Genomic DNA, 224,958 nt, shown 5'->3' on the forward strand with positions numbered 1-224,958 from the left:
GGCCGTCATCCGCGACGGCGAGGCTCGGGCGGCCGGCGATCGTCCCGGTGACGCGGACCCGGCGGTGCGCCCATTTGCGGGCATTGTCGAGGAGGTTGCCCAGCACCTCCATCAGCTCGCCCTCCTCGCCCGGATAGGCGAGGGTCTCGGGCACCGCCACGTTCCATTCCAGGGAGTCGGCCTCCGGCAACCGGCGCAGGGTCGCGACCAGGCGCTCCGCCACCGGGGCGACCCGGCAGCTTCTCCGGCGCAGGTCGCCCGCGGCGGCGATCCGCGCCCGGGTCAGCGCCCGCTCCACCTGCCCGCCCATGGCCCGCGCCTGCTCGGCGATCTCGGCCGCCAGCGCCGGGTCGGCCGGCCCCGTCCGGCGCGCCAGGGCGTCCAGCACCGCCAGCGGGGTCTTGAGGCCGTGGGCCATGTCGGCGGCGGCGTCGCGGGCGCGGACCAGGGCCCGCTCCTGCGCGTCGAGCAGCCGGTTGAGGTCGGTGACCAGCGGCCGGACTTCGTCGGGGAACTGCTCCGGCAGCCGCGCCCGCCGCCCGGAATGGACCGCCAGGAGCTCCGCCTGCAGCACCCGGAACGGGCCGAGCGCCCGGCGCACGAACAGGCCCATCGCCAGCGTCAGGACGACGAACAGGGCGACGAGGGCCGGGACGAGCAGGCGCAGGAAGGTGGTCCGGCTCGCCGCCAGGCTGCGCCGGTCCTCCGCCACCGCGACCCGCAGCGCGGTCTCGGAGCCCTGCGCGCCGATCTGGACCGGCCGCACCACCGCGATGAGCCTTCCGCCGTCGGGCCCGGTCGTGTCGAGGGTGGCGGGGGTCTGCGCACCCGCTCCGGCCCGGCCGAGGTCGAGGCTCTTGTCCCAGAGGGAGCGCGAGCGCAGCAGGTGCGATCCCGCCTCCACCTGCCAGTAAAGGCCGCCATAGGGCGTGGCGAAGCGCGGGTCCGGCAGGTCCCTGGACAGCGTCGGCGCCCCGTCCGGCGCGAGGCCGACCCGCCCGGCGATGAGCTTGGCGGTCCGATCCAGCTCCGCGACGGTGCGGGCGTCGAGCACCCGGTCGAGGATCACCGTGAGGCCGATCCCGGCGAGCACCAGCGCCAGGGCGATCAGGGCGGCCGCCGCGAGGCCGAGCCGGAGGCGGAGGGAGTCGCGCCTCACGATCCACCCGGTCCGGGGACCAGATAGCCGTGGCCCCGCCGGGTCTCGATCACCCCCGGCCCGAGCTTGCGGCGCAGGCGCGTCAGGAGCGCCTCCAGGGCGTTCGCCTCGCGCTCGGTCCCGACCCCGTGGAGGTGGTCGAGCAGCTCCCCCGCCGGCACGACCTGTCCCTGGCGGTGCAGCAGGAAGGCGAGGAGCCGGTATTCCAGGGCGGTCAGCTCCGTGGGCCGTCCGTCGACGCTGACCGCGCGGGTGCGGGTGTCGAGCTCCACCGCGCCGACGCGCAGCACCGGCGAGGCGTGGCCGGCGGTGCGCCGCAGGATCGCCCGGAGCCGCGCCACCAGCTCCTCCATCCGGAACGGCTTGACGAGGTAGTCGTCGGCGCCGGCGTCGATGCCCTCGACGCGCTCGCGCCAGCCGTCCCGGGCGGTGAGGATCAGGACCGGCAGGGCGACGTCGGCGGCGCGCAGGCGGCGCAGCACGCCGAGCCCGTCGAGCCGCGGCAGGCCGAGATCCAGCACCATGGCGTCGTAGGGCTCGGTCTCGGCGCGGAACCACGCCGCCTCGCCGTCCGCCACCACGTCGGCGACGTAGCCGGCCATCTCCAGCCCCTGCCGGATGTCGGCGGCGATGCGCGGCTCGTCCTCGACGATCAGGACGCGCACGGCCCGGCCTCCTCAATCATCGTCGTCCTCGTCCAGGATCTTCAGCGTGCCGGCATCGACCTTCACGGTCCGGCGCTTCCCGTCGGCCCCGAGGATGCGCAGCTTGTACAGCCAGTGCCCCTCGTCGTGCTTGAGATCGACCGACACGACATCCCCCGGAACCGCCGCCCGGGCCGCCTCCAGCACCGCGTCGAGGGGGCGGATCTCGCCCCGCTCCAGGGCCCGGCGGGCGCGGTCGGCATCCTCGGAGGCGTGCAGGGGCCCGCCCGCGAGGGCGGCCAGCAGGCCGAGGGCCAGGACGCGGCCGACGAGGCGGTGGAGGCGGCGGGGCGGGAACGGGCTCATGCGGGCAGCAGGCTTAAGCCGTGCCGCCTGACGGGACGCTGACAGGCGGTGTCAGGGGCGCGGGGCGGCGCTTCGGCACAAGGGCGGCCATAGCCCTTCCGGAGACCTGAGACCATGTCGCTCTTCGTCGGTATCCTCCTCGCCTGCGCGGCCGGCCTCGCCGGCACCCTCCTCTGCCCGGACGACAAGGCCGGCCGCTCGCGCCTGCCGCTCCTCGCCGCGCTGCTGGCGGGCGGCCTGTCCTGGCACGCCCCCGCCCGGGCCGGCGAGATCCTGAGCGGCCCCGCCCAGGTGATCGACGGCGGCACGCTGCGCGTCGGCACCCGCGCGGTCAGCCTGTTCGGGATCGCCGCGCCGGAGGCCGACGCGACCTGCGCGGACGCCCAGGACCGGCCCTACCCGTGCGGCCGGGACGCCGCCCGGGCGCTGGCCGAGCGGATCGGCGGGGCGGCCGTCGCCTGCGAGCCGCGGGGCCATGGGACCGGGGACGCGGCGACGGCGCTCTGCCGGGTCGGCGACGCGGATCTCGGGGCCTGGATGGTGGCGCAGGGCCTCGCCCTGCCCGATCGGGACGTGGCGCCGGATTACGCGGCGGCGGCGGACCGCGCCTGGGGGCGGCGCCTCGGCCTGTGGTCGGGGGTGTTCCAGGATCCCGCCGAGCGGCGGGGCCGGCGCGCCGCCGCGTCTCTCGGCGCCGCCGGGTGACGACCGGCCGACGACCGGCCCTCCCCCGGGAACGCGCCCGGCTGCGCCCGGTTGGACCCTTAGGCCCGTCCGGGGCGCACCTGGAATGGCGCACCTGAAATAGCGCACGTGAAATGGCGCACTTGGACTTGCGGAGGCCCCATGAGGATCCTGAACGCGACAATCCTGCTCGCCGTCCTGCTCACCGGCGCGGCGGCCGCCGCCGAGGGGCAAGACGGCAAGGCCGACGGACGCACGGATGCCGGTGCGTCCACGACCAGCATGGGCGCCGGCGGCCTCAGCGGCACCGGGGCCATCCGGGACGGCGCCCGCACGGGCTCGGTCGAGAGCAAGGGGCGGACCGGGGACGCGAAGGCGCCGCCCGCCCCGGCGGCCGGGACGAGCCGCTGATCCGGGGCGGATCGAGGGGGGCGTCCGCCCACCCCCGGACCTTATCCTGAGGTGACCGCGTCAGCGGGCCTCGACGGCGGGCTCCAGGGATCGCGCGACGGGCCGGAGGCCGCCTTCGGGGTCGTTTTCGGGGCCATCTTCGGGGCCTCCGCCGCGCTCCGGCACCGCAGCATGAGGCCGCGGGTCCGGGATCCCCATCCGGCCGGGCCGCCCTACTGCGAGCGGCGGCTGAACGAGACCGCGTAGGCCTGGACGCGGGCATCGATCAGCGGATCGTCCGAGACCTCGATCCCGTCGGTCAGGTTGTTGGGCATGAACAGCAGCGCCTTCTCGGCCTCGGCGCTGTCGGGCACCACCGTGCTCACCGTCACGGTGCCGAGATCGACCGTTTTACGGTCGTCCGGCCAGGGCTTGGTGGCGTCGTTGGTCGGGTCGCCCGGCTCGGCGAGCTGGGCCAGCATCCTGAATTTCGCCGGCGTCTTGGCGACCCGCGGGCCGATCTCGGCCATCAGGAAGTTCGGATCGCGCTTGGCCGCCTCTTCGGGCGGGAGGATCTCCTCGCCCTCCACGGGCACGAAGCGGAACCGGAACGGCTGCCGCTTGCCGGCGGAATCCACGAAGATGAAGGCGTTGACGCCGTTATAGGTCTGCCGGGCGAGGCTCGACGGGGTCTTGGCGGTTCCCCCCGCCGTGGCGGCCGCCGGGTGGGCGGCGGCGAAGCGCTCCAGCGCGGTGGGATGGGCCGCCTTCGGGCCGCTCTCGGCGACAGCCTTCAGGAGGTCGCGGAAGTCCTCGCCCGTGGCGACGGGGAAGTACTTCAGCGCATTGGTGACGACGTCCATCTCCGAGCCGTCGCTCAGCTTGAACTTGAGCGCGAGGCCGTGCGGGTTGGCGTTGGCCGCCCCGTCCGGGATGGTCGGGACGCCGGTGGCGTCCGAGAACCGGATCGTGACCGGCACCGGCGGGCCCTTGAACAGGGAGGCCTTGCTGATCCTGGCCGCCTCGGGCGACGGGGTGAAGCTGCCCTCGGCCACCACGCCCTTGGCGTGGTTGGCCCGCGCCCCGGGATGCTTGCCGAACAGCGTGTTCATCACGTCGATCGTCTGCTCGGCGGTGGAGGCCTCCTGAGCCAGGGCCGGAGCGCCGGCCGCGAGCACGGTGCTCAGCAGCAGGGCGAAACCCAATCTCGGATGCAGCATGGGGATCCTCTCGGCGGTGCGGGCTCTCGGGAGCCGGTCAAGGCGGACCGGCCCATCTTCTAGGGAGCCAAGCACGGGAGGCACAACCAAAAGCTATGCCGCGGCGGAGCGGAATGCGGGAAAATCGGGTGTCGGTATCGGAGGGCCGCGGCGCGAATGGGAGAGTCTCGCGCGTCGAGCGGGTGTCGACCCTCCGCGCGCCGTGATGGTCAGCCGCGTGCCGGAAGGGGCGCCCGCGCCCCCTCTCCCGCACGAGAGAGGGGGCCGCGCCTCATTCCGGGACCCTACCGCGCCCCGCGGTGGAGGTCGCCGTCGATCAACAGGGCGCTGCGGCTGTCGAGCCGCGAGCGGTAGACCTGCAGGTTCTCCATCACCCGCTGTACGTAGTTGCGCGTCTCGGTGAAGGGGATGCGCTCCACCCAGTCGATCACGTCGACGTCGCCCCGGCGCGGGTCGCCGTAGGCGTCGATCCACTTCTTCACGTTGCCGCCGCCGGCATTGTAGGAGGCGAAGGCGAGCACGTAGGAGCCGCGCCAATCCTCCATCAGCTCGCCGAGATGGGCTTGGCCGAGCTTCGCGCAATAGGCGGGATCGCTGGTCAGGCGGTCGACGTCGAACGCGGCCGAGACCCGGCGGGCGGTGCGTTGCGCCGTGGCCGGCATCATCTGCATCAGGCCCCGCGCCCCCACGCCCGATTGCGCCCGCGGGTCGAACTGGCTCTCCTGCCGGGCGATGGCGTAGACCATGGCCCGCTCCACCTGCGGCACCGCCGTGAAGGTCTCGTAGGTGGGGATGCCGATCGTCGGGTAGGCGTGGGCGTCCAGAGGCAGGCCGCGCTGCACCGCGAGCTTGCCGATCGCCACCAGGGCGCGGGGATCCTTCATGTCGGTGGCGAGGTCGCCGAGCGCCTGGAGCTCGCGCGGGTCGGAGAGGTCCCGGGCGGCGTCGATGTAGAGCGGCAGGGCCAGCTCCTTGATCCCGGCCTCGCCGAGGAGGCGCAGGGCGCGGATGGAGAGCCGGCCCTCGAATGCCTGCCGTTCGGCCCCCTCGAGGTCCGCGGGCGCCCGCAGGGGCAGGCTCGTCTGGCCGAGCCGCGCCCGGGCCACCTGGCCGTAATAGGCGATCGGCTGGAGGGCCGCCCGCTCGTAGAAGCGCTTCGCCTCGTCCTTTTGCCCGAGGGCCTCGGCCGCCCGACCCTGCCAGTAGGCGGCCCGCGCCAGCGAGATCGGGCTCTCCGCGACCGTGGCCATCCGGGCGAAGTGCTGCGCGGCGCTCGCCGGATCGCCGGCGAAGCGCAGGGCGATCCAGCCGGCGTGGAACTCGGCCTCGATCCGCTTCTCCGGGCTGCGCGCCGCCGGGGCGCTGGCGACCGCGTAGGCGGTCTTGGCATCGCCGAGGTCGAGGAGCTTGCGCGCCACGATCCGGCGCTCGATCCACCACTCGTCGCCGTCGACCAGCACGTCCGGATTGGTCGGCGCCGTGGCGAGCACGGCGGCGGCGGCCTCGGGCTTGTCGGCCCGGCGGAAATACTGCGCCCGGGAGAAGATGTAGGAGGCGTCCCCGCGCAGGGACGGCGGCACCGCGGCGAGCGCGGCCGCGGCGCCGGAGGACTTGTCCTCCACGGCCCGGCGGGCGCGCACGAGGCTGGCATAGCCACCGCCCGCGTAGCCGGCCGCCCGGCCGGCACTCTCCCAATCGTCCTTCAGGAGCGCCCGCTCCATCCGGTAGCGATGGTCGATTCGGGTGAGCACGTCCGGGAAGGCGTCGAGCACCTTGGCCTCCAGGCTGCGCCCGAAGCTCTCGGTGCGCCAGAGGTCGCGGACCATCTCGGCGGCGTCGGCCTCGCAGCCCTCGGCGCGCAGCGCCAGCGCCAGGGCGAACTTGCCCGGCGCGCTGGCCGGCTTCGCCGTGGCGAAATAGGCCCGGACGATCGCGGGGGATTTCCGCTCGGAGAGCAGCGCCTCCTCGGCCCGGCGGCGCAGCAGCGGGCCGGCCGGCCAGTCCGGATTGGCCCGGACGAAGGCGACCGTGCGGTTGAAGCCGATCCCGGCGCCCGCGCGGATCGCCACCCATTCGAGCAGCGCCTTCGCGGCCGGATCGGTGAAGGTGTCGCGCATCCGGTCGCCGTCCGCGACCCGGCCCTTGCGGTAGAGGTCGATGGCGCCGCGCAGCAGCGTCGGGTCGGTGTCGCCGGAGATCTTCGGCCGCGCGGGATCGGGCACCTCGGGCACCGGGGCCGCCGGGGTGACGGCGGCGTCGGGCAGCGGGAAGGCCACCGGGGCATCCGGGTCGGCGGAGGCGTAGGCCGAGGCCGCGGCCGGCAGCGGCCGTGCGGGTTCCTCGCCCTTGTCGTCGCCGCCGGAGGCGTGGACCGGGTCGAGCTTCAGGGCATCGGCGGCGACCGGGTCGGCGGCCTTCACGGCCTGCATGCCCTGGACCTGGCCGGTGGGGAGGAGCGCGTCGCTCGCTGGCGGCGTGGGCTGCGAGGCCGGGGACTGCGAGGCCGGGGACTGCGAGGCCGGGGGCTGCGAGGCCGGGAGCGTCGCGGACGGCTCGGGGCCGACCGGGCCGGCGAGCGCGACGCCGACGGTGGCGATGAGCGCCGCGGCGGCGAGGGACGTGCGCTTCGAGGCCGGATGCGAGGCCGCGGATCGGGTCACGATTCCCCCCTTCTGATTACCGGAACGGGAAAGGTCGAGGATGAGGCCGCGACCATTAAGATCGCGTTAACCGTCGCGACGATCTGTTTGCGCGCCGTGGCGCGACCGCCTATGTCTGCCCGTCCGCGCCCGTACGATGCGGACCGCGTGCGGCGCCGAGACCGCCGAAATCCCAACTGGGACCCTTTGGGACGCCTGAGATGACCGAGATGACCGGGAGCCGCCTGCGGGGCTCGCTCACCGCGCTTGTGACGCCCTTCCGCGACGGGGCCTTCGACGAAGCCGCCTTCCGGAAATTCGTGCGCTGGCAGATCGAGCAGGGCAGCCACGGCCTCGTGCCGACCGGCACCACCGGCGAGAGCCCGACCCTCACCCATTCCGAGCACGACCGGGTGGTCGAGGCCTGCATCGACGAGGCGGGCGGGCGCGTGCCGGTCGTGGCGGGTGCGGGCTCCAACTCCACCGCCGAGGCGGTCGAGCGGGCGCAGCACGCCGAGCGCGCGGGGGCCGACGCCGTCCTCGTGGTGACGCCGTACTACAACAAGCCGACGCAGGCGGGCCTCTACGCCCACTTCAAGGCCGTCAACGATGCGGTCGGCATTCCGATTATCATCTACAATATCCCGCCGCGCTCCGTCATCGACATGAGTGTCGAGACGATGGCCCGGCTCTTCGAATTGAAGAACATCGCCGGCGTGAAGGACGCGACCGCCAAGATCGACCGCGTCAGCCAGCAGCGACAGGCCATGGGTGCGAGCTTCATCCAGCTTTCAGGCGAAGATGCGACGGCGCTCGGCTACAACGCCCAGGGCGGCCACGGCTGCATCTCGGTGGTGGCGAACGTCGCCCCGCGTCTCTGCGCCGACCTCCAGGAGGCGACGCTGTCGGGGGACTACGCCAGGGCGCTGACCCTCCAGGACAAGCTGTTCCCGCTCCAGACCGGCCTGTTCGCCGAGGCCAACCCGGCGCCGGTGAAGTACGCGCTCGCCCGGCTCGGCCACATGCAGGAGGAGCTGCGCCTGCCGCTCGTGCCGGTGACGGAGCCCACGAAGCGCATCGTGGACGACGCCCTGCGGCATGCCGGGCTCCTGGTCGACTGAGAGGCACCCGCATGGCCCCGAAACCGGAGCCCAGCCGGCGGATCGTCGCCGACAACCGCGCCGCGCGCTACCACTACACCATCGAGGACACCCTCGAGGCCGGCATCGCGCTGACCGGCACCGAGGTGAAGTCCCTGCGCGGCGGCAAGGCGACGATCGGCGAGGCCTATGCCGGTCCCTCCGGCAACGACCTGATGCTGTTCAACGCCTACATCCCGGAATACCTGGAGGCGAACCGCTTCAACCACGACACCAAGCGCCCCCGCCGGCTGCTGCTGCACCGCCGCCAGATCAACAAGCTGATCGGCGCGACCCAGCGGCAGGGCTACACGGTGGTGCCGCTCAAGATCTACTTCAACGACCAGGGGCGGGCGAAGGTCGAGCTGGGCCTCGGCAAGGGCAAGCAGGCCCACGACAAGCGCGAGGCGGTGAAGGAGCGCGACTGGCAGCGCGACCGGGCCCGGCTGCTGCGCGACCGGGGCTAGGTTGCGGGCCTAGGTCCCGGGACCGGTGGGGCTTAGCCGGATGCGCCGGGGGCGCGGACAGGATCGCCTTGGCGGCGATCCCGCGCCGTCGCATGATCCCGCCTCCGCCGGTGCGGCGGCCCGGACTCGCGCATACGAGGTGCGGCCCATGCCATCCAGCCACGACGTCCTGCCCGACGACCTGCCCGTTCCCGTCGATGACGGCGCGGCCGCCCATCTCCGCGGGATGCGCCTGCCCGACGTGGCGCTCACCGCAACGGATGGACGCACCGTCTCGCTGGCGCGGCTCTCCGGGCGCACGGTCGCCTACGCGTATCCGCGCACCGGCGAGCCGGGGAAGCCCGGCCTCACCCCCGACTGGGACGCGATCCCGGGTGCCCGGGGCTGCACGCCGCAGGCCTGCGATTTCCGCGACCACCACGCCGAGCTGAAGGCCCGGGGCGTGGCCCAGGTCTTCGGCCTCTCGACCCAGACGAGCGCCTACCAGCGGGAGGCGGCCGAGCGCCTGCACCTGCCCTTCCCGCTCCTCGCCGACCCGCACCGGGCCTTCGCCATGGCGGCGCGCCTGCCGGTCTTCGAGGCCGGCGGCGCGGTGCTGCTGCGCCGCCTGACCCTGGTGATCGACGACGGCGTGGTGAGCGCGCTGTTCTACCCGGTCTTCCCGCCGGACCAGAGCGCCCGGCAGGTTCTCGCCTGGCTCGACCGGCCGGGCGCCTGAGGGCCTACTCCTCGGCTTCCGGCTGGCGGATGCCGTAGCGGTTCTCCAGGCCCGGGTTCGTCCGGCCCTCCCCGCGGTAACGGCTCGGCGCCTCGCCGGGCGCCCGGACCGGACGCTCGCCCGGATCGCGCCCGATCCGGCCCGCGAGGCTCGCGAGGTCGACGAACTCGTCGGCCTGCCGCCGCAACTCGTCGGAGATCATCGCCGGCTGGGTCTGGATCGTGGAGATCACCGTCACCTTGACGCCCCGCCGCTGCATCGCCTCGACCAGCGAGCGGAAATCGCCGTCGCCCGAGAACAGGATCATGTGATCGATATGCGTGCTGAGTTCGAGGGCGTCGATCGCCAGCTCGATGTCCATGTTGCCCTTGTACTTCCGCCGGCCCATCGAATCCGTGAACTCCTTCACGGGCTTGGTCACGACGCGGTAGCCGTTGTAGTCGAGCCAGTCGATCAGGGGGCGGATCGATGAATATTCCTGATCCTCGATCATGGCGGTATAGTAAAATGCGCGCAGAAGGTTCTCGCGCGATTGAAATTCCTTGAGCAGCTTCTTGTAATCGATGTCGAAACCGAGGGCCTTGGTGGTGGCATAGAGATTGGCGCCGTCGATGAAGATGGCGCTGCGTTGGGTTGTGGGCATGAACAGGTCAGATCCCGGAAAATCGTGGGTGACAGGAAATCGTCTGATTAAACGGCCAGGGTCCGCCGACGGCGACTGGCCGGGGCGGTGCTCCGCGATCGGGGGCGCCAAGCTTTGCAATCCAGCGCGTAACGACGCGGTCCGTGTGCGTGCGGCCGCCGCTCTGGCGACCGGACCATTCGTTTCAAACGCGTCCGTGTCAAGCAGAGCACGGAGATGTGCGGCTCTGGAAACCTGGATCAATGGCTCGGGAGATTGATCGAATGGGCTTCTGCGCTGAAGAAAGAGGTTTACGGAAGTCGATCCCGTAAACCTCAGATGCGTCGGGGCCCGGCCGTGCGCGGGCACCCGGCCTCAGCCGTTGACGCGCTCCACGCTGTTGACCGGGCGCTTGCCGCGCAGCTCGGCGATGATCGCGTTGAGATGCTGGAGATCCCAGACCGACAGGTCGATCGTGATGTCGGTGAAATCCTGGGTGCGCCGCTTCATCGAGATGTTGTCGATGTTGCCGTCGTGGTCGGCGATCACCTGGGCGATCTGGGCGAACACGCCCGGCTCGTTGATCGACTTCAGCGCCAGGCGGGCGGGGAAGCGCTCGCCGCCCAGCGCCTCCGTGTCCCAGCGGACGTCCAGCCAGCGCTCCGGCTCGTTGTCGAAGGCGGCGAGGGCCGCCGACTGGATCGGGTAGACGGTGACCCCGACGCCGGGAGTCAGGATGCCGACGATGCGATCCCCCGGGACCGCGCCGCCATTCGGCGCGAAGGTCACGGGAAGGTCGCCCGCGAGGCCCCGGATCGGGATCGCGTCGCTGCGATCCTCGGCGCCCTCCTTGCCGTCGGCGCCCTGGAAGGTGAGCCGCATGGTCTGGTCGGCCGAGCGGACCAGCCGGCCGGCGCCGTTGGCGGCCCCCTGCGCGGGGGAAGGCCGGCGCTCGTCGCGGTGGTCGGGATAGACGGCGCGGACGACGTCGCCCGAGAACATCTCGCCCCGCCCCACGGCGGCGAACACGTCCTCGGTGGTGGCGCGGGCGAGCCGCGGCAGGGCGCCGCGCAGCTTGTCCTCCGAGAAGGTCTTGGCGGCGCGCTCGAAGGCCCGGTCCAGGATCTGGCGGCCGAGGCCCGCATATTGCCGGCGCACGGCGGCCCGGGTCGCCCGCCGGATCGCCGCCCGCGCCTTGCCGGTCACGACGAGCGATTCCCAGGCGGCCGGGGGCGAGGCGCCGTCGGAGCGGCTGATCTCGACCTCGTCGCCGTTGGCGAGTTCGTGCAGAAGCGGCGCCATCCGGCCGTTGATCTTGGCACCCACCGCCGTGTTGCCGACGTCGGTATGCACGGCGTAGGCGAAGTCGATCGGCGTGGCCCCCCGCGGCAGGGCGATCAGCCGGCCCTTCGGGGTGAAGCAGAACACCTGGTCCTGGAACAGCTCCAGCTTGGTGTGCTCCAGGAACTCCTCCGGGCTGTCGCCCTCGGCGAGGAGTTCGATGGTCCGGCGCAACCATTGGTAAGCGCCGCTCTCGCCGGCGAGCCGCGGATGCACGCTGCCCTCGGCGCGTCCCGGATCCTTGACCAGCTCGGCGCCGACTTCCTTGTAATGCGCGTGGGCCGCGATGCCGTACTCGGCGATGTCGTCCATGGCGCAGGTGCGGATCTGCAGCTCGACGCGCTGGCTCTTCGGCCCGATGACCGTGGTGTGGATCGAGCGGTAATCGTTCTGCTTCGGGGTCGAGATGTAGTCCTTGTAACGGCCCGGAACCATCGGCCAGCTGGTGTGGACGATGCCCAGCGCCGCGTAGCATTCCTGCACGGTGTTGACGACGACCCGGAAGCCGAAGATGTCGGAGAGCTGCTCGAAGGCGACGGACTTGCGCTCCATCTTCGACCAGATCGAGAAGGGCCGCTTCTGCCGGCCGCTCACCTCCGCGGTGATGCCTTGCGCGGCGAGCTTCTCGGTGAGCACCTGCGCGATGGTCTCGACCACGCTCTCGGACTTGGCGGTGAGCCGCGCCAGCCGCTGCGTGATGGTGGCGTAGACCTCCGGCTCCAGGTTGCGGAAGGCCAGATCCTCCAGCTCCTCGCGCAACTCCTGCATGCCCATGCGGCCGGAGAGCGGCGCGTAGATGTCGAGCGTCTCCTGCGCGATGCGGTGGCGCTTGTCCTCCCGCATGTGCTGGAGGGTGCGCATGTTGTGCAGGCGGTCGGCGAGCTTGACCAGCAGCACGCGCACATCCGCCGCCACCGCGAGCAGCAGCTTGCGGAAGTTCTCGCCCTGCGCCGCCTGCTTGGAGACGAGGTCGAGGCGCTTAAGCTTGGTCAGGCCGTCGACCAGGGCGCCGATCTCCGGCCCGAACAGCCGGCGGATCTCCTCCAGCGTCGCCTCGGTATCCTCCACGGTGTCGTGCAGGACCGCGGCCACGATGGTGGCGTCGTCGAGGTGGAGGTCCGTGAGGATCGCGGCGACTTCGAGGGGGTGGGCGAAGAACGGGTCGCCCGAGGCGCGCTTCTGCGTGCCGTGCGCCTGCATGGCGTACACGTAGGCGCGGTTGAGCAGCGCCTCGTCGGCGGCCGGATTGTAGCGCTTGACCCGCTCCACGAGCTCGTACTGGCGCATCATCCGCCGGGACGGGGCCGGGGCTTCCTGGGTCGTGCGTGGGGTCGGGATCACGCGCGATTGTTCCGCAACCGCCGGGCCGGCGCCAGCCCCCGGCGGGGGAAAACCCTCCGGCGCCGGGCCGGCCTCGGAACGAGAGAACCCGGCGTCTCCGCCGGGTCCGGTCTCGGTCAGGTCGTGCGCGTCCAGGCCCACGGTGTCCGGCTCACTCGCCCTCGTCGTCGGTCTCGACCGGCGGGGCGAGGTTCTCGAGGCCGCGGAGCAGATCTTCCTCGCTCATGCGGTCGAACTGGACCGCCGCGTCGTCGCTGGAGGACTGGGGCGCCACCGCGGCGGCGGCCGGCGAGCTCGACAGCAGCGGCACGGTCTCGGCCTCCGGCTCGTCCACCTCGACGTATTTCTGCATCGAGTGGATCAGCTGCTCCTTGAGGTCGTCGGCCGTGATCGTCTCGTCGCCGATCTCGCGCAGGGCCACGACGGGGTTCTTGTCGCGGTCGCGGTCGATGGTCAGGGGGGCGCCGGCGGCTAGGAGGCGGGCCCGGTGGCTCGCCAGCAGCACCAGCTCGAAGCGGTTCTCGACCTTCTCGATGCAGTCTTCGACGGTGACGCGCGCCATGCGGGGCGGCTCCTTGGGCTTGAGCGACGGAAGATGTCGGGTATGGCGCCACTCTACACCGGATGCCGTTGTGCAACAAGCACAGCGGGTTGCGCCGGGCGCGCCTCCGGCGAGCGCTGCGGGCCGGGCGCGCCGAGACCCGGGTGCGGCGTCGGTGCGGCGTGGGTGCGGCGTCATGGTGCGGCGCATTGTTGACACCCACGGCCGCGGGTGCGAGTGCGCGCCCCATTCCAGAGTTTCGGCCGACACGGGCGGCGTTCGCGCGCCGAAAGGTGCCGGCGATCAGGACGCAACATGCGCGCACTCATCTTTCCCGGCCAGGGCAGTCAGGCGGTCGGCATGGCGCGGGACCTCGCGGAGGCCTTCCCGCAGGCCCGGGCCGTCCTCGACGAGGTCGACGCCGCCCTGAACCAGAACCTGTCGCGGCTGATGTTCGAGGGGCCGGTCGAGGAGCTGACCCTCACCGCCAACGCCCAGCCGGCCCTGATGGCGGCGAGCCTCGCGGTGCTGCGCGTGCTGGAGGCCGAGCGCGGCCTCGACCTCGAACGCGACGTGGCCTGCGTGGCCGGCCATTCGCTGGGCGAGTACGCGGCCCTCGCGGCCGCCGGCAGCCTGACGATCGCGGATGCCGCCAAGCTGCTGCGCCTGCGCGGCGAGGCGATGCAGGAGGCGGTGGCGCCGGGCGCGGGCGCCATGGCGGCGCTGATCGGCACCGATCTCGACTCCGCCCGATCCGTCGCCGAGGCGGCGGCCGACGAGGCCGGCGGCGGCGCGGTCTGCGACGTCGCCAACGACAACGGCGGCGGCCAGGTGGTGCTCTCCGGCGACCGGCCGGCCGTGGAGCGCGCCATCGGCATCGCCACCGGCCGCGGGATCAAGCGCGCCGTGATGCTCAACGTCTCGGCGCCGTTCCACTGCCGCCTGATGGCCCCGGCCGCCGAGGCCATGGCCCGGGCGCTGGCCGCCGTCGCCCTGAAGGCCCCGCGCGTCACCCTCTACGCCAACGTCGCGGCCGCCCCGGTCTCCGATCCGGAGGCGATCCGCACGGCCCTGGTCGAGCAGGTCACCGGCACCGTGCGCTGGCGCGAGAGCGTCGCCGCCATGGCGGCGACGGGCGTCGACCGGTTCTACGAGCTCGGCGCCGGCAAGGTGCTGACCGGCCTCGTCAAGCGCATCGCCCCCCAGGCGAGCGCCACGGCGGTCGGCACGCCCGCCGACGTCGCCGCCTTCGCGCTCTGATCCGACAGGAGCCCCGCATGTTCGATCTCACCGGCCGCAAGGCCCTCGTCACCGGCGCGACCGGCGGCCTCGGCCAGGCGATCGCCCGGGCGCTGCACGCCCAGGGCGCCACCGTGGCGCTCTCGGGCACGCGGCCCGCGGCCCTGGAGGCGCTCGCCGCCGAACTCGGCGAGCGCGCGAGCCCCGTCGCGGCCGACCTCTCCGACAAGGACTCGGTGGAGGGCCTCGTGCCGGCCGCCGAGGCCGCGATCGGCCCGCTGGACATCCTCGTGAACAATGCCGGCATCACCCGCGACAACCTGTTCATGCGGATGAAGGACGAGGAGTGGGAGCAGGTGATCGCCGTCAACCTCACCGCCGCCTTCCGCCTGTCGCGGGCCGCCGTGAAGGGCATGATGCGCCGCCGCTCCGGACGGATCGTCAATATCGGCTCGGTGGTCGGCAGCACCGGCAATCCCGGCCAGGGCAACTACGCCGCCGCCAAGGCCGGCCTCGTGGGCATGACAAAGGCGCTCGCCGCCGAGGTCGCCTCGCGCGGGATCACGGTCAACTGCATCGCCCCGGGCTTCATCAGCTCGCCCATGACCGACGCCCTCAACGAGAAGCAGCGCGAGGGCATCCTCGCCCGCGTGCCCGCCGGGCGGCTCGGCGAAGGCTCGGAGGTGGCGGCGGCCTGTCTCTACCTCGCCTCCGCGGAGGCGGCCTACGTCACCGGGCACACGCTGCACGTGAATGGCGGTATGGCCATGTACTAGTGTGCGAAGACCGGTCTCGAACCGGCGACGATCGCGCGCGAATCACCCCCGCCGACACGCAAGTGCCACACCCATGAAGGCTTTCTGAACGGGCCCTCGCCAGGGCGGGAACCCTGTGCTACCACGCCCCGCAGCCGTACAGGGGGTTGACGGTTCAGCGGGTTTTCAGTCCAAGGCCCTCCGGCGGGGGCGTCCCGGCTCACGCGCCGGTTCACCTCAGAAGCACGCGCGATCGGACACCGGCCCGTCACAACAAGCCCGCAAGGGCGCGACGCGGCCACGGCACCACCCCGAGAAGACTGACAGACCAAAAGGACGAGGACGGAAGACCGATGAGCGATATCGCTGAGCGCGTGAAGAAGATCGTCGTCGAGCACCTGGGCGTGGAGCCCGAGAAGGTGGTCGAGAGCGCCAACTTCATCGACGACCTCGGTGCCGACAGCCTCGACACGGTCGAGCTGGTCATGGCCTTCGAGGAAGAGTTCAACGTCGAGATCCCGGACGACGCTGCCGAGACCATCCAGACGGTCGGCGACGCCGTGAAGTTCCTGGAGAAGAACTCCGCCGCCTAAAGGCGCCGGGGACCGGGTTTGACGCGGCGCGGGTGAGGCGAAACAGCCCCCGCGCCGTTATGCGTTTCAAGGCTCGGAGGCGTGACGGGTCCCGCCGGGACCGATTCCGCCGCCGAGGACGTTAGGACGATGCGCGACCGCGGCTCTGCCGGCGGGGCTGCGCCTCAAGACGGGACAGGGCACATGCGGCGGGTGGTGGTCACGGGTCTGGGGATGGTCACGCCGCTCGGCTGCGGAGTGGAGCACACCTGGAGCCGGCTGATCGCGGGCGACAGCGGCGCCGGCCCGATCCGCGGCTTCGAATCCGCCGACCTGCCCTGCCGGATCGCCGCGCAGGTCCCCTTCGGCGACGGCACCGACGGCACCTTCAACCCCGACCTCGTGATGGAGGTGAAGGAGCAGCGGAAGGTCGATCCGTTCATCGTCTACGCGATGGCGGCGGCCGACGAGGCCCTCAAGGATGCCGGCTGGGCGCCGAAGAGCCACGAGGACCAGTGCGCCACCGGCGTGCTGATCGGCTCCGGCATCGGCGGCATCGGCGGCATCTACGACGCCTCCGTGACCCTGCACGAGAAGGGGCCCCGCCGGATCTCGCCGTTCTTCATCCCGGGCCGGATCATCAACCTCGCCTCCGGCCAGGTCTCGATCGCCCACGGCCTGAAGGGCCCGAACAACGCGGTCGTGACGGCCTGCTCCACGGGCGCCCACGCCATCGGCGACGCGAGCCGCCTGATCGCGCTCGGCGACGCCGACGTGATGGTGGCGGGCGGAGCCGAATCGCCGGTGAACCGCCTCTCGATCGCGGGCTTCTCCGCCTGCCGGGCGCTGACCACGGGCTTCAACGACACGCCGGAGAAGGCCTCCCGCCCCTACGACCGCGACCGCGACGGCTTCCTCATGGGCGAGGGCGCCGGCATCGTGGTGCTGGAGGAGTACGAGCACGCCAAGGCCCGCGGCGCGAAGATCTACGCCGAGGTGGTGGGCTACGGCCTCTCGGGCGACGCCTACCACATCACCTCCCCGTCCCCGGACGGCGACGGCGCCTTCCGCTGCATGAGCGCCGCGGTGAAGCGGGCCGGGATTTCGCCGTCCGAGATCGGCTACATCAACGCCCACGGCACCTCGACGCCCATGGGCGACGAGCTGGAGCTGAAGGCCGTGGAGCGGCTCCTGGGCGATGCCGCCGCGAACGCCACCATGTCGTCCACCAAGAGCTCGGTGGGCCACCTGCTGGGCGCCGCCGGCTCGGTCGAGGCGATCTTTTCGATCCTCGTCCTGCGCGACAACGTCATCCCGCCGACGCTCAACCTCGACAACCCCTCGGTCGAGACCAAGATCGATCTGGTGCCGTTCGAGGCGAAGCGGAAGCGGGTGGATGTCGTGCTGTCGAATTCTTTTGGATTCGGCGGGACGAATGCGTCGCTGGTGATGCGGCGGGTTTAAGACTCACCAGCGAGCGCTATCTAGGGTTGACACGGCGCCAGAAATCTCGCTCAAGTTGATTGAGTGAGGTCTCCTTAAGGGCGCAGGTATGGATATTCGTCCTTCTGATATTGCGGCTTTAACAGAAAAAGTAAAAAAACGCTCGTTTGCGCATTATCTCATGGAGATAAAGCTAGCAAATGTTCGAGCTTTCAAAGGCCAAAAGATAACACTTGATTTCCCTGTTACTGCGATAATCGGGACGAATGTTGGTGGCAAATCGACCATACTAGGCGCCGCGGCGTTAGCATATAAGGCTGTTAAGCCTGGAGATTTTTTTCCAAAATCCAATGTCAGCGATAACTCGATGGCCGATTGGCGCATTGAGTATGAGTTAATAGACAGAAGTGTCGATAAATCGGGGACTATTGCTAGAAATGCTAGGTTTGTTTCGGCAAAATGGCGACGTGAATATTTGATTGATCGAGATGTCGTTGTTGTTCCGATTCAGAGGACTGTTCCCGCGAGCGAGCAGCCGAGATACAAACGATTTATTGGAATTTATAAAGAAGAAGGCGCCGTAATCGAAGAATTGAGTTCTGATATTAGAAGAAGGGCTGGCGCAGTTCTGGGCAAGAATTTAAAGGGATATAGTGTTGCAAAATTAAAAAAAGAAGATAGCGTCTATCTTATGTTGGGTATGCAAAATGAGAATGATTATTCTCAGTTTCATTTTGGTGCTGGTGAAGCGTCAGTAATCGAAATGATCTCCAGCATAGAGCAGGCCCCCGATCAGGCCTTGATTTTGATCGAAGAGATTGAGAATGGATTGCATCCAGTTGCTACTGAGAAGATGACAGAATACTTAATTGACGTTGCTAAAAGAAAGAAAAGTCAAGTTATATTCACGACTCATTCAGAGTATGCTCTTAAGAAACTGCCGCCTAATGCAATATGGGCATGTATTGACGGGCAAGCATACCAAGGAAAACTATCAATTGACAGTTTAAGAGCTATCAAAGGACAGGTTGAGAAGCAGATTGCGGTTTTTGTTGAGGACGATTTTGCTAAGGATTTGCTCGAAGAGGCGCTCAGACAAATCGACTCAAGATTGTTGGATGCTGCTGAAGTTCATAAAGCGGGAGGTTATCCGTTCTTGATCGAAGTGATGCAGCACCATAATAAAAATCCAACAGTTAAAATAAAAGCTATCGCTATTGTCGATGGCGACCAGACAGAATTTGAGGACGAAACGAATTCAACTTATACATTGCCGGGCTCGACCCCGGAGCTGTCGGTCTTCAATTATATCAATGAAAATGTTGAGAGTTTGGCATCAGTTTTACAGCAAAGATGCTTGTGCCCTCAAGTTTCGCAAGACAAAATCGTGAAAATTTTCGAAAAAATCGACTTATCAACTTCCGATGTGCATCTATATTTCTCCAAAATTGGCCAAGAAATGGGTTTCATTTCCGAACTAACAGTTAGAAAGGCATGCATTTCGATTTACGTAGAAAACAACAAAGAGCATTTCGAGGCAATAATACAAGCGCTGCGCAGGCGTCTCGAACAGGGGTGAGCATTGTTCCTACCACCCCCGCCGCTCCGCCTCTCCCGGCACCCGCCCCTGCGGGGTGAGCGTGTGCACCACCTCCGGCAACGCCTGGGCGAGCTGCGCGAGAAGCGTGTCCCGGTCCATCCCGGTCTGGCTCTGGAGGGTGTCCACCGTGTCGGGGCCGAGCGCCCGGGCGAGCTGGTCCGGGGCCACCGGGCGGTTGGCGCCGTGGCCGATCCAGGACTCGATCACGTCGCCGAGGCCGCCCTGGCGGAAGCGGTCCACCAGCCCGTCGAGGCCGCCGAGATCCCCCTGCCCCTCCGGGGCGGCGCGGCTCGGGGCCGGGGCGTCGCCGGGGCCGTCGAGCATGCCGGACAGATCCGAGAAGTCGCCGGGCGGGAGGGACGGATCCGTCGGCCTCTCCGGGCCCCCGTCGCGGCGGCCGCCATACTGGTCCCAGCCGCCGATATCGCCCCCGTCGTCGGGGCGGCGTCCGCCGGCATCGGCGGGGTGCTGGCCGGGATCGCGGCCGTAGGGGCCGGCGCCGCCGGAGCGGTCGGCCTCGGGGCCCGGCTCGCCCCGTCCCCCGCGCCCGAAGATGTCGCCGAAGCCGCCGCTGGCGCCCTTGGCCAGCAGCAGCATCAAGAGCGCCTTCACCAGGGGCGACATGCCCCCGGCGCCCTGCTTCTGCCCGCCGAACACCTGGCCCAGCACGCCGCCGATCGCCGATTCGAGCAGTCCCATGCGCGTCTCCCCCACGGTTCGGGCCGGACGGGCCCCGGCGGACAACCCTCGGGGGCGGGCGCGGGTTGCCTCGCTCAGCGGGCCGGAGGGGTGAGCGCGGCCTGCGTGGTGTGGGTGGCGGTGGTGGCGTCGGCGGGCTCGATCAGCGGCACCGTCGCGGCCGAGAGGATCAGTCCGGCCAGGAACAGGCCGGTGGCGGCGGCGCCGGCGCGGGGGCGCGGCAGGCGGACGGCGCGGCGTTTCGCGGGATGGGGACTTTCGACGGTCCAGGGCATCGCGGCCTCTCCGGGTTCGGGGCGGGCCCTCGGGGCCCTGTTGCCGGATGAACGCCGCCGGGGGGCGGACCGGTTCCCGAACCCTCAGTCGCGGACGACGAGGCGGCGCCCCAGCGCCCCGAGGGCGCAGGCCGCGCAGTAGACCGGCAGGATCAGGCCCGCGCCGTCGAGCCACAGACCGGGCAGGCCCGGCACGAACCCGGCGAGCGCCGCCGCGGCCACGAGCCCCGCCACCACGCAAAGTCCCAGCGAGGCGGCGAGCCGGTCCGGCCAGCCGACCAGCGCCCCGACCACGAGGCCGAGCGCGGCCGCCCCGGCGAGCCCGGGCCAGAATCCGGCGAGCAGCAGCGTCACGGCCGTCCGGCCTCCCTGCGGGCGCGATCGATGCGCGCGGATGGGCGCGGCCCGGCGGCCGGGCGCGGGGCGGAGCGGATGTCCCTCACGGCAGCAGCGCGAAGACGACGGGGCCGGCCGGCCCGTCCGGCCCGGCCATGACCTGCTCCGGTCGGGCGCCGGCCTGGAGGAGATACTCCACCACCGCCTGGGCGCGCAGGCGCGGCAGGTCGGGCGGCGGCTCCTCGGGGGCCTCGGCGGGCTTCTTCGCCGAAGCCTTGCCGTGCGCGGCCGGCTCCTTCCTGGCGTCCTTCTTGGCCGCTTCCGCCTTGCCGGCCTCGGTCTTGGCGTGATCCGGCTTGCCCCGCGTCTTGGGCGTGTCCCCCTTGGGTGTGTCCCCCTTGGGCGTCTCCCCCTTGGGCGTCTCCGTCTTGGGCGTATCCCCCTTGGGGGGCTCCGGCTTGGCGGCGCTGGCGATCTGGGTCGGTGCGGCGGCGGGCGCGCCCTCCCCCGTGGCCGCCGGACCGGCGGCCGGCGTCGGGGTCGGCTTGGCCGGGTCGGCGGGCCCCGAGACGGCGATGCGCAGCGACGGGCAGGTCTTGGCCAGGGCCGCGAGGGCGTCGAGGGTCGGGTAGAAGGCCGGCGTCAGGACCGCGCCCCCGGCGGGGAAACGCAGGTCGGTGCCGGCCAGGGCGGCGGTGAAGTCGGCGCGGCAGGTGGCGGGGTCGCGCCGCTCGGCGGCGTCCCGGGCCGTGACGGTGGCCTGTCCGGTCCAGCCGGGGGGCAGCGCCTCGGCCAGCCGGTCCGGGGTGCGGGCGGCGCCCTCCCGGTAGAGGCTTTCGCCGGTCAGGGTCAGGGCGCGGTCCGAGACCGTGACGGTCCCGTCCGCGAGGTTCGCCACCAGCGGGGCGGCGGCGGCCAGCGCGTCCCCGAGATCCGGCGGGGCGCCGTCGGCGAGGCGGGTGCGGTCGATGACCGGTTCCCGGAACAGGCGCGGGCGCAGGGCGGCGAGCACCCGCTCCCGGGTCGCGGTGTCCGGCAGATGCCCGGTGAGGAGTACGGAATCGGCGGTCCGGCGGATCGCCACCCGGTAGGGCGAGAGCGGCCGCGCCGTGAGCGCCACCGGCCCGGCTGCCACGCCGGCGGGCCGGCCGTCGCGCATCAGCGCCTCGGCGTCCGGGAGCGCCTGCCCGTCGATGGCGTCGCCGGTCACCGAGACCGCCCCGTCCTGGAAGACCACGCGGCCGGACTGGATCAGCTCGGCGAGCTTGAACGCGAAGGCGATGAGGCCCTTCGGGTCGATGGCGGGGTCGAGGCCCCGGGCCGCCAGGAGCCGGTCCTCCACGGCGCCGCCGGCCGCCGCCTCGGTGGCCGCGCGCAGGGCGGCCTCGCGGTCTGCGGCCGAAGGGGTGAAGCCGTCGAGGACGACGCCCCGGCCGGATTTCTCCACGGCGAACCGGTACGCGGCCACCTTGGGCGGCAGGATCTCGATCCGCCCGATGCTGAAGCCCTCCGGCGGGTCCGAGAGCGCCGCCCGCAGGGCCTCGTAGGCCGGCACGTCCAGGGCCTCGCCCGAGAGGCTGAGCACGGTGTCGCTGAGGGCGGCCCGCCCGCCCTTGGCGAGGCCGGAGAGCCGGGCCGCCAGGAACGCGGCCGCGCTGGCGAAGTCCGGCGGCGCCCCCCGGGCGGCCCGGGCGGTGTCGTCGAGGCCTGTGCCGGGATGGAGGGCGCCGGTGATCCGCGCCTCCAGGGCCCGCCGGCCGATCTCCACCGGGCGGCTGCCCTCCAGGGCGATCCGGTTCGGGCCGGTGCGGATCGCCGCCCACTGGAAGGGCGCGGCGGTCTCCACGATGCCGACCTCGGAGACGATGCGGCGGGGGCCGTCCAGGGCCGCGAGGCGGGACAGCACGGTGGCCCGTTCGGCGACGTCCGGCGCCTCGCCGGCGGCCACGAGGTCGCGGCCGCTGGCCTCCAGGCGCAGCCAGGGCTCGCCGGTGGCGGTGGCCGTGCCGGACGCCACCGCCGCCCCCTCGGCCTCGAGCCCCTCGGCGATCCGCGGGGCGGCGTAGAGGGTCGCACTCGCCCAGATCAGCGCGAGGGCCGGCAGGCCGGCGAGCCAGCCGGCGCTGCGCAAGCCTGAGGCGAGGGTTTCGGGCAACGGTACGATCGCAGGTCGGGGCGCAGGTCCGGGCGGATCCGCCGCCGAGACCACACCGCCTTTCCGGCAGCATGAAGGCCGACGGTGCTCTTTCCGCGCCTGCGGCGGGCGTTCCGCGTCGGTGCGCCGCCGGAACCGGCCGGACGCCCCTCTGTTTCTCGGCAACAAATCTGTCCGGCTTTGTCTTCGTCCGCCGGCCTGCGGAGCGTGCCATGCGGTCCATCCTCGCCGCCCTGCTGCTGCCGATCGCCATCCCGGCTTCGGCGCAGAGCCTGTCGGCCACCGCGACGGTGCCGAGTTCGGCCTCGCCGGAGCCGATCACGCCCATCGCCAATCCCGGTCAGCTCAGCCTCGGCGGCGGCACCACCACCGGCCCGTTCCCGACCGTCTCGGCGCAGACCGGCGGCTTGGTGAATGCCGGCCAGCTCAGCTTCGGCAGCGCGGGCGGCGGCGGCCGCATCGGCGCCTCGGGCGGGCGGGCGGCCGGGCAATCGGCCGGGACTGCCATCGGCACATCGGCCGCGGGATCGACCGGTGCGGGCCAGCTCGGAACCTTGGGCTCGGCCGCGACCGGCGGCGCAGGCGTCTCCGGCTCCAGCCTCCGGACCGGGGGGACGATCGGCGCCAGCGGCCTGCGCAGCGGATTCGGCACCGCGTCGCGTTCGGGGCTGGGCGCGTCACCGGGGAGCACCCTGTCGCTGACCAGCGGCACGATCGGTCTCGGTGGCGGGTCTGGCCTCTCCCTGGGCCTGGGATCCGGCGGCACGACCCGCACGGGGCAGACGACCGCCCTGACGGGCGCGGGCTCCCTCAACGGTCTCGGCAACGGCACCGCCACGGGGGTCGGCTCTGTCGGGACATCGGGAACGTTGCTCCCTGCGGCTGCGTCGGCCGGCCTCGCAGGCGGGACCGCCGACGCGGCCGCGATCGGAGCGTCCGGCACCACCCTGTCCAGCGTCGGGCCGTTCGGCGTGTTCGGGCTCGGGACCGGCGCGACCGTGAGCCCGGGCGCCTCGATTTCCGGAGCGGCCGGCGCGGGGGGCGTCGGAACGGGCGGGGCCGGGATCGTCGGGGCGAGCGGGCTCCGTGCGGACGACCCCGCACAAGCGGCCCGCACGCTCCCGTCCGGCGGAGGGGCGTTCGGCGGGGCCGGCATCGGCGGTGCGGCGGCCGCGCCGGTCCGGACCGGCGACCTCTGCGGCGATCCCCTGGCCGAAGCCTGCCTCGGCGGCGGCTTCTGAGCGCCTCCCGGGCCCGGAACCGGGCCGAACCGATGCCGTTCATCCTGTTCCGGCACCTGGGCCGGGACAGGAGGCAGAAATGAGCGTCATTCTGGGCCGCGTCTCTTTCGCGGCCGTTCTCGTTCTCGGCGTCTCGGGCGCAGCCCTGGCGCGCGATGCCGGCCCCAAGGCGCAGGGCGCCCATGGCGCGACAGGCCTGCACGGGATCGGTTTCAACGAGCCGAAATTCCGGTCGCACCTGCAGACCGGCAAGAATCAGCCCTATACGTGGCCGGTCAGCGACCGCTATCGCCCGGTCTCGCAGCCCTATTACGGTCGCGCTTACTGAGCCGCCCGGAGACCGCTCCGTCGAATGGATGAGTGGCGCCGCGTCGGCCCCCGCGTCACACAGGGGCCGGACCGGGGCCTGTCATCGGGATTGGCGGGCACAGGCGCGGCTTTCCGTGCCGTGCCGGCTTCCAAGCCTGGAGAGTGTGATGCATCCGCTGACCCGGCTCGTCGTCGCAGGCCCCATCGTCGCTCCCCTCGTCGCCGCCTCCCTGCCGGGATGTGCGGGCGAGTTCGCGCCGACGGCTCCGGTTCCCGGCATGGCCCTGACGCAGCCCGATCCGGGGATGGCCAGCGGCGCTCCCGCCCCCGTCCTCCCGGCCCAGCCCGCACCGGTCGCGGCGGCGCCGGCACCGGCGCCCGTCCAGGCCGACCCGACCGGGGGGCGCCGACGTCCCCCGGGGCTGGGGAGCGGATTTTCATCCCTCGAAGGGCGGCTTCCGAACCAGCGCACCGGTCTGCGACACCCGCACGTGGTGCGCGACATCTGCATCGGCTGCTGATCGTGACTGCAAGACCCGCGTCGCCCCGGCTATTGCAGGGATCGCGAACGGGAATGCGCCTGGATCCAGCGCGGTGAGAGGATGTCACCGGCCTCGGTGATGATCCACGGCCGGGCGTCGTCGGAGGCGATCGCCTCGAGCGCAACCGCGAGGGCTTCGCGCAGCGTCGCGAACGGGCGCCCCTCCGCGGAACGACCGGTCGCGCGTGCGGGCCAGATGGTGAGTTCGGCCCTTTTGTCGAGATCGGAGGGCGTCATCGGCGCATCCGTGATGCTTGGCATGGTGTGTGGGTCTACCGGGCCTGTGTGACGGGCATCTGGCGCCGGAGGCCGCCGATCCGGGTGCGCCCGTGCGGCGGCGACGAACCATCCGGCGCCCGGATCAGAAATTAAATGATGCGCGCGTCCAAGTTATATTTGAGAACCGGCCAATGGAAGTTTAGTTCATTTGCATCGAATGCATGGGCATTTAATTGTCGCCCTGCTCAGGCCCCCCGGAAAGCCCGGGAACATTGCAAAACCGTGCCGTCGTGGCGATATGGTGCAATGCGAAAAACGCATGCCGCATCGCACAAATCCGTGGTCTCATGCGCTGGTCGATCGCAATCCGCGGTCGACGCTGCGATCGAAACGGAGACGCACCATGCGCACGATCCTCATCCTCGCGTCGGCCGCGCTCACCTCGGCCGCCTTCATCGGCCCGGCCGCCGCCGACGACCACCTGCACCTGACCCCGCCGCTCTATCGGGAGCAGGCCCGGCCTGCCCAGCAGATCCGTGCGATCCACGACCTGACCACCACGCCTCAGCCCGTGGCGGCGCCGGCGACCGTCAGCCGGACGGTCTCGGCCCTTGGCCGACCGATGGTCCAGGCCTCCGTCGAGGCGAGTCGCTGAGCCCGCCGCCGGAGACGGAGCGCCCCGGGCGCCTCTGTCTCCGGCCCTGACTCAGACGATGTGCAACGCCTGAGCGGCTGCCGCCGGCGATACGCCGCGACGGATCAAGCGCCGCGTCCGCGCCCGTTGATCGCGTTCGGCACTGAGGGCGGCTCCGGCCGCCCGATATCCCTCGAGCCACAGTTCCGCCCAGGCATACTGCATCGCCATCACGAGCAATGCGGCATTCTCGGCCTGCTGCAGGCTCAGCCGCAGGCCCTCATCCGCCAGGCGGCCCACCTCCCCGTACATCATTGCCAACTCCGCGTCCGAAGACGGCCGGCAGCGCCGCGACGGGCCGCCCGCCCACGCGCCCAGAGACCGGGCGCGGATGGCTCTGTACACGTCCTGCACGGCGTCATCGCGGCATCGAGCGCCTGCCCGCGGGTGCGGGCGGGATCGGCCGAATCGTGAAGCGCGTCGATGAGCTCCCGATGGCCCTGCGGGCCTGTGCGAGGCCGGTCCCGGCGAAGGCGCGCGTCCGGGTCGGACCCGCCTGGCGACGCATCCCCGCCCGGGCGGGCCGGCCGCACGAGCACGGAGGTCCAGGGATCGACCGTACCGTGCAACGACCGGTCGGATCTCGGTTTCGCGTCTCACGGGCGAATCCCGTGCGTCGGTGGGCCGATGATGGCCTGCCGCTCCGTGTTGAGGGCCCGCCCCGCGCGGAACGACGCGCCGGGGCCCCGTGTCTCTCACGATGGCGGGAGGCGCGATGCGGGACGCGCCTCTATATGGGAGGTGAGAGCAGGGAGAGAGACGTGTTCACCGTCAAGGGGATTGATCCGTCCGGGCGCGTCATGACGTTCGCCTGCGGGACTGACGAGCAAGCCATGGAGAAGACCTGGGAACTGGCCCGGCGCGGCTTCCGCGAGATCACGGTCGCCGACCCGAAGGGCAAGGAACTGTCCGCGGCCGCCTTCGAGCGCTCTCTGAACATCGATTGGGACTGACGCGAGCCGGCTCCACGGTGCCCCGGCGCGCCGACCGGCGCGATGATCCGATGCGAAGGGCCACTTCGGGCCGCGCGGCCTCGCTGTTGGGCGGACCGGCCTTCGGCCGCCTTCAGGCCCGCTCCAGCTCGTGAAGCATCGTCCAGCCGCCCGACCGAGCCGTCTCGGGGACGTCCGCGGTTGCCCCGATCTCGTCCGCCTTGCGCCAGATGGCCTGGCAGACGAGGATCTCGTTGCTCGCGTCGATACTGAGGATGAAGCGATCCGGCACGATCTCGGTGTCCGGAAGCGCGATCCGCACGCCGCCGGCCGACCGATCGTAGACGATGCAGGGCAGGCTTCGATGCTCGTCCACCGAGATGCTGCCGGTCTCGTTCAGGATCGTGCGCGGAGCGCTGCGTCGTTCGAACATCACCGCCTCGACAAACCTCTGTCCGACAGGATCGGACACCCGGGTTCAGACAGGGTTTGCGAAATGCATCGAATTGTCGGGATGCCCGCCGAACTGTGAATTCAGCGGGCTTCGGGCGCGGTGCGATCGGGCGACCGCGTGGCCTGTGCCGCGCCGGCCGCCCAGTAGAAAGGGGGGCGATGAAGCCGTGACCGGCGGGTCGGGCTCGTCTGCGCCGCACCGGTCGCGGCTTGCGTATCGATCCGGTGCCGGTCCTAGCCGGTGACGACCTCGACGAGGGTGGTGAGAAAGCCCAGGGCGACCGCGCCGATGCCGCTCATGAAGGCGACATCCCACCCGGCGAATTCCTTCGACTGGGGCGCGCGCATGAAGGCGAACAGCGTGACGGCAGCCCCGCATAGGACGAGGGCGAGGGCCAGATAGAGCGGTCGGGACATGGCGTTTCCTTCTCCGCCGGTCTCGCGGCCCTTGGGGCTCTTGTACGGACGAGTGCGACCGGCTTGATCTGTTCAGTTTCATCCGTCGTCAAAACATGACAGACGAAGAACGGGCGAACAAGATCATAATCTGTTCTGCATTGCGGAACATAAAGTCGGTCTGCCGCCCTCATCTGTTCTGGGCGCGGGCCTCGTGGAAGATCTGTCGCGAGGGCTGTCGATGTCGTGGGGGCTGAGCGCAGGGCCGGCCCCCAGCGGGCTCAGTCGATGAAGACGCGGACGCCGTCTGTATTCAGGATCTCGCGTTGGTCGGCGCACCATTGTTCCGCACCCACCGCGGCGATCTCCTCCGCGACGCGCCGGCCTTCCGCGGCGATGACGGTCTGCGCCTGCCGGTGGCCGAGGGAAACGTCGAGTGCCCGGCGGACCGTGCGGGACAGGCCCTCGGAGACCGCATCATCGACGGTGTAGAACTTGCGGCAGTAGAGAACGATGCCGGCTTGCGCGCCGACGATCCGCACAAGACCCGCGATCGTCTCGGTGCGCGTGGCGTCCTTCTGGTCTTCGGCCGCCGCAGCCGCGGCGGGCAGGACGGCCGCGGCCAGTAACGCGGGGAGCAGAAGAGCACGAGTCATCCGGAGGCTTTCCTTCGGTCCGGGACCGGACCACGCCTCTGGAACGCCGCAGCGGGCGGACAGTGCCCGCGCATCCGCGCGGCCCTGTGGGCTCGTTTCGCGGGCGCACCCGCGAGAGCCCGTCGCTCACTTCCGGGCGGCCATCATGTCATGGGTCAGGACGGTCAGCTTGCCGATCAGGTTGCTGATGTCGGAGCCCTTGCAGGACCATTGCGTGCCGATCGCCTCGCCGTCCGCCGAGACGGAGACCACCGCCACCGAGCGCAAACGGCCCTCGCGGGCCAGCGCCAGCTGATCCTGCAACACGGCGATGATCGACGCGGTGTCCTCGTCCGCGACCGCGGGCGCGATATGCGCCGGGAACGGCACGACCGAACTCGTCATCGTCTGCTCTCGCTTCATCTCGCCGAACCCCTCGGTAACATCCCTGGGCTCCGGCGTGCGCATCAGCTTTGTGCAGAGTGTGGCAGCTTGTCCGTGTCCTGCGATGTCTTGGAGGCGTGTGGCGGTGATGCAACGGTTTCGGTGCGTTCCGGCGGCCAAAGGCTGCGGGCCGTTCCGGCCGCAGCGGCGCGATGCGCGTGGCTCCGCGGAGCGTTGCGGGGGCGCCCCGCACGGGGCACCCCCGGAGATGTCCGCCTTCAGGCTGCCTTACGGCCCTTGCGCTCACGCTCGGCCATGGCGCCGGGCTGGCCCAGGCCGATCGCCTTGGCGAGGGCGGAGCGCTGCTCGGCGTAGCTCGGGGCGACCATCGGGTAGTCGGCCGGAAGGCCGTAGCGGTCCCGGTAGCTGCGCGGATCGAGGCCGTGGCTGGTCAGGTGACGCTTCAGCGTCTTGTAGGTCTTGCCGTCGATGAAGCTGACGATCCCGTCCTGCCGGACCGACTTGCGGATCTGGGCCGCGCTCGGCTTCTCGATATCGGCCTGGGGCGCCGCCCCGGTCTCCGGCGTCAGGGTCCCGGCGACGAGCCCGCTGATCGCGCCGTGCACCCGCGCGATCAGGGCCGGCAACTCCGAGGCCGGAACCGGATTGTTCGACACGTAGGCGGCGACGATGTCGCCCGCCAGCTCGATGAAATTCGAGTTGGGCCCTGTGGTTTCCTCTGTCACTGCAAGATTCCTGATGTGCCCCTCACGAGGGATCTGCTACTTTTGAGCGCTGAATGCAAGTTACAAAAGCGTTTGGCGCGGGGCATCCTGCGGATGACTGGCGTGCGCGCGGCGGACAGCTGGAAGGTAGATCTGGCAATCGGCGATGGAGAACTTTCTTGCGCGGCCCGGCGAAGCCTATCGACTGCGGTAGTGTTTCCACTCTGCGGAACGACCAGAAGGCGAGTCTCGCGGCTTCGGAGCTTGCGCGTCTCTGTCGGCCGGGGGCTGCATCGTCTTCTGCGGTGACGCGGCGGCCGGGGCGTGGCATGGCGCGGCCATGCTGATGCTCGTGCTTCTCATCGCCCTGCTGGCCGTCGTGGTCGTGATGATCGTCCTCCGGCGGTGGACCGGGCGCCTCGCTTCGCTCGCGACGCTGCTGGCCGGAGCGATCGCGGTTCTGTGGCTCGCCGAGGTCGGACTGCTTCCGGGCACCCAGGGGCCGCTGACGGCGCAACGCCCCCTCGTTCCGGGGCTCGACCGGTAACGGTCCGGTAAGCGTGCCGGCGCGAGCATGGGCCATGCCCACGCTCTCCGCCCCGCGCCTGCTCACGTTCCTGGTGTCGGCCGTGTTGATCGGCCTTGCCGTCGCCAGCCTGTACACGCGCATCCCCATGGTCGGTAAAACGGTCGTGGCGCACCGGCAATGGTTCTTCATCGGTGCCTACGTCCTGCTCGCCCTTGGGGTGACCACACGCAGCCTGTAGGCGAGCGAGCCGTCGGCCTCGCGATCGCCGGCTGCGCCGAGGAGACCGGAATGACCCTGAGGACCACCTTCCTCGTGCAGCCGTTCGAGCTGCATCGGAAACGCCTGCGGCCCGCCCGTCAGGAGCCCGCCCAGAGCGAGTTCGGCGCCCTCAAGAAGGCGGAGGCGCTGGCCGCCCGCATGCCGGGCGCGGCGGCCCTCAAGATCGTCGCGGACGACGAGACCGGAGAACTGGAAGGCGTGACGATCATCGGCCAGTTCGGGGAGGTTCCGGACGATTTTGCCGAGACTCTCCTGGGGAACTGATTCCGGCCGCGTCTCGGGATGCGACACGGAGGACCGCGCAGTGCGGCCCGCGGGAAACTACGTAGAAACACCGGCGGTCGATACCTGCGCGCTTCCGCGCTCGCTGAGCCCGCATCCGTGCCCCGCTATTTCATCGATCTCCACGACGGCGCCAACCTGATTCGCGATCGGGACGGCTTCGATCTGCCCGATCTTGCCGCGGCGCGGGCGAAGGCGGTTCGATTGCTGACCCGGGTCGCGCAGGGGCTGACCGATCCGGTGCAGCGGCAGGACTACGTCATCGCCGTGCGCGACGAGCAGGGCGCGGTCCGCCTGCGGCTGCGCCTCTCCTACGATGTTGAAACCGGCTGACGGTGCGCCCTCCGGCGCGGTGTCGGAGGCCGGCACGGGTCCAAGACAGGGGCATCACATGCGACGTTCGACAGGTCCGGCCCGTGCCCTCGCGGCAGCGCTCATGCTTCTCGGCTCGGCCGGATGGGCGACGGCGCAGACCGCACCGCCCCCGCCGGCGGGCACGGCTTCGGCCACGGCCGACAACGCCGTGATGCTGACGGTCTTCCTGCGCCACGACCAATCGCGCCCGCTGGCGGACCTGAACGCGCAGCTCGCCCGGCAGGGATTCTACAAGGCCTTCCCGCCTCCGGGCATCGAGGTCGTCTCCTGGACCGTCGTCATGGGGATCGGGCAGATCATCGTGCTGCGGCTGCCCGCATCCCGCCTGCGCGAGGTCAACCGCGTCCTCGAGGACACGGCCTGGGGCGCGTATCGCACCGAGTTCTACCCGACCTACGATTACAAGGCCGTGGGCCTCGGGGAGCACGAGAAGGCGCGCTGAGCGCCTCCCCGCCTGCAGGTCCGGCGGCTCCGCTCAGACGAAATGCGCCGGCAGGGACAGGGCCTGCGCGTACAGGGTCAGCGCGATGGCGCCACCCGCCAGGGTGAGGGCCAGGGTGATGCGGTTGGTCCAGCTCATCGTTGATCTCCCTCAGGCTCGCGACTGTCTTCGCGGTATGGGGAAGAGATAAGCCCAAGCTTTCGCGGCGGGCGTGTTCCGCGGCACATCGGGGTGCGGCCGCCTCAGGCCGGGGCTCCGCGTCCGGTATCCGTCGGCCCGAGAATCAGCGCTTCGTCCCACAGGCACGGATGGCCGAGCCGCTTGGCCGTGTACATCGCCGCGTCGGCCCGCTCCGCCAGGGCCTGCGCCCGCGTGGCGTGCAGGGGTGCGCAGGCCACGCCGATCGCGGCGCCCACGCGGATCGGGGATCCCGCACCGAGATCGTAGGGGGCGGCGAGGCGCGCCTGGAGGTGCAGGGCGAAGCCGAGCGCCGGCGCCGGCGCCGCGTCGCCCAGGAGGATGGTGAACTCGTCGCCCCCGAGCCGCGCGGCGATGTCTGCCGCCCCCAACCCCTCCCGGAGGCGCTCGGCCAGCTGCCGCAGGAGCGCGTCGCCCATGGCGTGACCGTGACGGTCGTTGACCGGCTTGAAGCCGTCGAGGTCGATGGACAGCAAGGCGCAGGGCACGCCGTCGCGGCGCGCCAGGGCCCGGTCGAGCCGGGCCGCGAACAGGTAGCGGTTCGGCAATCCGGTCAGCGGGTCGTGGTGGGCCATGTAGCGCAGGAGCGACTCCGTCCGGCGGCGCTCGGTCACGTCCTCCCACAGGGCGGTCCAGCCGCCGCCGGCCTGCGGGTGCAGCGTGCGCGCGATCTGGCGCCCGTCCGGAAGCGTCTGCACCACCGCATCGGTCGTGCCCCGGGCGCGGAGCCGCCGGCACGCCGCCCAGAGCCCGTTCGGATCCCGGTCGGACGGGAGGGGCCCGGCCGCGCTCGCGGCATCGACCTCCCGGGCATGCAGGCCGGGCCGGATCCGGTTCGCGGCCGACCCGAAGAGGCGCCGGAACCCGTCGCTCATGAACAGCAGCCGGTCGGCGGCATCGAACACGCACAGGCCGTGCGGCAGGGAATCCAGGGCCCGGACCAGACCGGGTCCGAGGGTGCGTCCGCGGCCGAGGCCGTCCTGGCGCCGGCCACGGACAGCCCGAGGATAGCGCCGCGCCAGCTTCATCGCCGCCCTGCCCACCCGCGCCGTCATGGCCATTCCCCCGAAGCAACCCGACCACGTCGCGCGGCCGCCGGATCGAGCCGGCTCGGAAATTAATCCCTTGTCCTCATAGAATGGGATTCCTTTCGCCAACCTTGACGAAATCAATTCGCGTTCAACGATCCTTGGCGCGGTCGCACCATCCGGAAGTTGAGACGGTCGCGTGGATGCGCCTCAAGACTGTCCAGAGCCCCGGACGAGGTCCCGGCGCGCGGATGCCGGCCGTCGGCCAAGCCGGTTTCCGCGTCCGCCCGGCGGCGCAGGCCGGGCGGGTCGATCCGGCCGCCGCGCGATCCGCGCGGCGGCGCGATCACGGCGCGATCACGGGGCGTCGTGCACGCCGTGATGGCCGTCGAGGACGGTGTCGCTGGTCGGGACCGTCTCGGCCACCGCCTGGGCGCGGCGGATATCCGGGGCGGTCGCCTCCGCCACGAAGGCCGCCACGGCCTCGGTCAGAGGCAGGGTGCGGGTCTGCTGGCTGCCGAGCCGCCGGATCGAGACCGTCCGCTCCTCCGCCTCGCGCTTCCCGAGGGCGAGCAGGACCGGCACCTTGGCCAGCGAGTGCTCGCGGACCTTGTAGTTGATCTTCTCGTTGCGGAGATCCGCCTCGACCCGCAGCCCCGCGCGCTCCAGGGTCCGGATGACGTCCCGGGCGTAGGCGTCGGCCTCGCCGGTGATCGTCGCCACCACCACCTGCACGGGCGCCAGCCAGAGCGGGAAATGCCCGGCGAAATGCTCGATCAGGATGCCGGTGAAGCGCTCCATCGAGCCGCAGATCGCCCGGTGGACCATGACGGGCGGCTTCCTTGCGCCGTCGGCGTCGATGTAGAAGGCGCCGAACCGCTCGGGCAGGTTGAAGTCCACCTGCGTGGTCCCGCATTGCCAGTCGCGGCCGATGGCGTCGCGCAGCACGTACTCGAATTTGGGCCCGTAGAACGCGCCCTCCCCCGGGTTCACCGCGGTCTTGATCCGGCCGGCCGACTGCTCCTCGATCTGGGCCAGAACCCGGGTCATCACCTCCTCGGCATGGTCCCAGAGGGCGTCGGAGCCGACGCGCTTCTCGGGCCGGGTCGAGAGCTTCACGACGATTTGGTCGAAGCCGAAATCCGCGTAGGTCGAGAGGATCAGGTCGTTGATCTTCAGGCACTCGTCGGCGAGCTGGTCCTCGGTGCAGAAGACGTGGGCGTCGTCCTGCGTGAAGCCGCGCACGCGCATCAGCCCGTGCATGGCGCCCGACGGCTCGTAGCGGTGCACGATCCCGAACTCGGCCATGCGCAGGGGCAGGTCGCGGTAGGATTTCAGGCCGTGCTTGAAGATCTGCACGTGGCCCGGGCAGTTCATCGGCTTGAGGGCGAACCAGCGCTTGTCCTCGGCCTCCTCGCCGGCCGACTGCGCGGCGAACATGTTCTCCCGGTACCAGCCCCAGTGGCCGGAGGTCTCCCACAGGGCCTTGTCGAGGATCTGCGGGGCGTTCACCTCGGCGTAGTCGCCGCGCAGGCGGCGGCGCATGTAGGCGATCAGCTCCTGGAAGATCGTCCAGCCCTTGGCGTGCCAGAAGACGACGCCCGGCCCCTCCTCCTGGAAGTGGAACAGGTCCATCTCGCGGCCGAGGCGGCGGTGGTCGCGGCGCTCGGCCTCCTCCAGCCGGTGCAGGTAATCGTCGAGGTCGGCCTGGCTCGCCCAGGCCGTCCCGTAGATGCGGGTCAGCATCGGGTTGTTCGAATCGCCCCGCCAATAGGCGCCCGCGACCTTCATCAGCTTGAAGGCGGTGCCGACCTTGGCGGTCGAGGTCATGTGCGGGCCGCGGCAGAGGTCGAACCACTCGCCCTGCCGGTAGATCTTCAGATCCTCGCCCGGCGGGATCGCGTCGACCAGCTCGACCTTGAAGCCCTCGCCCTTGCCGGCGAACAGGGCGCGCACGTCCTCGCGCGTCCAGACTTCCTTGGTGAAGGGAGCATCGCGCGCGATGATCTCGCGCATCTTCGCCTCGATCTTCGGGAAGTCCTCGGGCGTGAACGGGGTCTCGCGATGGAAGTCGTAGTAGAAGCCGTTCTCAATCACCGGGCCGATCGTGACCTGCGTCTCCGGCCAGAGCGCCTGCACCGCCTCGGCGAGCACGTGGGCGCAATCGTGTCGGATCAGCTCCAAGCTGCGCGGGTCGGTGCGGTCGAGGAACTCGATGCGGGCGTCGCCCGCGATCGGGTCGTCGAGGTCGGCGACCGTGCCGTCGAGCGCCATGGCGACGGTGCGCTTGGCCAGCGACTTGGCGATGCCCTCGACCACGGCGCGGCCGGTAGTGCCGGCGGCGATCTCCCGGGTGTTGCCATCGGGGAAGGTGAGGATCGGCATGGTTCGAGCGTCTCCGGGCTCAGTCCTGCATACGCGGCAGGTAAGCAATTTCGGGGGAGCGGCCGTGTAGACCGATTTCTCGGGCGAGGGAACAACGGCGCGGCGCAACTCCACGCATCCCTGGCCCCCGTCCGCCGTTCCGGTGCGCCTGATCCCGCGCGGCCGCGCTGGAGGGCGGGACGCGAGCACAGGGAATTCGGGTCCCCTCTCCCGCACGGGAGAGGGGGCACGGCGCGGGTGTCCCGACCGGAGCAGCCTCCGGAGCCGGGTCCCGCTGCGCGGCCCCGGGATGACGCGCGTTCCACGAATGCCGGAGACGGGGCTGGAAGACGGCCCCGTCCGGCGACATGCTGGCGCGGCGCCTCCCCCCGTACGGACGGGCGGGCGGCCGGACACCCGGAACAGGGACACCCGCATGGCCGCGCGCTTCGCCCTCCTCGGCCTCGGCGCGATGGGGCATCCCATCGCCCGCAACCTCGCGGCCAAGCGGGACTCCGACGCCGAGACGCTCGTCGCGATTGATTGCGATCCGCGGCGCCTCGCCGGTCTCGACACGCCGGGGCTCGTCGCCACGACCGATCCTGGTCAGGCCGCCGGCGCCGACGTGCTGTTCCTGTGTCTGCCGGACGGCGACGCGGTCGAGGCGGCGCTCTTCGGCACCGGCGCCTTGGCGGAGCGCCTCGCCCCCGGGGCAGTCGTGGTCGACCTCAGCACCATCGCCCACGCCAAGGCCCTGGCGATTGGCCGCGCCGTGGCGGCGACCGGGCGCGCCTTCGTCGATGCGCCGGTCTCCGGGGCGCCGGCCGGTGCCGAGGCCGGGACGCTCACCGTGATGTGCGGCGGCGAGGCCGGGGCGGTGGCGCGGGTGCGCCCGCTGCTGGCGCGGATCGGCACGACCATCCTCGCTATGGGGCCGGCCGGGTCTGGCCAGCTCACCAAGACGATCAACAACGCGCTCTACGACATCAACATCGCGGCGCTCGCCGAGGTGCTGCCGATGGCCGTCGCCCTGGGGCTCGACCCGGATCAGGTCGCCCAGGTGGTCACCACGGGCACGAGCCGAAGCTACGCGGCGCAGTTTTTCGTGCCGCGCATCCTCCAGGGCCGCTTCGACGAGGGTTATCCGATGGGGGCGGCCTACAAGGACCTCGTCGCCGCGGCGGCGATCGCCGCGGAGAACGGCTTCCCGATGCCGGTCACCGCGGCCGCCACCGTCACCTACCAGACCGCCCTGCGCCAGGGACACGGCGACCGGGACAAGGGCGCTATGGTCCTGCCGTTCGAGGCGCTGCTCGGGGTCCGGGTGCGGTCGCGGTCCTAGGGGATCGCCCCGGCGGAGCGGCCGCGAAGGAGGGCTTCAGGGATCGCGCGCCCGGCCGGAGGCCTCCTTCGCGGCCTTCGCCGCGCTCCGGCACCGCGGGACGCGGGCGCGGATGCGAGGCATCCCGCGGGATCAGGGCAGCTCCAGCACGTCCTTGAGGGGGACCACCGCCAGCACCGCACCCGACGCGTCGGCGATCTCGAAGGACTGGCCGGCCAGCACCGCGCCGTCGACGCGCTGGATCTCCAAGAGCGCGCGGGCGGAGCGCTCGGCCTCGGCGCGGGCGGCGTCGAGGTCGGCCAGGTCAGCGCCGTCGAGATCCTCGATCAGCCACTGGCCGTCACGGATGTGGAGATAGAAGTGCGGCATGTCCGGCAAACGGCCGCTGCCGCCTCCGGTTGCACCTGGGCCGCTCGGCACGGTCCGCTTGTGTCCGCCCGGTCACTCCGCGGCTTCGGTCTCGGGCAGGGCCGCCTGCCCGGGCCGGGGCGCCACCGGTGCGTCGGCGCGCTGCAGAACCTCCAGGGCCGCATCGGCCTCCCGCTGGCGGTCCCAGAGCGCCGCGTAGACGCCCCCGGCCTCCAGCAGCTCCGCATGGGTGCCGCGCTCGACGATGCGGCCGTGGTCGAGGACCAGGATCGCGTCGGCGTTGACCACCGTGGACAGCCGGTGGGCGATCACCAGGGTGGTGCGGCCGCGGCTGACCCGGTCCAGCGCCGACTGGATCTCCGCCTCCGTGAAGGAATCGAGCGCCGAGGTCGCCTCGTCGAGCACAAGGATCGGCGGCGCCTTGAGGATGGTCCGGGCGATGGCGACCCGCTGCTTCTCGCCGCCCGAGAGCTTCAGGCCGCGCTCGCCCACCGGCGTGTCGTAGCCCTCCGGCAGGCTCGAGACGAAGCGGTCGATCTGCGCGAGCCGGGCCGCCTCGCGCAGCTCCGCGTCGGTGGCGTCGGCCCGGCCGTAGCGGATGTTATATCCGATCGTGTCGTTGAACAGCACCGTGTCCTGCGGGACCATGCCGATGGCTGCCCTCAGGGATTCCTGCGTCACCGCCGCGATGTCCTGCCCGTCGATGCTGATCCGCCCGCCCTGCGGCTCGTAGAACCGGAACAGCAGGCGCGAGAGCGTCGACTTGCCCGCCCCCGAGGGCCCGACCACCGCCACCGTCTGGCCCGCCGGGATCGCGAAGGAGACGCCGCGCAGGATCGGCCGCTCCGGATGGTAGGCGAAACGGACATCCTCGAACCGCAGCGTGCCGCCCGCCACCGCGAGCGGCGCGGCGCCCGGCCGGTCGGCGATCTCGGGGTTCTGCCCGAGGATGCGGAACATGTCGTCGATGTCGATGAGCGCCTGTTTGATCTCGCGGTAGATCATGCCCATGAAGTTGAGGGGCATCGAGAGCTGCACCAGCATGGTGTTGGCGAGCACGAAGCCGCCGATCGTGGTGCGCCCGGCCAGGATGTCCCGGGCGGCGAGCCACATCACCACGGTCATGCCCAGGGTGAAGATCACCGCCTGCCCGGCATTGAGCACCGCCAGGGACACGTAAGTCTGCGTCGAGGCCTTCTCGTACCGCGCCATCGACTCGTCGTAGCGGGCGGCCTCGCGGCGCTCGGCGCCGAAATACTTGACGGTCTCGTAATTGAGCAGCGAATCGACCGCCTTGGTGTTGGCGTCCGTGTCCGAGGCGTTCATCCGGCGGCGGATGGCGATCCGCCACTCGGTCGCCTTGTAGGTGAAGGCGAGATAGGCCGCGACCGTCACGAAGGCGGTCGCCGCGTAGGTCCAGCTGAACTCGTAGGCCAGCACGCCGAGCACCAGCACGAACTCGACGATGGTCGGCACGAGCGTCAGCACCATCAGGCGCGACAATTCCTCGATGCCGGCGCGGCCGCGCTCCAGCACCCGGGTGAGGCCGCCGGTCTTGCGCTCCAGGTGGAAGCGCAGGGACAGCCGGTGCATGTGCTCGAAGGTCTGGAGCGCGAGGCGCCGCACCGCATGCATCGCCACCTTGGCGAACAGACCGTCGCGCACTTGGGTCAGCGCCGACATGGCGATCCGCGAGACGCCGTAGAGGGCGATCAAGAGCATCGGCGCGGCGAGCAGCCCCGTGGGCACCGGTGCGTCCTTGCCCCCCACGGCAGCGACCAGCGCGTCGGTGATCCACTTGAAGGTGAACGGCGTCACCATCGTCACCAGCTTGGCGGCGAGCAGCAGGCCGAAGGCCAGGAAGACGCGGCGCTGCAGGTCGGGCCGGCCATGGGGCCAGAGATGCGGCCAGAGCCGGCGGTAGGTGGCGATCAGGCCGGGGCGCTCGGCCGGGAGAGGCGGCCCGGCCTGAGGCGCGGTCTTGTCGGTCATGCGGGTTCTGTCGGGAGGGAATGCTGAGTCCCGCATATAGGCGCGGGGCGGCGCGGGATCACCCGCGCTGCGCGCAGGGCACCCGTCACGCCCGCCAGAACGGCTTCGCGATCTCGATGCGCAGCGCCCACGGCTCCAGGCCGGCATCCCGGGCCTGATCGGGGTGGAGCGCCGCGAGGGCACGCCGGGTGCGGATCCGATTCAGCCACGTCCGGAGCAGGGACGGGCGCGCGGCGGGGCGGCGAAGGGCGGGTGACGAAGACAATGTGACGGCGGGCATCGCGGTCGATCCGGTGGCGGGGATGCAGTCCGGCCGGGATTGCTGGCGGAGCATTGATCCGATACACATCTCGGATCAATCGAAACATTGATCTCGGAGCAATGATGCGCGCCGCGGATTACCGCTCCGTCGCCGACGCGATCGCCGCCGACATTGCAGCGGGCCGGCTGCGCCCCGGGGCGCGGCTGCCGCCGCAGCGGGACTTCGCCTACGCCCGGGGCATCGCGGTCTCGACGGCGAGCCGGGTCTACGCGGAACTGGCCCGCCGGGGGCTGGTGACCGGCGAGGTCGGGCGGGGCACCTATGTCCGCAGCGATCCGGGGCAGGCCGGCCTGCTCCGGCCGGAGCCGCCCGCGGCGGCCCTCGACCTGCAGCGGACCCATTCGCGCCTGCCAGAGCAGGAGGCGGTCCTGTCCGAGACCCTGGCGGCGCTGGCCCGCAGCGGCGCCGAGATCGGCTTCAGCCAGTACGGGCCCGCGGGCACGCCGCGGGCGCAGGCCGTCGCCGCCGGGTTCCTGGCCCGGGAGGGCTACGCCCCCGATCCCGCCGATATCCTGTTCACCGGCAACGGCCGGCAGGCGCTGGCCGCCGCCCTGGCGGCCCTGGCGGCGCCCGGCGAGCGGATCGGCTGCGAGCCCCTGACCTATCCGGGGGTGAAGGGCATCGCGGCGCGGCTCGGGATCACGCTGATCCCGCTGGCGATGGATGCCGAGGGTGTCTGTCCCGAGGCGCTGCTCCAGGCCCACCGGGCGACCCCGCTGAGCGGCGTCTATCTCCAGCCGACCCTGCACAATCCCCTCGGCGCCACGATGGGGCCGGCGCGGCGGGCCGCCCTGGCGGAGGTCCTGGATCGCACCGGGCTCATCGCCATCGAGGACGCGGTCTACAGTTTCCTGGCCGAGGCGCCGCCGCTGGCCAACCTCGTGCCGCACCGGGTGATCTTCGTGGACAGCCTGTCGAAGCGGGTGATGCCGGCCCTGACGGTCGGCCTGATCGCCGCGCCGCCTGCCCTGACCGACCGGCTCGCCGCCTCCGTCCGCCAGGGGGCCTGGACGGTGCTCGGCCTGTCGCTCGCGGCCGGCATGCACTGGATGGCCGGGGGCTCGGCGGCGGCGCTGGCCGAGGCCAAGCGCCACGATGCGGCGGCCCGGCAGGCTCTGGCCCGGGCCGCGCTCGCCGACCTCCGGGTGGTGGGCGATCCGCAGGCCTACCACCTCTGGCTGGAACTGCCCGAGACGTGGCGGGCCGAGGCCTACGCGGCCGCGGCCCTGCGCCAGGGCATCGCCCTCCTCCCGGCCTCGGCCTTCGCGGTCCATCCCGGCCACGCGCCGAACGCGGTGCGCCTCGCCCTGGCCTCCCCGTCCCGCGCGGACCTCGACGGGGCGCTGCGCAGCCTGCGCCGCCTGGCGTTTGCGGGCGACGATCAGGTCGTGGAGTGAGGCGGGTCTTGGGACGGCGCCGGTGCCCGGCTCTGCCCGGGCTGTGCCGCCCGCGGTCACGGCGGTGCGCGTGACGACGGTTCGGCGGCATCGACCGGAGGCGGTCCGGGCGCCTTGCGCGCGGGGACCCGTCCCGTCCCTGGGCCTCGCCCTGATTGGCGATCAGGATTCTGGAGCCCTCCTGCGAGGCCCGCGCGCGCGGGCACCCCAGGACGAGGTCGTGGTCTGGAGCTCCGGCGTTTCAGGCCGCCCCGGCGGCCCTGAGGACGGTCGGGCAGGCCCCGAAGCCGCTCAGCCGCGCTTGTCGGCGGGGAGCACGAAGATCTGGCCCGGATAGATCAGGTCCGGATCGCGGATCTGGTTCTGGTTGGCGTCGTAGATCACCGTGTAGCGCTCGCCCCGGCCATAGGTGCGCTGGCTGATGCGCCACAGATTGTCGCCGCGGGTGATCCGGGCCGTGCTGATCTCCGGCACGAACACCGTCCCGGCCCGGTTCGGCCCCGCCATGTCGGCCACCAGGGGGCTCGCTCCGGTGGCCGGGGGCGAGGCCGCGGCCGGCCGGTCCCGATCGGCCCCGTCGCGGGCGTCGCCGGCCCGCGCGTCCGGGGCCCGCGCCCCGTCCTGGGCGGCCGAGGGCGCAGGCTCGGCGGGTTCCCGGGCGGCGAGCTGCGCCGGCTCGGGCACCGACAGGGGCACCGCCGCGCGGCTGGCGACCTTGCCGGTGGCCGGGTCGACCTCATCGATCCGCACTTGGTACTGGCCGGACTTGAGACCGCGCCCGATGGTGAAGGTCGCCCGGCCGTCCGGTCCGATGCTGCCGGGGGCGATCAGCGTGTCGTTGAGGTAGAGCTGGATCCTGGCTCCCGGCGTACCGGTGGCCGTCACGAACAGGCGGCCGTTCCCCTGCACGTCCACGCTGACGATCCGGGTCGGCGCCGACCCGGGCGCCGCGGCCTCGCGGGTCTCGCCGCTCCCGGCCGGCCGCGCGGCCTGCGCCGGGTCGGCGGGCCTGGAGCCGGGCTCGGTGCTGGGCTGAGAGCCGGGCTGAGAGCTGGGCTTGGATCCGGCCCTGCCATCCGCCTTGCCTCCCGCCTTGGCGTCGGCCGTCGCGCCGGGGGCGCCGGGCTGCGACAGCACCACGGTCGCGGCGTCCGGGGCGGTCAGGGCCACCAGGGGCTGGCGATCCCGGCCGGGGGCGACATCCACCGCGACGCTCTGCTGCGACTCGGTCGCGCGCCCGTCCTTGCCGGTCATGCGCAGGCGGAGGGTGCTGGCCCCCGCCGGCAGGGCCGGCGGCACGATCGCGAACTGGCCGTTGGCGTCGGCCTTGGCCCGGGCCACCGGCCTGCCGTCGACCAGCATCTCGATCCCGGCATCCGGCGCACCGCGGCCGGCCACCACGGCGTCGCCGTTCGGCTCGACCCGGACGATGTCGAAGCGCGGCGCCTCGGCGGCGTCCGGCAGGCGCGCATCCGGGCTTGGGCCGGCCTGCGGCGCTCCGGGTGCGGCGGCGCGGGGATCCTGCGGGCGGGCGGCCATGTTGCCCGCCCCCGGCGCCGGGCTCGCCCGGCCCGGCTTGTCGTCGCGAAAGTCGATGGTCGGGTCGGGGCGACCGGCCACGGCGCCCGGATCGGTCAGGCCGCGCAGGCTGGCGCTCGGCGCGGGGGCGTCCGGAACGGGACGGCCGGTGAGCCGCCGCAGGGAATCGCCGCCGAACAGCGCCAGCACGAGTCCCAGTCCGCCGAGAAGGCCGGCGAGCGCCAGGGCGAGACTGCGCCGCACCTGTCTCGACATCGCCACGAAGGCCTCCCCTGATCCTGCCGCCGCCCGTCGGGCCGCCCCGCGCGAAAACCGTCGACGGCGCCGCCCATAATACCGTACATGGTCCTGACACCAAGCCGTCCCGCCGTCCAGGCGGGCGAATCCCCCGCGAATTCAGCAGTTTGGCGCGTGGAGTGCCGGGCGCGGGGCGTGTTCTGGACGGCTCGCAACGGACGCGCGAGGAGGGCGCCGGATGGCCCCGGTGAGGACAGTCTGTGTCTATTGCGGCTCCGGCTTCGGCCGCGACCCGGCCTTCCGCGAGGCCGCGGAGGTCCTCGGGACCGCGCTCGCGCAGGCGGGGATGCGCCTCGTCTACGGCGGCGGCGATGTCGGCCTGATGGGAACGGTCGCCCGGGCGGCGCTCGCCGCCGGCGGCCACGTCACCGGCATCATCCCGGATTTCCTCCAGGCGCGGGAGCACATGCTGGCGGACGTCCAGGAGACCGTGGTGGTGCCCGACATGCACACCCGCAAGCGCCTGATGTTCGAGCACTCGGATGCCTTCGTGACCCTGCCGGGCGGCATCGGCACCCTGGAAGAGCTGGTCGAGCAGCTGACCTGGGCGCAGCTCGGGCGGCACCGGAAGCCGGTGGTGCTGGTCTCGGTGGCGGAGTTCTGGGCGCCGCTGCTCGCCCTGTTCGAGCACATGCGCGGCCACGGCTTCATCCGCGAGGGCCTCGACCTGAGCTACCTCGTCGCCCGCGAGGCGGCCGAGGTGGTGCCGATGCTCCGCACGGCCGGCCACGAGCCGGATCCCCAGGCCGAGACCATCGTCCAGCAGCGGATGTGAGGCGGTCCGGGCGGGATCCGGTGCGCCGGCGACCGCGCGGCGGGAGGATTTTCAGGATGCGCGCTTCCCTCCTCGCGGCCCTGCCGCTCGCCGGCCTCGCCGGCGCGGCCTCGGCCGGACCCGCGCCGGTCCTCCAGACCCTGGACTACGCCAACACCCGCTATTCGGATCTCGCCCAGATCGACGCCGGCAATGTCGGGCGCCTGAAGGTCGCCTGGACCTTCTCCACCGGCGTCCTGCGCGGCCACGAGGGCGCGCCGATCGTGGTCGGGCACGTGATGATCGTGCACACGCCCTTCCCCAACGTGGTCTACGCCCTCGACCTCGACCATGACGGCCGAATCCTGTGGCGCTACGCCCCCCGGCAGGAGGCCGGCGTCATCGCCGTCATGTGCTGCGACACGGTCTCCCGCGGGCTGGCCTACGCGGACGGGCGGCTGTTCCTGCAGCTGGCCGACACCACCGTGGTCGCCCTCGACCCCGAGACCGGCCGGGTGCTGTGGTCGGTGAAGAACGGCGATCCGGGCCGGGGCGAGACCAACACCGCCACGGTCCTGCCGGTCCACGGCAAGCTCATCGTCGGGCTCGCGGGGGGCGAGTACGGGGCGCGCTGCCACGTCACCGCCTACGATCAGGCGACGGGCCGGCGCCTCTGGCGCGCCTACGCCACCGGGCCCGATGCCGACATGCTGGTCGATCCGGAGACGACGACCGAACTCGGGCGCCCGATCGGCAAGGATTCCTCGCTGACGAGCTGGGAGGGCGACCAATGGCGGACCGGCGGCGCCTGCAGCTGGGGCTGGTTCTCCTACGATCCCGACCTGAACCTCGTCTATTACGGCACCGGCAACCCCGCGACCTGGAACCCGTCCCAGCGCCCCGGCGACAACCGCTGGTCCATGGCGATCATCGCCCGCGACGCCGACACGGGCATGGCCCGCTGGGTCTATCAGATGACCCCCCACGACCAGTGGGACTATGACGGCGTCAACGAGATGATCCTCACCGAGCAGGTGATCGCCGGCCGGTCGCGCAAGGTGCTGACCCATTTCGACCGGAACGGCTTCGGCTACACGCTCGACCGCGCCACGGGCGAAGTGCTGGTGGCGGAGAAGTTCGATCCCACGGTCAACTGGGCCAGCCGGATCGTGATGGACCCCGCCGCCCCCGATTACGGCCGGCCGGTGGTCGACAAGCGCTACGCGCCCGGGGAGGCCGACGAGGAGGAGGTGACCAAGAACATCTGCCCCGGGGCGCTGGGCGCCAAGAACCAGCAGCCCGCGGCCTACTCGCCCCTGACCCGGCTGTTCTACGTGCCAACCAATCACATGTGCATGGATTACGAGGCGTTCCGGGTCACCTACACGCCCGGCCAGCCCTATGTCGGCGCGACGCTCACCCTGCACCCGCCGGAGGGCTCGGACCGGACCGGGGCGTTCATCGCCTGGGACGGCGCCAAGGGCCGGATCGCCTGGACGATCCCGGAAGCCTTCTCGGTCTGGTCGGGGGCGCTGGCCACCGCCGGCAACGTGGTCTTCTACGGCACGCTGGAGGGCTACCTGAAGGCGGTCGATGCCCGGGACGGGCACGAGCTCTACCGGTTTAAGACGCCGTCCGGCATCGTCGGCAATGTCACCACCTACCTGCACGACGGGAAGCAGTACGTGGCGGTGCTCTCCGGGGTCGGCGGCTGGGCCGGGATCGGTCTGGCGGCCGGGCTCACCGATCCCGCCGACGGTTCGGGGGCGGTGGGCGGCTACGCGGCCCTGTCGCAATACACGGCGCCGGGCGGGCAGCTCACGGTGTTCGAACTGCCGAAGTAGGGCCGGCCGCCGGTCCCGGCGGCATCCGCACGCGCCGCCGGGCGATTCGCACGGCATCCCGCCGGGTCGCTTCGGCGCCGGATCCGCCCGGGCGCAATCCGGGCCGCCTCCCCTGCCCCGCCTGGCCCCGACCCCTGCAACCGCTCCCGGCCACAGGCGCGGCTATTCAGGTGCGGCCGCACGTGCGCGGCAATCGAAGGCCGAAACCCAGCTCTTGACGGATATTGTGATAGAATAAATCCGGACATCTCGGTATATTCTTCGAAAATAAGCCGACTTACAGAGTGTTGCTCCGAAGATACGAATCAATAATACGTCAGATTTTGAACGAAATATGACGATTTTCCACCGATGATCTTGGATATGGGGCGCGCGACCGGCCGGACGGGGCGGTGTCGGGGAGCGCATCATGAAACGGGGATATGGGGTCTCAATCGCCGCTCTGGCGGTCGCGATGCTCGGTTCGGGCGCCCAGGCACAGACGCCCGGTGCGGGCAACGGCGTCGACATCCTGTCGGGCTTCGGGCGGATCTGGATCCCCGGACGGACCTACGACACCGGATCGCCCACGGCCCTCGGGGCGCCCCTCCTGCTGCGCAACATCCAGATCGTCGCCGAGCGGGCGCGGGAGCGGACTCTCGCGCAGGAGATCGCCGCCTATTACGACGACCGCCGCAACCAGAGCTACAGCGTCATCGACGGCCTCGGCCCGCTGACCCAGGCCTATCTGGCGGGGTCCGGGGCGACCACCACGATCCCGGCCTTCGACGCGACCACGTCCCGCGTCCAGTATGTCGACCAGGGGACTGGCGCCGGCGTGACGACGTCGCCCCTCGGGAAGGTCGTGCACCTGGTCAACGTGTTCCGGACCAACGCCTCCACCAGCCCGGCCAAGGACGCCTACAGCTACCCGCGCCCGTGGCGGCAGAGCCTGAACGGCGAAAGCCTCGGCTTCGTCGTGCCGCCCTCCCTCGTGCCGGAGAAGAGCCCGACGCCCGCGACGGATGGCGGCTTCCCGAGCGGCCACACCAACGCCGCCTACCTCTCGGCCCTCGCCCTGGCCTACGCGGTCCCGCAGCGGTTCCAGGAACTGCTCACCCGCGCCAGCGAGCTCGGTGACAACCGCATCGAGGCGGGGATGCACTCGCCCACCGACGTGATCGGCGGCCGCGTGCTGGCGACCTACTTCGCCATCCGGGCGCTCAACGACCCGGCCAACGCGACCCTGCTGGCGGACGCCGTCGCGCAGGCCCAGAGCTACCTGAGCCAGGCCTGCGGCGGGCCGGTGGAACGGTGCGCCCACGCCGCGGTCGATCCCGCCACCGACCGCTTCTCCGATTCTGCGCGCAACAAGGCCGCCTACACGGCGCGCCTCACCTACGGTCTCCCCTCGGTCGGACCCACCAATCTGCCGCCGGTGGTCCCGACGGGCGCCGAGGCGCTGCTCGCGACGCGCTTCCCCTACCTCACGGCGGCGCAGCGCCGCGACGTGATCGCCACCACCGAGCTGCCCTCCGGCGGATTCCTCGACAACGGCCTGGGCTACGACCGCATCAACCTGTTCGCCGCCGCCGACGGCTACGGGGCCTTCAACGGTCCCGTCAGCGTCACCCAGGATGCGGCCAAGGGCGGCTTCTCGGCCTACGATGTGTGGCGCAACGATATCGGCGGCGCGGGCAGCCTCGAGAAGCTCGGCAGCGGCACCCTGGTGCTGGCCGGCGCCAACACCTACGCGGGCGGCACGACGATCGGCGGCGGGACGCTGGTCGGCCATGCCGGCGCCTTCGGCACGGGCGCGATCGTCGACAACGCGGCCCTCGTGGTCGATCAATCCGTCGACGGGACGCTGCCCAACGCCATCTCGGGCTCCGGGACCCTGACCAAGACCAATTCAGGCACCCTCACGCTCACCGGCCTCAGCACGCTGAGCGGCGCCACCACGGTTCAGGCCGGGCGGCTCGCGGTGAACGGCTCCCTCGCCAACTCGGTCGTGTCTGTGCTGCCGGGGGCGGAGCTCGGCGGCTCCGGCACGGTGGGCGGGATCGGCGCGCTCTCGGGGGGCACGGTGGCGCCGGGCAACTCCATCGGCACGCTCACCGTCGCGGGCAATGCCGCCTTCGCGGCCGGCTCGACCTACCGGGTCGAGGCCAACGCCGCCGGACAGGCCGACCGCATCGCCGCCACCGGCAGCGCCACCCTGTCGGGCGGCACCGTCCAGGTGCTGGCCGCCTCGGGCGCCTACAACCCGCGCACCACCTACACGATCCTCTCCGCCGCCGGCGGCGTCTCGGGCCAGTTCGCCGGCGTGACCGCGAACCTCGCCTTCCTCAGCCCGGGCCTGCGCTACCGGACCGACGCGGTCGACCTGACCCTCACCCGCAACGACGTGCCGTTCGCCGCGTCAGCCACCAGCCGCAACGGCATGGCGGCGGCCAACGCCGTCCAGGCGGCCGGCCCGGGCCGGCTCTTCGACGCGGCGGTCGCCTTCACCACGGCCGAGGCCGGCAACGCCTTCCGGGCGCTGGCGGGCGACATCCATGCCGGCACCGTGTCCACCGCCTACGAGACCGCGTTCTTCGTGCGCGAGGCGGTGCTCGACCGCCTGCGCTGGGGCAGCCCCGGCACCGGCCTCGATTACGGCACCCTGCCGGCCGCCTACGCGGCCGACCTGCCGGGGCGCCAGCCGGTGGTGGCGGGCGTGCCGGTGCGGACGCTCGACCCGCAGGTGTTCGGGCTCTGGGGCCAGGGCTTCGGCGCCTTCGGCACGGCCGAGGGCGGCGGCAACGCGTTCAACCTCGACCGGCAGATCGCCGGCTTCGCGGCGGGCGCGGATGTCCGCGTGTCGAACGGGCTGCGCGTCGGCGTGGTCGGCGGCTACACGGAGGCGTATCTCGACAGCGCCGGCCGGACGGGCGGCACGAGCCGGGCGGAGAGCGCCACGCTCAAGAGCGGCTTCGGCGGCCTGTATGGCGGCTATGAGGTCGGGCCGTTGTCGGTGCGGCTGGGAGCGCTCTACGCCGAGACCGACACGCGCACCCGGCGGGCGGTGCTGTACGGGCTGTCGGACACGCTGAGCGGCCATGGCGGCGGCTATACGGTGCAGGGTTTCGGCGAGATCGGCTGGAGGATCGCGCTCGGCCAGCCGGCTCCGGCGGCTCTGGTGTCGAGGGACGGCGTCGCGGTGCCGGTGCCGCCGGTGTCCTCCTACGTCGAGCCGTTCGTCGGCGGGGCGTATGTCGGCATCCGGCGGGACGCCTTCGCGGAGACCGGGGGCGCGGCGGCGATGGCGAGCGTCGCGCGGGACTACGATCTGGGCGCGGCGACCGTGGGGGTGCGGGCGCAGACGGGCCTGGAGCTGGGGTTGGGTCTTCCGGTGACGCTGCGGGGTCTGGTCGGCTACCGGCGGGCGTTCGGCGACGTGGTGCCGACGGCCCTGCTGCGGTTCGGCACGGGCCCGGCCTTCCTGAGCGCGGGCGTGCCGATCGACCGGGACGCGCTGGTGGCGCAGGTCGGGCTCGATCTGGCGGTGGCGCCGAACGCGACCCTGGGCGTGGCCTATACCGGCCAGACCGGCGCCCGCGCCCAGGATCAGGCCGTGAAGGGCACCTTCACCCTCCGGTTCTAGCGCGCGACGCCTGCGCGCCGACGAAATCCACGAAGGCGCGCAGGGGCGCCGGCAAGAGCCGCCGGCCCGGATAGTAGAGGAACGGGCCGGAGAAGACCTGCCACCAGGGTTCCAGCACCGGCTCCAGGGCGCCGCTCGCGAGCTGCGGGCGCAGCCAGTCCTCGAACAGGTGGACGATCCCGGTTCCCGCGACCGCGGCTTCCACCGCGAGGTCGCTGGCGGCGACCCGCACGATCAGCGGCCCGGACGGGTCCACCCGGACGATGTCGCCGTCGCGCTCGAACTCCCAGGGCGCCGTCAGGGCGCCGCTCGGGAACCGGCCGAGCAGGCAGGCATGGGCGAGGAGGTCGCGCGGATGCTCCGGCCGGCCGCGCCGGTCGAGATAGGCCGGGGACGCGGCGGTGGCGAAGCGCTGCCGCCGCGGGCCGATCGGCACGGCGATCATGTCCTGCTCCAGCCGCTCGTCGTAGCGGATCCCGGCGTCGCAGCCCGCCGCCAGCACGTCGACGAACCCGTCCTCGACGACCACCTCCAGGCGGATCTCCGGGTAGGCCGCCAGGAAGGGCGGCACGAGGGCCGGCAGCACGAGCCGCGCCGCGCTCAGCGGCACGTTGAGCCGCAGCGTCCCGGCCGGCCGGTCGCGGAACCCGTTCACCACGTCGAGGGCGGATTCCACCTCGGCCAAAGCCGGGCCGAGCCGCTCCAGCAGGCGCATGCCCGCCTCGGTGGGCGCGACGCTGCGGGTGGTGCGGTTCAGGAGGCGCACGCCGAGCCCCGTCTCCAGCCGGCGCACCGCCTCGCTGAGGCGCGACGCGCTTCCGCCCCCGGCGCGGGCGGCCTCGCGGAAGCCGCCGGCCCGCGCCACGGTCACGAAGGCGGCGAGGTCCGTGAGATCCTGGGTCATTGTTCGAAGATCCGCACAGCCCGTGCCGATTGTCACCGCTTATCTGTCGAATCGCTGGCGTCTACATCCGGGACGCGAACAGGAGATCCGTCATGACCGACATCGCGCAGGCCGGCACGTTCCAACTCGGCGACCGCAGGGTGAAGCGGCTCGGCTACGGGGCCATGCAACTCGCCGGGCCGGGCGTGTTCGGGCCGCCCAGGGACCGCGCCGCCGCCATCGCGGTGCTGCGCGCGGCCGTCGCCGCGGGCGTCGACCACATCGACACCAGCGACTTCTACGGGCCGCACGTCACCAACCAGATCATCCGCGAGGCGCTGCACCCCTACCCGGACGACCTCGTGATCGTCACCAAGGTCGGCGCGAAGCGCGGGGCCGACGCCTCGTGGAACCCGGCCTTCTCGGCCGCGGAGCTGACGCAGGCGGTCCACGACAACCTGCGCAACCTCGGCGTCGAGGCCCTCGACGTGGTCAACCTGCGCCTGATGTTCGACGTCCACGGGCCGGCGGAGGGCCCGGTCGAGGCGCCGCTTACCGTGCTGGCCGATCTCCAGCGCCAGGGGCTGATCCGCCGGATCGGCCTGAGCAACGCCACGCCGCGTCAGGTGGCGGACGGGCGCCGGATCGCCGACATCGTCTGCGTGCAGAACCAGTACAATCTCGCCCACCGGGGCGACGACGCCTTCATCGACGCCCTCGCGGCTTCCGGCACCGCCTACGTGCCGTTCTTCCCGCTGGGCGGGTTCAGCCCGCTGCAATCGGGCACCCTGTCGGAGGTGGCCGCCGGGCTCGGCGCGACGCCGATGCAGGTAGCGCTCGCGTGGCTGCTCCGCCGGTCGCCCAACATCCTGCTGATCCCGGGGACGTCGTCCCTCGGCCATCTGCGCGAGAACCTCGCGGCGGCGGAGCTCAGCCTGCCGGAGGAGGCCATGGCGGCGCTCGACCGGATCGGGGCGGCGTGAGAGGCGCTCATCCGACCCCCGGCCTCATCCTGAGGTGCTGGAGCGAAGCGGAAGCCTCGAAGGAGCCCTCCCGATACCGCCGCGATCCCTGGAGCTCTCCTTCGCGGCCGCTGCGCGGCACCTCAGGCTGAGGGGTTTGGTGGGATAGCTCGGGCCCCTACTTCGCGGTCATGCCGGCCACCATCGGGCAGCCGCCCTCGCTCATCGGGCGGAAGGCCTGCTCGGCGGGGATCGTCTCCAGCACCTTGTAGAGGTCCCACGCGCCCTTCGACTCGGAGGGCGCCTTGGCCTCGAACAGGTACATCGGGTGGATCTTGCGCCCGTCCGGCCGGATCGTCCCCTTGCCGAACAGCGGGTCGTCGGTGGGCATCTCCTTCATCTTGGCCACCACGGCGGCGCCGTCCTTGGCCGAATGCAGGGCCGCCACCGCCTTCAGGTAGTGCAGCGTGCTGGCGTAGACGCCCGCCTGGTACGAGGTCGGCTTCTTGCCGGGCATGCGCTTCTCGAACCGCTCCGCGAAGGCGCGGGTGCCGTCGTTGAGGTCCCAGTAGAACGAGGCCGTGAAGTCGAGCCCCTGCGCCACCTCCAGGCCCAGCGAGTGGATGTCGGTGATGGCGATCAGCAGGGCGGCGATCTTCTGGCCGCCCTGGCGGATGCCGAACTCGTGCGCCTGCTTGATGGCGTTGGCGGCGTCGAGGCCGGCATCGGCGAGCCCGATCACCTGCGCCCCCGAGGCCTGGGCCTGGAGGAGGAACGAGGAGAAGTCCGGGTTCGGGAAGGGCGTGCGCACGCCGCCGACGACCGTGCCGCCGTTCTTCTCCACCACGGCCTTGGTGTCGCGCTCCAGGGCGAGGCCAAAGGCGTAGTCGGCGGTGATGAAGTACCAGGTCTTGCCGCCGCGCTTGAGCATCGCCTTGCCGGTGCCGTTGGCGAGCGCCGCCGTGTCGTAGGTCCAGTGCACGGTGTTGGGCGTGCAGGCCGGCCCGGTGAGGTCGGCTGTGCCGCCGCCCGAGTTGATGAAGGCCTTGTTCTTCTCCTTGGTGATCTGCGCGATGGCGAGCGCCACCGAGGAGGTCGGCACGTCGAACACCGCGTCGACGCCGTCGCGGTCGTACCATTGCCGGGTGACGGAGGCGCCGACATCGGGCTTGTTCTGGTGGTCGGCGGAGACGACCTCGACCTTCAGCCCGTGCGCCTCCGGCTTGAAGTCCTCGACCGCCATGCGGGCGGCCACCACCGAGCCCTCGCCGGTGGAATCGAAGTAGACGCCCGAGCGGTCGTTCAGGACGCCGATCTTCACCGGGACGAGGTCGGCCGCGAAGGCGGCGCCGGCGCCGAGCGCGCACAAGCTCCCGAGCAGTCGCGCGACGTGGTGGCGGACCGTCATGTCTCTCTCCCTGTTTGTCCGAACGCGGCGGCGTTGATCGCCGCTCGGTTCTTCTCAGGGTGCAGACTATCCGGGGGGGATCGCGGTCGATACGGCAATGCGTGAGGATGCGGGCGTTCCGTCAGGGGCCGCCTTCCCCGCCCGCGACGACGCTTCGGTGATCGCGGACGGGCATTCGCTTCTCCGAGGCGCCACCCCGTCTTCGCTGCGCACGTGATGACGGGTGAGCGGCGGCGACCGGACTCTCAACCGCCCCGCGGCGCCAGCCCGAAGATCGCCCGCGCCTGATCGGGCGTGGCCGGCGCACGGTCGATATGGGCCAGCAGGCTCACGGCCTTCTCCACCAGCGCGGCGTTGCTCGGCGCGAGGGTGCCGCGGGACAGGTACAGGTTGTCCTCCAGCCCGACGCGGACGTTGCCGCCCATGCCGGCGGCGACCGCGAGGATTGAAAACTCCTCCCGGCCGATGCCGAAGGCCGACCAGACCGCGTCCTCCGGCAGCCGGGCGCGCATCGCCACCAGGGCCTCCGGTGTCGCCGGCGCTCCCCAGGGAATGCCGAGGCAGATCTGGAACAGCGGCGGGCGGGCCAGATGCCCCTCGGCGATCAGGTGCCGGGCCAGCTCGATCTGCCCGAGATCGAACACCTCGATCTCGGGCTTCACGCCCGCGTCGCGGATGTGACCCGCCATCGCCCGCAGGTGGCCGGGGGTGTTGAGGAACAGGTGCTCGCCGAAATTCATCGTGGCGACGTCGAGGGTGCAGATCTCGGGTGTGAGTGCCGCCACGTGCCGGGTGCGGGCTTCCGGGCTCACGAAGGTGGTGCCCGGGCCGGCGACGGCCGGATCGGGATCGCCGGGCACGAACCGGCCCCCCGCCCCCGTGGTCAGGTTGAGGATCACGCTGTCGTTCTGGTCGCGGATCCGTTCCACCACCTCGCGGTAATGGGCCAACTCCATGCTGGGCGCGGCGGTCTCGGGATCGCGGACGTGGATGTGGACCACCGCGGCCCCGGCGGCGGCGGCCTCGAGGGCCGACTGGGCGATGGCCTTCGGGCTCACCGGCACGGCCGGGTTCTTCTTCGGCGTGTCGAAGGAGCCCGTGAGGGCACAGGTGATGACGGTGGTGCTCGACATCGTATCCTCCCCGGGCTCAGATCGCCCCGCCGTCGACCGTGATCGTCTCGCCGGTGATGTAGGCCGCCCCCGCCGCGAGGAAGAAGATCGTCTCGGCGATGTCCTCCGGCCGGGCCATGCGGCCGAGCATCGTGCGCTCCACCGTCGAGGCCTTGCGTGCCTCCGACCAGGGCTCGGTCCAGGGCGTGGCCACGAGGCCCGGCGCCACCGCGTTGACCCGCACGTCGGGCGCCAGCGCCCGGGCGAGGCTGCGGGTCAGGTTGATCAGCCCGGCCTTGCTGGCCGCGTAGGCCACCGAGGAGCCCCGCCGCCCGAGCCCGGCCACCGAGGCGGTGTTGACGATGGCGCCCCGGCTCGCCTTGAGGGTCGCGGCCGCGGCCCGGGCGCAGCGGAACGGCCCGAGGAGGTTGGTCGCCAGGATCGTGGCCCAAAAATCCTCACTCATCGCGTCGAGATCCTCGAAGGCGATGGGCGTGGTCGTGCCCGACGTCCCGGCATTGTTGACGAGCACGTCGAGGCCGCCGAGCCGGTCGATCCCGGCCGCCACCATCGCCTCGGCCTCGCCCGCCCGCGACACGTCGCCGGGCAGCGCGAGCACCGAGAGCCCCGTCCCGGCAAATCGCGCGGCCTCGGCGGGACCGCGGGGATCGTCGGGCAGGTGACTCAGCGCCACCGCGGCGCCGTTGCGGGCGAAGATCTCCACCGTCGCGAGGCCGATGCCCGACGAGGCTCCGGTGACGAGGACGCGCCGTCCGGACAGGTCCGCTCCGATCATGATCCCTCCATCCGGCCGATCCCGGCCATCGCCGCCTTGAGCGCCAGGAGCTTGCGGTCGCGCTCGCGGAACAGCTCCGCGGGCGCCCGGCCGCCCCAGTCGAAATAGCCGCGCCCCGCCATCACCCCGGTCCGGCCCGCGGCGCAGAGGGCGTCGAGGGTCTCGGAGCGGGTGCGCGGCGGCGGCGGCGCGTAGCTGCCGTTGGCGAGCGCGCGCTGCGTCAGCTCCAGGCCGGTGAAGTCGGCCTTGGCGAGGTGGCCGAGGATCGGGATGCGCAAGGAGAGTCCGTGGATGATCGCATCGTCGATGTCCCGCGGCGCGGCGACGTCCTCGTCGAGGAGCCGGAACACCTCGGCGCTGATCGCCTGCTGGATGCGGTTGGCGATGTAGCCGGGAATGAAGCGCTTCAGCACGATCGGGACCTGCCCGAGGCCGCGCACGAGGTCGGCCATGGCGGCGACCACCGCCGGATCCGTGCCGGGCCCCGGGACCACGTCGACGAGGTCGACGATGTAGGGCGGCGTGTACCAGTGCAGGATCAGCGCCCGCGCCTGCCGGGCCTCCGGGATCAGCGGGAACACGTCGAGATAGCTGGTGTTGCTGGCGAGGATCACGTCGGCCGGGCAGAGCCGGTCGAGCTCGGCGAACAGGGCGCGCTTGGCCTCCGGATTCTCGGTGATCGCCTCGATGACGAGGCCGGCGCCCGCCACCGCCGCGTCCAGCGCCGCCTCGACCCGGACGGCCCGTGCCAGTCGCCCGGCATCCCAGCCCGCGGGCGCGGCCCCTGCCTCCTGCAGGGTGGCCAGCGCCGATTCCATCAGGCCGGGCACCCGCGCGCGGGTCTCCGGTGACGTGTCGGTGATCCGCACGCCGTGGCCGCCGAGCGCCAGCACCAGGGCGATGCCGTGCCCCATCACGCCGCCGCCGACGATCGCGATCTCGCCCATGCCGCACGCTCCGTCCCTGTCCCGGGCTCCTCTGGCGGGAGTCCTCGGGTCTTCACGCGAATTCAGCCGCCGCGCTGGTCCCGGCGCATCATGAAGGCCAGCTTCTCGAAGAGGCTGACATCCTGCTCGTTCTTCAGGAGCGCCCCGTGCAGGGGCGGGATCAGCTTGCGGCTGTCCTGCTCGCGCAGGGTCTCGGGGGCGATGTCCTCGGAGACGAGGAGCTTCAGCCAGTCGAGCAGTTCCGAGGTCGAGGGCTTCTTTTTCAGGCCCGGCACCTCGCGCATCGCCAGGAAGGTCCGCAGGGCCTCCTCGACGAGGCGGTGCTTGATGCCCGGATAGTGGACGTCGACGATGCGCTGCAGCGTCTCGGCGTCGGGGAACTTGATGTAGTGGAAGAAGCAGCGGCGCAGGAAGGCGTCCGGCAGCTCTTTCTCGTTGTTCGACGTGATGATCACGATCGGCCGGCGCACGGCTTTGACGGTCTCGCCGGTCTCGTAGACGTGGAACTCCATCCGGTCGAGTTCGGTGAGGAGGTCGTTGGGGAACTCGATATCGGCCTTGTCGATCTCGTCGATCAGCAGGACCGGGCGCTCGGGCGCGGTGAACGCCTCCCAGAGCTTGCCGCGCCGGATGTAGTTCCCGATCTCCGAGACCCGGGGATCGCCGAGCTGGGAGTCGCGCAGGCGCGAGACCGCGTCGTACTCGTAGAGACCCTGCTGCGCCTTGGTGGTCGACTTGATGTTCCAGACGATCAGCGGCGCACCGAGTCCCCTGGCGATCTCCTCGGCCAGCACCGTCTTGCCGGTGCCGGGCTCGCCCTTCACCAGGAGCGGGCGTTCCAGCACCACCGCGGCGTTGACCGCCGCGGTGAGGTCGGGGGTCGCGACGTAGGTCTCGGTTCCGGAAAAGCGCATCGCGGTCTCGGAGAGAGGGGCTTGAGCCCAGGGGTAACGCGGCGCGCAGCCGGGCCGCAAGCGCGGCGCCGGATCCGACCCGCGTCCGCATTCTGCGAGGCCCGCGTCAGCGAGCCCCGCAGGAAGGCTTTTGGGGAACGCGCGGCCGGATGGAGGCCACTTCCGAGACCTCCGCTGCGCTCCGGCACCTCAGGATAAGGGTGGAGATCCGAGCTCAACCTCGGGACCTGGTCAGCCCTTCTCGTGCCAGACGCAGTTCCGGGCCAGGATCTCCAGGTTCACGTCCGACTTCTGCGGCTGCGGCAGGGTCTTGCCGTCCATGGCGAGGTCGATCTTGATCTCGACCTGCCCCTTCGCCTCGGCCGTGCGGCGGGAGAAGTAGCAATATTGCTGGTAGGGCTGGTCGGCGCTGTCCTTGAAGTTCCAGCCGGTCACGATCTGCCCGTCGAGATAGGGCACCTGCTTGAACACCGTGAAGGTGGTGTTCACCGTCGCCTTCGAGGCCGGGGCCGCGTCGCTGCCGAGCTGCGCCTTGGTGGGGGTCGGCGACGCGGATGCCTTGGGCAGGCCTTCGAGCTTCAAGACGTTGTCGGTCAGCGTGACTTCGCCCTTGGTCTTCAGGGTCACGTCCGAGAGGGCGGCCTGCATGGCGGCGGCGATCTTCTCCGCCGCGGTGTCGAACTGGTTGAGCGTCGCCCAGCCATAGGCCGCCGCCCCGATGCCGATCCCGGCGAGGCACGCGAAGGCGCCGAAACCCAGCGCCCGGAACAGGAAGGCCCGGGCGGCGACGTAGCTCGAATCCGCCCGCAGGCGGGAATTCACCTGCTGGGCGAGGGCGATATTCTCGGGGGTCCCGCTCGCGACGTAGTTCATGCGCCGGCTCCAGCGGCAGGGAGGGTCTGGCCCGGATGGGCCTGGTTGGGCAGCGCCTGCTGGCCTTGCGCCGGGCGGTTCATCGGGATCACCGCCCCCGAGGCGTTGGCGGCCCGCGGCAGGATCGGCTCAGGGTTCGAACGCAGGGCGTCGGCGATCGCGTCGAGCATGTACGGCGCCGCTTCCGGGTTCACGGCGGCGCCGAGGTCGTCCTCGTCCATGAAGGTCCGGCGGGTCGAGACCGCGCAGAGGGCCAGGATCGTCGACGCGAAGGCGGCGCAGACCGCGGGCAGGAATACGAAGATCCGCAGGAAGGCGTGGACCTGGCTCTCGGTCACGTCGATCGGGTCGACGCCGTAGACCATGGCGGTGAAGGAATGGAGCTGCGAGCGGTTGACCGCGTTGCGGTAGCCCTGCTCGGCATCGGCCACGCGCCGGTCGGCGGCGCCGGGATCGAGGGCGGCGCGGGCCTTGCGGGCCTCCTCCAGGTCCTTGATCATCCCGGCGCGGTCGGCGGACGCCTTGGCGACACCCTGCGACAGGGCGGCGACCCGCGGATCGGCCACGCATTTCAGGTTCTGGTACTTCCGGCCCTTGCTGTTGGTGCCGAAGACCCGCTCGCAGCGCTGGGCCGGCAGGCCGGCGAGCTGCTGGGCGTTGTCGGCGGAACGCTTCTCGATCTGGTCGAGCTCGGCCGTGTACTGGGCCACGCGTTCGTCCGCCGCCTTGATGCGGTCGCCGATCGTCGCACGGTCGGCCTGGGCGTCCTTCAGGGCCGTCTTGGTCCGGGCCGCCTCCATCAGGCGGGGATGGAACATCATCTCGCCGAGCTGCGACACCGACTTGGTGGTCACGCCCGCCGCGAAGATGATGCCCAGCACCGCCAGCCCGCGCACGAAATGCGAGCGCTGGGTGCGCGCCAGGATGCCCAGCGGCACCCGGCACAGCTCCACCGCGGCGTAGACCAGGGGCGCCAGCAGCATGAAGTAGAAGGCGTGCCAGTCGCCGTCGCTGTAGACGCCTGCGAACAGCCACGCGCCCCAGAGCGAGGCGCCGATCACCATGAACTCGACGAGGTACGCGATTGCCACGTAGCCCCACTTGATGCGGTAGCCCTTCTCGACGTGGCGCTGGTGGCGCCAGCGGTCCGACTCAAGCTTCCACTCGCGTTTCTCGCGCTCGCGATCGCGGCTGGGGGGCGCTGTCGGACCGGAGAATATCGATTTGATGGAGATCATCGGCCTCGTCGCATCCATCCGGTCCAGTTCCGGGCAGGGCCCGGCCGAGCTTAACCCCCGGTTAACTCAGGCGTGTATGCGCCCATTGTGCCGATTTTGAGCCGCGTTGCACACACCCGCCGTACACATCCACCGGGTGATCGCCCGCAGCATCGCCCCGGTGGCGGAAATGTCTCACCCGATCGATGTATCCGGCTTGTGTCGGAGCGCACCTGCGCCGGCCTGTTCCCGGCCTGAAAGCGGTTGCCCGCAGCACAGCGACGACCCATGATCGCGAAGCCGTGATCGGCGTCCCCCCGCAGCCCCGAGAGACGAGGTTCGATCCGCCGCCGATGCCAGAGGTCCATGCCGGCTCCTACAAGGAAGCGATCCTGTTCCTCGTCACAGCGGGCATCGTGGTGCCGCTGTTCCACCGCCTGCGGATCTCGCCGGTGCTCGGCTTCATCGGCGCCGGCGCCCTGCTCGGACCCTTCGGCCTCGGCCGGCTGGCCGACACCTATCCCTCCGTGCACCTCTTCACCATCGGCAACCGGGCCGAGATCGCGCACCTCGCCGAATTCGGGGTGATCTTCCTGATGTTCATGATCGGGATCGAGCTGTCCTGGGAGCGCCTGCGGGTGCTGCGCCGGCTGGTCTTCGGCCTCGGCTCCCTGCAGGTGGGCTGCTCCGCGCTGATCCTCGGGGCGATCCTGTACGGGCTCGGCGTGCCGCTCACCGGCGCGGCGATCGTCGGCATCGGCCTCGCCCTGTCCTCCACCGCCGTGGTGCTGCCGGTGCTGGCCGAGCAGAAGCGGCTGAACGCGCCCACCGGCCGCACCAGCTTCGCGGTCCTGCTGTTCCAGGATCTGGCGGTGGCGCCGGTCCTGTTCGCCATCGCGGTGCTCGGCCGCGACGACGGCGGCGACAAGGGCTGGGCGCTGGCCATGGCGCTCGGGCAGGCGGCGATCGCGCTGGTCCTGATCGTGGTGGCGGGCCGCCTCGCCCTGCGCCCGCTGTTCCAGCTGGTGGCGCGCACGCGCTCCACCGAGCTGTTCATGGCCGCCTGCCTGCTGGTCATCGTCGGCACGGCGCTCACCGCGGCGGCGAGCGGCCTGTCGATGACGCTCGGCGCCTTCGTGGCCGGCCTTCTGCTGGCCGAGACCGAGTACCGCCGGGCGATCGAGGCGACGATCGACCCGTTCAAGGGCCTCCTGCTCGGCGTGTTCTTCGTCTCGGTGGGCATGAACCTGGACCCGGCCCAGCTCATGGCGAGTCCCGGCGCGATCCTCGGACTGTCCCTGGCGCTGGTCCTGATCAAGGCCGCCGTGGTGATGATGGCGGCTCCGGTCCTGAAGATCCCCCGGCCCGTGGCGCTCGAGACGGCGCTGCTGCTCGGGCCGGGCGGCGAGTTCGCCTACGTGCTGATCGGCGGCGCCATGGCCACCGGGCTCGTGCCGGAGGAGGTCGGCGCGGCCGCCCTCGTGGTGACCACCGTCACCATGATCATGATCCCGGCGCTCGCCGCCGTCGGCCGCCGGCTCAAGATGCGGGCGACGGCCAGCGCCCAGGCCGCCGCCAAGGCCGAGCCGGTGCCGGAGCGGGTGGACAACCGGGTGATCGTCGCGGGCTTCGGCCGCGTCGGCCGGCAGGTCGGTGAGATGCTGGAGCGGCACCAGATCCCGTACCTCGCCCTCGATTCCGACGCCGCGCGGGTGGCCGAGCAGCGCCGCGCCGGGGCGCCGGTCTATTTCGGCGACAGCGGCAGCACCGAGATGCTGCGCCGCTGCGACATCGCCACGGCCCGGGCCCTGGTCGTCACCCTGGACAACCCGCGCGCCGTCGAGGCGGCGGTGGTGGCGGCCCGGGCCGAGCGGCCGGACCTGACCATCGTGGCCCGTGCCCGCGACGCCCGCCACGCGTCGTCCCTCTACGAACTCGGCGTCGACGACGCGGTGCCGGAGACGATCGAGGCCTCCCTGCAGCTCTCGGAGGCGGTGCTGGTCGATGTCGGCGTCCCGATGGGGCTCGTCATCGCGTCGATCCACGAGCGGCGGGACGAGTACCGGACCCTGCTGAAGAAGCGCGAGAACGAGGCGAAGCCGATCTTCCGTGCCCGCCGCACGGTGGGCAAGGCTCTGGGCAAGCCGCCGGCCAAGCGCGAGCCCGAGCGCCAGGAGGCGGCCGGCCAGGAGGCGTGACAGGAGGCATGACAGGAGGCGTGAGCCGCAGCCCTGCCGAACCAGCGGGGCGCTGCCGCGGTGGTGCGTCCGTTGTCCGTCTGCGGAACCGGAGAGCGCGCCGATTCCGCCGCCCGACCAAGGTCAGGATCACGACTGCGTGGCTGTCCCAGGCCCGGTTGCGGGTCCTGCCACGTCCAACGCCGGCCGCTTCTCAGCTTCAGCCAAGTCGTGCTGCGGCGGCGGCCGGCAGGCGCAGGAGACGTCGAAATCTTTCGACGCGATTGATTCGAACAGAAAGCGGCGCCAAATTTTTTTCGCGTGAAGTCTGTAGTGCGTGCTGCTAGGGGTCGCGTGTTCAAATACGATATTACGGAATATTTGCCTAAGTAGTTCTTTGTTTGGCTGACATCGATTCGATCTCTGCGAATTTTGTCTTCGCCCGCAGGTGCCTCTGAGGGCGCGGTGCGATTGCAGGTGAGATTGGCTCAAGATTTCGCCATGTAGGATTGCGGCATTCGACCGGTGCGCGTCTGATGCGAGGTGAAGCCCGTGATGGCTAAAAGCGGTCTCCTGATGTTCTGCGCGTCACGTAACGTTCAACCGGCGGCGCAAGACCGGCTCGCGATCCGGGTCTTCCCGCCGATCCGTGCGTGCGGCGTCGAGCGAGGTCGCGATGTATGAGGGGGACGGCCGATTTCCGCGGGTCGGCGGTGATCGGGACATATCAGAATACGCGACCGTGCGGATGAATACGGAGGCGGTGCCGCTCCAGGCGCGTTTCGATTACTGGATTGAGGCATGCCGAACCATGTTCGGCAGTTTCGAGTTTGTCGATCTGGAGCGAAAGAACTTTCGCGCCGCGTTGAACACTCTGACCGTCGACAACCTCACGATCGCGCACTACGTCGGATCGCCCCACGCCATGGTCCGGACGCGGTCTCACATCCGATCGTCGGATAACGATTTCTATCTCGTCATCCTGGCGTCGGAGCGGACCTTCAATCTGGATCACGGTCAATACCATCGATCCAGTACCGGCGGGATCTCGCTCCTGGACAACACCCAGCCCTTCCTAGGTGCCCATCCTGAAGGCTTAGACATCATCAATGTCTTCATCCCGCGGGCCGTGCTGGAGCTGGCGATGGGGCCGGCCCGGTGCCTGACGGGATTGTCGATCGACGCGACGCAGACCAGCTTTCCTATCATCGTCTCGTACCTGTCCGCGTTGATCAAGCATGGCGCGACCCTCGATCCGGCCTGCCAGGCGCGCGTGGCTGCGATTGCCGTCCAACTCATCGCGGCCGGCTTTGCGGAGAAAGTGGAGTCCGACGCGCCTCGGTCCCTGGGCGGCGCCGCGATCCTCAGCCGGGCGCGGGCTTTCATCATCGACCATATCGGCGTCGAGGGCCTGTCGATCAACGATGTCGCGGCCGCGCTCAATATCTCGGTCCGCCGGCTTCAGGAGGTGGCCAGCGCGGAGAATATCGCACTGATGGATTGGATGTGGGAGCGCCGTCTGCAATTGGCACACGCGAAGCTGGCCGATCCGGTCAACGGCGTCGTGCCGGTCGGCCTGATCGCGTATCAATGCGGGTTCGCCAGCCAGGCGCACTTCTCCCGCCGCTTCAAGGAGCGCTTCGGGCAGACGCCGACGGAGTACAAGGTCGCGTCCGGACTCACGCGGGCGGCACGCGCCGCCGCGGTGGCCGGCATGGCCTGAAGCGGGCCGGTGCGCGCAAGCCGCCGATGCCGTCAGATCAGGGCGGGCTGCGCGTCCTCGTGCTTGGGCCGCCGCGTCACGCGGCTGCGCGGCGCCGGCTCGAACCCGTCGGCGAAGCTGCACCGGTAGACCAGCTCGTCCGCCGGCCCGAGGCCGGTGACCAGGGGCACCGTCACGGTGTCGCCGGAGAAGCGCCAGCCGCGGGCGCCCTTGTCCCAATAGAGCCAGACCGTGCCGGGATAGCCGCGCAGGGTGAAGACCGCCGCCTTGCGCGACAGGGCCTGCACCGCCCGAGGGGCATACATGCCCTTGTCGCGATACGCGTCCCGGGTCGCCTCCGGCTGGCGATCCATGAAGGTGTTGCGCACCAGCTGAATCGTCGCCCCCGGCTTCCCGAGAAACCGCTTGAATTCCGTCAGATTCCGCAGGATGACCGCCATCGCAGGTCTCCTCGCCAGTCCGGTCCGGACCGCGTCGCCGCGTCCGCACACACTCGATGCCCCGAGTTGAGCGATTCCCATGACCGATTGAGTGACCGGGCGAGGCTTGTCCGGGCACATATCAACAGATTCGACAACTTATGCCCAGGTTATGAGTCCCATCGGCCCGGAGAGACTCGCTTCGGCCCGAGATCCGGCCGCGTCGACGGCGATGAATCTTGTCGACCATCGCCGAAGACTCGAAATCCGGCCCAGAAAGTCCTGCGCCGCCCGGCGCGGCCTTGGCCGATTCGCGCGGGCTTGACCCGGGCGCCCGGCTGGCGCGTTCTCCCGGGATGCTGCTGCAGTTCTTCACGGCCCTCCGGGACGCCAAGGTCCCCGTCTCCCTGAAGGAGTACCTCATCCTGCTCGGCGCCCTGGACCGGGGCCTCGCCGGGCACGATGTCGAGGCGTTCTACTTCCTGTCGCGGACGGCGCTCGTGAAGGACGAGGCGCATCTCGACCGGTTCGACCGGGTGTTCGGCACGGTGTTCAAGGGGCTTCAGACCCGCGGCGAGGCGGTCGAGCCCGCGGCGATCCCCGAGGAGTGGCTGCGCAAGCTCACCGAGAAGTACCTGACCGAGGCCGAGAAGGCGGAGTTGAAGGCGCTCGGCTGGGACAAGCTGTTCGAGACCCTGAAGCAGCGGCTCGCCGAGCAGAAGGGGCGCCACCAGGGCGGCTCGAAATGGATCGGCACCGGCGGGACGTCGCCCTTCGGCGCCTACGGCTACAACCCCGAGGGGATCCGGATCGGCCAGGACGGGAACCGCAACTTCCGGGCGGTGAAGGTCTGGGACAAGCGGGAATTCAAGGATCTCGACGACGACCGCGAGATCGGCGCGCGCAACCTACGCCTCGCCCTCCGGCGCCTGCGCCGCTTCGCCCGGACGGGGGCGGCCGAGGAACTCGACCTCGACGGTACGATCCGGGCGAGCGCCCGCCAGGGCTATATCGACGTGAAGCTGCGGCCGGAGCGGCGCAACGCCGTGAAGGTGCTGCTGTTCCTCGATGTCGGCGGCTCGATGGACTGGCACATCGAGCAGGCGGAGGCGCTGTTCTCGGCGGCGCGCTCGGAGTTCAAGCACCTCGCGCATTACTACTTCCACAACTGCCCCTACGAGGCGGTCTGGACCGAGAACCGGCGGCGGCACGAGGCGCAGACGCCGCTGCTCGACGTGATCCGCACCTATGGCAGCGACTACCGGCTCGTCTTCGTGGGCGACGCCTCGATGAGCCCCTACGAGATCGCGACACCGGGCGGCTCGGTGGAGCACTGGAACGCGGAGGCCGGCGCCGTCTGGATGCAGCGGCTCCTCGACCATTTCCCGAAGGCGGCGTGGCTGAACCCGGTGCCCGAGACGCACTGGGGCTACACCCAGTCGATCGGCATGATGCAGCGGCTGATCGCCGGCCGGATGTTCCCCCTCACCCTGGACGGGCTCGACGCGGCGGCCCGGGCGCTGGTGCGGTGAGGCTCGGTATGCCCCGGCTTCGTCGCGCCGATCCGCGGCCTCATCCTGAGGTGCCCGCGTCTGCGGGCCTCGAAGGCGGGCGCGAGGGATCGCGGCGCTGACTGGAGGGCTCCTGCGAGGCCTCCGTTGCGCTCCGGCGCCTCAGGATGAGGGTGCGGGGATCGGGACGCTCCGCGACATCGTGGCCCGGCCGGCTCCGCGATCGGAGGGCCTGTCAGCCCTGCTGGGACGGCGTCGTCACCACGAGTCCATCGAGCGCCGGGGTGATCTTGATCTGGCAGGACAGGCGGGAATTCTCGCGGACGTCGCTGGCGAAGTCGAGCATGTCCTGCTCCATGTCCTGGGCCTTGCCGACCACCTCGATCCACGCGTCGGCGACGTAGACGTGGCAGGTGGCGCAGGCGCAGGCGCCGCCGCACTCCGCGTCGATGCCCGGCACGTTGTTGCGCAGAGCCGTCTCCATCACGGTCGCGCCGACGCTGCCTTCGACGGTCCGCTCCGTCCCGGCGTGGTCGACGTAGGTGATCTTGGGCATGCTGGGGGCTCCGGGCTCGCGTCGAGCGCACTCTGTCCGACGGGCGGCGTGCCTGCTTGGCGGCTGGAAACGCGGAATGCAAGCGCGGCATTAGACACCGGTCCCGGATCGATCGCCGCATTGCGGCGACCCCGTCAGGCCCGGGCCTCCGCGATCTCCGCCAGCGCTTGCGCGACCGCGTCCGCGAGGTCGTCGACCGGCACGGGCCCGGTGCCGTCCCGTAGGCGCGCCTCCGCGGCATCCGCCAGGGCCCGCACGCGCACGGCCCCGACGCCGGCGGCCGAGCCCTTCAGGGTATGGGCGAGGTCGGCGCGCGTGTCCCGCGGCACGGCCGGGTCGGCGAGGCGCGGCAGGATCGACCGGCACTGGCCGGCGAACAGATCCAGGACCTCACGGGCCAGATCGGCGTCGCCACCGGTCTGGGCGTCCAGTTCCGCGGGGTCGATGGCCTGCATGCTCGGGCTCCCGGCATCCGGATTCGTCGGGGATTGCGGATCTGATCCACACAATTCACCCCCTGATTCGCCGGGTGGGGATCGCGCCGGACCCCTCCCCTGCGGCAGGATGGTGGACGCGGTGAGCGACGGGCGCGGTAACCATTCGGTTAACGTTTTCTGGGGCCAGTCGAGGGCTCGGGTATCGGCAGTCGCTGCCTGAGTTTAGTCTTGTAATGGTAAACGGGGCGTTGCGTCTCCGGCATCAGCCTTCCCCAAGGCGTCGGTGAACCCGTGTAACGAGGCGTTGAATGGCGACCGAGAAGAAGCTGAAGGACCCGGCCGAGGCCGCGCTCTCTGCGATCGAGCAGGCGCTGAACCTCGACGCCCTGACGCCGAACGGCACCGATGGCCGCGCCGAGCCACGCCTGCCCGATGTAGGTGACGCCGAGCCGCTCCTCGACGGCGGCCTCGATGCCGCCGGGCGGACCATGCCGCCGCGCCTCGATCTCGACCCGCCGCTCGCCTCCGACCTGCCGCCGCCGGGCCTGGACCGCCCGCGCCGCGAGGGCGGGCTCCTGCCCCCCGACCGCTCGCTGGTGGCCAACGACGACCGGCGCAACATCGGCATCCTGCAGCAGACCCTGCGGGTGCGCTCCTCGCCCAAGCCCTACCTGCTCGCGCTCGCCGCCGGCGCCGTCTGGATCGGCGCCCTGGTGCTGATCGCATGGTCGAAGTCCGAGGGCGACCTGCGCGCCGTCGTGTCGGGGCTCTCTGCCCTGCAGGCGAGCGTCGGCGCCGCGGCGCTGTTCGGCCCGGTGGTGCTGTTCGTGATCGCCGCCATGCTGGCGGTGCGCGCCCAGGAGATGCGCCTCGTCGCCCGTGCGGTGGGCGAGGTCGCGGTGCGTCTGGCCGAGCCCGAGAGCTTCTCCACCGACGCGGTCCTGACCATGTCGCAGACCGTGCGCCGCGAGGTGGCGGCGGTGGGCGACGGCGTCGAGCGGGCGCTCGCCCGGGCCGGCGAGCTGGAGACCCTGGTCCGGGGCGAGATCGCCACCCTGGAGCGGGCCTATTCCGACAACGAGATCCGCATCCGCTCCCTCGTGGACGAGCTCGTGGCCCAGCGCGAGGCGATCGTCACCAACGCCGACCGGGTGCGCAGCGCCATTGCCGGCTCCCACCAGAGCCTGAGCCAGGACCTGGAAGGCGCCTCGGACCGGATCGTCTCGGCCGTGACCGGCGCGGGTGAGCGGGTGACCGGCGCCCTGGAGACCCGCGGCGCCGCGATCACCGCCTCCCTGGGCGAGGCCGGCGACCGGGTGGTCAACCTCATGACCGCCCGCGGCAGCGACCTCGTCGACACCCTCGCGGCCACCAGCCAGGAGGTGCGCGGCGCCATCCAGGAGGTCGGCGAGACCCTGACCCGCAGCTTCGAGGATCGCGCCGGCGCGGCGACCGGCGCCTTCCAGGCCGCCGGCACCACCCTGGCCGATCGCCTGTCCGAGAATGCCGGCGCCCTCACCCGGACCCTGGAGGAGACCGGCAGCCGCGTCAGCGACGCGCTGGAGCGCCAGGCCGGCACCGTGCGCGAGAGCTTCGAGCGATCCGTGACGGGGCTGGAATCCGTCTTCCTGTCCCGGGGCTCGGAGCTGACCGAGCGCTTCGGCGCGATGGGCGCCGACATCACCGCCCGCTTCGCCGAGACCGGCTCGGCCCTCACCCAGGACATCGCCGGCCGCGGCCTCGCGCTGCGCGCCGAGATCGAGAGCGCCGGCCTGTCGGTCGCCGAGACGATCGAGGGCCGCGGGCGCGATGCCCAGGCTGCCCTGGCGCTGGCGGCCAGCGGCGCCGGCGAGACCCTGACGGCCCGTGCCGGCGCCGTGCGCGACGACCTCGTCGGCACCGCCGAGCGGATCGCCGAAGGGCTGTCGGAGCGCGGAAGCGCCCTCGCCGAGCGGATGGACGGCATCGCGGCGCGCCTCGACGAGACCGTGACGGTTCGGGCCGCGGACCTGGAGCACCGGGTCGCAGCCGCGGCCGAGCAGGCCGGCGGCAGCATCGCGCACCGGACCGAGACGGTGGCGGCGCGCCTGGAGGCCGCCTTCGCGGCCCTGGGCCAGGGCTTCGAGGCGGGGGCCTCCTCGGCGGTCCAATCCCTGCGGGGCACCGTCGAGAGCCTGTCGGGCGAGATCGACGGCCGCACCGCCGAGGCGGTCGCGGCGCTCCAGCGCGGGGCCGAGGCGGCCACCAGCGCCCTGCGCGGCACGACCGACGAGGCCACCGGCGCGGTCGAGGCCCGGACCCTTGAGGCCGTGCGGGTGTTCGAGCGCCGGGTCGCGGATTCCGCCACCACCCTGTCGGCGCGCACCGAGGAGGCCGCCGCAGCGCTGCGCGCCGCCGCCGATCAGGCCGGCCAGGCCGCCGAGACGCAGACGCGGGATGCCGCCGCCCGGCTCACCGCGGCCCTGGAGACCCTGCGCACCGCCTCCGGCGAGGTCACCGGCGCCGTGGAGGCCGAGACCGCGATCCTCACCGCCCGGTTCCGCGACGCCGCCGACCGCGCCGGCACGGAACTCGGCGAGCGCGGCACGGCCGCCGTCTCGGCCGTCCGCGCCGCCCTCGACGACCTCAACCGCGAACTCGCCGCCCGGACCGGCGACGCCACCGGCAGCCTCGCCGAGGCCGCCCGCGCCATCTCGGCCGACCTCGCCGCCCGGATCGGCGAGATGGAAGCGGCCTTCGGCGCGCATGGCCGCGGCGTCGCCGAGCTGCTCGCCAGCCATGCCGACGAGACCCAGGCCCGGATCAGCGGCACCGGCCGCGACATCGTGCTCGCCGTGGCGAGCCAGGGCGCCCGCATCGCCGACACTCTCAGCCAGACCGGTGCGAGCTTCGCCGAGACCGCCGACGGCCGGGTCCGGGCGATCGACGAGACGCTGGGCAGCCGCCTCGCCGCCCTGCAGGAGACCATCGCCCGCGGCGACATCCTGGCCGACCGGATCGGCCGCGACACCGCCGCCCTCGGCGAGACCGTCGGCGCCCGTCTGGAGGAGATGGACCGGCTCCTCACCGGCAAGGGCGAGGCCGTGGCCGAGACGATCACGGCCCGGGCCCGCGAGGCCGGCAGCCTGATCGAGACCCATCTCGGGGGCCTGGAGACGCGCTCCGCGGAGCGGGCCGCCGCGATCGCCGCCACCGTGGCCGACCTCGTCGGCCAGATCGACGGTCATCTCGGCAGCCGCACCAGCGCGGCGGACGAGGCGCTGCGCGCCCGGACCGACGAGATGGCGCGGGTCATGGCCGAGGGCCATCGCGGCCTGATGGAGATGCTGGAGGGCCGCACCAACGGCCTCGGCCAGGACATCGCCCGGCACACGGGCGAGATCGCTCGCCGGATCGAGGAGAGCGCCGGCCATTTCGACACCGGCGTCATCGGCCGCCTGCAGGCGATCGCCGAGACCCTGGACGAGCGTGCCCGCCTCGTGGACGAGAGCTTCGGCGTGCAGGCCTTCGAGGCGATCCGCCTCATCGAGGCGCGCACCCGCGCGGTGGACGAGGAGCTGGCCGGCCGGACCCGCGACCTCGTGGCGATGATCGCCGATCGGACCGGCGGCCTCGACGGCGCCATGGCCGAGCGCGTCCGCGCCCTCACCGGCACCATCGAGGAGGCCACCCGCGGCCTCGAGTCCGCGCTGGCGAACCGTGCGGAGTCGATGGTCCGGCTGGTGGACGAGCGCACCGAGAGCGCCGACGCGGCTTTGACCGCCCGCACCGAGGCCGTGCACGCCGCCTTCGCCGAGCGCGCCGACCTCCTCGGCCGTCTCATCGACGAGCGCATCGCCGCCATGTCGGGCGAGCTCGACGAGAAGGGCCGCGCCGTGTTCGGGGCGATCGGCGGCCGGATCACCGAGCTGGCCCGCCTGCTCGACCGCGGCGGCACCTCCCTCGCCGAGCTGATCGACCAGCGCGGCGACAGCGTGCTCGCCAAGCTCCAGCAGACCATCGCGGATGCCGAGCGGATGCTCGATGCCGGCGAGGGCCGCCTGGGCCACACCCTGTCGAGCCGCACCGCCGACATCAGTGGCCTGCTCGACGAGGGCGTGCGCTCGGTCCACACCCTGCTGGACGACCGGACCAACCAGATCCGCGTCATGCTGGACGACCACGCCGGCACCCTGGCCGCCACCCTCGACGGCCGCATGGGCCCGATCCACGCCGCGCTGGACGGCCGCGGGCAGGCGCTGGTCACCGCCCTGGAGGGCGCGTTCGGCTCCGCCAGCGGCGCCCTGGACGAACGGACCCGCCAGCTCGGCAGCCTGTTCGACGAGCGGCTCGGCCATCTCGAGAGCCTGGTCGACGGCCGCGGCAACCGCCTCGCCGACACCCTCACCGCCCGGGCCCAGGCCCTGCGCACCCTGTTCGAGGAGGCCCAGGCGGCCCTCGACGGCGTGGTCGAGGGCGGCGGCGGCCGCTTCGCCGCCACGGTCGATGCCCGCATCCAATCCCTGCGCGCGGTGCTGGAGGAGGCGCCCGCCGCCGTCTCGGCGCTGGTCGAGACCCGCGAGCGCCAGCTCGCCGCCACCCTCGACGCGCGCACGCAGCGCCTGCAGACCCTCTTCGAGGAGGCTCAGGCCGGCCTGCGCGACCTCGTGGACGGACGCGGCCAGGACGTCGCCGACGCCATCGCGGCCCGGACCGAGGGCCTGCGCGCGACCCTCGACGCGGCACCCGCCCAGATGGCGGACCTGCTGGATTCCCGCCTCTCGGACCTTCAGGGCCTGTTCGAGCGGGCGCAGGGCGAGATCGACCGCCTCGTGGACAACCGCGGCCGCCAGATCGCCGGGACCATCGAGCACCGCACCCAGGCGCTCCAGGCGACCATCGAGGGGGTGAACCCGGCCATCGCCGGCCTGCTCGAGGAGCGCGAGAACCGGCTCGCCGAGACCCTCAAGGAGCGGACGGGCGAGCTGCAGACCCTGTTCGATCGGGTGCAGAACCGCCTCGGCGTGCTGGTCGAGGGCACCGGCCGCGACGTGTCCGAGCGCGTCGACGCGCGCATCGAGACCCTGCGGTCGACCTTCGAGCAGGCCCGCGCGTCGATCGAGGGGCTTCTGGAGGACCGCAGCCAGGCCCTGGTGGCGGCGGCCGAGGGCCGTACCGGCGCCCTCGTGGAGGTCTTCGACACCCGGCTGCGGGATCTCGACGGCGTCGTCGAAGGTCGCACCGGCGCCCTGGTTCAGACCTTCGACGCCCGGCTGCGCGACCTCGACGGCGTCGTCCGAGGCCGTACCGGCGCTCTGGTCGAGACCTTCGACACCCGGCTGCGCGATTTCGACGGCGTCGTCGAGGGTCGTACCGGCGCCCTGGTCGAGGCCTTCGACACCCGGCTGCGGGATCTCGACGGCATCGTCGAGGGCCGCACCGCGGCCCTGGCGCAGGCCGTGGAGGCGCAGAGCGAGGCCCTGGCCCGTGGCGTCGACGCCCGTGCCGATGCCTTCACCCAGCGCATCGACAGCCGCATGCGGCTGTTCGCGACCCTGGTGGCGCAGCGCGCCGACACCCTGGCCACCGCCTTCGACGACCGCCACGAGGCCTTCGCGGGCCTGATGGACGAGCGCACGGCGTCCCTGGTCGCCGCCCTCGACGAGCGGGCGCGGGCCCATGCCGAGCAGGTCGACGCCCACAACGCGGCGCTGGCCGAGACCCTCAGCCGCCGCGAGGCCGCGCTCGCCGGCCTGATCGACGCCCGCACCGAGGCCCTCGGGGCCGGGTTCGAGCGCCGTGCCACGGCGCTCGGCGCCCTGGTGGATGCCCGCGGCGAAGCCCTGTCCCGCCGCCTCGCCGAGAGCGCCGAGACCCTGGTGCGCGCCATCGAGGAGCGCGGCGGCGCGCTCGTCGCCAGCGTCGAGGGCAGCGGCCGCGCGGTCGGCGACAGCCTGGAGGGCCATGTCGAGCGCCTGCGCGGCGCCATCGACGGGCCGATGATGGACCTGTCCCGGGCGCTCGCGGACCGGGCCGAGGCGATCGAGCGGGCGCTCGCCGAGACCGGCGTGCCCCTGGCCGAGAGCCTGCGGGCGCGGACCGAGGAACTGGCCGTGCAGTCGCGGGCCTCGGCCGAGCTGCTGCGCGCCGCCGTCGAGGACGGCGCGGGCCGCACCCTCTCGGAGCTGTTCGAGACCAACGACCGGATGGGTCGCGAACTCGGCAGCCTGCTGCAGCGGATCGAGGCCGCCAACACCGCGCTCACCGACCTCGTGGCCGGGGCCGACACCAACCTCGGCGCGATCGAGCGGGGTCTCGCCGGCCGGATCGAGCAGGTCCAGGGGGCCCTGGAGCGCATCGCCGCCGAGACCGGTCGCGCCAGCGCCGGCGTCTCGGCCCAGGTCGAGGCCCTGCGCGGCGCCGCCGACGGGGCGCTCAGCGAGGCCTCGCGCCTCGCCGAGACCCTCGACGGCCGCGGCCGCTCCCTCGGCGAGCAGACCGCCGCGCACGTGGCGGCCCTCGACCGGGCCGCGGCCTCCCTGGCGGCCATCGAGGAGCGCCTGGACTCGGCCCTGTCGGGCCGTGAGACCAAGCTCACCGAGGCGCTGGCCACCTTCGAGGCCCGGGCCGCCGCCCTGGAGCAGAACGGCAACGCCCTGGCGCAGACCATCGAGCAGACCCTGCGCGCCGCCGAGGAGCGGGCCCGCAGCGTCGGCGAGTCCCTGGCCCAATCGGCCCAGGGCGCCGGGGCCTCGGTGACGAGCGCCTTCGCCGACCTGAAGGACAGCGCCAGCGCCGAGGGCGAGAAGGCCGCCCAGGGCGTCCGGCAGGTCATCGAGGAGGCGGCCCGCGAGATGCGCAGCGGCTTCCAGGAGGCCCAGGCCAGCTTCGGCGATTCCTTCTCGGCTCTGCGCGAGATGGCGGGCTCGATCCGCGGCGAACTCGACGCGACCCGCGCCGAACTCGCCAAGGGCGTCCTCGAGCTGCCGCGCGAGACGCAGGATGCCACCGGCGAGATGCGCCGGGTGGTGGCGGACCAGATCAAGGCGCTCAACGAGCTGTCGTCCCTGGTCTCCCGCTCCGGTCGCTCGGTCGACGTCGCCCAGCCGCAGGCCCAGCCCCAGCGCCGGGTCGCGGAAGGCGGGGGCCGCGCCGTCGCGGCCGCGTCCGCCGCGGCCCCCGCGGCCGCGCCTTCGGTCGCGCCTTCGGCCGCACCGGCGGCCTCCGCCGCCCCGGCGCTCCCGGCCCCCGCGGCGGCGCCGCGCGCCGCCCCGGCCCGGATCGAGGCGCCCCGCCCCTCCGCGACCGCCCGCCCGGCACAGGCCGGCGACAAGCGCGGCTGGCTGTCCGACCTGCTGACCCGCGCCTCGCTGGACGACGACGAGGAGGAGGTTCCCGCTGCCGACGCGCCGGCCCCCGCACAGCCGGCCCGCCGGCCCGCGGTGGCGGCCGCCGAGACCGGGCGGATCGCCCTCGACACGATCTCGACCGACATCGCCAAGATGATCGAGCATCGGACCGCGGTCGACCTGTGGGAGCGGTACCGCCGGGGCGAGCCGAACCTGTTCGACCCGCGGATCTACACGCCGCAGGGCCGGGCGACCTTCGCGGAGATCCAGCGCCGGTACCGGTCGGATGCGGAGTTCCGCCGCAGCGTCGACCGCTACGTCAGCGAGTTCGAGCGCCTGCTCGGCGACGTGGTCAAGAACGACAGCGACGCCAAGCGCACCGATGCCTACCTGACCTCCGAGACCGGCAAGGTCTACACGATGCTGGCCCATGCCAGCGGGCGCTTCGACGGGGCGTAGGACGGATCCCGCCGGGGCCGAGATGGCTCCGGCGGGTTCGCAGGCCGGCGTGAGAGCTGTCCCACCCTCTCCCTCACCTGAGGGGTCCGCGGCAGCGGGCCTCGGAGGGGGGCAGGGATCGCGGCGCCGTCTGGAGGGCTCCTTCGCGGCCTCCGCCGTGCGCCGGCGCCTCAGGAGGGCGTGCGGGGGACTGAGCGGTGGGGGGCGCTATATCCTCACAGCAGGCCGAGGCCGACCAGCTCGCGCCGCAGGGCCTCGGGCATCTCGGCGAGGTCCCCCGACGCCTCGGCGCCGAGGTCGGCCGGCGCGTCGCGCGCCGTGAGGTAGCGCCAGCCCTGGAAGGGCCGGCAGGGCCGGGGCGCCACCGGGACGAGGCGCGGATCGAAGACCAACCGGCAGCGCGGGATGCCGTCCTCGCCGGTCAGCGGTTCGATCGCGGTGATCGCCTGCCGGCAGGACAGAGTCCCCCGGATCACCCAGTAGATCGAGCCGCGCCCGGTGATCTCCCGGTGACGCTTGGGCAGGGTGCGGGTGACGTGGAACGGGGCCGCGGGCCGGCCGTCCCGGAGGGCCTCCTCCCGGAACCGGGCCTGCCGGGCCTCGAGGTCGGCGATGGTGGCGGGGCCGACGCAGAGCTTGATCAGGTGCAGGGCCACGGACGTGCTTGCTCAGGATTGCCGGGGGCGGCCCTGATAGCAGGGTCCGCGTCGGGACGCGCCTGCCGAACCGCCTCAGGTGGATGCGGCGGCGCGGTCTTCCGTGCGCGCGGATGGCCGGGGCCGCGTCGGCCTCGCTCGGAAGCCGTCAGGCGAACAGGGCGAGCCGCTGCTCCGGCGTCAGCGCCGCGATCTCGGCGAAGCTCAGGGCCGGATCCTCCGGCGGCATGGCCGGCTCGGGGGCCGCCGCGACGGCCTCGCCCCAGGCCAGATCGGCCATATCCGCTCCGAGCGGGTCGTGGGGCTCCGGCGCGGCGTGGGGCTCCGGCGCGGCCTCGGCGAAGGTGCCGGTGTCAGGGGGCGAGACAGTCTCGGGCTCGTCGGCCAACCCGGGAACGGTGTCCAGGTCGGCCACCAGGTCGGCCACCAGGTCGGCCACCCTGTCGATCTCTTCGACCGGCGCCGCGACGGCCTCCGGCTCGGAATCCGCGACCCGCTCCGGTGCTTCCGCATCCGGCTCGGCCTCCGCCGAGACCGGGAGGAACACCAGATCCTCGTGGAGCGCCGGGCTGCCGGGGCGCGCCACGAGGGCGGCCACCGTGATGGCCGGTACGTCCATGGCGATGTAGCGGTCAACGTCGCTCTGGTTCAGATCGGCCGGCTCGCCGGCCGGCCGCGCGCTCCGGTGGGGCGGCACCCGCACCGCGTCCTCGCCCCAGATGGCGATCATCGCGGAGACCCGGTCCTCCAGGTAGCGCAGGGTGTAGACGATCCGGGCGGTGCGCTGCGCGGTCAGGTCCTGGAAGGAGCAGGCGGTGTAGATCGCGGTGGCGTGGCGGTCGAGGGCGTCGCAGGCCTGCGCGTCGGCCCCATGCTCGCGGAGGGTCCAGGCCGCCTCCTGGATCGACTCGGCGGCGCTGAGGATGTCGGAGGTGGCCTGCTCGGTCTCGCGCACGATGGCGTCGAGGGCGAGCGACGCCTGCGTCAGCCGGGTCTCGTCGCTGTTCGGGGCGTTGAGCGCCGCGATCTCGCCCTTGGTCCGGCTGATCGCGTCGGCCATGTCGAGAAGGTTGCCGCGCAGGTGGCCGAAAGCCTCCTGCCCGCGGTCGGCGGTGACGCTCCGCTCCAGCCGTGCGATCGCTCCGAGCAGCACCTCGGTTTCGGGGCCCCGGTTGCGCCGGGCGTATTCGGCGAGGAACCAGCGGCCGCGCTCGCTGGCGCTGATCGTCGCCTCGATCGCCTCGTACTCGGCCGACGCATGCGCGCTCGGAGTCACGGAACCGAACATGGGCCTCTCTGGACGCTGGCGGCGGGCGCGGTAGCGGCCCGCCCAGGTGCGCGCCAATCCCCGGGAATTTGACAGACTCCCTTTAACGGGCGCTTACGGACGGCCTACGGCCCCCGCCCCTCCCGTCGAGACCCGCCTTGCCCCGCCCGTCCGGCCCGGCGCGCCTGTCGCTGCTCTACGCCGTGGTGTTCACCGAGATCGGCATCGCGATGCCGTTCATGCCCCTGTGGCTCGACGCCCTGGGCCTCGATGCAAGGGTGATCGGCCTCCTGCTCGCGCTGCCGATCGCCACGCGGATCGCCGCCACGGCCCCGCTCATGAGCCTGCTCGACCGGGGCCTGGGCCCGCGCCGGCTGATCCTGCTCGGCAGCCTCGCGCTCAGCCTGACCTACGCGCTGATGCCGGCCGCAGCCGGGATCGCCTGGCCGTGGCTCGCCGCGCTCATCGTGCTCAACGCGGTCGCCGGCGCGCCCCTCGTGCCCTGCATCGACTACCTGACGCTCGCGGCCGTGCGCGGGGATTCCCGCCTCGCCTATTCGCGGATCCGGATGGCGGGCTCCGTCGCGTTCCTGCTGGCGAACCTCGCGGGCGGAGTGCTTCTGACGGCGCTGGGCGGGCGGCTCGCCGTGCCGCTTCTGCTGACCGGCCTCGCCCTCGGCGCGGCGCTGGTGGCGTGGCGCAGCCGCGCGGTGGCGGCCCTGCCGCCGTCCGCGGCGGGAGCCGGCCGGCCGCGGCTGCCGCTGAAGCTGTGGCTGTGCATCGGCGCGGCGGCCGCGATCCAGGCGAGCCACGGGGCGATCTACGGGTTCGGCAGCATCTACTGGACCAGCCAGGGGATCCCGGCGGCCTGGGTCGGCTCGCTCTGGGCGACTGGGGTGCTCGCCGAGATCGCCCTGTTCGCCGCTCTGCCCGCCCTGCCCGCCGCCTGGCGCAGCCCGGTGCGGCTCCTCGGCGCCGGGGCCGTCGCGGCGATCCTGCGGTCGGTCGGCATGTTCCTCCTCGGCGACCATCTCGCCGCGCTGGTGCCGCTGCAATGCCTCCACGGCCTGACCTTCGGGGCGACGCAGCTCGGCGCCATGGCGGCGGTCTCGGCCTACGCCCCGGACGGCGCCCGGGGCCGGGCGCAGGGCACGCTCAGCGCGGTCAATGCCGGGATCTCGGTGGTCGCGACCCTGGGCAGCGGCGTCGCCTACCGGGCCGGCGGCCCCCTCGCCTTCCTGCTCATGGCGCCGCTCGCCGCCGCGGGCATGGGGCTCGCCCTGGCCTCACGCCGCGCTTCAGGGGTGAGGTTGGAGACGGATCGTCAACCGTAATGTCGTCATAACCGCCGGGCAGGGTGGTGCCTCGATCGAGGAGTATGGGTGTTGCTGAGCGAGGGCACTGTTCCCGGCGCCTTGGCCGGCGCCGCGCTGCGGGACCGGACGGCCGACGGCCGTCTGACGCTCGACGGCCGCTGGACCGCCGACCAGGGCCCGGCCGTCGAGGCCGCGGCCGCGGGCATCGCGGCGGCCGGCCGCGCCGGGCCGGTGGCGGTCGACCTGTCGGCCATCGAGCGCCTCGACACCCTCGGCGCCTGGGTTCTGGAGCGGACCCGCGCCGAGATCGAGCAGGCGGGGGGCGCCCTCACCTATCTCAACGCACGGCCGGAGCACCGCACCCTTCTGGGGGAGGTTCGCCTGCGCGAGCCGGACGCGCCGCCGCCCCGGCGGCACGGCCCGGTCGTCGGCCTGCTCGATGCCACCGGGCGCCAGACGGTGCAGGGCGGCCATGAATTCGTCACCGCCCTCGCCTTCCTCGGCGAGCTGATCGCCGCCTGCGGACGCGTCGCCCTGCGGCCCGGCACGTTCCGCGGCAACGCCCTGATCAACCAGATCCAGCAGGTGGCGCTCAACGGCACGCCGATCATCGTGCTGATCTCGTTCCTGGTGGGCGGCATCGTCGCCCAGCAGGGGATCTTCCAGCTCCAGCGCTTCGGCGCCCAGACCTTCGTGGTCAACCTGATCGGCCTGCTGATCCTGCGCGAGATGGGCGTGCTGCTCACCTCGATCATGGTCGCCGGCCGCTCTGGCTCGGCGATCACCGCCGAGATCGGCTCGATGCGCATGCGCGAGGAGGTGGACGCGCTCCGGGTCATGGGCCTCGACCCGGTCGAGATCCTGATCGTGCCCCGGGTGCTCGCCCTGATGATCGGCCTGCCGATGCTGACGCTGATCGGCGACCTCGCGGCGCTCGCCGGCGGCGGCCTCACCGCGATGCTCTACGGCGGCCTGACCCTCGACCAGTTCCTGGTCCGGCTCCAGGCGGCGGTGGGCGTCCACCACGTCATGGTCGGCCTGATCAAGGCGCCGTTCATGGCGCTGACCATCGGGGTGATCGCCACGATCGAGGGTTTCGCGGTCGAAGGCTCGGCGGAATCGCTCGGCCGCCACGTCACCGCGTCGGTGGTGAAGTCCATCTTCATGGTCATCGTCCTCGATGGCCTGTTCGCGGTGTTCTTCGCCGCGATCGACTTCTGAGGCCGACCCGATGACCGCCCCCGCCCCGATCATCCGCGTGCGCGACCTCGTGGTCGGATTCCGCGACCGCAACATCCTGAAGGGTCTGAGCCTCGACATCCGCGCCGGTGAGATCCTCGGCTTCGTCGGGCCCTCGGGCCAGGGCAAGTCGGTGCTCACCCGGACGATCCTGGGCCTCAACCCCAAGCGGGCCGGCACGATCGAGGTGTTCGGCCGGGACGTCGACGAGCTCACCTACGCGGAGCGGCGCCGGATGGAGCAGCGCTGGGGCGTGCTGTTCCAGCAGGGGGCCCTGTTCTCGGCGCTCACCGTCAAGCAGAACATCCAGGTGCCGATGCGCGAGCACCTGAACCTGTCCGAACGCCTCCTCGACGAGTTCGCCCGGCTCAAGATCGAGATGGTCGGCCTGAAGCCCGACGCCGCCGACAAGCTGCCCTCGGAGCTGTCGGGCGGCATGATCAAGCGCGCGGCGCTCGCCCGCTCCCTGGCCCTCGACCCCGAGATCCTGTTCCTCGACGAGCCGACCTCGGGCCTCGACCCGATCGGCGCCGGCGAGTTCGACGACCTCGTCTCGACCCTCAAGGAAACGCTGGGCCTGACCGTCTTCATGGTCACCCACGACCTCGACAGCCTCTACACCGCCTGCGACCGCATCGCGGCGCTCGGCGACGGCCAGATCATCGCCGCCGGCACGATCGACGAGATGCTGGCGAGCGACCATCCCTGGCTGCGCTCCTACTTCCACGGCAAGCGCGCCCGGACCATCGCGACGGGCGGCGCCTCGGCTCATGCCTGACCCGATGCCTGATCACCGTCCCACCCAGATCCCGCCCTGCTCCCCTCCGGGTGCCGGGGCCACAGGCCCGGCCGCATCCCCGCCGGCCAGAACCGCAGGTTGAGCGCATGGAAACCCGCGCGAACTACGCCCTCATCGGGGCCTTCACCATCGCCGTCATCCTGGCGGGCTTCGGCACCGTGCTGTGGCTCTCCGGCGGCTCGTCGCGGCAGGTCAGCCAGATCGTCCGCATCGTCTTCTCCGGCTCGGTCGGGGGGCTCTCGCGCGGATCGAGCGTGAACTTCAACGGCATCAAGGTCGGCGAGGTCACCGATATCCGCCTCGCTCCGCAGGATCCCCGCCGGGTGCTCGCCACGATCAAGGTCGATCCCGCGACCCCGCTCCGGGCCGACACCCGCGCCCGCCTCGACTCGGCGATGCTCACCGGCGTCTCGGTGATCTCCCTGTCGGGCGGCAACGCCGACGCGCCGGTGCTGACCCCGATGGCCAACGGCGAGCCGCCGACCATCTTCGCCGATTCCTCCGACATGCAGGACATGATGGCGCTGGCCCGTCAGGTGGCGCAGCGGGCCGACGACATGCTCGCCCGCCTGGACAGGCTCGTCTCCGCCAACGAGGGGGCGATCAACCGGTCGCTGTCCAATGTCGAGACCTTCTCCAAGACGCTCGCCGATGCCGGCCCCAACATCTCCGCCCTGGTCAAGGCGGTGGACGGCGCGAAGCTCGGCCGCGTGATCGACAACGCCGACCGCTTCTCGGCGGCCCTGTCCAAGGCCAGCCCCGACATCGAGGCGGGCCTGCACGACGCCCGGCTGCTCGCCGGCAAGCTCAGCGCCTCGGCCGACAAGATCGACGCGGTGCTCAACGGCGCCGAGAGCTTCCTGGGCTCGGCCTCCGGCCAGGAGGGCTCCAGCACCTTCTCGGAGATCCGCGCGGCGGCGATCTCGGTGCGCGACGCCGGCAAGGCGTTCCGGACCATGTCGGAGAACCTCGACAAGCGCACCGCCAGCATCGCGACCAGTTTCGGACGGCTCAGCGGCACCGGCCGCCGGGAGGTGGAGGCCCTGTCGGGGGACGGGCAGCGGACCCTGAGCACCCTCAACCGCACGGTGCGCAGCCTGGAGCGCGACCCGAGCCAGGTGATCTTCGGCGGCAAGCCATCGTTGCCCGAATACAACGGTGGGCGCTGAAAGCGCGCGGCGCCGGACGGATGTGTCCCGGCGCACGGCACGGATGCCGCAGCGGATTAGTTTTAACCGCATAGCTTTTACAGCTCCGCTGCTCGCCGGCGGAGTTTCTCAGGTCATGTGTATGGTCCGCTCGTCCCACATCCTCGCCGCCGCGCTGTTCGCCGCCCTCCTGGGCGGCTGCGGCGGCGGTGTGGCGCCCCTCACCTTCGACCTCGCGGCGCTGCCCCCCGCGGGCCGGCCGATCGCGGCCGGCCGTTCGATCGTGGTGTCGGAGCCGGTGGGGATCCAGCCCTTCGAGGCCGACCGGATCATCGTGCGCGAGAACGGCGGGGCGCTGTCCTTCCTGGGCGGCGGCCAATGGGCCGACCGGCTGCCGCGCCTGATCCAGACGCGGCTCATCCAGAGCCTGGAGAATTCCGGCCGGCTCCGCTCGGTGAGTCGACCCGGCGACAAGGTCGTGGCCGACTACCAGCTGATCAGCGAGATCCGCGCCTTCGATGTCCAGGCCGCGACCGGCGAGGCGGTGGTCGACCTGTCGCTGAAGCTCGTAGCCGACGGCACCGGCAAGGTCGCCGCCGCGCGGATCTTCACGGCCCGGGTCCCGGTGTCCAAGATCGATGCCGGAAACGGCGCCCGCGCCCTCGATCAGGCGCTGGTGACCGTGCTCGCCGACGTGGTGCGGTGGGTGAACAGCGGGCGGTGAAACCGCCTCACTCCATCACGGCGGCCTTCATGATCACCACCATGGTGGCCCGGGCCGGGCCGTCCGTGCAGCGGATGAGGTGGGGCCGGTCGCAGCGGTAGCGCAGGGTCTCGCCGGCCCGCGCGCGCTGCACGCTGCCGCCGATCTCGACCTCGAACGCGCCCTCGGCGACCGACAGCGATTCCACCGAGCCGCGCTGGTGCGGGTCCGAGTCGAGGACGCCGCCGAGATCCGCCGTGACCTCGTACCATTGCAGCCACTCGATCGTCTTGAGCCAGCCGATGATCGCGAGCCGCACCTTCCCGTCCTCGGAGACGAGGATCGGCGTGTCGGCCCGGGAGGTCTTCTCGATGAAGGGCTCCTCGTCGCCCGCCGCCAGCACCCGCTCGATGGACACGTCCAGCGCCTGCGACAGGCGCCAGATGGTCGCGAGGGTCGGATTGGTCTCGTTGCGCTCGATCTGGCTGATGATCGATTTGGCCACGCCGGACTGCTCGGCGAGTTCCGAGAGCGACAGGTTGTAGGCCTTGCGCAGCCGCTGGATGGTCTTGCCGAGCTGCCCGGAGAGCGCCTGCGCGCCGGTCAGCAGGTCGCGCCCGCGCCCCCGGTCGGGCCGTTCCGCCTGATCCTGCATCGTCACCGGTCCGCCTGTACCGTTCCGTTATCCGAACGATCGTGCGCTTCTTCAAACGCAATCGCCGCCCGGTTGCAAGGCAGCGGGCGGCAGGGGCGCTGGAAAGTGCCGGCTCGGGCGTGGCCTACGACCAGAGAGCGTGGAAGTGATGAACCGGCCCGTGGCCCGTCCCGACCGCGAGCTGGTCGGCGGCGGCGAGGGCGGCCGTGAGGTAAGCCTTGGCGGCCGCCACCGCCTCAGGCAGATCCAGGCCCTGGGCGAGTCCCGCCGCCACCGCGGCCGAGAGCGTGCAGCCGGTGCCGTGGGTGTTGGCCGTAGCGATTCGCGGCGCCGAGAGGGTCCGCAGGGTGCCGTCCGCCGTGACGAGGTGGTCGATGCTCTCGCGCCCCACGCCGTGGCCGCCTTTGATCAGCACCGCCCGGGCGCCCAGCCCCACGAGCCGCCGGGCCTGGGCCACGATCGTCGCCGCGTCCGTGGCGACGGCCTCGCCGAGGAGCACCGCCGCCTCCGGCAGGTTGGGGGTGATCAGATCGGCCCGCGGCAGCAGCCGCTCGCGGAGCGTCGCCACGGCCGCGTCCGCGATCAGCCGGTCGCCGCTCGTGGCGACCATCACGGGATCGAGGACGACCGGGATCGCCCCGGCGTGGCGCGCCAGCCCCTCGGCCACGGCGGCGATCACGGCCACCTGCGACAGCATGCCGATCTTCACGGCCTTCACGACGAGGTCGGAGAACACGCTGTCGATCTGCCGGGTAACGAAGTCCGGCGGCACGTCGTGGATGCCCTGGACCCCCGTCGTGTTCTGCGCGGTCAGCGCCGTGATCACGCTGGCCCCGTAGACGCCGAGCGCCGAGAAGGTCTTGAGATCCGCTTGGATGCCGGCGCCCCCGCCGGAATCCGAGCCCGCGATCGTCACCGCGATGGGCGCGGGGTCGCTCATCGCGAGGCCGCCCGCTCCGCCAGGGCGGCGTCGATCCGCGCGCGCAGGTCGCTGGCGCGCTGGCGCACCGAGTCCGCGCCGAACAGGGCGGTGATCACCGCGACGCCGTCCGCCCCCGCGGCGATCACCGCGGCGGCGTTGTCCAGGTCGATCCCCGCGATGGCGCCGAGCGGCAGGTCCGCCCCGCGGGCGAGGCGGGCGCGGAAGGCGATGCTGGCAAAGCCGTCGAGGCCCACGGGCGGGTCGGGATTGTCCTTGCTGGTGGTGGCGAACACGCCGCCGATGCAGGCGTAGTCGACGGGAAGCCGGTACAGCTCGTCCGCCTGGGCGGCCTTCTTGAGGGTGAGACCGATGATCGCGCCCTCCCCCAGGAGGCGGCGGGCATCCGCCGGATGGAGGTCGCTCTGGCCGAGATGCACCCCGTCCGCGCCTGCGGCGAGGGCGAGGTCGACGCGGTCGTTGACGAGGACCGGGACCCGGCCGCCCACGGCTTCCAGGATCGCCCGGATCCGCCCCAGGGCGGCGCGGGCATCGGCGATGTCCTTCTCGCGGTACTGGAGCAGGGTGCAGCCCCCGGCCACCGCTTCGGCGCCGAGTTCAGCCAGCCGCGCCCCGTCGGCGCCGCAGACGCCGACGTCGAGGAGGCCGTAGAGTCGCAGGTCGACCGCCCGTCTCCCGGTCGATGCGGCGCTGGCGCTGGCTGGCATCGCTGTCGCTTTATCCTCGTTCCGGCAGAACCGCCCCGGCGGCGTCCGCGCCGGTCCCTCCCTGTTTGGGCAGGCATCGGCGCGTTGGCAAGCGCACGGGGCCGCTCCGTCCGACAGCGGCGTTGACGCGCGGCGATCCTGTCCCCCTATAGGTGGGATCCGCTCCGGCGCGTCCCGGGGGAGAGGCGGTCGAGGAACGATGAAGGGTGCGGCGGCGCAGACGGATGCGCGGGGGGCGCAGGCCTCGCCGGAGCGCTCCTCCGTAGGCCTCGTCGCGGTGATCGTCGCCGCGACCAAGGGGGAGCCGCGCGCCCTGACGATCCGCGTGCCCGACCAGGCACCGGGCCGGGGCGACGGCCTGCCGGCCGGCCCGCTGGTCCCCGAGCACGCGACCCTGGAACGGGGCCTGCGCGCCTGGGTGGAGCGGCAGACGCACCAGCGTCTGGGCTACGTGGAGCAGCTCTATACCTTCGGCGACCGGGACCGCTCCGGCACGGCGAACCTGTCCGGCGTGCATTCGCTCTCGGTGGCCTATCTGGCGCTCGTTCGCGAGGAGCGGCCGGCCGGCTTGGCCGAGGCCGCGTGGCAGAACTGGTACCGCTACCTGCCCTACGAGGATTTCCGCCAGGGGCGCCCCCGCCAGCTCGACGCCATCGAGGCGCGGCTCGCCGCCTGGGCGTCCGAGCCCGAGGAATGCGCTACCCGGACCCGCCGCCTGGACCGCCTCGGCCTGACCTTCGGCATGAACGGCGGCACGTGGAACGAGGAGCGTGTCCTGGAGCGCTACGAGTTGCTGTTCGAGGCCGGTCTGATCCCGGAGGCGAAGGGCAATCCCGGTCCGGCCCTCCCGAACGACCCGACCGGCGTGCCCATGGCCTTCGACCACCGGCGGGTGCTCGCCACCGCGATTGGCCGGCTCCGGGGCAAGATCAAGTATCGCCCGGTGGTGTTCGAGCTGATGCCCCCGGAATTCACCCTGCTCCAGCTCCAGCGCACCGTGGAGGCCCTGTCGGGGACGCAGCTGCACAAGCAGAATTTCCGCCGTCTCGTGGCGCAGCAGGGACTGGTGGAGGAGACCGAGAGCGTCACCAGCGGCGCCGCCGGCCGGCCGGCGCGGCTCGTGCGCTTCCGCCGGGAGGTGCTGCTGGAGCGGCCCGCCCCGGGGTTGCGGCTGCCGTCGCGGCGGGTGGGCTGACGAACGGGATCGATCTTTCCGTAGCGCCAGGATGCCGAGGCCCAGGCCGGCGGTGCGCCGTAGGCCGCCCCCCAGGCCTTCAGCCTGTCCTGGCCGGCCCTGCCGTCGAAGACGCGGTCGGCGAAGCTGTCGGCGCGCCCCTCCGGCAGGCCGGACGGGATGGCGTTCGTCAGGACGAGGGTGTGGAAACCGGCCTCCGGATGGAGCGACACGAGGATCTGCGCGCCGGTGCTGAAGGCGCCGGCATGGCTCCAGGCGAGGCCGTGGCGACCGTACGCGCTGGTCCAGCGTTGGTCGCCCCGTGTCGGATTCTCACCGCAGGTGTGGTCGTCGGCCGGTACAGACCGCGCCCGCGCCGGCCGTCACGGCATCCTCGAACGGGCGCGGCGCGTTCGGGATTCGCATGCGCCCGCGCGTGGCCGGGCTATCGGAACGGGTTGTCGTCGGCCGGGGGCTTCACGCCATGGAGCATCCGGTAGAGCGTCCATTCCTCGACGATCTTGTTGCCCGGCAGGGAGCAGAGCCCGATCGCGCCCCCATCCGGCAGCTTCGCGATGAGCGACCGTCCCCCCATCGTTGCGCAGAAGGCGGAGGCCGGGTTTTCCAGCGCCTGCGCCGGTCCCGGTCGGGCGATGGCGGCGCACAGCGCGAAGGCGATGACGAGCCTCTCGGCGCGACCGCCCGACGGCAGGATCGGAGGGGACATCGGCCGCCCCTGCCCTACCCGTAGGTGTGGTCGTCGGCCGGGAACCGCCCGGCCCGGACCTCCTCCGCGTAGGCTTTCACGGCCTCCTCGATATGGTTGCGCAGGCTGCCGAACTGGCGCACGAATTTCGGCGTCCGCTCGGACAGGCCGAGCATGTCCTCCAGCACGAGGATCTGGCCGTCACAGACTGCGGAGGCGCCGATGCCGATCGTGGCGGCCGTCACCCGGGGCGAGGTCGCGATGGCGCGAGCCACCGGCTCGACGATGCCCTCCAGCACGATCGCGAAGGCGCCGGCCTCGGAGATGGCGCGGGCATCCTCCAGAAGGCGGCGCTCGTCGTCGGGCCCCCGGCCCTGGACCTTGAAGCCGCCCATCGTGTTCACAGCCTGCGGGGTGAGGCCGATATGCCCCATCACCGGTACGCCGCGCTGGACCAGGAACGCCACCGTCTCGGCGAAATGGGCTCCGCCCTCCATCTTGATCGCGCCCGCGCCCGTCTCTTTCAGCACCCGGGACGCGTTGAGGAACGCCTGTTCCCGGCTGGCCTCGTAGGAGCCGAACGGCATGTCGACCACGACGAGCGCCTTCTCGGTGCCGCGGATCACCGCCTGGGCCTGGAGGATCATCATCTCCAGGGTCACGGGGATCGTCGATTCCATCCCGTGCATGACCATGCCGAGGGAATCGCCCACGAGGATGAAGTCGCAATAGGGATCGACGATGCCGGCCGTGTGGGCGTGGTAGGCGGTCAGCGCGGTGATCTTGCGCCCCTCGGCCTTGCGCTTGCCGATATCGATCGCCCGAAGCCGTCGGGACTGCACGACCTGCGACATGATTCAGATCCCTTCCGGCACCGAGGGCAAGCGCCGGTCCCCTCTCCCGTGCGGGAGTGGGACAGGATGAGGGGGTGACTCGTCCGGAAAGACCTGTTCCCTCACCCCAACCCTCTCCCGCTCGGGAGAGGGGGCGCGTCCCGTTTCATGCGTCCCTCTTACACCGCCCGGCGCCGCGGGTCAGCGCCCCGCCTGTGGCTCGGCGCCCGCCTTCCAGGCCGGATCGACCTGCAGGTTCGCGGTCTCGTGCGTCTCCTGCCAGCCCTCGACGCCCTGGGGGAACCAGCGCACGCCGGTATAGCCCTTCAGGATGAGGCGCTTGGCGGCGTTCCAGCTGCCCCAGCACTCCACGTGGCAGAACACCACCACCGGGCGGGCCTTGTCGCCGCCCGTCAGCGCGGCGACCCGTTCGTAGAACAGCGCCTCGCGCGCGGGCGCCAGGGGCTCGGCGCCGGCCTCCGGCATCCAGACGGCCCCCGGAATCGAGGGATGCACCGGAAGCCACAACCGCCCCTCCGGGAAGTTCGACGGTTTGCGGTCCGGGGCCGCCACGTCGATCAGCACCGGCTTGTCGGGGCCCGCCATCAGGGCCGCGACGGCGTCGGCATCGACCACCGTCGCCCCTTTCAGGGTCTGTGGCGTGTAGCCCTTCGGCGGGCCGGCATAGAGCCCCTCCGGCTCGGGGACGTTGACCGGCGAATCGGCCGGCGCGGCGGCGAGGCAGAGGAGTGCGGCACAGGCCGCCGCGGCCCGGCCGGTCAGGAGGAGGCGCCGCATGGTCAGTTCGTCGGGCCCGGCGGGGTGAAGCTGTGCTGCCAGCGCCCGCCCTGGTTGTCGGAAGCCGCCACCTGGATCGGCTTGCCGTCCGGCTTGAAGGCGAAGTTGATCACCGGGTTCGAGGCGATGGAGATGTCGCCCGTCATGGTGAAGACCGTCCGGTCGCCCGCCGAGACGGTGAGCTTGTCGATGTAGCGCGCCGGCGTGTAGTCGCGGGTCACCTGGTTCATCTGCATGCCCGAGAAATTCGGGTGGCGGATCATCAGCGTCGCCTCCACGGGCTTGCCGGGCTGGGTCTCGGCGAACTTCATGCGCATGTCGCCCATGCCCTTCATGGCCTCCTCGTCGCTCATGCCCATCGGGGCCGAACAGCCGCCGGACGCCTTCACGAACTGCTTGGCCTCATAGAGCTTGCCGTCCTGCGTCTCCACCACGGCGTGCATGTCGGTGTAGTTGTTGACCCGAACGCGCAGCTTCAACTCGGCCGGGTCGGCGGCCGGTCCGAACTCGAACTTGGCCGCGTAGGGCGCCGGGTTGTCGTCGATGATCAGCGAGACCGCCTTGATCTGCCCGTCGTTGGGCATGGTCAGGGTGATCGGCACCAGGGCGGCGTCGAGCGCCCGGGCGGGGGCGTCGATCTTCACGAGGCTGTCGGTCTGGGCGATCTGGCGGTCGCCGAAGATCGACTTGGCGATCTCCTGCCAGCGGGCCGCCCGCTCCTGATCGGTATCGGAGGCGCCCGCCGCCTGCGCAGCGTGGACGAGGGGGCCGGACAGGGCGGTCGCCGCCAGGGCGGCGCCGAGGGCGAGGGTGGAGAGGGTCTTTCCGATCCGGTGGGTCATGGCGTGCCTCCCGTTGTCATCCGATATGGGGATCCGAAAATCCTATTCCCACTCGAGTTCCTGATAGGCCACGGTGACGTTGCGGCCGTTGTAGGTCTCGAACAGCGCCCACTTGTCCCGCTGGTCCGCGGCGACGCGCGTCACCGCCTTCTCGATGGGGACGTCCTTGGCGATCGCAGCCCGGGTCCCGTCGCGGAGGGCGGTCAGGTAGCCGGTAAGGTCGGACAGCGCCGGGGCGAGATCCACCGCGACGGGGCCGTGGCCCGGCACCGCCCGTGAGGCGCCCATGGCCTTCAGGCGCTCGATCTCGCTCAGCCAGCCCTTGAGGCTGCCGTCGAGGGACGGGATCCGGTTCACGAACAGCAGGTCGGCGGGGAACAGCAGGCCGCTGCCGGAATCGATCATCGACAGGTCCGAGGTGGTGTGCGCCGGCCCGTGCGCCGTGAAGGTCAGGCGCCGGTCGCCGAGGTCGATCTCGGCCGTCTCGGCCACGCTCATCGTCGGGTAGACCACCGGCCCGGTCCGGTCCTCGCCCAGGAGATCGATCAGGCGCTTGCGGTAGAACTCGCCCCGGGCCGAGAGCGCCTCGGTGAGCTTGGCGTGGCCGATGAAGACCGGCTTGTCCTGGACGAACGCCCCCGCGCCGAAGACGTGGTCGGGATGGACATGGGTCAGCACGACGTGGGTGATCGGCTTCTGCGTGCGCTTGACGATCTCGGCGCGCAGCCACTGGCCGTCCGCGAGGCTGCCGCCGGATTCCGTCACCAGCACGCCGCTCTTGCCGACGAGGAAGCCGATATTGGCGATGGCGTCCGCATTGTCGGAGGTTGCGTCGGCGATCAGGCCCTTGCGCACGAACACGCCCGGGCCGACCTCCTCCATCGTGAAGCTCTCGGCGGCGCGGCCCAGCGTCGGCAGGCAGCACAGGCAGAGCCCCGCGAAGAGCGCGTGCCGCCGCGTCAGCCCGGCGCCGGCGGCAAACGTCCTCGGATGGACGGCGGATGCCGTCATGCCGAAACCTCCCGATCTTGATTGTCTACCATTAAGTAGGTAGATTGCACCTCCGTCAAGGGGTGGGCCGGGATCGGGATCGCGGCCGGCCCCACATTCGCGTGAGCCGGAGCGACGATCGCCGCGATGAGGGATACCCGCGCCGAGCTGCTGATGCAGGCCGAGACCCTGGTGCGGGGACGCGGCTATGCCGGCTTCAGCTACGCCGACCTCGCGGCGGCGGTGGGCATCCGCAAGGCGAGCATCCACCACCACTTCCCCACCAAGATCGATCTCGGCGCCGCCCTGGTGGCGGCCTATGCGGCGCGCTACGCCGCCGCCCTGGAGGCGATCCGCCGGGACGTCCCGGACGGGCCGGGCCGGGTCGAGGCCTATGGCCGGCTCTATCTCGGCGGTGTCGAGCAGGGGCTCGGCTGCCTATGCGCGGCGCTCGCCATCGAGGGCGAGGCCCTGCCCGAGCGCCTGCGCCGGGACATTGCGGCCTTCTTTGCGGATCACCTCGCGTGGCTGGAAGCGATCCTGCGGGAGGGGCAGGCGGACGGGAGCGTCCGCGGCGGAGCGGATCCGGCGGCGCTCGCCCGCTACGTCGTCGCCACCCTGGAGGGGGCGCTGCTGATGGAGCGCCTGTTCGCGAGCCCGGCGGCCTTCCGGGGGACGCTGGCGGTCCTGGTGGACGGGCTCAGGCCGCAGTGAACCGCGCGTAGCCGTCCGCCCGGAGGCGGCAGGCCGGGCAGGTCCCGCAGCCGTAGCCCCAGGGATGCCGCTGCCCGCGCTCGCCGAGGTAGCAGGTGTGGCTCTCCTCGACGATCAGGTCGACCAACGCTCGGCCCCCCAACGTCTCGGCCAGTTCCCAGGTCTGCGCCTTGTCGAGCCACATCAGCGGCGTGTGCAGGACGAAGCGTCGCTCCATGCCGAGATTGAGCGCCACCTGCAGGGCCTTGATCGTGTCGTCGCGGCAGTCCGGGTAGCCGGAATAGTCGGTCTCGCACATCCCGCCGACCACGTGCCGGAGGCCCCGCCGGTAGGCGAGCGCCGCCGCGAAGGTCAGGAAGACGAGGTTGCGGCCGGGCACGAAGGTGTTGGGCAGGCCCGACGCCTCGTAGCCGATCGCGGCCTCCCGGGTGAGTGCCGTCTCGGACACCTGCCCGAGGGCGTCGAGGGCGAGCGTGTGGTCCGCCCCGAGGCGGGGCGCCCAGTCGGGATTGAGGTCCGTCGTGCCCGCCCGCAGGGCGGCGCGGCGGTCGAGCTCGACCCGGTGGCGCTGTCCGTAATCGAAGCCGAGGGTCTCGACATGGTCGAATCGGTCCAGCGCCCAGGCGAGGCAGGTGGCCGAATCCTGGCCGCCGGAGAACAGCACCAGCGCGGCGCGGTCCCCCGAAGGCGCGGCCTCACTCGCCATCGTACTCGGCCCAGGACATCGGGGTCTCGGCGACCCGCACCAGCGCGAGGCCCGGCAGGTCCGGCTGGAGGCGCTGCCAGATCCAGGCCGCGATGTTCTCGGCGGTCGGGTTCTCCAGCCCCTCGATCTCGTTGAGGCAATGGTGGTCGAGCCGGGCGAGCAGCGGCCCGAAGATCGACTCGATGTCGTAGAAGTCGATCACCCAGCCGGTGTGGGCATCGACCGGACCGGCCACCGTCAACTCGACCCGGTAGGAATGCCCGTGCATCCGGTGGCAGCGGTGGGTCTCGGGCACGTTCGGCAGCCGGTGGGCCGCCTCGAAGGTGAAGGCTTGGGTGATCTTCATGGGCGGGGTTCGCGGGCTGGGACCGATCTCGCACCCGCAATAGCGCCGACGGACCGTTTCGCGCAAAGGCTGGCTGTTCCGGGGCGTGCCGCCCGCCCCTCCCCCGATGGCCGAGGAGGGCCGCCCCGGTGCAGGGTCAGGCCCGGGGACGGTCCTCCGCGGCCTCTTCCGACCACTGGGCGTACCAGGCCTTGAACAGGCGCAGCTGCGTCTCCGCGTAGTGGCGCTGGCCGGCGCTCAGCGCGTCGGTGGCGTTGAAGTGGAGGGCGTATTCCGGGTTTCCTTCCAGCACCATGAGGTGCTTGTAGTACAGGACGAGGTCCGGCCCCTCGTCGAAGCTCGACAGGATCGCCAGTGCGGCGTCGAGCTCCTCCGCCCGGCGGCGGGCCTGGACGTCGCCCGCGGCGGCCTTCTCGCACAGGGCGACGAGGTGGAGGACCTCCTGCGGCAGGACGTTGCCGATGCCCGTGATGGCGCCCCGGGCGCCGCAATTGACGTAGCCGTGCACCACCTGCGTATCCACCCCGACCATCAGGGTGATGTCGGGCGACTGGCCGGTGATGTGCTCGGCCGCGTAGGTGAGCGAGGCCGCGCCGCCGAACTCCTTGAAGCCGATGAGGTGCGGATACCGGGTGCGCAGGCGGAAGAACAGGTCCGCCCGGGTCTCGAACCCGTAATAGGGGCTGTTGTAGATCACCGACGGCAGGTCGACCGCCGCCTCGAGGATGCCGGAGAAATGGGCTTCCTGCGCCGCGGCCGCGCTCCCCCGCGACAGGACCCGCGGGATGATCATCAGGCCCTGGGCGCCGGCCGCCTTGGCGTGGGCGGCGAGCGCCGCCGCCCGCTTCGGGTTCTGGGCCCCGGTCCCGACGATGACCGGGACGCCGGCCGCCAGCAGCCGCTCGACGCCCGCCATCCGCTCCTCGTCGGTGAGCAGCGGCCAGTCACCCATCGAGCCGCAATAGACCACCGCCGACATCCCCGCGGCGACGAGGTCCTTCCCCTTCCGCGCCAGGGCGTCGAGATCGGGCGTCCGGTCCGGCCGGCAGGGGGTCATCAGGGCCGGGATCGTGCCGGAGAAGATGTGTCGGTCGAAGGCCATCGCCGGCTCGTCTGCTGGGAGGAGAATCGCCCCGGCCGGCCTGTCGGGCCTCGCGGGGTGGCGCCCCTCTCCATGGCAGCGACGCGCGATTCTGGCAAGGATTTTATACAATCTCGCGCTTGGTGGGGGTCGCCGAGGCGTCGCCCAGGAAGGCCATCAGCGCGGACGCGACGTGGTCGATATGGTCGGTCAGGAGGGCGCAGGCCGCTGAGACATGGCCGTTGCGGCAGAGCCGGACGATCTCGCGGTGCTCGCGGTCGGCCCGTTCCAGCTCGGCATTGTCCGTCGAGAGCTGCAGGCGCGTGTAGCGGTCGCACTCGGCCAGGAGGGAGCCGACGAGAGCGAGGGCGCGGGGCCGCTCGGCCCGGCTGTAGAGGAGGAGGTGCAGCTCCGTGTTGAGGGCGCCCCAGAGCGCCGTCGCGCCGTCGCGCAACGCCGCGGCGTAATCCTCCAGCAGGGCTTCGGCCCGGGCGTAATCGTCGGCGGTCAGGTTGGGCGCCGACAGGGACAGGAGGCGGGGCTCGAGGGCGCCCCGGAGTTCCAGGGCCTCGGCCGCGTCCGCCGGCGAGAGCGGCGCCACCATGGCGCCGCGATGGGGCAGGATCCGCACGAGGCCCTCGGCCTCGAGCTGGAACAGGGCTTCCCGCACCGGGATCCGGCTGGCCCCGAACTCCGCCGCGAGCCCGTCCTGGCGGAGCTGCGAGCCGGCCGGATAGCGCCCGTCGAGGATGCGTCGCCGGATCTCGGTCCCGATCGAACCCGCGATGGTCCGGTTCTTCATCGTCTCGCTCCCGGTCGCCCCCGGGAGCTCCGCAGGACCCTTGACGGCGGAGCTCCGGTGTTGAAATTGTATAAAATCAATCGGGCAACGGGCTCGATCAGGACAAGGGTGCCCGCGATGAAGCTCTCCCGTCGCCAGCTTCTGGCCGGAACCGCAGGCGCGGCCGCCGGCCTCGGCCTCCCGCACCTGGTCCGGGCCCAGCCCGGCGGCGGCAGCGTGCTGCGCTTCATCCCGTCGACGCCCCTGCCGTCCCTCGATCCGATCGTCGCCACGAGCTACGTCATCCGCAACCACGGCTATCTCGTCTACGACACGCTGTTCGCCACCGACGAGAATTTCCGGATCCAGCCGCAGATGGTCCGCGACTGGCAGACCGCGCCCGACGGCCTGCGCTGGACCTTCCATCTCCGCGACGGCCTCACCTTCCATGACGGCTCCCCCGTCGAGGCCAAGGACTGCATCGCGTCCATCGCGCGCTGGTCCAAGCGCGACGCCTTCGGTCAGACCCTGGCGGGATTCGTGGCGGAATACGGCCAGGAGGACGCCCGGACCTTCACGATCAGCCTGAAGCAGCCCTTCCCCCTGCTCCCGGCGGCGTTGGGCAAGCTGTCCTCCAACGTGCCCTTCATCATGCCGGAGCGCATCGCCCTGCAGGACGCGTCCAAGCCGATCGCCGACGCCATGGGGTCCGGGCCCTGGCGGTTCGAGGCGCGGGAATGGATTCCCGGCCAGAACGCGATCTACACCCGCCACGCCGGCTACCGGCCCCGCGAGGAGGCGCCTTCCTGGGCGGCCGGCGGCAAGGTCGCCAAGGTCGACCGGATCGAGTGGCTGGCCATCACCGAGGCCTCGGCGGCGGTGGGCGCGATGATCCAGGGGGCGGTGGACTGGTACGAGCAGCCGGCGATCGACCTGATCCCCGTCCTGAAGGGCAAGCCCGGGATCGAGATCCGCAACGTCCCGCTCGGGCTGATCCTGCTGATGCGGTTCAACCACACGCAGCCGCCGTTCAACAATCCCGAGATCCGCCGGGCCGTGATGATGGCCATGCAGCAGGACGACTACATGCAGGCGGTGGTCGGCAGCCCCGAATACTACCGGGAGGCCAAGACCTTCTTCACGCCGGGCTCGCCGATGTCGACCGGTGCCGGCGGGGCCGCCGCCATGCAGGGGGACCTCGCCAAGGCCAAGGCGATGCTGGCCAAGGCCGGCTACAAGGGCGAGCGCGTGGTGCTGCTGGCCCCGGCCGACCAGCCGATCGCCTACAACCAGTCGCTCGTGACCCAGGATCTGCTCAAGCAGCTCGGGATGACTGTCGATCTGGTCTCCACCGACTGGGGCAGCTTCATCGCCCGCCGCGGCAACCGCGGGCCGGTCGATGCCGGCGGCTGGTCGCTGTTCCACACGCTCTGGTCGGGGGCCGACGTCCTGAACCCGGCGCTCCACCCGCTGATCCGGGCCAACGGTCAGGCCGCGTGGTTCGGCTGGCCGGACGACCCGACGCTCGAGACCCTGCGCAGCGAGTGGATCGCCACGAGCGACGAGGCGCAGCAGAAGGCGCTGGCCGCCCGCATCGAGGAGCGCGCCTTCGCGGTTGTGCCCTACGCCCCTGCGGGCCTCGTGCAGCAGCCGATGGCCGTGAGTTCGAAGCTCAAGGGCATGGTGATGGCGCCCGTGCAGTTCTTCTGGAACATCGAGAAGACCGCCTGAGCCTGGAGGGTCGGAGCGCCCGCGGCGGTCCTAGCCCGCCCCTTTCTCGGACACACCGGCCTGCGCGAAGGTCGCCATGCCGGTGTGGCAGGCGAGCGCGCCCTTCAGCAGGCCCATCGCCATGCCGGCGCCCGAGGCCTCGCCGAGGCGCATGCCGAGCGCCAGCAGCGGCACCAGACCGAGCCGCTCCAGCACCTCGGCGTGGACGCCCTCCGCCGAGACGTGGCCGGCGAGGCAATGGTCGAGGGCGCTCGGGTCGGCGGCGTGGAGCACGGCCGCGGCGGCGGTGGCCACGTAGCCGTCGATCACCACCGGGATGCGCTGGAGCCTGGCGGCCAGGATCGCCCCCGCCATGGCGGCGATCTCCCGGCCGCCGAGGCGCGCCAGGACCTGGAGCGGGTCGTCGAGATGGCCGGCATGGTGGGCGAGCGCCGCCTCCACGGCCGCGACCTTCCGGGACAGGCCGTCCCGGTCGACGCCGGTGCCGCGCCCGACCCAGTGGGCGGGATCGCCGCCGAACAGGGCGGCGTAGAGGGCGGCCGCCACGGTGGTGTTGCCGATGCCCATCTCGCCGATGCCGAGGCAGTCGGTACCGGCGGCCACCGCCTCCATGCCGAACGCCATGGTGGCCACCGTGGCGCGCTCGTCGAGGGCCGGCGCTTCCGTGATGTCGCCGGTGGGCATGTCGAGGGCGAGGTCGAACACCTTGAAGCCGAGGCCGTAGGCCGCGCAGATCTGGTTGATCGCCCCGCCCCCGGCGGCGAAATTGTCGAGCATCTGCCGGTTGACCGCGTCCGGGAAGGCCGAGACGCCGCGGCGCGTGACCCCGTGGCTGCCGGCGAAGACGCAGACCAGCGGCCGGTCGAAGCTCGGGGGCGCCTTACCCTGCCATGCCGCCAGCCACGTCACGAGGCTCTCCAGCCGCCCCAGCGAGCCCGCGGGCTTCGTCAGGGTCGCGTCCCGGGCGGCGACCGCGGCCTTCGCCTCCGCGTCGGGGCCCGGCATCGCCTTCAGCAGGTTGCGGATGTCGTCGAAGGGACCGGGTTCGGGAGCGGTCATCGGGTCGGTCATGGCGGCGATGATTTCCTGTGGGCGCCCCCGGACGGGGAGACTATAATGGACCGGCGCGCGGTGGCGGGCGGATGCGAGAGACCGCGATGAACAGGCAGACCGGCGGGGAGGCCGACTGGCCCGGGCGCGGCGCCCTCTACGACCTCGCCGGGTGCCTGCGCTTCTACTCCCGCCTGCCGGTGCCGCAACTGCCCGGCGAGCCGGACCCGCATCGCAGCCCCGACTTCACCACCCTGCCCCGGATGCTGCCGCTGGCCGGCCTGATCCTGGCCCTGCCCGCGGCCCTGGTCCTGGCCGGCGGCTGGTGGATCGGGCTCGGGCCGTTCCTGGCCGCGACGCTCGCCATCGCCGTACTGGTGGTGGCCACGGGCGCCCTGCACGAGGACGGGCTCGCCGACGTCGCCGACGGATTCGGCGGCGGCACCACCCGGGAGCGCCGCCTGGAGATCATGCGCGACAGCCGGATCGGCGCCTACGGGGGTGCGGCCCTGGTCCTGGCCCTGGCCCTGCGGATCGGCGCCCTGGCCACGCTCCTCGACCGGACCGGGTACGCCGCCGTCACCGGCCTGATCCTGGCCGCCGCCCTGTCGCGGGTCGCCGCCCTCGCCCCGATGGTGCTGCTGGAGCCGGCCCGGCCCGGCGGGCTCGCCGCCGCGGTGGGCCGCCCGGACCGGGCGAGCCTCGCCACCGCCCTCGGCCTCGGTGCGGTGCTGGCCCTCGGCGCCGTGCCGCTCGGCCTGCCGTTCGGCGGCGTCGTGTCGATGATCCTGTGCGCCGGCCTCGCGGCTTTGGCCCTGACCCGGCTCGCCCGCGCCAGGATCGGGGGGCAGACCGGGGACGTGATCGGCGCCTGCCAGCAGGTCGCGGAGATCGCCGCGCTGCTGGCCCTGGTGGCGGCTTGGGCGGAGTGAGGACGCCAACGCGTCTTGACCCGGCCACGATCCCCCGCCCAAGGTTTCCCGATGCCGCCCGCGCCAAAACCCTCCTCGCCCTGCACCAAGGTCTGCGTGCTCGACGCCCCGACCGGATTGTGCTGCGGCTGCGGGCGGACCCGCGACGAGATCGCCGCCTGGGGGGCGCTGTCGGAGGTGCAGCGCCGCACCGTCATGGCGGGGCTCGAAGCCCGGATGCGGGCCGCCGGCCTCACGCCTCTGGAAGCGCCGCTGCCGTCATGATCTATCTCGGCCTCGCCGCCCTCGCCCTGGTGGCCGTCGCCCTGGTCCTCAGCGACGGCAGCGACAGCGTCGGCGGCGTGATCGGGCCCGATCAGCTCGCCAACCTCGCCTGGACCGGCACGATCCTGCTCCTGGTGGTGGCCGGATTCTGGCGGCAATTCACGGCGCGCCTCGGCGCGAACCTGCAGGCGCTCCTGGCCTGGGGGCTGATCGGCCTCGCCCTCGTGATCGGCTACAGCTACCGCGACCGGATCCAGGATGTCGGCGCCCGGGTGCTCGGCGATCTCCGGCCGGGGAGCGCGACCTCGAGCGGCGACGGGTCCGTCACCGTCACCCGGCGGGCGGACGGCGATTTCCGCGTCAATGCCGAGGTGAACGGCCGGGTGCAGCCCTTCCTGTTCGACACCGGGGCGAGCAGCGTGGTGCTCACCGCCGAGAACGCCGCCGCCCTGGGGCTCACCCCCGCGCCCGCCGATTTCACCGCCCGCGTCTCCACCGCCAACGGCATCACCTACGCGGCGCCGACCCAGCTCGACTCGCTCAGCGTCGGCACGATCACCGAGCGGCGGGTCAACGCCATGGTGGCCAAGCCCGGCGCGCTCTCCGCGAACCTCCTCGGCCAGACCTTCCTGTCGCGGCTGTCCGGCTACGAGGTGCGGGGCGACCGCCTGATCCTGCGGCGTCCCTGACCGGGCCGCCGCTCAGGCCGCGCGGGCTTCTTCGGGCGCCGCGCGGGAGACCAGCGCCACCGCCTCCCGCAGGGTCGCGAGGTCCGCCTCCGGGCGCATGCCGTGGGTCGAGAGATGGCGTCGGTAGGCCCGCGCCCCCGGCCGGCCGTTGAACAGACCGAGCATGTGCCGGGTCACCGCGTGCAGCCGCTCGCCCCGGGCCAGGGTCGCTGCGATATAGGGCTCGAAGGTCGCGATCGCCGCGAAAGCGTCGGGGGCCGGTGCCGGCACGCCGAACAGGTCGGGATCGACACCGAGCAGCAGCGCCGGCTCGGTATAGGCGGCGCGGCCGACCATCACGCCGTCGACCTCGGCGAGCCGCGCCCGCGCGGCGTCCAGGTCGCGCAGGCCGCCATTGACCGCGATCGGCAGGCCGGGCAGCCGCTGCTTCAGCCGGGCCGCGCGTCCGTAATCGAGAGGCGGCACGTCCCGGTTCTCCTTGGGCGAGAGCCCCTGGAGCCAAGCCTTGCGCGCATGGACGATCAGGCCGTCGACGCCCGCCGCCACCACGGCGTCGGCCAGGGTGTCGAGCGCGGCCTCGGGATCCTGGTCGTCGACGCCGATCCGGCACTTCACCGTGACCGGCACGGAGACCGCCGCCTTCAGGGCGGCGACGCAGTCGCCCACCAGGGCCGGCTCGCGCATCAGGCAGGCGCCGAAGCGGCCCTCCTGCACCCGGTCCGAGGGGCAGCCGACATTGAGATTGACCTCGTCGTAGCCGAAATCCGCGGCGATCCGCGCGGCCTGCGCCAACTCCGCCGGATCCGAGCCGCCGAGCTGGACCGCCACCGGGTGCTCGACATCCGCGAAGCCGAGCAGGCGCTCCCGCGGCCCGTGCAGCACTGCGCCGGTGGTCACCATCTCGGTGTAGAGCCGGGCGCGCGCCGAGAGGGACCGGTGGAAGGCCCGGCAATGCCGGTCCGTCCAATCCATCATCGGGGCGACGGAAAACCGCCATCCCGCCAGTGCGCCGCGTTCGTCAGCCGCCGTCACGTTCCCATATCCGTGCTGTGACCCGTATCCCGCCCGCCATGCGTCCCGCCGGAGGCCGCGCGTCCGGGGTCCGGCCGATGGCGCGGGAGGGCGCCGGATACCACGGGAGGCCGCCCGGCGAAACGCCGTGCGGTGCCGGTCAGTCCGTCGCCGGCGTCGCGGCTGGCCTTTGGCTCGGTGAGGCGCGGGCTCGGTCAGGCGCGTGGTCCGGCCGGCCAGTAAATCCCTCGGCGATCGCACCATGTCGGTGAAAACCGGGCCGCAGCATGGCTCCCATGTGCGGCCGGCATGGAATCGTTCCAATGTAAAGAAGATGATGGGCCGGTGCGGTGCCGTTGAGCATTTGATTCTGTCTCGCGCAGGTGCGTATTTTACCAATTTATATTGGGAATTAACAGAAATGACTATCGGGAAAAAGGTCTTATATATTATAGGTGGGATAATGTTGGCATTCATATCGATCGTGGGTGTGCAGGTTTCCTCCATCGGCGGGGTGATGATGGACGGCCGCAAGGCCGCCATCCGCGCCCAGGTCGAGTCGGCCCACAGCATCGTGGCTACGTTTGCCAAGCAGGCGGAGGCCGGCGCGATGACGGCCGACGAGGCGCGGCGGCGCGCTGCCGACGCGCTGCGGGCGATGCGCTACAACGGTGGCGACTACGTCTTCGTCTATAGCTCGACCCCGGGCGATATCGGCCGCAACGTCGTGCATCCCGATCCCAAGATCGAGGGCACGCGGTCCCGCGACGACGCGGCGATGAAGAAGACCTTCGTCTGGACGATGATCCGGCACGCTCAGGAGGGCGGCGGCTTCACCGAGTACCGTTGGGCCCGCCTCGGTGAGACCGAGCCCGCGCCGAAGGTCGCCTACTCGCTCGCCTACGAGCCCTGGCAATGGGTCATCAACTCCGCCCTGTACGTGGACGACATCCACGCCTTGGACCGGGCACGGATCGTCACCACCCTGCTCTGGCTGGTCCCGCTCGCCATCGGGGTCGGGGTGGTCGGGTTTCTGCTGGCACGCAGCATCACGCGCCCCCTGAGCGCGTTCACGGCCGCCCTGCGGCGGCTCGCAGGCGGCGAGATGGATGTCGCCATCCCGGGGCGCGGCCGGCGCGACGAGATCGGCCAGATGGCCGAGGCCGCCGGCGTGTTCCGGGACAGCATGATCCAGGCCCAGACTCTATCGGCCGAGCAGCGGGCCGAGCAGGAGCGGCGGCAGGAGCGCGCCCACTGGGTGGAGGCGGTGACCCGCAGCTTCGATGCCGAGGCGAGCCAGTTGCTGGCGCGGGTCGACACCGCGGCGGCCGGGATGCGGGAAGCCTGCCGGGCGATGTCGGAGACTGCCGCGGAGGCGGCGCAGCAGGCCGGCTCGGCGGCCGGGTCTGCGCAGCAGGCGGCGGCCAACGTGCAGACGGTGGCGGCCGCCACCGAGGAGCTGTCCGCCTCGATCGGGGAGATCAGCGGCCAGGTCGCCAAGTCGGCCGAGATCGCCGGTCAGGCGGTGACGGAGGCGGAGCGGACCGACCGGCAGATCCGCGGGCTCGCCGGGGCCGCCGAGAAGATCGGGGAGGTCGTGCGGATCATCTCGGCGATCGCCGAGCAGACGAACCTCCTGGCGCTCAACGCGACCATCGAGGCGGCGCGGGCCGGCGAGTCGGGGCGGGGTTTCGCGGTGGTCGCCGCCGAGGTGAAGGGGCTGGCCGGACAGACCGCGAAGGCCACCGAGGAGATCACCGCGCAAATCGCCGCGATCCAGGGCGAGACCATGGAGGCCGTCAACGCGGTGCACGCCATCGGCGGCACGGTCGACACGATGAACGCCATCGCCAGCGCGATCGCGGCGGCGGTCGAGCAGCAGCGGGTCGCCACGGGGCACATCTCGCAGAACATCGACCAGGCCGCCCAGGGCACCGACTCGGTGAGCCAGAACGTGGTCTCGGCCTCATCGGCCGCGGAGGCGACGCAGCGCGTGGCCGGGGAGGTCGGCGCGGCGGCTGGCGACGTCTGCCGCAGCGCCGAGGCCCTGCGGTCCGAGGTCATGCGCTTCCTCGCCGAGATGCGGGCCGCCTGAGTGCGCGGTCGCGTCGGATGGGCACCACCGTGGCGGATGCCCGTCCGACGCGGCGCGTCAGAGCACCGGCATGGCTCCCGCCACCGTGACGAGCGCGCCCGACGTGTAGCTGCTCTCCTCCGAGGCCAGCATCACGTAGGCCGAGGCGAGTTCGGCCGGTTGTCCGGGGCGGCCGAACGGCACTTGGCTGCCGAAGGATTTCACCGAATCCTGGCTCATCCCGGAGGGAATGAACGGCGTCCAGATCGGCCCGGGCAGCACGCCGTTCACGCGCACGCCCTTTTCCGCGAGCAGCTGGGCGAGGCTCAGCACCATGTTGCTCAGCGCACCCTTGGTGGCGCTGTAGGCGAGGAGCGACGGCATCGGGTGCTTGGAATTCACCGAGGAGGTGAAGATCACCGAGGCGCCGGGCTTCAGATGGGCGAGGGCCGCCTTGGTCACGTAGAACGCCCCGAACACGTTGGTGCGGAAATGATCCTCGAACACGGCGTCGTCGATTCCGGCGAGGTCCGCGTTCGGCTGCTGGAACGCGCCGTTGTTGACCAGCACGTCGAGGCGCCCGAACGTCTCCACCGTGCGGGCGACGATCTGGCGCCCGTAGGCGGCGTCCTTGAGGTCGCCCGGCAGGAGCAGCGCGCGCCGTCCCGCCTTCTCGATCCACTGGGCGACCGCCTCCGCGTCGGCCTGCTCGTCCGGCAGGTAGGAGATGGCGACGTCCGCACCCTCCCGGGCGAAGGCGATGGCGACCGCGCGGCCGATGCCGGAATCGCCGCCGGTGATCAGCGCCGCCTGGCCGGTCAGCTTGCCCGAGCCCTTGTAGCTCGTCTCGCCATGGTCGGGTTCCGGCTCCATGCGCCCGGTCTTGCCGGGGAAGCTCTGGGGCTGCGCCGCGAAGGGCGGGCGGGGATACTTGTGCAGCGGATTCGTGGTCACGCGTCGTCTCCGGTGGGGGTGCCGGTCCAACCGCACGGCCTCCCGGGTGTTCCGGCGCCGCGGCGCCGCGCCCCCGTCCGGCACCGTCCGGCCCCGCCCGCCGGGACAACACGAGTCCGTCTGCCCGCGATGGGCCGACACAGCTCAGCAACAGGCGTTCGTCAATCTCGCTGCGAGGAGGTCCCGCCATGATCGAGGTTCAGCCGGAGGATCGGGTCGCCCGCATGATCGATCGCGTCCTGCTCTACGCAGCGATGCTCTCGCTCACCTTCGGCTTGGCCACGGGCCTGTGGGGCCTGCTGCAGTGAGCCCGCCCCGGGACGGGGACCCGGGACAGGGATCCAAGGGGCGGATCACGGTCCGGCCCGGCCGCACATCCCTGCGGCGGTCCGGACGCGACTACACCGCCGTGGCGCTGATCGGGGCGGGGCTGACGGTGCTCGTGCTCGCGCTGCTGCTGGTCGGGATCCCGTGAGCGGACGCCGGCGATGCTGCTGAACCGCGCCGTCGTCGCGGCGCTGATCGTCGCGGTCGCGGCCTTCCTGCTATACCTCGCGGCGCTCGCCCGCGCGGCGCTGTCGCCCAACGAGCCCTACGCGGCCAGCATCGGCCTCACCCTCGACCAGTGCGTGGCCGCCCAGGACGGCCTGTCCGCCGAGGCGGCGCGCCTGTACTGCCGCAGGCCCGTGCCGAAACGCCTGTGACCGGCAGGAATCCCGGCCTCCCGGAGGCCCGCGTGAGTTTTCCTGACACGCTGCGTGACGACTTGGCGATTGTTCGCCCGGCGCCCGAAACCTAGACTTCGGGGCGCCGACCGGATCTGTCGCCGAGCCGGATCGCAGGAAATCGCACGGAAGGCCCAGCACCATGGCGGACGATGCGACGATCCGGTCCGGCCGCTGCCATTGCGGGGCCGTTCGCTTCGAGGCGGCCCTCGATGACGATCTCGCGTCGATCCGCCGGTGCACCTGCTCCTACTGCCGCATGCGCGGCGCCGTCGTCGCCATGGCGCGGCCGGGCGGGGTGAGGATCCTGCAGGGTGCGGAGGCGCTAACGACCTACCGGTTCCATACCGGGGCGGCGCAGCATTTCTTCTGTTCCCGCTGCGGCGTCTACACGCATCATCAGCGGCGGTCGGACCCGAACGTCCACGCGGTCAACGTGGCCTGCCTGGACGGGGTCAGCCCCTTCGACTTTCCGGAGGTCCCGGTGATGGACGGCGTCAATCACACGAACGACACCGGCCAGCCCACGCGGCGCGCCGGCACGCTGCGCTTCGTCCCGGCGGAGTGACGGCGGCGGGCCGTCCGCGTTCCGGCGCCGGCGCAGGATGCCTGACCGGTCCTGCCTGACCGGCCCGGCCCCCGAGCGCCGCTCCGAGCCGGGCCAGGCCAGGCTCAAACGCTAGTGATCGTGGCCGCAGCCGCAGCCCGGACCATGCACGTGGCCGTGATCGTGGGCATGATCATGGCCGTGCTTCTGGTGCCCGTGCTCGTGATCGTGGCTGTGATCGTGGCTGTGGCCATGGTCGTGCGCGTGATCGTGATCATGCCCGTGACCGTGATCGTGATGATCATGGTCGTGATGAGCGTGGGCATGATGATCGTGCCCGTGATCGTGCCCGCAGGTGCTGTGATCGTGGGCGGCGTGCTCGGGCCGGAAGGCGCGGGAGACCGGGGTCGCGACGCAGCCCTGCCCGCGGACCAGCTCGGCCGCGGCGGGTGTCGCCGGAACGTAGAGCACGTCCGCGCCGATCTCGGCATCCACGTGGCTGCCGCCGAGCTGCCAGGCCAGGCGCAGCAGGCGGGCCGGATTCTCGGCGCGCACCTCCAGGAGATCCTCGGCGGCCGCCCGCACCGCGACGAGCCGGCCGTCGTCGAGGCGCAGGGCGTCGCCGTCCTCGAGCGCCGCCACCTTGGTGAGTGCGACGTCGAAGCCGAGACCGCCCTCGGCGACCAGGGGTCCCGTGACGGCATCCCGGGCCGCGCGGTCGAGGGTCACCGTGTCGGCGACGCGGTCGGCGCGCACCGCGGCCCGGCGGACGATCGTGGTGGCTGTCGGCATGGGACCCTCGGACATGGTGCCGGACTGATGCCGGACGTGGTGCCGGATAGGGGGCTACGGCATCCCGGCCGGAGCACCGCCTCGGAACCGTGGCATAGGGCGAGACGGGAACCCGACGCAACTCGTCTCGCGGCCGATGGAACCTTAGCCGTATGGCCGGCATTCCTTTCCTGCTAAGCTCGACGCGATCCGCAACGATCACGGCCACCGGCCGGACCGGATTCACAAGGGAGTTCTGGGGACCATGAAGAAGCTGACGGCAGCCGCCCTCGCCACCATCGCCGCCCTCTCGCTCGCCGGCTGCAACACCCCGGAAGACCGGGCTCTGGGCGGTGCGGGCCTCGGCGCCCTGACCGGTGCGGCGATCGGTGCGGCGGCCACCGGCCGCGCGGGCGGTGCCCTGGCGGGTGCCGCGATCGGCGGCGCCGGCGGCGCCATCGTGGGCGCCTCGACCGCGCCGCGCTGCCCCTACGGCACCTATCGCGACGCCTACGGCAACGTCTACTGCCGCTAAGCGAGACTGAGCTGGGCGGGCCGGGCGCGTCCCGGCCCTTCCTCGCGGCGTGCGGAGGGTCTATCCCGTCGCTCGGCCGGGCCTGTCCCGGTGCCGGAACCCCGCCGCCCCGATGACAGAGCCGAGCCGAGGATCAGCGCCGAGACCGGGCCGCCCATGAGCCAGGCGACCAAGTCCCAGGGCGTCTGGGGGAAGCTCGGCGGTGCCGGCATCGGCCTCGCGATCGGCGGTCCGCTCGGGGCCCTGATCGGAGGGGTCGCGGGCCACTTCCTGCTGGACCGGGTCGGCGCACCCTTCGGGCGGACGCCGCGCGACGTCGTGTTCACCACCGGACTCGTGGCGCTCGCCGCCAAGATGGCGAAATCCGACGGCGTCGTGCTGCCGTCTGAGGTCGAGGCCTTCGGCCGGGTGATTCAGGTGGAGCCGTCCGCGCGGGCGGGCGTGGAGCGCCTGTTCGATCTCGCCAAGAAGACCACGAGCGGCTTCGAGGCCTACGCGCACCAGCTTGCGACCACCTTCGGCGACGAGCCGGCGCTGCTGGAGGACGTGCTCGACGGCCTGTTCCAGATCGCCGGCGCCGACGGGGCCCTCCACGAGGCCGAGGAGCGCTACCTGCGCGCGGTCTCGGGAATCTTCGGCTTCGATGAGGTGGCGTTCCGGCGCATCGCCGCCCGGCACGTGCGGCTCCCGGACGATCCCTACGGCGTCCTCGGGCTCGACCGGGAGGCGGACGATGCCGCCGTGAAGGCGCGCCACCGCGCGCTGGTCGCCGAGCACCACCCGGATCGGGCGCTCGCCCGCGGCCTGCCGACGGAGGCGGTGGCCATCGCCACGCGGCGCCTCGCCGCGATCAACGCGGCCTACGACCGGATCGCGCAGGAGCGCGGGCTGCGGTGAGCCTCATCCCCGATACGCCCCTCGCCCGCCGCGTCGCGCCCTCGCCGAACCACGGAGCCCGGCGCGCGGGGCCGCTCGACATGCTGGTCCTGCATTACACCGGCATGGACAGCGGGGCCGCCGCGCTGGCGCGGCTGCGCGACCCGCTGAGCGAGGTCTCGGCCCACTATCTCGTGTTCGAGGATGGCGGCATCGTCCAGATGGTGCCGGAGGCCCGCCGGGCCTGGCATGCCGGCGCCGGGGCCTGGAAGGGCGAGACCGATATCAATACCCGCTCCATCGGGATCGAGATCGTCCATCCGGGCCATGCCGGCGGCCTGCCGTCCTACCCGGACGCGCAGATCGAAGCGGTGATCGCCCTGGCCCGGGACATCATCGGCCGCTGGCCGATCCCGCCGGAGCGGGTGCTCGGCCATTCCGACATCGCACCCGAACGCAAGGAGGATCCGGGCGAGACCTTCCCCTGGAGCCGGCTCGCGGCGGCGGGGGTGGGCCATTACGTGCCCCCGGCCCGCCTCCAGGACGGCCGGTTTTTCGCGCGGGGCGATGCCGGCCAGCCCGTCGAGGCGCTGCAGGCGATGGTCGCACTCTACGGCTACGACCAGCCGGTGACCGGCCTGTTCGACGCGCGCACCCAGGCGGTGATCACCGCGTTCCAGCGTCATTTCCGTCCGGCGCGGGTGGATGGCGTAGCCGACGCCTCCACCATCACCACCCTGCGCGACCTGATCGCGGCCCTGCCGGCGGCCTGAGGACCGCCGGTCCCGCCTCAGGCGCGGTGGGCCCGGGCCTCGTGCGGAGGGACGGGATCCGCGTCCGCTTGATCCGGCGCGTCGGTCCGGGTCCGCCAGAGGCTGTAGGCGACGCCGGCCGCCAGCAGCGTCAGGGTGACCACCAGCGAGACCCATGGCGGAACCGTCACGAGCCCGAACGTGTCGGCCACCACGATCTTGGCGCCGATGAAGATCAGGATGAAGGCGAGCGCGGTCTTGAGATAGGCGAACCGGTCGACCATCGCGGCCAGGGCGAAGTAGAGGGCGCGCAGGCCCAGGATCGCGAAGATGTTGGAGGTGTAGACCACGAACGTGTCGGTGGTGATCGCGAAGATCGCCGGCACGCTGTCGACCGCGAAGATCACGTCGGCGCCGTTCACCAGCACCAGGGCGAGGGCCAGCGGCGTGAAGTACAGGGCGACCCGGCCGGTCTTCGGATCGGTCTTGCGGACCGTGAAACGCTGGCCGTGCAGCTCCGGCGTCACCCGGAAGGTGGTCTTGAACCAGCGCACGACGGCGCTGTTCTGGAAGTCGCCCTCCTCCTCGTCGCCCGAGACGAGGATCTTCAGGCCGGCATAGATCAGGAAGGCGGCGAACAGGGACAGAACCCAGTGCACCTCGTGCACCAGCGCGGCGCCCAGTCCGATCATCAGACCGCGCAGCAGCACCGCCGCCAGGATACCCCAGAGGAGGACCCGGTGCTGGGCAGCCCGGGGGACGCCGAGCGCCGTGAGGATCATGGCGATGACGAAGACGTTGTCCATCGACAGCGACTTCTCGACCACGAGTCCGGTGACGTATTCCTCGCCGGACTGGGGACCCAGATACCACCAGATCCAGCCGCCGAAGGCGAGGCCCAGCGCGAGGTAGAAGCCGGTGAGAGCCAAGCTCTCCCGGACGCCGATCTCGTGCTCCTTGTCGCGGTGGAGGAGTCCGAGGTCGAAGGCGAGCAGGCCGGCGATCAGGAGGTGGAACCCGAGCCACATCCACAATGGCTTGCCGAGCCATTCGATGGTGAGGACGTCCATCATGTGCGGGACCTGATGCTGATTCCGGAAGGAAAGCATCGGCTCCGACATCACGGGCGCTGGGAAGCGCCCGCCAGAGGGGCCCGCAGCCGATAGGGGCGAGGTAAGCGGTGATCGGGGCGAATCAAGGGCAGGGCTGGGGATGCGGGCCTGCATCCCCCGGATGGTTCCATCGGGAATGTGCCGGTGGGCGGCGCCTGGATCGGATGTGCGGCCCGGCCGGGCCGGCTCAGTCGGCTCGGCCGCTCTCGCGGTGCGTTCGGGACGGCGTGCACCCGTACTGGAGGGGTTGAGCGGACAAGCCGCGCAGATCGGCGAGGTCGTGACCCTGATCCAGGGGATCGCCGGACAGACCAATCTGCTGGCGCTCAACGCCCCCATCGAAAAGCCGCGCGTGCGGTGTGTTGACGGGGTGGACGAGGGATCCGTTTGCCGGGCGGCACGGTCCGGATCTGCGAGAGCGTCGTCGATCGCAGCGCCACGTGCCCCGAGACGGTCTTCGCTCCGCACCGGCCAAGCACACCGGCCGAGCGACGCCGCAGCCGAGGTTCCGAACCCTCAGCCCGGGTCGCCGGTAGCCGGTTCCCCGCCCATCCGCGGCGATGCGCGTTCGCGCAGGGGTCGCTCCTCCATCAGCGCCAGGAACGTGAAGGCGCCCAGCAGGCCGAGGCAGGCGGCCAGGAAGACGAAACGGAAGGTCAGGGCGAGCTGCGCCGGGTCCGCGCCGCGGATCAGGCTCTCCACGTCGTGGCCTCCTGTCCCGCTCCCTGCCCCGCCTGCGACGCCGCCGAGTACGATCGTGCCGAAAGCCGCCACGATCAGCGCCCCGCCGAGCGACCGGAAGAAGTTCATCGCGGCGGTGGCGATCCCGAGCTGGTGCGGTTCCACCGCGTTCTGGATGGCGATGGTGGAGAGGGGCAGGATCGTCCCGATGCCCATGGAGAGCAGCGCGAACAGCACCTCCATGAGCCAGAAGGGCAGCGCCCGGCCTTCCCAGGCGATGGTGGCGCAGCAGGCGAGACTGAGGCTCATCATCGCGAGGGGCACGCGCTTGTAGTGCCGGAAATGCAGCATTGATCGGCCCGACAGCGTCGCGCCCGTGACGGTGCCGATCATCAGCGGCACCAGCGCCACGCCGGACTCGCTCGCCGAGAGCCCGATCACCCCTTCGAGGAAGATCGGCACATAGATGGTGAGGCCGATGAAGGTGCCCATGGCGAAGCAGGCGGCCAGCGTCGCGCTGTAGACCACCCGGTCCTTGAGCACCTCCGTGGGGATCAGCGGCTCCGACGCCGTGGCGAGCCGCGCCGCGAAACCGCCGGCCAGTACGGCCACCCCGGCGAGGAGGGCGAGGATCGTGGGCGAGCCCCAGGGATAGCGCACGCCGCCCCAGCTCAGGGCCAGCAGGAGGGTGACAGACCCCGCGACCATCAGGGCGGCCCCGGGCCAGTCCAGCCGGTGCTGGCGGTCGTGGCGCGGCAGGCGCTTCAGGTTGGCGTTGGTCAGCGCGAAGGCGAGGATGCCGATCGGCAGGTTGATCCAGAAGATCAGCGACCAGTGCAGGTGCTGGGCGAAGAGGCCCCCGAGCAGCGGCCCCGCCACCGAGGCGGCCACGAACACGCCCGCGATCACCACCTGATAGCGGGCGCGCTCCTTGGGCGACATGATGTCGGCCAGGATGGTCTGGGAGAGCGCGATCAGCCCGCCACCGCCGATCCCCTGGAGGCCCCGGGCCAGCGCCAGCGTCACCATCGTGGGGGCGAGCGCGCAGGCCAGCGACCCGAGCCCGAAGGTCGCGATGGCGATCAGCAGCATGATCCGCCGGCCGTGGATGTCGCTGAGCTTGCCATAGAGCGGGGTCACCGCCGTGGAGGCCAGCAGGTAGGCGGTGACGATCCAGGGGAGGTTGGCGGCGTCCCCGAGGTCGAGCCCGATGGTCGGCATGGCGGTCGCCACGATGGTCTGGTCGAGGGCCGCGAGCAGCATCGCGGTCATCAGGCCGTAGACGATCGCGCGGATCTCGCTCTGGCTGAGGCGATCTTGAGGGGCGCCGGTCTGCGCCTGTGTCTGCGCCGGGGTTCCGGTGACGGCAGCGGGGCTGGCCACGTGTCTGAGCCTCTGATCCGAGCCGTGCCGGCCGACCATCCGGTGCGAATGGGGACAGGGCGGCGAAAGGGGATGGCGGACGGCCCGCGGCCGCGGCTCGGGCCGCCGCAATCCGCGAGGCCCGGGACCAAGAAGATCTTCCGCTCGGCCGTATCGATCCTTAGCGCAGCGCCGGAGGGCAGCCCATGCCGTCCGGCACCGATCCGGTCTTCGCCCTTGACAGGACTGGCGGCCTGTCGCTCTCCCGGCGGATGCCGGATGACAGGGATGCAATCGCCATCGTGGGCGGCGGGCCGGCCGGGCTCGCCGCCGCCGAGGTGCTGGGAGGCGCTGGCCGCGCGGTCGCGGTCTACGAGCGCATGCCCTCGGTCGCCCGCAAGCTGCTGATCGCCGGGCGCGGCGGCCTCAACATCACCCACAGCGAGGCGCGGGCGGACTTCCTCGCCCGCTACCATCCGCATGGCTGTCTCGATGCCGCCATCGCGGCCTTCCCGCCCGACGCGCTGCGGGCGTGGTGCGCGGAACTCGGCGAGCCGACCTTCGTCGGGTCGAGCGGGCGCGTCTTCCCGCGCAGCTTCAAGGCCTCGCCCCTGCTCCGGGCATGGCTGGCGCGGCTCGACCGCCTCGGGGTCCGGATCCACACCCGCCACCGGCTCACGGCCCTGGGCGGGACGCTGCATTTCGACACCCCGGACGGGCCTCGCGCGATCCGGCCCCCCGCCACCCTGCTGGCGCTCGGCGGTGCGAGCTGGCCGCGCCTCGGCTCGGACGGGCGCTGGGTGCCCCTCCTCGAAGGGCTCGGGGTGGCGGTGGCGCCCCTGCGTCCGGCCAATGCCGGCTTCGCGGTGGCGTGGTCCGACCTGTTCCGGGAGCGGTTCTCCGGCGCGCCGCTGAAGCGGGTGGCGCTCGCCTGCGAAGGCACCGTGGTGCGGGGCGAGGCCGTGATCACGCAGACCGGCATCGAGGGCGGAGCGATCTACGCCCTCTCGCGCCTCTTACGCGAAGCGATCGCGGCCGGGGGCAGCGCGCGGCTCGTCGTGGATCTCCGCCCCGACCTCACCCGGGAGGCCCTCGCCCGCCGTCTGTCCGGCGCCCGGCCGGGCGACTCGGCCGCGACCCGGCTGCGCAAAGCCGCGGGCCTCGCGCCCGTTGCGGCGGGATTGCTGCGCGAGGCGGCCGGCGCCGCCCTCCCGGCGGATCCCGGGGCGCTGGCCGGGTTGATCAAGGCCGCGCCCATCACCCTCACCGCCTCCGCGCCGATCGAGCGGGCGATCTCGACGGCGGGCGGCGTCCGGCTCGACGCCCTCGACGAACGGTCGATGCTGCGGGCACATCCCGGCCTGTTCCTGGCCGGGGAGATGCTCGACTGGGAGGCGCCGACCGGCGGCTACCTGCTCCAGGGCGCCCTCGCGGGCGGAAGGGCGGCCGCCGCCGGGATGCTCGACTGGCTGCGCGAGACCGGCGGCTGACGCGCCCGCCTCACGGCCGCGTGCAGAACCCGACGATGCCGGACGCGTCCGCGGGGCAGCTGGCGCCCTCCCCGTCATAGACCGCCACGCCACCCTTGAGGCAATGGGCCGTGACCAGCATCTCGCCGGTCCCGCAGGTGATCGTGCAGCCCCCCGGGCAATCGGATTTGCGCACGGGTCGCAAGCTGGCGGCTGTGGCCTCGCCCTTCGGGCCCGGGCCGCCCTGCGGTCCGACCGGACCCCGCGGGCCCGGAGGACCCTGCAGGCCCGCGGCCCCGGCATCGCCCTTCGGGCCCGGTGCGCCCTGCGGGCCGACCGCGCCCTGGGGGCCGGTCTCCCCTTTCGGACCGGTCTCGCCCTGAGGACCCGTATCGCCCTTGAGACCCTGCTCGCCCTTGGCTCCTTGGTCTCCCTTGGCCCCCTGATCGCCCTTGAGACCGGCCTCGCCCTTGGCCCCCGTCTCCCCGGGCGGTCCTGCGACACCCTGAGGGCCGGGCGGTCCGGGCGGACCCTCCGGCGCGCAGTTCGCCACAACCGCCTCCCGCTCGTCCGGCTCCGCCTTCAGCGTCACCACGCAGGTCGAAGGCCGGTAGGGCAGCCGGAAGGTGAACCGTCCGCGCCGGTCGGCCTGGATCGAGATGTCGTCGTCCAGCACCACGATCGCCCCGGGCTTGCGCACCGAGCCCGAGATCCGGAGGTCGCCGGCCTCGATGCGCGCGTCGTAGACCATGATCGGCTGGCTCGGGGTCTGCGCGTGCCGGACCCGCGGGCGGGCCGGGCGCGATCGCCCTGCGGCGGCCGCGGCCGGATCCGGACCTGCGCCACCCGGCGGATCCGCCTGCTGGCCGAGCGCCGCCCCCGACAGGGCGAGCAGGATCGTCAGAGTGAGGGCTGAGCGCATGCGCGGTCCGGTTCGGCCGCGTCACGCACGCGGCGGCCCGACATTGGTCTCGCCCTGCGAGGGAGGTCAACCGGGGCGGCGGAACCGGCGGTGGCGGTCGATTCCACAGGCGTCCACAGCCATCCACAGGCCAAGCCGCTGCTTCCGTGCGCGATTCCGGGACGCCGCGGAAACCGTTTGTGTGCGTTCCTGTTATGTTCCTATCGTCCGGCATGACCGGAGCCGACGGAGATGGGGCTGGACCCTGCGGACGAGACCGAGGGGGCGAACGCGCGGGGCGATCCCCGGGCCCGGCTCGCGGCCCTGCGGATGCGCCTCGCGCCGCCGGCCGGCGAGCGGGACCTGCCGCCGGTCCTGCCGCCGGTCCTGCCGCTGGGCGTACCGGAGCTCGACGGGCATCTGCCGGGCGGCGGCCTCGTCCTCGGGCCGCCCCACGAGATCGCGCCGGCCGAGCCCGTGGACGGGGTCGCGGCCCTCGGCTTCGCCCTGGCGCTCTGCGCCCGCCACCTCGCTGGCCGGCCTGGTCCGGCGCTGATCGCCGCCGCGCCGGGGCAGCCCCTGCCCTACGGCCATGGCCTCGCGGGACTCGGCCTCGATCCCGCCCGGCTGCTGCTGCTGGAGGCCGGCAGCGATGCGGAGGTGTTCCGCGCGCTGGAGGCGGCCCTGCACGCCCGGGCGCTCACGGCCCTCGTCGGCCTCGTCCGGGACGGCCTGCCGCTGAAGCCGGGCCGGCGCCTGCAGCTCGCCGCGGAAGGGTCTGCTCCGCCGCTGCTGCTGATCCTGCGGCCGGCGCCTGCCGGCCTGCCCAACGGGGCCGCCACCCGCTGGCGGATCGCCGCGGCGCCCGCGGCGCGGGACCGGTTCGGCACCCTCGACAGGCCGCGCTGGCGGGCGCGGCTCGAACGCTGTCGCAACGGGCGGGGCGGCGACTGGCTTCTGGAGTGGGACCATGCCGCGCATCGTCTGCATCTGCCTGAGCCACTGGCCGGTGACGCGGCTGCGGCGGGCCGGTCTCGCGCCTGAGCGCGGCCCCCTCGCGGTGGCCGCCGAGGGCCCCGGCGGCCTGCGGCTCGTGGCCCTCGACCCGGAGGCCCGCGCCCTGGGCCTCCAGCCCGGCGAGCCCCTGGGCCGGGTCCGGACGCGGATCGGCGTGCCTCTCCAGGTCTATCCCGCCGACCCGACCGCCGACCGGGACGCTCTGCTGCGGCTCTGCCGCTGGGCGGGCGGCTACGCGCCCCTCGTGGCGCCGTTCGGGCCGGCCGAGGCGGGGGACGGGCTCTACATCGACGTCGCCGGGGCCAGTCACCTGCGCGGCGGCGAGGCGAGTCTCGTCGACGATCTGGCAGACCGTCTCGCGCGGGGACATATCCCCGCCCGGATCGCCCTTGCCGACACACCCGGGGCCGCCTTCGCGCTGGCCAGCCATGGCGGGGTCGACCGGATCGTCGTGCCGCCGGGCGGGGCGGCCGAGGCTCTGCGGGGTCTGCCCGTGGAGGCCCTGCGGCTGGATCCCGGCACGGTCTCGGGGCTGAAGCGGCTCGGCCTGCGCCGGATGGGCGAACTCGATGCCCTCCCCCGGGGACCCCTCGCCCGTCGCTTCGGCGAGGCGTTGCTGTTGCGCCTCGATCAGGCCCTGGCACGCCGTCCCGAGCCGCTGGCGCCCCTGTCGGAGGCCGCCGAATACGCCGCCGCCCGCAGCTTCCTCGACCCGATCGGGCGGCAGTCGGACATCGTCCGGACCGCCCGCGACCTGATGGCCGAGATCGCCCCCCGCCTGGAGCGGGACGGGCTCGGTGCCTGTACCCTGCGCCTCGCCCTGCATCGGGTCGACGGCGCGGTGCGGGCCCTCGACCTCGGCCTGTCGCGCCCCGAGCGTTACCCCGAGCGGGTCGCGGCCCTGGTTTCCCTGCGCCTCGACCGGTTGGGCTCCGCCCTCGAGGCCGGGTTCGGCTTCGAGACCGTGGCGCTCGCCGTGACGGTGACCGGGGCCATGCCGGCCCGCCAGACCGATCTCGGGGCGGACGCCTCCGGCGATGGGGTCGCCGTCCTGGCCGATGCCCTGGCGCAGCGCCTCGGGCGGGGGTTGCTGCGCCTGGAGCCACGGGCGAGTCACCTGCCGGAACGGGCTGATCGGAGTGGTCCCTGGGTTGCCGGAGAGGGGCACGGATCGTCAGCGGACAAGGACATCGGCCGGACGCGCGCGCATCGCCCTCTCCCCTCTGCAGAGGAGGATGCCCCCCGAAGGGGAACGAGTCGGCACGAAGTCCCGCACGGGGGGAGCGAGGGTGCAGGGTCCGGCCGTGGCCTTCATGAAGCGCGCGATCCCTCCGGAAGCGGCTTTCCCTTCTCCCGGCCCCTTCTGAAGCAGGAGCCAACCTCCCCCGCAGAGGGGGGCGTGAGGGCGCGGGCCTTTCCCATCTCCGTCCCCTGCTCAATCCCCTGGCCCGATCACCTCCCGCCCCGCCCCCTGGTGCTGTTCCCCCGGGGCGAAGCCGCGTGCGACGTGCTCTCCGCCGTCCCGGAGGGGCCGCCCCGGCGCTTCCGCTGGCGCGCGCAGGTTCACCGCGTCGCCCATGCCGAGGGGCCGGAGAGGATTTCCGCCGAATGGTGGTGCGCGCCCGGCGCGGAGCGCGACTATTACCGCATCGAATGCGAGGCCGGTCACCGGCTCTGGCTCTACCGCGACGGGCCGCACGCCCCCGGGCATCCGGCCTCGTGGTACGTCCACGGGCTGTTCGCGTGAGCCGCCCCGAGATCCCTTTCGCCGAACTCGCCGTCACCACGAACTTCTCGTTCCTGCACGGCGCCGCGCACCCGCAGGACTACGTCGTGCAGGCGGCGGCCTACGGCCTCTCGGCGATCGGCATCGCCGACCGCAACACCGTGGCCGGCGTGGTCCGGGCGCATGCGGCGGCGCGGGCGCTCGAAGCGGAGGGCACGAAGATCCGGATCCTGCCCGGCGTCCGCCTCGTCACCGAGGAGGGGTTCGAGGCCGTCACCTACCCGATGGACCGGGCGGCCTGGGGGCGCCTCTGCCGGCTGCTCACCCTGGGCAACCGGCGCGTCCGCAAGGGTGAGTGCCGCTTCGCCTTCGCCGAGATGCTGGAGGCCGCGGAGGGACAGATGTTCATCGCCATGCCGCCGGCCCGGCGCCTGCCGGAGGGCTTCCGGTCGCGTCTGGAGGCGCTCGCCGCCGCGGCCCCGGGCCGGACCTTCCTCGGGGCGAGCCATACGCGCCGGGGCGACGAGCGGCGCCGCCTCGGTCTGCTCGCCGAGCTGGGCGCGGCCGCCCGCGCGCCGATGGTCGCGGTCTCGGACGCGCTTTACCACCATCCCGAGCGGCGCCCGCTCCAGGACGTGGTGACGTGCATCCGCGCGGGCTGCCGGATCGGCGAGGCGGGCTACCGGCTGGAGGCCAATGCCGAGCGCCACCTGAAGCCCCCCGCCGAGATGGCGCGGCTGTTCGCCGACCACCCGGAGGCGGTGGCCCGCACCGTCGAGATCGCCGAGGCCTGCGGCTTCTGCCTGTCCCAGCTGCGCTACGAATATCCCGACGAGCCGGTGCCCCCCGGGCGCACGCCGCAGGAATACCTGGAGGAGAAGACCTTCGAGCGGGCGCACTGGCGCTACGGCAGCGATATTCCCTCCGCCGTCGCGGCGACGCTCCGCGAGGAGCTGCGGCTCATCGCCAAGATGGACTATGCCCGTTACTTCCTGACCCTGTTCGACGTGGTCGAGTTCGCCCGCGGCAAGGGGATCCTCTGCCAGGGCCGCGGCTCGGCGGCCAATTCCGCCGTGTGCTTCTGCCTGGGCATCACCGCGGTGGACCCGTCCAAGCACCGGCTGCTCTTCGCCCGCTTCATCTCGGAGAACCGGGGCGAGCCCCCCGACATCGACGTCGATTTCGAGCACGAGCGCCGCGAGGAGGTGATCCAGTACCTCTATGCCCGCTACGGCCGGGAGCGGGCCGCCCTCTGCGCCACGGTGATCCACTACCGTCCGCGCATGGCGATCCGCGAGGTCGGCAAGGTCCTCGGGCTCACCGAGGACGTGACCGCGGCGATCGCCGACACGGTCTGGGGCTCCTGGGGCACCGGGATGCCGGACCAGCATGTGCGCGAGGCCGGCCTCGATCCGGGGAACCCGGCGATCCGGCAGGCGCTCGACCTCGCCCATCAGCTGATCGGCTTCCCCCGCCACCTGTCCCAGCATGTCGGCGGCTTCGTGCTGACCCGCGGGCGCCTCGACGAAACCGTGCCGGTGGGCAACGGCGCCATGGCGGACCGCACCTTCATCGAGTGGGACAAGGACGACATCGACGCGATCGGCCTGATGAAGGTCGACGTTCTGGCGCTCGGCATGCTGACCTGCCTCAAGCGCGGCCTCGCGTTTCTGGAGAAGGACCACAATACCTTCTACGAGACGCTGGCCGACCTGCCGCAGGAGGATCCCGCCACCTACGCGATGCTGGCGAAGGCCGATTCCGTCGGCGTGTTCCAGGTCGAGAGCCGGGCGCAGATGTCGATGCTGCCGCGCCTGAAGCCCAAGGAATTCTACGACCTCGTCGTGCAGGTGGCGATCGTGCGCCCCGGTCCCATCCAGGGCGACATGGTCCATCCCTATCTGCGGCGCCGCTCCGGGATCGACCCGGTGGAGTACCCCGCCCCGCACCCGGACCACGGGCCGGCGGACGAACTGAAGGAGGTCCTGCAGAAGACCTACGGGGTGCCGCTGTTCCAGGAGCACGCCATGCAGATCGCCATCACGGCGGCGGGCTTCACCCCGGCCGAGGCCGACGGCCTGCGCCGGGCGATGGCGACCTTCAGCCATGTCGGCTCGATCGGCGGCTTCGCGGACAAGTTCGTCGGCGGCATGACCCGGCGGGGCTACCCGCAGGACTTCGCCGAGCGCTGCTTCGCGCAGATCCGCGGCTTCTCCACCTACGGATTCCCGGAGAGCCACGCGGCGAGCTTCGCGCTCCTCGTCTACGCCTCGGCCTGGATGAAGTGCCGGCACCCCGACGTCTTCCTGGCCGCGATCCTCAACGCCCAGCCCATGGGCTTCTACCAGCCGGCCCAGCTCGTGCGCGACGCCCGCGCCCACGGGGTCGAGGTGCGGGGCGTCTGCGTCAACGCCAGCGACTGGGACTGCACCCTGGAGCCGGCCGGAAATCCCGCGCTGCACGCCGTGCGGATCGGCCTGCGGGTGGTGCGCGGCCTGCCCGAGGCCGCCATGCGCCGGCTCGTGCGGCTGCGGGCCAACGGCTATGCCAGCATCGAGGGCCTGCAGGCCGCCCTCGCCCTGCCCCGCAACACCCTGGAGCGGCTGGCCGAGGCGGACGCGTTCCGCTCGCTGGGCCTCGACCGGCGCGCCGCCCTCTGGATGGTCCGCACCCTGGAGGGGACCTCGGCGCGCAAGGCCGCCAAGGCCGACCCGAGCGCGCGCCGGGCCCATCTCCTCGACGCGCCCCTGCCGCTCTTCGCCTGGCACGCCGATGACGGACTGTTCCGGCACGAGCCGGCCGTGGACCTGCCGTCCCTGGCCCCGTCCGAGGCGGTGGCCGAGGATTACGCCGCCACCGGCCTGTCGCTGCAGGGGCACCCGGTCGCCTTCTTCCGGGGGCGGCTCGCCCGGATCGGCGCGATCCCGGCCCGGGCGCATCTCGATCCCGCCTTGCCCCAGGGGGCGCGGGTCACGGTGGCGGGCCTCGTGCTGATCCGCCAGCGGCCCGGCACCGCCAAGGGCGTGGTGTTCCTGACCTTGGAGGACGAGACCGGTATCGCCAACGTGATCGTCTGGAAGACGGTGTTCGAGGCCAACCGCCGGATCGCCATGCAGGCCCGGTTCCTCGCCGTGCGCGGCCGGATCCAGCGGGCGGACGGGGTGGTCCATCTCGTGGCCGAGGGGTTTCGCGATCTCACCGCGTCCCTGCGCGATCTGCGCGAGGCCGGGATGAAGCTGCCCCCCGAGAACACGGATTTCGGCGTGCCCCCGGATCGGCGCGTGTATCGCAGCCGGGATTTCCACTGAGGAACGCCCCTCGACAGGCCCCGCGCCGCGCGTAGAGTGCGGCCATGTCGAGCTTCGCCGTTCCGCGCCTCCTCCTCGCCGCCTGCCTCGCCGCCTGCGCGGCCCTCCCCCTCTGGGCGGAGGCCGCCCGGGCCGACAGCTGCGACGACCTCACCCGCCAGATCGCCGGCGCCATCGGCGGCAAGGTCGGCAAGCGGGCGGGCCCCAGCATCGACATCCGCATGGCCGGTCCGATCAAGTTCGACGTGACCTGCCGGGCCGAGCCGATCGTGCAGGCGACCTCGGCCGAGCCCGCCCCCTCGGCGACCTTCTTCCGCGACCTGTCGGTGGCCTCCGAGATCCTGGTCGGCGAGCCGGCCGCGACCGTCGAGCCGATCATCGCCAGCGCCTACCGGACCGCGCTGTCGGAGCGGCGCAAGTCGTTCATCCAGCAGAACGGCTGGTCTGCCTCCTGCTACACCGACCCGGGCAGCACCGCGATGCGGACCCTGTGCTCGGTGGGGCGCATCCCGCCGGGGTGATGCGATATCGACCCCGGCAGGATGCGCGCGAAGGGGCCGATCAGTACTCGATCACGCCGTCCAGGGCGTAGTGCTTCACGGTCTTCCGGTTGGCGATCAGCTCGTCCACCGTCGGCTCGCCCTTGAGGGCGCGGGCGATGGCGAGCTTCGTCGCCTCGTAGTTGGTCCGGTAGAGGTCCTTCTGGTCGAGGTTGTCGTCCTCGGCGCAGCGCTGATCGAGCCAGATCATGATGATCATGCACAGCTCGTCGAGCCCGTCCTTGGGCAGGATGCCCTCGATGATGCAGTCCACGATCGCGTCGCCGGTGGCGGCCTGGACCACGCCGCCGAGGAGCTCGGCATACTCGGCCGTGTGGATCGTGACCTTGGTGGTCATCATCGTGGCGGGGCGCACGAGCTGGTTGAGGTCGCGGACCACGAACATCCGCGTGTGGCCCTGGACCTGCCCCATCATCGACGCGAAGGCCTGGCCGACCGGACCGCGCACCGAGCCGATCAGCACCTCCGGCATGGCGTCGGTGTACTGGCCCTCGGCCGCCAGCACCGTGGCCTCGCCCGTGCGGAACCAGATCTCTTGCATGTTCGAACTCCACCTGATCGGAGCCCGCGGGAGACATCATCGGAGGCCCCGCGTCAATCGCGTCAGAGCAGGCCCACCCCGTCCAGGACGCCGACCATCGCGAACGCGATCGTGATCCCCGACACCGCGTAGACCACCCCCTTGTAGACGCCCGCCACGCGCTGCCCCTCGGGCAGGGCCCGGGTGGCGAGGAGGATCAGCAGGCCGAGCGCCAGGGGCAGGAGCAGCGCGTTCATCACCTCCACGGCGATGTTGAGCGCCACGAGATCCGGCACGAGCTGCACGGCGACCGCGCCGGTCGCGACCGCGAGCGCGAAGGCGCCGTAGAAGGCCGGAGCCTCCCGGGGCGACTGCTCCAGGGAGTGCGGCCGGCCGGTCACGTCGCCAAACCCCCAGGCCAGCGCCAGGGCCACGACGTTGAGCGCCACGAAGGCCGCCGCGATGATGCCCACCCCGAACACCACCTGCCCGAGCCACGGCCCCAGGGCCGGCGTGAAGGCGCCCGCGAGATCGCCGACGGTCTCCAGCCCCTTCGCGCTGCCCTGCCCGGCCTTGCCGATCGTGGCGGCGGCGGCGACGAGGATCGCGCCCATCACGCATTGCGAGACCACCGCACCCACGAGTGTGTCGAGCCGCGAGCGCCGCGCGTGCTCCCAGCCCAGGCCCTTATCGACGATCGCCGACTGCTGGTAGAAGATCATCCACGGCATGATCACCGCGCCGATATTGGCCGCGATCAGCACCCGGAACTGGCCGTCGCCCAGCGGCATGTGCCCGAAGGAGGCGACGATCTCGGGCAGGTTCGGCCGCGCCGCGACGGCGAGCCCGACGAAGACCAGCTCGAACAGGCCGACCACGATCGCCACGACCTCGACGCGCCGGTAGCTCCCGGTGAAGACGAGCCCCAGGAGCAGGCAGGCCGGCAGGCCGAGGCTCACGAGCCGCGGCACCCCGAACAGGTCCCCGATGCCGGCGATGCCGGAGAATTCCGTGACGATGGCGCCGATGCCGGCGACCACGAGGCCGCCGTACGAGATCCAGGCCCAGGCCGGCCCGTAGCGCTCCCGGATCAGCGCGCCGTGGCCGCGTCCGGTGGCGGTCCCGAGCCGCACCGTCAGCTCCTGGACGACGTACAGGATCGGCACCAGCAGGATCTGGAGGAGCAGGAGCGAATAGCCCCAGCGCGCCCCGCTCTGGGCCGCCGTGATGAGGCTTCCGACATCCGTATCGGCCAGCATCACCACGAGTCCGGGGCCTGCGGCCTTGAGGTAAGCGGACAGGCGAGGCAGGGAAGCGCTGGGCACGGCTCGGGAACAGTCCCGCGCACGGGCGGTTCCGGCGGGCGCCTGCGGCGTTTTCCCGGGGCAGGCGGGAGGAACATGTGATGGCGGAGAGCACGGATCGGGGCTCCGGCTGGAGCCTGCAGGCGACCGCCGTGCCCGACGGGGTGCGCCTGGAACTCGCCCTGGCCGACCTCGGCGGCGCGCCGGTCACCGCCGCGATCGTTCTCGACCGGGCGGAAGCCCGGGCCTTCGCCCGCGCCCTGCTCGCCGCCGCCGGCGACGCGGCGGAACGGACCTTCCCGAAGCCGGGCGCCTGACCGCGCGCCGCCGGTCGGTCAGCGGGCGAGACCGGGATTGCGGCCCGGCAGGCGGGGGACCACGGTGCCGCGCTTCTCGATCGGCGTGTCGCAGGCGTAGGCGAACTCGGTCTTCAGCGGATCGAACACGGTCTCGCCGGTGATCCGGCAATCCTCGCGCACGGTCTCGTCGAGATAGGCCCGGGCGGCGGTGCGGAAGCGCTTCACCCGGGTGGCGTCCGGCTCCGGATCGATCCGGGCCTCGCTCAGGTTGCAGCCGGTATATTCGCGCAGGGCGTTCGAGACGATCAGCATCCGGCGCATCTGCCGGTTGTCGTAGACCTCGTAGGGCTCCTTGCAGCCGATCGTCACCACCTGGGGGGTGAGCGCCACGTAGTTCCGCGAGATGTAGGAGAACCCGGTGGTGCAGCCGGCGAGGCCGAGGGCGGCGAGGCCGAGGGGCAGCAGAGCTGCGGGTCGTCGCATCCTCGTCATCCCAAGAGGGTCCCAGCCCGCGGCCCGGATCCGCCGCCTTCCCGGCGGGGCGCCGCGGTGCATTGAAACGGCTCCGCTTGCGCCGTCAATGCGTTTCTCGACCTTGCTCCCGCGAGCGCGGAGCGACGCGCCAAGCGTAGCGGTGCCGCCCTTGCGGAACACTTGCGGAACGTTTAACCTGTTCGTGATTTGTTTCAGAGACCGTCACGGGGCGGTCTGCCAAGCCGCGAGTCCCCCTTCGATGCTCACGCGCAAGCAGCTGGACCTCCTGCGTTTCATCCAGAGCCGGATGCAGGAATGCGGCGTCCCGCCGTCCTTCGACGAGATGAAGGATGCCCTCGACCTCAAGTCGAAATCCGGCATCCACCGGCTGATCACGGCCCTGGAGGAGCGCGGCTTCCTCCGGCGCCTGCCGAATCGGGCGCGCGCCATCGAGGTGATCCGCATCCCCGAGAGCCTGAGCCAGACGGCCCCATCTTCGGCCCCATCTTCGGCCCCGGCCGAGCCGCGCCGTTTCACCCCGAGCGTGGTCGAGGGCGGCAAGTCCAAGCATCCGCCGGCCCCGGCCAGCACACGGATGATCGACGACGCCGGTCGTGCCATTTCGATCCCGGTGATGGGCCGGATCGCCGCCGGTACGCCGGTCTCGGCGATCCAGAACCAGAGCCATGCCATCACCCTGTCGCCGGACTTCGTGGCCGGCGGCGAGCACTACGCCCTGGAGGTGCGCGGCGACTCGATGGTCGAGGCCGGCATCCTCGACGGCGACCTCGTGGTGATCCGCAAGCAGGACACGGCCAATACCGGCGACATCATCGTGGCGCTGATCGACGACGAGGAGGCGACGCTCAAGCGTCTGCGCCGCCGCGGCTCCTCGATCGCCCTGGAGGCCGCCAACCCGGCCTACGAGACGCGTGTCCTCGGGCCCGACCGGGTCCGGATCCAGGGCCGCCTCGTCAGCCTCGTCCGCCGCTACTGAAGCGGCTCGGCCGGCGCGTCGCCGGGGGCGAGGTCCCCGCCCGACGCATCGGTTTCCGGAGGCGTTGTCGCCCCGTCGTCAGAGGCGCGGGCCTCCGCGGAGGGCGCGGTGACCGGTTGTGGCGGCACCGACCCGTGTCCCGAGCGTGGTCGCCAGGGCACGGCGCGGCCATCGGCCCGGGCGTGATGGGCGACGAAGCTCTCGCCTTCGGACCTGAGGGCGACGGCGCCCTGGGCGGACAGGACGCGCCGGTCGATCACCAGGGGGCTGGTGCAGGTCGGAGGGGCCACGAGGCCCGTGATCAGCACCGCGGCGCGGGCGCAATCCTCCGGGAAGGCCCGCCGGTCCCGGACCAGGGCGACCGCCCGTCCGTCCGGCAGGCGCGCGGTGCATCCGAGCCGGTCACAGCGGCCGCCGCCCGATCGGACGATCAGTCCCCCGGCTCCCCGTCCGTCGCCGTCCGCCTTCAGCCATTGTTCGAGGACGAAGCCGGACGGACTGCCGAGGGCCGCAAGCCGTCCGTCCGGCCCCCGCACCGCGGCTCCCGCGCCCTGCCGATCGACATAGAGGTCGTAGCGGTCGGGTCGGGCCGCGACGACGAGTCCAAGCAGGATCGGCGGCACGGCGAGCCAGCGCAGGCGGGAGGCCGGTAACGTCGCGAGCAGCAGGCCCGCGGTCAGCAGGAACAGCGCCGCGGTGCCGAAGGCCGGCACGACCACGATGGCCCGCTCGAACCCGGCGATCCACTGGGAGACGGCGAGCATGCCCCCCACCGCCTGACCCATCAGCCACCAGATCGGGCGGTCGAGGGCGAAGGGATAGGCGAGGATCCCGATCACCGCGGAGGGCATCACCACGAGGGAGACGAGCGGCAGGGTCAGGGCGTTGCCGACGAGGCCGAAGGGCTGGATCGTCTGGAAATGGTAGGTGGCGAAGGGTGCGGTCGCGACCTGCGCCACCAGGGTCGTGGCCAGAGTCCCGGTGACCGCCGAGAGGCCGGTGCCGACGAGCCGACCGAGCCGGCCCGCCCCGGGGCGCACGAACAGCCGCCCGTCGATCAGCCGCGCGCAGGCGATCAGCCCGGCCACGGCGCCGAAGGACATCTGGAAGCTCGGGCCGAGCAGGCCCTCCGGCTCCCGGGCCAGGGCGATCAGCGCCGCGAGGGCGAGGTTGCGCATCGACAGGGCGGGCCGGTCCACCAAGATCGCGCCCAGCATGATCAGGGTCATGATCAGCGAGCGCTCGGCGGCGATGTCCCAGCCCGAAAAGGCGCAGTAGGCGGTGACGCCGACCATGGCGAAGCCGGCCGCGATCTTCTTGATCGGCCAGAGGAGCGCGCAATGGGGGACCAGCGCGAGGAGCGCCCGCACCAGCCAGAACACCACGCCGGCGGCCAGCACCATGTGGAGGCCCGAGATCGACACAACGTGGTAGATCCCGGCGGCGCGCAGCGCATCGTTGGTCGCCGGGCCGATGAGGCCGCGCTTGCCGGTCACCAGGGCCGCCGCCACCGCGCCCGCCTGGCCGCCGGCGGCCTCCGCGATCCGGCGGGTGAGCCCGTTCCGGGCCGCGTCGAGCGTGGCGGCGAGCCGCAGGCGGAGGGGCGGCGGCTCGGTCGGCGCCCGGATCGTGACCGCCCCGACCAGGGAGCCCACCGCGCCGATCCCCTGGAAGTAGGCGTCTCGGGCAAAATCGTAGCCTCCGGGCCGGGCCGCCTCCGGGGGAGGCAACAACCGGGCGGTGGCGGCGACGACGTCCCCGGGAAGCGGGGTCGGCGTCTTGCGGAAGGACACCCGCACCCGGGCGGGCCGCGCCTCCGGCGCGAGGCCGGCGAAGCTCTCCACCCGGATCAGCAGCCGGGCGCCGACCTCGCGCTCGTCCAGGGCCTCGACCGTTCCGATGAGGGGGCCGATGGTGGTGCGGTTGAGGACCGGGGCGGCGACCTCCGAGACCCGCCAGGCCGCCGCCGCGAAGCCGAGGAACGCGGCCGCCACCGCGAGCACCGCCGCCAGCGCCGCAGGGCGCGCGCCGAGGAGCGGGATCGGCGCCAGGGCAAGGGCGGCGGCGACAAGGGGCGCGGCCAGGCTCGGCGCGCCGTCGGTCGCCGCGAAATAGACCAGGATCCCCCCGCCGAAGGCCACCGCCAGCCAGGGGAACAGCCGGCGCTGCTCGGCGTCCCGGGCGAGGCCTTCGGCCACCCAGTGGCGGATGACCGGGAGGGCGGGCGCGCGGGGGCCGGCCAGCGCCACCGCGCCGCCCGCCAGCCTCGCGCCGATCCGCCGCATCGCCGCCGCCCCGTTCCGCGCGACCTGTCTCGGGGCCGGGCGATTCTGCGGGCGATTCTTAACGCATCCTCCGGCTCGTGCTACAGCCGGTGCTTCGTGCTACGGGCGCCCTGTCGAGCCCCTCGCCGCTCCGCCGCCCCTTCGCCGTCCGTCGCGCTCCGTCCGCGACCAGCCCCGGAACATACCGGACCGATGTCCTCAGCCGTCGTCACGCGCTTCGCCCCCTCGCCCACCGGCTACCTGCATATCGGCGGGGCCCGCACGGCGTTGTTCAACTGGCTCTACGCCCGCCACACCGGCGGCAAGATGCTGCTGCGCATCGAGGATACCGACCGGGAGCGCTCCACCAAGGGCGCGATCGACGCGATCCTCGACGGCCTGTCCTGGCTCGGCCTCGACTGGGACGGGGACGTGGTGTTCCAGTTCGCCCGGGCCGAGCGCCACCGGGCCGTGGCCGAGGAGCTGCTGGCGGCCGGCCGTGCCTACCATTGCTATGCCACCGCCGAGGAGCTGACCTCGATGCGGGAGACCGCCCGGGCCGAGGGCCGTGCCCCCCGCTACGACGGCCGCTGGCGCGACCGCGACCCGTCCGAGGCCCCCGCGGGGGTCAAGCCGGTGATCCGCCTGCGCGCGCCGACCGAGGGCGAGACCGTCGTCGAGGACGCCGTCCAGGGCCGCGTGACCTGGGCCAACAAGGACCTCGACGACCTCGTCCTGCTGCGTTCGGACGGGACGCCGACCTACATGCTGGCCGTGGTGGTCGACGACCACGACATGGGCGTCACGCAGATCATCCGCGGCGACGACCACCTCACCAACGCGGCGCGCCAGAGCCAGATCTTTTCCGCCTTGGGCTGGGACATTCCCCGGATGGCCCATATCCCGCTGATCCACGGGGCGGACGGAGCCAAGCTCTCGAAGCGCCACGGGGCGCTCGGCGTCGAGGCCTATCGCGATCTCGGCTACCTGCCGGCGGCCCTGCGCAACTACCTCGTGCGGCTCGGCTGGAGCCACGGCGACCAGGAGGTCTTCTCCACCGAGGAGATGGTCGCGGCCTTCGACCTCGGCGCGGTGGGGCGCTCCGCGGCGCGGTTCGACTTCGCCAAGCTCGCCAACCTCAACGGCCTCTACATCCGCACCAGCACCGATGCCGATCTCGTCGCGGCGATCGAGACGATCCTGCCCAATGTCGGTCCCGGACGCGGCCTGTCGGCGCCGCTGCAGCCCGACCTCAAGGACAAGCTCACCCAGGCCATGCCGGGCCTGAAGGAGCGGGCCAAGACGCTGATCGAGCTCCTCGACAGCGCCTATTACCTCTACGCCCAGCGGCCGCTGGCGCTGGACGACAAGGCCCGCGCCCTCCTCTCCGACGAGGGCCGCGCCCGCCTCGCCGGGGTGCGGCCGGTGCTCGAGGCGCTGCCGGACTGGAATGCGGCCTCGACCGAGGGGGCTGTCCGCCAGTACGCGGAGGACGCCGGCTGCAAGCTCGGACAGGTGGCCCAGCCCCTGCGCGCGGCGCTGACCGGCCGCACCACCTCCCCGCCCCTGTTCGACGTGATGGCGGTGCTCGGCCGGGAGGAAACCCTCGCCCGCCTGGGCGATCAGGTGCCGCAGGTCTGAAGCCACCGGGCGTAGCCGGGGAACTGCCGGCCCCGGCTCGAATTGCGCTTGGTGGAATTTGCTTGGCGTCGGGGTCGGGTTGTCACCGACCCCGTTGCTGCTGCAGTGCCGTTTGGGTAACCCATGCCTGTGAGCACCCGCAGCATAATGCGTGTGCTCAGGCCCCCGGGACCGACTCGGGCAGCCCGAGCCCGGCATCCGCCACGTCGCCAGAGAAGGGTCCACGATCCATGAGCGCACCCAGCACCATCACCGTGGACGGCAAGTCGATCGAGCTGCCGGTGAAATCCGGCACGATCGGGCCGGACGTGATCGATATCGGCAAACTCTACGCCCAGACCGGCGCCTTCACCTTCGACCCGGGCTTCACCTCGACGGCGTCCTGCGAATCGAAGATCACCTATATCGACGGCGACGAGGGCGTGCTGCTCTATCGCGGCTACCCGATCGAGCAGCTCGCCGAGAAGGGCGACTTCCTCGAGACCTGCTACCTGATGCTGTTCGGCGCCCTGCCGACCGCCGCCCAGCGGGCCGATTTCGAGTACCGGGTCACGCGCCACACCATGGTGCACGACCAGATGAACCGGTTCTTCACCGGCTTCCGCCGCGACGCGCACCCGATGGCCGTGATGGTCGCCTCGGTGGGCGCCCTCTCGGCCTTCTACCACGACTCGACCGACATCACGGACGAGAGCCAGCGGCTGATCGCGTCGATCCGCATGATCGCCAAGATGCCGACGCTCGCCGCGATGGCCTACAAGTACTCGATCGGCCAGCCGTTCGTGTACCCGAAGAACGACCTCGACTATACCTCGAACTTCCTGCGCATGTGCTACGCGGTGCCGTGCGAGGAGTACGAGGTGAACCCGGTCTTCGCCCGGGCGCTCGACAAGATCTTCATCCTGCACGCCGACCACGAGCAGAACGCCTCGACCTCGACCGTGCGGCTCGCCGGCTCCTCGGGCGCCAACCCCTTCGCCTGCATCGCGGCCGGCATCGCCTGCCTGTGGGGCCCGGCCCATGGCGGCGCCAACGAGGCGGCGCTCAAGATGCTGATGGAGATCGGCACCCCGGAGAACGTCGGCAAGTACGTCGCCAAGGCCAAGGACAAGAACGACCCGTTCCGCCTGATGGGCTTCGGCCACCGGGTCTACAAGAACTACGACCCGCGCGCCCGGATCATGCAGAGCACCACCCATCAGGTGCTGAAGGAGCTCGGCAAGACCGACGATCCGCTGCTCCACGTCGCCATGGAGCTGGAGCAGATCGCCCTCAAGGACGAGTACTTCATCGAGAAGAAGCTCTACCCGAACATCGATTTCTATTCGGGCATCACCCTCAAGGCGATGGGCTTCCCGACCGACATGTTCACGGTGCTGTTCGCCGTGGCCCGCACGGTCGGCTGGATCGCCCAGTGGGCCGAGATGATCGAGGATCCGTCGCAGAAGATCGGCCGTCCCCGCCAGCTCTACGTCGGTCCGACCCAGCGCGACTACGTGCCGGTCGACCAGCGCGGCTGAGGCAGGACCACCTGTCCTGTGACGCGAGCGACGGGGCGGCCGAGAGGCCGCCCTTCGTGTTTGCGGGGGCGATCGAACGCCGCCTGCCCGTCCGGCCGCCCTACGACTGGGCGGCGATCCGCGCGTTCCTCGCCAAGCGGGCGATCCCGGGCGTCGAGGCGGCCGATCCCGCGGCGGCCTACGCCCGCACGATCAGCATCGCGGGGCGGCACGGGCTCCTGACGGTGGCGCCCGGCGCGGATTGCCTGCACGTCGCGCTGCGCGGCGTCGAGGCCGGGCACGCCGAGGCGGTCGCGGGGCGCCTGCGCCGCCTCTTCGACTGCGACGCCGATCCCGGCGCCATCGCGGCCTGCCTTGTCGGCGATCCGGTCCTGGCCCCGCTCGTCGCCGCGCGGCCGGGATTGCGCCTCCCCGGGGCCTGGGACCCGTTCGAGACCGGCTGCCGGGCGATCCTCGGTCAGCAGGTCTCTGTGGCGGCCGCGATCGGGCTCGCGGGCAAGCTGGTGGCGGCGTTCGGGAAGCCCCTCGCGGAGCCGATGGGCGGGCTGACCCACGTCTTTCCCACGCCGGCGGATCTGGTCGAGGCGGATATCGCCCTGGCGCTCAACATGCCGCGGGCCCGCGGCGCGGCGATCCGGGCGCTGGCCGCGGCGGCTTTGGCCGATCCGGACCTGTTCGCCCCGGCGGAGTCGCTGGAGGCCGCGGTGCTCCGCTTCACGGCGATCCGCGGGATCGGTCCCTGGACGGCGCAGTACATCGCCATGCGGGCGCTCAAGCTGCCCGACGCCCTGCCGGTGGGCGATGTCGGCCTGCTGCGGGCGCTGGAGAGCCGCACCGGGCGTCCGAGCCCGGCGGCGCTCCTGGCCCGGGCCGAGGCGTGGCGCCCGTTCCGGGCTTACGCGGCGCAGCACCTCTGGGCGGCGGACGAGGCGGCTGTGAAGGCGCGGTGATAGGGGTGCTAACCCGTCGCTTCGGCGCCGCCGTCCTTGCGAGCGGAGCGAAGCAATCCAGTCGGCACCACGCTAACGTATGCCGCTGGCCTTGAGTCACTTCGCTGTGCTCGCGATGACGGAGGGGCTGGTCGACCCGGTGCCCCCATGGTCGTTGTGGGGCCATGGATGGCGCCCTACAGGGGGCGGGTGGCACGCACCACGGACCCTTTGCCCGTGACGACAGCCCAGCTCTTTCTTCTGGCGGTTCCGATCGGCGGCGTGGTGGCCCTTGGCGCGCTCTGGCTCGATCAGCATTCGCGCTGAGACCGTCTCCGAACGAGGTGCGGGTCCCCTCTCCCGAGCGGGAGAGGGACAGGGTGAGGGATGAGAACGATCCGGAAGAGGCGCGACCCAAACGCGCGTCGATGGCGGGCTCTATTCTGATCCTTCTCGACCCTCACCCCAACCCTCTCCCGAACGGGAGAGGGAGCCTGTCGCGCCTACATGAACGGACGTGCGTATGGCCGTCCTCTTTCAGTCGGCCCTGCTTCAGCGCCCGAACCGCTCGAATTTCGGGAAGCTGCGCGCCATCATCAGCCCGACCTCGGCGCGGTGGCCGAGCCACTTCTCCAGCACCGACGCGTTGGCGAGCCGGCCCTCCGGTGAGCCGTCCTGCCAGGGCAGGCCGTCCGCCAGCTTGAACACGTGCGCGTCGAGCAGCCCGCCGCTGCGGCAGCGCTGGAGGCGCACGCCCTTGCCGCGGGCGAGTTCGGCCACCTCGGAGATCGGGAAGATCAGCAGCAGTTTTTCCGTATTGACCACCGCGACGTGGTCGCCCTCGGCCGGCACCAGCACCGCCGCGGTGGCGTCGCCGTCGAGGCCCAGAACGTTCTTGCCCTTGCGGGTGTTGGCCACCAGCGCGTCGGCGGGCGCCACGAAGCCGCGCCCGTCCGAGCCCGCGATCAGCAGCTTGGTCTCGGGCCGGTAGGGCAGCGCCGCCACGATCTCGGTGCCGTCGTCGAGGTCGGCCATCAGCCGCACCGGGTCGCCGAAGCCGCGCCCGCCCGGTAGCTTCGAGGCTTCCAGCGTGAACACCTTGCCGTTCGTGGCGAGCAGCAGGATCTTCTGGGTGGTCTCGGTGGGGAAGGCGATCTTCAGGGTGTCGTCGCCCTTGAACGCAACGCCCGAGAGGTCGGCGACGTGGCCTTTGAGCGCCCGGATCCAGCCCTTGGTGGAGACGATCACGGTGATCGGCTCGCGCTCGACCAGGGCCGCGGTGAAGTCGATGCCGCCGACATCCGGGGGGCTCGCCAGCGTCGTGCGGCGCTTGCCGAGCTTGGTCTCGGGCCCGAAGGTCTTCTTCACGGCGCGGATCTGCGCCTGGATCGTCTTCCACTGCGCCGGCTCGGAGGCGAGCAGGGCGTCGATCTCGGCCTTCTCGGCGGTGAGCGCGTCGAACTCGCGCTTCAACTCCATCTCCTCCAGCTTGCGCAAGCTGCGCAGGCGGGTGTCGAGGATGGCGTTGGCCTGGATCTCGGTCAGCTCGAAACGGGCCATCAGGGCGGCCTTCGGCTCGTCCTCCTCGCGGATGATGCGGATCACCTCGTCGAGGTCGAGATAGACGATGAGCAACCCGCCCAGGATCTCCAGGCGGCGGTCGATCTGGCCGAGGCGGTAGCGCGAGCGGCGCTGCAGGACGACGCGGCGGTGGTCGACCCATTCCCGCAGGCACTCGGCGAGCCCGATCACCTTCGGCACGAGGCCGCCGACCAGGACGTTGAGGTTGAGCGGGATCCGCGCCTCCAGCTCGGTGAGCCGGAACAGCGATTCCATCAGGATCACCGGATCCACCGTGCGCGAGCGCGGCTCCAGCACGACACGCACGTCCTCGGCGGATTCATCCCGCACGTCGGCGAGCAGCGGCAGCTTCTTCTCCTGCAGCAGCTCGGCCATCTTCTCGATCAGCCGGCCCTTCGGGATGCCGTAGGGGATCTCGGTGACGACGATGTTCCAGGTGCCGCGGCCGAGATCCTCCTTGGTCCAGCGGGCGCGGACCCGGAAGGCACCGCGGCCGGTGCGGTAGGCCTCGGCGATCGACTCGGCCGAATCCACCAGGATGCCGCCGGTCGGGAAGTCCGGCCCCTGCACGAACTTCGCGAGCTGCCCGGACGTCGCCTCGGGATGGTTGATCAGGTAGAGCGCCGCGTCGCACAGCTCGGCGGCGTTGTGCGGCGGGATCGAGGTCGCCATGCCGACCGCGATGCCCTGGCTGCCGTTGGCGAGCAGGTTCGGGAAGGCCGCCGGCAGGACGATCGGCTCCTCCTTCTCGCCGTTGTAGGACGGCCGGAAATCGACGGTGTCCTCGTCGATCCCGTCGAGCAGGAGGCGGGCGACCTCGGTGAGCCGCGCCTCGGTGTAGCGGTAGGCGGCCGGACCGTCGCCGTCGATGTTGCCGAAATTGCCCTGCCCGTCGACCAGCGGGTAGCGCTGGGCGAAGTCCTGGGAAAGCCGCACCAGGGCGTCGTAGATCGCCTGGTCGCCGTGCGGGTGGAAGTCGCCCATCACGTCGCCGACGATCTTGGCGCATTTCTTGTGCGCGGTGTTGGGGTCGAGGCGCAGCAGCCGCATCCCGTAGAGGATGCGCCGATGCACGGGCTTCAGCCCATCGCGGGCATCCGGCAGCGCCCGGTGCATGATCGTGGACAGCGCATAGGCGAGGTAGCGCTCTTCCAGCGCGGATTTCAGCTCGACGCTCTCGATCCCGTCGCCGGACGGCGGCTCGAAGGGCTGGCCCATGACGGCTCCTGTCTCAGGGCGGGGCCGCCGACCGGCAGCGCCGCCTTTCCGGATGGTTCGTCAGTCCGTGGCACCGAAGGCGAGCCCGGAATCCAGAACCACCGACCCTGTCCGAGGAGGCGGACGAACCTTGCGGGCCGAGCGATTCTGGATTCCGGGCTCCGCTTCGCGGCCCCGAAACGACGGGATGACACAGCCCGGGTTGAGCCGCGCTCAGACCCGGGCGCGATTAGAACATAGCGCGAACATTACCCGGCCTCGCGGCCGAGCGCAACGAATCGCGCCCGCTCCTCGGACGGCGCGAGGCCCCGAGGGCCCCAGACGTGCCGGTCGAGGAAGTACCCCGTCAAGGTAAACCCTTGGGCAACGCCGTCCGGACCCGGGGATCCGCCGGCGAGCAGGAAGGTTGGAAGCGCGAGAAGACGGTCCCGATAGGGCTCGCCCGCCGAGGCGCTGACCGCCCGGCCGCTCTTCGGCGAGACGTAGGCGAGGGCGTCGTTGCCGCCGGTGGCGGCGCAGGCTGTCAGGTCCAGGCCGAAACCGAGCTCCGACAGGATGGCCAACTCGAACCGCACCATCAGGGGCGGCGCGATGGCGGGGTCGTCGAGGTGCTCGACGAGGATCCCCGCCGCCGCGTAGAGCGCCGGATGCGGGTCGCGCTCGGGGAGGAGGCGCAGCAGCGCCGCGAGGTGTCCGATGCCGTATAGGGCCAGGCTCGATCCGATCAGCCGGGAGACCTGCGACTCGAGGGGCTCCACCACGTAGGCGCCGAGGCCCTCGTCGAGGCGCGCCCGCCAGGTCAGCCGGACCCGGTTGCCGGGCTGGAGCACCGGCTGCATCCGCCGCGAGCGTCCGCCATGGACGAGGCCGAGATGGCGTCCATGGGCCTCGGTCATCGCCTCCAGGATGACGCCGGTCTCCCCGTGCCGGCGCAGGCCGAGCACCAGGGCGTCGTCGGTCCATTGCATCGAACGTCGCGTCGTGAGGTGAAAGGGGCGCGGCGCGCGACGGGCGCGTGCCGCTCGTTCTCCTCATATAGGGACCCGCAGCCTTCGGCGCTGTCCAGCCTCAGGCAGCCTTGGCCGGTTAGCGAGGGCCGATGCCGCCCCGCGCCGCTCTTGCCATCATCTTCGCCCTCGCCTCCGCCGGCGCGCAGGCCGGGCCGCGCAAACCGAAGCCCGCGGCCGAGGACGTGCCCTCCCCGGCCCTCCTCCAGCGGATCGCCGCCCTGGCGCTCAAGCAGGTCGCCTTCGGTTCGGTCTCGCTGCTGCCGGTGCGGTTCGAGGGCAGCCGGATCGCCGGGCCGATCGCGGAGGGCGGCCGAGTGATCTACTGCGTGTCGGGCCGGATGTACGGCCGGACCTTCGGCAAGCCCGAGCGCCCGAAGGTGACGTTGCTCTACGAGGCCGACCGACTCACGGTGCTCGACGACGACGAGGTCTGCACCGGCCACCGCACCCGGCCCTTCCCCGAACTCGACGCGCTGGGCAACAAGCCGTGAGGCCGCTGCGTTGAGGGCCATGCCCTGCGCGCCCGCCCGCACCCTCGACCTCAGCCTCGACCTGATCGCCCGCGCGCATTCCGTCCCGGTCCCCGACGACCCGAGCGCCCTCGACGTGCTGTCGGATTCGGAGTTGCGCCCGGGCCTGGAGGCGATCGTCGCCGGGCGCGAGGGCTGCGATCTCTGGGTCTTCGCCTACGGCTCGCTGATGTGGAATCCGGAATTCGAGGTCGCCGAGCGCCGGATCGGGACGGTGCGCGGCTTCCACCGCCGGTTCTGCCTGCTGCAGCGCCGGTTCCGCGGCACGCCGGAGCGGCCGGGCTTCGTCCTGGCGCTGGACCGCGGCGGCCTCTGCCGGGGCGTCGTGTTCCGCCTGCCCGGGATGGAGATCCGCGAGGCGCTGATGCCGGTCTGGCGCCGGGAGATGCGGGGCCGGGGCTACGTCGCCCGCTGGCTGCCGGTCGCCACCGAGACCGGAACCGTGTCGGCGCTGACCTTCCTGGCCAACCGCGCCAGCGACCGCTACGCCGGCCGCCTCTCGGACGCCGAAATCGCGGAAAAGATCGCCGCCGCCTGCGGGCACAAGGGACCGAGCGCCGAATACCTGTTCCGGACCGTGGACGCCTGCGAGCGCCTCGGCATCCGCGACCGCCATCTCTGGAGTCTCCAGGCCCTTGTGGCCGCGCGGCTCAGGGCCTGTGCTCCGGGGGCGTGAGGTTCAGGTCCAGGCCCGCTTCATCACCACGGCGACACGTCCGCCCGCATGCTCGGCATCCGGGTTGCGCGGCTCCCGGATCCCGGGGGCGCGGCCGGTGGTGACGTAGACCAGCAGGGTGAGGGCGAGCAGGATCTTCGTGCGCATGGCGACGCTCAAGCTTGAGCGCCGGTGCATAGGATCGATCGCTTTTTAAGGAGTTGCTGCGCTGCACACTGACGGGATCGCGGCCCGGTTCCTGCGGACGTGGTGAAGGAAGGGTTGCGGGCCGGCCGCGATCGTCTATGCCGCCGGCCCGGGATGTCCACAGGTGGAGGATGAGATGCGGCTCCGGATCGGCGTAGCCCTGGCGGTCGTCGGCATCGCCGCCGTGGCTCTCCTGGCGGGGCCGCTGAGCCGCGGCGACAGGCTGTCCGACATCCTCACCGGGCGGACGCCGCTGCTCGCCGGCGGCACCCGGGCGCCCGGTGGCGGCGCGAACCTCACCGGCACCGCCGACCTGGGGACGGATCAGCGTCCGGCGACCCTTTACCTCGCCTGCGATCCGGGGGGGACCGGCCTGTCGGCGGCGCTGACGGTGCCGCGCTTCGCCGAGCTGGCGCCGCGCTTCGACTTCGCCGGGCTCGAAGGCTCCGGCAGCGCGACGCCGCTCACCGGCATCCTCGTCTCCAGTGCCGGCAGCGTGCGCTCCATGCGGATGCCCGTGCAGGGCGCGGCGACCGGGGCGGATTCGGGCTTCACCCTGACGGTGACGGGCGCCCGCCGCGGCGAGGATCCGCTGCGCGGCCTCGCCGTGGCGCTCACCCAGCCCGGCACCAAGCTCACCTGGACGCAGGCGAGCCCGCGCTCCGGCGATCCGGCCCTGACGGCGGTGTTCACGGTGGCGGAGAGCGACGCCGCCGCGCTGAAGGGCGCCCTCACCGGCTGCCTGGCGGCCCCGTTCTAGCTCACCTCCACCTGCACCACCCCCGGCACGGTCCGGAGCTGGCCGGCGAGCGTCGGCGTCGCCTGGAATTTGCCGGGCAGCCGGATCTCCACCTCGCGGCTGCCGCCATCGAGCTTGAGGATCAGCGACACCTCGCTCTCGCCGCGCATCGACAGGCGCTGCTGCACGGGGGCGACGCCGCGCGGGTCGCTCAGGTGGATGCGGATCCCCTTCTGGTGGCGGGCCACCGCCTGGTCGAGGGGCTCCGCGGTGAGGATCCGGGCGCGGACATCCTCGCCCTCCAAATTCGCCTGGAGCTGCAGCACCAGCGGGCGGCCCGGCTCCAGGATGTCGCGGTACTGGCCGAGCCCCTCGGAGAAGATGATCGCCTCGAAATGCGCGGTCCGGTCCGAGAGCGTGACGATGCCCATCTTGTTGCCGGTCTTGGTGCGCCGCTCCGCCCGGTCGAGCACGGAGGCCGCCACCCGGCCGACGCTGGAGGTCCCAGCCCGCACCGCGCGGCAGAAATCGGTCCAGCTCTGCACCCGCAGCTTGTCGAGCAGGTCGCCGTACTCATCCAGCGGATGACCGGAGATGAAGAACCCGATCGCCGCGTATTCCCGCTTCAACGTGTCGGCCATCGGCCAGATCTCGTGGGGCGGGATTCGCAGGGACACGTCGTCCGCCACCACGCCGCCGAACATGTCGGTGACGCCGGCCGATTCCGCCTCCGCCGCGCTGGCGGCGAGCTTCATCATCGGCTCCACCGCCGCGAAGGCGCGCGCCCGGTCCGGCTCGATGCAGTCGAGCGCCCCGGCCTGGACGAGGCTCTCCAGGGTGCGCTTGTTGATCTGCCGCGGGTTGAGGCGGCGGGCGAGGCAGGCCAGGTCCTTGAACGGCCGGTCGCCGCGGGCCTCCACCAGCGCCCGCACCGCCTCCCGGCCGACGCCCTTGATGGCGGCGAGCGCGTAGAAGATCTTGCCGTCGCGCACCTCGAACACCTCGCCGGAGGTGTTGATCGAGGGCGGCTCCACCGTGATCTTGAGGCGCTGGGCGTCCTGGCGGAATTCAGCGAGCTTGTCGGTGTTGTCGATGTCGAGGGTCATGGCGGCGGCCAGGAACTCGACCGGGAAGTTCGCCTTGAGATAGGCGGTCTGGTAGGTCAGCAGCGCGTAGGCCGCCGCGTGGCTCTTGTTGAAGCCGTAATCGGCGAACTTCGCCAGAAGGTCGAAGATCTCGTTGGCCTTGGCCTTGGTCAGCCCGCGCTCGGTGCAGCCCTTCAGGAACCGGTCGCGCTGCGCGTCCATCTCGGCGCGGATCTTCTTGCCCATGGCGCGCCGGAGCATGTCGGCCTCGCCGAGCGAGTAGCCTGCCAGGACCTTGGCGATCTCCATCACCTGTTCCTGGTAGACGATGATGCCGAAGGTCTCCTTCAGCATCGGCTCCAGCTTCGGATCCGGGTACCAGGACGCCTCGTTTCCGGCGTCGCGGCCGAGCTTGCGCTCGCAATAGACCGGGATGTTGGCCATTGGGCCCGGGCGGTAGAGGGCCACCAGCGCGATGATGTCCTCCAGCCGGTCGGCCTGCATTTCGCAGAGCGCCTTGCGCATGCCAGCCGATTCCACCTGGAACACGCCGACCGTCTCACCCCGGCCCATCGGCCCGTAGGTGTTCGGATCGTCGAGCGGCAGCGACGCGAGGTCGATCTCGATGCCGCGCTGCTTCAGGAGATCGGTGCAGCAGCGCAGCATGGTCAGGGTTTTGAGGCCCAGGAAGTCGAACTTCACCAGCCCGGCCTGCTCGACCCACTTCATGTTGAACTGGGTCACCCGCATGCCGGTCTTCGGGTCGCGGTAGAGCGGGACCAGCTCCTCCAGGGGCCGGTCGCCGATCACCACGCCGGCCGCGTGGGTCGAGGCGTGGCGGTGCAGGCCCTCCAGCTTCTTGGCGATGTCGATGAGCCGGCCGACGATGGGCTCCTCCTCCATGGCCTGCTGGAGCTTGGGCTCGCCCTCAATCGCCTGGGCGAGCGTCACCGGGTTGGCGGGGTTCTGGGGCACCAGCTTGGTCAGCTTGTCGACCTGCCCGTAGGGCATCTCCAGCACGCGGCCGACATCGCGCAGCACGCCGCGGGCGAGCAGGGTGCCGAAGGTGATGATCTGCCCGACCTGCCCCTCGCCGTAGCGCTGCTGCACGTAGCGGATCACCCGCTCGCGGCCCTCGACGCAGAAGTCGATGTCGAAATCCGGCATCGAGACGCGCTCGGGGTTGAGGAAGCGCTCGAACAGCAGGCCGAAGCGCAGCGGGTCGAGGTCGGTGATCAGAAGCGACCACGCCACCAGCGAGCCGGCGCCGGAGCCGCGGCCCGGACCGACGGGGATGTCGTGGTCCTTGGCCCACTTGATGAAGTCCGAGACGATCAGGAAGTAGCCCGGGAACTTCATCGACACGATGACGTCGAGTTCGAAGGCGAGGCGCTTGCGGTAATCCTCCTCCGAGAAGCCCGGCGCCGTGCCGTGCTGCTTCAGGCGCAGCTCCAGCCCGGCCTCGGCCTGCCGGCGCAACTCGGTCGGCTCGTCGGCCGAGACCGCCTGCACGCCCGTGTCCGCCGCCTCCGCCAGGGCCTCCGCCATGGGAGGCGTCTCGCCCGCCGCCACGGCGCCGAAATTCGGCAGGATCGGCTTGCGGGTCCGCGCCCGCACGGCGCAGCGCATGGCGATCTCGACGGTGGCCTGGAGCGCGTCCGGCAGATCGCGGAACAGCGCGGCCATCTCGGCGCGGGTCTTGAAGGCGTGGCTCGGCGTCAGCCGGCGGCGGCGCTCGTCGGAGACGACGCGACCCTCCGCGATGGCCAGCAGGGCATCGTGGGCGTCGTAATCGTCGGGCTTGGCGAAGTAGGGCTCGTTGGTGGCGACGATCCCGAGGCCGTGGCGGCCGGCAAGGTCGAGAAGTGCGGTCTCGACCCGTCCCTCTTCGGGCAGGCCGTGGCGCTGCAACTCGACGTAGAGCCGGTCCTCGCCGAATGCCTCCTTGAGCCGCTGCAGGCGGCCGAGGGCCAGTTCCGGCCGCCCGGCCCGGAGGGCGGCATCGAGGGGCCCTGACAGGCCGCCGGTGAGGGCGATCAGTCCCTCCGAGGCTCCGACGAGGGCTGCGGCGTCCAGGCGCGGCGCTTCGCCGAGCGCCGTGTCGAAATAGGCGCGGCTCGCCAGCCGCAGCAGGTTGGCGTAGCCGGCCTCGTCCTGGGCCAGGAGCACGATGCCATGGTGCGTCGGCGCCTGGCGCTGGTGCGGATCCGCGGCCTCGAACGCCACCGAGAGCTGGATGCCGGCGATCGGCTGGACGCCCTCGCCGGCCGCCTTCTCGGAGAATTCGAGCGCCCCGAACAGGTTGTTGGTGTCGGTCAGCGCCAGGGCGGGCTGCCGGTCGGCGACCGCGGCCTTGATCAGGGAGCCGACCTTCAGCGCCCCTTCGAGCAGGGAATAGGACGAGTGGACGTGGAGGTGGACGAATCCGACCTCCTTTAGCTGGCGTGGCATGGCCGACCTTGTTCCGGGGTCGGCCAGCATCCCCGCTCGCCGGCTCCAAGTCGACGTGTGCCGGGCCGACGAAAGGCGATATCCACCGGTCGTGCCCCGGAAGCACCAGTTCGGGCCAGGCCTGTGGATTATCGGCCGCGCCGGGCGGATCGCCTGTGCATAACCCGCCCATCGCAGGAACCGGGGGCGCCTTGGAAAAATCCGGCTAACGAACCGGTGCCAAGGCTATCGCCCAGGCGCCGACCGCCGCGAACAACAGCCCGAACGCCATGAACTCGACCATCCCGGTCAGGACCAACCGCTTCAGCATCGATCTGCCTCCCGTGTTCCGGTCCTAGTATGTTCATGTTTTGTTCCAATGGAAGGGCGTTCGGGCCACAAACCGGCGCCCGCTTATCGGTACAGTAAAAAGTGTCTTGATGCGGATCGGGCGGGCTGGCATGCCCCGCCTTCGAGACGAGCTCGTCACCGCTTGGGGGGTTCGAAGGAGTAAGCCATTCCCGCGCACCGGACGGTCGAACGGTTCGACGTCGCCCTCGTGGCCGTCGGCACGCACGGTGACGTGCTGCCGTTCATCGCGCTGGGTCACGAACTCCTGAAGCGCGGTCACGGCGTCTCGCTGGCGGCCCCGGCGCCCTTCGAGGCGATGGCCCGCCGGGCCGGACTCGCCTTCCAGCCCCTGGGTACGGTCGCGGATTACGAGGCGGTGATCCGCCAGCCGGATCTGTGGCACCCGCAGCAGGGCTTCCGCCCGATGTTCGATTACGCCCTGCAGGTGGCCGAGCCGGCCTGCCTGTGGCTCGGTGCGACCCGCGCCCGGGGGATCGATCTGCGGGTGGTCGCCTCGCCGCTGGGTTGGGGCGCCCGGCTCGCGCAGGATCTGTATGATCTCCCGACCGCGACGCTGCACGTCATGCCGTTCCTGATCGAGAGCCGGTACGATCCGCCGCGCCTGCCGGGCCTGCCGCTGCCGCGCGTCCTGCCGGCCTCCCTGCGGGCCTACGTGAATCTCGGCGTCGACAAGGTGGCGGTCGGCCCGTTCACGCTGCCGCCGCTCAACGCCCTGCGGGCCCGCCTCGGCCTCGATCCGGTCTACCGGCTGCGTCACTGGTGGAACAGCCCGACCGGCATGCTCCTCATGTTCCCCGACTGGTACGCGGAGCCGCAGGCCGACTGGCCGGGTCAGGCGGTGCAACTCGGCTTCCCGCTGGTCGACCGGTTCGGCGACGTGGCGGCCATGCCGCCGGAGCTGGAGGCGTTCCTCGCGGCGGGCGACCCGCCGATCGTGTTCACCTACGGCTCGGCCATGCGCCAGGGGGCCGGCTTCTTTGCCACCGCGGTGCGGCTGTGCCGGCGGATGAACCGGCGCGGCGTCCTGCTCGCTCCCCAGGGCGGCCAGATCCCGAAGCCGCTTCCGGCCGGGATCATCCACCTGCCCTACGCGCCCCTGAGCGCCCTGTTGCCGCGCAGCGCGGCCCTGGTTCATCACGGGGGCGTCGGCACGGTGGCGCAGGCTTTGGCCGCGGGGATCCCGCAGCTCGTGGTGCCCGTGGCTTTCGACCATTTCGACGAGGGGCGGCGGCTGAAGGACCGCGATCTCGGCGCCACCCTGAGCCGCCGCGCCTTCCGTCCCGCACGGGCGGCGCGGGTGCTGGGCCGGCTGCTCGCCGATCCCGCCGTGGCGCGGGCCTGCGCGGCGGCCCGGGCACGGATGGCGGGGAGCTCCGACGCCATCATCGACGCCTGCGACTACGTCGAGAGACTGATGCCGACCGAGGCCGGTTCCGGCCCCTCCGTCGCTCCCTGACCGCACCGGTCGCGCGGGGCGGCCCGAACGCGAGCGGCGCCGCCCCGGGGGGGGGCGGCGCCGTCTGCTTACTGGCCGAGCAGAGTCGTGGCCGAGCCGACGAGCGTCATGAGCAGGCCGCTCACGAAGGCACCGATCATGACGTAGGAGAGAGCCTTCAGCTTCATCTGTCCTCGCGTCGGATCAGCAGCGGTAACCGCCGGCGGTCTGGCCGTACTGCTTCACCGGCCGGGTCTGCTGATCGGCGTTGCCTTCGGCGGCCGAGCTCATCGGGCAGCCCACGTAGTTGGGATTGTCGTGGACACCGAGGCCGAGGGAGCCGGTCGTCTCAACCTCGTAGGGAGCGAAGCCGGTCCAGCGCGCGCCGTTCTCCGCCAGAGCGGACGAGATCGGAGCGGCACCAAGAACAAGAGCAGTGACGGCGGCGGCGATACGGGTCTTCATGGCAGGGCTCCAGAGATCACGCAGTACAGGCCGGTTGTTCGGCTCTGTTTTATCTAGCGTGATGATAAGATAGGGAGCCGGTGTCTTCCGTGACGTGACTCGCCGCACGCGACGGGACGGATTAAAAATCGTGTGCATTTATGGACGCGTGAAGCCAGGCATGGACTTCGCCGACGGCGCGGGCGGGGCGAACCGCGGGGTTGAAGGACCGCCCGCATGGCGCGTTGGGGGTGACGTCCGGGCGCACGAAGTCCGCCGCCGCCTTGACCGGAAGCGATCTTGAGCCGAGCCCGTCCGCGTCGATGCGCGCGGCGCCGCGCGCGCCGATCCGCGGACACACGGGACGGTCCGTGCGGACGCGTCGCCGGACTCAGTCGAGCTGCGTGATCAGCCCGTCGCGGATGGTCACCCGCCGGTCCATCCGGGCGGCCAGCTCGAGGTTGTGGGTTGCGACCAGAGCGGCGAGGCCCGAGGCGCGGACCAGCGCCATCAGGACCGAGAAGACGTGGCCTGCCGTCCCGGGGTCGAGATTGCCGGTGGGCTCGTCGGCCAGCAGGAGGCGCGGGCCGTTGGCCACCGCCCGCGCGATGGCGACGCGCTGCTGCTCGCCGCCCGACAGCTCGGCCGGGCGGTGCGGGAGCCGTTCCTTGAGGCCCAGGAAGCTCAGGAGTTCCGTGGCGCGGGCCTTCGCCTCCGGACCCTTCAGACCGCGGATGAGCTGCGGCATCACCACGTTCTCCAGGGCGGAGAATTCCGGCAGGAGATGATGGAACTGGTAGACGAAGCCCATCTCCTCGCGCCGCAGACGGGTGCGCTCGGCATCGGCCATCGCCGCGGTGGGATGGCCGCCGATAAAGATCTCGCCCCCATCCGGCCGCTCCAGAAGGCCGGCCAGATGCAGCAGGGTCGATTTGCCGGCGCCCGACGGCGCCACCAGCGCCACCAGTTCCCCCGGCCAGATCGCGAGGTCAGCCCCGCGCAGGATCTCCAGGGCACCTTCGGCCTGGGGATAGCGCCGCTCGACGCGGGAAAAGAACAGGGCCGGGACCGGCTGGTCGCCGGTTGTCTGGCTCGACTCGCTCATCGGATGCGGCCCGTCAGCCGTAGCGGAGGGCCTGCACCGGATCGAGCCGGGCGGCGCGCCAGGAGGGATACAGCGTCGCCGCGAGCGACAGCAGCAGGGACGTGATCACCACGGCGGTGATCTCCTTCGGATTCATCTGGGCCGGGATCTCGGCGAGGAATCGCACGGTCGGATCCCAGGCGCCGGGAAACAGCACGTGCTGGATCGGCTTGATGTTCAGGGTGATCAGGACGCCCAGCGCCAGCCCGCTCAGCGTTCCGACGACGCCGATCAGGGCGCCGTTGATGAGGAACACCCGCATGATCGTGCCGGGCGTCGCCCCCATGGTCCGCAGGATCGCGATGTCGCTCGACTTGTCGCGCACCAGCAGGATCAGGCCGGAGACGATGTTGAGCGTCGCCACCACGACGATCAGGCTGAGGATCAGGAACATCACGTTCCGCTCCACCTCCAGGGCCCCGAAGAAGGTCCGGTTGCGCTGGCGCCAGTCGGTGAGCAGGATCGGGCGCTCGGCCGCCATCTCTAGGGGCTCGCGCATGTCGCCGACATGATCGGGATCGTCGACATAGATCTCGATCATGCTGACGTCGCCGTCCCTGTTGAAGAACGCCTGCGCCTCGGCCAGGGGCATGAACACGAAGGTCTGGTCGAACTCGGTCATGCCGACCTCGAACACCGCCTTGACCGTGTAGCTCTTGGTCCGCGGCGCCGTTCCGAAGGGCGTCGACGAGCCCTTGGGCGTCACCAGCGTGATCGTATCTCCGGCCTGCAGGCCGAGGGTGTCGGCGAGCCGCCGGCCGATCAGCACGCCCGTGCCGTCGTCGAAGCCCTCCAGGGTGCCCCCGCGGATCGCCGAGGATACCGCCGCCAGGGCGTCGAGGTCGGCGGCCCTTACGCCGCGGATGATCACGCCGGAGCCGCCATATTGCGACGACGCGAAGGCCTGGCCCTCCACCAGCGGCACCGCGGCGCGCACGCCCGCGACCTTCGACAGGCGCTCCGACAGGTCGGTCCAATCGTTGAACGGCCGGTCGATCGGGGTGGCGAACAGGTGACCGTTGATGCCCACGATCTTCGAGAGCAGCTCCGCCCGGAAGCCGTTCATCACCGACAGGACGATGATCAGCGTGGCGACACCCAGCGCGATGCCCAGTACCGAGAAGAACGCCACCACCGAGACGCCGCCGCCCCGTCGGCGGGCGCGCAGGTAGCGGCCGGCGAGGATCCACTCGAACGGTGCGAACGGGGCAGTGGTGCCCGCACGGAACGACGCCGCGAAGGTCCTGACCCGGTCCAGCGCCGCTGATGCCGCCATCGGCACGCCTCAGACGCGCCGGATGCGTGCCAGCAGATCGACGATGGCGAGGCTCTCGCGCTCGCCCCCGGCACGCCGCTTCAGCTCGACCTTGCCCTCCGCCAAGCCCTTCGGCCCGACGATCACGTGCCAGGGCAGGCCGATCAGGTCCGCGGTGGCAAACTTGGCGCCGGGGCGCTCGTCGCGGTCGTCGTAGAGCACCGACAGGCCGGCGGTCTCGAGATCCGACTGGATCTGCGCGCAGGCGGCATCGGTGCCGGCATCGCCGACCTTCAGATTGATCAGGGCCACGTCGAACGGCGCGACCGAATCCGGCCAGATGATGCCGGCCTCGTCGTGGCTCGCCTCGATGATCGCCGCCACCAGCCGGCTCGGACCGATGCCGTAGGAGCCCATATGGACCGGCCGCTCGATCCCGTCCGGCCCGGCGACCTTGGCGCCCATCGGCTCGGAATACTTGGTGCCGAAATAGAAGATGTGCCCGACCTCGATGCCGCGTGCCGCGAGGCGGCTGTCCTCCGCAACCTCCGCAAAGGCCTCCGGCTCGTGCATCTCCTCGGTGGCCGCGTAGTGCGAGGTCCAGGCATCGACGATGCCCTGGAGGGCGGCGACGTCGTCGAAATCCACGGTCTCCGGCGGGATGTCGAAGTCGAGATAGGCCTTGTCGCAGAAGACCTCGCTCTCGCCGGTCTTGGCCAGGATGATGAACTCGTGGGACAGATCACCGCCGATGGGGCCGGTATCGGCGCGCATCGGGATCGCCTTGAGGCCGAGCCCGGCGAAGGTGCGCAGGTAGGCGACGAACATCCGGTTGTAGGCGTGGCGGGCGCCGGCCTGGTCGAAATCGAACGAGTAGGCGTCCTTCATCAGGAACTCGCGGGAGCGCATCGTGCCGAAGCGCGGCCGCACCTCGTCGCGGAACTTCCACGAGATCTGGTAGAGGTTCTTGGGCAGGTCCTTGTAGGAGCGCACGCTCGCCCGGAAGATCTCGGTGACCATCTCCTCGGCGGTGGGGCCGTAGAGCATCTCGCGCTCGTGCCGGTCCTTCAGGCGCAGCATCTCCTTGCCGTAGGCGTCGTAGCGGCCGGATTCCCGCCACAGCTCGGCGGATTGCACCGTCGGCATCAGGATCTCGATGGCGCCGGAACGGTCCTGCTCCCGCCGGATCACCGCGCAGACCCGCTCCAGCACCCGCAGGCCGAGCGGCAGCCACGCGTAGATGCCGGCCGACTCCTGACGCACCAGGCCGGCGCGCAGCATCAGCCGATGCGAGACGATCTCGGCTTCCTTGGGCGTCTCGCGCAAGGTCGGCATGAAATAGCGGGAGAGACGCATGTCGTCAGAGTCTTGGAAGAGGATCGGCCGGGAGGAGCCGCGGCGCGCCGGCACACAACACGCCGGAGACGCAAATTACAAGCACTGCGCGACCACGGCGGGGCGTAATCGCGGCGAACCGGAGGCGGCGGCCCGGCCGCGGTTGGGCCGCTGCCTAGGCGGAAAGCGGTATGCCCATTTGCCGGCAAGAAAGCGCAGATTTTTCTCGCAGACCCGGTGACAACACGAATTGTTGTTCCTATAAGCGTCCGGCGATGTTTGCGACGCCCGGAAGAGGTGGCGCAAGGTCCGAGTCTCGGGAGGAAAAGCGACCGCTCCGCAGCCAATGCGTGGGATATTCAAAGGTCGAGCCATTGAAGCTTGAAAGCAAGGCCTCGGGCCTTGCTTTTTTTATTCTTGGCGGCGGGGTGCGTTGCTCCGTCCACCGGGCGCTTGTCGAGGGACAGCGCTGAAGGCCGCCGGAGGCGACCCGTTCAGCACCGAGAGCCGGGCGGGTCCCGACCCTTCGACCCCCGGGAGACAAATGGTCGCCGTCAGACCGCTGCGTGCGGCGGGCCTATCCCTCCGATGACGTCCCGCACGCATTGCCCGGAGGCGTGAGCCCGGGCATGGGCCTGTCTTACCGCGAGCTCGGAGAAACCCCCGGCCTGAGCCGTCCTACAGCCCGGCCAGGGGGAACACCGCCAGGGCGATCAGGAAAGCGGCCCCTGCGACCAGCGTCGTCCAGATGGCCTTCTCGCGCAGCCGCGGCGCCGCCGGAGCGCCGGGATCCTGGCCCGGGACCACGTGGGTGGGCCGCGTCTCGGGCTGGTTGCGCAGGGGCAGGACCGCGAAGAGCAGCGTCCACCAGACCACGAAGTAAAGGGCGATCGCGCCGCCCACCGTCAGCTTGAACAGGCTCACCGCCGCGGCCACGAAGGCGGCGATCAGCACGGTGATCACCGCCAGGGTCACCGGCGTCGAGCGGGCCAGGCTGTGCATCATCCGGCTCACACCTGCTCCAGCTCGACCAGGGTTCCCAGGAAGTCCTTGGGGTGAAGGAACAGGACCGGCTTGCCGTGGGCTCCGATCCGCGGCTCGCCGGTGCCGAGGACCCGGGCGCCCTGGGCCTTGAGCTTGTCGCGGGCGGCCAGGATGTCGTCGACCTCGTAGCAGACGTGGTGGATTCCACCGCCCGGGTTGCGGGCCACGAAGGCTTCGATCGGCGAGCCCTCCCCGAGGGGGGACATCAGCTCGATCTTGCTGTTCGGCAACTCGACGAACACGACCGTGACACCGTGCTCCGGCTGCGGGAGCGGCGGGGTGATCGTGGCGCCGAGCGTGTCGCGATAGACCGCGCAGGCGGCGTCGAGATCCTGTACGGCGATGGCCACGTGATTGAGACGGCCGATCATGTTGCTTCCTCCCCGTTCGCGTACCGATCGGCAGGCCGCTGCTTCCAGGCGCACCCTCATCCTCGGGCCTGCGCGAGCCGCCGCGAAGGCGCCCGCCAAGGAACGCCCCGAGGAACGCGCCAAGGATCGCGCGTCCCGCTGGAGGGCGCCCCTGAGACCCCCTGTGCAGGGGTCTCAGGATGAGGGTCTGGACCGGACCTGCCGTGGTCCGTTCGTCTGTCGTCGTAGCTTAAACTTCGACCACCTGCACGTGGCAGGCGGGCTTCTTGCCCCAGACCTCGTTGACCGCGGTGCGCACCGCCCGGTCGACCGTCTTCTCGACGCTCTCCGAGTCCTTGAGCTTGCCCCGCGACATCCCCGACAGGGTGCGGGAGACCGCATCCACGACCGTTTCGATCAACGGCTCGCCGGACCGGCCGCGGTTCGGCAGGCCGATGATGTCCACCGCCGGCTCGCCGAGAACCACGCCGTCCTCGTCGATGGCGATCGCCACCGAGACCAGGCCGGCCTGCATGAGCTTGCGCCGTTCCGGGATCGCCCGGTCCTTCTCGTCGATCAGGACGTCGCCGTCCTTGAACAGCCGGCCGGCCTTCACGTGGTCGACCACCGCCGGCGTGCCGGGGCTCAGGCGGATCAGGCTGCCGTTGCGGGCCTTGACCACGTTCTGCACGCCCTGCGCCCTGGCGAAGCGGGCATGCTCGTCGAGGTGCAGGGCCTCGCCGTGGACCGGGATCGCCGTGCCGGGACGGGTCCACTTGTACATCTCGACCATCTCGTCCCGGCGCGGGTGGCCGGAGACGTGGACGAGGTCGGTGCGGTCGGTGATCACCTCGACGCCCTGCTCGATCAGGTCGTTGATGATCGATCCGACATCGCGCTCGTTGCCGGGAATGGCGCGCGAGGAGAAGATCACCTGATCACCGGCGGTGAGGCTGATATCCGGATGGTCCCGGCGGGAGACCCGGGCCAACGCCGCCCGCGGCTCGCCCTGCGATCCGGTGAGCAGGGCCACGACCCGCTCCCGCGGCAGGCTCTTCCAGGAATCGGCGCGGCGGAATTCCGGCAGGCCGTCGAGGTAGCCACATTCGCGGGCCACATCGATCACCCGGTCCATGGCGCGGCCGACTGCGATGACCTCGCGGCCGCAGGCGACGGCGGCTTCGGCGACCGCGCGGATGCGGGCGACGTTCGACGCGAAGGTGGTCACCGCGACCCGGTGGGGGGCGTCCGCGATCAGCGTCTTGAGGGTCTCGGCCACGGTCTTCTCGCTGGGCGAGAAGCCCTCGCGCACGACGTTGGTCGAGTCGCAGACGATGGCGAGGATACCCTCGTCGCCGAGCGCCGTGAACGCCTCCGGCGAGGTGACCGAGCCGGCCACCGGGGTCGGGTCGATCTTCCAGTCGCCGGTGTGGAGCACGAGGCCCGCGGCGGTGCGGATCGCGATGGCGTTCGATTCCGGGATCGAGTGCGAGACCGGCACATACTCGAGCTCGAACGGTCCGACGGTCACACGCCGGCCGGGCTTGACCTCACGCAGCTCGACCTTCGGGGCGCCGGGCTCGGAGAGGCGCCGGGTCTCCAGCAGGTTCTTGGCGAAACGGGTCGCGTAGACCGGGACCTTGAGCCGGGGCCACAGCTCCGAGATCGCCCCGATATGGTCCTCGTGCGCGTGGGTGATGAAGATCCCCAGCAGGTCCTTGCGCCGCTCCTCGATGAAGGAGAGGTCGGGGAACATCAGGTCCACTCCCGGCATCTGCTCCTCGCCGGCGAAGCCCATGCCGCAATCGACCATGATCCATTTCCGGCCCTTCTCCGGGCCGAACCCGTAGAGCGCCGCATTCATTCCGATCTCGCCCACGCCGCCGAGCGGCAGGAAGACCAGCTCCTCCTGTCCCATTGCCATCTGTCGTCGTCCAAACTCAGGCCGCCGTCGCGGCCGTTCCGAAATGCACCTCGCCCGCCGTCACGGTATGCCGATTCCCATCGGGGGCGAGGATCACGAGCCGCCCCCCCTCGTCGATCGTCTCGAACACGCCCCGCAGGATGTGCCCGCCGCTGCGCACCGCGATCTCGGTTCCGAGACCCGCGGCCCGCGCGAGCCAAGCCGCGCGCAGGTCAGCGAAATTCCGTCCCCGGTCCCAGGCGCGCGCCTGCGCGGCCATCCGGTCCGAGAGATGTTCCAGTAGCGCCTCGGCGCCCCCGGCGTAACCCGCCGCCGCCAAGCTCATTGCGGCGAGCCCGTCCGGGGCCGCCGCGACGTTGACGCCGAAGCCGATCACCGCGGCGCGCCGGCCGCCCGGCAGCGTCTCGGCCTCCAGAAGCAGGCCGGCGAGCTTGGCGCCGCCGAGCAGGACGTCGTTCGGCCACTTGAGCTGCAGAGATCGGGCGGCGCTGCCGGATCCGGTATCCGGCAGGGTGCCGCAGGTCGCCTCCAGCGCCTCGATCAGCGCGAGGCCGGCCACGAAGCCGAGTTCGGCGAGGTGGTCTGGCGCTACCCCGGCGATGGGCCACAGCACGCTCGCCGCGAGGTTGCCCGGCAGCGAGGCCCAGCTGTTGCCGCGCCGGCCGCGGCCCGCCTCCTGACGGTGGGTCACCACCCAGAGGGGGCCGGTCTCGCCCGCGCGCGCCTGAGCCATCGCCTCCGTGTTGGTGGAGCCGAGGGTCTCGTGGACATGCAGGCGATGGCCCTCGGCGCGCGCCGCGGACCCCAGTCGGTAGGGCAAGGCTGTCCTAGAACAGAGACCGGGCGGCCCGGCCTGCGGCGCCGACCAGCGGCCCGGGCAGGAGGAAGAACAGCACCACCACGACGCTCGAGAGGGCGAGCACCACGCGCAGGCCCGGCGCCATCGTCTCGTAGGGCTCCCGGGGCTCGTCGAAATACATGATCTTGACCAGCCGCAGGTAGTAGTAGGCGCCGACGACGCTGGTGACGACGCCGATCACCGCCAGAGTGACCAGGCCCGCCTTGATCGCGGCGGCGAAGACGTAGAACTTCGCGAAGAACCCGGCCAGCGGCGGGATGCCGGCCAGCGAGAACATCATCGCGGCGAGGCAGAAGGCCAGCCACGGATGCGTCCGCGACAGACCCGACAGGTCGTCGATCTTCTCGAACATCACCTCCCGGCGCCGGAGCGACAGGATGATCGCGAAGGTGCCGAGGGTCATCGCGAGGTAGATGATCATGTAGATGACGAGCCCGCTGATCCCCTCCTCCGAGCCGGAGGCGAGCCCGATCAGCGCGTAGCCGATATTGGCGATCGACGAGTAGGCCATCAGGCGCTTGATCGACGTCTGGCCGATGGCCGCGAAGGAGCCGAGCGCCATCGACGCGATCGAGACGAAGATGAAGATCTGCTGCCAGATCGCCGTCACGTCCGGCATGGCGCCGATGAACACCCGCACGGTCATCGCCACGGCGGCCATCTTGGGCGCCGAGGCGAAGAAGGCCGTCACCGGGGTCGGCGAGCCCTCGTAGACGTCGGGCGTCCACATGTGGAACGGCACGGCCGCCAGCTTGAAGCACACGCCGGCCGCCAGGAACACGATACCCAGCACGATGCCGAAGCCGGCATTCTCGGTGAGCGCCGAGACGATGCCGGGGAACGAGACGGTGCCGGTGAAGCCGTAGACCAGCGAGGCGCCGTAGAGCAGCATGCCGGAGGAGAGCGCGCCGAGCACGAAGTACTTGAGGCCGGCCTCGGTGGACTTGACGTCGTCCCGGTGGAAGGCGGCGATAACGTAGGCGGCGAGCGACTGAAGCTCGAGGCCGAGATACAGCGCGATCAGGTCGTTGGCCGAGACCATCACCATCATGCCGATGGTGCAGAGCACGATCAGCACGGGGAACTCGAACCGGTCGATGCGCTCGCGCTTGAAGAAGTCGTGCGCCAGCAGGATCGTCGCCGAGGAGCCGAGCAGCACCAGGGACTTCATCACCTTGGAGAAGGCATCCGACACGAACGCGCCCGACAGGGTGGTCACCCGACCTTGGGCCGGCTGGGAGATCACCACCGACAGGGCGACGAGGAGCAGGACCAGGGCGCCGATGCTCACGGTCTCGGCGGAGCGTTCGCCGCGCCAGGCGCCGTAGAGGATCAGGACCATGACGCCGACGCCGAGGATCAACTCGGGCAGGAGCGGCGCCAGGGAGGGCAGGACGGAGTGGACGGTGGTCATGGTGTCCGCCTCAGCGCGGGATCGGCAGCGCCGCGGCGGCCGTCTGGGTGTTCGAGAGGGCGGCCTTCATGCTCGCCATCAGCGCATCCGTGGAGGGCGCGAACACGTCGAGCACGGGAGCCGGGTGCACCCCATAGTAGATCGTCAGCACCACCAGCGGCGCCAGGATGATCTTTTCGCGGGTATCCAGATCCAGGATGCCCTGGAGGTTGGGCTTCTCCAGCTTGCCATAGACCACCCGGGCGTAGAGCCACAGGGCATAGGCCGCCGACAGGATGATGCCGAAGGTCGAGAAGAAGGCCACATTCGGGTTCGCCTTGAAGGCGCCGAGCATCGCCAGGAACTCGCCCACGAAGCCGGAGGTGCCGGGCAGGCCGACATTGGCCATGGTGAAGATCAGCATGGCCACCGCGTAGAGCGGCATCCGCTTCACGAGGCCGCCATAGGCGGCGATCTCACGGGTGTGCATCCGGTCGTAGACCACACCGACGCAGAGGAAGAGCGCCCCCGACACGATGCCGTGCGAGATCATCAGGAACAGCGCGCCCTGGATGCCCTGCTCGTTCAGGGTGAACAGGCCGAGCGTCACGAAGCCCATATGGGCCACCGACGAGTAGGCGATCAGCTTCTTGATGTCGGTCTGCATCATCGCGGTGAGCGACGTGAAGATGATCGCGATCACCGACAGGGCGAAGACGAAGGGCGCGAAGTCGTGGCTCGCCACCGGCAGCATCGGGAGGGAGATCCGGATGAAGCCGTAGCCGCCCATCTTCAGGAGGATGCCGGCCAGGATCACCGAGCCGGCCGTGGGCGCCTCCACGTGGGCGTCGGGCAGCCAGGTATGGACCGGCCACATCGGCATCTTCACCGCGAAGGAGGCGAAGAAGGCGAGCCACAGCCATGTCTGCATCTGCACCGGGAAGCGGTACTGCAGCAGGGTCGGGATGTCGGTGGTGCCGGCCTGCCAGTACATCGCCATCACGGCCAGCAGCATCAGCACCGAGCCGAGCAGGGTGTAGAGGAAGAACTTGAAGCTCGCGTAGATCCGGCGCGCGCCGCCCCAGATGCCGATGATCAGGAACATCGGGATCAGGCCGGCTTCGAAGAACAGGTAGAACAGCAGCAGGTCGAGCGAGGCGAACACGCCGATCATCGTCGTCTCGAGGACGAGGAAGGCGACGAAGTACTCCTTCACCCGGAAGTGGATCGAGTGCCACGACGCGCCGATGCAGAACGGCATCAGGAAGGTGGTCAGCAGGATCAGCGGCATCGAGAAGCCGTCGACGCCGAGCTTGAACCGGATCGTCTCGGTGAGCCACGCGTGGCTCTCCACCAGCTGGAAGCTCGACGAGGCGGCGTCGTAGCGGTTCCAGGCCACCAGGGAGAGCAGGAAGGTGACGATTGTCGTCGCGAGGGCGGCCCAGCGGCTGTTGCGCGCGACCGATTCCTCGTCGCCGTTCAGCGTCAGGATGAAGGCCGCGCCGCAGAGCGGGACGATCAGCAGGCCGGAGAGGATGCCGAGGCCGAGCATGTCAGTGAGCCCCCTTGGGCAGGCCGGACATCAGGTACCAGCTGATCAGGCCGGCGACGCCGATGAGCATCACGAAGGCGTAGTGGTAGACGTAGCCGGTCTGGAGCCGGACCACGCCGCGGGTCACGTCCACGACGCGCGCCGCGATGCCGTTCGGCCCGAGGCCGTCGATGATCCGACCGTCGCCCTGCTTCCAGAGGAACAGGCCGAAATCCTTGGCCGGGCGGACGAAGATCCGGTCGTAGATCTCGTCGAAGTACCACTTGTTGAGCAGGAACCGGTACAGCGACGGCTGCTGCGCGGCGAGCTCGCCGGGCAGCTCCGGCCGGCGGATGTACATCCAGTAGGCCAGGACGAAGCCGAGGATCAGCATGATCAACGGGGAGTAGGAGACCAGCGCCGGAACCTCGTGGATCTCGTGCATGATGTGGTTGTTCGGCCCGTGCGCCAGGGCGTGGCCCCAGAACGCGTCCATCCCCTCGCCGATGAAGCGGTCGTGGAAGATGATCCCGGCGAACAGCGCGCCGAAGGCGAGGATCGCCAGCGGGATCGTCATCACCAGCGGGCTCTCGTGGGGCGTGTGGTCACCGTGGTGGCCGTGCCCGTGATGGTCGTCGGCGACGAGGTCGCTCCTGTGGGCCGGCTCGATGTCGTGGCCGTGATCGTCGTGGGCCGCGCCCTCGGTGTGACCGGGCAGGCCGTCGGCCTCGTGCGCCAGGGTGGAATGCGCCACCGCGGGAGCGTCGTGATGGTCGTGCGCGGCATGCGCACCCCAGCGGGCCGGTCCCTCGAAGGTCATGAAGAACAGGCGCCAGGAGTAGAACGAGGTGAAGAACGCCGCCACCACAACGCACAGGAAGGCGAGCGTGTGGCCCGGCCGGGTCGAGGCGTAGGCGGCCTCGATGATCGCGTCCTTCGAGTAGTAGCCGGCCGTGTAGGGGAAGCCGATCAGCGCGAGGGAGCCGATCGCCATCATGGCGCTGGTATAGGGAATGTAACGGCGCAGGCCGCCCATGTTCCGCATGTCCTGCTCGTGGTGCATCGCGTGGATGACCGAGCCGGCCCCGAGGAACAGCAGCGCCTTGAAGAAGGCGTGGGTGAACAGGTGGAACACGCCGGCCGAATAGGCGCCGACGCCGAGCGCCACGAACATGTAGCCGAGCTGCGAGCAGGTCGAGTAGGCGATCACCCGCTTGATGTCGTTCTGCACGAGGCCGATCGTCGCCGCGAAGAACGCCGTGATGCCGCCGATCACCGTCACGACGATGAGCGCGTTCGGCGCTTCCTCGAAGAGCGGCGACAGGCGGGCGACCATGAAGACGCCGGCGGTGACCATGGTGGCGGCATGGATCAGCGCCGAGACCGGGGTCGGGCCCTCCATGGCGTCGGGCAGCCACGTGTGGAGCAGGAACTGCGCCGACTTGCCCATGGCGCCCATGAACAGGAGCAGGCAGGCGAGCGTCAGGGCGTTCCAGTCGTAGCCGAGGAAGTGGAAGGAGAGCGTCTTGATCGCGTCGACCTTGTCGAAGATCGCGTCGAACGCCACCGAGCCGGTGAGGACGAAGGTCAGGAAGATGCCCAGCGAGAAGCCGAAATCGCCGACGCGGTTGACGATGAACGCCTTCATGGCGGCGGCGTTGGCCGAGGGCTTCTCGTACCAGAAGCCGATCAGCAGGTAGGAGGCCAGGCCCACGCCCTCCCAGCCGAAGAACATCTGCACGAGGTTGTCGGCCGTCACCAGCATCAGCATGGCGAAAGTGAACAGCGACAGGTAGGCGAAGAAGCGCGGCCGGTGCGGGTCCTCCTCCATGTAGCCCACGGAGTAGAGATGCACGAGGGTCGAGACGGTGGTGACCACCACCAGCATCACCCGCGTCAGGGTGTCGACCTTGAAGGCCCAGTCGACCTGGAGGTCGCCGGCCGCGAACCAAGAGGCGACCTGCACGCGCTCGGCCGGACCGCCGTCGATGAACACGCCCCAGGCGATCAGCGCCGTGAAGGCGAGGAAGGACGTGGTGATGTACTCACAGGCCCGCGCCCCGATGTACCGGCCGAACAGGCCGGCGATCAGGAAGCCGATGAGCGGGAAGAAGACGATCGCGTGATACATCGCTCTCTTGCAGTCCGTCCTCCGGGCCGACCGCGGGGCGGCGGCGTCCGGATGTCACTCGGGGCGCGCGAAGAAGAAGGCCCTAGCCCTTCATCATGCTGACGTCTTCCACCGCGATCGACCCGCGGTTGCGGAAGAACACCACGAGGATGGCGAGGCCGATCGCCGATTCGGCGGCCGCCACGGTCAGCACGAACAGGGCGAAGACCTGTCCGGTGATGTCGTTGAGCTGCGTCGAGAAGGCGACGAGGTTGATGTTGACCGAGAGCAGGATCAGCTCGATCGACATCAGGATGACGATGATGTTCTTGCGGTTGATGAAGATGCCGAGCACGCCGAGCGTGAACAGGATCGCCGCGACGGTGAGGTAGTGGCTCAGGCCGATCATCGTTCGAAACCTCCGGCGGACATCAGACCTCGACACCCTGGCGCGACGGGACCTTGCGGGTCTCCACCGCCATGGCCTGGGTGCGGGCGTTCTGGACCGCGATGTCCTGGCGCTTCACGCCCGGCCGGTCGCGGAGCGTCAGCACGATGGCGCCGATCATCGCCACCAGCAGGATCAGGCCGGCGAGCTGAAAGAAGTAGGCGTAGTCGGTGTACAGCACCCGGCCGAGCGCCTGGGCGTTGGTGAGGTTCTCGGCCGACGCGACGTTGCCGAGGGGCGCCTGGACGAGGCCCGGATCGATGCTCCAGGAGCCCACCACCAGCAACAGCTCCACGAGGAAGATCGCCCCGATCAGGCCGCCGATCGGCAGGTATTGCTGGAAGCCCTGGCGCAGCTCGGCGAAATCGACGTCGAGCATCATCACCACGAACAGGAACAGCACCGCCACCGCGCCCACGTAGACGACCACGAGGATCATCGCGAGGAACTCGGCGCCCATCAGGACGAACAGCCCGGCGGCGTTCACGAAGGCGAGGATCAGGAACAGCACCGAGGCTACGGGATTGCGCGAGGCGATCACCATGAAGCCCGACGCGACCGTGACGCTCGCGAACAGGTAGAAGAAGGCGGCTGCTGCGGTCATGCGCTGATCGGGATCGGCCGCCGGAGCGGCCCCTTCTGCCGTGCGTTGAAACGGTCCGCAGCGGGCGGCCCGTCTATAGAACCCGGTCGGCGGGGGCACAACAGCGCCTCCGTCATGTCTCGCGCATCGTCATGGACAACGGGACCGGGACGATGCGCCATCCCCTTGCAACGCGCCGCCTTCTTCCGAAAGCAGGTGGCCGCCTTTCGGGACGATGCGTCAGCGATACGGTGCGTCCATCGCGATGTTGCGGGCGATCTCGCGTTCCCAACGGTCACCGTTCAGCAGGAGCTTCTGCTTGTCGTAGAGCAGTTCCTCACGGGTCTCGACCGAGAACTCGAAATTCGGCCCCTCGACGATCGCATCCACCGGGCAGGCCTCCTGGCACATGCCGCAATAGATGCACTTCACCATGTCGATGTCGTAGCGCGTCGTGCGGCGGGTGCCGTCGTTCCGGCGGGGGCCCGCCTCGATGGTGATGGCCTGCGCCGGGCAGATCGCCTCGCAGAGCTTGCAGGCGATGCAGCGCTCCTCGCCGTTGGGATAGCGACGCAGGGCATGCTCACCCCGGAAGCGCGGGCCGCGATGGCCCATCTCGAAGGGGTAGTTGATCGTGGCCTTCGGCTTGAAGAAGTAGCGCATGCCGAGGACCATCCCCGACACGAACTCTTTCAGCAGAAGGCTCTTGGCGACCTGATCGAGCTTCATGCCCGGATCTCCGATTCGGCGGGTGGGCTCAGGCGCCCGGCGCGAGGCCGGTCAGCTTGAGCACGAAGGCGACGACGACGACCGAGACCAGCGAGATCGGCAGGAAGACCTTCCAGCCGAGGCGCATGAGCTGATCGTAGCGGTAGCGGGGGACGATGGATTTCACCATCGCGAACAGAAAGAACAGGAAGCTCGCCTTCAGGACGAACCAGATCACGCCGGGAACCCAGGTGAAGGGCGCGAAGGGGATCGGCGAGAGCCAGCCGCCCAGGAACAGGATGGTTCCGAGCGCGCACATGCTCATGATGGCGACGTACTCGCCCAGCATGAACAGCAGGTACGGGGTCGAGGAATACTCGACCATGTAGCCGGCCACGAGTTCCGATTCGGCCTCCGGCAGGTCGAAGGGCGGGCGGTTCGTCTCGGCGAGCGCCGAGATGAAGAACACCACGAACATCGGGAACAGCCACAGCCAGTACCAGCCGAAGATCCCGAGGCTCGTGTCCTGCGCCATCACGATGCGGGAGAGGTTGAGCGAGCCGGCGCAGAGCAGCACGCAGATGATCACGAAGCCGAGGGAGACCTCGTAGGAGATCATCTGCGCCGCCGAGCGGAGCGCCCCGAGGAAGGCGTATTTCGAGTTCGACGCCCAGCCGCCCATGATGACGCCGTAGACCCCGAGCGACGAGATCGCGAAGATGTAGGTGATGCCGACATTGATGTCGGCGATCGCCCAGCCGTCGGCGAGCGGAATCACCGCCCAGCTCGACAGGGCGAGCATCGCGAAGACCAGCGGCGCCAGCAGGTAGATTGCCTTGTTGGCCCCGGCCGGGATCACCGGCTCCTTGAGCACGAACTTGATCAGGTCGGCGAAGGACTGGAACAGGCCGAAGGGTCCGACCACGTTCGGCCCGCGCCGAAGCTGCACCGCCGCCCAGATCTTCCGGTCGGCGAGCAGCGCATAGGCGATGAAGACGAGGAGCGCGGAGAGCAGCACGAAGCTCTTCAGCACGATCAGGAGCACGGTCCCGAGGATTTCGAGCGACGTCATCGGTGGGCTCCTACTCGGCCGCCGCGAGGGGCTGCGCCTCTGCGGCGCGCTCCCGGGCAAGGCGCGAGCACTCGGCGAGGATCCGCGAGGCGCGGGCGATCGGGTTGGTGAGGTAGAAGTCGGTCACGGGCGAAGCGAAGGCCGGCCCGCCGGTCGCGCTGCCGAGACGGATCAGCTTCTCCGCCGCCTCCACGACCTCGCCCGGCTCCACGGCGCCGATCGCCGCGAAATGCGGGTGGGCGGCATAGAGCGCTTGGCGGAGCGCGGTGAGCGAATCGAAGGGCAGGCGCTTGCCGAGGACGTCCGACAGGGCGCGCAGGATCGCCCAGTCCTCGCGGGCGTCGCCCGGCGGGAAGGCGGCGCGGTTGCCCATCTGGACCCGGCCTTCCGTGTTCACCCAGGTCGCCGACTTCTCGCTGTAGGCGGCCCCCGGCAGGATCACGTCGGCGCGGGAGGCGCCGCGGTCGCCATGGCTGCCCTGGTAGATCACGAAGGCGCCCGGGGCGACGTCGCGCTCGTCGGCGCCGAGGTTGAACAGGACGTCCAGCGCGCCCGGCTCCAGCATCTGCGCGAAGGTCAGGCCGCCCTCCCCCGGCACGAAGCCGAGATCGAGCGCGCCGACGCGGGCAGCGGCCGTGTGCAGCACGCCGAAGCCGTTCCACCCGGCCGAGATCGCGCCGACCGACTTCGCCAGCGACGCCGCCGCGGCCAGGACGCCCGGCTCGGCATGGGCGCCGACGAGGACGAGCGGCGCCTTGGCCTCCTTGAGGACGTCGAGGAAGCTGTGCTCGCCCCGGGACAGCGCCGCCAGCGAGTCCGGCCCGGCGCCGATATAATGGCTCGGATAGGTCAGATCGACCGGCTCCCCGATCACGCCCACCGCCAGCGGCGCCATGCGCCAGCGCTTGCGGATGCGGACATTGAGCAGCGAGGCCTCGGTGCGCGGGTTGGCATCGACGATCAGGATCGCGTCCGCCGCCTCGATGCCCGGAATGGTCGGGTTGAAGATGTAGGAGGCGCGGCCGAGCGCCGGGTCGAGCCCGGCATCGGTCTGGCGGCAATCGAGGTTCGGCGTGCCGAGGCTCTTGATCAGCTCGCGGAGCGCGAACATCTCCTCGACGCCCGCGAGATCGCCGACTACGGCGCCGATGCGCTTCGGATCCGCGCCCTTCACCTTGGCGGCGATGGCCTGGAACGCCTCACCCCAGGAGGCGGGCCGCAGCCGGCCGTTCTCGCGGAGGTACGGCCGGTCGAGGCGCTGCATCCGCAGCCCGTCGATGTGGTAGCGGGTCTTGTCGGAGATCCACTCCTCGTTGATCTCCTCGCTGATCCGCGGCTCGATCTGCATGACCTCGCGGCCGCGGGTGTCGATGCGGATCGCCGAGCCGACCGCGTCCATCACGTCGACCGACTCGGTCTTGTTCAGCTCCCACGGCCGGACGTTGTAGCTCTGCGGCCGGTGCACGAGGGCGCCCACCGGGCAGAGATCGGCGACGTTGCCCTGAAGCTCCGAGGCCATCGACTGCTCGAGGTAGCTCGTGATCTCCATGTCCTCGCCGCGGCCGATGGCGCCGAGGTCGGGCACGCCCGCCACCTCGGCGAGGAAGCGCACGCAGCGGGTGCAGTGGATGCAGCGGTTCATCGCGGTCCGCACCAGCGGGCCGATATGCTTCTCCTCGACCGCCCGCTTGTTCTCCGTGTAGCGGGTCGAATCGACCCCGTAGGCCATGGCCTGGTCCTGCAGGTCGCAATGGCCGCCCTGGTCGCAGATCGGGCAGTCGAGGGGGTGGTTGATGAGGAGGAACTCCATCACCCCCTCGCGGGCCTTCTTGGTCCCCTGCGAGCGGGTCAGCACCTCCGGCGGCTCGCCGTTCGGGCCGGGGCGGCAATCCTTCACCGCGTAGGCGCAGGAGGCCACGGGCTTGGGCGCGCCCTTCAGCTCGACGAGGCACATGCGGCAATTGCCGGCGATCGACAGGCGCTCGTGGAAGCAGAAGCGCGGGATCTCGGCCCCCGCGGCCTCGCAGGCCTGGAGCAGCGTGTAATCGGCGGGGACGTCAACCTCGGTGCCGTCGACGAGGATTTTTGTCATCGGATCGTCTCGTAAACTGGCCCAAACGCACGAGGCCGGATCCCACCCGCACCCTCATCCTGAGGTGCGAGGTGCAGCCGAGCCTCGAAGGAGATGTCCAGCCCGCCTCGCGATCTCGGGAGGCCTCCTGCGAGGCCCGCCGACGCGGGCATCTCAGGCTGAGGCTGTGGGTTGGACACCGGCATAGCGCCTTTACTCCGCAGCCATCGGCACAGGCTCGCTGTGCGGGTTCGCGGTGTAGCGGTCGATGCGCTTCTCGATCTCGGGGCGGAAGTGCCGGATCAGGCCCTGGATCGGCCAGGCCGCCGCGTCGCCCAGCGCGCAGATCGTGTGACCCTCGATCTGCTTGGTCACCTCGAACAGCATGTCGATCTCGCGCTTCTGGGCGCGGCCCTCGGTCATGCGCTGCATCACCCGCCACATCCAGCCCGTGCCCTCCCGGCACGGCGTGCACTGGCCGCAGGATTCGTGCTTGTAGAAGTACGAGATCCGGGTGATCGCCGCGACGATGTCGGTGGACTTGTCGAGCACGATCACCGCTGCAGTGCCCAGGCCGGAGCCGAGGTTGCGCAGGGTGTCGAAATCCATCTTCGCGTCGATGATTTGTTCCGCGGGAACAAGGGGGACTGAGGATCCGCCCGGGATGGAACACAAAAGATTGTCCCAGCCGCCGCGCATGCCGCCGCAATGACGGTCGATCAGCTCCCGGAAGGTGATGCCCAGCTCCTCCTCGACGTTGCACGGCTTGTTGACGTGCCCGGAGACGCAGAAGAGCTTGGTGCCGGTGTTGTTCTTGCCGCCCAGCCCCGCGAACCACGCGCCGCCCCGGCGCAGGATCGTGCCGGCGACCGCGATCGACTCGACGTTGTTCACCGTCGTGGGGCAGCCGTAGAGGCCCATATTGGCCGGGAACGGCGGCTTCAGCCGCGGCATCCCCTTCTTGCCCTCCAGGCTCTCGATGAGCGCCGTCTCCTCGCCGCAGATATAGGCGCCGGCGCCGTGGTGGACGTAGATGTCGAACGGGTAGTCGTGCACGTTCGACTGGCCGACGAGGCGGGCCGCGTAGGCCTCGTCCACGGCCTTCTGAAGGGCGTGCTTCTCGGCGACGTACTCGCCGCGGATGTAGACGTAGCAGGCATGCGCGTTCATCGCGAAGCAGGCCAGCATGCAGCCCTCGATCAGGAGATGCGGGTCGTGCCGCATGATCTCCCGGTCCTTGCAGGTGCCCGGCTCGGACTCGTCGGCGTTGACCACGAGGTAGTGCGGGCGCCCGTCGGACTTCTTGGGCATGAACGACCATTTGAGGCCGGTGGGGAAGCCCGCGCCGCCGCGGCCGCGCAGGCCCGAGGCCTTCATCTCCTCGATGATCCAGTCGCGGCCCTGTTCCAGCAGGAACTTGGTCCCGTCCCAGGCGCCACGCTTCTTGGCGGCGTCCAGGCCCGGCGAGTGGAGCCCGTAGAGGTTGGTGAAGATGCGATCCTGATCCGACAGCATGTCAGGTCCTCACTGAGCCGGCGCCGACAGGGCCTTGGCCTGCCCCACCCAGTTCTCCCGGTCGATGCGACCCGGGAACGCGAGGTAGGTGCCGACCCAGGTGATCTCGTCGCGGGACCACGCGGCGATCTGGTCGAAATGGTAGATGCCGAGCCCGTTCAGGCGCTGGCTGTTGCCCGGGCCGACGCCCGTGATGCGCGTCAGATCGTCCGGCTTCCCGGCGCGGGCGGCGTCGAGGCCCGGCGGGCGCTTGCCCACGGCGTCGGCCTTCCGCTCCGGGCTCGCATCCTTCGGCAGGGCCGCGAGGGCGCCGGCGATGCGGGCTTCCTCGGCCTCGGCCGCGACTTCGCCCGCGCTGGCGCCCGACGCTTCCGGCTGCTGCGGGACGGCGTCGCGCGCCGGCACGTCCTGATGGCCCTGGTCGCCGGCGGCGGGCTCGCCCTCGGCGACACGCTTGGCCGGCGAATCGAGCACGTCCGCGTCGCCCGGCCGGGCGGAGCCGTGCTTCGCGGTGGACCGGCCGCGCTCGGCCGCGTCGGCGCGATCCTCCGCCTTGACCGGCGTCTCGCCGTTGGCGGCGCGCTGGGCCGGCGCGTCGGATGCCGGACGCTCGATCGGCCGGCCGACATCGGGCCGCGCCGGCTTCGGGTTCTCGGCGGCCTGCTGCGTTCCGGAGGCCGCCTCGCCGGTCTGGGCGGCCGGCGTCTCGACCTTTCCGGCCTCCTCGAAGCGCTTGCGCCACGCGCCGACGCGCGAGCCGTCGAACAGGGTCGGGTCGGTGAGCGTGTTCACGGCGCCCTGGGGCTCGGACGAGACGCGCCCGGTCTGCGAGCCGACCTTCACGGGCCGTCCGGCGGCGAGGTCGTCCATCAGCTGGCCGAGGGATTCGGGCGTCAGGTCCTCGTAGTAATCCTGATTGATCTGCACCATCGGCGCGTTGCAGCAGGCACCCAGGCACTCGACCTCGAGCCACGAGAAGGTGCCGTCCGCCGAGACGTGGCCGGGGGGGCCGAGCCGGGCCTGCAGCATCTCCTTGAGACCCCGCGCACCGCAGGAATCGCACGGCACCGTGCCGCAGACCTGGATCCAGAAGCGACCCACGGGCTCGAGAGCGAACATCGTGTAGAAGGTGGCCACCTCCAGCACGCGGATGTTCGGCATGCCGAGCTCGGCCGCCACCGCCTCGATGGCCGCCCGCGGCAGCCAGCCGCCGTTCTGCTCCTGCGCCCGCCACAGGAGCGAGATCACCGCGGAGGCCTGACGGCCTTCCGGGTACTTGGCGATCTGGGTCTTGGCCCACTCGGCGTTCTCGGGGGAGAACGCGAAGCTCTCGGGCTGCTCCGAGGCGGGGGCGAGTCTGCGGTTTGCCATCGCTCTAACTTACCGATCCACTTCGCCGAACACGATGTCGAGCGTGCCGAGCACGCAGGACACGTCGGCCAGCAGGTGCCCGCGGCACATCCAGTCCATCGCCTGAAGATGCGCGAAGCCCGGCGCGCGGATCTTGCAGCGATACGGCTTGTTGGTTCCATCCGACACGAGATAGACGCCGAACTCGCCCTTCGGCGCTTCCACGGCGGCGTAGACCTCGCCCTCGGGCACGTGGAAGCCCTCGGTGTAGAGCTTGAAGTGGTGGATGAGCGCCTCCATCGAGCGCTTCATCTCCCGACGCGGCGGCGGGGCGAACTTGCCGTCGACCGAGGCGATCGGCCCCTGGCCGGCGGGCTCGCGCAGCTTGGCGACGCATTGCTTCATGATGCGCACGGACTGGCGCATCTCCTCCATGCGGATCACCTGGCGATCGTAGGTGTCGCCGTTCTTTCCGACGGGGATGTCGAACTCCATCTCTTCGTAGCACTCGTAGGGCTGCGCCTTGCGCAGGTCCCAGGGAATCCCTGAGCCGCGCACCATCACGCCCGAGAAGCCCCACTCCATCGCCTCGTCCACCGACACGATGCCGATGTCGACGTTGCGCTGCTTGAAGATGCGGTTGGCCATGACGAGGTCGTCGAGATCCTGGACGACCTGCAGGAACGGGTCGCAGAACGCGTCGATGTCGTCGATCAGCTTCGGCGGCAGGTCCTGGTGGACGCCGCCGGGCCGGAAGTAGTTGGCGTGGAGCCGGGCGCCGGAGGCCCGCTCGTAGAAGATCATCAGCTTCTCGCGCTCCTCGAAGCCCCAGAGCGGGGGCGTGAGGGCGCCGACATCCATCGCCTGCGTGGTGACGTTGAGGAGGTGCGACAGCAGGCGGCCGATCTCGCAGAACAGCACGCGGATCAGCTGCGCGCGGCGCGGCACCTCGATCCCGGCGAGCCTCTCGATCGCCAGGCAGAAGGCGTGCTCCTGGTTCATCGGCGACACGTAATCGAGCCGGTCGAAATAGGGCGTCGCCTGCAGGTAGGTCTTGTACTCGATGAGCTTCTCGGTGCCGCGGTGGAGCAGCCCGATATGCGGATCGACCCGCTCGACCACCTCGCCGTCGAGTTCCAGCACGAGGCGCAGCACGCCGTGCGCGGCCGGGTGCTGCGGGCCGAAGTTGATCGCGAAGTTGCGGATGTTGTGTTCGGTCACGGGCGGTCTCCGCGGCTCATGCCGACGTCTTCTCGTCGCCCGGCAGCACGTAGTCGGTGCCTTCCCACGGGGACAAGAAGTCGAAGTTCCGGAATTCCTGCGTCAGCTGGACCGGCTCGTAGACCACCCGCGCCTGGTCCTGGTCGTAGCGGACCTCGACGAAGCCGGTCAGCGGGAAGTCCTTGCGCAGGGGGTGCCCCTCGAAGCCGTAATCGGTGAGCAGGCGGCGCAGGTCGGGATGGCCCGAGAACAGGATCCCGTAGAGGTCGTAGGTCTCGCGCTCGTACCAGTTGGCGGCGGGGAACACCTCGATCACCGACGGGACGGGGGTCACCTCGTCGGTCTGCACCTTCACCCGGATTCGCAGGTTATGGCGCAGGGAGAGCAGGTGATAGACCACGTCGAAGCGCTTCTCGCGCTGCGGGTAGTCCACGCCGCAAATGTCGATGAAGTTGCGGAAGGCGCAGGCCGGATCGTCGCGCAGGTAGGTCAGCGCGTAGACGATGTCGGAGGCCTGGACCACCAGCGTCAGCTCGCCGAACGCGATGGTGTGGGATACCACCGCGGGCCCGAGGGCGCCGGTGACCCGCTCGGCCAAGGCGGCGACGGCGTCGGCGCCGTAGGCCGGCTGGGTGTGGGGCAGGATCGAGATGCCGTTCGTCATGGCCGCTCCTCAGCGCTCGATCGTGCCGGTCCGGCGGATCTTCTTCTGCAGCAGCAGCACGCCGTAGAGCAGCGCCTCGGCGGTGGGCGGGCAGCCGGGCACGTAGATGTCCACCGGCACCACCCGGTCGCAGCCGCGCACCACCGAATAGGAATAGTGGTAGTAGCCGCCGCCGTTGGCGCAGGAACCCATGGAGATGACGTAGCGGGGCTCCGGCATCTGGTCGTAGACCTTACGCAGCGCCGGGGCCATCTTGTTGGTCAGCGTGCCGGCGACGATCATCACGTCGGACTGGCGGGGCGAGCCGCGGGGCGCGAAGCCGAACCGCTCGCAATCGTAGCGCGGCATCGACATCTGCATCATCTCGACCGCGCAGCAGGCGAGGCCGAAGGTCATCCACATCAGCGAGCCGGTGCGGGCCCAGTTGATCAGCTCGTCCGTGGTGGTCAGCAGGAAGCCCCGATCGGCCAACTCGTCGCTGATCGACAGGAAGGTCGGATCGTCCGCGCCGATCGGACGGCCGGTGTTGGGATCGATGATCCCCTTAGGCTGGGGCGCGATCGCGGGGGCGCGGGACAGGGCGCGGTTCGTGTCGGTGATCAGGGCCATCGGCGACTCAGGAATGCAATGCGGGCGGCGAGCGGCGGGGCATCAATCCCATTCGAGGGCGCCCTTGCGCCACTCGTAGACGAAGCCGACGGTCAACACGCCCAGGAAGACGATCATCGACCAGAAGCCGAACCAGCCCAGATCCCCGAAGGTGATCGCCCAGGGGAAGAGGAACGCGACCTCAAGGTCGAAGATGATGAACAGGATGGCGACAAGGTAGAAGCGCACGTCGAACTTCATGCGGGCGTCGTCGAACGCGTTGAAGCCGCACTCGTAGGCCGAAAGCTTCTCGGGATCGGGGCTCTTGAAGGCGACCAGGAAGGGGACGACCAGCAGCGCGGTGGCGATGAACAGCGCCACGCCGATGAACACGATGAGCGGCAGGTAATCCGCCAACAATCCGGTCATGCCAGGGCCTCGCGAGAGGAGTGAAACCGCGGTGCGACGCCGACCCGGATCCGCCCGTGGAATTGTTCTTATGCCAGGATGCGCGCGGCCGGAGGCTTAGTCGAGCCGCCGGCCCGTGACAATGGCTTGTCGCGTCGCACAAAGCGCGCTGTCAGCCGTCTTGTCAGTCATATCCAAGATGGGCTTGCGCGGCGCTGGCGCAACACGGCGGAAGCGCGCAGGCCCCGAGTCGGGGTGCCTCGCCGCGTTCCTCAGGCGACGCGCATGCGAATCCGCGCCGGATGCGCTTGACAGGGCCCGAAGCGCCCCATAAACCCCGCCCCGTCGCCGGGCAAAACGCCCCCTCCGAAGCGACCACGCCGTGCGGGCGTAGCTCAGTTGGTTAGAGTGCCGGCCTGTCACGCCGGAGGTCGCGGGTTCGAGCCCCGTCGCCCGCGCCACGTCCCTTCTTCAACATTTGTCGGTTCGATCTCGCAAGAGCGACGACGCTTGCCATGATCGGCAGGTCTTCGCGGCGCGTGCGGCGCGACTTTGACGTCAGGGCTGCGGAGCATCCGCCGCGGGGCCGAGGGCGTCCCGCCCCGAGGACCGGACGGCGGACCGGCCGCCCCTGAGACTCAACGCGATCCCGACCAGGATGAGGCTGCCACCGACCAGGATGTCGGCGCTCAGCGGCTCGCCCAGGACGAGATGTGTGCTCAGGATGCCGGCCACCGGCACCAGCAGGGCGAAGGGCGTCACCGCGGCCGCCGGGTAGCGGGTCAGGAGCCCGTTCCAGAGGCCGAAGGCGAGGAGCGTCGTCGGGTAAGCCTGGAACGCGACCGATCCGACCGCCGCCCAATTCGGATGTGCCAGCGCCGCCAGGGCGCCCGGTCCCTCGATAATCAGCGACAGGATCAGCAGCGGCGGCGTGGTGGCGAGGCTGCCCCAGACCATCAGCGCCAGCATGTCGACCCGGCCGATCCGCTTCACGATGACGTTCGCGCAGGCCCAGGACAGGGCCGCGCCGACGACCAGAAGCAATGGGCCCGGCGGGGCGCCCGCGCTCCGTTCGAGCGCCACCGCGGCGACACCGAGGAGCGCGATCCCGCCCCCCACCACCTGAAGGCCGCGCGGGCGCTCCTTCTGCACCGCCCAGGCGAGTGCCACGGTGAGCGGCACCTGGACCTGGATCAGCAGCGACGACAGCCCGGCCGGCATCCCGAAGCGGATGGCGGTCATGAGCAGCCCGAACTGGCCGACCCCGAGGGCGAGCCCGAATCCGGCCACCAGGGCCATGGGGGCCCGGGGCGGCCGGATCACCAGCGCCGCCGGCAGGGCCGCGAAGCCGAAGCGCAGGGCACACAGCATCAGCGGCGGCACCGTCTCGAGGCCGGCCTTGATGGCCACGAAGGCCAGCCCGAGGATCGTGACCACCAGGATTGCGGCGAGCCCGTCGCGCAGCGTCATGGGCGGATCCTACGCCGCACGCGGCCGCGTCACCACCGCCGCGCCGCCCCCCGTGCCTGGCGGCGCTCGTCGCGGCGGCCGATCAGCCGATGGATCGCGTCGCCGGTGCCCGGAACGCAGGCATCCGCCACGTCCTGGCGCGTCAGCCCGATATCCTTCAGCTCCCGGTCCGACAGGGTCGACAGGCGGTGGAGCACGCGGCGGTTCATGGCCGCCCGCGACAGGCCGGCGCGAATCTCGGCGGCGAGGGCGAGGACGGTTCCGGCCATCCGGGCGAGCCGCCCGGTCCGGGCCTCGAGGGTGGCGGTTTCGGTCATGCACGGGTTCATGGATCCCCTCCTCCATCGTTCCGGGGCGGGGCGATCCTGGCGCCGCGGGGCTGGCGGCGACAGGAACACTTCGGTACGGTTCCGAAGAATTGTCCGGACGAAAGAGCAGTACGGATGGCGGTCGCAGTCAGAAGTCCCGGGACGCGCGTCGAGGCCGTGGTCGGCGAGATCCGGGAACGGATCGCGGCGCGGCGGCTGGTTCCGGGCGTGCGGATCCCGTCGGTGCGGGCCTTTGCGGAGACGATGGGCGTCTCGAAATCCACGGTCGTGGAAGCCTACGAGCGCCTCGCCGCCGAGGGCGCCGTAGTGGCGCGGCCGGGCTCGGGCTTCTACGTCGCCGGCAAGACGCGGCCGCTCTCGCTCCAGGCGATGGGGCCGCGGCTCGACCGGATCGTCGACCCGCTCTGGATCACCCGGCAGGCGCAGCAGGCCGGCTCGGATCAGCTGAAACCCGGGGCCGGCTGGTTGCCCGATTCCTGGATGCCCCACGAGGCGATCCGCCGGGGCTTGCGCCGGGTGGCCCGGGCCGACCTCGCCGAGATGACCAATTACGACCGGCCCCTGGGCTACGCGCCCCTGCGCCACCAGATCGCCCGCAAGATCGGCGAGAAGGGTGTCGGCGCCGAGCCGGACCAGATCGTGCTGGTCGAATCGGCCACGCAGGCGCTGGACCTTGTCTGCCGCTTCCTGCTCCAGCCCGGCGACACCGTGCTGGTGGACGATCCCTGCTATTTCAACTTCCTGGCGCTGCTGCGCGCGCAGCGCGTCGCGGTGGTCGGCGTGCCGATCACGCCGGAGGGGCCCGACCTGCGGGCGCTCGCGACCCTGCTGGAGCAGCACCGGCCGCGCTTCTACCTGACCAACGCCGCCCTCCAGAACCCGACGGGGGCGAGCCTCGCGCCGACCGTGGCGCACCGCCTGCTGAAGCTGTGCGAGGCCCACGACACGCTGATCGTGGAGGACGAGATCTTCGGCGACCTCGAACCCGAGGCGGCCCCGCGGCTCGCGGGCTTCGACGGGCTGGAGCGGGTGATCCAGATCGGCAGCTTCTCCAAGACCCTGTCGGCGGCGGCGCGCTGCGGCTGGATCGCGCTCCGGGCCGACTGGGTCGAGCCGCTGGTCGATCTCAAGCTGGCCCTCAGCCTCGGCAACGGACACATCACGGCCGCGCTGGTCCATGCGCTCATCACCGAGGGCGCCTACCGGCGGCACCTCGCCGAGACCCGCCGCCGGCTCGCCGGCGCGATGGTGCAGGCCGCCGCGGAGCTGCGCGCCTGCGGCCTGGAAACCTGGGCGCAGCCCCGGGGCGGCTTCTTCCTGTGGATGCGGCTGCCGGACGGGCGCGACGGGGCCGATGTCGCCCGCCGGGCGCTCGCCCGCGGCATGGTGCTGGCGCCGGGAACCTCGTTCAGCCTGTCGGATGCCTGGAACGGCTACATGCGCTTCAACGTCGCCCATTGCGCCGATCCGCGGATCCGCCCGATCCTGCGGGAGGCGCTGGGCTGAGCGTTCCCGGTCAGGCCGGGAGAACCAGGTCCGCCCGCAGGCCGCCGAGTTCGGACCGTCCGAGGCTCAGGCCGCCGCCGTACAGCTCGGCGAGTTCCAGGGTGATCGGCAGCCCGAAGCCGTGGCCCGGCACGCCCTCGTCGAGGCGGCGGCCCCGCGCCATGACGGCGGAGGCCGCCGCCGGGTCGAGGCCGGGCCCGTCATCCTCCACCGACAGGGACACACCGCCGTCGCGCGCCGTCGCGGAGACCCGCACGCGGCTCCGGCACCAGCGGCAGGCATTGTCCACGAGGTTGCCGAGCATCTCGTCGAGATCCTGGCCCTCGCAGGGGACCGACAGGGCCTCCGGGACGTCGAGGTCGATCGCCACGCCCTTCTCGGCATAGATGCGGGTGAGCGCAGCCCGCAGGTCCGAGAGCCGGGGCGCCAGGGCCGTGCGCCCCCGGGCCGATCCCGCCAGGGCCGCGGCCCGGGCGCGCCGGAGGTGGTGCCGCACCCGCCGGTCCATGTCGTCCACCTGCCGGCGCAGGGCCCCGTCCGGGTCGCGGGCAGGCTCCGCGAGCGCCATCGACAGGGTGGCGAGCGGCGTCTTGAGGGCGTGGGCGAGGTTGGCGACGTGGCCGCGGGCGCGTTCCAGGTTCTGCGCGTTCTGATCGAGGAGGGCGTTGAGTTCCGCCACCACCGGCGCGATCTCGGCGGGCTGGTCCGCCGGAACGCGCTCGCGCCGCCCCGCCCGGACCGACGCGAGGTCCGCGCGCAGGCGTGTCAGCGGCGCGAGGCCGAGGCGCACCTGGACCGCCAGACCGGCGAGCAGGCACAGGCCGAGGATGCCCAGCGCCACGGCGAGGCTGGTCAGCGCCTCGCGCAGCGGCCCGCGCAGTTCTCCCTCCGGCGCCGCCGCCACGATCGTCGCGGGCTCGGGCCCTGGCACGACCAGCACCCGGGCGATGAGGGGCTCGCCGTGCGGCCCCGTGCCGGATGCCGGATGCGGCCGGCCCGGATCGTCGTCCGGACCGGGGTCGGACAGGCGGATGTCGCCGCCCCGCAGGGAGCCGGAGCGGATCGTCTCGGGTCCCCGGCGCACCTCCCAGGCCCAGCCGGGGCCGGGCCGGTCGAAGGGTGGTGCGTCGAGCGTCTGCGGGAGGATCCCGGCCTCGAGTCCCGCGCGCAGGGCCACGATCTGCGCGTCGAGGCGGCCGTCGAGCTGCCCGCGAACGAACCGGTGCAGGATGACCCCGATGGCGAGGCCCGCCACCACCAGGGCGGCCAGCACCAGCACCAGGGCCGCGGTCAGCAGGCGTGTGCGGAGCGAGCGCCGCTGCGTCGCCTCCGCCATCAGGCGGGCTCCGCGTGCAGGCGGTAGCCGTGGCCGCGCACGCTCTCGATCCGGGCCGGCGCGATCTTCCGGCGCAGCCGCGTGATGATCACCTCGACGGAGTTCGAGTCCACGTCCGCGTCGCCCTCGTAGACCCGCTCGATCAGGTGCAGGCGCGGCACCACGGTCTCGCGGTTCAGCATCAGGCAGGAGAGGACCCGCCATTCCAGGCCGGTGAGCTTGAGCGGCAGGCCCTCGTGCTCGAAGGCGCCGAGCCCCGGATCGAAGCTCAGGGGGCCGCAGGTGATCCGGCTCGCCCCGCCGCCCTGGGACCGGCGGACGAGGGCGCGCAGGCGGATCACCAGCTCCTCCACCCGGACCGGCTTGACGAGGTAATCGTCCGCCCCCGCCTTGAAGGCCGCGACCTTGTCGCTCCAGCCGTCCCGGGCGGTGAGAACCAGCACCGGGAGGGTCCGCCCGGCCCCGCGCCAGGCCCGCAGCACCGAGACGCCGTCGCCCTTCGGCAGGCCGAGATCGAGCACGACGGCATCGTAGCCCTCGGTCTCGCCGAGATGCTGGGCGTCCTCGCCGGTGGCGGCGTGGTCGAGCACGAAATTCTCGGCGCGCAGGACCTTGGCGACCTCCGCCGCGAGGGCCGCGTCGTCCTCCACCAGCAGGATCTTCACGCGTCTGATCTCCCCGTCTGGACCCCGATGGCCGGTTTCGACCGCCGCCGGAGCGATGCGCCGGGCATCCGGCTGATTTCACCCGCGGCCGCGGCCGCGAACCCTGCCGCCGCCAGGACTTAGGGCCGTTGTCTCACCTGGGCCGCCGGGACGGCCACGCGGGCGCCGAGCTGCCGGCCCGCATCAGCGCCCGCTGCCAAGCCTTTGAACGCGCACGGGTTCCACACGAGGCGCTCTAGGGCGGCGCGTTTAACCGGGCCTGAACCGCGCGGTTCAGACCGGATTGCCGGCGGCGCCCTACGAAGGGGCATCGGATCGAGCGGATCCGGACCCTTTCAGAGGATGAGATCATGAGCGACGACAAGACCATCGACGGGACCGCGCGGGAGATCCGCGAGCCCGAAGCCGCCGCGCCGGCGTCGAAGGCGATCCCGCGACGGACCTGGGTGGTCGGCGCGGTGGCGCTGCCGCTGGCGCTCGGCGCCGTCGGCCTGTCCCTGGCGCAGGGAACGCCGTTCCAGCCGACGCCGGTCGCGCCGGTGGCGATCCAGGCCCTGGCCCCCTCGGGCGCGACGGCCATCAAGGGCGAGGTCGCGGAGATCTTCGGCAACAAGTTCGTGGTGCAGGACGGGACCGGGCGCGCGCTCGTGGAGACGGGTCGCGAGGGCGAGGACGGCGGCCTCGTCGCCAAGGGCGAGACCGTGACGGTGCAGGGCCGTTTCGAGACCGGCTTCCTGCATGCCCGGATCCTGACCCACGGGGACGGGCGCACGCTGCTGCTCGGGCCGGCGGGCGGTCCGCCGACGGGGAGCCTGGACTGGGCCAAGGACCGGCTCGGTCTCGGGCCGAAGCTCGACACCGCCGCCCTGACCGCATCGGTCCAGGCGGCGGGCTACAGCGACGTGCGGGTCACGGGCCGCGGTCCGCGTCATCTGGAGGTGGCCGCCAAGGACCGGGACGGGCGCGAGCAGCAGCTCCATGTCGGCTTCGACGGTCAGGTGCGCAAGCGGCCGGCGCCGGGCCTCCCGCCGCTGTGAGGTCCGCCGCGGCGGGCGGGACGCATGCAACCCTTCCTCTCCTGCCGCGTCCTCCTGTCTCTCGACCGGCAGGAGGTGCGCGCCATGGAACCGATGAAGCCGATGGAACCGATGAAGCCTATGGAACCCATGAAGCCCATGGAACCGATGAAGGGCATGGAGCCCTGGTGGCCGAAGGATCTCGGCGAGCCCGCGACCAGCGGCGCGCAGAACGGGATGAAATATGCCTTCTTCCCCGACAAGCGCCGCCTGCTGATCGACCGCGACGGGCAGGTCTCGACCTACGACAGCGGCGACCACCGGATCGGCGGCGTCGCGCAGGCGGACGGGACCGCCAAGACCCTGACCTTCACCAGCCAGGACGGCGACGTGGATCTCGGCGCCCTCAAGAAGCTCGGCTGAGCCCCGGCGTGGACAGGCCGGGACGGCGCGCTTAAGCCCGGCCGACCATGCGAGCCGTCCCGCTGACACCCGCGACGCCATGCGCGCGCTGATCGACCTCGTCCGGGCCATGCGGGCCGCCGACCGGCGGCGCCTCGCCCTGATCGCTCTCGGGCTCGCGGTGGCGGCGCTGCTGGAGGTCGTGGGCGTCGCCGCGGTGATCCCGTTCCTGACGCTGGTCGGGGATCCGTCGGCGGCGACCCGGGTCCCCTATCTGGCCCAGGCCCGGAGCGTCCTCGGCCTGACCGACGAGCGCAGCTTCCTGCTGGTCACCGGCGGCGCGGCGCTTACCGCGATCCTCGTCACCGCGCTGGTGAATGCCGGGCTGACCTACGCGCAGCTCCGGTTCACCCATCTGGCCGGCTACGGCTTCAGCCGGCGGCTGCTGTTCCGCTACCTCGACCGGGAGCGGCTGTTCTTCGCGAAAGCCAACAGCGCCGAGCTTGCCAAGAACGTGCTCTCGGAGACCGACCGGCTGGTGATCGGCGCGCTGACGCCCGCCACGGTGCTCGCCTCGCGGGCGAGTTCGGCGCTCGCGGTGATCGCCTTCCTGCTGGCCTACGCGCCGCAGCTCGCGCTGATCCTCGGGGGCGGCTTCGGCGGACTCTATGTCGGGATCTACCTCGTGATGCGCGCCCGGCTCGCCCGGCTGGGCAGCCGCACCGTCGCCGACAACGAGGCCCGCTTCCGGATCGTGCAGGAGACCTTCGGGGCGCTCACCGAGCTGAAGCTCTACGGGCGCGCGGAGGCGTTCGCCTCTCGGTTCGACGCCCCGGCCCGGGCCTACGCCCTCGCCACCGCGGCGAGCCAGCTCACCGGCCAGATGCCGCGCTTCGTCATCGAGGCCCTGGCTTTCGGCGGGGTGATCGTGGTGGTGCTGTTCGCGCTCGCCCAGGGGCTCGACGTCGCCGGGATCCTGCCGCTCCTCGGCCTGTTCGCCTTTGCGGGCTACCGCATGCTGCCGGCCTTCCAGAACATCTTCACCTCGGTGGCGCTGATGCGCTTCACCCTGCCGGCGGTGCGGGTCATCGTCGACGAGCTCGCCGACGAGCGGGAGCCCCTGCCCCGCACCGCGGACAGGCTGCCCTTCGCCCGGGCGATCCGGCTCGAGGGTCTCGGCTTCGATTACGGCACCGGGCGTCCGGCCCTCGCCGGGATCGACCTGACGATCCCGGTCAACACCACGGTCGGCCTCGCCGGGCGCACCGGCTCGGGCAAGTCGACGCTCGCCGGACTGATCCTCGGCGTCCTGAGCCCGACCGCCGGGCAGATCACCGTGGACGGCCGCCCCCTCGATGCCGGGACCCTGCCCGCTTGGCAGAATCGGATCGGCTACGTCCCGCAGGAGGTGTTCCTGGTGGACGGCACCGTGGCGGAGAACATCGCCCTGGGCCTCGACGCGCCGGACCTCGCCGCCGTCGAGCGGGCGGCGCGGCTCGCCGGCGCCCACGACTTCGTCGCCGCCCTGCCCCACGGCTACGCGGAGCGGGTCGGCGAGCGCGGGGCGCGGCTGTCCGGCGGCCAGCGCCAGCGCATCGGCATCGCCCGGGCGCTCTACCACGACCCGGACGTCATCGTGTTCGACGAGGCGACCTCCGCCCTCGACGACGAGACGCAGGCGGCCGTGATGCGGGCACTCCGCGCCCTGTCGGGCCGGCGGACGCTGATCCTGATCGCCCACCGGCTGTCGACCCTGGAGGGCGCCGACGCGGTCCACGTGCTGGAGGCGGGCCGGATCGTCGCCTCCGGGCCGCCCGAGGCGGTCCTGCCGGGGCTCGGCACGGCGGCGTGAGCCGCCCCTTGCTGGCCCCTTGCGTCCGGCCCCGCCTCCGTTACCTCGGCTCTCCGAGGCAGACCGGGAGAGCACCGTGACCACGCGCATCGAGCTGACCGCACCGGACGGCACAACCGCGACCCTCGCGACGCACGGGGCCGAGCCGGTCTCCTGGCGGGTCGGCGGGACCGAGTATCTCTGGAGCGGCGATCCCGAGCACTGGAACCGGCACGCGCCCTGGCTCTTCCCGGTCGTCGGCGCCTCTGCGGGCGGGCACGTGACGGTCGGGTCGGAGCGCTACCCGATGGCCCAGCACGGCTTCGCCCGCGACCTGCCCTTCGCGCTGGTCGACCGGAGCGCCGACGCGGTGACCCTGCGCCTGACCGACGGGCCCGAGACGCGGGCGCATTATCCCTTCGCGTTCCGCCTCGATATCACCGCGCGGGTCCGTCCGGCGGGTCTCGACTTCGACGTGACCGTCGCCAATCCCGGCGACGTCCCCCTGCCCTACGCCCTCGGCTTCCACCCGGCCTTCCCGTGGCCCTTCGCGGGGGGCACCCGCGCCCGGGACGGCGGCTACGCGGTGACCTTCGAGCAGGCGGAGCGGCCCTTCGCGCCCCAGGTCGGCCCGGGCGGCCTGCTGCTGCGCGACGAGCAGCCGATCCCCCTCGCCGGGGACACGCTGCCCCTCGATCCGGCGCTCTTCACCGAGGCCTTCGTGTTCCGGAACGCCCGCAGCCGCTGGATGCGCTTCACCGGCCCCGGACGGGCGATCCGCATGGAGATGGCGGATTTTCCCCATCTGGCGGTCTGGACCAAGCCCACCGCGCCATTCCTATCGCTGGAATGCTGGACCGGCTACGCCGACTGGTCGGATTTCGCGGGCGACCTCGCCGAGCGCGATTCGCAGCGTCTGCTCGCCCCCGGCGGCACCGCGCAGCACGGCGTCCGCCTCTCGCTGGACACCTAGCCCGTGCGCATCTGGGTGGCACGGCCCGAGCCGGGGGCGACACGGACCGGAGCGGCCCTGGCGGCGCAGGGCCACGCGCCGCTCGTCGCGCCCGTTCTGGCGGTGCGGCCGACCGCGGCGGCACCGCCCGCGGGACCCTTCGCCGCCCTGCTCCTGACCAGCGCCAACGCGGTGCCGGCGATCCGGGACGCGCCGCCCCTGCGCGGTCTCCCGGTCTTCGCCGTCGGTGCGCGGACGGCTGCGCTGGCACGCGCGGCCGGCCTCGGTCCCGTGCGCGAGGGGCCGGGCGATGCCGCCGGCCTCGCCGCGCTGGTGGCGGATGCCCTGGCGCCCGGCGAATCCCTTCTCCACGCGACCGGGGCCGAGCGAAAGCCGGAGCCGGCGGCAACGCTGATGGCCGCGGGGTTCCGGATCACCACCTTCGTCGCCTACCGGGCCGAGGCGCTGCGGACGCTCCCGCAGGCGGTGGCCCTCGAGCTCGCCGCGGGACGCCTCGAAGCCGCCCTTCACTATTCCCGGCGCAGCGCCGCCGTCGCCCTCGCCCTCGCGGATGGATCGGGTCATGGCGGAGCTTTCCGCCGCCTGGGGCATTACTGCCTATCGTCGGATGTCGCGGCCCCCCTGGAAGCCGCCGGTGTTCCGGTCCATTTCGTCGCGACACGCCCGCGCGAAGCGGATCTGCTCGACGCCCTGGCGCCGCCACCGGGTTAGCCGTGCGGTGACAGGGAGGCCGGGCCGCCATATCTCGCCCTCGCGCCCGGCGCCGCCGCGGTGCTAGGGGGGCGCGGCGACGCCGAAGAGTTGGAGGACTTGCCCGTGACGCCACCACCCAGCGACGCCGACAAGCCCGGTCCCGGCGGTCGGAAGCCGGACGCCGCGCCCGGCAAGCCCGGATCGTCCCTGCCGCCCGGGGGCGCGTCCCGGTCGCCCGCGACATCGGCGTCCACCGCCTCGGTGTCGGCCTCGACATCCTCGGCGTCCACCGCCGCCGGTGCGAAGCCGAGTGTTTCGGGTCCGGCCGAGACCGTAAAGGGACCGCAGGGATCCCCGCTCGGAACACCGCCCAAGCCGGCGACCGAGCCCGTCGTGTCCGCCAAGCCCGGCACGAGCGACGCCCGCCCCGACGGCGTCAAGCCGGGGCCCGGTACCGACGGCCTGAAGCCGACGTCCGGCCCGGCCGCCCAGCCGCCCGGCGCTAAGCCCGATGCGCTCAAGGCTGGGTCCGACAGGTTCGAGACGAAGCCGGGCACGACCACCTCGTCGTCGGCAACGGCATCGTCGTCGACGGCCTCCGCCACCGCGTCGGCGGCCACCGGGGCGACGGCCGATCCGAAGGCCGCCCAGCCCGGCACCGGCCCCCAGGGCGGTCCCCGTCCGAGCGGTCCCGCTTCGGGTGCCGCGGGTCCGGCGGCCGCCAGTGCGGTGACGGCCGGTCCGATCATCGACCTCAAGGCCAAGCGCATCTCCGATCCGCCGTCGGCCGGCAAGGATGCGGCCAAGGACACCTTCAAGGATGCCTCCAAGGATGCCCCGAGGGATGGCAAGGAGTCGCCGAAGGGGCCGATCCCCGCGGCGGCCTCCGTCGATCCGGCCAGACCTGCGGCTGGATCGTCTGCCCGGGCGCGGGCCGGGTTCGGATCGATCGCCGCTGCCGGGCTGCTTGGCGGCGTGATCGGCGCCGGCCTGCTGTTCGGTGCCGAGAAGGCCGGGATCGGTCCCGATCCGCGCCTGAACGCCCTGGACCAACGGCTTTCCAGCCAGATCGCGTCCCTTGACAAGCGCCTTGACGGGCTGGCCCCGCGCGATGCGCTGGCGGCCCTCGACAAGCGCGTCGCCACCGCGGAATCGAGCGCCAAGCAGGCCCTAGACAAGGCCGGCGCGGCGCCGGCGGCCGCGACGGACGGCCAGGCCTCCGGTGCGGCGCCGGCCGTGCCGCCGGATCTCGTCGCCCGCCTCGACAACCTCGACCAGCGCGTCGCCGCGCTTCAGGAGGAGCCCGGCCAGGAGCCGGGCCGGGACCAGTCGGCGGGCGCGAAGCTCGGCGTGGTCCAGGACAACGCGAAGCAGATCGCCGATCTCGAGACCCGCCTGAAGGCGGTGGAGGACGCTGGCGGCGACAAGGGGGCGGCCGAGGACGCATCCCGGAAGATCGCGGCGCTGCAGGGCGAGGTGGAGCAGAAGACCAAGGCGAATGCCGAGGCCGACGCGGCGCTCGGTCAACGCCTCGACGCGCTGCAACAGGCCCTCGACGCGCGGGTGAAGGCGGCCACGGAGGCGGTCCAGGCCGCCGCCCAGGCGAGCCGCACCGCCGCCGAGGCGGGGCAGACCCAGGCCGCCGAGTCCGCGAAGGCGGTGGATCGGCGTCTGCAGGAGCAGGCCGATCAGATCGCAGCGCTGGACAAGAGCGTGGCGCAGCGCGCCGAGGCCAGCACCGTCCAGGCAGCACTCCGGGTCGTGGTCGCCGATCGCGTGGCGGCCGCCCTGGAATCCGGCACGGCCTATGCGGAGCCGCTGGCGACCCTGCGCAAGCTCGATTCGGGCACTGAAGCGCAGGCCAAGGCCCTCGCCCCCTTCGCCGAGAGCGGCGCACCCTCGGCGGCGGATCTCGCCGACACGTTCCGGCCGATCGCCGAGCGGATCGCGGCCAAGCGGCAGGCGCAGCGGGCCAAGAGCGCCGCCGAGACCGGGGATTTCCGCTCCAAGCTCCTCAGCATGGCCGACGGTCTCGTGCAGATCCGCAAGGCCGACGCGCCCGCCCCCGAGGCTTCCGACGCTCCGGAGGGCAAGGTCCAGGCTGCCCTCGACCGCGGCGACCTGACGGCGGCCTCGGCGGCCTTCGCGGCGCTCCCGGCCGAGGCCCAGGAGCCGGCCGGCGATTTCGGTGCCAAGCTGAAGGCCCGGGCCGAGGCCGAGCAGGCCGTGCGCACCCTCCTCGACAGCGCCTTCAAGGCCCTGCCGGTCGGCGCCGCCCAACCGGCCCAGGCCGCCCCCGGGCGCTAGTCCGGTGACGGACCCGATCCGCGCCCTGCGCGGCCGCACCCTCTCCGAGCGGACGCGCAGGCGCCCCGCTCCTCCCGCCCCCCGCGACGGCCGCCAGCCGGCCGCCGACAGGAGACACTGACCCCATGTGGCGCGCCCTCGCCTTCCTGGCCCTGCTCGCACTCGCCGCCTTCGGAGCGGTCTGGATCGCCGACAGGCCCGGTACCGTCACCGTCGTCTGGAACGGCTACCAGATCGGCACCAGCCTCGCGGTCGCCCTCGTCGGCGTGATCGCGGCGGCGATCGTCCTGGGCGTGCTCTGGGCGATCGTGCGCGGCGTCATCGGCCTGCCGGAGGCCCTGGTCCGCGGCTCCGCCGAGCGGCGCCGCGCCAAGGGCCTCTCCGCCCTCTCCCGCGGCATGGTGGCGGTGGGCTCGGGCGATCCCCTGGCGGCCCGCCGCTTCGCGGGCGACGCCGAGCGGCTCCTCGGCACCGAGCCGCTGACCCTGCTGCTCAAGGCCCAGGCCGCGCAGATCTCCGGCGACCGGGACGCCGCCGAAAGCGCCTTCCAGCGCATGGTCGACGATCCCGAGACCCGGGTCCTGGGCCTGCGCGGCCTGTTCGTGGAGGCCCGGCGCCGGGAGGACGAGACGGCCGCCCGCGCCTACGCCACCGAGGCCGCCCGCCTCGCCCCGAGCGTCACCTGGGCCAACGAGGCCCTGCTCGAGGCGCAGAGCGCCGACGGCGACTGGGCCGCCGCCCTGGAGACCATCGAGCGCCGCTCGTCCCTCGGCCTGATCGACAAGGCCACCGCCCGGCGGCAGCGGGCCGTGCTGCTGACCGCGATCGCCGGCGAGCGCGAGGCCGGCGAGCCGGAACTCGCCGCGGAGCGCATCCTGCAGGCGGTCAAGCTCGCCCCCGATCTCGTCCCGGCGGCCTGCATCGCCGGACGCCTCCTCGCCCGCCGCGGCGACGTCAAGAAGGCGGCCCGGATCGTCGAGGCGGCCTGGAAGGCCAATCCCCATCCCGACCTCGCCAAGGTCTATCTCGGGCTGCGGCCCGGCGATTCGGTCCGCGACCGTCTCGCCCGCGCCGAGGTCCTGGCGAAGCTGTCCGTCTGGGATCCGGAATCCCGGCTCGCCCTGGGGCAGGCCGCCCTCGACGCGCGGGATTACAAGCGGGCCCGCGAGGCCGTGAAGCCCCTGCTCACCGACCGGCCGACCGCCCGCGCCTGCCTGATGATGGCGGCCATCGAGGAGGCCGAACACGGCGCCGCCTCCGGCCAGGCCCGCGAGTGGCTGGCCCGGGCCGCCCGCGCCCCGCGCGACCGCGTCTGGATCGCCGACGGCATCGCCACCGAAACCTGGGCGCCGGTCTCGCCGGTGACCGGGCGCCTCGACGCCTTCACGTGGCGCGAGCCGCCGAACACCCTGGCCGCCGCACCCGCGGTGGAGCCGGAAGCGGAGTCGACCGCCCCGGCCCTCGTCCCGGCCGCGACGCGCCCCTCTGCGCCCGTCCCCGGATCGGTCGCCCCGTCGGCCTCTGCACTGTCCTCTGCATCGGCCTCTGCACCGGTCGCCACCGGACCGGGAACGCCGGTGCCTGTGCCCACCGTCCTGCCGGCGAAGGCAGCCAGCGCGAAGACCGCCGGCGCCGATCCGGTCTCGGCCGGGATGGCGGCCGCAGCGCTGCCGCCGGGATCGGCGGATCGCGCCGTTCGTCGGATGGGATGACCGGCCGCGCCAAGCGCCGATCATCCCCGCAGATCATGACAGGACCGGCGCGACTTCACGGAGAGGTCGCGCCGTTCGTCTACTGGCAGTTGAATGTGCCGGCTCGCCCTATAGCGTGTGCTCAGAGCCGTCGACCGAGGGTCCGATCATCCGCCAGACTGCACAGAGCCCGCACGCGGCGTCGATGACGCCGGGTCGGGGCAGCCTTCCGCCTCGCGCGGTGCGACCATGACCCTCAACGACGATGACGGGGAGCCGCGTCGGCAGGTGGGAGCCTTGCCGTTCCGGCGCGGGCGGGATGGCCAGCCCAAGATCCTGCTGGTGACGTCGCGGGAAAGCCGTCGGTGGGTCATCCCGAAAGGGTGGCCGATGAAGGGGCGCAAGCCGTTCGAGGCGGCCGCGCGGGAGGCCTACGAGGAGGCGGGCCTGCGCGGTGCGGTCGGCAAGCGTCCGATCGGCTTCTACCTCTACCAGAAGCGCCTGAGGAACCTCGACACCGTCCTGTGCCAAGTGAAGGTCTTTCCCCTCGAGGTGCGCAAGCAGCTCAAGGACTTTCCCGAGGCACGTCAACGGGACCTGCGCTGGTTCACGCCGGTGGAAGCCGCCGAGGCTGTCTCCGAGCCGGGCCTCGCCGCCCTGATCCGAGCCGCATCGCGCACGTAAAATGCGCGGAAGCGCAACACGGCGTTGCCAACGCTGCGGCGATCCGTTATGGCCCCACTCGGCCGGACGGACACGCCCCCCGCGGGGGCGCCCCGGTCACCTGCTGCGGTAGCTCAGTGGTAGAGCACTTCATTGGTAATGAAGAGGTCGAGAGTTCAATCCTCTCTCGCAGCACCAGAAACCTTCTCGATCTGATCACCGGTCCGGCTGACGCTGCGGGTTCCTCGACGGGTCCCGGCGCAGACTGAGGATCGCAGCGGCTGCCCTGCCGACATCATCCGCGGAAGGGGACGTGCGGACGTGAACTCGACAGCCCTGTTCACCATGCTGGGCCTCGTCTTCGGCTGGGCGGTCCTGGCCGGCGCGGCCCTGATCACCGGCCGGCTCGCCACCTTCGCGTTTCTGATCCTGACGCTGATCGCCCTCTACCTGTATGTGCCGTGGGTCCGGCTGCGCGCCAGCGGGATCGAAGGCTCCAGCCGGCCGGTGCGCTTCTGGACGAACGTCGCCATGCTGGGGGTCAGCCTCGCCGCCTGCCTCGCCTTCGCGATCATGCTCGCCCGCCGAGCCGGGCTCCTCTGAGCTCCGGGACGTCGGTGCGGCATCCTCGTGAGGCCGCACGGGCCGCGACCGCCGGACCGGGGACGCTTGCACGGTGCCCGGCCGGAGGCGCCTGCCAAGCGCCCTGAACCGGGGTTGGTCTCCCTTAACATACGTTATGTAATACGAGATGTTCTGGCGCGGGAATGATCGAGATTGACCGTGCCAATAGCCTGATCGAGCTTAAGAAAATAGCTTTGACCAAATATTGTTCGTTATAAATAGATCGAGGAATCGAACCGTCGTTCTGACGCGGGGTTGGACAGGGTGAGAGGCTCGATGCTCCCACGGGGGTGCCGAGCCGACGGCCGATCGTGCGGTGGGCTTGAGCACGCCGTGCCTCTCGCGAGGGACAGATACCATGTACTATCACGACAAGCGTCTTCAGTATCCGGTCAAGGTCGACAGCCCCGATCCGATCTATGCCCGCATGCTCCAGCAGGCGATCGGCGGAATCGAGGGCGAGATCCGGGTCTGTATGCAGTACTTCTTCCAGGCCTGGGGCAATCGTGCTCCGACCACGAAGTACCGGGACATGCTGCTCGCCACCGCGACCGAGGAACTCGGCCATATCGAGATGCTCGCGACGGCGGTCGCGCTGAATCTTGAGAACGCGCCGACCAAGGTGCAGGAGGCCGGGGCGGCCGACGCGATCGTCGGGGCCATCATGGGCGGTGAGAACCCGCGCCACATCGCCGAGGGCATGCTGCACAAGACATTGCTGTCCACCGGCATGGCCGCCTTCCCGGGCAATTCCGACGGCCTGCCCTTCGACATGAGCCACGTCTACGCCAGCGGCAACATCGCGGCCGACATGTACTGCAACGTGGCCGCCGAGAGCACCGGCCGCGTCCTCGCAGTGCGGCTCTACAACGCCACGAACGACGCCGGCATGCGGGACATGTGGAGCTTCCTCATCGCCCGCGACACCATGCACCAGCAGCAATGGCTGGCGGTGATCGAGGAACTCGGCGGCCACGCGGGCACCCTGCCGATCCCGAACTCCTTCCCGCACGAGAAGGAGAACCAGAAGTTCAACTACGCCTTCTTCGGGACGTCGGCGGACGGTTCGCCGCCGCCGGCCGGCCGCTGGACGCAGGGCCCCTCCCTCGACGGCAAGGGCACGTTCAGCGTCGTCCAGAACCAGCCGATGGGCGAGGAGCCGGTGCTCGGCCCGGCGCGGCCCGACAGCGGCGCCGAGTCCCAGCAGATCGGCTGATCGACCGGACGCTCCGATCCGCGCGCCCTCCGGTCGAGGCGTTTTCCTCGGAGGGATCCGCGCCCTGCGGTCCATCGGTCGGGGCGCGGGTCGGACCACGCGGCACAGTCGGCGAGGGTCGCGGCCGGTCGGCACGGCCGCGACGAGATCCGGCGGATCCGGGCGGCGGCCGGGCCCCCCGAGGGGCACCTCCCGATCGTCGGCCCGCATGGCACCGAGGGGGGCACTGCGGGCTTGCGCGTGGTGGCGCGCGATCCGGGTCGGGCGTCGGCGGGCCGCGATGCCTGAGACCGGAGCGGCGTTCGGATCTGCGGTCCGGGCGTCTCCCGTTGGCCGGCGGTGGCTCAGTGCCGGGTCCGCGTCCCGACGGCCGTGTCCGGGCCGCTGCGCGCCGCGAAGCGGGCGAGCCGCCCACGGCTCGGCTCCTCGAGGCCACCGGCATGCGCAAAGGTCGTCAGGGCGATGCCGACGAGAAAGCGGGCCTCAGCGGCCGTCACGGCGCGACCGCTCAAGGTGCTGGCCGCGCCTCGCAAGGCGCTGACGGCTTCTTGGAAGGCGGGATCCATCTCGAGATCCGAGAGTCTGGTCATGGAGTCGATCCTTGTGTTCAACCCGCCGCGCCTGACCCCGTGTCGAAGACGACAGGCGGAGCGGCGCGGTCTCGGACGGCGTCGCCACAGATTCGGCGCCGGGGCGTAGCGTTTTTCAGCGCGTCCAATGCCATCGAAACCCTCCTCGTTCCGGGGCGTTTCTCGTGTCCGCCGCGCCGACCGGCATATTTCTGTCCATATATATTCGTATTGGCTGATCTATGTTGCGGCGAGTGTGACATATTCCGGGATTAATATCCGAAATCATGTTTTCATCCTGTTCAGGTGATCGGCTATCATGCTCGGAGTCTTGCTGGACGCTGATACAATCGACCCACCGGCGCCCCGGCTCCCCGACAGCGTGCAATCTCATCTCGGCCATCTGCTGGCGGCGACTTACGCGCAAGACGCCGTTGAGCCGACGATCGCGGAGCGCTTCGCCGAACTGCTGAGGTTGCTGGACGGTGCCTTCGGCGAGGCGCAAGACGGCCGTGAGAAGGAATTCCAGGCCTCGCTCCTGGGCATGGTGCCGAACCTGCAGCGCTTCGCGCGCTCGCTGCTGCGCAACCACGTCGGTGCCGACGACCTGCTGCAGAACACGCTTCTGCGGGCTTGGCGCTCGCGCGCCAGCTTCGTACCGGGCACCAACCTGGAAGCGTGGCTGTTCACGATCATGCGCAACGCGTTCTACAACGAGCACCGGAGGTACGGGCGCGAGGTGCAGGACGGGGATGGAGCGCAGGCGGAGCGGATGGTCTCGCTGCCCGAGCAAGGCGGCCATCTCGACCTGAGCGACGTCCAGGCGGCCCTCGGTCGTCTCACGCCGCCGATGCGGCAAGCGCTCGTGCTCGTGGCGATCGAGAACCTGACCTACGAGGAGACCGCCGCGATCATGCGGTGCCGGATCGGCACGGTGAAGAGCCGGGTCTGGCGGGCCCGGACGCAACTCGCGCAGATGCTGGGCTATACCGGCCTTGAGATCGGTAGCGACGACGTCATGCTGGCCGCCGCCGGCCCGAAAGGCTGGAAAACCGCCGCCGTCGCGTGACGGCGACACGGGATCGGGGTCGCAAGCGGCCCGTTCGGGGCGTAGGGTCGCCCCTCGATCCTGGGCTCAGGGAGCCACCGTTTCCCATGTCGCCGCGCGTCCTGATGTCCGGTGCTGTTGTGTTCGGTCTGGCTCTGGCGAGCGGAGCGCAGGCGACTCCAGGACCTGCGGTGCGGGCCTGGCTCTCGGACCTCGTCACGCGGATCGATGCCGCCGACCGCGCTCAGAGGGGATCGGGTACGGCTCGGGGCGGCGGAACCGTGCTGGTCCACGTCCAGATCGGTCCGGACGGGGCGGTGCAGAGCGCGGAGATCGAGCAGAGTTCGGGCTCGCCGAAACTCGATCAGCGCGCGCTCCGCGCCCTGCAGGGGATCAACCCGACCTCCGCCCCGCCGCCCGCTCTCCTGAGCGGGGACGGGATCGTCGATCTCAGCATCCCGGTGGAACTCGGCCACTGAGCTCCGGCAGCCGGTGGCGGCGCCCGGACAGCGGGTTGCGCATCCCGGCTTCGTCTTCGATCGCCCCGCCGGCCTGTCTGCGCCGCTGCAGATGCGTCAACCTGGCGTCGACGTCGCCACGATGATTGCAGCCCGCGGGCCGACGATCCGTTCGGTCAAGAATCTTCGCCGAAATCCGCCCCGAGATAGGCGCCGACGAGATACCCGGCCTGATGGGCGGTGAGATAGGCGAACAGCAGTAGGATCTTCTCGGCGTCGAGATGCGTCCATACGAAGGCCCACAGGCCCAGCCACCCGATGCTGACCAGCATCGAGCTGGCTATCAGAACCGCTGCCCGATACCGCCAGCCCTCCCATACGCCCACCGCGAAGAGCAGGGCAGCAACCAGCAACGGGCCGTCTCCTTCCGCGCGAAAAGATAAACTTTTACGCGTTAAGTCTCTGTGGGTTCACAAACATTCAATGGGCTGACCGACCTTCGGGGGTGCGGTTTAATATTGTATGAACTCGGACCGTCCTTCCGGTCGGCCGATCCTTGGCGATGCATCGGCCGGCTCCCGGAGCGCGGTCTCCTCGAGCCGACCGGTCGATGAGGCGCAGGCGGCAAGGTCCGCCTGCCTAGTCGCTCGGAAACGGAATCGGCACGGCAAACATTGATCGTATCGATATGCGGTATCGATTGCATCTGTTTGGATCATGTTGCTCTGCAACGTAAATACCCCCTCGAAGCCGGGCACGACCCGGACAACGAGAGGACTTCGCATCATGACCGTTCGCACCACCGTTCTCGCCGCCCTCGCCGCCCTCGCCGCCGTTCCGATGATCGGCACCGCCCTGGCCGACGAGACCATCGCGCTGACTCCCCCGCTCTACCGTGAGCAGGCGCGTCCCACCGCCGCGGTTCGTCCGGCCTCGGAGCTGACCACGACGCCGCGTCTTGTCCCGGCGAGCCCGGCCTCGCGGCGGGTCGTCGCCACCGCGGTCTCGACCCGCTGAGGCGGGCGATGGCCGCGATCCGGCGCCACCGGGTCCATCCGGTGGCGCCGGCCGCGTCGCCGGATCGCCCGCGCCGCGCTTGGAAGACCGCCGCCGTGCCCGCGCACCCCGTCCTGCGTGCCGCAGGCGCCATCCTCCATCGCCGACCGGATTGCCGCGGAGGATTGGCCTCCGCTTGACGGGCCTGCCACCGTCCGCCCGTTCAGGCCGGGCAGGGCTTGCCGCCGGGCAGAACCACCTCGCTCTGTCCGTTGTAGATCTCGCCCCCGCGCACCGGCCAGACTTTTCTGGATCGGAAGGTCCACCGGGTCAGCTTCGAGAGCACCGGGAAGATCGGATTATAGATCATCGTCACCTCCGACACGACGAAGCGATCGCCGTTTCGGGTCATCCCCGGGGGCGGTGGGCCGAGGGAGGTGCCGGCCGCGTAGGCCTGCCCGTTGGATTCGGCACTCGAGCAGACCTTGGTCGTCGCCGAGCTGCCGTCGCTGTAGGTGCCCGCGGCCGTCAGCACGATGCTCGCGCCGCTCACGTCGTAGGGGTTGGAGATCGCGCTGGTCGCGGCGAAGACCGGTTTCAGGTCGGCGTAGCTGCCGCGGGCGATCAGATCCGCCATCGTGGCCGACGCGTTGTCGAGCCGCTTCCCGATCATGAAGGCGCGGGGCAGCTCGATCGACCCCATCAGGATCAGCAGCAGGATCGGCGCGATCACGCTGAACTCGATCGCGCTGACGCCGTCCCGGCTGCCGATCAGGCCGGTCAGGCCCGCGCGGGGACGGAGGCTCAGCACGGTTTGGGCTCGTAATCCTCGGCCCGGAAGATCTCGGTGGTGACGAGCAGCTGCGACTTGTCGGACATGATCCGCCCGGTGAAGTCCAGCATCTGGAAGAGGCGCATCACCGGCACGGCGACCCGGACCGTCACCGTATCGCCGCCCTGCGGGCATTCGAACCGGGTGCCGAAGCCCGTCGTCCACGTCTTCGTGGTCTTGTCGAACGGCTCCGCCGGCTGCGACGCCGAGAACGAAGCCGTCCGCGACACGTCGAGGCGCAGATCGGCGCAGGGGAACAGCGCCGACGGGCCGGCACAGACGAGCTTGCGCAAGCGCTGGCTTGGATCGCTGCCGTCGGCGCCGTCCTGAAAGGCGCCCGTGCGCAGCTGGCGCACGCTGCGGTCGACGGCGATATCGAGGGTCTGCTGCTCGATGGCGACGACGCCGGATTCTGCCACGACGCCCAGAAGTGCCAGGAACGGCGCCGCCAGGAGCGCGAACTCCACCGCCGAGGCGCCGCCGCGGTGGCCGCGCAGCCGTCGGATCCCTCCGTCGGTGCCAGCCCGGCCGCCCGGCTCGCGTGTGCGCCAGACAGTCGCGACGCGCCGCAAGATGCCCATCATGACAAACGAACTCTGCAGGTCCTGTGCCTGCTGCCGTCCCAGCTCAACGGCCGGACGAAGCTAGATGTAAGATCGGCTCGTTTAGAAAACGTTCAAACATGAGTAGAATTTGCCACCTTATCGAGGTTCGGCGGCGACGAGTCTGTGGAGGACTGTCTTTTCGCGCTTTAGTTGTATATAATTCGATTATACACTCTTCTGCTTGTATCGCGGCCCTGTGTTCCGGGGCGAGCGGTCTTCGGTCTGCAAGGGGTCCGACGATTTTCACAGCCAAGCGTGGCCGGACGGGCGGCGCTGGCATTTTGGCGTTCCAACGCGACGGATTCTTAGGAGCTGGGCGCTAGCCAGGTCGGGTCGGCGGTTGGTGCAGTCGCGATGGCCGCACCGATCCCGCCCGGGGAGAACTGCCCATTTTACCCTTCTGGAGAGCGCTCCGCATCGGCTCGCGCGCCCTGGCGGACCGGTCCGGCTCGGTGGCCCTGACCTTCGGTCTGAGCGCCGTGGTGCTGCTCGGCCTGACCGGCGGCGGCATCGACTATGCCCGCCTCGCCTCCCGGCGCAGCCAGCTCCAGAACGCGGCCGATGCCGGCGTTCTGGCGGCGGGCAATTACCTCAAGCTGGCTGTCGCGACCTCGGCGGCGGCCAAGAGTATCGTGGTCGACACGATCCAGGCCCAGGCGGCGCCCCGCACCGAGAGCCCGTATGCGCTCCAGGTCGACGTGGCGGACGACAGGACCAGCGTCGCCGTGACGGTCGACGAGACCGTCAAGCTCGCCTTCGGCGGCTTCGTCGGCGTGCCGATGGTCAAGGTCGCGGTGCGCTCGAAGGCGCGCGTCGTCGGCAAGATGCGCCTGTGCCTGCTCACGCTGGATCCGCTCGCCGACGGGGCCTTCGAACTGGAGAAGAGCGCCGAGGTCACGGCCCAGGACTGTTCGCTCTACAGCAACTCGCTGAGCCCTCGCGGCATGGTCGGCAAGGACAACGCCTATGCCCGGGCACAGACCATCTGCACCGCGGGCGGCTTCGACGGCGCCCGCGCGAATTTTGCCCCGCCGCCGCAGACGAGCTGTCCGCCCATCCAGGATCCGCTGAAGGACCGGGCGCCACCGCCGATCGGCGCCTGCACGGCGATCCCGGCCTCGGCCAACAGCAAGCGCGACACCAGCGGCAATCTCGTCGATCAGAGCGTGACCCTCGATCCGGGCACCTATTGCGGCGGCCTGCACATCACCAAGAGCGCCTCCGTCGCGTTGCGCGCCGGCACCTATGTGATGAAGGACGGGCCGCTCATCGTCGATAAGGATGCCGCCATGACCGGCATCGACGTCGCCTTCTACTTCACCGGCAACAAGGGCGGCCTCGTCTTCGACAAGAAGACCACGGTCAGTCTGTCGGCGCCCACCACAGGTCCCATGGCCGGCCTGCTGATGATGGAGGAGCGGGTGGTCAGCGATCCGGTCGACCCCACCCAGGCCGTTCTCGGGGATGTGTTGAGCCCGATCGCGCCGACGCCGCCGCCGCTGGCCGCGACCAAGCCCATGCGGACTTACCGGATCATCAGCGACAATGCGCGGACCATGTTGGGCACGCTCTACCTGCCGGCGGGCCGCGTGGTGATCGACGCGAGCAAACCCGTTGCCGACCAATCGGCCTACACGGTGATCGTGGCCCAGCAGGTCAACCTCTACGAGGGGCCGAATCTCTATCTGAACGCGAATTACGACGCGACGAGCGTGCCGGTGCCCAAGGGGGTCGGCCCCCTCTCGGGCAAGCTGCTGCTCTCGCAATAGCGGAGGCCACGATGCCGATCCTCCGCTGCCGGCCATTCGTCTGGGAGTGACGCGGTGCTCGCGCTGATCATCGACGATTCCGAGATGAACAACCTGCTGGTCATGCAGGCGCTCAAGCCCGTGGCCGGCTGCGAGCCGGTCGCCTTCACCTGCCCCAGGGCGGCGCTCGACTTCCTGCGGGCGCATGTCGACAGGATCGGGGTCGTCGTCACCGACTACGACATGCCCGGCCTGACCGGCCTCGACGTCATCGCGGCGGCGCGGGCGGTCCCGGGCTTCGCGCACGTGCCGATCGTCATGGTGACGAGTCTCGACCAGCGCAGCCTGCGCCATCAGGCCCTGCGCGCCGGCGCGACGGATTTCCTCGGCAAGCCCTGCGATCCCGTCGAGATCCAGGCGCGCATCACCAACCTGATGACGATCAGCGCGGCCCACCGGCAGGAGCAGGACCGGGCCGCGGTGCTCGCCCGCGAGGTCGCGGCGGCGGTCGCGGTCATCGAGGCGCGGGAGCGCGAGATCATCGCCCTGCTGATGCGCGCCGCCGAGCACCGGGACACCGATACCGGCGATCACATCGCCCGGGTGGCCGGCTACGTGGGCATCATCGCCGCCAATCTCGACTTCGATCCGGCGGAGATCCGGATCCTGAAGCTCGCCTCCACCATGCACGATGTCGGCAAGATCGGCGTTCCCGACGCGATCCTGCTCAAGCCGGGGCCGCTCACGGTCGAGGAGCGCGCCGAGATGGAGAAGCACGCCGAGCGCGGCCGGCGCATCCTGGAGGGCAGCACCTCCGACGTCGTGCGCCTCGCCGCCGAGATCGCCGAGAGCCACCACGAGCGCTGGGACGGAACCGGCTATCCCAAGCGCCTGCGCGGCGAGGCGATCCCGATCTCCGGTCGCATCGTGGCGGTGGCGGACGTGTTCGACGCCCTGGTGACCGAGCGGCCCTACAAGGCGGCCTGGCCCCTCGAGCGCGCACGGGCCTTCCTGGCGGACCAGGCAGGCCGCCACTTCGATCCGCGCTGCGTGGAGGCCTTCCTGGCGGGCTGGGAGATGGTGACGCGGACCTGCATCCGCGCCGCCGCCTGATCCCGCCTCTTCCGCCGCCCCCGTCCCGCGACCGGGCCCTCCGGGCCGCCTGAAGGAGAAGAGCGTGCATCTCGCGTGGCTCAGGCCGAGACGTTCCCTGGCCGGCCGGCTGGCGCTGGCGGTGACCGGCGCCGTCACGGCGGCCCTCGTCCTGGCGGCGGCCCTGTCGGTCTGGCGCGAGGTCGACCGCTACGCCGCCGACAAGCAAGCGGCGCTAGAGGCCGTCGCCCAGGTCTTCGCCCACGGGGGCGCCCGGGCCACGGCCGCCAACGACGAGGCCGCGGCCGCCGCCTCCCTCCGGGCGATCGGCAACGTGCCGTCCATCGTCTACGGGGCGATCGAGCGACCGGACGGGTCCGTCCTCGCCGAGCAGGGGATCGGCCTGCGGCTGACGCAGGACGCAGCCCTGGACGGGGCGGATCTCTCGCTCCTTCATCTGTTCGCCACCCAGAGTCTCCGGGCGACCGCGCCGATCCTCGAGAACGGGCGCCCCGTCGGTCGGGTCGTCCTGATCGGCGAGACCGACGACATCCGCGACCACGTCTGGGCCGCCGGCCAGAACGCCGCCCTGGCGGCCCTGCTGGCCGTCGCGATCGGGATCGGCGTGTCGTTCTACCTGCAGCGCAGCGTCACGCGGCCCCTGGGGGCCCTCACCCGGACCATGGAGGCGGTCCGCCTGCGCCACGATTACACGCAGCGCGCCCGCGTGGAGAGCGACGACGAGGTCGGCGCCCTGGCGCGCACCCTCAATGACCTGCTCTCCGCGGTCAACGAGCGCGACCACCGCCTCGCCGCCCACAGCGCCCACCTGGAGGCGGAGGTCCAGGCGCGGACAGCCGATCTGAGGGAGGCCAAGCAGGCCGCCGACGCCGCCAACGCCGCCAAGTCGACCTTCCTGGCCACGATGAGCCACGAGATCCGGACGCCGATGAACGGCGTCCTGGTCATGGCCGAACTGCTGGCGAGTGCCGACCTGCCGGTGCGCCAGCGCCGCTACGCCGAAGTCATCGCCCGGTCCGGCCGGTCGCTCCTGGCGATCATCAACGACATCCTCGACTTCGCGAAGGTCGAGGCGGGCAAGCTCGATCTCGAACACGTGCCGGTGTGCCCCGCCGAGATCGCCGATACCGTGGTGACGCTCTTCGCCGAGCGGGCCCGCGCGGCCGGGCTCGACCTCGCGGCCGACATCGCGCCGGAGGTGCCGCAGGCGATCCTCGGCGACCCGGTCCGCCTGGGTCAGGTGGTGAGCAATTTCGTGTCGAACGCGCTGAAGTTCACCGAGGCCGGGCACGTCTCCGTCCGGATGGCGCTCGATGCCGGGGACGGATGCCTCGTCATTGCCGTCGCCGATACCGGGATCGGCATCCCCCAGGACAAGCTGGCCACGATCTTCTCGGCCTTCTCGCAGGCCGATCAATCCACGACCCGCCGTTTCGGCGGGACCGGCCTCGGGCTCTCGATCGCCCAGCAGATCATCGCCGCGATGGGCGGCACCGTGGCGGTGGAGAGCCGCGTCGGCGCGGGCTCGACCTTCTCGGCGCGCATTCCCGTGACCGTCGCCGAACCCGCCCGGCCGATCCTGCGCCACGGCACGGTGCCGGCCGCGATCGTGCTGGACACCGCCGGTCCCGCGACCCGGGTTGCCCTCGCCGCCAGTCTGAGCGGGGCCGGCTTCGCGCCGGTCGCGGCGGACCGTGGCGCGGCCCCCGCCCACTGGGTCCTCGACGCGGCCGCCCTCGTGGCGGCGGGTCGCCGGCCGGATCGGGCCGGGCGCGTGCTCGTCCTGGCGGGGGCGGGCGACAATGCGGCCGATCAGGCTCTCCGGTCCGGCCTCGCCGACGCGGTGCTGCGCTGGCCCGTGATCCAGGCGGAGTGGCGGCCCCTCCTGGCGGCGCTGGCCGCGGGCGATCCCTTCACCGCGTCCGCGGCGGTCGCCGTCGCGACCGATCTGCTGCCGCAGTTCTCCGGCGCGCGGGTGCTCGTCGCCGACGACAGCGCGGTCAACCGCGAGGTCGCCCTCGAGGCCCTGGCCCGCTGCGGCGTGACCGATGTCGTGACCGTCGAGGACGGGGCCGCGGCCGTGGCGGCGGCCGGGTCGCAGCACTTCGATCTGATCCTGATGGATGGCAGCATGCCGGTCCTGGATGGCTTCGCGGCCGCCCGGACGATCCGGCAGCGCGAGGCGGCCACGGACCGGCGCACCCCGATCGTCGCGCTCACGGCCCACGTCCTCGGCGAGGCTGCGGAAGCCGCAGAGGCCGCCGGCATGAACGGAACGCTCCTGAAGCCCTTCACCCTGCGGCAGCTCGCCGATCTCCTGCAGGCGCATGTCCCGTCCCTCCGGGACGCGGCACGGGAGGCTGCGGTGGGATCGGAAGAGGCCCGGGCCGCCTTGCCGACCGGAGCATCACCCGGAGCAGCACCCGAAGCATCGCCAGACGGCGATCTGCTCGACGCCGAGGTGCTGGACGGGCTCCTCGGCCTCGGAGACGGTGCCTTCCTGGACCGCGTCCTCGATCTGTACCGGGCGCAAGGCCCTGTCGCGCTCGCCACCCTCCGATCGGCCCTCGCTGTCTCGGATCAGCCTGCCATCGCCAGGGCGGCCCACAGCCTCAAGTCGATGAGTGCGAATATCGGCGCCCGCGCCCTCGTCGCGCGGTTGCGCGCCATCGAGGATGCCGCCCGGAACGCGGCCTGCGCCGAGCCGCAAGAGGCCTGCGACGGGCTGGAGACCCTTCTCGCCGCGACGATCCGCGACCTCGAGGGTCGGACGCGCGCCCAGGCGGTGGCCGCCTGAGATCGACACCGGATCGGCGATGTCCTGCGCCGATGGGCCGGAGCAGCGGGGGCCGCTCCGCCCGGGACATCCGCCCCTCAGTCGATCCGCGCATCCGCCGGCCCGTTGGAGCCGGCGCTTGGGGGATGTAACGGTCGCCCGCCGCCGCGCACCCGCGGGGCAGTGGGCGCCAATGCCCCTGAGGAATGCCTCGTGATTTCGCAGACCTGCCCTGCGTTCCCAGGGCTGGTATGCCAGATACGAGCCTCGTAAAGCTGCGCTTCCTCCCAAGCACTCCCTCAGCCCGCCCGGTTCGCCGCGGCGGGCCTTTTCGTCGGTGCGACGCGGGATACCGCCGCCGGCTGCACGGCAGGTTCCGCTGCGATCGGCTCGTCCACCGTCACGGACGAGAACCGATCCGGGCCCCCGTCAGCTCGTGATCATCCGGCGGGTGAACATCGCGGCCGCGAACAGCACGGCGGCGCCGGCCGTGACGAGGCTCGTCATCAGGATCCGTCTCGGCTCCGTGGAAGAGCCGGCCTTGACGGGTTCGACGATCGGCACGAGGGCCACGACCTGTTGCTGGGCCACGATCCGGGCCCGGTCATAGGCCAGTTGCACGTCGCGGTGGTATTTCTCGGCGTTCTCGCGCTCGTGCTCGAGGTCTTCGAACCGCGTGAGCGCGTCCGAGAGGCGCCGCTTCTCCGTCGGTGCTGTGCCGGCCAGCTGCTGCCGAACCTTGGCGATGTTGGCATCGAGATCGGCAATCTGCTGCTTCAGGTCGATGATGCTGCGGGATTGCGGGCCGAGATCCCGCTGAAGCACGGCGAGCTGGATGGCGAGCTTGGTGCGCGAGTCCCGCAGCTCCGACATCGCCTTGATGGTGGCGGTATTCGACTTGACGACGTCGAGCACGCCCTCGCGGTTGCGCAGATCGTTCAATGCGGCGTTGGCCTGCGCCTCCCGCTCCTCGGCGAGCTTCAGGACACGCGCGCTGACGTCCAGCGCGTCCTGGCGGGACCTCATGCTCAGGTCGTTCAACATCCGCTCGGTATCCGCCATCACGGCCTTCGTGATGGCAAGCGACTCGTCGGGGTCGAAGGCCTCGACTGTCAGCGACATGATGCCGGACGCCGACTCGACGTCGACGTCGACGCGGCGCTTCCAGTACTTCAGGAACTTCTCGACCGGCTTTTCCGGGCTGAACCGCGAGAACATGTCGATGCTGTCGCGACCGAACCAGTCGCGGATCGGAAGCTCCGCCGCGACGGCTTCGACCAGCGGCCGGCTGTGGATGTATTCCTGTGCGATGAGCGTTTCCTGGGCGACCGTCGCCTTGATCACGCCGGCATTCGTGCCGACCGTGTCCGGCGTCGCCTTGTCGGCCGTCCCGACGGTCGGCCGGATCGCGAACTGTGCCTCGGTCACGAAGCGGTCGGAGGCGATCAGGCCGTAGAAGATCGCGCCGCCCAGGGTCGGCAGGACGAAGCAGACGACGAAGAGGAGCGGTAGCCAGGGATCGCTTTTGACGTGACTCTGGTACGAGCGCACGCCCTTCTTGGTGTCGGGAAGGCCCGGCAGGCGTGCGAACTGCCGCAGCGAGTGCGCGATCACCTTGTTCCGGTCGATGCCTTTCGAAGGCCTGCCCCCCGCCTTCTCGACCTGCGTGTTCATCGTTGCTTCTCGAAACTCGGGCTGCCACGGGCGCGATCGGCCCGCGAGGCTGTGATGCCGCTCGCGCAGCCCGTCGCACAGCGAGGCGGCGAAAGCATGTCAGCCGAAAGACACCGGAACGAGAACCCGACAGAGGGGCCGGTCCAGAACGCCGTGCCGTCATCGGCGGCGTGCGGCGACCGACGATGGACCGCCCATCCGACCGCCGGTGCCGTTCGGGACCCCGAGACGTCCCCCGAGGGAACCCTCGATCTACCGCCTGTATTCCGGCGAGAGATGATCGAGCGGGTTGGTGCGCGCGTCCTTGTTCCGGCCGGATACGGTCCCGGTGCTCCCCCCGCGCATGACGTCCGTCGATGAAGAGAGGGCGCTCGGGGGTGAGACAGGGCCGCTCGGTCGATCGGCGGGGGAAGGGCCGCCCGGCGTGGTGCTGACCCCGGGGGGCAGCGTCGCCGGCGTCGGCTGATCGATCCGGCTCGCCGCCGATTGGGCGAGCACCGGTCCAGAGAGCGCGATCAGCGCGCAGGCCCCCATGGCCGCGCGGCGCATGGCAGTCCGTGCGGAGCCGACAGGGAGAGCGTGCATCAGGATCATCAATCCAGTCATCCTCGAAAGCCGGTCGCTCCGCGTCCGGTAAGCCAATGGATCAGCGCATCGGCAGTTCCGAACCGGCGATGACCGGTGCCGCGCCGAGGCTTCTCCGGCGCGTCGCCTCGGCGGCACCCTGCGCGCATGAGGCGAACGGCGGTCGAGACGGCCGAGCCCGCTTAGGCATCAGCGCAGGGTCAGGGCCTCCACGGCGGCCTTCTCGGACGGGACCAGCAGGGCGAAGCCCGCATGCTCCGTGACCAGGATCGAGGCGCGCGCGGCTGCGGCGGAGAAGCACTCCGGTGACATGCTTCGCAGGGCCGCCAGGCTCTTCTGCAGCCGCACGCCGACCTGCACGATCCCGCCGCCCTCACGGGCCAGCGGATGGAAGAAATCCGCAATCAGGTCATCGGTCGACAGGGCCGGGACCCGGATGCGCGGATGCTCGGGTTCGCGCGGCGGCCGGTCCGGGTCCGGTATCCACTCCGAGAGCACGCGCAAACCTGCACCGATCACCGCGATCGCGGTCCCGTAATCGGCGGCCGTCGGCGGAAGCGCCTTCGATCCGATCTCCGCGAGGACGGACAGGCCGAAGCGCGGATCCTGCTCCCAGGCACGATCGTCGGCGATCAGGAAGGCCCGGCGGACGGCCGCCAGGGCGGCGGCCTCCATCTCCGGGTCGACGAAGGCGAGGGGCGTGGCGGCGTGGACGAAGGCGCCGGGGAGCACGGCCACGTCCAGCATCGCGTCGCGGCCGCCGAGGGCCCGCGTCAGCACCGCCAGGTCGACATGCTGGATGTAACCGATCCGATCCGCGAGGACCGGCCGCGCGTGGCGGTGCGCCGGATCCGGGGGGATGCCACCGAGATGCGGTTGGTCGCGCCGGCAGCGCAGCGCCTGGGCCGCCGCCTGCTCGACCAGCCGGATCGTCTCGCCGACCCGGCCGAAGCGCGTGAGCTGCTGCATCCAACGCAGGAGGGTGACGACGATCAGGCCGATGACCACCACCGTCGCGCCCAGCATGACGAGGCGCCCGCCCGGCCCGTAGAGGCGGGTCGACAAGGCCACGATCCCCACAACCGAGAACAGGAACGCCCCGAGGAAGGTGGCGAGCGCGTCGTGTGCCCGCCGGTCCTCGCTCCAGAGGATCGTGGCGCGCGGCGTCACGCCCGACGAGGCGGCCCCCAGGGCGTTCACCAGCACGGTCAGCGAGAAGGTCGTCACCGTCAGCATCGAGGAGGCCAGGATGCTCAGGACGTTGCCGACGGCGTCGGCACCGACGCTGAGGGCGAAGTTCTCCTCGACGTGAAACTGGAAGCGCCACGCCACCAGGGCCGCCAGGACGCCCCCGACGCAGTAGAGCGCGGCGCGAACCCAGGCCTGGCGGAGGGTTCGGGACAGGATCAGCCGCCAGCGCGGCATGACGGTCTTCATGCGCGCTTCGGCCCCCTCCCGCCGCCGATCCCGATGTCCGCGCCGATGTCCGCGCCACCGACCCTGCGACGGACCAACGCCGCTACTCGGCCGGCAGTGCCGCGTCTCCGGCCCCGGACGGCTCGGGCGCGGCCGGATCGCGGCGCCCAAACAGCCGCTCGAAGGCGACGTAGAAGGTCGGCGTGATGAACAGGGTGATGAAGGTCGCCACGACGAGGCCGCCGATCACCACGGTCCCCATGGAGACGCGCGCATGCGCCCCGGCGCCGCTGGCGATGGCGAGCGGGATCGAGCCGGTGATGAAGGCGAAGGAGGTCATGAGGATCGGGCGCATGCGCAGGCGCGCCGCGTCCTGGGCCGCCTTCAGCACGTCCTCGCCCTGCCGGCGCAGATCCTCCGCGAAGGACACGAGCAGGATCGAGTTCTTGGCGGCCAGGCCCACGAGCAGCAGGAGCCCGATCTGGCCGAAGATGTCGAGTTCGAGCCCCCGCACCGCCAGGAAGCCGATGGCGCCGAAGATCGCGATCGGCGTCGCGAGCAGGATCACGAAGGGCAGGCGCAGCGACTCGTACTGGCCCGCCAGCAGCAGGAAGATCATCAGGACGCCGAGGCCGAAGATCAGCGGCGCGTAGCCGCCCGCGACCTTCTCCTGATAGGCGACGTCGGTCCATTCCACCGCGTAGTCGGCCGGCAGGCGGCTCTTGGCGAGCGCCTCGACCTCCTTGAGCACCGTGCCGGAACTCGCGGTGGAGGCTACCTCGATCGCCACCTCGATGGCCGGGTAGGTGTTGTAGGACAGGACGGCGGTGGGGCCGGTGGTGAACTCCGCCCGCACCAGGGAGCCGATCCGCACCGGCTCGCCCCGGCTGTTCAGGACCGGCAGGGCCTCCAGATCCTGGATCGTGCGCCGGCCCGCGGCCTCGCTCTGCACGTAGACCTGGTAGACGAAGCCGAAGCGGTTGAAGAGGTTGACGAAGCTCGATCCGACATAGGTCCCGAGCGCGTCGAACAGGTTCTGGAGGGGCACGCCGAGCTGCTCGGCCTTGGCCCGGTCGATCTCCAGGCGGATCTGCGGGACGCCGTAGCTCGTCGTCGGGAGCGCCTGGGCGATGTTGGGGCTCTTCTCCATTTCGTCGATGAAGCGCTGCGCCGCCGCGGCGAGCTTGAGGCCCCCGGTGCCGCTGCGGTCCTGGATCTCCAGGGTCAGGCCGCTGCGCGTGCCGAGGCCGGGCAGCGGCGACGGGTTGACCACCCGCACCGTCCCGTCCGGATCGTGCCGGAACTGCTTCTGCACGCGGGCGATGATGGCGTCGGCCGAGGCCGTCCGCTCGCCCCAGGGCTTCAGGACCGGGATCTGGAACCCGTAGAACGGCGCCACCGCGTCGGCGAGGATGCTGCGCCCGACGACGCCGATCGTGTGATCGACCTCCGGCATGTCCCGCAGGCTCTTGCCGAGCCGCTCGACCATGCGGTCGGTGCGCGCCACGGCGGCGCCCTTGGGCAGGGCGACGTCGGCGAAGAAGTAGCCCTGATCCTCGTTCGGGACGAAGCCGGTCGGGCGCTGCATCACGAGGAGCACGGTGAGCGCCGCGAAGGCCGCGAAGGCGAGGCCGACAAGCACCAGATGGCGGCTGAGCCGCCCGATCATCGCGGTGAGGAGTCCCGCGGCCCGCTCCAGCGTCCGGTTGAACCAGCGCAGCGGCGCCTTCCACCGGCTCTGCCGGGCCTGCGCCCCCTCCGGCCGGTGCCTCAGGATCAGGCCGCAGAGCGCCGGCGTCAGGGTCAGCGAGACGACGGCCGAGATCATCACCGAGATCGCGATGGTCAGGGCGAACTGGTTGTAGAGCTGGCCGGTCAGGCCCGGGATGAAGGCCACCGGCACGAACAGGGCGGCCAGGACCAGGGTGGTGGCGATCACCGGGCCGGCGACCTCGTTCACCGCCTCCCGGGCGGCCGGCCGCGGCTCCATCCCCTCGTCCATCAGCCGCTCGGTGTTCTCGACCACGATGATCGCGTCGTCGACCACGAGGCCCACCGCCAGCACCATGCCGAGCAGGCTCAGGGTGTTGAAGGAGAAGCCGAGCAGCGCCATCGGGCCGAAGGTCCCGACCAGCGCCACCGGCACGGCGATGGAGGGGATCAGCGTCGCCCGCCAGTTCTGCAGGAACAGGTAGGTGACGATGACGACGAGGAGGAGCGCCTCGAACAGGGTGTGGACCACCTCGCGGATCGCCTCGCGGACGAACTCGGTGCGGTCGAGGGCGATCTTGTACTTGAGCCCGGGCGGGAACCGCCGGGCCAGCTCTTCCATGGTGGCCTTCACCCCGTCCATCACATGGACCGCGTTGGCGCCGGGCGTCTGGTAGAGGCCGAGCGTCGCCGAGGGCTGCCCGTCGAAGCCGGAGCGCACGCCGTACTGCTCCGAACCCAACTCCACCCGCGCCACGTCCCGGACCCGGACCACGGAGCCGTCGGGGTTGGCCCGCAGCAGGATGTTGGCGAATTCCTGGGGCTGGCTCAGCCGCCCCTGAGTCACGACCTGCAGCTCGAAGGCGGTGGGCTGCCCATCGGTCGGCGGCTTGCCGAGGGATCCGGTGGTGATCTGCTCATTCTGCTGGCTCACCGCGCGGATCACCGCATCGGGGCTGATCGCCAGGGCCTCCATCTTCACCGGATCGAGCCAGATGCGCATGGCGTAGCGCTTCTGGGAGAAGTTCTGGATCCGGCCCATGCCGTCGACCCGGCGCAGGGGTTTGATCACCTGCGTCTCGGCCCAGTTGGCCAGGAACAGCTCGTCGTAGGGCGAGCCCGGATCGGCGTAGAGCACGATGTTGCCGAGCCGCTGGCGGGAGCTCTTCTGGATCTCCAGGCCCTGCGCGCGCACCGAGGCCGGAAGCTTCGACTCGGCCCGGTTGGCGCGGGTCAGGACCTCTGCGGCGGCGGCGTCGAGATCGGAGCCGATCTCGAAGGTCGCGTCGAGGTTGACGCTGCCGTCGGTGTTGCTGGTCGAGGCGATGTACAGGAGGTGCTGGGCGCCGTTGATCTCCTGTTCCAGGGGCGTCGTGACGGCGTCGTAGGCCTGCTGTGCGCTCGCGCCCGGATAGGTCGCCTGGATGTTGATGATCGGCGGCGCGATCTCGGGAAACTGCGCGATCGGCAGGGTCAGGCCCGCCACCGCGCCGATCAGGGTGATCAGAACCGAGATGACGGCCGCGAGGACCGGCCGATCGACGAAGCGGGCGAACATCGGACCTCGACGGTGGTCGGTGGCCGCGAGGACCGGGCGTGCAACGCGAGCGCGTTTGGCGTGTTCCCTGTCCGGTTCGGCGTCGAGCGCGCCGCAGCGGGGAGCAGGCGGCGTGCGGGCGGGGATTCGGTACGGCTTACTCGGATGTGGCGCCGCGCTGGTCCTGGCGGCGGGCGGCTGGTTCGCGATGGGCCGACCGGACCCGTCCGTGCTGATGGCGGCCCTGCCCTGGTCGGACCGGCCGCCCGAGACCGCTGAGGCCGAGCCGCCGATCGCCGTGACGGTGACGACGGCGCGGACGCAGGCGGTGCCGATCAGCTTCACCTATACGGGGACGATCATCGCGCAGCAGGACGCGGCCCTGCGGGCCCGGGTGACCGGCAACGTCACCGATCGCCCCTTCGAGCCGGGTGGCCACGTGAAGAAGGGGCAGGTGCTCTTCCGGATCGACCCGCGTCCGTTCCAGGTGGCGCTCGCCCAGGCGCAGGCGCAGGAGGCGCAGGCCAAGGCGCAGCTCCAGTTCGCGCAGGCCGAAGTGAGCCGGACCGACACGCTGGCCGACAAGGGCTACGCGTCCGAGCAGCGCCTCCAGCAGCTTCAGTCCAACGCCGCCTCCGCCGCCGCCCAGGTCCAGGGGGCCGAGGCCGCAATCGCGCGGCAGAACCTCAACCTCGACTACGCGGTGGTGAACGCCCCCTTCGACGGGCGGGCGAGCCTGTCGATCGTCAACCCCGGCGACCTCGTCATCGAGAACCAGACGCAGCTGGTCACGGTGGTGCAGCTCGACCCGATCGACGTGCAGATGGCGCTCTCCTCCGAGGATTCCGAGGCGCTGCGCGAGGCGATGCAGAAGGGCCCCGTGACCGTGGAGGTGCTGGACGAGGCCGGCAAACCCATGCGCGACGCGAAGGTCTATCAGCTCGACAACCGATTTGACCCCCGCACCGCCCGTCGCCTGGTGCGCGCCCTATTGCCGAACACCGACGAGCGCTTCCTGCCGGGTCAGTTCATCCGCGCCCGGGTGAAGACCGGCACCGAGGAGAAGCTTCTGGTCCCCACGATCGCGTTGTCGGCCAGACTCGCTCAGCAGATCGTCTACGTGGTCGACGATCAAGGTGTCGTACGCCAGAAGCCCGTGACCACGGGCGACAGCTTCGGCGAGGACACCGCAATCCTGGCCGGGCTCAAGGCCGGCGAGCGGGTGGTGACCGACCACCTTCAGGACATGCGGCAGGACCTCAAGGTTGAGATCCGGTCCGCGGAGGCCGACGGCCCGTCCAAGCCTCCGGCGACGAAGGCGGGGGGCCGGGATGCGGACGATCGGGGCTGACCGCGCCATGCGAGCCATCCTCCCGCTCGGGCTGATCCTGGCGCTCCTGCAAGCATCGGCCGCGCAATCGGCCTCGCAATCGGCCTCGACGGCGGCGCCGGCGGGCTGCCGTGTCGATCATGCGCGGTACGAGGCCCTCAAGACAGGCATGACCTATCGGCAGGTGCGGGCTCGCCTGGGTTGCGATGGCCGTCGCATTTCGCACCTGACGATCGGCCGTGTCCGGCGCGCGACCTATTCCTGGCCCGGGCGGGGCACGTATGGGGCCAATCTCACGCTCACGTTCCGCAACGAAAGGCTCACGGACAAGGCGCAGCTCGGCCTGCGCGTGCCCTGAGCGATCCGTTCGGCCCGAGAGCGGCCTTCCTGCCAGGCCTGAGGGGCAAGACGGGCCTCGGAGCCGACCGGGTGATGACCACACGTCGGAGGCGTTCGAGCGCCGCCCCCGACGGCCCTGGCCCGTGTCGGGCGCGGCCGCGCCGACGGCAGGGGGCATCACGGTCGGGAGGGATCGCGTCCTTTCCCGGGAGAGCCCCAGGTTCCGGTCCCGCTTCAGGCGCGGTCTCGGCGAGGGGCGTCGTCGCCCACGCATGGCCGGATCGGCGGGTGACCTTGGCCGCGGCGGTGCCGGCGGCCTCTTGGCGTTTGATGCAGGGGCGACGGCCGCCTTCCCTCTGGCGGTTCGTTGAGCTCGCGGCCTCGGCGGCCTATGCATAGACCCCATGGAACTCCACGCGCCCGCCAACCGACCCTTGGCACCCATCGTCTGCCAACCGCCGCCCGCCGGAAAGGCGGCGCCGTTCCTGCCGATGAGCCGCGCCGAGATGGCGGCGCTCGGATGGGACGCCTGCGACATCGTGCTGGTGACGGGCGATGCCTATGTGGATCACCCCAGCTTCGGCATGGCCATCATCGGCCGGCTGCTCGAAGCGCAGGGGTTCAAGGTCGGCATCATCGCCCAGCCGGACTGGCAGTCGGCCGAGCCGTTCAAGGTTCTGGGCAAGCCGAAACTGTTCTTTGGCGTCACCGGCGGCAATCTCGACTCGATGGTGAACCGCTACACCGCGGACCGCCGGCTGCGCCACGACGACGCCTACACGGCCGGCGGCGAAGGCGGCCGGCGGCCGGACCGCTCGACCATCGTCTACACGCAGCGCTGCCGCGAGGCCTACAAGGACGTGCCGATCGTGCTCGGCGGCATCGAGGCGTCGCTGCGCCGCATCGCCCACTACGATTACTGGTCCGACAAGGTGCGCCGCTCGATCCTCGCGGACGCGAAGGCCGATCTGCTCATCTACGGCAATGCCGAGCGCGCCGTGGTCGAGGTGGCGAACCGTCTCGCGGCCGGCGAGGCGCCGCAGGAACTCGATGCCGTCCGGGGTGTCGCCCTGTTCCGCCGCGTGCCCGCGCATTACACCGAGCTGCCCGCCGACGATCTCGATTCGACCGACGAGGCCGCCGCCCGTCGCCCCGGCGAGACCGTGATCCGGCTCCCCGCCTACGAGCAGGTCAAGGACGACAAGGAGGCCTATGCCCGCGCCTCGCGGGTGCTGCACCGGGAGGCCAACCCCGGCAATGCCCGCCCGCTCGTCCAGCGCCACGGCGACCGCGATCTGTGGCTGAACCCGCCGCCGATCCCGCTCTCCAGCGAGGAGATGGATGCGGTCTACGACCTGCCCTACGCCCGCGCTCCCCATCCGTCCTACGGGGACGCGAAAATCCCCGCCTGGGACATGATCAAGTTCTCGGTGACGATCATGCGCGGCTGCTTCGGCGGCTGCACCTTCTGCTCCATCACCGAGCACGAGGGCCGCGTCATCCAGAACCGCTCGGAGGGCTCGATCCTGCGCGAGATCGAGAAGATCCGCGACAAGACGCCGGGCTTCACGGGGGTGATCTCGGATGTCGGCGGGCCGACGGCGAACATGTACCGGATGGCCTGCAAGGACCCGAAGATCGAGGCGGCGTGCCGGCTGCCGTCCTGCGTCTTTCCCGATATCTGCCCGAACCTGAACACCTCGCACGACGACCTGATCCGGCTCTATCGCAAGGTCCGGGAGGTGAAGGGCGTCAAGAAAGTCATGGTCGCCTCCGGCGTGCGCTACGACCTCGCGGTCCGGAGCCCCGAATACGTCAAGGAGCTCGTGACCCATCACGTCGGCGGCCGTCTCAAGATCGCGCCCGAGCACACCGAGCGCGGCCCCCTCGACCTGATGATGAAGCCGGGCATCGGCACGTATGACCGCTTCAAGGAGATGTTCGACGCCGCCGCCAAGCAGGCCGGCAAGAAATACTACCTGATCCCGTATTTCATCGCGGCGCATCCGGGCACGACCGACGAGGACATGATGCACCTCGCCCTCTGGCTCAAGAAGAACGACTATCGCGCCGATCAGGTCCAGACGTTCCTGCCCTCGCCGATGGCCACCGCCACGACCATGTATCACACCGAGATCAACCCGTTGCAGGGCGTGCGGCGCGGCGGCAGCGAGCCGGTCGACGCGATCAAGGGTATGCGGCAGCGCCGGCTGCACAAGGCGTTCCTGCGCTACCACGATCCCGAGAACTGGCCCCTGCTGCGCGAGGCGCTGCGGGCGATGGGTCGCGCGGATCTCATCGGGCCGAGGCCGGACCAGCTCGTTCCGCTCTCGCAGCCGCCGGGAACGGGCGCCGGTGCGGGCAAGGCGGGTGGCCAGCCGCGCCCCATGCGCCATCCGGGTGCGCCGCGTTTCACCACGAAGGGCGTGCCGCTGAGGAAGTGATGACCGCGCGCGGCTGATCGACGGATGTTCCGAGAGCTGCGTTCGACCGAGGCTGCATCCACATGGATCGAGCGCGGACATCCATGGATGTCGGGCGCGGACCAATGGCCACGGCTTGCGCGTGTTCGGAATCGGATGGCTTTGCGCGGTCGCGCGTGGCGACGCGGGCGCCTTCGATCCGAGGGACACGAAGGACGCCGTCAACCTGCCCTTCGAGGTCGTGGACCCTGATGCAGGATTGCAGACCGGGAAGGCGCGAGGGCCAAGTCCGACGCGAGCGCCTCCATCCTGAGTATCCCGGCCCCGCTGGAGACGGAAAACGAGGGCCAGCTCCCCCGGCCAGTTCGAGCCGGTCGCGCACCCCTGGACGTCCGAGCCGGTGCTGCTGGTCGGCGAGGCTCGACAATCCTGCCGCGTGCGAACCCTCCGGGTCGGGCACCTCCCGCCGGTGCCTGATCCGGTCGTCGCGGTGCCTGTTGCGCAGGATCGTGAAAAGCCACGCCTTCGAGGCAGCGCCGGGCCGCTAGCTGGTTCAATGCTCCCGGGCCTTGAGCAACGTGTACTGCACGAGGTCGTCGCTCTCGGTGGCGTCGCGGTTCAGCGACAGCGCAGACCGACGCAGATGCGGCACCCCCGCGACAAGTTCGGCCGCGAAGCCGTGGCCCGACGGCGTCTCGGCCGTGTCCAGCGCCTCCAAGGGGCGCCGGAAAGAAGCCGCCAACGGGAATTTCTCATCGGGCAGCGCGACGTCTAAGTAGTAATTCCGCAGACCTCGCCGGATTTCGTCGCGCGCAGGCGAGATCACGGCACCGTGTACGGCGGGCGAGCGAAACTGTTCGGCGACATGGGGCACGCGAGTGGGCTCGCCGTCGTCTTGAGGGCGGCGCCCAGGACCATCCGGCGGTCCCGCAGGCGCGATGAGCATCAATCTTGAGTCGCAGATCCCCGCGTCAATGATACGTGCGTACCGGGATAATAACATAAATTTTGGAACCTGCTTGTGCGCAACCCGTTTGTGCCCGGCTGCCGGAGGGGCAGTGAGCGCGGGACGGGGTTGGGAAGCGGTGACGGCGGACGTCGACAGGCATGAACTCCGGCCCATCATCGCCGGCCTGAGTGAGGGCGAGATCCTGGTCCAGCCCGACTGGGCCAGCGCGTGGTGTGCCAACGCGGCCGCCCCGGCGATGCAGGGTGCCGAGAGCCTGAACGAGCTCGGGCCGACCATGGACGCGTACCGGGACCGGTTCTGCCTGCGCGACCGCAGCGACCGTGGCGCCATCGAGAATCTCGCCAACCTGCGAAGGCGGGAGGTCGGTCGGGCGAAGATATCCGCCGTCAACCTGACGGTGCGCGAGCGCCAGATCCTGAACCTCGTCTGCGCGGGCCGGAATAACGCGGCTAACGCCCGCACGCTCAACCTCTCACGCAATCACGACGCCGCGATCCACCGCAAGATCGGCGTCCGCAAAGGGTCGGGGGCGGTCGTCTGGGGTCGAGGGAACGGATTTTCGATGCAAGTCTCTGGAGCAAAATGATTACCGTACCGGTATAATTTGCTCATTGAACACGGAGACGGGACGATCATCTCATCGTCGGTGCAGGGTTTTCTCGAACACGACGGAGCACCCATGGCCGAAGACAGGAGTTCCACTTCCGCCGAGCACCTCAAGGGCTCGGTCAAAGAAGCCCTCGGCAAGCTCACCGGCGACATCCGGGTCGAGGCCGAGGGGCGACGGCAGAAGCGCGAGGCCCGCGCCGCCAAGTCCGTCGGGATCCAGCCCGCCAAGCCGGGTAGGGACTGACGCGAATTCGACCGGCGCCCCGACGCGGAGGCGCCGACCCACACCACCATCACGCAAGGAGAACGACATGGTTGACACGGATCGGATCACGGGCGCCGCCAAGGAAATCGGCGGCAAGGTGCAGGGCGCGGTGGGCGATCTGACCGGCTCGCGGCGGGACTCGGTCGAGGGGCGCGCCCGCGAGGCGGCCGGCCAGGCCGAGAACCTCTACGGCCAGGCCAAGGACACCGTGCGTGACGCGGCCGAGCACGTCGCCGACACCGCCCGCGATATCGGCGGCCGAATTCGCGAGACCGTGGGCGGCCTCGTCGGCTCCGACGACGTCGAGGATCGGGCGCGCCGCGCGCAGGGCGCCGCCGAGGACCACTTCGACCGGGCCCGTCGCTCCGTGCGCCGCGCCGCCGACGACGCCTCCGATTACGCGGAAGACGCTTACGAGCGCGGCGCTCGCGCCCTGCGCCATGGCCAGGGCGGTGTGAGCGGCCAGGTCGCCGAGTACCCCCTCGCCTCCCTGCTGATCGCCGGCGCTGTCGGCTTCGGTCTCGGCCTGCTCGTCTCGGGCACCCGCGACTGAGCCGCCGACCCACGACTTCGAACGACCCAAGACCCGGAGTGAAAGAGTGACCATCCAGACGACCGCTTCCCCCCTCGCCACGACAGCCACGCAGGCCGACACGCGTGCCGTGCTGCTCAACCAAGTGTCCTGGGGGGCCATCTTCGCCGGCGCCGTCACCGCTTTGGTGACCCAGGTCATCGTGAACCTCGTCGGCGTCGGGGTGGGCCTGGCCTCCGTCGGCACCACCGCCGCCGACAACCCGTCGGCCTCCACCGTCTCGATGGGCGCTGGCATCTGGTTCGTGGCCTCGGGCATCGTCGCCTCGCTGGCCGGCGGCCTGATCGCGGGCCGGCTCTCGGGCAAGCCCCTGCCGGGCGCCGCCGCCCTGCACGGTCTCGTCTCCTGGGCGGTGACGACGCTGGTCGTGCTCTACCTGCTGACCTCGGCCGCCAGCGGCCTGGTCGGCGGCACGCTGAGCACCGTCTCGGGGGCGCTCGGCGGCGCGGGCAACCTCGTGGGCGGCACCGTGCAGACGGCGGCCCAGGCGGCGGCGCCGTCGCTGTCGAAGATCTCGAACCCGCTGGACGGCATCGAGGACAAGGTCCGCCAGCAGGCCGCCGGCCAGGACCCGCAGGCGGCTCGTGATGCCGCGGTGGCGGCGGTGCGCGCCGTGCTGACCGGTGACCCCGCCCAGAAGGAGCAGGCCAAGAACCGCGCCGCCGACGCCCTGGCCAAGGCCCAGGGTATCTCGCCCGACCAGGCCAAGGCGCAGATCGACGACTACCAGAAGCAGTACGAGCAGGCCGTCGCTACCGCCAAGCAGAAGGCTGAGGCCGCGGCCGTGACGGCCAAGTCGGCCGCCACCCAGGGCGCGTTCTACGCTGCCATCGCCCTGATCCTCGGCGCGCTGGCGGCCTTCTTCGGCGGTCGCCTCGGCGCCCCGAAGCCGGCGACGCTCCTCTCCTCCTACGACGCCCGCCGCGTCTGAACCCCTTAACCGGCCCCCGCCCACGGGCGGGGGTCTTCACCGGCCGGAGCATCCGGCCTCACTCGCGAAGCAGGAGCGCACGATGAGCAGCACCACCGACAAGCTCAAGGGTCTGGCCAACGAGGCCGTCGGCAACGTCAAGCAGGGCGTCGGCAACGTGACCGGCAACGACAAGCTCGTGGCCGAGGGCAAGGCGCAGGAGCTGAAGGGCGAGGCGCAGAAGACCGTGGGCGACGTCAAGGACGGCGCCAAGAACCTCGCCGACAAGGTCACCGGCAAGCACTGATCGCGACTCCAGCGGCGCCGGTACGGCCGGCGCCGCCCGAGAGAGCCGTGTCCGATGAGCAGAGGAGTGAACCATGAACCGCGACCAGATCCGTGGCGCGTCCCGTCACCTCCAGGGTCGCGCCCAGACCGCCGTCGGCGGCCTGACCGGTGATCCGATCCGCCAAGTGCGCGGCGCCGCCAATCAAGTGGCCGGCGGCGCACAATACGCCTACGGCCGCGCCCGCGACCGGGCCGAGGACCTCGCCGAGGACGGCCGTCACCTCGCTCACGAGGTCTGGGAGCGCGCCGACGACCTCGTCGAGGACGGCCGCCATGTCGCCCAGGAGGCCCGCCGCCGGGTGCAGACCAATGGCCGCCGCGCGATCCGCTATGCCGATGCCAACCGCACCACGACGCTGCTCGCCTTCGTCGGCGTGGCCTTCGCGCTCGGCTGGCTCGCTCGTTCCTCGCGCTGACACCGCGCCAACCTGGAGATCCCGATGATCCGCAAGCTTCTGACCGCCTTCCTGCTGCCCCGCGTGATCGCCTTCGTCACGCGCCGCGTCACCGGCCGGGCGACCACGCCGCCACGTCGCGGCTACTGACCGCCAAGCCCGGCGATTTCTGCCGATCCATCACGGAAAGGACGCGACATGAGCAAGGGATACCCCTCGATGACCGCCCTGCTGGGCCTGCTCGCGGTGGCGGGCTACCAGAACAGGGACAAGATCGCGGAGTGGCTCGGCACTCCCGCCCGGGACGCCCACGGGTCGGTCGTGCCGCCGGTGGCGCGGACCTCCCCGGCGATCGGGTCCGCGGCTCCCTCCAACCTCGAGCGCGTGCTCGGCGGGGTCGGCTCGGCCGGGGTCGGCGGCCTGCTGGCCAGCGGGCTGGCCGAGCTCGTCGAGCACTTCACCAAGGGTGGCCACGGCGAGACGGCGAAGTCCTGGGTCAATCAGGGCGCCAACCGCGACATCGCCGAGCCGGACCTGGAGCGCGCCATCGGCCCGCTGACCCTGGAGCACCTCACCCAGCAGACCGGCCTGAGCCGCTCGGAGATCCTTTCGCGCCTGTCGCGCGAACTGCCGTCGGCCATCGACCGCTACGCGACGGACGGCCGCCGCTTCGCCTGACAGCGGGACCCGAACGTCCCGGTCGTCCTATGGGGCGGCCGGGCAGCCGACCAGGGCCGGCATCAGGCGGCAGCTTGCACGATGCGGGGGAACCGTCACGCCATGATCACCGCCCTGCGTCGCATCCTCATCACGGCGCTCATCGCCGCGCTTGCCGGCCTCGGGGTGGTCGTGGCCCTGCTCGGCCGGCGCCCGCGGACACGCCTCATGCAACGGACCGCGGTCCCGGTCCCGGTTGCGGCTCCCGTGCCGGCCCCCCGCACGACCGGCGGCAGGCGGGGGCTGGCTATCGGGCTCGTGTGCCTGTTGATCCTGACGGGGCTGGCCGGGCTCGTCTACGAGCGCCATGACGCGACCTTCGGGGTCGTGTCTCGCGCGCCGGACGGCGCGGGTCAGCCGCTCGCCGCCCTGCCGCCGTCCGACACCGGGACCGCCCGCACGCCGAGCCAAGCGGACGAGAGGACGACCCAGTCGGCGCGGACGCGCGAAGAGCCCGGCCCACCGGCCAACCGTCCGCCTTCGCGCCCGTCGGCATCGGCCGCGCCGGGGTTCGATGTCGTGCGCGTCGAACCGAACGGCGACGCCGTGATCGCCGGACGGGCGGCGCCGAACGCGTCCGTCGAGGTGCTCGTCGATGGCCAACCCGTGGCGCGCGCGCAGGCCGATGCCGGAGGGCACTTCACCCTCACGCCACCGCCCCTCCCGGCCGGGAGCAGCGAGATCGGGCTGCGTGCGACGGATGCGAAGGGCGACACGCAACGGTCGTCGACCCGCGTCGCGGTGGTGGTCGCGCCGGCCCGGGATGCCAGACCCCTCGTCGCCCTGTCGTCGCCCGACGCGCCGACCCAGGTCCTGTCCCGGCCGGATGGCCCGGCCCCGGGTAACCCGGCTCCCACGACGGTGCCGGGTCGGGATGCGCCGAACGCCGGGCGAGACGAGCCGGGCGCCGATGCCGGCATCCCGACGACGGGTATCGGGACCGGCGCGCGCCGAGCAGGCGGGGCGACGTCGCCGACCGATCCCACACCCCGAGGGGCTCGCCCGGCCGAGAAGCCCGTCGCCGACGCGACGACGGCATCGCCCAAGGTCGTCAGCATCGATGCCCAGGACGGAGGCAAGCTCTTCGTCACCGGACGGGCAGCCCCCGGGGCCAGCCTGCGGCTCTACCTGAACGATTCGCCGGTCGCCCCGGCAACGGTGGGCCGCGACGGCACCGTGACATTCACCATCGGCCAGGGCGTGAAGCCCGGCCACTACAGGGTCCGGCTCGATCTGGTCGATCCCGTGACGGGCAAGGTCCGGGATCGGGCAGAGGTGCCGTTCACGGCGCCCGGTGCCGGCCACGACGAGGGGGTGGAATACGCGGCGACCCAACAGGGCGGAGCTCCGCAGACCACCGTGCCAAACCCGTCGGAGCGAGGGCCCCCCGGAGATGCCGCGGCGCCGCGCGCGGACCCGGCGCGACCCACCGGCACCGGCAGCTTGGCGGCTGACGTTCCGTCCGGGGCCATGGCGGACTCGGCCGAAGTCTACGTCCCCCGGATCGAGACAGCCCGCATCGTGCGTGGCGACAATCTTTGGACGATCAGCCGCCGGACCTACGGCGAGGGCGAGCGCTACACGCTGATCTTCGACGCCAACCAGGACCAAGTCCGCGATCCGGACCTCATCTATCCCGGACAGGTCCTCGTGCTCCCGGACAAGGACGTCGTCGACGCCGGCCAGACCGGCAAGCGCGACTGACTGGGTCATCTCCCACGCTGCGAAGACTGGTTTCGCCGCGTGGGCGGGGTTGTCCGGGTTCGTCTGGGCGGCGGGTCAACCTCGGTTTGGGACGGCTATGACGCCGCCAGGCCGGTCCGATACAGCGACCAACCAGACCTGTGCGACGTGACAGGGCCGGATGGCATCGACAGGCGCTGCCGAGCACTCCGTGCCGGCCCCTGGCGCCTCTCTGTCGGCTTCGACGGTCCGGGCGCGTGCGACGGACGCATCTTGTCGATGCTCCAGCCGCCTGCGTGTTGCAGAGCGAGGCCGCGCCCGTGCGGCGCCGCGCTGGCGCGGCGCCGACTCCGGTTCAGTAGCTGACGTAGCCGCCGGCGCCCTGAGAGGGGCGCACCCGGCCGCCGGTATTCACGGACGGGGCTGCCCGCTGGCGCTCGGCCTGGCGGTTGGCCAAGGCGCGGCCGGCGGCGCAGCCACCGACGGCGCCGAGGACGCCGTGCCCGGCATAGTGGCCGGCGATGCCGCCGACGATGGCACCCTTGATGCAGCCCTTCGCCTCGGCCGCCTGACCGGCGGCCAGAAGGGCACTCGCCGCCACAGCGGCCACAGCGACACGCTTCATCATGATAATCTTCCCTCCGCGGCATCTCCGTGGCCGCAGCGACGATTTAGGTATTCAGAGCGCGTCATGAAGATGCCGTGGTGCAAATTTCCATGAATTTCACCACTTGAATTTCCGAGGCATACTACAGAATGACGATCCGTTCGCGTCGATGCTCCGCGATGACGAAAATGAACATTGCTTGAACGGAGGCGAGCCGTCGATGGAAGAGAGGGTTGCCCCTGTCCTGGGCGTTCGCCGCGTCAGGTCTTCGTGACGGGACGGGCCTGGCCTGCCGCCGTGGGCCGGCCGCCGGACCTGATCCTCCGGCGGCTCCGGACGACTTGACGGAGGACGGTGGAGATCTGGTCGAACGAGCAGGGGGGTGCCGGAGCTCGAAGCCGTTCGCGCCCTCCCCCGCGTTGGCCGCCATACCGTAGGGCCACGGCGCGGATGCGCTGCCGACGGCTCTCGTCCGAGCGCCCGAGATCACGCAGAGAACCGTTCTCGACGCACCGCCGGATGGTTCCGCGCTCCGTCAGGCTGAAGCTTTCGCGTTTCAGGCGTGCATCGCGTTCGCTGTCGTGCCCCGCCGCGAAATCCTTCGTGGCCACCAGTGCCTGCAGGCGAGCGAAGGCGCCGAATTCCCGCTCACGTTTCTCCAAGAGCGAAAACCCGTCGCCGATCGAGCGCCATGCGCCCTTCCCGTAAGCAGCCCTTCGTCGGCCGTCCGGCAATTTCGGCTCGGGGTGGGAGCCGACTTCAACTTGTCGTCTCGAAACAAACAGCGCGAGACATCGGACACCATCAGTGAGCGCAGATCAGGCGGCCTTCACGCCTGCCAGGAAGCGCGAGACTTCCTGCGTCAGGTTCTCCGCATGATGTGCAAGCTCCCGGGCCGCACCGAGCACCTGAGTTGCCGCGGCGCTCGTCTGGCCTGCACCCTCGCGCACGTTGGTCATGGCCGCCGTCACGAGGCTCGTCCCCTGCGCGGCATGAGCCACATTCCGCGCGATCTCCTGCGTCGTGGCGCCCTGCTGCTCCATTGCTGCTGCGATCCCAATGGATGTGTCTGAGATCTCGCCGATGACGCGTTCCAGGTCCTGGATGTCCAAGACCGCTTGATGCGTCACGGCTTGAATCTCGGCGACCTGCTCACCGATCTCACCGGTTGCCTTCGTGGTCTGACCAGCCAAGTGCTTTACCTCCGCGGCGACGACGGCGAAGCCTTTCCCAGCCTCGCCAGCGCGTGCCGCCTCGATCGTGGCGTTGAGCGCCAGCAGATTGGTCTGCGACGCGATGTTGGAGATTACCGACACGACTGAGCTGATGCGCTCGGCGCTGACGGTAAGCTTCTGAACTGTAAGGTCCGTTTGCTTCGCCTTGTCGACGCCCTGATAGGCGACACCGGCTGAATGGCCGACCTGCTGGACGATCTCCTGCACGGACGCGGACATCTCCTCGCTGGCTGCGGCGACTGTTTGGACGTTGACCGACGTCTGGAGCGCCGAGCCGGCGGCGGCCACAGTCTGCTCTGTGGTTTCGGCAGCCGTAACCGCCATAGCGTTCGCGGTGGCCTCCATTTCGGTGGCCGCGCCTGCCAGCCCCTGAACAAGGGCGGAGACGTTGTGCTCGAACTCCGTCATCATCACGGCCAGCACGCTCACCCGGCGCAACTTGAGTTCGTTCTCGACAGCCTGCGCCTCAGCAAGTTTCCGGGTGAGTTCAGCGTTGCGCGTGGCTTCCGCCGTGGCATGCTCGGATGCCGTCATCGCCTTCGCCAATTGATTGACCGCCAGCATGAGCGCGCCGGCCTCGACAAGAAGGATCACGGCATGGATGACGACGCGGGTGTAATCAGCGCCGTCCGGAAATACGGCTGCCGGATAGAGCACGTTCAGAGCGAGATGATGGATAGCGACCACACCCGTGGCTGCAAGGATGGCGCTCCAGCAACACCAGCCGGCCACGACGGCGAGAGCAGCGAAGAACAGCATGTGCATGTCGATTTGCAGATGCGTTCCTGCCGTGCCGAACACCACCAAGCCAACGAGCGACATGGCTGCAGCGGAAGAGAGCTGGCGTGTGATCGCCGCTGGGCCATTGACGCGTGCGACCAGTCCGACAACGACGATCAGTGCGCCTCCAAAAGCAGCCGCAGCAGCAAGATTGGCGTCCGTGGCCCAGGCCGTGAGGACGGCCACGATATAGAGCAGGCCCAGCCCCCCAAGCATCACAGGCATGAAGGCGTGGCGCAGCGCCGCGAGGTTACTGACAGGCGTCATAGCTGGTGAGTTCCAATCGTGGATGATGACGCAGAGGCCTTGGGCAAGCAGCCGCTCACCGCGGTAGCTGCAACGACAAGGGTCGCGCCCTCTCGGTAGAGCGCCCACACAAGATTCGGTGGGGCAGAGCTGAGGATCAGGATGTGCCCGCGCGGCGACATCCACAGAATCCGAACGTCGACACCAGCGATCGCCGCAGGCGTCAGTTCATCAGGGCTGAGGCGTAAGACCGCGACAGGCTCATCGTGCCGCGGGCTGAGCGACAGGGTGGCAGGGCCGAGCCCACAGAGAAGGATGAAGCCGCCGACGAGGATGCTGTTTGCGCCTCTCGGTCGAATGGGTCGTCCGGGCGGGTCAAAAATCGGCCGAGCCTGCGTCATTCTCTTTCATGTATGGGTCGTAGAGATTCTTTCGCCCCTATCGCCCCAAAATCTTATATAAAGCCTTTATAAAACTATATTCTTGGACCTCTTGGGTGTTTACCAAGTCTACTACAAGTAGTGTGGTTCAAATTTCCGTGATCGGGTTGGGTCAAACAGGCCTGTCGACTCTCTCCGTTGCTTCTTTGGTATTTCGGAAGTCAGCCTCAGTCTCGATCGAGCACAGTCGGGATCGGGCTGTCCGTAATCTGATCTTCTGATCATCGGGGCAGGCTTTTAGTGGGCGAGCGGCAACATCCGCTTCGATGCCTTCGCGCTCAGAACCGGACCGGCAGAAATCACCCTGAGCGGCCCTCCCGTGTCCGACCCAACCCGGCCGCCCCGACGGTTCCCTGTCGTTTCCGCAAGCAGACGCCCCGCTAGACCACCGACAACTCCGGCAGACTGATGGAGGAAGGGCTACGAAACGGCGTGCGGATTCTATCCTCTCGGGAGGTATCCGATGCACCGTGGAGCGAGGTTTCGGCGGCTCGCAAGCGCCGATTGCCATCGTCGAAATGATTCACTGAAGGGGTCATGACCTAACATGCATTGGATCATTCGCCAGCTTGTTGAATCAAAATTGACCTATTTCTGAAAAATTCAAGCTTTATACCGATTGATGCAAAAGTCCTGGAGGCAATTCTGCGACCGCTACAGCGTCGGCGACACTCGCGGCGCTGCCTACCTTAGGTATTTTTTTAACAATTTTAAATTAGAAACAGACGAACACACACTCGGAAACCATTATGAGGCCACCTGTCCTCATCGAAGAAGACGACCGCGTGGCAGCACTCGCCGCGTATGATCTCGTCGATACGGTGCCGGCACCTGCCTTCACGCAGATCGTCAGCTTGGCCACCCGCCTGTTCGACGTCCCTACCGCCTTTGTTTCACTGGTCGACCGCAGCCGGCAGATCTTTCACGCCAAGGTCGGCCTTGACCTGTGTGAGACGGACCGGGAGGTCGCGTTCTGCTCCCATACCATCGCGCAGCGCGACACTCTCGTTGTCCTCGATGCCACCCTCGACCCACGCTTTTGCGACAATCCGCTGGTTGTTGGACCGCCATATATTCGCTTCTACGCCGGGATCCCGCTCGTCGCACCGTCGGGCCACGCCGTCGGCACATTGTGTCTCGTCGATACGCGGCCACATCACGGCTTCTCCGCCGCGGATCAGACGATCCTGCGGAATCTGGCGGACCTCGCCCTCGACCGCATGGAACTGCGACGGCTGCAGGTTGCCGAGCGGGCAAGTCACGCGCGCTTCCTCCAGATTGCATCCACCTCGCCGAACGGCATCGTCTGCGCGGACGCTGCGGGCCATATCACCTTCTGGAACGATGCCGCCGAAGGCTTGTTCGGCTACTGCGCCACCGAGGCGGTCGGGCAATCGATCGATCTGGTCGTGCCCGAGCGCATGCGCAGGGGCCATGACGGCGGTCTGCACCGGATCGCCGCCGGCGGTGAACCCCGTCTCCTCGGCAAGACCGTCGAGTTGCCCGCGCGGCACCGGGACGGGACGGAATTCCCGATCGAGCTGTCGCTGTCGCGCTGGGAGGAGCAGGGACAACCCGCTTTCGGCGCGATCATCCGCGACATTCGCGAGCGGCGCGCCAACGAGGAGCGCCTGTTCCGCCTCGCCCATCTGGATCCCCTGACCGAACTGCCCAACCGGGCCGTGCTGCGCGAGCGGTTGACCGAGATCGTCACGGCCATGCGGGCCGTCTCCGTGCTGATGTTCGACCTCGACGGCTTCAAGGAGATCAACGACAGCCACGGGCATGCCACGGGCGACGCCGCCCTCAAGGCGATGGCTGCACGCTTGCTGGCCTGCGTGCGCCCCATCGATACGGTCTCCCGGCTGGGCGGTGACGAGTTCGTGCTCATCATGCCTGACATCGGGGATCCTCTGCGTGCGGCCGCGGTCGCCGAAGCGATCATCACGGCGGTCGCGGAGCCGTTCGAGCACGCGGGGCAGACCCTCCGGGTCGGTACGAGCGTCGGCATCGCCCTCGCGCCGGCCCATGGCGAGAATGCCGACGATCTCCTCTCCTGTGCGGATCTTGCTTTGTACCAAGCCAAGAGCGAGGGGCGACATTGCTACAGGTTGTTCGCCCCCATGCTCCGAGAGCGGGCCCAGCGCACGCGTACGCTGCGGGACGAGCTCGGCCGTGCCGTGGAGAATGACGAATTCGTGCTGTTCTATCAGCCGCAGGTCCGCATGCGGGACGGAGCATTGACCGGCGCCGAGGCGCTGATCCGCTGGCAGCATCCCGAGCGCGGCCTCCTCGCGCCCGGGGCGTTTCTGGACGTGTTGGACAAGAGTCGCTACGCCGCACAAGTCGGTGACTGGGTGCTGCGCACCGCTTGCCGACAGGCCGTGGCGTGGCGCGCAGCGGGCGCCGCACGCTTCCGGATCGGCGTGAACCTATGCAGTGCCCAGGTGCAGCGCGGGGACCTCGCCGAGACGGTTCAAGTCGCTCTGGCCGAAAGCGGACTGCAGGCAGACGGTCTCGAACTGGAAATTACAGAGAACATCGTGCTGCGCCACGACGCGCAACTGGTCGTCGCGCTGCGCAACCTCCGCGAGGTCGGGGTCGGCATCGCCTTCGACGATTACGGCACCGGCTACGCCTCCCTCAGCCTGCTGAAGCGCTTCCCGCTGACACGCTTAAAAATCGACCGCTCATTCGTCACGGGAAAGCTGGCATCGCATTAGGACATGACGATCGTGCGGGCGATCCTGCAGCTTGGCCACGGCTTCAAGCTGGACGTGATCGCCGAAGGGATCGAGACCGAGGCGGAGTACACGCGCCTGCGGACGAAGGGCTGCCAAGAGGGACAGGGTTACCTGTTCGGCAAGCCGATGCCGGCTGACATCTTTGCCAATCGGTTCGGGCTGAGGATCAGGGAGGACATGCCGGCCGCATTGACTGCCCGTTGATGCCTTGCGTCGCGCAGGCCTCACCCGGCAGGGATGCTGCGCTCCACACCATCGCTGACGGCGCGCAGGCGTCGGAAGAAACGAGGCCGGCGGCAGGCCATCCTGTCGGCAGACTCGGTGCTGTCGCGCCGGTCCAAGTCTGTCGGTGACGCGGTTGCACGCTTCCGTGCAACCGCCCGCGCTGCCGTTCGGCCGACGCGATAAACCGCGCACGTCTGAAGGGCGTCCGCTTACGCCCCAGACAGAACGGGGAGCGGATCGTCCCGAACCCATCCTGAGAGGCCTTCCCGCTTCCGGCCCAGTGGAGGCATTCAAGCTGCCGGTCAGGCACTCCTCAAGCGGACGCTTGATGCCGGCACATGACCGACTGCTTCGACGCTAAGGTGCAGCTTCATCCCCTGAACGCGCACGAGCGCTGATCGGATGACGGTTGCGCGTCGATTTGCGGCTCCAAGGGTAACAACTTCTGATGGATCTAATAAGATCTGAGTGCAGGACATTGACGGGGTCAATCACCATTGGTTGATCGCCGAAGAAGCAACCTATAGCCGGTTCGAATATAAATATTAAGGCTCTCCCGGCGAAGAGCAGGTTGCTTGGTGGGCTGCCTGTGAGGGCGGGAAGCCGATCCAGGCTCCCCCATCTTGCCCGTGTGGCCGCGTCACCGCCTCCACTCCGGCAGGCGCTGGGCGGCCGTGCGGGGTGCCCCGTCCAGGACCGGATCATGCGCCTTCACCTGACAGTCAAAGCGTCACTCCTCGCCGCCTTCGGCCTCCTCGCGCTCCTGTGCGCCGGCCAAGCCGTTCTCACGACTCTGACGCTCTCGGGCATCCGGGCCAACGTCACGGGCGTCGCCACGAACTGGCTCCCCTCCGTCGTGGCGATCACCAACATCCGCGCCGCGGCCGCGGACGTGCGCATCAAGCAGTTGCGGACTCTGACCCTGTCCGGCAGCCCCGAGCAGCGGGCCGAGAACGCGCGGCAGATCGATGAGGCCGTCGTGGCGCTCGCGGCCGCCCGGACGACCTACGAGCCCCTGATCTCGTCCGCCGAGGAGCGGGCTCTCTACGACGCGTTCGGCGCCACCTGGGAGCGCTACCAGACCGTCGGCCGCGAGGCGGCGCGCCTGGCGGAGGCGGGCCAGAGCGCCGACGGTGCCCGGCTCATGGCCGACCCGGCCAACATCGACCTCTACAACGCCGCGCGCGACACCCTGGTCAAGGATGTCGCCCTGAACGAGCGCGGCGCGCGCGCGGATGCGGACAGCGCCATGGCGGCGACGGATTCCGCGACCGTGACGGCTTATCTCTCGATTGTGCTGAGCGTGCTGGCGGCCTGCGGCGCGACCGCCTTCGTGCTGCTGCGCGTGTCCCGCCCGATCCAGGCGATGACCGGCACGATGACGATCCTCGCCGCGGGCGACACGAGCGGCGCGGTGCCCCACCGCGCGCGCCGCGACGAGATCGGCGCGATGGCGGCGGCCGTTCAGGTGTTCAAGGACAACCTGATCCGCACGCGCCGGCTCGAAGAGGAGACCGCGCAGGCGCGCCTGGCCGCCGAAGAGCAGCGCAAGGCCGGCATGCGGCAGATGGCCGACGGCTTCGAGGCCGCGGTCGGCGGGATCATCGGCACGGTGTCGTCCTCCGCGACCGAGCTGCAGGCGACCGCGCAGGCGATGACCGCCACGGCCACCGAGACCGCCAGCCAGTCGACGACCGTGGCGGCGGCGGCCGAGGAGGCCGCCTCCAACGTCAGCACGGTGGCGGCGGCGGCCGAGGAACTCGGATCGTCGGTGCAGGAGATCGCCCGCCAGGTGCAGGGGTCGGCCAGCCTCGCCCATCTCGCGGTGAGCGAGGCCGATCAGACCGGCCTGCGCGTCCAGGAACTCAGCGCCGCCGTCTCCCGCATCGGCGACGTCGTCGGCCTGATCTCGAACATCGCCGGCCAGACCAATCTTCTCGCCCTCAACGCCACCATCGAGGCGGCGCGGGCCGGGGCTGCGGGTAAGGGCTTCGCGGTGGTCGCCTCCGAGGTGAAGGCGCTGGCCGAGCAGACCGCCAGGGCCACGCACGAGATCTCGGGGCAGATCGCCCAGATCCAGGCTTCGACCGGCCAGGCGGTCACGTCGATCGCGGGCATCACCGGGCGGATCCGCGAGATCAGCGGCGTCGCCACCTCGATCGCCGCCGCCGTCGAGGAGCAGGGTGCGGCGACCCAGGAGATCGTGCGCAACGTCGCGCAGGCCTCGACCGGCACCAACGAGGTGACGGGCAACATCGCCGGCGTAGCGCAGGCGTCGGAGGAGACGGGGGCGGCGGCCTCGCAGGTCCTGTCGGCGGCCTCGGAGCTGTCGCGGCAATCCGAGTATCTCGGCGCCGAGGTCAGCCGCTTCCTCGCAACCGTGCGTGCCGCCTGAGACGAGCCTCTCGTCGCGAGCACGTAAGAGGCCGACCGAATCCTTGAACGCCCGCTTCCGCCTCATCTTCGAGCGGAGGCGGACAGACAGGAAATCACCTCAAGCCGTCCTCTCGCTCCCGACCCAACCCGACCCGGCCGCTTGGATCATTATGTTTTAGTTTCGAAAGCGGACACGGACGCCGAAGAGCAGCGCGGACCAGGACGCGCTACGTGGAAATCGGCTCCCGCTCGCGAAGCATCAGTTTTTGGTGCACCTGCTCCCTAACGGTATTGCGCACGGCCGGGCTTTTGAGCTTCCGCTATAGGCTTGCCTTGGTGTGCTCTTCAAACGGCCGCTCAGCCTGCCAGCGCCGCCGTGCCATACCTGTGATGGACTGCGTCAGCATCCCGTCCCCCCCCTCACGAGGACCGCTGCTGCAACAGCGAGCGACAGGCTAGAACCGACAGGCGACACAGCCACAGGAGGCAGTTGACTGCGTCCTCTGGCTCATCTGCTCCGGCAGCTACCGCGCAGCTTGGCCGGAAACCTGACGCGCCAAAAATTGCCGATCCGAGCCACTCGGCGGCTTCTGGACGCTAGAAGGTACCGGCTGGATGCAGTCGGGTGGGCTTTAAAAACTCCTCGTCACGTCACGCATTGCGAACATCGGCAGGCTCGCTCGCCGAGGGGGAAGCCTTGGGAAGCACTGGATGGAGCACTCGACTTGAAAGATACCGTTGGGTAGGTATCTTTGAGGCGGCGCCGATTTGCCGTGCGTCAAGGAGGGGGCATGGCGACCGCCTACAACCGCAAGAAGCAGCCAGAGCTCGTCCGGCGGACGCTCCTCGATTGCGCCGCCAAGCTCGCGTTGGAACAGGGCTTGGCCGCCGTCACGGTGCAGGCGGTCAGCCACGCCGCCGGCGTGACCAAGGGGGCGCTGTTCCACCACTTCCCAAGCAAGCAGGCGCTGGTCGAGGGCGTCGTCGCCGACCTCATCGCGCAGCTTGACGCAGATATCGACGCCGCCATGGCGAAGGATCCTCGTCCGTACGGGCGGTACACGCGGGCTTACGTCGACATCACCCTGCACGACCCGATGATCACCGAGGGCGGCCAGTGGGCTGCCCTACACATCTCGATTCTCGCCGAGCCCACCTTGCGCCGGATGGTGTCGGACTGGTTCGCGGAACGCCTGCACCGCCACCGGGACACCGACGGGGATGCCGACCTGGAGTTCGTCCGGCTCGCCGCCGACGGCGCATGGATCGCCTACCTCGTGCGCGAGAAGCCGACCGACCCGGTGCCGGAACTCGGCGCGCTCCGCGCACGGCTCATCGCGATGACCCTGGCCGAACCGAAGCCAGCCTCGGGCGGGGACAGGGGCTGAGCGATGGGATCGACTTCGATGCACGGATTCGCCCCCGTCCACGGGACGGACGGGCCGGATGACCTCACGGGATACGGCGACCTGGCCGCCCGGCACGTTTCCGCTGGGCGCGTCCTCGGCCTGTTCCGCCCCTACGCGGGCCGGATCGCGCTCGTCCTCGGGCTGATCGCGCTCGCGACGGCGGCGGGGCTCGCCGCCCCGTTCCTGCTCCGGGAGATCATCGACGTCGCGCTGCCGCGGGGCGACGTGCGCCTGCTCGGGCTGCTCGCGGGGAGCCTCGTCGGCCTCGCCGCGCTGGCAGCCGGCATCGGCGTGCTCCAGGCCCTCGTCACCGCGAAGGTCGGGCAGGCGCTGATGCATGACCTCCGGGTCCGCGTGTACGCCCACCTCCAGTCGCTGCCGCTCGGCTTCTTCACGGCGACCCGGGGCGGGGACATCCAGGCGCGCATCGCGAGCGATATCGGCGCCCTCCAGGCGCTGGTCACGCACACCGCGGGCGAAGCGACGCGCAACGCCAGCGCGGTCGCGATGACCGCGGCCGCCATGCTCTTGCTGGAGTGGCGGCTTGCCCTGTTCTCGTTCCTGGTTCTGCCGTTGGCGACCTGGATCAGCAACCGCGTCGGTCGGATGCGCGAGGAGACCACCTACGCGCAGCAGGAGCGGATCGCCGAGATGACCGCGGCGGTGCAGGAGTCCCTGTCGGTCTCGGGCATCGTCCTCGCCCGCACGATGGGGCGCACGCCGCACCTGGCGCAGCGTTTCGCGCGGGCCTCGCGCGAGGTGGCGACCCTGGAGGTCCGCTCGCACACCGCGGGCCAGTGGCAGTGGTCGGTCATCGATCTCGTTCTGCAGGCCCTGCCGGCCCTGACCCTGTTCCTCGGCGGCTGGATGATGAACGCCGGGACGGCCATGACGGTCGGCACGCTCGTCGCCATGATCGCGCTGCAGGAGCAGATGCTGTTCCCGCTGGAGGAGGTGCTGCGCACGGGCGTCGAGGTCCGGAAGACGCGGGCGCTGTTCGCGCGCATCTTCGAGTACCTCGACAAGCCGGCCGGGATCACCGAGCGGCCCGATCCCGTCATCCTCGAACCCGCGCAGGTCACCGGCCACGTGCGCCTCGACGGCGTGACGTTTTCCTACGACCGGTCGGGACCCGCCACGCTCCGCGGCGTCACGGTGGACATCCCCGCCGGCTCGCACACCGCCATCGTCGGCGCGACCGGCTCGGGCAAGTCGACCCTCGGCCATCTCCTGGCACGCCTCTACGACGTCGACGCGGGCGCCGTGCTCTATGACGGCGTCGACGTGCGCGACCTGAGCGCGCATTCGCTCTCCGACATCCTCGGTGTGGTGACGCAGGACCCGTTCCTCCTCCATGCCAGCGTCGCGGAGAACCTGCTGTTCGCCCGGCCCGAGGCGACGGTGGCCGAGATGGTCGAGGCGGCGCGCATCGCCCAACTGCACGACCTGATCGCGGCGCTCCCCGACGGGTACGACACCGCCGTGGGCGAGCGGGGTCACCGCTTCTCGGGCGGCGAGAGGCAGCGCCTCTCGCTGGCCCGGACGATCCTGCGCGACCCGCGCGTGCTGCTGCTCGACGAGGCGACGAGCGCCCTCGATACGGCGACGGAACGGGCGATGGTCGAGGCCCTCGCCCGCCCGGCCAAGCCCCGTACGACCATCACCATCGCCCACCGCCTCTCGACCGTGCGCCGCGCCGACCAGATCGTCGTGCTCGACCGGGGGACGGTGGTCGAGTGCGGGACGCACGAAGCCCTGCTCGCCCGCGACGGCGCCTACGCGCGCCTCGTGCGCAAGGCGGCCTGACGGCCTCGACCCACGGACGGATTCCATGTCTCCGAGCACACACATGCGGCGGATGCCGGCCCTCGCCCTCGCGGTCGCCCTCATCCTGCAAGGCTGCAAGCCGGCGGCGAACGGCCAGGCGGCAGGCGGTTCCGGAATCGCGGGTCCACCCCCCGATGTCTCGACCATTACGGCCGAGGCGGCGACGGTGCCGCGCACCCTCGACCTGCCGGGGCGCCTGGCCTCGACGCGGGTCGCCGAGGTCAGGGCTCAGGTCGCCGGCATCATCCAAGAGCGCGCCTTCGAGGAAGGCAGCCTCGTCAGGAAGGGCGACGTCCTGTTCCGCATCGACCCCGCCGTGTACCGGGCCGAGGTCGATGCCAAGTCCGCCGCCCTCGACCGGGCCGAGGCCACGCGAGTGCAGGCACTGCGGCAATCGGAACGCACCGAGACGCTGCTGGAGCGCCAGGCGGCCAGCACCGCCCAGCACGACATCACCACCGCCGCCCTGCGGCAGGCCGAGGCCGACGTCGCGAGCGCGAAGGCGCAACTCGCTCGGGCCCGGATCGACCTCGACTACGCGACCGTCCGCGCGCCCATCGCCGGCCGCATCGGCCGGGCCATGGTCACGGAGGGCGCCCTCGTGGGCCAGGGCGAAGCGACGAAGCTCGCGCTGATCCAGCAGGTCGACCCGATCTTCGCCGACTTCAACGCTTCCGCCGCCGACGCCGGGCGGCTCGCCGGCCTCGGTCCGGGACAGGGGGAGACGAAGGTACGCCTGGTCCTGCCGGACGGCTCGCTCCACCCCGACGCCGGGCGTCTGCTGTTCACGGATGTGAGCGTCGACCCCGGCACCGGGCAGGTCTCGCTGCGGGCGAGCTTCCCCAACCCGAAGGTCGCCCTGCTGCCGGGCACCTACGTCCGCGTCCGCGTCGCGCAGGGGGAATTGCCGGGCGCGGTCATCGTCCCGGCCCAGGCCATCCAGCGCAGCAGCGCCGGCGTCGCGCAGGTCTACGTCGTCGGTGAGGACAGGACGGCCGCCCTGCGCCCCGTCAGGGCGGGGGCGCTGACGGACTCCGGCTGGGTCGTCGAGGAGGGCCTCAGGGCCGGGGACACCGTCGTGGTCGAGGGCTTTCAGAGGCTGCAGCCCGGCATGGCGGTGAACCCCATGCCTTGGCAGGCCGCCCGGACGGCCGCCGCCACCAAGCCCTGACGTCGCCGGGATCGAACCGACATGAGCCGCTTCTTCATCGCGCGCCCGATCTTCGCCTGGGCGATCTCCATCTTCATCATGCTGGTGGGCGCGATCTCCATCGCCGCCCTGCCGGTCTCGCAATACCCGGACGTGGCCCCGGTCACGATCCAGGTGACCGCGACCTACCCGGGCGCCCCGCCCGAGCGGCTCTACGACGGCGTCACCCGCATCATCGAGGAGGAGCTCAACGGCATCCCGGGGCTGATGTATTTCGAGAGCACCAGCGACACCTCCGGCATGGCGCAGATCACGGCCTCCTTCGCGCCGGGCTCGGACCCGTCGAAGGCCACCGTGGCGGTGCAGAACCGGATCAAGCGTATCGAGGCGCGCCTGCCCCGGGCGGTGACCCAGCAGGGCGTCACCGTCGAGGAGGCCAGCACCAGCTTCCTCCAGTTCGTCACCGTCTCCTCCAAGGACGGTTCCCTCAGCGAGACCGACCTCGGCGACATCGCCGCCCGCCGCCTGCTCGGCGAGTTGCGGCGGGTGCCGGGCGTCGGCCGCGCCACCCTGTTCTCCTCCGAGAAGGCGCTGCGGATCTGGATCGACCCGGTCAAGCTTGTCGGGTTCGGGATGACGCCAAGTGACGTGACGGCCGCCGTCGGCGCGCAGAACGCGCAGGTCGCCTCCGGCATCGTTGGCGCGCAGCCGGCGACGCCGGACCAGCGCATCGCCGCCAACGTGCTGGTGAAGGGGCAACTCACCACGCCCGCCGAGTTCGGGGAGATCGTGCTGCGCGCCAACCCCGACGGCTCGCTCGTGCGCCTGCGCGACGTGGCCGAGGTCGAACTCGGCGGCCAGTCCTACGCGATGCAGACCCGCCTCGACGGGCGACCCGCCGCCGGCATCGGCATTCAGCTCGCCCCGGGCGCCAACGCGCTCGCCGCCGCCAACGGCGTGCGGGCAAAGCTCGCCCAGCTGCAGCGGACCCTTCCGGTAAACGTGCGGGTGACGGTGCCCTACGACACCACGCCGTTTGTCGAGGCGTCGATCAGGAAGGTGCTGGTGACGCTCGCCGAGGCGATGGCGCTCGTCTTCGCCGTGATGTTCCTGTTCCTGCAGAACGTCCGCTACACGCTCATCCCGACCATCGTCGTGCCGGTGGCGTTGCTCGGCACCTGCGGCGTGCTGCTCGTCGCCGGTTTCTCGATCAACGTGCTGACCATGTTCGGCATGGTGCTGGCCATCGGCATCCTCGTCGACGACGCCATCGTCGTGGTCGAGAACGTCGAGCGCATCATGGCCGAGGAGGGACTGCCGCCGCGGGAGGCGACCCGGAAAGCCATGGGTCAGATCACCGGCGCCATCGTCGGCATCACCGCGGTTCTGATCGCCGTCTTCGTGCCGCTCGCCTTCTTCCCGGGCTCGGTCGGGGTCATCTACCGGCAGTTCGCCGTGAGCATGGCGACCTCCATCGCCTTCTCGGCCTTCCTGGCCCTGTCCCTGACACCCGCCCTCTGCGCCACGCTGCTGAAGCCCGTCGAGAAGGGTCACGGCCACGACAAGCGCGGCTTCTTCGGCTGGTTCGACCGCCGCTTCCGCTCCGGCACGGAAGCCTATCGGTCGGGTGTGGCTAGCGTGCTGCGCCGGCCCGTGCGGGCGCTGCTCGTCTACGCCCTCCTCGTCGCCGCCCTCGGTTGGGGCTACCTGCGCATGCCGGGAAGCTTCCTGCCCATCGAGGACCAGGGCTACGTCATCGTCGACGCGCAGACGCCGCCGGAATCGGCCACCGGCCGCACCCTCGACGTGGCCAAGCGGATCGAGGAGCACTTCGCCAAAGAGCCCGGCATCGACAGCCAGACGCTGCTTCTCGGATTCGGCTTCTCGGGCCAGGGACAGAACGCGGCCCTCAACTTCGTCGGACTGAAGCCCTGGGGCGAGCGCGGGCCGGACGACGGCGCCGACGCCATCACGGCCCGCGCCAACGCCGCCCTCGGCGGCCTGCCCGACGCCATCGCCATGTCGCTGTCGCCGCCCGCCATCGACTCGCTGGGCAATTCCAGCGGCTTCGCCTTCCGCCTCCAGGACAAGGGCCAGCAGGGCCATGCGGCGCTGGCGGCCGCGCGCGACCAGTTGCTGAAGGCGGCGAGCCGGAGCCCGATCCTGCAGGGCGTCTATGTCGAGGGCCTGCCGACCGCACCGCAGATCGAGCTCATCCTCGACCGGCAGAAGGCCAACGCGCTCGGCGTGACCTTCGCCGACATCAACGACGCGCTCTCGACGAGCCTCGGCTCGGCCTACGTCAACGACTTCCCGAACCAGGCGCGCATGCAGCGGGTCATCGTCCAGGCCGAGGCGTCCCGGCGCATGAAGGCGGAGGACCTGCTCGACCTGAACGTCCGCAACGCCAAGGGGCAGATGGTGCCGCTGCAATCCTTCGCCCGGGTGGAGTGGACGATGGGACCGTCGCAGGTCGTGGGCTTCAACGGCTACCCGAGCATCAAGATCTCCGGCAGTGCCGCGCCGGGCTACGCCAGTGGCGACGCGATGGCCGAGATGGAACGCCTCGCCGGGCAACTCCCGCCGGGGTTCGACTTCGCCTGGACCGGGCAGTCGCTGCAGGAGAAGCTATCGGGGTCCCAGGCCATCTACCTGCTCGCGCTGGCCCTGGTCTGCGTCTTCCTCTGCCTCGCTGCGTTCTACGAGAGCTGGTCGATCCCCCTCGCCGTGCTGCTCGTGGTACCGACCGGCGTGGTCGGTGCGGTCTTCGCGATGCTCATGCGCGACATGCCGAACGACGTCTACTTCAAGGTCGGCCTGATCACGGTGATCGGCCTGACCGCGAAGAACGCGATCCTCATCATCGAGGTGGCCAAGGATCTCGTGGCGAAAGGCGTATCGGTGAAGGAGGCGGCGCTGGAGGCGTGCCAGCTGCGCTTCCGCCCCATCGTGATGACCTCGTTTGCCTTCATTCTCGGCGTCGTGCCGCTCGCCGTCGCGACCGGGGCCAGCATGAACAGCCAGCGGGCTATCGGGACGGGCGTGCTCGGCGGCATGGTCACGGCGACCGTGCTGGCGGTCTTCGTCACGCCGCTCTTCTACGTCCTGATCGGGCGGGCATTCGGATCTCGGGCAGCCGGCCGACGGCAGGTCGATCCCGCCCGGCCGGTCGCACCCGGGCGGCGCGGCATCCCCGTGCCCTGAGGGCGATCAATCGGGATCGGGTCCCCACTCAATGAGGTGCGGTCCGGCACCGTGACCTCCACCCATCGTGACGTCTGCTCCGGGGCTGTGATTTGGACGACTAGAGTGTCCGGTATGGGCGCAAGCCGAACGACAGGTCTTGCGCGCACCGGCGATCCGGCATGGCCTAGTCTGGCCGAAAACCGACCGCTCACTGCAGGGGAGGTCGGCCAGAACAGCGGACAAGATGTTACCGGTTTCTGATGGCCGGGGCATGCGGTGAGGACCTTGCCAGCATTGCCAGCACCTGCGCCGCTCCCTCCTCGGGCGTGATGCGTGAGGTGTCGAGCAGCGGCACGTTCAACTCGTCCGCGAGCGCCCGGTAGCCGACGATTCGGGCCTCGGTCATGTGCTGGGACGGGTTGGGAGTGCCGCGCGCGACCATCCGGGCGATGGTGGTGGGTCGATCGGCCCAGCACATGACGGTGAACGGGCGCGGGTCCCAGCCGGGACGGAAGGCGGGCGACAAGAGCTGCGAGGCCGTGAACCAGTGCCGATCGAAGACGACGGGCCCCGGCGGTGCGTTGGCAATCGCCGTCGCAACCGCGGCATGAGCCACGTCGTCGGCGAGGGCGTGCTGACCGGTCCGGGCGAGGTGGACCATGATGGCGCCGACCTGACCGCCGAACGGGTGCAGCACGGTCGCGCCGATAGCCTCGGCGACGTGCCGCGCGATGCTTGACTTGCCGGAGCCGTCCAGTCCGTCCACGGCGAGCGCGATCCGCGAGGCCTGAGCGGCTTTCTGCTGTGCCCGCGTGAGGTTCGATGGGTAGATCCGCCCTTCTCGCCGGCCGTGCTCTAGGTAGTGCAAGCGCCCCTGCCAGGGATGCTCGAACAGCGCCGCGAGGTCCGGATGCAGTTGGATGTAGCCCAGCGCATCGAAATCATCCGGCAACGGGCCTTCGGCGGTCGCAAGGTCTGAGAGGCGCTGCACGGTCTCGCGGGTGGGCGTCTCGGGCGGCCGGGCTGCGGCGGCCCGCTGCGCGCGCGAGGACACGGCGTCTGCGATGGCGCGAAGGAGTCCATCGGCGTAGGTGTCCCAGTCCAGCGCCCGGATGCGCGCGCGACCCGCCTCCGCGCGGACCGCTGCCCCAGCCGGATCGGCGACGATCCGGTCCGCCGCCTCCGCGATGGCCGCCCCGAGTGCCTCGTCGGAACCGTCCGGAACCACTTGGGCGGTCACGGCGTCCTCGGCGAAGGCCAGCGTGCCGTGCACGGTCGTGACGAGCGGCGTGCCGCAGGCCATGGCTTCCGCGGCCGGGTTGCACCAGCCGGCATGCGCTTCGGCACTGCAGAAGGCGTCGAGCCCGTGGTACCACGCCGGCAGGTCGGCCTCGCGCAGCGGCCCGTGCACGTTGAGGCGGCCCGAGGCGACCAGATCGGCACGCGCGCCCACGAGCCCCCAGTCCGGCCGTCCGAACCAATGCAATGCCCATGCATCGCCGAGCCTGTCGAGGGCGGCGAGCTGGGCCGCGGGGCGCTTGTTGGCGATGCCTCCGAGCCTGTGGCGGACACCTCGCGCAGGTCTCAGGACAGGCGGCGCGAACAGGCCCGCATCGACCGCACCGATGAGACGGCGCCACGGATGCCCCAAGGCGTCGAGATCCGCATCACCCCAGTGGTCGTTGTTCGCCACGATGAGATCCGGCGCGAAGGTCCGCGTGACGCGCGCGTAGGCATCCCGCCGCACCGGGCCGTTGAGGAGATGTTGCACGCGCACGCCGAAATGAGGGGCCCTCAGATCCGCGAAGCGCGCGATCGTGGCATCCGGAAAGCCGCCTCCCGGCACCATGACGGCGTCCCAATGTTCACGGGCCGCGTCCTCGAGGTGCAGGACACGGAGCTGTGTCTCGAAGCCGTCCTCGCCTGAGCCCAGGGCCAGGAACGCCAGGTCGTGCCCGCGGCGGACAAGGACGCGCCCGACCCGCTCGAAGCGCAAAAGGCCGCCGGTCAGCGCAAGGTGATCGCAGGCCACGAGCAGCCGCATCAGGTCGTTCTTCCAAGCAGGCGCCGGAGGCGTAATGGCAGGCGGCCGACGCGGCCGGATGGCGCGAGACGAGCGGCAAGCGTCGCCTCAAGCTGGTCGCGCGCGCGATGAAGCTCGGCCGCGTAGGCGATCACGCGGTCGGTGCGGCGGGCGCTCTCCAGTCCGGCCGCCTCGTGCGCTGCGGCGTCGAGCGCACGCGCTGTGCGCAAGGCATCGTTCTCCTGACGCAAGCGCGCGATCTCCGCGGCGGCGTCATCGATCGCCCTGGGCGAACCCGCCTGGACTGCGCGGGCCTCCGCCGAGCCGCCGGCGGGAAGGCGCGTCGCAGCGGCCCAGCCGAGGCCGCGCTCCGTCGCATGGCCGCTGACGATCGACTGAAAGCGGCTCTCCCGGGCGAGACGGTCGGCAAGCTGCGCGTCATCCAGGGCGAGCCCGAGCCGCGGCAGCAAGGCCTGAAGGGCGTCCAGCAGCGTCAGTCCGGACGATCCGGATCGCCCCCAGTCCGGCACGTCGATCAGAGCGTTGACGAGGCCGCGCACGGCGAGGTGCCCCTGATCCAGAGGGGCGCCGAGATCCCATTCCAGGTCGATGAAGGTGTTGATGGGCCCCGCAACAAGATTTTTCGGGATCGCGTCGAGGGCTGATCCCGGCAGGATCGTCTCGGGCTTCAGCGCTGCGCCGGCCACGAAGCTGCGCGACACGGCCTCGAGCCAGGTCCCGGCCCAGGCAGCCACTGCGTCCAGGCACCAACCGTCCCGTGCCAGTTGCGTGTCGAGCGCTGACGACCAGAGCGGCCCCGGCATGTAGGCTTCCGACGGCAGGAGGTTCGCCACCCCGTCGACGTGCGGGGGAAGGTCGGGATACCGACGCGTCCGGCGCACGTGGATCTGCGACCCCGCTGCCACGAAGGTCACCAGCCGCTCGAATTCCGGACGCCGGCGCAGTCCGATATGGATCGCTAGACGATCATCCTGCGGCAGCGGTTCCTCTGAGGCAGCGACCAGAAAGGCGGGCGCGAGGTCGGCGGCAAGCCCCTCATCGACCACCTGTCTCCAGGCGCGCCGGAGCGAAAACAGCGCCTCGTCGCCGGAACCGGGCTCCGGCCCGGCCGCACCGATGGCGAGCGCTCCGGGATCGAAGCCGCCCTGCCGAGCCAGACCCCGCTCGGCGACGAGGCTCACGGGCTGCGCCCGGTCCGGAAACGGAAACCACCACGCCTGATGGATCAGGCCACAGGTCTGGAGCGACCGTCGAAGACCAACCCGCGTCGGCAATCGGAGACCGTTCGGCCCGGACGATCCCTCGAGACTCGGAAAGCCGCCCCGTCCAGGCGCCTCGGCGCCATGAGCGAACCCGTTCAGCGACAGGGCATTGTCGATCGCCAGAATCAATCGCCCCCCCGGCCGCAGCCGCGCGCGGGCCCATGTGATGGACGCCTCGAGCCTGCGCCCTGCGCCGACAGCGTGATGTGGCAGGAAATCGAGCAGCAAGACCGCGTCGAAACGTACCGAGGCCGATAGGTCGTTTCCGTCCGCTGTGGTGAGCACGGACACGCCAGGCGCACAGCCTGCTCTGGCATAGGCGTGCGGCTTCGAGCCCAGCACCAGCAGGCTGCCGGTCAACCACGAGGAGAATGGGCGCATCATGTCCGCGCCCCGCTCGTCCGGCAGAACAGATGGGCATATTGCCAAATTATCCCGCCGCATGTTTCCTGAATGCCAATACCAATTGTTCCAAATTTTCCCTGCCGCACTTTGGTTGAGTGGAATCTAAGTCCGAAATGGACATGTGACGGTTTCGTGTCTACTTATAATAAGCGTTAAGCTACAAGCAAAACCGGCCTGTCCCGTCGAGGTCAATAGGGATGAATTTCGTCAGCGCCATCTCGTTGGCCGGCCCGCACGTGCTGGTGACGAGCACCTTCCCTGATACGCTCAACAGAAATCCTGGAATCCGAAGCGACCTCGCGGAGGGCTTTGCCGAACTCCTCGGCGTCGAGCGAGTCGTCCAATCGCCACTGGAACTGGCGGTATCCGTGATCAGAGCGTCCCGCCCGGATGTGGTGGTGGC

The 224,958-nt window shown here is 71.0% G+C and carries 200 protein-coding genes, 2 tRNA genes and 3 pseudogenes (2 of these 205 cut by a window edge); 101 read left to right on the top strand and 104 right to left on the bottom strand.

The window, feature by feature from the left end; genetic code table 11:
• The 3 genes in view from MCBMB27_RS07085 to MCBMB27_RS07095 are tightly spaced (at most 12 nt apart) and all read right to left on the bottom strand, a layout consistent with a single transcriptional unit that may run on beyond the window.
• Nucleotides 1-1,159, bottom strand: the 5' portion of a protein-coding gene (locus MCBMB27_RS07085; protein ID WP_043757087.1) for a sensor histidine kinase. It extends 185 nt beyond the left edge of the window; the window shows 1,159 of its 1,344 coding nt (coding positions 1-1,159); the start codon lies at nt 1,157-1,159; its stop codon lies beyond the left edge, outside the window.
• The gene (locus MCBMB27_RS07090) at nt 1,156-1,824 is read right to left on the bottom strand and encodes a response regulator transcription factor (RefSeq protein WP_043355909.1); all 669 of its coding nucleotides are present in this window, start codon (nt 1,822-1,824) and stop codon (nt 1,156-1,158) included. Before MCBMB27_RS07090 ends, MCBMB27_RS07085 begins: the two co-directional genes overlap by 4 nt.
• 12 nt (nt 1,825-1,836) lie before the next feature.
• Nucleotides 1,837-2,169: a PepSY domain-containing protein gene (locus MCBMB27_RS07095; protein ID WP_043355911.1), complete on the bottom strand. Its 333-nt coding sequence runs from the start codon at nt 2,167-2,169 to the stop codon at nt 1,837-1,839.
• 114 nt (nt 2,170-2,283) lie between these two features.
• On the opposite strand from MCBMB27_RS07095, the gene MCBMB27_RS07100 reads away from it, so the two are divergent.
• On the top strand, nt 2,284-2,874 hold the full coding sequence (locus tag MCBMB27_RS07100) for a thermonuclease family protein (protein WP_043757094.1): 591 nt from the start codon (nt 2,284-2,286) through the stop codon (nt 2,872-2,874).
• Nucleotides 2,875-3,015: 141 nt separating this feature from the next.
• The gene (locus MCBMB27_RS07105; RefSeq protein ID WP_043355915.1) at nt 3,016-3,264 is read left to right on the top strand and encodes a hypothetical protein; all 249 of its coding nucleotides are present in this window, start codon (nt 3,016-3,018) and stop codon (nt 3,262-3,264) included.
• Between the two features lie 212 nt (nt 3,265-3,476).
• On the opposite strand, the gene MCBMB27_RS07115 is transcribed toward MCBMB27_RS07105, so the two are convergent.
• Together MCBMB27_RS07115 and MCBMB27_RS07120 are read right to left on the bottom strand one after the other, a co-directional pair.
• Nucleotides 3,477-4,463: a catalase family peroxidase gene (locus MCBMB27_RS07115; protein WP_043757105.1), complete on the bottom strand. Its 987-nt coding sequence runs from the start codon at nt 4,461-4,463 to the stop codon at nt 3,477-3,479.
• A 284-nt stretch (nt 4,464-4,747) separates the two neighbouring features.
• Nucleotides 4,748-7,123 (bottom strand): lytic transglycosylase domain-containing protein, encoded by a 2,376-nt coding sequence (locus MCBMB27_RS07120; RefSeq protein WP_091954935.1) that lies wholly within the window; start codon nt 7,121-7,123, stop codon nt 4,748-4,750.
• Between the two features lie 200 nt (nt 7,124-7,323).
• On the opposite strand from MCBMB27_RS07120, the gene dapA reads away from it, so the two are divergent.
• From dapA to MCBMB27_RS07135, 3 genes are all read left to right on the top strand, one after another.
• Complete coding sequence (gene dapA, locus MCBMB27_RS07125) at nt 7,324-8,223, top strand: 4-hydroxy-tetrahydrodipicolinate synthase (protein WP_043383024.1); 900 nt, start codon at nt 7,324-7,326, stop codon at nt 8,221-8,223.
• Nucleotides 8,224-8,234: 11 nt separating this feature from the next.
• The gene (gene smpB / locus MCBMB27_RS07130; RefSeq protein ID WP_043355930.1) at nt 8,235-8,708 is read left to right on the top strand and encodes an SsrA-binding protein SmpB; all 474 of its coding nucleotides are present in this window, start codon (nt 8,235-8,237) and stop codon (nt 8,706-8,708) included.
• Nucleotides 8,709-8,856: 148 nt separating this feature from the next.
• Nucleotides 8,857-9,426, top strand: coding sequence for a peroxiredoxin (locus tag MCBMB27_RS07135; RefSeq protein ID WP_043355932.1), 570 nt, complete (start codon nt 8,857-8,859; stop codon nt 9,424-9,426).
• A 4-nt stretch (nt 9,427-9,430) separates the two neighbouring features.
• On the opposite strand, the gene MCBMB27_RS07140 is transcribed toward MCBMB27_RS07135, so the two are convergent.
• From MCBMB27_RS07140 to rpoZ, 3 genes are all read right to left on the bottom strand, one after another.
• A complete protein-coding gene (locus MCBMB27_RS07140; RefSeq protein ID WP_043383019.1) occupies nt 9,431-10,069 on the bottom strand; it encodes a LabA-like NYN domain-containing protein in 639 nt (212 codons plus the stop codon).
• A gap of 354 nt (nt 10,070-10,423) precedes the next feature.
• Entirely contained in the window at nt 10,424-12,679 is a 2,256-nt protein-coding gene (locus tag MCBMB27_RS07145; RefSeq protein WP_043355937.1) for a RelA/SpoT family protein, read from the bottom strand.
• A gap of 202 nt (nt 12,680-12,881) precedes the next feature.
• Entirely contained in the window at nt 12,882-13,292 is a 411-nt protein-coding gene (rpoZ, locus tag MCBMB27_RS07150) for a DNA-directed RNA polymerase subunit omega (RefSeq protein ID WP_010685409.1), read from the bottom strand.
• Nucleotides 13,293-13,586: 294 nt separating this feature from the next.
• Here rpoZ and fabD point away from each other — a divergent pair, with 294 nt between their 5' ends.
• The 5 genes from fabD (at nt 13,587) to MCBMB27_RS07175 (ending at nt 18,859) form a co-directional block, all read left to right on the top strand.
• A complete protein-coding gene (gene fabD, locus MCBMB27_RS07155) occupies nt 13,587-14,531 on the top strand; it encodes an ACP S-malonyltransferase (protein ID WP_043355941.1) in 945 nt (314 codons plus the stop codon).
• Between the two features lie 17 nt (nt 14,532-14,548).
• Nucleotides 14,549-15,286, top strand: coding sequence for a 3-oxoacyl-[acyl-carrier-protein] reductase (gene fabG, locus MCBMB27_RS07160; RefSeq protein WP_043355943.1), 738 nt, complete (start codon nt 14,549-14,551; stop codon nt 15,284-15,286).
• Nucleotides 15,287-15,618: 332 nt separating this feature from the next.
• Nucleotides 15,619-15,858: an acyl carrier protein gene (locus MCBMB27_RS07165; protein WP_007559070.1), complete on the top strand. Its 240-nt coding sequence runs from the start codon at nt 15,619-15,621 to the stop codon at nt 15,856-15,858.
• 183 nt (nt 15,859-16,041) lie between these two features.
• The gene (gene fabF / locus MCBMB27_RS07170; protein WP_075380135.1) at nt 16,042-17,301 is read left to right on the top strand and encodes a beta-ketoacyl-ACP synthase II; all 1,260 of its coding nucleotides are present in this window, start codon (nt 16,042-16,044) and stop codon (nt 17,299-17,301) included.
• A gap of 88 nt (nt 17,302-17,389) precedes the next feature.
• On the top strand, nt 17,390-18,859 hold the full coding sequence (locus MCBMB27_RS07175) for an ATP-dependent nuclease (protein ID WP_075381894.1): 1,470 nt from the start codon (nt 17,390-17,392) through the stop codon (nt 18,857-18,859).
• 9 nt (nt 18,860-18,868) lie between these two features.
• Here MCBMB27_RS07175 and MCBMB27_RS07180 read toward each other — a convergent pair whose 3' ends face one another.
• The 4 genes from MCBMB27_RS07180 to MCBMB27_RS07195 form a co-directional block, all read right to left on the bottom strand.
• Entirely contained in the window at nt 18,869-19,579 is a 711-nt protein-coding gene (locus tag MCBMB27_RS07180) for a YidB family protein (protein ID WP_075380136.1), read from the bottom strand.
• Between the two features lie 74 nt (nt 19,580-19,653).
• On the bottom strand, nt 19,654-19,854 hold the full coding sequence (locus MCBMB27_RS07185) for a hypothetical protein (RefSeq protein WP_043355950.1): 201 nt from the start codon (nt 19,852-19,854) through the stop codon (nt 19,654-19,656).
• A gap of 84 nt (nt 19,855-19,938) precedes the next feature.
• Nucleotides 19,939-20,208: a hypothetical protein gene (locus MCBMB27_RS07190; RefSeq protein WP_043757120.1), complete on the bottom strand. Its 270-nt coding sequence runs from the start codon at nt 20,206-20,208 to the stop codon at nt 19,939-19,941.
• Nucleotides 20,209-20,293: 85 nt separating this feature from the next.
• Nucleotides 20,294-22,345 carry a hypothetical protein gene (locus tag MCBMB27_RS07195; RefSeq protein WP_075380137.1) on the bottom strand — a complete coding sequence of 684 codons (2,052 nt, stop codon included), beginning with the start codon at nt 22,343-22,345 and terminating at the stop codon, nt 20,294-20,296.
• Between the two features lie 212 nt (nt 22,346-22,557).
• Here MCBMB27_RS07195 and MCBMB27_RS07200 point away from each other — a divergent pair, with 212 nt between their 5' ends.
• The 3 genes from MCBMB27_RS07200 (at nt 22,558) to MCBMB27_RS07210 (ending at nt 24,416) form a co-directional block, all read left to right on the top strand.
• On the top strand, nt 22,558-23,586 hold the full coding sequence (locus MCBMB27_RS07200) for a hypothetical protein (RefSeq protein ID WP_043383004.1): 1,029 nt from the start codon (nt 22,558-22,560) through the stop codon (nt 23,584-23,586).
• 79 nt (nt 23,587-23,665) lie between these two features.
• Nucleotides 23,666-23,914, top strand: coding sequence for a hypothetical protein (locus MCBMB27_RS07205; RefSeq protein WP_043353533.1), 249 nt, complete (start codon nt 23,666-23,668; stop codon nt 23,912-23,914).
• 148 nt (nt 23,915-24,062) lie between these two features.
• Nucleotides 24,063-24,416, top strand: a complete 354-nt coding sequence (locus MCBMB27_RS07210) for a hypothetical protein (RefSeq protein WP_075380138.1) — start codon at nt 24,063-24,065, stop codon at nt 24,414-24,416.
• Between the two features lie 29 nt (nt 24,417-24,445).
• On the opposite strand, the gene MCBMB27_RS07215 is transcribed toward MCBMB27_RS07210, so the two are convergent.
• Nucleotides 24,446-24,673, bottom strand: a complete 228-nt coding sequence (locus MCBMB27_RS07215) for a hypothetical protein (RefSeq protein WP_043353537.1) — start codon at nt 24,671-24,673, stop codon at nt 24,446-24,448.
• A 385-nt stretch (nt 24,674-25,058) separates the two neighbouring features.
• On the opposite strand from MCBMB27_RS07215, the gene MCBMB27_RS07220 reads away from it, so the two are divergent.
• On the top strand, nt 25,059-25,310 hold the full coding sequence (locus MCBMB27_RS07220) for a hypothetical protein (protein WP_043382995.1): 252 nt from the start codon (nt 25,059-25,061) through the stop codon (nt 25,308-25,310).
• A 51-nt stretch (nt 25,311-25,361) separates the two neighbouring features.
• Here MCBMB27_RS07220 and MCBMB27_RS07225 read toward each other — a convergent pair whose 3' ends face one another.
• Complete coding sequence (locus MCBMB27_RS07225; RefSeq protein WP_075380139.1) at nt 25,362-25,604, bottom strand: hypothetical protein; 243 nt, start codon at nt 25,602-25,604, stop codon at nt 25,362-25,364.
• Nucleotides 25,605-26,083: 479 nt separating this feature from the next.
• On the opposite strand from MCBMB27_RS07225, the gene MCBMB27_RS07230 reads away from it, so the two are divergent.
• A complete protein-coding gene (locus tag MCBMB27_RS07230; protein WP_210274712.1) occupies nt 26,084-26,302 on the top strand; it encodes a hypothetical protein in 219 nt (72 codons plus the stop codon).
• A gap of 112 nt (nt 26,303-26,414) precedes the next feature.
• Here the strand turns inward: MCBMB27_RS07230 and MCBMB27_RS07235 are convergent, their stop codons facing one another.
• The 5 genes from MCBMB27_RS07235 to MCBMB27_RS07255 all read right to left on the bottom strand — a co-directional run bounded on the left by MCBMB27_RS07235 (nt 26,415) and on the right by MCBMB27_RS07255 (nt 28,895).
• Nucleotides 26,415-26,714 (bottom strand): PilZ domain-containing protein, encoded by a 300-nt coding sequence (locus MCBMB27_RS07235; protein ID WP_043353543.1) that lies wholly within the window; start codon nt 26,712-26,714, stop codon nt 26,415-26,417.
• A gap of 254 nt (nt 26,715-26,968) precedes the next feature.
• A complete protein-coding gene (locus tag MCBMB27_RS07240) occupies nt 26,969-27,151 on the bottom strand; it encodes a hypothetical protein (protein WP_043353544.1) in 183 nt (60 codons plus the stop codon).
• Nucleotides 27,152-27,411: 260 nt separating this feature from the next.
• The gene (locus tag MCBMB27_RS07245; protein ID WP_053608316.1) at nt 27,412-27,786 is read right to left on the bottom strand and encodes a hypothetical protein; all 375 of its coding nucleotides are present in this window, start codon (nt 27,784-27,786) and stop codon (nt 27,412-27,414) included.
• 126 nt (nt 27,787-27,912) lie between these two features.
• Nucleotides 27,913-28,188, bottom strand: a complete 276-nt coding sequence (locus MCBMB27_RS07250) for a hypothetical protein (protein WP_043353563.1) — start codon at nt 28,186-28,188, stop codon at nt 27,913-27,915.
• 239 nt (nt 28,189-28,427) lie between these two features.
• Complete coding sequence (locus MCBMB27_RS07255) at nt 28,428-28,895, bottom strand: Ros/MucR family transcriptional regulator (RefSeq protein ID WP_043353547.1); 468 nt, start codon at nt 28,893-28,895, stop codon at nt 28,428-28,430.
• A gap of 325 nt (nt 28,896-29,220) precedes the next feature.
• Here MCBMB27_RS07255 and MCBMB27_RS07260 point away from each other — a divergent pair, with 325 nt between their 5' ends.
• The 5 genes from MCBMB27_RS07260 to MCBMB27_RS07280 all read left to right on the top strand — a co-directional run bounded on the left by MCBMB27_RS07260 (nt 29,221) and on the right by MCBMB27_RS07280 (nt 30,781).
• On the top strand, nt 29,221-29,421 hold the full coding sequence (locus MCBMB27_RS07260) for a hypothetical protein (protein WP_425285088.1): 201 nt from the start codon (nt 29,221-29,223) through the stop codon (nt 29,419-29,421).
• 34 nt (nt 29,422-29,455) lie between these two features.
• The gene (locus MCBMB27_RS07265) at nt 29,456-29,641 is read left to right on the top strand and encodes a hypothetical protein (protein ID WP_043353550.1); all 186 of its coding nucleotides are present in this window, start codon (nt 29,456-29,458) and stop codon (nt 29,639-29,641) included.
• A 50-nt stretch (nt 29,642-29,691) separates the two neighbouring features.
• Complete coding sequence (locus MCBMB27_RS07270) at nt 29,692-29,946, top strand: hypothetical protein (RefSeq protein WP_075380140.1); 255 nt, start codon at nt 29,692-29,694, stop codon at nt 29,944-29,946.
• A 117-nt stretch (nt 29,947-30,063) separates the two neighbouring features.
• Nucleotides 30,064-30,297, top strand: a complete 234-nt coding sequence (locus MCBMB27_RS07275) for a DUF6894 family protein (RefSeq protein WP_043353552.1) — start codon at nt 30,064-30,066, stop codon at nt 30,295-30,297.
• 58 nt (nt 30,298-30,355) lie between these two features.
• Complete coding sequence (locus MCBMB27_RS07280) at nt 30,356-30,781, top strand: hypothetical protein (protein ID WP_043353555.1); 426 nt, start codon at nt 30,356-30,358, stop codon at nt 30,779-30,781.
• A gap of 242 nt (nt 30,782-31,023) precedes the next feature.
• Here the strand turns inward: MCBMB27_RS07280 and MCBMB27_RS07285 are convergent, their stop codons facing one another.
• Nucleotides 31,024-32,034: a sensor domain-containing diguanylate cyclase gene (locus tag MCBMB27_RS07285; RefSeq protein ID WP_075380141.1), complete on the bottom strand. Its 1,011-nt coding sequence runs from the start codon at nt 32,032-32,034 to the stop codon at nt 31,024-31,026.
• Nucleotides 32,035-32,364: 330 nt separating this feature from the next.
• Nucleotides 32,365-34,392 carry a threonine--tRNA ligase gene (gene thrS, locus MCBMB27_RS07295; protein ID WP_043353559.1) on the bottom strand — a complete coding sequence of 676 codons (2,028 nt, stop codon included), beginning with the start codon at nt 34,390-34,392 and terminating at the stop codon, nt 32,365-32,367.
• Nucleotides 34,393-34,807: 415 nt separating this feature from the next.
• Here thrS and MCBMB27_RS07300 point away from each other — a divergent pair, with 415 nt between their 5' ends.
• On the top strand, nt 34,808-35,713 hold the full coding sequence (locus MCBMB27_RS07300) for an NAD(P)-dependent oxidoreductase (RefSeq protein ID WP_053608319.1): 906 nt from the start codon (nt 34,808-34,810) through the stop codon (nt 35,711-35,713).
• 132 nt (nt 35,714-35,845) lie between these two features.
• Here the strand turns inward: MCBMB27_RS07300 and MCBMB27_RS07305 are convergent, their stop codons facing one another.
• From MCBMB27_RS07305 to MCBMB27_RS07315, 3 genes are all read right to left on the bottom strand, one after another.
• A complete protein-coding gene (locus MCBMB27_RS07305; RefSeq protein WP_043382977.1) occupies nt 35,846-36,082 on the bottom strand; it encodes a DUF6894 family protein in 237 nt (78 codons plus the stop codon).
• 72 nt (nt 36,083-36,154) lie between these two features.
• Nucleotides 36,155-38,074 carry an ABCB family ABC transporter ATP-binding protein/permease gene (locus MCBMB27_RS07310; protein WP_043382974.1) on the bottom strand — a complete coding sequence of 640 codons (1,920 nt, stop codon included), beginning with the start codon at nt 38,072-38,074 and terminating at the stop codon, nt 36,155-36,157.
• An 85-nt stretch (nt 38,075-38,159) separates the two neighbouring features.
• The gene (locus MCBMB27_RS07315; RefSeq protein WP_043383150.1) at nt 38,160-38,354 is read right to left on the bottom strand and encodes a DUF1127 domain-containing protein; all 195 of its coding nucleotides are present in this window, start codon (nt 38,352-38,354) and stop codon (nt 38,160-38,162) included.
• Between the two features lie 104 nt (nt 38,355-38,458).
• Here MCBMB27_RS07315 and MCBMB27_RS07320 point away from each other — a divergent pair, with 104 nt between their 5' ends.
• Entirely contained in the window at nt 38,459-39,793 is a 1,335-nt protein-coding gene (locus MCBMB27_RS07320; RefSeq protein ID WP_075381895.1) for an aminotransferase-like domain-containing protein, read from the top strand.
• A 291-nt stretch (nt 39,794-40,084) separates the two neighbouring features.
• Here MCBMB27_RS07320 and MCBMB27_RS07325 read toward each other — a convergent pair whose 3' ends face one another.
• Complete coding sequence (locus MCBMB27_RS07325) at nt 40,085-41,587, bottom strand: LysM peptidoglycan-binding domain-containing protein (RefSeq protein WP_075380143.1); 1,503 nt, start codon at nt 41,585-41,587, stop codon at nt 40,085-40,087.
• Between the two features lie 220 nt (nt 41,588-41,807).
• Here MCBMB27_RS07325 and MCBMB27_RS07330 point away from each other — a divergent pair, with 220 nt between their 5' ends.
• From MCBMB27_RS07330 to MCBMB27_RS07340, 3 genes are all read left to right on the top strand, one after another.
• Nucleotides 41,808-42,404 carry an LOG family protein gene (locus MCBMB27_RS07330; RefSeq protein WP_043347456.1) on the top strand — a complete coding sequence of 199 codons (597 nt, stop codon included), beginning with the start codon at nt 41,808-41,810 and terminating at the stop codon, nt 42,402-42,404.
• Nucleotides 42,405-42,460: 56 nt separating this feature from the next.
• The gene (locus tag MCBMB27_RS07335; protein WP_043347454.1) at nt 42,461-44,227 is read left to right on the top strand and encodes a methanol/ethanol family PQQ-dependent dehydrogenase; all 1,767 of its coding nucleotides are present in this window, start codon (nt 42,461-42,463) and stop codon (nt 44,225-44,227) included.
• Nucleotides 44,228-44,636: 409 nt separating this feature from the next.
• A complete protein-coding gene (locus tag MCBMB27_RS07340) occupies nt 44,637-47,852 on the top strand; it encodes an autotransporter domain-containing protein (RefSeq protein ID WP_075380144.1) in 3,216 nt (1,071 codons plus the stop codon).
• Here the strand turns inward: MCBMB27_RS07340 and MCBMB27_RS07345 are convergent.
• Nucleotides 47,836-48,756: a LysR family transcriptional regulator gene (locus MCBMB27_RS07345; protein WP_043757148.1), complete on the bottom strand. Its 921-nt coding sequence runs from the start codon at nt 48,754-48,756 to the stop codon at nt 47,836-47,838. The genes MCBMB27_RS07340 and MCBMB27_RS07345 overlap by 17 nt on opposite strands.
• Before the next feature lie 92 nt (nt 48,757-48,848).
• On the opposite strand from MCBMB27_RS07345, the gene MCBMB27_RS07350 reads away from it, so the two are divergent.
• A complete protein-coding gene (locus MCBMB27_RS07350) occupies nt 48,849-49,718 on the top strand; it encodes an aldo/keto reductase family oxidoreductase (protein WP_075380145.1) in 870 nt (289 codons plus the stop codon).
• Between the two features lie 157 nt (nt 49,719-49,875).
• On the opposite strand, the gene MCBMB27_RS07355 is transcribed toward MCBMB27_RS07350, so the two are convergent.
• The 7 genes from MCBMB27_RS07355 to MCBMB27_RS07385 form a co-directional block, all read right to left on the bottom strand.
• On the bottom strand, nt 49,876-51,105 hold the full coding sequence (locus tag MCBMB27_RS07355) for an ABC transporter substrate-binding protein (protein ID WP_075380146.1): 1,230 nt from the start codon (nt 51,103-51,105) through the stop codon (nt 49,876-49,878).
• Between the two features lie 245 nt (nt 51,106-51,350).
• Complete coding sequence (locus MCBMB27_RS07360) at nt 51,351-52,238, bottom strand: beta-keto acid cleavage family enzyme (RefSeq protein ID WP_043347442.1); 888 nt, start codon at nt 52,236-52,238, stop codon at nt 51,351-51,353.
• A 16-nt stretch (nt 52,239-52,254) separates the two neighbouring features.
• Nucleotides 52,255-53,013 (bottom strand): SDR family NAD(P)-dependent oxidoreductase, encoded by a 759-nt coding sequence (locus MCBMB27_RS07365; protein WP_075380147.1) that lies wholly within the window; start codon nt 53,011-53,013, stop codon nt 52,255-52,257.
• The gene (locus tag MCBMB27_RS07370; protein WP_075380148.1) at nt 53,010-53,960 is read right to left on the bottom strand and encodes a 3-hydroxyacyl-CoA dehydrogenase family protein; all 951 of its coding nucleotides are present in this window, start codon (nt 53,958-53,960) and stop codon (nt 53,010-53,012) included. Before MCBMB27_RS07370 ends, MCBMB27_RS07365 begins: the two co-directional genes overlap by 4 nt.
• A gap of 62 nt (nt 53,961-54,022) precedes the next feature.
• Complete coding sequence (locus tag MCBMB27_RS07375; protein WP_043757156.1) at nt 54,023-54,874, bottom strand: AAA family ATPase; 852 nt, start codon at nt 54,872-54,874, stop codon at nt 54,023-54,025.
• Nucleotides 54,875-55,105: 231 nt separating this feature from the next.
• Complete coding sequence (locus MCBMB27_RS07380; RefSeq protein ID WP_043347422.1) at nt 55,106-55,747, bottom strand: hypothetical protein; 642 nt, start codon at nt 55,745-55,747, stop codon at nt 55,106-55,108.
• Nucleotides 55,744-57,003, bottom strand: coding sequence for a hypothetical protein (locus MCBMB27_RS07385; protein WP_043347420.1), 1,260 nt, complete (start codon nt 57,001-57,003; stop codon nt 55,744-55,746). Before MCBMB27_RS07385 ends, MCBMB27_RS07380 begins: the two co-directional genes overlap by 4 nt.
• A gap of 314 nt (nt 57,004-57,317) precedes the next feature.
• Here MCBMB27_RS07385 and MCBMB27_RS07390 point away from each other — a divergent pair, with 314 nt between their 5' ends.
• Complete coding sequence (locus MCBMB27_RS07390) at nt 57,318-59,162, top strand: cation:proton antiporter domain-containing protein (protein WP_043347418.1); 1,845 nt, start codon at nt 57,318-57,320, stop codon at nt 59,160-59,162.
• 655 nt (nt 59,163-59,817) lie between these two features.
• The gene (locus tag MCBMB27_RS07395) at nt 59,818-60,864 is read left to right on the top strand and encodes a helix-turn-helix domain-containing protein (protein WP_075380149.1); all 1,047 of its coding nucleotides are present in this window, start codon (nt 59,818-59,820) and stop codon (nt 60,862-60,864) included.
• Nucleotides 60,865-60,896: 32 nt separating this feature from the next.
• Here MCBMB27_RS07395 and MCBMB27_RS07400 read toward each other — a convergent pair whose 3' ends face one another.
• Nucleotides 60,897-61,304: a hypothetical protein gene (locus tag MCBMB27_RS07400; RefSeq protein ID WP_043347415.1), complete on the bottom strand. Its 408-nt coding sequence runs from the start codon at nt 61,302-61,304 to the stop codon at nt 60,897-60,899.
• Between the two features lie 335 nt (nt 61,305-61,639).
• Here MCBMB27_RS07400 and MCBMB27_RS07405 point away from each other — a divergent pair, with 335 nt between their 5' ends.
• Nucleotides 61,640-62,815: a vWA domain-containing protein gene (locus MCBMB27_RS07405; RefSeq protein WP_075380150.1), complete on the top strand. Its 1,176-nt coding sequence runs from the start codon at nt 61,640-61,642 to the stop codon at nt 62,813-62,815.
• A gap of 214 nt (nt 62,816-63,029) precedes the next feature.
• On the opposite strand, the gene MCBMB27_RS07410 is transcribed toward MCBMB27_RS07405, so the two are convergent.
• Nucleotides 63,030-63,350, bottom strand: coding sequence for a 2Fe-2S iron-sulfur cluster-binding protein (locus MCBMB27_RS07410; RefSeq protein WP_043347410.1), 321 nt, complete (start codon nt 63,348-63,350; stop codon nt 63,030-63,032).
• 134 nt (nt 63,351-63,484) lie between these two features.
• The gene (locus MCBMB27_RS07415; protein WP_075380151.1) at nt 63,485-63,805 is read right to left on the bottom strand and encodes an Hpt domain-containing protein; all 321 of its coding nucleotides are present in this window, start codon (nt 63,803-63,805) and stop codon (nt 63,485-63,487) included.
• A gap of 290 nt (nt 63,806-64,095) precedes the next feature.
• Here MCBMB27_RS07415 and MCBMB27_RS07420 point away from each other — a divergent pair, with 290 nt between their 5' ends.
• Nucleotides 64,096-71,574: an apolipoprotein A-IV repeat region-like domain-containing protein gene (locus MCBMB27_RS07420; protein WP_075380152.1), complete on the top strand. Its 7,479-nt coding sequence runs from the start codon at nt 64,096-64,098 to the stop codon at nt 71,572-71,574.
• A 215-nt stretch (nt 71,575-71,789) separates the two neighbouring features.
• Here MCBMB27_RS07420 and MCBMB27_RS07425 read toward each other — a convergent pair whose 3' ends face one another.
• Together MCBMB27_RS07425 and MCBMB27_RS07430 are read right to left on the bottom strand one after the other, a co-directional pair.
• Nucleotides 71,790-72,230, bottom strand: coding sequence for a DUF1489 family protein (locus tag MCBMB27_RS07425; RefSeq protein WP_053608474.1), 441 nt, complete (start codon nt 72,228-72,230; stop codon nt 71,790-71,792).
• A gap of 148 nt (nt 72,231-72,378) precedes the next feature.
• Entirely contained in the window at nt 72,379-73,518 is a 1,140-nt protein-coding gene (locus MCBMB27_RS07430) for a hypothetical protein (protein WP_075380153.1), read from the bottom strand.
• A 137-nt stretch (nt 73,519-73,655) separates the two neighbouring features.
• Between MCBMB27_RS07430 and MCBMB27_RS07435 the strand changes: the two genes are divergently transcribed.
• The 5 genes from MCBMB27_RS07435 (at nt 73,656) to MCBMB27_RS07455 (ending at nt 78,723) form a co-directional block, all read left to right on the top strand.
• Complete coding sequence (locus MCBMB27_RS07435; protein WP_075380154.1) at nt 73,656-74,831, top strand: MFS transporter; 1,176 nt, start codon at nt 73,656-73,658, stop codon at nt 74,829-74,831.
• Between the two features lie 48 nt (nt 74,832-74,879).
• Nucleotides 74,880-76,034, top strand: a complete 1,155-nt coding sequence (locus MCBMB27_RS07440; protein WP_043355836.1) for an ABC transporter permease — start codon at nt 74,880-74,882, stop codon at nt 76,032-76,034.
• A gap of 10 nt (nt 76,035-76,044) precedes the next feature.
• Nucleotides 76,045-76,830, top strand: a complete 786-nt coding sequence (locus MCBMB27_RS07445; protein ID WP_170861809.1) for an ABC transporter ATP-binding protein — start codon at nt 76,045-76,047, stop codon at nt 76,828-76,830.
• A gap of 107 nt (nt 76,831-76,937) precedes the next feature.
• The gene (locus tag MCBMB27_RS07450) at nt 76,938-78,020 is read left to right on the top strand and encodes an MlaD family protein (RefSeq protein WP_043757166.1); all 1,083 of its coding nucleotides are present in this window, start codon (nt 76,938-76,940) and stop codon (nt 78,018-78,020) included.
• Between the two features lie 121 nt (nt 78,021-78,141).
• Nucleotides 78,142-78,723 carry an ABC-type transport auxiliary lipoprotein family protein gene (locus MCBMB27_RS07455; protein WP_043382003.1) on the top strand — a complete coding sequence of 194 codons (582 nt, stop codon included), beginning with the start codon at nt 78,142-78,144 and terminating at the stop codon, nt 78,721-78,723.
• A gap of 7 nt (nt 78,724-78,730) precedes the next feature.
• Here the strand turns inward: MCBMB27_RS07455 and MCBMB27_RS07460 are convergent, their stop codons facing one another.
• The 3 genes from MCBMB27_RS07460 to thiE form a co-directional block, all read right to left on the bottom strand.
• Entirely contained in the window at nt 78,731-79,357 is a 627-nt protein-coding gene (locus MCBMB27_RS07460; protein ID WP_043355842.1) for a helix-turn-helix domain-containing protein, read from the bottom strand.
• Between the two features lie 124 nt (nt 79,358-79,481).
• The gene (thiD, locus tag MCBMB27_RS07465; RefSeq protein WP_075380155.1) at nt 79,482-80,297 is read right to left on the bottom strand and encodes a bifunctional hydroxymethylpyrimidine kinase/phosphomethylpyrimidine kinase; all 816 of its coding nucleotides are present in this window, start codon (nt 80,295-80,297) and stop codon (nt 79,482-79,484) included.
• Nucleotides 80,294-81,004: a thiamine phosphate synthase gene (thiE, locus tag MCBMB27_RS07470; protein WP_075380156.1), complete on the bottom strand. Its 711-nt coding sequence runs from the start codon at nt 81,002-81,004 to the stop codon at nt 80,294-80,296. Before thiE ends, thiD begins: the two co-directional genes overlap by 4 nt.
• Before the next feature lie 199 nt (nt 81,005-81,203).
• On the opposite strand from thiE, the gene MCBMB27_RS07475 reads away from it, so the two are divergent.
• On the top strand, nt 81,204-82,199 hold the full coding sequence (locus MCBMB27_RS07475; RefSeq protein ID WP_043355850.1) for an NUDIX hydrolase: 996 nt from the start codon (nt 81,204-81,206) through the stop codon (nt 82,197-82,199).
• A 424-nt stretch (nt 82,200-82,623) separates the two neighbouring features.
• On the opposite strand, the gene MCBMB27_RS07485 is transcribed toward MCBMB27_RS07475, so the two are convergent.
• From MCBMB27_RS07485 to MCBMB27_RS07505, 5 genes are all read right to left on the bottom strand, one after another.
• A complete protein-coding gene (locus MCBMB27_RS07485) occupies nt 82,624-82,905 on the bottom strand; it encodes a DUF333 domain-containing protein (protein ID WP_051045067.1) in 282 nt (93 codons plus the stop codon).
• A 14-nt stretch (nt 82,906-82,919) separates the two neighbouring features.
• Nucleotides 82,920-83,738, bottom strand: a complete 819-nt coding sequence (gene panB / locus MCBMB27_RS07490) for a 3-methyl-2-oxobutanoate hydroxymethyltransferase (protein ID WP_043355852.1) — start codon at nt 83,736-83,738, stop codon at nt 82,920-82,922.
• A gap of 180 nt (nt 83,739-83,918) precedes the next feature.
• Entirely contained in the window at nt 83,919-84,515 is a 597-nt protein-coding gene (locus MCBMB27_RS07495) for a rhodanese-like domain-containing protein (RefSeq protein WP_075380157.1), read from the bottom strand.
• A 2-nt stretch (nt 84,516-84,517) separates the two neighbouring features.
• Nucleotides 84,518-85,357: a quinoprotein dehydrogenase-associated SoxYZ-like carrier gene (locus MCBMB27_RS07500; RefSeq protein WP_051045068.1), complete on the bottom strand. Its 840-nt coding sequence runs from the start codon at nt 85,355-85,357 to the stop codon at nt 84,518-84,520.
• Between the two features lie 42 nt (nt 85,358-85,399).
• Complete coding sequence (locus tag MCBMB27_RS07505; RefSeq protein WP_052083604.1) at nt 85,400-86,368, bottom strand: quinoprotein relay system zinc metallohydrolase 2; 969 nt, start codon at nt 86,366-86,368, stop codon at nt 85,400-85,402.
• Between the two features lie 126 nt (nt 86,369-86,494).
• On the opposite strand from MCBMB27_RS07505, the gene MCBMB27_RS07510 reads away from it, so the two are divergent.
• Nucleotides 86,495-87,061, top strand: a complete 567-nt coding sequence (locus tag MCBMB27_RS07510) for a TetR/AcrR family transcriptional regulator (protein ID WP_043381993.1) — start codon at nt 86,495-86,497, stop codon at nt 87,059-87,061.
• Here MCBMB27_RS07510 and queC read toward each other — a convergent pair.
• The 4 genes from queC to MCBMB27_RS07530 all read right to left on the bottom strand — a co-directional run bounded on the left by queC (nt 87,048) and on the right by MCBMB27_RS07530 (nt 89,996).
• Entirely contained in the window at nt 87,048-87,767 is a 720-nt protein-coding gene (gene queC / locus MCBMB27_RS07515) for a 7-cyano-7-deazaguanine synthase QueC (protein WP_043355856.1), read from the bottom strand. The two genes, MCBMB27_RS07510 and queC, sit on opposite strands and share 14 nt — an antisense overlap.
• On the bottom strand, nt 87,757-88,113 hold the full coding sequence (gene queD / locus MCBMB27_RS07520) for a 6-carboxytetrahydropterin synthase QueD (RefSeq protein WP_075380158.1): 357 nt from the start codon (nt 88,111-88,113) through the stop codon (nt 87,757-87,759). The genes queC and queD overlap by 11 nt, the downstream gene beginning before the upstream one ends.
• Before the next feature lie 136 nt (nt 88,114-88,249).
• Nucleotides 88,250-89,215 carry a dihydrodipicolinate synthase family protein gene (locus tag MCBMB27_RS07525; protein WP_075380159.1) on the bottom strand — a complete coding sequence of 322 codons (966 nt, stop codon included), beginning with the start codon at nt 89,213-89,215 and terminating at the stop codon, nt 88,250-88,252.
• A gap of 103 nt (nt 89,216-89,318) precedes the next feature.
• Nucleotides 89,319-89,996 carry a GntR family transcriptional regulator gene (locus tag MCBMB27_RS07530; RefSeq protein WP_075380160.1) on the bottom strand — a complete coding sequence of 226 codons (678 nt, stop codon included), beginning with the start codon at nt 89,994-89,996 and terminating at the stop codon, nt 89,319-89,321.
• Between the two features lie 117 nt (nt 89,997-90,113).
• On the opposite strand from MCBMB27_RS07530, the gene MCBMB27_RS07535 reads away from it, so the two are divergent.
• The gene (locus MCBMB27_RS07535) at nt 90,114-91,706 is read left to right on the top strand and encodes an ABC transporter substrate-binding protein (protein ID WP_075380161.1); all 1,593 of its coding nucleotides are present in this window, start codon (nt 90,114-90,116) and stop codon (nt 91,704-91,706) included.
• A 30-nt stretch (nt 91,707-91,736) separates the two neighbouring features.
• Here the strand turns inward: MCBMB27_RS07535 and cobT are convergent, their stop codons facing one another.
• Nucleotides 91,737-92,777, bottom strand: coding sequence for a nicotinate-nucleotide--dimethylbenzimidazole phosphoribosyltransferase (gene cobT / locus MCBMB27_RS07540; protein WP_170861808.1), 1,041 nt, complete (start codon nt 92,775-92,777; stop codon nt 91,737-91,739).
• An 86-nt stretch (nt 92,778-92,863) separates the two neighbouring features.
• Between cobT and cobS the strand changes: the two genes are divergently transcribed.
• The 3 genes from cobS to MCBMB27_RS07555 are packed head-to-tail and all read left to right on the top strand — an operon-like array spanning nt 92,864 to nt 94,641.
• Nucleotides 92,864-93,688: an adenosylcobinamide-GDP ribazoletransferase gene (cobS, locus tag MCBMB27_RS07545; RefSeq protein ID WP_043355872.1), complete on the top strand. Its 825-nt coding sequence runs from the start codon at nt 92,864-92,866 to the stop codon at nt 93,686-93,688.
• Between the two features lie 51 nt (nt 93,689-93,739).
• Nucleotides 93,740-93,952 carry a DUF1289 domain-containing protein gene (locus MCBMB27_RS07550; protein ID WP_075380162.1) on the top strand — a complete coding sequence of 71 codons (213 nt, stop codon included), beginning with the start codon at nt 93,740-93,742 and terminating at the stop codon, nt 93,950-93,952.
• A complete protein-coding gene (locus MCBMB27_RS07555; protein ID WP_075380163.1) occupies nt 93,949-94,641 on the top strand; it encodes a retropepsin-like aspartic protease family protein in 693 nt (230 codons plus the stop codon). Before MCBMB27_RS07550 ends, MCBMB27_RS07555 begins: the two co-directional genes overlap by 4 nt.
• A gap of 12 nt (nt 94,642-94,653) precedes the next feature.
• Here MCBMB27_RS07555 and dusA read toward each other — a convergent pair whose 3' ends face one another.
• Nucleotides 94,654-95,673 (bottom strand): tRNA dihydrouridine(20/20a) synthase DusA, encoded by a 1,020-nt coding sequence (dusA, locus tag MCBMB27_RS07560; RefSeq protein WP_075380164.1) that lies wholly within the window; start codon nt 95,671-95,673, stop codon nt 94,654-94,656.
• A 442-nt stretch (nt 95,674-96,115) separates the two neighbouring features.
• On the opposite strand from dusA, the gene MCBMB27_RS07565 reads away from it, so the two are divergent.
• Nucleotides 96,116-97,747: a methyl-accepting chemotaxis protein gene (locus MCBMB27_RS07565; RefSeq protein ID WP_083683417.1), complete on the top strand. Its 1,632-nt coding sequence runs from the start codon at nt 96,116-96,118 to the stop codon at nt 97,745-97,747.
• A gap of 57 nt (nt 97,748-97,804) precedes the next feature.
• On the opposite strand, the gene MCBMB27_RS07570 is transcribed toward MCBMB27_RS07565, so the two are convergent.
• Nucleotides 97,805-98,680: an SDR family oxidoreductase gene (locus MCBMB27_RS07570; RefSeq protein WP_043381967.1), complete on the bottom strand. Its 876-nt coding sequence runs from the start codon at nt 98,678-98,680 to the stop codon at nt 97,805-97,807.
• 304 nt (nt 98,681-98,984) lie between these two features.
• Here MCBMB27_RS07570 and MCBMB27_RS29510 point away from each other — a divergent pair, with 304 nt between their 5' ends.
• The 3 genes from MCBMB27_RS29510 (at nt 98,985) to MCBMB27_RS07580 (ending at nt 99,973) form a co-directional block, all read left to right on the top strand.
• Complete coding sequence (locus MCBMB27_RS29510) at nt 98,985-99,155, top strand: hypothetical protein (RefSeq protein ID WP_158498450.1); 171 nt, start codon at nt 98,985-98,987, stop codon at nt 99,153-99,155.
• Nucleotides 99,156-99,168: 13 nt separating this feature from the next.
• Nucleotides 99,169-99,384: a hypothetical protein gene (locus MCBMB27_RS07575; RefSeq protein ID WP_043381965.1), complete on the top strand. Its 216-nt coding sequence runs from the start codon at nt 99,169-99,171 to the stop codon at nt 99,382-99,384.
• A 163-nt stretch (nt 99,385-99,547) separates the two neighbouring features.
• Nucleotides 99,548-99,973: a GFA family protein gene (locus tag MCBMB27_RS07580; protein ID WP_043381962.1), complete on the top strand. Its 426-nt coding sequence runs from the start codon at nt 99,548-99,550 to the stop codon at nt 99,971-99,973.
• A gap of 111 nt (nt 99,974-100,084) precedes the next feature.
• Here the strand turns inward: MCBMB27_RS07580 and MCBMB27_RS07585 are convergent, their stop codons facing one another.
• Nucleotides 100,085-100,744 (bottom strand): urease accessory protein UreE, encoded by a 660-nt coding sequence (locus MCBMB27_RS07585; RefSeq protein ID WP_043381960.1) that lies wholly within the window; start codon nt 100,742-100,744, stop codon nt 100,085-100,087.
• Nucleotides 100,745-100,988: 244 nt separating this feature from the next.
• Here MCBMB27_RS07585 and MCBMB27_RS07590 point away from each other — a divergent pair, with 244 nt between their 5' ends.
• The 3 genes from MCBMB27_RS07590 (at nt 100,989) to MCBMB27_RS07600 (ending at nt 102,907) form a co-directional block, all read left to right on the top strand.
• The gene (locus tag MCBMB27_RS07590) at nt 100,989-101,258 is read left to right on the top strand and encodes a hypothetical protein (RefSeq protein ID WP_043347377.1); all 270 of its coding nucleotides are present in this window, start codon (nt 100,989-100,991) and stop codon (nt 101,256-101,258) included.
• 156 nt (nt 101,259-101,414) lie between these two features.
• Nucleotides 101,415-102,155: a TerB family tellurite resistance protein gene (locus tag MCBMB27_RS07595; RefSeq protein WP_043347379.1), complete on the top strand. Its 741-nt coding sequence runs from the start codon at nt 101,415-101,417 to the stop codon at nt 102,153-102,155.
• Nucleotides 102,152-102,907 carry an N-acetylmuramoyl-L-alanine amidase gene (locus MCBMB27_RS07600; RefSeq protein WP_075380166.1) on the top strand — a complete coding sequence of 252 codons (756 nt, stop codon included), beginning with the start codon at nt 102,152-102,154 and terminating at the stop codon, nt 102,905-102,907. The genes MCBMB27_RS07595 and MCBMB27_RS07600 overlap by 4 nt, the downstream gene beginning before the upstream one ends.
• A 17-nt stretch (nt 102,908-102,924) precedes the next feature.
• Here the strand turns inward: MCBMB27_RS07600 and MCBMB27_RS07605 are convergent, their stop codons facing one another.
• Entirely contained in the window at nt 102,925-103,959 is a 1,035-nt protein-coding gene (locus tag MCBMB27_RS07605; protein WP_043761125.1) for a TerC family protein, read from the bottom strand.
• 277 nt (nt 103,960-104,236) lie between these two features.
• On the opposite strand from MCBMB27_RS07605, the pseudogene MCBMB27_RS30885 reads away from it, so the two are divergent.
• Nucleotides 104,237-104,350, top strand: a pseudogene (locus tag MCBMB27_RS30885) (methyl-accepting chemotaxis protein); the annotation flags it as partial.
• A gap of 164 nt (nt 104,351-104,514) precedes the next feature.
• Here MCBMB27_RS30885 and MCBMB27_RS07615 read toward each other — a convergent pair.
• Entirely contained in the window at nt 104,515-106,062 is a 1,548-nt protein-coding gene (locus tag MCBMB27_RS07615; protein WP_075380167.1) for an MDR family MFS transporter, read from the bottom strand.
• Between the two features lie 251 nt (nt 106,063-106,313).
• Between MCBMB27_RS07615 and MCBMB27_RS07620 the strand changes: the two genes are divergently transcribed.
• Nucleotides 106,314-107,531, top strand: coding sequence for a TIGR03862 family flavoprotein (locus MCBMB27_RS07620; protein WP_075381896.1), 1,218 nt, complete (start codon nt 106,314-106,316; stop codon nt 107,529-107,531).
• A 10-nt stretch (nt 107,532-107,541) separates the two neighbouring features.
• On the opposite strand, the gene MCBMB27_RS07625 is transcribed toward MCBMB27_RS07620, so the two are convergent.
• On the bottom strand, nt 107,542-108,432 hold the full coding sequence (locus MCBMB27_RS07625) for a collagen-like domain-containing protein (protein ID WP_043357140.1): 891 nt from the start codon (nt 108,430-108,432) through the stop codon (nt 107,542-107,544).
• Between the two features lie 231 nt (nt 108,433-108,663).
• On the opposite strand from MCBMB27_RS07625, the gene MCBMB27_RS07630 reads away from it, so the two are divergent.
• From MCBMB27_RS07630 to MCBMB27_RS07645, 4 genes are read left to right on the top strand one after another with little or no spacing between them, the layout of a single operon-like run.
• Nucleotides 108,664-109,455 (top strand): ImuA family protein, encoded by a 792-nt coding sequence (locus tag MCBMB27_RS07630; protein WP_075380168.1) that lies wholly within the window; start codon nt 108,664-108,666, stop codon nt 109,453-109,455.
• Complete coding sequence (locus MCBMB27_RS07635; RefSeq protein WP_107352881.1) at nt 109,382-111,175, top strand: Y-family DNA polymerase; 1,794 nt, start codon at nt 109,382-109,384, stop codon at nt 111,173-111,175. Before MCBMB27_RS07630 ends, MCBMB27_RS07635 begins: the two co-directional genes overlap by 74 nt.
• Entirely contained in the window at nt 111,172-114,462 is a 3,291-nt protein-coding gene (locus MCBMB27_RS07640) for an error-prone DNA polymerase (protein WP_075380170.1), read from the top strand. Before MCBMB27_RS07635 ends, MCBMB27_RS07640 begins: the two co-directional genes overlap by 4 nt.
• Before the next feature lie 44 nt (nt 114,463-114,506).
• Nucleotides 114,507-114,983: a hypothetical protein gene (locus MCBMB27_RS07645; RefSeq protein ID WP_043381941.1), complete on the top strand. Its 477-nt coding sequence runs from the start codon at nt 114,507-114,509 to the stop codon at nt 114,981-114,983.
• Nucleotides 114,984-115,023: 40 nt separating this feature from the next.
• Here the strand turns inward: MCBMB27_RS07645 and fae are convergent, their stop codons facing one another.
• Both fae and MCBMB27_RS07655 read right to left on the bottom strand, forming a co-directional pair.
• Complete coding sequence (gene fae, locus MCBMB27_RS07650; RefSeq protein ID WP_020092273.1) at nt 115,024-115,563, bottom strand: formaldehyde-activating enzyme; 540 nt, start codon at nt 115,561-115,563, stop codon at nt 115,024-115,026.
• Nucleotides 115,564-115,625: 62 nt separating this feature from the next.
• On the bottom strand, nt 115,626-116,867 hold the full coding sequence (locus tag MCBMB27_RS07655) for an NRAMP family divalent metal transporter (protein ID WP_043381939.1): 1,242 nt from the start codon (nt 116,865-116,867) through the stop codon (nt 115,626-115,628).
• A gap of 80 nt (nt 116,868-116,947) precedes the next feature.
• On the opposite strand from MCBMB27_RS07655, the gene MCBMB27_RS07660 reads away from it, so the two are divergent.
• A complete protein-coding gene (locus MCBMB27_RS07660) occupies nt 116,948-117,163 on the top strand; it encodes a hypothetical protein (RefSeq protein ID WP_043349581.1) in 216 nt (71 codons plus the stop codon).
• Between the two features lie 18 nt (nt 117,164-117,181).
• Here the strand turns inward: MCBMB27_RS07660 and MCBMB27_RS07665 are convergent, their stop codons facing one another.
• Nucleotides 117,182-117,628 carry a hypothetical protein gene (locus MCBMB27_RS07665; protein WP_043349584.1) on the bottom strand — a complete coding sequence of 149 codons (447 nt, stop codon included), beginning with the start codon at nt 117,626-117,628 and terminating at the stop codon, nt 117,182-117,184.
• Nucleotides 117,629-117,878: 250 nt separating this feature from the next.
• Between MCBMB27_RS07665 and lexA the strand changes: the two genes are divergently transcribed.
• Nucleotides 117,879-118,616: a transcriptional repressor LexA gene (gene lexA, locus MCBMB27_RS07670; RefSeq protein WP_043381936.1), complete on the top strand. Its 738-nt coding sequence runs from the start codon at nt 117,879-117,881 to the stop codon at nt 118,614-118,616.
• Here lexA and MCBMB27_RS07675 read toward each other — a convergent pair.
• Nucleotides 118,610-120,901, bottom strand: coding sequence for a ComEC/Rec2 family competence protein (locus MCBMB27_RS07675; protein WP_075380171.1), 2,292 nt, complete (start codon nt 120,899-120,901; stop codon nt 118,610-118,612). The genes lexA and MCBMB27_RS07675 overlap by 7 nt on opposite strands.
• Before the next feature lie 192 nt (nt 120,902-121,093).
• Between MCBMB27_RS07675 and gltX the strand changes: the two genes are divergently transcribed.
• The 3 genes from gltX to MCBMB27_RS07690 all read left to right on the top strand — a co-directional run bounded on the left by gltX (nt 121,094) and on the right by MCBMB27_RS07690 (nt 124,991).
• Entirely contained in the window at nt 121,094-122,521 is a 1,428-nt protein-coding gene (gene gltX, locus MCBMB27_RS07680; RefSeq protein WP_043381930.1) for a glutamate--tRNA ligase, read from the top strand.
• Between the two features lie 230 nt (nt 122,522-122,751).
• Entirely contained in the window at nt 122,752-124,041 is a 1,290-nt protein-coding gene (gene gltA / locus MCBMB27_RS07685; protein WP_012319002.1) for a citrate synthase, read from the top strand.
• 56 nt (nt 124,042-124,097) lie between these two features.
• Nucleotides 124,098-124,991 (top strand): DNA-3-methyladenine glycosylase family protein, encoded by an 894-nt coding sequence (locus tag MCBMB27_RS07690; protein ID WP_075380172.1) that lies wholly within the window; start codon nt 124,098-124,100, stop codon nt 124,989-124,991.
• A gap of 531 nt (nt 124,992-125,522) precedes the next feature.
• Here the strand turns inward: MCBMB27_RS07690 and parC are convergent.
• Nucleotides 125,523-127,769 carry a DNA topoisomerase IV subunit A gene (gene parC / locus MCBMB27_RS07695; protein ID WP_043381925.1) on the bottom strand — a complete coding sequence of 749 codons (2,247 nt, stop codon included), beginning with the start codon at nt 127,767-127,769 and terminating at the stop codon, nt 125,523-125,525.
• 248 nt (nt 127,770-128,017) lie between these two features.
• On the bottom strand, nt 128,018-128,737 hold the full coding sequence (recO, locus tag MCBMB27_RS07700) for a DNA repair protein RecO (protein ID WP_075380173.1): 720 nt from the start codon (nt 128,735-128,737) through the stop codon (nt 128,018-128,020).
• Nucleotides 128,738-128,868: 131 nt separating this feature from the next.
• Between recO and MCBMB27_RS07705 the strand changes: the two genes are divergently transcribed.
• On the top strand, nt 128,869-129,270 hold the full coding sequence (locus MCBMB27_RS07705; protein WP_043349603.1) for a hypothetical protein: 402 nt from the start codon (nt 128,869-128,871) through the stop codon (nt 129,268-129,270).
• Nucleotides 129,271-129,289: 19 nt separating this feature from the next.
• Nucleotides 129,290-129,985, top strand: a complete 696-nt coding sequence (locus MCBMB27_RS07710; RefSeq protein ID WP_075380174.1) for a gamma-glutamylcyclotransferase — start codon at nt 129,290-129,292, stop codon at nt 129,983-129,985.
• A 3-nt stretch (nt 129,986-129,988) separates the two neighbouring features.
• Here MCBMB27_RS07710 and MCBMB27_RS30175 read toward each other — a convergent pair whose 3' ends face one another.
• Nucleotides 129,989-130,132, bottom strand: a complete 144-nt coding sequence (locus MCBMB27_RS30175) for a hypothetical protein (RefSeq protein ID WP_164706385.1) — start codon at nt 130,130-130,132, stop codon at nt 129,989-129,991.
• A gap of 175 nt (nt 130,133-130,307) precedes the next feature.
• Between MCBMB27_RS30175 and MCBMB27_RS07715 the strand changes: the two genes are divergently transcribed.
• Nucleotides 130,308-130,931, top strand: coding sequence for a hypothetical protein (locus tag MCBMB27_RS07715; protein WP_043349609.1), 624 nt, complete (start codon nt 130,308-130,310; stop codon nt 130,929-130,931).
• Here the strand turns inward: MCBMB27_RS07715 and dnaE are convergent.
• Nucleotides 130,928-134,446 carry a DNA polymerase III subunit alpha gene (gene dnaE / locus MCBMB27_RS07720; RefSeq protein WP_075380175.1) on the bottom strand — a complete coding sequence of 1,173 codons (3,519 nt, stop codon included), beginning with the start codon at nt 134,444-134,446 and terminating at the stop codon, nt 130,928-130,930. The genes MCBMB27_RS07715 and dnaE overlap by 4 nt on opposite strands.
• 538 nt (nt 134,447-134,984) lie before the next feature.
• Between dnaE and MCBMB27_RS07725 the strand changes: the two genes are divergently transcribed.
• A complete protein-coding gene (locus MCBMB27_RS07725) occupies nt 134,985-136,253 on the top strand; it encodes a glycosyltransferase (RefSeq protein WP_043354256.1) in 1,269 nt (422 codons plus the stop codon).
• Nucleotides 136,254-136,436: 183 nt separating this feature from the next.
• Here MCBMB27_RS07725 and MCBMB27_RS07730 read toward each other — a convergent pair whose 3' ends face one another.
• From MCBMB27_RS07730 to MCBMB27_RS07835, 22 genes are all read right to left on the bottom strand, one after another.
• Entirely contained in the window at nt 136,437-136,697 is a 261-nt protein-coding gene (locus MCBMB27_RS07730; RefSeq protein ID WP_043354255.1) for a hypothetical protein, read from the bottom strand.
• A 370-nt stretch (nt 136,698-137,067) separates the two neighbouring features.
• Nucleotides 137,068-137,781 carry an ABC transporter ATP-binding protein gene (locus MCBMB27_RS07735; protein ID WP_043354253.1) on the bottom strand — a complete coding sequence of 238 codons (714 nt, stop codon included), beginning with the start codon at nt 137,779-137,781 and terminating at the stop codon, nt 137,068-137,070.
• A gap of 13 nt (nt 137,782-137,794) precedes the next feature.
• A complete protein-coding gene (locus MCBMB27_RS07740; RefSeq protein ID WP_043381918.1) occupies nt 137,795-139,096 on the bottom strand; it encodes a lipoprotein-releasing ABC transporter permease subunit in 1,302 nt (433 codons plus the stop codon).
• A 9-nt stretch (nt 139,097-139,105) separates the two neighbouring features.
• Nucleotides 139,106-140,431: a proline--tRNA ligase gene (gene proS / locus MCBMB27_RS07745; protein WP_043354248.1), complete on the bottom strand. Its 1,326-nt coding sequence runs from the start codon at nt 140,429-140,431 to the stop codon at nt 139,106-139,108.
• 657 nt (nt 140,432-141,088) lie between these two features.
• Nucleotides 141,089-141,415 carry a DUF1467 family protein gene (locus MCBMB27_RS07750; RefSeq protein WP_043381913.1) on the bottom strand — a complete coding sequence of 109 codons (327 nt, stop codon included), beginning with the start codon at nt 141,413-141,415 and terminating at the stop codon, nt 141,089-141,091.
• Between the two features lie 5 nt (nt 141,416-141,420).
• Nucleotides 141,421-141,825: a methylmalonyl-CoA epimerase gene (mce, locus tag MCBMB27_RS07755; protein ID WP_043381911.1), complete on the bottom strand. Its 405-nt coding sequence runs from the start codon at nt 141,823-141,825 to the stop codon at nt 141,421-141,423.
• 229 nt (nt 141,826-142,054) lie between these two features.
• The gene (locus tag MCBMB27_RS07760; protein ID WP_043354241.1) at nt 142,055-143,728 is read right to left on the bottom strand and encodes a ribonuclease J; all 1,674 of its coding nucleotides are present in this window, start codon (nt 143,726-143,728) and stop codon (nt 142,055-142,057) included.
• Between the two features lie 16 nt (nt 143,729-143,744).
• The gene (locus tag MCBMB27_RS07765; RefSeq protein ID WP_043354228.1) at nt 143,745-144,548 is read right to left on the bottom strand and encodes a biotin--[acetyl-CoA-carboxylase] ligase; all 804 of its coding nucleotides are present in this window, start codon (nt 144,546-144,548) and stop codon (nt 143,745-143,747) included.
• Between the two features lie 7 nt (nt 144,549-144,555).
• Nucleotides 144,556-146,001: an NADH-quinone oxidoreductase subunit NuoN gene (nuoN, locus tag MCBMB27_RS07770; protein WP_043354226.1), complete on the bottom strand. Its 1,446-nt coding sequence runs from the start codon at nt 145,999-146,001 to the stop codon at nt 144,556-144,558.
• Nucleotides 146,002-146,011: 10 nt separating this feature from the next.
• On the bottom strand, nt 146,012-147,532 hold the full coding sequence (locus MCBMB27_RS07775) for an NADH-quinone oxidoreductase subunit M (RefSeq protein ID WP_043354224.1): 1,521 nt from the start codon (nt 147,530-147,532) through the stop codon (nt 146,012-146,014).
• 1 nt (nt 147,533) lies between these two features.
• Nucleotides 147,534-149,642, bottom strand: coding sequence for an NADH-quinone oxidoreductase subunit L (nuoL, locus tag MCBMB27_RS07780; protein WP_043381907.1), 2,109 nt, complete (start codon nt 149,640-149,642; stop codon nt 147,534-147,536).
• Between the two features lie 82 nt (nt 149,643-149,724).
• Complete coding sequence (nuoK, locus tag MCBMB27_RS07785; protein ID WP_043351891.1) at nt 149,725-150,030, bottom strand: NADH-quinone oxidoreductase subunit NuoK; 306 nt, start codon at nt 150,028-150,030, stop codon at nt 149,725-149,727.
• A gap of 22 nt (nt 150,031-150,052) precedes the next feature.
• Complete coding sequence (locus tag MCBMB27_RS07790) at nt 150,053-150,673, bottom strand: NADH-quinone oxidoreductase subunit J (protein WP_043354219.1); 621 nt, start codon at nt 150,671-150,673, stop codon at nt 150,053-150,055.
• Between the two features lie 219 nt (nt 150,674-150,892).
• Complete coding sequence (nuoI, locus tag MCBMB27_RS07795; RefSeq protein WP_043354217.1) at nt 150,893-151,381, bottom strand: NADH-quinone oxidoreductase subunit NuoI; 489 nt, start codon at nt 151,379-151,381, stop codon at nt 150,893-150,895.
• Between the two features lie 28 nt (nt 151,382-151,409).
• Complete coding sequence (gene nuoH / locus MCBMB27_RS07800; RefSeq protein ID WP_043354215.1) at nt 151,410-152,432, bottom strand: NADH-quinone oxidoreductase subunit NuoH; 1,023 nt, start codon at nt 152,430-152,432, stop codon at nt 151,410-151,412.
• Nucleotides 152,433-152,442: 10 nt separating this feature from the next.
• Complete coding sequence (nuoG, locus tag MCBMB27_RS07805) at nt 152,443-154,524, bottom strand: NADH-quinone oxidoreductase subunit NuoG (protein WP_075380176.1); 2,082 nt, start codon at nt 154,522-154,524, stop codon at nt 152,443-152,445.
• Between the two features lie 192 nt (nt 154,525-154,716).
• Nucleotides 154,717-156,018, bottom strand: coding sequence for an NADH-quinone oxidoreductase subunit NuoF (gene nuoF / locus MCBMB27_RS07810; RefSeq protein ID WP_043353978.1), 1,302 nt, complete (start codon nt 156,016-156,018; stop codon nt 154,717-154,719).
• 9 nt (nt 156,019-156,027) lie between these two features.
• Nucleotides 156,028-157,389, bottom strand: a complete 1,362-nt coding sequence (gene nuoE / locus MCBMB27_RS07815; RefSeq protein ID WP_075380177.1) for an NADH-quinone oxidoreductase subunit NuoE — start codon at nt 157,387-157,389, stop codon at nt 156,028-156,030.
• A 9-nt stretch (nt 157,390-157,398) separates the two neighbouring features.
• Complete coding sequence (locus tag MCBMB27_RS07820) at nt 157,399-158,589, bottom strand: NADH-quinone oxidoreductase subunit D (RefSeq protein ID WP_043353981.1); 1,191 nt, start codon at nt 158,587-158,589, stop codon at nt 157,399-157,401.
• A 16-nt stretch (nt 158,590-158,605) separates the two neighbouring features.
• Nucleotides 158,606-159,253, bottom strand: coding sequence for an NADH-quinone oxidoreductase subunit C (locus tag MCBMB27_RS07825; protein ID WP_043381896.1), 648 nt, complete (start codon nt 159,251-159,253; stop codon nt 158,606-158,608).
• Between the two features lie 9 nt (nt 159,254-159,262).
• On the bottom strand, nt 159,263-159,862 hold the full coding sequence (locus tag MCBMB27_RS07830) for a NuoB/complex I 20 kDa subunit family protein (RefSeq protein WP_043353985.1): 600 nt from the start codon (nt 159,860-159,862) through the stop codon (nt 159,263-159,265).
• Nucleotides 159,863-159,904: 42 nt separating this feature from the next.
• Nucleotides 159,905-160,270, bottom strand: coding sequence for an NADH-quinone oxidoreductase subunit A (locus tag MCBMB27_RS07835; RefSeq protein ID WP_007560754.1), 366 nt, complete (start codon nt 160,268-160,270; stop codon nt 159,905-159,907).
• Between the two features lie 363 nt (nt 160,271-160,633).
• Here MCBMB27_RS07835 and MCBMB27_RS07840 point away from each other — a divergent pair.
• Nucleotides 160,634-160,710: transfer RNA gene (locus MCBMB27_RS07840), tRNA-Asp, on the top strand.
• Nucleotides 160,711-160,807: 97 nt separating this feature from the next.
• Here MCBMB27_RS07840 and MCBMB27_RS07845 read toward each other — a convergent pair.
• Nucleotides 160,808-161,719 carry an EamA family transporter gene (locus MCBMB27_RS07845; protein WP_075380178.1) on the bottom strand — a complete coding sequence of 304 codons (912 nt, stop codon included), beginning with the start codon at nt 161,717-161,719 and terminating at the stop codon, nt 160,808-160,810.
• 29 nt (nt 161,720-161,748) lie between these two features.
• The gene (locus MCBMB27_RS07850) at nt 161,749-162,036 is read right to left on the bottom strand and encodes a DUF1127 domain-containing protein (protein ID WP_342030099.1); all 288 of its coding nucleotides are present in this window, start codon (nt 162,034-162,036) and stop codon (nt 161,749-161,751) included.
• A gap of 126 nt (nt 162,037-162,162) precedes the next feature.
• Between MCBMB27_RS07850 and MCBMB27_RS07855 the strand changes: the two genes are divergently transcribed.
• Complete coding sequence (locus MCBMB27_RS07855; RefSeq protein ID WP_043381887.1) at nt 162,163-163,554, top strand: aminotransferase-like domain-containing protein; 1,392 nt, start codon at nt 162,163-162,165, stop codon at nt 163,552-163,554.
• 10 nt (nt 163,555-163,564) lie between these two features.
• On the opposite strand, the gene MCBMB27_RS07860 is transcribed toward MCBMB27_RS07855, so the two are convergent.
• Nucleotides 163,565-164,890, bottom strand: a complete 1,326-nt coding sequence (locus MCBMB27_RS07860; protein ID WP_075380180.1) for a sensor histidine kinase — start codon at nt 164,888-164,890, stop codon at nt 163,565-163,567.
• Complete coding sequence (locus MCBMB27_RS07865) at nt 164,890-165,555, bottom strand: response regulator transcription factor (RefSeq protein ID WP_043381882.1); 666 nt, start codon at nt 165,553-165,555, stop codon at nt 164,890-164,892. The genes MCBMB27_RS07860 and MCBMB27_RS07865 overlap by 1 nt, the downstream gene beginning before the upstream one ends.
• 350 nt (nt 165,556-165,905) lie before the next feature.
• On the opposite strand from MCBMB27_RS07865, the gene MCBMB27_RS07870 reads away from it, so the two are divergent.
• The 5 genes from MCBMB27_RS07870 to MCBMB27_RS07890 all read left to right on the top strand — a co-directional run bounded on the left by MCBMB27_RS07870 (nt 165,906) and on the right by MCBMB27_RS07890 (nt 170,488).
• The gene (locus MCBMB27_RS07870; protein ID WP_043356205.1) at nt 165,906-166,592 is read left to right on the top strand and encodes a DNA-binding protein; all 687 of its coding nucleotides are present in this window, start codon (nt 165,906-165,908) and stop codon (nt 166,590-166,592) included.
• 24 nt (nt 166,593-166,616) lie between these two features.
• Complete coding sequence (locus MCBMB27_RS07875) at nt 166,617-166,994, top strand: hypothetical protein (protein WP_236952929.1); 378 nt, start codon at nt 166,617-166,619, stop codon at nt 166,992-166,994.
• Nucleotides 166,995-167,073: 79 nt separating this feature from the next.
• The gene (locus tag MCBMB27_RS07880; protein WP_075380181.1) at nt 167,074-168,825 is read left to right on the top strand and encodes an ABC transporter ATP-binding protein; all 1,752 of its coding nucleotides are present in this window, start codon (nt 167,074-167,076) and stop codon (nt 168,823-168,825) included.
• A 76-nt stretch (nt 168,826-168,901) separates the two neighbouring features.
• On the top strand, nt 168,902-169,777 hold the full coding sequence (locus MCBMB27_RS07885; RefSeq protein ID WP_075380182.1) for an aldose 1-epimerase family protein: 876 nt from the start codon (nt 168,902-168,904) through the stop codon (nt 169,775-169,777).
• A gap of 3 nt (nt 169,778-169,780) precedes the next feature.
• Nucleotides 169,781-170,488, top strand: a complete 708-nt coding sequence (locus MCBMB27_RS07890; RefSeq protein WP_043352694.1) for a uroporphyrinogen-III synthase — start codon at nt 169,781-169,783, stop codon at nt 170,486-170,488.
• Here the strand turns inward: MCBMB27_RS07890 and MCBMB27_RS30540 are convergent.
• A complete protein-coding gene (locus MCBMB27_RS30540) occupies nt 170,485-171,219 on the bottom strand; it encodes a hypothetical protein (protein ID WP_236952930.1) in 735 nt (244 codons plus the stop codon). The two genes, MCBMB27_RS07890 and MCBMB27_RS30540, sit on opposite strands and share 4 nt — an antisense overlap.
• On the opposite strand from MCBMB27_RS30540, the gene MCBMB27_RS07895 reads away from it, so the two are divergent.
• From MCBMB27_RS07895 to MCBMB27_RS07920, 6 genes are all read left to right on the top strand, one after another.
• A complete protein-coding gene (locus MCBMB27_RS07895; RefSeq protein ID WP_236952931.1) occupies nt 171,200-172,777 on the top strand; it encodes a translation initiation factor 2 in 1,578 nt (525 codons plus the stop codon). The two genes, MCBMB27_RS30540 and MCBMB27_RS07895, sit on opposite strands and share 20 nt — an antisense overlap.
• Before the next feature lie 125 nt (nt 172,778-172,902).
• Nucleotides 172,903-174,489 carry a heme biosynthesis protein HemY gene (locus MCBMB27_RS07900; protein WP_075380184.1) on the top strand — a complete coding sequence of 529 codons (1,587 nt, stop codon included), beginning with the start codon at nt 172,903-172,905 and terminating at the stop codon, nt 174,487-174,489.
• Nucleotides 174,490-174,717: 228 nt separating this feature from the next.
• Nucleotides 174,718-175,152 (top strand): NUDIX hydrolase, encoded by a 435-nt coding sequence (locus MCBMB27_RS07905; RefSeq protein WP_043353036.1) that lies wholly within the window; start codon nt 174,718-174,720, stop codon nt 175,150-175,152.
• Between the two features lie 102 nt (nt 175,153-175,254).
• Nucleotides 175,255-175,329 (top strand) — tRNA-Thr (locus MCBMB27_RS07910).
• A 123-nt stretch (nt 175,330-175,452) separates the two neighbouring features.
• A complete protein-coding gene (locus MCBMB27_RS07915) occupies nt 175,453-175,734 on the top strand; it encodes a hypothetical protein (RefSeq protein WP_043353034.1) in 282 nt (93 codons plus the stop codon).
• A gap of 379 nt (nt 175,735-176,113) precedes the next feature.
• Entirely contained in the window at nt 176,114-176,971 is an 858-nt protein-coding gene (locus MCBMB27_RS07920; RefSeq protein WP_075380185.1) for a manganese catalase family protein, read from the top strand.
• Nucleotides 176,972-177,315: 344 nt separating this feature from the next.
• Here the strand turns inward: MCBMB27_RS07920 and MCBMB27_RS07925 are convergent, their stop codons facing one another.
• The gene (locus MCBMB27_RS07925; RefSeq protein ID WP_075380186.1) at nt 177,316-177,561 is read right to left on the bottom strand and encodes a hypothetical protein; all 246 of its coding nucleotides are present in this window, start codon (nt 177,559-177,561) and stop codon (nt 177,316-177,318) included.
• A 298-nt stretch (nt 177,562-177,859) separates the two neighbouring features.
• Between MCBMB27_RS07925 and MCBMB27_RS07930 the strand changes: the two genes are divergently transcribed.
• Both MCBMB27_RS07930 and MCBMB27_RS07935 read left to right on the top strand, forming a co-directional pair.
• Nucleotides 177,860-178,609, top strand: coding sequence for a sigma-70 family RNA polymerase sigma factor (locus MCBMB27_RS07930; protein ID WP_075380187.1), 750 nt, complete (start codon nt 177,860-177,862; stop codon nt 178,607-178,609).
• Between the two features lie 86 nt (nt 178,610-178,695).
• The gene (locus MCBMB27_RS07935; RefSeq protein WP_075380188.1) at nt 178,696-179,067 is read left to right on the top strand and encodes a cell envelope integrity TolA family protein; all 372 of its coding nucleotides are present in this window, start codon (nt 178,696-178,698) and stop codon (nt 179,065-179,067) included.
• Nucleotides 179,068-179,222: 155 nt separating this feature from the next.
• Here the strand turns inward: MCBMB27_RS07935 and MCBMB27_RS07940 are convergent, their stop codons facing one another.
• Nucleotides 179,223-179,459, bottom strand: a complete 237-nt coding sequence (locus tag MCBMB27_RS07940) for a hypothetical protein (protein WP_043353028.1) — start codon at nt 179,457-179,459, stop codon at nt 179,223-179,225.
• 373 nt (nt 179,460-179,832) lie between these two features.
• On the opposite strand from MCBMB27_RS07940, the gene MCBMB27_RS07945 reads away from it, so the two are divergent.
• Nucleotides 179,833-180,063, top strand: coding sequence for a hypothetical protein (locus tag MCBMB27_RS07945; RefSeq protein WP_075380189.1), 231 nt, complete (start codon nt 179,833-179,835; stop codon nt 180,061-180,063).
• A 202-nt stretch (nt 180,064-180,265) separates the two neighbouring features.
• Here the strand turns inward: MCBMB27_RS07945 and MCBMB27_RS07950 are convergent, their stop codons facing one another.
• Together MCBMB27_RS07950 and MCBMB27_RS07955 are read right to left on the bottom strand one after the other, a co-directional pair.
• On the bottom strand, nt 180,266-180,853 hold the full coding sequence (locus MCBMB27_RS07950; protein ID WP_043353026.1) for a TadE/TadG family type IV pilus assembly protein: 588 nt from the start codon (nt 180,851-180,853) through the stop codon (nt 180,266-180,268).
• On the bottom strand, nt 180,847-181,458 hold the full coding sequence (locus MCBMB27_RS07955) for a TadE/TadG family type IV pilus assembly protein (RefSeq protein WP_051044870.1): 612 nt from the start codon (nt 181,456-181,458) through the stop codon (nt 180,847-180,849). The genes MCBMB27_RS07950 and MCBMB27_RS07955 overlap by 7 nt, the downstream gene beginning before the upstream one ends.
• A 479-nt stretch (nt 181,459-181,937) precedes the next feature.
• Between MCBMB27_RS07955 and MCBMB27_RS07960 the strand changes: the two genes are divergently transcribed.
• From MCBMB27_RS07960 to MCBMB27_RS07970, 3 genes are all read left to right on the top strand, one after another.
• The gene (locus MCBMB27_RS07960; RefSeq protein ID WP_051044875.1) at nt 181,938-183,248 is read left to right on the top strand and encodes a TadE/TadG family type IV pilus assembly protein; all 1,311 of its coding nucleotides are present in this window, start codon (nt 181,938-181,940) and stop codon (nt 183,246-183,248) included.
• Between the two features lie 54 nt (nt 183,249-183,302).
• The gene (locus tag MCBMB27_RS07965) at nt 183,303-184,340 is read left to right on the top strand and encodes an HD-GYP domain-containing protein (RefSeq protein WP_043353023.1); all 1,038 of its coding nucleotides are present in this window, start codon (nt 183,303-183,305) and stop codon (nt 184,338-184,340) included.
• A gap of 64 nt (nt 184,341-184,404) precedes the next feature.
• Complete coding sequence (locus tag MCBMB27_RS07970) at nt 184,405-187,137, top strand: ATP-binding protein (protein WP_075380190.1); 2,733 nt, start codon at nt 184,405-184,407, stop codon at nt 187,135-187,137.
• Nucleotides 187,138-187,545: 408 nt separating this feature from the next.
• On the opposite strand, the gene MCBMB27_RS07975 is transcribed toward MCBMB27_RS07970, so the two are convergent.
• The 3 genes from MCBMB27_RS07975 to MCBMB27_RS07990 all read right to left on the bottom strand — a co-directional run bounded on the left by MCBMB27_RS07975 (nt 187,546) and on the right by MCBMB27_RS07990 (nt 194,059).
• The gene (locus MCBMB27_RS07975; RefSeq protein ID WP_043381856.1) at nt 187,546-188,790 is read right to left on the bottom strand and encodes a KpsE/RkpR family capsule polysaccharide export protein; all 1,245 of its coding nucleotides are present in this window, start codon (nt 188,788-188,790) and stop codon (nt 187,546-187,548) included.
• Between the two features lie 774 nt (nt 188,791-189,564).
• The gene (locus MCBMB27_RS07985; protein WP_083683421.1) at nt 189,565-190,812 is read right to left on the bottom strand and encodes a DUF2254 domain-containing protein; all 1,248 of its coding nucleotides are present in this window, start codon (nt 190,810-190,812) and stop codon (nt 189,565-189,567) included.
• Between the two features lie 82 nt (nt 190,813-190,894).
• Nucleotides 190,895-194,059 carry an efflux RND transporter permease subunit gene (locus MCBMB27_RS07990; RefSeq protein ID WP_075380192.1) on the bottom strand — a complete coding sequence of 1,055 codons (3,165 nt, stop codon included), beginning with the start codon at nt 194,057-194,059 and terminating at the stop codon, nt 190,895-190,897.
• A gap of 112 nt (nt 194,060-194,171) precedes the next feature.
• On the opposite strand from MCBMB27_RS07990, the gene MCBMB27_RS07995 reads away from it, so the two are divergent.
• The 3 genes from MCBMB27_RS07995 to MCBMB27_RS08005 all read left to right on the top strand — a co-directional run bounded on the left by MCBMB27_RS07995 (nt 194,172) and on the right by MCBMB27_RS08005 (nt 198,151).
• Nucleotides 194,172-195,389: an efflux RND transporter periplasmic adaptor subunit gene (locus tag MCBMB27_RS07995; RefSeq protein ID WP_075380193.1), complete on the top strand. Its 1,218-nt coding sequence runs from the start codon at nt 194,172-194,174 to the stop codon at nt 195,387-195,389.
• On the top strand, nt 195,370-195,726 hold the full coding sequence (locus MCBMB27_RS08000; protein ID WP_236952933.1) for a hypothetical protein: 357 nt from the start codon (nt 195,370-195,372) through the stop codon (nt 195,724-195,726). Before MCBMB27_RS07995 ends, MCBMB27_RS08000 begins: the two co-directional genes overlap by 20 nt.
• Nucleotides 195,727-196,198: 472 nt before the next feature.
• Nucleotides 196,199-198,151, top strand: a complete 1,953-nt coding sequence (locus tag MCBMB27_RS08005) for a YgiQ family radical SAM protein (RefSeq protein WP_043381846.1) — start codon at nt 196,199-196,201, stop codon at nt 198,149-198,151.
• 532 nt (nt 198,152-198,683) lie between these two features.
• On the opposite strand, the gene MCBMB27_RS29515 is transcribed toward MCBMB27_RS08005, so the two are convergent.
• A complete protein-coding gene (locus MCBMB27_RS29515) occupies nt 198,684-199,004 on the bottom strand; it encodes a hypothetical protein (protein WP_139231553.1) in 321 nt (106 codons plus the stop codon).
• Between the two features lie 211 nt (nt 199,005-199,215).
• Between MCBMB27_RS29515 and MCBMB27_RS30965 the strand changes: the two are divergent.
• The 9 genes and pseudogenes from MCBMB27_RS30965 to MCBMB27_RS08045 all read left to right on the top strand — a co-directional run.
• Nucleotides 199,216-199,422, top strand: a pseudogene (locus MCBMB27_RS30965) (helix-turn-helix transcriptional regulator); the annotation flags it as partial.
• 75 nt (nt 199,423-199,497) lie between these two features.
• The gene (locus MCBMB27_RS30970) at nt 199,498-199,686 is read left to right on the top strand and encodes a helix-turn-helix domain-containing protein (protein WP_418287733.1); all 189 of its coding nucleotides are present in this window, start codon (nt 199,498-199,500) and stop codon (nt 199,684-199,686) included.
• 93 nt (nt 199,687-199,779) lie between these two features.
• Nucleotides 199,780-199,953, top strand: a complete 174-nt coding sequence (locus MCBMB27_RS08015) for a CsbD family protein (protein WP_075380195.1) — start codon at nt 199,780-199,782, stop codon at nt 199,951-199,953.
• 67 nt (nt 199,954-200,020) lie between these two features.
• The gene (locus MCBMB27_RS08020) at nt 200,021-200,527 is read left to right on the top strand and encodes a CsbD family protein (RefSeq protein ID WP_043346042.1); all 507 of its coding nucleotides are present in this window, start codon (nt 200,021-200,023) and stop codon (nt 200,525-200,527) included.
• Between the two features lie 46 nt (nt 200,528-200,573).
• Nucleotides 200,574-201,497, top strand: a complete 924-nt coding sequence (locus MCBMB27_RS08025) for a PhnA-like protein (RefSeq protein WP_075380196.1) — start codon at nt 200,574-200,576, stop codon at nt 201,495-201,497.
• 82 nt (nt 201,498-201,579) lie between these two features.
• Nucleotides 201,580-201,783, top strand: coding sequence for a CsbD family protein (locus MCBMB27_RS08030; protein WP_043346039.1), 204 nt, complete (start codon nt 201,580-201,582; stop codon nt 201,781-201,783).
• Between the two features lie 73 nt (nt 201,784-201,856).
• Nucleotides 201,857-202,240 carry a CsbD family protein gene (locus tag MCBMB27_RS08035; protein ID WP_075380197.1) on the top strand — a complete coding sequence of 128 codons (384 nt, stop codon included), beginning with the start codon at nt 201,857-201,859 and terminating at the stop codon, nt 202,238-202,240.
• A gap of 177 nt (nt 202,241-202,417) precedes the next feature.
• Entirely contained in the window at nt 202,418-202,897 is a 480-nt protein-coding gene (locus MCBMB27_RS08040; protein WP_075380198.1) for a YidB family protein, read from the top strand.
• Between the two features lie 102 nt (nt 202,898-202,999).
• Nucleotides 203,000-204,640 carry a LysM peptidoglycan-binding domain-containing protein gene (locus MCBMB27_RS08045; protein ID WP_075380199.1) on the top strand — a complete coding sequence of 547 codons (1,641 nt, stop codon included), beginning with the start codon at nt 203,000-203,002 and terminating at the stop codon, nt 204,638-204,640.
• Nucleotides 204,641-204,974: 334 nt separating this feature from the next.
• Here the strand turns inward: MCBMB27_RS08045 and MCBMB27_RS08050 are convergent, their stop codons facing one another.
• Complete coding sequence (locus MCBMB27_RS08050) at nt 204,975-205,247, bottom strand: hypothetical protein (RefSeq protein WP_374701287.1); 273 nt, start codon at nt 205,245-205,247, stop codon at nt 204,975-204,977.
• A 797-nt stretch (nt 205,248-206,044) separates the two neighbouring features.
• Nucleotides 206,045-207,508 (bottom strand): methyl-accepting chemotaxis protein, encoded by a 1,464-nt coding sequence (locus MCBMB27_RS08055; RefSeq protein WP_053608518.1) that lies wholly within the window; start codon nt 207,506-207,508, stop codon nt 206,045-206,047.
• Between the two features lie 1,240 nt (nt 207,509-208,748).
• On the opposite strand from MCBMB27_RS08055, the pseudogene MCBMB27_RS08060 reads away from it, so the two are divergent.
• From MCBMB27_RS08060 to MCBMB27_RS08085, 6 genes and pseudogenes are all read left to right on the top strand, one after another.
• A pseudogene (locus MCBMB27_RS08060) lies at nt 208,749-210,875 on the top strand (putative bifunctional diguanylate cyclase/phosphodiesterase).
• Nucleotides 210,876-211,599: 724 nt separating this feature from the next.
• The gene (locus MCBMB27_RS08065) at nt 211,600-213,291 is read left to right on the top strand and encodes a methyl-accepting chemotaxis protein (protein ID WP_053608520.1); all 1,692 of its coding nucleotides are present in this window, start codon (nt 211,600-211,602) and stop codon (nt 213,289-213,291) included.
• Between the two features lie 772 nt (nt 213,292-214,063).
• Nucleotides 214,064-214,660 carry a TetR/AcrR family transcriptional regulator gene (locus MCBMB27_RS08070; RefSeq protein WP_043757309.1) on the top strand — a complete coding sequence of 199 codons (597 nt, stop codon included), beginning with the start codon at nt 214,064-214,066 and terminating at the stop codon, nt 214,658-214,660.
• Nucleotides 214,661-214,678: 18 nt separating this feature from the next.
• Complete coding sequence (locus MCBMB27_RS08075) at nt 214,679-216,487, top strand: ABC transporter ATP-binding protein (RefSeq protein WP_053608521.1); 1,809 nt, start codon at nt 214,679-214,681, stop codon at nt 216,485-216,487.
• 25 nt (nt 216,488-216,512) lie between these two features.
• Nucleotides 216,513-217,679: an efflux RND transporter periplasmic adaptor subunit gene (locus MCBMB27_RS08080; RefSeq protein ID WP_170861806.1), complete on the top strand. Its 1,167-nt coding sequence runs from the start codon at nt 216,513-216,515 to the stop codon at nt 217,677-217,679.
• Nucleotides 217,680-217,700: 21 nt separating this feature from the next.
• Nucleotides 217,701-220,862, top strand: a complete 3,162-nt coding sequence (locus tag MCBMB27_RS08085; protein ID WP_075380201.1) for an efflux RND transporter permease subunit — start codon at nt 217,701-217,703, stop codon at nt 220,860-220,862.
• 229 nt (nt 220,863-221,091) lie between these two features.
• Here MCBMB27_RS08085 and MCBMB27_RS08090 read toward each other — a convergent pair whose 3' ends face one another.
• Complete coding sequence (locus MCBMB27_RS08090; protein WP_075380202.1) at nt 221,092-222,888, bottom strand: glycosyltransferase; 1,797 nt, start codon at nt 222,886-222,888, stop codon at nt 221,092-221,094.
• Nucleotides 222,888-224,510 (bottom strand): class I SAM-dependent methyltransferase, encoded by a 1,623-nt coding sequence (locus MCBMB27_RS08095; protein ID WP_236952934.1) that lies wholly within the window; start codon nt 224,508-224,510, stop codon nt 222,888-222,890. The genes MCBMB27_RS08090 and MCBMB27_RS08095 overlap by 1 nt, the downstream gene beginning before the upstream one ends.
• 242 nt (nt 224,511-224,752) lie before the next feature.
• Here MCBMB27_RS08095 and MCBMB27_RS08100 point away from each other — a divergent pair, with 242 nt between their 5' ends.
• Nucleotides 224,753-224,958 carry the 5' end (the start) of a glycosyltransferase family protein gene (locus tag MCBMB27_RS08100; protein WP_053608526.1) on the top strand. Its footprint extends 790 nt past the window's final position, so the window shows 206 of its 996 coding nt (coding positions 1-206); it begins with the start codon at nt 224,753-224,755; its stop codon lies beyond the right edge, outside the window.

It is taken from the genome of Methylobacterium phyllosphaerae (assembly GCF_001936175.1).
Lineage (GTDB): Bacteria > Pseudomonadota > Alphaproteobacteria > Rhizobiales > Beijerinckiaceae > Methylobacterium > Methylobacterium fujisawaense.

Bases quoted from the DNA above. Each gene is read 5' to 3' on its own strand.
- MCBMB27_RS07095 (WP_043355911.1), bottom strand. From the start codon at position 2,169: ATGAGCCCGTTCCCGCCCCGCCGCCTCCACCGCCTCGTCGGCCGCGTC.
- MCBMB27_RS07100 (WP_043757094.1), top strand. From the start codon at position 2,284: ATGTCGCTCTTCGTCGGTATCCTCCTCGCCTGCGCGGCCGGCCTCGCC.
- MCBMB27_RS07105 (WP_043355915.1), top strand. From the start codon at position 3,016: ATGAGGATCCTGAACGCGACAATCCTGCTCGCCGTCCTGCTCACCGGC.
- MCBMB27_RS07115 (WP_043757105.1), bottom strand. From the start codon at position 4,463: ATGCTGCATCCGAGATTGGGTTTCGCCCTGCTGCTGAGCACCGTGCTC.
- dapA (WP_043383024.1), top strand. From the start codon at position 7,324: ATGACCGAGATGACCGGGAGCCGCCTGCGGGGCTCGCTCACCGCGCTT.
- smpB (WP_043355930.1), top strand. From the start codon at position 8,235: ATGGCCCCGAAACCGGAGCCCAGCCGGCGGATCGTCGCCGACAACCGC.
- MCBMB27_RS07135 (WP_043355932.1), top strand. From the start codon at position 8,857: ATGCCATCCAGCCACGACGTCCTGCCCGACGACCTGCCCGTTCCCGTC.
- MCBMB27_RS07140 (WP_043383019.1), bottom strand. From the start codon at position 10,069: ATGCCCACAACCCAACGCAGCGCCATCTTCATCGACGGCGCCAATCTC.
- MCBMB27_RS07145 (WP_043355937.1), bottom strand. From the start codon at position 12,679: ATGATGCGCCAGTACGAGCTCGTGGAGCGGGTCAAGCGCTACAATCCG.
- rpoZ (WP_010685409.1), bottom strand. From the start codon at position 13,292: ATGGCGCGCGTCACCGTCGAAGACTGCATCGAGAAGGTCGAGAACCGC.
- fabD (WP_043355941.1), top strand. From the start codon at position 13,587: ATGCGCGCACTCATCTTTCCCGGCCAGGGCAGTCAGGCGGTCGGCATG.
- fabG (WP_043355943.1), top strand. From the start codon at position 14,549: ATGTTCGATCTCACCGGCCGCAAGGCCCTCGTCACCGGCGCGACCGGC.
- MCBMB27_RS07165 (WP_007559070.1), top strand. From the start codon at position 15,619: ATGAGCGATATCGCTGAGCGCGTGAAGAAGATCGTCGTCGAGCACCTG.
- fabF (WP_075380135.1), top strand. From the start codon at position 16,042: ATGCGGCGGGTGGTGGTCACGGGTCTGGGGATGGTCACGCCGCTCGGC.
- MCBMB27_RS07175 (WP_075381894.1), top strand. From the start codon at position 17,390: ATGGATATTCGTCCTTCTGATATTGCGGCTTTAACAGAAAAAGTAAAA.
- MCBMB27_RS07180 (WP_075380136.1), bottom strand. From the start codon at position 19,579: ATGGGACTGCTCGAATCGGCGATCGGCGGCGTGCTGGGCCAGGTGTTC.
- MCBMB27_RS07185 (WP_043355950.1), bottom strand. From the start codon at position 19,854: ATGCCCTGGACCGTCGAAAGTCCCCATCCCGCGAAACGCCGCGCCGTC.
- MCBMB27_RS07200 (WP_043383004.1), top strand. From the start codon at position 22,558: ATGCGGTCCATCCTCGCCGCCCTGCTGCTGCCGATCGCCATCCCGGCT.
- MCBMB27_RS07205 (WP_043353533.1), top strand. From the start codon at position 23,666: ATGAGCGTCATTCTGGGCCGCGTCTCTTTCGCGGCCGTTCTCGTTCTC.
- MCBMB27_RS07210 (WP_075380138.1), top strand. From the start codon at position 24,063: ATGCATCCGCTGACCCGGCTCGTCGTCGCAGGCCCCATCGTCGCTCCC.
- MCBMB27_RS07215 (WP_043353537.1), bottom strand. From the start codon at position 24,673: ATGACGCCCTCCGATCTCGACAAAAGGGCCGAACTCACCATCTGGCCC.
- MCBMB27_RS07220 (WP_043382995.1), top strand. From the start codon at position 25,059: ATGCGCACGATCCTCATCCTCGCGTCGGCCGCGCTCACCTCGGCCGCC.
- MCBMB27_RS07225 (WP_075380139.1), bottom strand. From the start codon at position 25,604: ATGATGTACGGGGAGGTGGGCCGCCTGGCGGATGAGGGCCTGCGGCTG.
- MCBMB27_RS07230 (WP_210274712.1), top strand. From the start codon at position 26,084: ATGGGAGGTGAGAGCAGGGAGAGAGACGTGTTCACCGTCAAGGGGATT.
- MCBMB27_RS07235 (WP_043353543.1), bottom strand. From the start codon at position 26,714: ATGTTCGAACGACGCAGCGCTCCGCGCACGATCCTGAACGAGACCGGC.
- MCBMB27_RS07240 (WP_043353544.1), bottom strand. From the start codon at position 27,151: ATGTCCCGACCGCTCTATCTGGCCCTCGCCCTCGTCCTATGCGGGGCT.
- MCBMB27_RS07245 (WP_053608316.1), bottom strand. From the start codon at position 27,786: ATGACTCGTGCTCTTCTGCTCCCCGCGTTACTGGCCGCGGCCGTCCTG.
- MCBMB27_RS07250 (WP_043353563.1), bottom strand. From the start codon at position 28,188: ATGAAGCGAGAGCAGACGATGACGAGTTCGGTCGTGCCGTTCCCGGCG.
- MCBMB27_RS07260 (WP_425285088.1), top strand. From the start codon at position 29,221: ATGCTCGTGCTTCTCATCGCCCTGCTGGCCGTCGTGGTCGTGATGATC.
- MCBMB27_RS07265 (WP_043353550.1), top strand. From the start codon at position 29,456: ATGCCCACGCTCTCCGCCCCGCGCCTGCTCACGTTCCTGGTGTCGGCC.
- MCBMB27_RS07270 (WP_075380140.1), top strand. From the start codon at position 29,692: ATGACCCTGAGGACCACCTTCCTCGTGCAGCCGTTCGAGCTGCATCGG.
- MCBMB27_RS07280 (WP_043353555.1), top strand. From the start codon at position 30,356: ATGCGACGTTCGACAGGTCCGGCCCGTGCCCTCGCGGCAGCGCTCATG.
- MCBMB27_RS07285 (WP_075380141.1), bottom strand. From the start codon at position 32,034: ATGACGGCGCGGGTGGGCAGGGCGGCGATGAAGCTGGCGCGGCGCTAT.
- thrS (WP_043353559.1), bottom strand. From the start codon at position 34,392: ATGCCGATCCTCACCTTCCCCGATGGCAACACCCGGGAGATCGCCGCC.
- MCBMB27_RS07300 (WP_053608319.1), top strand. From the start codon at position 34,808: ATGGCCGCGCGCTTCGCCCTCCTCGGCCTCGGCGCGATGGGGCATCCC.
- MCBMB27_RS07305 (WP_043382977.1), bottom strand. From the start codon at position 36,082: ATGCCGCACTTCTATCTCCACATCCGTGACGGCCAGTGGCTGATCGAG.
- MCBMB27_RS07310 (WP_043382974.1), bottom strand. From the start codon at position 38,074: ATGACCGACAAGACCGCGCCTCAGGCCGGGCCGCCTCTCCCGGCCGAG.
- MCBMB27_RS07315 (WP_043383150.1), bottom strand. From the start codon at position 38,354: ATGCCCGCCGTCACATTGTCTTCGTCACCCGCCCTTCGCCGCCCCGCC.
- MCBMB27_RS07320 (WP_075381895.1), top strand. From the start codon at position 38,459: ATGCGCGCCGCGGATTACCGCTCCGTCGCCGACGCGATCGCCGCCGAC.
- MCBMB27_RS07325 (WP_075380143.1), bottom strand. From the start codon at position 41,587: ATGTCGAGACAGGTGCGGCGCAGTCTCGCCCTGGCGCTCGCCGGCCTT.
- MCBMB27_RS07330 (WP_043347456.1), top strand. From the start codon at position 41,808: ATGGCCCCGGTGAGGACAGTCTGTGTCTATTGCGGCTCCGGCTTCGGC.
- MCBMB27_RS07335 (WP_043347454.1), top strand. From the start codon at position 42,461: ATGCGCGCTTCCCTCCTCGCGGCCCTGCCGCTCGCCGGCCTCGCCGGC.
- MCBMB27_RS07340 (WP_075380144.1), top strand. From the start codon at position 44,637: ATGAAACGGGGATATGGGGTCTCAATCGCCGCTCTGGCGGTCGCGATG.
- MCBMB27_RS07345 (WP_043757148.1), bottom strand. From the start codon at position 48,756: ATGACCCAGGATCTCACGGACCTCGCCGCCTTCGTGACCGTGGCGCGG.
- MCBMB27_RS07350 (WP_075380145.1), top strand. From the start codon at position 48,849: ATGACCGACATCGCGCAGGCCGGCACGTTCCAACTCGGCGACCGCAGG.
- MCBMB27_RS07355 (WP_075380146.1), bottom strand. From the start codon at position 51,105: ATGACGGTCCGCCACCACGTCGCGCGACTGCTCGGGAGCTTGTGCGCG.
- MCBMB27_RS07360 (WP_043347442.1), bottom strand. From the start codon at position 52,238: ATGTCGAGCACCACCGTCATCACCTGTGCCCTCACGGGCTCCTTCGAC.
- MCBMB27_RS07365 (WP_075380147.1), bottom strand. From the start codon at position 53,013: ATGATCGGAGCGGACCTGTCCGGACGGCGCGTCCTCGTCACCGGAGCC.
- MCBMB27_RS07370 (WP_075380148.1), bottom strand. From the start codon at position 53,960: ATGGGCGAGATCGCGATCGTCGGCGGCGGCGTGATGGGGCACGGCATC.
- MCBMB27_RS07375 (WP_043757156.1), bottom strand. From the start codon at position 54,874: ATGCGCTTTTCCGGAACCGAGACCTACGTCGCGACCCCCGACCTCACC.
- MCBMB27_RS07380 (WP_043347422.1), bottom strand. From the start codon at position 55,747: ATGAACTACGTCGCGAGCGGGACCCCCGAGAATATCGCCCTCGCCCAG.
- MCBMB27_RS07385 (WP_043347420.1), bottom strand. From the start codon at position 57,003: ATGGATGCGACGAGGCCGATGATCTCCATCAAATCGATATTCTCCGGT.
- MCBMB27_RS07390 (WP_043347418.1), top strand. From the start codon at position 57,318: ATGCCAGAGGTCCATGCCGGCTCCTACAAGGAAGCGATCCTGTTCCTC.
- MCBMB27_RS07395 (WP_075380149.1), top strand. From the start codon at position 59,818: ATGTATGAGGGGGACGGCCGATTTCCGCGGGTCGGCGGTGATCGGGAC.
- MCBMB27_RS07400 (WP_043347415.1), bottom strand. From the start codon at position 61,304: ATGGCGGTCATCCTGCGGAATCTGACGGAATTCAAGCGGTTTCTCGGG.
- MCBMB27_RS07405 (WP_075380150.1), top strand. From the start codon at position 61,640: ATGCTGCTGCAGTTCTTCACGGCCCTCCGGGACGCCAAGGTCCCCGTC.
- MCBMB27_RS07410 (WP_043347410.1), bottom strand. From the start codon at position 63,350: ATGCCCAAGATCACCTACGTCGACCACGCCGGGACGGAGCGGACCGTC.
- MCBMB27_RS07415 (WP_075380151.1), bottom strand. From the start codon at position 63,805: ATGCAGGCCATCGACCCCGCGGAACTGGACGCCCAGACCGGTGGCGAC.
- MCBMB27_RS07420 (WP_075380152.1), top strand. From the start codon at position 64,096: ATGGCGACCGAGAAGAAGCTGAAGGACCCGGCCGAGGCCGCGCTCTCT.
- MCBMB27_RS07430 (WP_075380153.1), bottom strand. From the start codon at position 73,518: ATGTTCGGTTCCGTGACTCCGAGCGCGCATGCGTCGGCCGAGTACGAG.
- MCBMB27_RS07445 (WP_170861809.1), top strand. From the start codon at position 76,045: ATGACCGCCCCCGCCCCGATCATCCGCGTGCGCGACCTCGTGGTCGGA.
- MCBMB27_RS07450 (WP_043757166.1), top strand. From the start codon at position 76,938: ATGGAAACCCGCGCGAACTACGCCCTCATCGGGGCCTTCACCATCGCC.
- MCBMB27_RS07455 (WP_043382003.1), top strand. From the start codon at position 78,142: ATGGTCCGCTCGTCCCACATCCTCGCCGCCGCGCTGTTCGCCGCCCTC.
- MCBMB27_RS07460 (WP_043355842.1), bottom strand. From the start codon at position 79,357: ATGCAGGATCAGGCGGAACGGCCCGACCGGGGGCGCGGGCGCGACCTG.
- thiD (WP_075380155.1), bottom strand. From the start codon at position 80,297: ATGAGCGACCCCGCGCCCATCGCGGTGACGATCGCGGGCTCGGATTCC.
- thiE (WP_075380156.1), bottom strand. From the start codon at position 81,004: ATGCCAGCCAGCGCCAGCGCCGCATCGACCGGGAGACGGGCGGTCGAC.
- MCBMB27_RS07475 (WP_043355850.1), top strand. From the start codon at position 81,204: ATGAAGGGTGCGGCGGCGCAGACGGATGCGCGGGGGGCGCAGGCCTCG.
- MCBMB27_RS07485 (WP_051045067.1), bottom strand. From the start codon at position 82,905: ATGTCCCCTCCGATCCTGCCGTCGGGCGGTCGCGCCGAGAGGCTCGTC.
- panB (WP_043355852.1), bottom strand. From the start codon at position 83,738: ATGTCGCAGGTCGTGCAGTCCCGACGGCTTCGGGCGATCGATATCGGC.
- MCBMB27_RS07495 (WP_075380157.1), bottom strand. From the start codon at position 84,515: ATGCGGCGCCTCCTCCTGACCGGCCGGGCCGCGGCGGCCTGTGCCGCA.
- MCBMB27_RS07500 (WP_051045068.1), bottom strand. From the start codon at position 85,357: ATGACCCACCGGATCGGAAAGACCCTCTCCACCCTCGCCCTCGGCGCC.
- MCBMB27_RS07505 (WP_052083604.1), bottom strand. From the start codon at position 86,368: ATGACGGCATCCGCCGTCCATCCGAGGACGTTTGCCGCCGGCGCCGGG.
- MCBMB27_RS07510 (WP_043381993.1), top strand. From the start codon at position 86,495: ATGAGGGATACCCGCGCCGAGCTGCTGATGCAGGCCGAGACCCTGGTG.
- queC (WP_043355856.1), bottom strand. From the start codon at position 87,767: ATGGCGAGTGAGGCCGCGCCTTCGGGGGACCGCGCCGCGCTGGTGCTG.
- queD (WP_075380158.1), bottom strand. From the start codon at position 88,113: ATGAAGATCACCCAAGCCTTCACCTTCGAGGCGGCCCACCGGCTGCCG.
- MCBMB27_RS07525 (WP_075380159.1), bottom strand. From the start codon at position 89,215: ATGGCCTTCGACCGACACATCTTCTCCGGCACGATCCCGGCCCTGATG.
- MCBMB27_RS07530 (WP_075380160.1), bottom strand. From the start codon at position 89,996: ATGAAGAACCGGACCATCGCGGGTTCGATCGGGACCGAGATCCGGCGA.
- MCBMB27_RS07535 (WP_075380161.1), top strand. From the start codon at position 90,114: ATGAAGCTCTCCCGTCGCCAGCTTCTGGCCGGAACCGCAGGCGCGGCC.
- cobT (WP_170861808.1), bottom strand. From the start codon at position 92,777: ATGACCGACCCGATGACCGCTCCCGAACCCGGTCCCTTCGACGACATC.
- cobS (WP_043355872.1), top strand. From the start codon at position 92,864: ATGAACAGGCAGACCGGCGGGGAGGCCGACTGGCCCGGGCGCGGCGCC.
- MCBMB27_RS07550 (WP_075380162.1), top strand. From the start codon at position 93,740: ATGCCGCCCGCGCCAAAACCCTCCTCGCCCTGCACCAAGGTCTGCGTG.
- MCBMB27_RS07555 (WP_075380163.1), top strand. From the start codon at position 93,949: ATGATCTATCTCGGCCTCGCCGCCCTCGCCCTGGTGGCCGTCGCCCTG.
- MCBMB27_RS07565 (WP_083683417.1), top strand. From the start codon at position 96,116: ATGTTGGCATTCATATCGATCGTGGGTGTGCAGGTTTCCTCCATCGGC.
- MCBMB27_RS07575 (WP_043381965.1), top strand. From the start codon at position 99,169: ATGCTGCTGAACCGCGCCGTCGTCGCGGCGCTGATCGTCGCGGTCGCG.
- MCBMB27_RS07580 (WP_043381962.1), top strand. From the start codon at position 99,548: ATGGCGGACGATGCGACGATCCGGTCCGGCCGCTGCCATTGCGGGGCC.
- MCBMB27_RS07585 (WP_043381960.1), bottom strand. From the start codon at position 100,744: ATGCCGACAGCCACCACGATCGTCCGCCGGGCCGCGGTGCGCGCCGAC.
- MCBMB27_RS07590 (WP_043347377.1), top strand. From the start codon at position 100,989: ATGAAGAAGCTGACGGCAGCCGCCCTCGCCACCATCGCCGCCCTCTCG.
- MCBMB27_RS07595 (WP_043347379.1), top strand. From the start codon at position 101,415: ATGAGCCAGGCGACCAAGTCCCAGGGCGTCTGGGGGAAGCTCGGCGGT.
- MCBMB27_RS07605 (WP_043761125.1), bottom strand. From the start codon at position 103,959: ATGATGGACGTCCTCACCATCGAATGGCTCGGCAAGCCATTGTGGATG.
- MCBMB27_RS07620 (WP_075381896.1), top strand. From the start codon at position 106,314: ATGCCGGATGACAGGGATGCAATCGCCATCGTGGGCGGCGGGCCGGCC.
- MCBMB27_RS07625 (WP_043357140.1), bottom strand. From the start codon at position 108,432: ATGCGCTCAGCCCTCACTCTGACGATCCTGCTCGCCCTGTCGGGGGCG.
- MCBMB27_RS07630 (WP_075380168.1), top strand. From the start codon at position 108,664: ATGGGGCTGGACCCTGCGGACGAGACCGAGGGGGCGAACGCGCGGGGC.
- MCBMB27_RS07635 (WP_107352881.1), top strand. From the start codon at position 109,382: ATGCCGCGCATCGTCTGCATCTGCCTGAGCCACTGGCCGGTGACGCGG.
- MCBMB27_RS07645 (WP_043381941.1), top strand. From the start codon at position 114,507: ATGTCGAGCTTCGCCGTTCCGCGCCTCCTCCTCGCCGCCTGCCTCGCC.
- fae (WP_020092273.1), bottom strand. From the start codon at position 115,563: ATGCAAGAGATCTGGTTCCGCACGGGCGAGGCCACGGTGCTGGCGGCC.
- MCBMB27_RS07660 (WP_043349581.1), top strand. From the start codon at position 116,948: ATGGCGGAGAGCACGGATCGGGGCTCCGGCTGGAGCCTGCAGGCGACC.
- MCBMB27_RS07665 (WP_043349584.1), bottom strand. From the start codon at position 117,628: ATGCGACGACCCGCAGCTCTGCTGCCCCTCGGCCTCGCCGCCCTCGGC.
- lexA (WP_043381936.1), top strand. From the start codon at position 117,879: ATGCTCACGCGCAAGCAGCTGGACCTCCTGCGTTTCATCCAGAGCCGG.
- MCBMB27_RS07675 (WP_075380171.1), bottom strand. From the start codon at position 120,901: ATGCGGCGGATCGGCGCGAGGCTGGCGGGCGGCGCGGTGGCGCTGGCC.
- gltX (WP_043381930.1), top strand. From the start codon at position 121,094: ATGTCCTCAGCCGTCGTCACGCGCTTCGCCCCCTCGCCCACCGGCTAC.
- gltA (WP_012319002.1), top strand. From the start codon at position 122,752: ATGAGCGCACCCAGCACCATCACCGTGGACGGCAAGTCGATCGAGCTG.
- parC (WP_043381925.1), bottom strand. From the start codon at position 127,769: ATGGGCCAGCCCTTCGAGCCGCCGTCCGGCGACGGGATCGAGAGCGTC.
- recO (WP_075380173.1), bottom strand. From the start codon at position 128,737: ATGCAATGGACCGACGACGCCCTGGTGCTCGGCCTGCGCCGGCACGGG.
- MCBMB27_RS07705 (WP_043349603.1), top strand. From the start codon at position 128,869: ATGCCGCCCCGCGCCGCTCTTGCCATCATCTTCGCCCTCGCCTCCGCC.
- MCBMB27_RS07710 (WP_075380174.1), top strand. From the start codon at position 129,290: ATGCCCTGCGCGCCCGCCCGCACCCTCGACCTCAGCCTCGACCTGATC.
- MCBMB27_RS30175 (WP_164706385.1), bottom strand. From the start codon at position 130,132: ATGCGCACGAAGATCCTGCTCGCCCTCACCCTGCTGGTCTACGTCACC.
- MCBMB27_RS07715 (WP_043349609.1), top strand. From the start codon at position 130,308: ATGCGGCTCCGGATCGGCGTAGCCCTGGCGGTCGTCGGCATCGCCGCC.
- dnaE (WP_075380175.1), bottom strand. From the start codon at position 134,446: ATGCCACGCCAGCTAAAGGAGGTCGGATTCGTCCACCTCCACGTCCAC.
- MCBMB27_RS07730 (WP_043354255.1), bottom strand. From the start codon at position 136,697: ATGAAGACCCGTATCGCCGCCGCCGTCACTGCTCTTGTTCTTGGTGCC.
- MCBMB27_RS07735 (WP_043354253.1), bottom strand. From the start codon at position 137,781: ATGAGCGAGTCGAGCCAGACAACCGGCGACCAGCCGGTCCCGGCCCTG.
- MCBMB27_RS07740 (WP_043381918.1), bottom strand. From the start codon at position 139,096: ATGGCGGCATCAGCGGCGCTGGACCGGGTCAGGACCTTCGCGGCGTCG.
- proS (WP_043354248.1), bottom strand. From the start codon at position 140,431: ATGCGTCTCTCCCGCTATTTCATGCCGACCTTGCGCGAGACGCCCAAG.
- MCBMB27_RS07750 (WP_043381913.1), bottom strand. From the start codon at position 141,415: ATGATGCACAGCCTGGCCCGCTCGACGCCGGTGACCCTGGCGGTGATC.
- mce (WP_043381911.1), bottom strand. From the start codon at position 141,825: ATGATCGGCCGTCTCAATCACGTGGCCATCGCCGTACAGGATCTCGAC.
- MCBMB27_RS07760 (WP_043354241.1), bottom strand. From the start codon at position 143,728: ATGGCAATGGGACAGGAGGAGCTGGTCTTCCTGCCGCTCGGCGGCGTG.
- nuoN (WP_043354226.1), bottom strand. From the start codon at position 146,001: ATGACCACCGTCCACTCCGTCCTGCCCTCCCTGGCGCCGCTCCTGCCC.
- MCBMB27_RS07775 (WP_043354224.1), bottom strand. From the start codon at position 147,532: ATGCTCGGCCTCGGCATCCTCTCCGGCCTGCTGATCGTCCCGCTCTGC.
- nuoL (WP_043381907.1), bottom strand. From the start codon at position 149,642: ATGTATCACGCGATCGTCTTCTTCCCGCTCATCGGCTTCCTGATCGCC.
- nuoK (WP_043351891.1), bottom strand. From the start codon at position 150,030: ATGATCGGCCTGAGCCACTACCTCACCGTCGCGGCGATCCTGTTCACG.
- MCBMB27_RS07790 (WP_043354219.1), bottom strand. From the start codon at position 150,673: ATGACCGCAGCAGCCGCCTTCTTCTACCTGTTCGCGAGCGTCACGGTC.
- nuoI (WP_043354217.1), bottom strand. From the start codon at position 151,381: ATGAAGCTCGATCAGGTCGCCAAGAGCCTTCTGCTGAAAGAGTTCGTG.
- nuoH (WP_043354215.1), bottom strand. From the start codon at position 152,432: ATGACGTCGCTCGAAATCCTCGGGACCGTGCTCCTGATCGTGCTGAAG.
- nuoG (WP_075380176.1), bottom strand. From the start codon at position 154,524: ATGACAAAAATCCTCGTCGACGGCACCGAGGTTGACGTCCCCGCCGAT.
- nuoF (WP_043353978.1), bottom strand. From the start codon at position 156,018: ATGCTGTCGGATCAGGATCGCATCTTCACCAACCTCTACGGGCTCCAC.
- nuoE (WP_075380177.1), bottom strand. From the start codon at position 157,389: ATGGCAAACCGCAGACTCGCCCCCGCCTCGGAGCAGCCCGAGAGCTTC.
- MCBMB27_RS07825 (WP_043381896.1), bottom strand. From the start codon at position 159,253: ATGACGAACGGCATCTCGATCCTGCCCCACACCCAGCCGGCCTACGGC.
- MCBMB27_RS07830 (WP_043353985.1), bottom strand. From the start codon at position 159,862: ATGGCCCTGATCACCGACACGAACCGCGCCCTGTCCCGCGCCCCCGCG.
- MCBMB27_RS07835 (WP_007560754.1), bottom strand. From the start codon at position 160,270: ATGACCGGATTGTTGGCGGATTACCTGCCGCTCATCGTGTTCATCGGC.
- MCBMB27_RS07845 (WP_075380178.1), bottom strand. From the start codon at position 161,719: ATGACGCTGCGCGACGGGCTCGCCGCAATCCTGGTGGTCACGATCCTC.
- MCBMB27_RS07850 (WP_342030099.1), bottom strand. From the start codon at position 162,036: ATGACCGAAACCGCCACCCTCGAGGCCCGGACCGGGCGGCTCGCCCGG.
- MCBMB27_RS07855 (WP_043381887.1), top strand. From the start codon at position 162,163: ATGGCGGTCGCAGTCAGAAGTCCCGGGACGCGCGTCGAGGCCGTGGTC.
- MCBMB27_RS07860 (WP_075380180.1), bottom strand. From the start codon at position 164,890: ATGGCGGAGGCGACGCAGCGGCGCTCGCTCCGCACACGCCTGCTGACC.
- MCBMB27_RS07870 (WP_043356205.1), top strand. From the start codon at position 165,906: ATGAGCGACGACAAGACCATCGACGGGACCGCGCGGGAGATCCGCGAG.
- MCBMB27_RS07875 (WP_236952929.1), top strand. From the start codon at position 166,617: ATGCAACCCTTCCTCTCCTGCCGCGTCCTCCTGTCTCTCGACCGGCAG.
- MCBMB27_RS07880 (WP_075380181.1), top strand. From the start codon at position 167,074: ATGCGCGCGCTGATCGACCTCGTCCGGGCCATGCGGGCCGCCGACCGG.
- MCBMB27_RS30540 (WP_236952930.1), bottom strand. From the start codon at position 171,219: ATGATCGGACCGGCCGTCACCGCACTGGCGGCCGCCGGACCCGCGGCA.
- MCBMB27_RS07900 (WP_075380184.1), top strand. From the start codon at position 172,903: ATGTGGCGCGCCCTCGCCTTCCTGGCCCTGCTCGCACTCGCCGCCTTC.
- MCBMB27_RS07905 (WP_043353036.1), top strand. From the start codon at position 174,718: ATGACCCTCAACGACGATGACGGGGAGCCGCGTCGGCAGGTGGGAGCC.
- MCBMB27_RS07920 (WP_075380185.1), top strand. From the start codon at position 176,114: ATGTACTATCACGACAAGCGTCTTCAGTATCCGGTCAAGGTCGACAGC.
- MCBMB27_RS07925 (WP_075380186.1), bottom strand. From the start codon at position 177,561: ATGACCAGACTCTCGGATCTCGAGATGGATCCCGCCTTCCAAGAAGCC.
- MCBMB27_RS07930 (WP_075380187.1), top strand. From the start codon at position 177,860: ATGCTCGGAGTCTTGCTGGACGCTGATACAATCGACCCACCGGCGCCC.
- MCBMB27_RS07935 (WP_075380188.1), top strand. From the start codon at position 178,696: ATGTCGCCGCGCGTCCTGATGTCCGGTGCTGTTGTGTTCGGTCTGGCT.
- MCBMB27_RS07945 (WP_075380189.1), top strand. From the start codon at position 179,833: ATGACCGTTCGCACCACCGTTCTCGCCGCCCTCGCCGCCCTCGCCGCC.
- MCBMB27_RS07955 (WP_051044870.1), bottom strand. From the start codon at position 181,458: ATGATGGGCATCTTGCGGCGCGTCGCGACTGTCTGGCGCACACGCGAG.
- MCBMB27_RS07975 (WP_043381856.1), bottom strand. From the start codon at position 188,790: ATGAACACGCAGGTCGAGAAGGCGGGGGGCAGGCCTTCGAAAGGCATC.
- MCBMB27_RS07985 (WP_083683421.1), bottom strand. From the start codon at position 190,812: ATGAAGACCGTCATGCCGCGCTGGCGGCTGATCCTGTCCCGAACCCTC.
- MCBMB27_RS07990 (WP_075380192.1), bottom strand. From the start codon at position 194,059: ATGTTCGCCCGCTTCGTCGATCGGCCGGTCCTCGCGGCCGTCATCTCG.
- MCBMB27_RS08000 (WP_236952933.1), top strand. From the start codon at position 195,370: ATGCGGACGATCGGGGCTGACCGCGCCATGCGAGCCATCCTCCCGCTC.
- MCBMB27_RS08005 (WP_043381846.1), top strand. From the start codon at position 196,199: ATGAGCCGCGCCGAGATGGCGGCGCTCGGATGGGACGCCTGCGACATC.
- MCBMB27_RS08015 (WP_075380195.1), top strand. From the start codon at position 199,780: ATGGCCGAAGACAGGAGTTCCACTTCCGCCGAGCACCTCAAGGGCTCG.
- MCBMB27_RS08020 (WP_043346042.1), top strand. From the start codon at position 200,021: ATGGTTGACACGGATCGGATCACGGGCGCCGCCAAGGAAATCGGCGGC.
- MCBMB27_RS08030 (WP_043346039.1), top strand. From the start codon at position 201,580: ATGAGCAGCACCACCGACAAGCTCAAGGGTCTGGCCAACGAGGCCGTC.
- MCBMB27_RS08035 (WP_075380197.1), top strand. From the start codon at position 201,857: ATGAACCGCGACCAGATCCGTGGCGCGTCCCGTCACCTCCAGGGTCGC.
- MCBMB27_RS08040 (WP_075380198.1), top strand. From the start codon at position 202,418: ATGAGCAAGGGATACCCCTCGATGACCGCCCTGCTGGGCCTGCTCGCG.
- MCBMB27_RS08045 (WP_075380199.1), top strand. From the start codon at position 203,000: ATGATCACCGCCCTGCGTCGCATCCTCATCACGGCGCTCATCGCCGCG.
- MCBMB27_RS08050 (WP_374701287.1), bottom strand. From the start codon at position 205,247: ATGATGAAGCGTGTCGCTGTGGCCGCTGTGGCGGCGAGTGCCCTTCTG.
- MCBMB27_RS08055 (WP_053608518.1), bottom strand. From the start codon at position 207,508: ATGACGCCTGTCAGTAACCTCGCGGCGCTGCGCCACGCCTTCATGCCT.
- MCBMB27_RS08065 (WP_053608520.1), top strand. From the start codon at position 211,600: ATGCGCCTTCACCTGACAGTCAAAGCGTCACTCCTCGCCGCCTTCGGC.
- MCBMB27_RS08070 (WP_043757309.1), top strand. From the start codon at position 214,064: ATGGCGACCGCCTACAACCGCAAGAAGCAGCCAGAGCTCGTCCGGCGG.
- MCBMB27_RS08075 (WP_053608521.1), top strand. From the start codon at position 214,679: ATGCACGGATTCGCCCCCGTCCACGGGACGGACGGGCCGGATGACCTC.
- MCBMB27_RS08080 (WP_170861806.1), top strand. From the start codon at position 216,513: ATGTCTCCGAGCACACACATGCGGCGGATGCCGGCCCTCGCCCTCGCG.
- MCBMB27_RS08085 (WP_075380201.1), top strand. From the start codon at position 217,701: ATGAGCCGCTTCTTCATCGCGCGCCCGATCTTCGCCTGGGCGATCTCC.
- MCBMB27_RS08090 (WP_075380202.1), bottom strand. From the start codon at position 222,888: ATGCGGCTGCTCGTGGCCTGCGATCACCTTGCGCTGACCGGCGGCCTT.